Below are 230085 nucleotides of genomic sequence, written 5' to 3' on the forward strand. Positions count from 1 at the left end.
CACCAACACACTATCGAGTTCTCAACGAACACACACCCACCAACACCACCCCACACAGGAGCGAACTTCGGCGAGCTAGTTCTAACAGAGCAGACTACCCGATCAAGGGCAACTGATCCAGGCTACCAGAGCCACTGTCACCGACCAAACTGACGCTCGGCCGGCTTTTGCGCCCGGCTACAACCCAAAGATACGTACTTCACGAGGTGAAGACACTGAGCTACCCCGGGAATCCTGTCGGCCCCGGGGGAGTTGCTCTCTGCGGTGCAACAAGAAAGTTACACACGCCGGAACATTGCGTCAAATCTGCTGGTCAGACGGTTACGCGCGCGCCGGCAAAAGTCTTCTTGCCGCGCCGGATGACCAGCCAACGCCCGTGCAGCAGATCTGCGGTCGACGGCCGCCAGTCGGCATCGCCGACCTTCGCATTGTTCACATATGCGCCACCTTCGGCGATTGCCCGCCGAGCCGCCTTGTTGCTGTCGGACAAGCGCGTATCGACGAGCAGGTCGACGATGGTCGGCCGATTCTCGTCCCCCTCGGCGGCGGCGGGGTACTCGGCAACCGTGGTCTCACCCAACGCGGCGGCAAGCGTCGCCTCGTCGAGTTCGAGCAGATCCCCCCGACCGAACAATGCCTGGCTGGCCAGCTCGACCGCGGCAGTGTGATCGGCACCGTGGATGAGTGTGGTCATCTCCGCGGCCAGACGTTTCTGCGCCAGACGCAGATGCGGCGTCTGTTCGGTCGCGAGCTCGAGGTCGGCGATTTGCGGTCGCCCGAGGAAGGTGAACCACTTGAGGTACCGGACCACGTCGGCGTCGGCGGTGTTCATGAAGTACTGGTACCAGGCGTATGGACTGGTCAGCTCCGGGTCCAGCCACAGACTTCCGCCCCCCGTCGACTTTCCGAATTTCTTGCCGTCCGACGAGGTCACCAGCGGCACCGTCAGTGCATGAACAGTGTTGCCATCGACCCGACGCACCAGGTCCACGCCTCCTACGATGTTGCCCCACTGGTCTGATCCGCCGATCTGAAGCGTGCAGCCGTAGCGTCGATGGAGCTGAAGATAGTCGTTGGACTGCAACAGGATGTAGCTGAATTCGGCGTAGCTGATCCCATCGGTGTCGAGTCGTCGTTTGACCGTTTCCCGGGCGAGCATCACGTTCACGGAAAAATGCTTGCCGAGGTCACGCAGGAAGTCGACGACCGACATCGGTCCGGTCCAGTCGAGGTTGTTGACCATGACCGCACCGTTCGCGGTGCCGTCGATGTCGACAAAACGACGCAACTGTCCACCGATCCGGTCAGCCCAGCCCTCGACGACATCCGCGGCGTTCATCGTCCGCTCCCCCACGTCGCGTGGATCACCGATCAGACCGGTTGCGCCACCCGCGAGGACCACGGGACGATGTCCGGCGAGCTGAAATCGTCGAAGTGTCAACAGCGGGACGAGGTGGCCGGCATGGAGGCTGGCAGCAGTCGGGTCGAATCCGGCATATAGCGTGATCGGACCATCGGCCAATGCCCCACGCAGTTCGTCGAGGTCGGTCGACTGCGCGATCAGCCCACGCCACCGGAGGTCCTCGAGGATGTCAGGGGTGGTCACGGTTACCTGCGATGTCTCAGCGCTCACGGCGTTCATCTTTCCACCCGACTCCCCGACCGGCGGCGAGGGGCGGGCGCGCAGGCGCGCGAACCCCGATCAGGATTCGCCGGTCAGTCTCTGGTGTTCGTCGGGGTCGACGGCGCGCGCCTCGTCCGCAAGCATCACCGGGATCCCGTCGGAGTCGATCCGGTAGGCCACCCGCAGCCGGGGGTTGTACAGCTCGTCGCCCGCGTCGAGCAGCGGGCCGTGATCCTGCGGGCAGACGAGTCGTTCCCGCACGATCGGATCGATGGTCTCGGCACGCGACGGCATCTCGACGGTTCCCTTCACTCGATGACCGCACCGCTGGGATCGCGGCGTGATAGGCGTGGCCTCACCGTAGCGTGCCGCGATTTCACCCTCGCGTGCCGGCCGCGGCTTCGGCCGCACCCGCCGGCGCCGTCCTGACCCAGGTGACCTTGGTCGCCGCGGAGCGCGTATACCTGCGATAGCGGCCTTCCTCGTCTCGGTACCAGATCTTGGCGCCCGGCTTCGGCAGCCCCGCCCGCACGAGCTCGGTCACCTGTGGCCGGTACGAGTTCGACACGGGGATGTCGTCGACCACCCTGATCAGGTGCGGGCGCTCGGCGGACGGGAACTCGCCCAGCGCGACCCGCAGTTTGGTCACCGTCAACGAGTCCCGCGTCGCGGTCGGCAGGAGAGTCACCGCGACGACCGCCAGCTGGTTCCCGGGCTCGCCCACGCCGTACGCGGCCACCTGGTCGACGCCGTCCACCCGTGACAGTGCCTGTTCGAGTGGTAGGAGATAGACGATTCCGTCGGCGGAGAGGACCGGTGAGTCGACCGCCCCCATGAACCACAGATCGTCGTCGGCATCCCGAATGAACAGTTGTCCGGAGACCTCCCACCGGTCGTCACGGTTGAACACATCGCGCAACACCGTGGAGAAGATGTCGAACCGATAGCGCGTGCGCGCCAGCAGGAGGCCGACCTCGCCCGGTTCGGCCCGACGCACGAAGCCGTTGGGCGCCACGTCGAGTCGCGAGTTCTCGATGTCGTACGCCGCGACCTGTACATGATTCGTCCCCGGCAACTCCCGCCCCATCGACCCGGCCTTGTCCCCGGCGACGTTGGCGAGGATCGCCGACCCGTCGGCAGTCGCGAAGAACTCGAGTATCCGTGCCCGCGGGAAGGCCTCTTGGACGTCCTCCCACAGTCCGACCGGCATTCCGGAGCCGATGAACAACCTGATGGGGTTGTGCTCGGCGATGTGGAACGACCCCGACCGGACGATCTCGCGCATCATGGTCCACGTATAGGAGACGACCGTCACGCCGTACCGGCGTACCTCCACGGCGAAGGTCTCGGCCTCGACCCCGTTGGACAACGCGATGCGGGAGCGACCGGCAACCGTCGCGCCCAGAGTGGTGAGCAGGCCCGATGCGTGATGCAGCGGCGGAAGGCAGTACACGGTGTCCCTGTCGGTCAGCCCCGCCGCCGAGGCGGCGCCGAACGCGGACACCGCGAACCGAAGATTGGTGATGGGCCAGACGGTGAGCTTCTGTTCGGACCGGGTGAACAGGATGAACGCGAGGTCCCCGGCCAGTCCCGGATCGGCGCGATACCACGCGGGCATCTCGACGGCCGCGGGATCGATCTGTTCCATGTCGATGATGCGGTGCCCGTCGGCACGTTCGATCACTCGCGCATCGCCACTGCCCCCACCGAGGATGAGGACCCGACCACAATGTGCCGCAGCGGTTTCCAAATTCTTGGGATCGGCCACCACGACGGCACAGTTGGCCAGGCGAAGCATCTCGTCGATGTCGCCCTCCGGTGAGAGCATCACCACGACCGCGCCGAGCCTCGACAACGCCGCGACGACCACCAGCGCACTGGGTCGGGTGTCCATCAGGACGCCGATGTGCTGACCGGGGCGGACACCGCACGAGACCAGACCGGCGACGACGTTGCCGATGCGGACGTTGACCTGTTCATGGGTCAGCACGCGGTTCTCGAAGAGGAACAGCTCCTTGTGCCCGCCCCGCTTGGTGTTCTCCGACATGAGCTTGCCGAGCGAGATCCGGGTCCCGGCCTGGATCTGCCCCAACCGCAACAGCCGGGGCGCGGTACGCACCGATTCCTGAGCCACCGCCAGTGACGAACGCTGGAACGATGCCGCCCGGCCCAGAAGCTCGCGGGAGACCCCGGCGCCGGCGTCGGCGACCGCGCTCAGACCATGGGAGAGCCGCGAGGCCACACTGACCCCTGAACCACTGCCCGGTTCCGGAAGGGTCATCGGCTCGATGTCTTCGGGCTGCGGACCGAGTCCGCCCTGCCAGCGGATCCACTCCGCGGTCAGCGGCCACGTATGCGTTCCCGAGGTACTGCCCACCACGAGACCGAAGTGGCCGACCGGCACACATGATTCGTAGACCTCCGCGTCGGGGGCGGCACGCACGATACCTCGCACCGCGGCCGGCTGACCGATGTCGTCGGCTCCTCCGACGAACGCGAGGATCGGACAGGTGATCTCGGCGAGGGTCACCAGTTCACCGTTGATGACAAAGCCGCCCGAGACCATCCGATTGTGGACGACGAACTGCTGCAACAATTCCGCGATCGCGGGCCCCGACCAGGCCACCCATCCGTCGGATTCGAGGAAGCGGCGTTGGTCCTCGCGCGGCAACAGCGCGTCGCGGTCGTGGAGTTGACGGAGGAAGTCGAACCGGCTGCGCGCGGTCTTGACCGGGTCGAGCATCTGAAAACCGAGGCGCGCCAGCCATCCGGGCACCCACAGATGGCTGACGACACGATCGGCAAGGATTTCGGCACCGGGTACCACCAGCCCAGCAGGCAGGCCGAGCGGCAACCCCGCCAACACGTCGACTGGACTGCCGAAGGTGATCAGGCTCGCCAGGCCCTTGCTGCGCCGATAGGCGGCGGTTTGGTAGGCGAACATCCCGCCCTGTGAATAGCCGGCCAGGTGGACGTCTGACCCGGTTGCGTCGATGATCAGGTCGATCGCGCGGCTCACCGCGAGCACGTGGTCGGCGAGGTCGCGTTCCCGGCCGCCCTCGGCGGTGTCCGGCGAGCCGAAATCGATGACCCACGGCACGATCCCGTGCTGGTGCAGTATCGAGACCGCGCCATTGTGTTCGGTCACGTCGTAGACGTTCGCCGACACCATCATCGGCGGGATGAGCACCACGTTGGGGCCGGCGGACGCGTCGTCGGGAAAATAGCGCCGCAACCTGAACATCTTCTCGGTCTCGACGACCGTGAACGGAGCCGGTTGCGTGCCCGTCTCCAGTCCACCGAGACGTAACACCTCGAGCCCGTTCTGCGCGGTGGCGACCACCCGGCCGACGATCGCTCCCAGATCCGGAATTCCGCCCAATCGACACCCCTCCTATGTGGGCACCCACTCTACCCACCCGTACGAGGCCCGAGCCGCTGTTGTACCGGACCGTGTGGTGACCCGGACCGTCAGTTCACCTGGACCGTCAGTTGACCCGGCTGCTACTGACCACCCGAACCCGGGTGCGTTCTCGGCTGGTTCTGCCAGCGTGCACGAAGTCGCGAGACCTGCTCGGTCAGTACCGCGAGCTGGCGCTGCACCTGGCCGGACGATGTGCCGCCGTGCGCGTCACGCGATTCGATCGATCCGCGAACGCTGAGCACCTCGCGCACCCGCGGGGTGAGCGCCGGGTCGATCGCGGCGAAGGTGTCATCGTCGAGCTCGGCGAGTCCGACACCCCGGCGCTCGGCCTCCCGTACGCATGCCCCGGCCAGCTCGTGGGCGACCCGGAACGGGACGCCCTGACGCACCAGCCACTCGGCGATGTCGGTGGCCAGGGTGAAACCGGCCGGCGCGAGTTCGGCCATCCGGTCCTCGTGGAACTCGAGGGTGCCCACCATCCCGGCGACCGCAGGCAACAGCAATTCCAGCTGGGCGACCGCGTCGAACAGTGGCTCCTTGTCCTCCTGTAGGTCGCGGTTGTAGGCCAAGGGCTGTCCCTTGAGGGTCGCCAGCAAGCCGGTCAGGTCTCCGATGAGTCGGCCTGCCTTACCGCGGGCGAGTTCGGCCACGTCCGGATTCTTCTTCTGCGGCATGATCGAACTGCCGGTCGACCACGCATCGGACAACGTCACGTAGCCGAATTCCGCTGTGCTCCAGATGATCACCTCTTCAGACAGCCGCGACAGGTCGACCGCCGCCATGGCGAAGACGAATGCCGCCTCCGCAGCGAAATCACGCGCGGCCGTGGCATCGATCGAATTCTCCGCCGGCCCGTCGAACCCGAGATCTGCCGCGATCGCACCTGGATCGAGCCCGAGAGATGAACCGGCCAGCGCGCCGGAACCGTACGGCGACACCGCGGTCCGACGATCCGCGTCTCCGAGGCGGTCGACATCACGCAGCAGCGGCTGCGCATGCGCCAGCAGATGGTGCGCCAGGAGCACCGGCTGAGCCGCCTGCAGGTGCGTCTTACCCGGCATCACCGCATCCGGGTGCGCCACGGCCTGGCTGACGAGTGCGTCCACGACGTCGAGCAGCCCGAGCGACACCCGTGCCATCGCCTCGCGCACCCACATCCGGAACAGCGTGGCGACCTGGTCGTTGCGTGAACGACCCGCCCGCAGGCGGCCGCCCAGCTCGGGTCCGACCCGTTCGATCAGGCCGCGTTCGAGCGCTCCGTGTACGTCCTCGTCCGACGGCGCCGGACCGAAGGTGCCATCGGCGACGTCAGCGGCGAGTCGATCGAGCCCGTCGAGCATCACCACCAGGTCGTCGTCACCGAGCAATCCCGCCGCGCCGAGAACCCGGGCATGCGCCTTCGACGCGCGAATATCGAAGGGCGCCAACACCCAGTCGAAGTGGGTGGACTTGCTCAGCGCGGCCATCGCCGCGGCCGGGCCGTCGGCGAATCGCCCACCCCACAGCGAACCCTCGTTGGTGGCCCCGTCTTTCATGTGACCGGCCTGCTCACTCACCCGAGCAGGTCCCGTTGCGCGGCGATCTTCGAGGAGAGGCCGTGCAGTTCCACGAAGCCGCGGGCGTTGGACTGATCGAAGCTGTCGCCCTCGTCATAGGTGGCGAGGTTGAAGTCGTAGAGCGACTCCGGGCTGCGTCGGCCGTTGACGGAGATGTGACCGCCGTGCAAGGTCAGCCGGATGTCACCGGTGACGTGCTCCTGGGTGGAGTCGACAAAAGCGTCCAGGGACCGCTTGAGCGGCGAGAACCACAGGCCGTCGTAGACCAGCTCGGCCCACTTCTGGTCGGTGTGCCGCTTGTAGCGACCCAATTCCCGCTCCAGGGTGACGTGTTCGAGCTCGGCATGGGCGGTGATCAGCACCATCGCGCCTGGGGCCTCGTACACCTCACGGCTCTTGATGCCCACCAGCCGGTCCTCGACGACGTCGAGCCGGCCGACGCCCTGCGCACCGGCCCGCCGGTTGAGTTCCTCGATGGCCTCGAGCACGCTCACCGGCTTGCCGTCGATCGCGATGGGCCGGCCCTTGTCGAAACTGATGATGACCTCGTCGGGCGACTGCCAGTTGAGCGTCGGGTCCTCGGTGTAGGAGTACACGTCCTTGGTGGGTGCATTCCACAGGTCCTCGAGGAACCCGGTCTCCACTGCGCGGCCCCAGACGTTCTGGTCGATCGAGAACGGCGAGCGCTTGGTCACGTTGATCGGGATCGCGTTCTCCTCGGCGAAGGCGATCGCCTTCTCGCGCGTCCAGGCGTAGTCGCGGACCGGTGCGATGACCTTGAGATCGGGTGCCAGCGAGGCGAATCCGACCTCGAAGCGCACCTGATCATTGCCCTTGCCGGTGCAGCCATGGGCGACGACGGTGCCGCCATGGTCCCGAGCAGCGGTCACCAGATGTTTGGCGATCAGCGGCCGCGACACGGCCGACACCAGCGGGTAACGATCCATGTAGAGGGCATTGGCGGTGATGGCGGGCAGGCAGTAGTCGTCGGCGAATTCGTCACGCGCGTCGACGAGTACGGCCTCCACCGCACCGCAGTCGAGAGCGCGCTGACGCACGACCTCCATGTCCTCGCCACCTTGGCCCAGGTCGACCGCGACCGCCACGACCTCATTGCCGGTTTCCCGGCCGATCCAGCTGATGGCGACCGAAGTATCCAGTCCGCCCGAGTATGCGAGTACGACGCGATCGGCCATGTGTTTATGAACTCCTGTTTCGTGTGTGCACATCCATCATGGGATGCGCGGTTGGCTGGGGTGATCGGGGGTCCGATGAACGGTTCTCCCGATCAACCCGGGGTATCAGATCCGCCGATGGTCGGTCAGGTCTGCCGGGTCTTGGGGTGGTCGGGTCGGGGGTGGTCGGGTCGGGGGTGGTCGGGTCGGGGCTGTCGGGTCTGCGTGTACCGGACGGAACGACGCGGCCCGGTCACACGAGACCCTCGATTCGTCGAGCCATCTCGGCACCGTCGATCGGATCACGCGCGCACACGAAGATCGTGTCATCACCGGCGATGGTGCCGACCACGTCGGGCAGGCTCGCCCGGTCGATGGCGCTGGCAAGATAGTGCGCCGCACCCGGCGGCGTGCGCAGGACGGCCAGGTTTCCGCTGCTGTCGGTGGAGACCAATAGTTCGGAGACCAACCGCGCGAGCCGATCGGTACCGCCGAACACCCCACGAACCGGCGAACCGTCCTCGGGAACCATGTACACGCCGACGCCACCGTCGGCGGCACGCAGCTTCACCGCACCGAGTTCGTCGAGGTCACGCGAGATGGTCGCCTGTGTGGCGTCGATACCGCGTGCGGCGAGCAGATGCTGCAGCTCGGATTGGCTGCGCACCTGCCGTTTGGCCAGGACCTCGACGATCAGCGCGTGCCGGCCGGCACGCGTGGCGGCCAGCCGCGGCTCGGGCTGCTCGGATCTGCTCGATGCGGTCATCGATGCTCCAGCAACCAGATCAGCAAGGCCTTCTGCGCGTGCAGCCGGTTCTCGGCCTCGTCGAAGACCGCACTCGCCGGCCCGTCGATGACCTCGTCGGTGATCTCGTCGCCGCGGTGGGCCGGCAGGCAGTGCAACACGACCGCCCCGGGAGCGGCGTGGGAGAGGAGCCCGGCGTTGATCTGATACGGCCGAAACGGCGCCTTTCGATCCCTGCCGTCGTCCTCCTGTCCCATCGACACCCAGGTGTCGGTGACCAGCACGTCGGCATCGGTCGCGGCGCGGACCGGGTCGGCGACCAGCCGAATCGACCCACCGGTCAGCGTTGCACGCTTCTCGGTGTCGGCGATGACCTGGGCGTCGGGCGCGAAGCCATCGGGGGCGCTGATCGTCACGTGCATCCCGGCGGTGACTCCGCCGAGCGCCAGCGAATGCGCCATGTTGTTCGCACCGTCGCCGAGGTAGGTCATCCGCAGTCCGGCGGTGGCGCCCTTGCGTTCGATGATCGTCTGCAGGTCGGCGAGTATCTGACACGGGTGAAAGCTGTCGGAGAGGGCGTTGACGACGGGAATCGTGGCGGTGGACGCCATTTGCTCGAGCCGTTCCTGGGCGAAGGTGCGCCACACCACCGCGTCGACGAAGCGCGAGAGCACCCGGCCGGTGTCGGGTAGGGATTCGTCGCGGCCGAGCTGGGTGGTGCGTCCGTCGACGACCACGGCGTGGCCGCCGAGTTGGGCGATTCCCATCTCGAAGGAGAACCGGGTGCGCGTGGAGTTCTTGTCGAAGATCACCCCGACGCCCCGCGGGCCCTCCAGCGGGCGATACGCGAACGGGTTGCGCTTGACGTCGGCGGCGAGTGCGAGCACTTGTGCCTGCTCGTCGGCGGTCAGGTCGTCGTCGCGCAAGAAATGGCGTGTCATGGGCGTCCCTTCGCTTCGGTCTCGGCGTGCGCGGCGTCTGTGGCGGCATCGAGGATCGCCGGTAGTGCGGCGACGAATTCCCGGCCCTGTTCCTCGGTGAGGATCAGCGCGGGCGCGAGGCGCAGCACATCGGGCGCCGGCGCATTGATGAGGAAGCCGTCTGCGCGGGCGGCGGCTTCGACGTGGGCGGCCGCTGCCCGGTTCAGCACGATCCCGAGTAGCAGGCCGGATCCGCGGACATGCGAGATCAGCGGGTGGTCGAGGTCCTCGATGCCTGCGGCTATCGATTTACCCACCGCCGCAACGTGTTCGACGAGTCCCTCGTCGTCGATGACCCGCAGGACTGCCAGTGCTGCCGCGGCACTGACCGGGTTGCCGCCGAAGGTGGTTCCGTGCTGTCCGGGCGTGAAGAGGTCTGCCGCATCGCCGGTCGCGATGCACGCGCCGATGGGCAGGCCGCCGCCGAGGCCCTTGGCCAGGGTCATCACGTCCGGTACCACCCCGCCGGCCTGGTGGGCGAAGAACGTTCCGGTGCGCGCGATCCCGGTCTGCACCTCGTCGAGGATCAGCAGGGCCCCACGCTCGGCGGTGATCCGCCGGGCGTGTGCCAGATAGTCGGCGGGCGGCACGACGACACCTGACTCACCGAGGATCGGTTCGAGGATGACTGCCGCGGTGTGTTCGTCGACCGCCGTATCGAGGGCGGCGGCATCGCCGAAGGGCACGAACTCGACGCCCGGCGGCATCGGCGCGAAGGGCTCGCGCTTGCCCGGCTGTCCGGTCATCGCGAGTGCACCCATCGTGCGGCCGTGAAAGGCTTTGTCCGCAGCAATGATCTGTGGCCGTCCGGTCCGTCGTGCAAGCTTGAACGCGGCCTCGTTGGCCTCGGTTCCCGAATTGCAGAAGAAGACCCGGCCCGGATGGCCGAACCGGCCAAGGAGCTGCTCGGCGAGCTCGACGACGCGCTCGTTGATGTAGAGGTTCGACACGTGGCCGAGGGTGGCCAGCTGGGTGGAGACGGCATCGATGATTGCCGGATGGGCGTGGCCGAGCGCGTTGACGGCGATTCCGCCGAGCAGATCGAGGTAGCGCTTCCCGTCGGCGTCCCACACGTAGGCCCCGTCGCCACGTTCGAGTGTCAGCGCCGGGGTGCCATAGTTGTTCATCAGCGCGGTGGACCACCGCTGCTGCCAGGGTGCGGTCATGAGGTCGTGACTTTCGGGTCGGGAGTCGGTGTGCGGGTATCGGAGTCGGCGCCGGTTCGGTATGGCACCACGGTCGTTCCGGCCGAACTCGACGTCAACAGTTCGGCCAGCACCGCGTGGGATACCCGGCCGTCGATGACATGCGCCCGGCGCACCCCACCGGTCACCGCCCGCAGGCAGGCCTCCATCTTCGGAACCATGCCGGAATCCAAGCGCGGCAACAGTTCTGCGAGCCGTTCGGTATCGATCTCCGACACCATCGAGGCCCGGTCGGGCCAGTCGGTGTAGAGACCTTCGACATCGGTGAGCATCACCAGTCGCGCGGCACCCAAGGCCTCGGCCAGCGCGCCGGCGGCGGTGTCGGCGTTGATGTTGTGCACCACGCCATCACGGTCGGGGGCGATCGTGGAGATCACCGGAATCCGCCCGGCGGCAACAAGATCGAGAACCGCCGAGGCATTCACCGAGGAGATGTCGCCGACCAGACCGACGTCGGTGGCCACGCCGTCGACCAGGACCGAACGGCGGACCGCGGTGAACAGATGGGCGTCCTCACCGGTCAGGCCCACCGCGTACGGACCATGAGTGTTGATCAACCCCACCAGCTCTCGGCCGACCTGCCCGAACAGCACCATCCGGACGACATCCATCACTTCCGGAGTGGTGACCCGGAAACCGCCGCGGAACTCTCCCGACAACCCCAGCCTCGCGAGCATTGCCGAGATCTGCGGCCCGCCGCCGTGCACCACGATCGGGTGCATCCCGCAGGCACGAAGGAACACCATGTCCGCGGCGAACGCGCGTTTCAGGTCATCGTCGACCATCGCGTTGCCGCCGTACTTGACCACGACGGTCGCGCCGGCGAGCGCCTGCATCGCAGGCAGCGCGTCGGCGAGTACGGCCGCCTTGTCCACGTCCGCCGATGCGGCGGTGTCGACAGCGATCTCGTGACCGTCGGGGAATGCTCCGGTGCTCATGAGGAATACGCCGAATTCTCTTCGACGTAACCGTGCGAGAGGTCGGTGGTCCGGATCGACCCGGATGCCGAGCCCAGTCCGAGATCGATGCGCACCTCGATGTCGGCGCCCGACAGGTCCACCTCCCGTGCACCGGGTGCACCCGCACCGTCGACGCACACCGCATTACCGTTGAACGACACCGAGATCCGGTCGGGATCGATCGTGACCGGCGCAATCCCCACGGCGGCGAGAACGCGGCCCCAATTGGGATCGGACCCGAAAAGTGCGGTCTTGACCAGCGAGTCACGCGCGACCGTGCGGGCGATCGTGATCGCGTCGTCCTCGGTGCGCGCGCCGGCCACGGTGATGATGATACGTTTGGTGACGCCCTCGGCGTCGGCCATCAACTGGGCCGCCAGTTCGTCGCAGACGGCCAGGACGGCGGCATCGAGATCGGCTTGCTCGACCGGGATCTGGCTGGCGCCCGAGCTGAGCAGCAGCACAGTGTCGTTCGTCGAGGTCGCCCCGTCGACGTCGAGGCGATCGAAGGTCAGCGCGGTGGCCCGCCGCAACGCCGCATCGAGCTGCTCGGCGGTGGCCCGGGCATCGGTCGTCAGCACACACAACATGGTGGCCAGCGACGGCGCCAGCATTCCGGCGCCCTTCGCCATGCCGCCGACATTCCATCCCTGCGGATGGTGCAGCGCAACCTGTTTGGGCACCGTATCGGTGGTCATGATCGCGTAGGCCGCATCGGTGCCGCCAGACAGTCCGCCGCCCATATCGTGGACGATCTCGGTCACTCCGGCGAGGACCTTGTTCATCGGCAACCGATCGCCGATGAGGCCCGTGGAACAGACCGCGACCTCCACCGCCCCGGTCTCGGTGCCCCAGTTGCTCAGCGCGTCGGCGACCGCCTCCGCTGTGGCATGGGTGTCCTGAAATCCGCCCGGCCCGGTGCAGGCATTCGCACCGCCGGAGTTGAGGATCACCGCACGCAGCCGACCGGTGGTCAGCACCTGCTGTGACCACAGCACCGGCGCAGCCTTGACCTGATTACGGGTGAACACCCCCGCCGCGGCGTGGTCGGGACCCTCGTTGAACACCAGCGCGAGATCTTCTTTGCCAGCAACCTTGATACCGGCCGCGATTCCCGCCGCGCGGAAACCGAGCGGCGCGGTCACACCCTGCTCACGCACCAGCCGCGGCGCGCCCAGCGGCGCGCCCCCGACGATCCGGTCCTCGGTGTCGGTCCGGCCGTCCGTGTCGACCCGATCATCCGATGCCGTCACGGCGCGATCCCCACGGTGCTCAATCCCTCTGCCTCATCCCAGCCCAACGCAAGGTTCATCGATTGCACGGCGGCCCCGCCGGTGCCCTTGGTCAGGTTGTCGACGGCACCGACAGCCACCAGCGTGCCGGCGCGCTCGTCGACGGTCACCGCGATCTGGACGGCGTTCGAGCCGATCACCGAACCGGTCGTCGGCAACGATCCGGCCGGCAGCACATGCACGAAATGTTCGTCGCCATATGCCTTCTCGTAGACGGCACGGACCTCGTCGACAGTGGCGGTGGTCCGCGCGGTGCAGGTGGCAAGAATGCCACGCGACATCGGGACGAGAACGGGTGTGAACGAGACACTCACCGGCAGATCGGCCGCCTCCGAGAGCGCCTGGGCGATCTCCGGGGTGTGGCGATGGGTACCGCCGACGCCGTATGCGCGAGCCGAACCGATCACCTCGGAGGCGAGCAGGTCGACCTTGGGCGAGCGTCCCGCCCCTGAGGTGCCACTGACCGCGACCACGGTGACCGCGGGCTCGACGAGGCCGGCGGCCAGCGCAGGCAGTAAGGAGAGGATCGAGATGGTGGGATAGCAGCCGGGCACCGCGATCCGGCTCGCGCCCGCGAGCACCTCCCGGTTGCCGGGCAGTTCGGGCAGTCCGTATGGCCACGTGCCGGCGTGGTCGCCGCCGTAATATGCGTTCCAGTCAGCACTGTCACGAAGCCGGAAGTCGGCCCCGCAATCGATGATCAGAGTGGTCGGCGGCAGGGCGTCGGCGATTGCGGCCGAGGTACCGTGCGGTAGTCCGAGGAACACCACGTCGTGTCCCGCGAGGACCTCGGTGGTCGTCTCCTCGAGAACCCGATCGGCCAGCGGCAGCAAATGCGAATGCTGGGAGCCGAGTGTGCTCCCGGCGTTGCCGCCCGCGGTCAACGCGCCGATCTCCAGCTCACCCGAACGCAGTCGGGGGTGACCGCAGAGAAGACGCAGGATCTCACCGCCCGCATAGCCGCTGGCACCAGCGACCGCCACCTTGATCGTCGTCATGCAAACATTATGCACGATGATGCAAATTGATTCATGGGCGGTTCCGCGGTCGGCCCTCGCAACCGCCGGGCTCCACTGTCCATCGGGCCGGCGGTCCACCCGATGGGACGCTACGGGACGAGCACTATCCGGCCGAACACAACACCGTCGTCCATCTGCCGATGGGCCTCGGCAGCGTCGGCCAACGGCATGACCGCGTGCACCACCGAGTGCAGTTCGCCGCGCGACGCCCCGGCAAACCATTGCGCGCGCACGGCGTCGCGCGCGGCCACGGGCACCGTGTCCAGACTGAAGGTCGCAAACGACCGAGACCGCTGGAATGCGCCCATCAGTCGCATTCCGAAGTCGGCCGGCGGCGCCCCGGCAACGACTCCGACCAGTACGAACCGGCCATTGGACGCGAGCCGGTCAAGGAAGTCCGGTAGGTCAGCACCGCCGGCGATGTCGATGATCACGTCGTATGACTCCGGCGCCGCAGAGTCCCCGTGGCCAGTGCGATCGAGTACATGCGTCGCGCCGAGCGCCCGCAGGCGCGCGCCACGATCCGCCGACGAGGTCGTGACTGCAACCACGTCGGCGCCACCGGCCGCAGCCATCTCGACGGCGGCGATGCCGATGCTGCCGGCCGCACCACGCACGAGCACCGACTCGCCCGCGGTGAAGTGGGCGTGGCGCAGGGCGAAGTGTGCGACCGGCGCCGCGCTGCCTAACGTCACCGCATCGATCGATGACAGGCCGTCGGGAAGTTCGACGATCTCGCTCACTCGCGCGAGCGCCTGCTCGGCGTATCCGCCGCCGAGGCCGGTGAACGCCCAGACCCGGCGTCCGATCAAGGAGGTATCGACGCCATCACCCACCGCGGTCACGGTGCCGGCGACCTCGCTTCCCGGGATCATCCCCTCGGCGAAGCCGTATCCGGCGAGAGTTCCGCGCCGGATGACCGCGTCGACGCCACCCACGCCGATCGCCTCGGTCTCGATGACCACCTCTGCGTTTCCCGCTCGGGGTCGGGGGATGTCGGTCTCCACCAGTCCGGCGGGTTCCCCGAACTGTTCTATGCTCACCGCGCGCACCTGCGCCTCCTCGAAGTTCCTGCTGTCTGCGATACGGTGACGACGCTAGCGGACGCACCCGTCCACTTATCGGAAGTGAGAAGTATGCCGGTTCGATCGCCTCAGATGTTGCGCACCGACGCCCGGGACAATCGCGATCAGATCCTGGCAGCCGCACGGACACTGTTCACCGAGAGCGGCCTGCAGGTCACGATGCGACAGATCGCGCGCCGCGCCGCGGTCGGCCCGGCAACCCTCTACCGACGGTTCCCGACGAAGCAGATCCTGATCGACGAAGCCTTTGCCGACGAACTCCGCACCTGCCGACAGATCGTCGACGACGGTTGTGCCCACGAAGACCCGTGGCGTGGGTTCTGCGGCGTCATCGAACGGCTCATCGTCCTCAATGCCCAGAATCAGGGATTCGTCGACGCGTTCACGTCGTCGACCGCGGAGATGAACGCGATTGCGGCACATCGTGTCTCGATGATTCGCAAGCTCACGGCGCTGACCGCCCGCGCGCAGGCCATGGGGGGCCTACGACACGATTTCGTGATCGATGACGTCGTGCTGATCTTGTTGGCCGGTCGCGGCCTTGCCACCCTCCCGCAGGAGCACCGGGCCAGGGCCGCAACGCGCTTCGCCGCGGTGGCCGTCTCCGGGCTCCGGCAATCCGAGGACAACGTGGCATTGCCACAAGGTTCGAGAATGGCCGCCGCCGTGATCCTGGGTGGCACGGCCTGAGCGCCGGCTACCGCAACCGCGCACCGACCCGATCGCCGGCAACCGCCACCGCCGCCAGCTTCGCCGCGTTGGCTTCGTCCTCGGTGAGCGTGCGGTCGTCGGCGCGGAAACGTAACGAGAAGGTCAAGGACTTGTTGCCCTCGCCGACCTGACTACCGGTGAACACGTCGAACAGGTCGATCGCCTCGAGCAGTTCACCCGCACCCGCTACCAGCGAAACCCGGACGTCTTCGGCCGGCACGTCGTGCGCAACGACGACGGCCACGTCCTGCAGAACGGCCGGGAACACGCTCACATCAGGTGCCGGCAGCACGGTCGTGAGCGGCAAGGCGTCGATGTCGATCTCCACCGCACACGTTCGTTTGGGGAGTCCGGCGCGTTCGAGTACCGCCGGATGCAGCTCTCCCGCATACCCCACCGTCGACCCCTCGACACTCAGCCTGGCGCACCGGCCGGGATGCCACGGCCGGTGGTCGTCGGCCGTGAGCTCGATGGTCACACCGGCCGTGCGCCCGACCGTTCGCGCCGCCTCGAAGGCGTCGAGATAGTCCGCGGTACGGCCCGGACCCCACGGGCCTGCCGGGTCACGCAGGCCCGTGACAACCGCCGCCACATGCAGCGGTTGCTGCGGAAGCGACGCGTCGAGGGCGGCGATCTCCTCGTCGGTGGGACTGCGCGTCACATCCAGCGCACCGACCGGGGCGACATTGTCCCCGACGATGACCACCTGGCCGATGGTGAACAGCGACAGGTCGCGCTGACCGCGAGCGATGTTGCGGGCGGCCATCTCCAGCAGCCCGGGCAGCAGCGTGGTGTTGAGTTCGGGACGGTCGGCCTCGAGCGGGTTGAGCACCTTGGCGGTGCGCCGCCGCTCGTCGTCGGCCGCGAGATCCCATTGGTCGAAGACACCCGCGGGCATGAACGGATACGGCAACACCTCGACGTAGCCATCGAGCGCCAGCGCGCGGCCGATTCCGCGGCGGCGGCGCTGCGCAGCCGTCAGACCGGTGCCTGCAGGCGCTGTCGGTGGGATGGCCGGGATGTCCTCGAGCCCTTCGAGGCGCAACACCTCTTCGACAAGATCGGCCCGTTGTCGCAGATCGGCTCGCCACGACGGCGGGGTGACCTCCAGCGGACCACTGCCGGCAACCAGACAACCGACCTCGGTCAGGCGCGCCGCGGTGGTTCCGGTGGGGTACGTGACGCCGGCGGTGCGGTCCGGTTCGTCGGCCGCGATGGTGATCGGCTGCGGCGCGGCGACGGTGACGCGATCCTCCGACAGCGGGGAGGCGACCTCACCGCCGGTGAGCTCCACGATCAGCGAGGAGGCGCGATCGGAGGCAACCGCGGTGATCGCCGGATCCACGGTGCGCTCGAAGCGCTTGGCGGCCTCCGAGGTGAGCCTGTGCCGCTTGCCGCTGCGGAACACCCGAACAGGGTCGAAGGTGGCCGCTTCGAGCAGCACCCGTGTGGTCTGCGGGCCGACCTCGGTGCCGGCACCACCCATCACACCGGCCAACGCGATCGGGCCGCTCTCGTCGGCGATCACGACGTCCTCGGGGTCGAGTTCGCGGACCACTCCGTCGAGGGTGGTCAGCTCCTCCCCCGCCCTCGCGTTGCGCACCGTGATCGCGCCGGTGATCTTGTCGGCGTCGAATGCATGCAACGGCTGGCCGAGTTCGAGCATCACATAGTTGGTGACGTCGACGACGGCCGAGATCGGTCGCACCCCGGCGACCAGCAGACGCTTCTGCATCCACCACGGCGATGCCGCGGTCGCGTCCACCCCGGTGATGAGTCGCGCCGTGTATCGCGTCGCGGTCGACGCGGGATCGATCGAGACCGGCCACGGCTCGCCCCCGGCCGCGATCGCCTCGCCGGGTAGGCCGGGATCGATGAACGGCACCGAGAAGCTGCTCGCGAGTTCGCGCCCGAGCCCGCGGACGGAGAAGGCGTAACCGCGGTCAGGGGTGACGTTCACATCGATCGCGGCGTCGTCGAGGCCGAGTACGTCCCGCGCGTCGGCGCCAGGCGCGGCAGTGCCGGGGGCGAGAACCAGAATGCCGCTGTGATCGGTCCCGATCCCCAGTTCGGAGATCGAGCAGATCATGCCGTCGGAGGTATGGCCGTAGGTCTTTCGGGCGGTGATCTCGAACGGCCCGGGCAGCACGGTACCCGGCAGAGCCGCCACGATCAGGTCACCTTCGGCGAAATTACGTGCACCACAGATGATTTCTCGAAGATCGTCCTCGCCGACATCCACTGTGCAGAAGCGGATGGGCTTTTTGAATTCGGTCAGCTCGGTGATCTCGCGCACCCGCCCGATGACCAGTGGGCCGGTGATCTCGGGGAAGGGATCGATATCCTCGATCTCGAATCCGACGCGGACGAAGCCTGCGTCGATCTCCTCGGCACTCGCCGACCAATTCGGGTCGCCGGCACGCAACACCTCGGTGTACCAGGATTGTGGGGCACGCACGTCTATCAGCTACTTTCTCGAAAGTGTGGCGATGTCTCGGGGGTCACACCGCGGGGCCGAACGGCAGCGAGAAGCGGATGTCACCCTCGACCATGTCGCGCATGTCGGAGATGTCGTTGCGGAACTGCAGAGTGCGTTCCAAACCCATCCCGAAAGCGAAGCCGGAGTAGACGTCGGGATCGATTCCGTTCGCGCGCAGTACATTCGGGTTCACCATGCCGCAGCCACCCCACTCGGCCCAGCCCGGGCCACCCTTCTTGGCGGGGAACCATACGTCCACCTCGGCCGACGGTTCGGTGAAGGGGAAGTAGCTCGCGCGCATGCGTGTGGTGGTGTCGGGACCGAACAGGGCGCGCGCGAAGATCTCCAGCGTGCCACGCAGATTGGCCAAGGTCAGCCCCTTGTCGACGGCGAGGCCCTCGATCTGGTGGAAGACCGGGGTGTGCGTGGCATCCAGCTCGTCGGTGCGGAAAGTCCGGCCCGGGCACGCCACATAGATCGGGACGTCGCGGCTGAGCATGGATCGCACCTGCACCGGCGAGGTGTGGGTGCGCAGCACCTGCCGCGACCCCGGCGGGGCGATGTAGAAGGTGTCCTGCATCGACCGGGCCGGGTGGTCGGGCAAGAAGTTGAGTGCGTCGAAATTGTGGTGTTCGGACTCCACCTCCGGCCCCTCGGCGATCTCCCAACCCATGCCGACGAAGACGTCGGCCACCTGCTCGGAGATGACGGTGATCGGGTGGCGCGCGCCGAGCCGACGACGACGGCTCGGCAAGGTGACGTCGACGGATTCGGCGTCGAGGACTGCCGCATCCCGCCGGGCTTCGAGAACAGCAGTGCGTGCGTCGAGTGCCGCCGACACCCGCGCACGGACCTCGTTGACCGCCTTGCCTGCCGACGAGCGCTGATCCTTGGGAAGCCCGCCCAACGCGCGGCGGGCCAGAGCGAGAGGTGATCGGTCACCGAGATGGGCCGACTTCGCAAGCGAAAGCGCGTCCAGGTCGGCGGCCGAATCGAACGCTGCGAGCGCAGCGTTTGCTGCATCGTCGAGTTCCTGCGGTTCGGGGAATCGGAGATCCGGCATTCCCTGATCGTCGGCGGAAGGTGCCACGGCTGGCGACTCCTCGTCATCACTTGTCGGGCTGGGCGTCGATCACCGCACCGACCTGCACAGCTGCCGATCAGCGCCTGCGATGACTCCCGATCGAGGGTAGTCGACCGTCTGATCGTGTTGACCTGCGGGCGGCGGGGCGCCACGCCGCACCGCCCATGTCGGTTACGGGCCGGACCGAATCGACTCGATCAACAACTCGCGCAGCACCGTCGCATCGCTGATGTCGGCGCGTTTGGCGCCGGTGAGCAAAGTCAGCCGGCCGCCGCCGGCAACCAGCTCGGTCAGTGCCGCGAGCGCTGGGGCGTGGTCGGGCTGGGCGAGTTCGTCGCGGTATCGGCGAGAGAATTCCGAGAACTTCGCCGGGTCATGGCCGTACCACTTGCGTAGCTCGGTCGACGGAGCAAGGTTCTTGGACCACTCGTCGAGGTGCGCCCGCTCCTTGCTGATCCCACGCGGCCAGAGCCGGTCCACGAGCACGCGGTTCCCGTCAGCGGAATCCGGCTCGTCATAGATTCGCCGAACTGCGATGAAAGGATCTGGCATGGGCTTGCCCCCTCGGTGTTGCCGGAGTCACCTGCCCCTGATGATATGTCCCGCTCTACTTCGAGTGCTGCACGCGCGCGGCCGCATACAGGCAGATGGCGCTGGCCGCGGCGAGGTTGAGACTTTCGGCTCGACCGTGAATGGGGATCGATACCCGATGATCGGCGCCGGCGAGGACATCGTCGGGAAGTCCGTGCGCCTCGTTACCGAACAACCATGCCACCGGTTCGGCCAGCACCGTGTCGGCAGCGTCGAGACCCATCTCTCCGTCGGCGGCGGCGGCGAGCGTCGCGATACCTTCGGCCCGGATCGCGGTCAGTGCGGAGTCCACACTGTCGGCGCGGACCACCGGGATGTGAAAGATACTTCCGGCGCTCGCGCGCACCACCTTGCCGTTGTGTGGGTCGACGGATGCGCCGAGCAGCACCACCGCATCGGCGCCCATCGCGTCCGCGCACCGGATCAGCGTTCCGACGTTGCCGGGTTCGCGCGGCTCCACCGCGACGGCGAGCAGTCGGGGCCGGGCGGCGAGCACCGCGTCGAGGTCGACGGTGAGTAGCTCACATTCCGCGAAAATACCTGGCGCGGTCGTGGTTTCGGCCAGCTTGTCCGCTGCCCGCGCACTCAACAGGTACACCGGCCGCGCCGCGGTCGTCGCCCGCGCGAGCAGGTCGCCGAACCGGTCTGTCGAATCCTCGCGGACCAGTACCGCGTGTGCCCGACCGGTGCTCAGCGCCGCGTCCACCGCATTGGCACCCTCGACGAGGAAGCGCTGTTGCGTCTTGCGTACCGGCGCGCGATGCAGCTTCGCCAACGAAACGACCCGCGACGAGCGTTCGGAGAGAACGTCCATCGCGGGTCGGGAATCGTCGATCGTCGGCGAGATCAGGCAGCCGGCGCGTTGACGTCGGCGGGCAGCGCCTTGCGGGCAACCTCGACCAGGCCGGTGAAGGCCTCGGGATCGGTGACGGCGATGTCGGCGAGCACCTTGCGGTCGACCTCGACACCCGCGGCCTTGAGGCCCTGGATGAAGCGGTTGTAGGTGATGTCGTTGGCGCGGGCCGCTGCGTTGATACGCGAGATCCACAGCTTGCGGAACTCACCCTTGCGGGCGCGACGGTCCCGGTATGCGTAGGTCAGCGAGTGGAGCTGCTGCTCCTTGGCCTTGCGGTACAGGCGCGAACGCTGTCCGCGGTAACCCTTGGAAGCCTCCAGAGTTGAACGACGCTTCTTCTGGGCGTTGACAGCCCTTTTCACGCGTGCCATGTGTAAATCCTCTTCTTGGTGGTGGTCAGGGCGTCAGCGGTTGAGCAGCCGCTTGATGCGCGGCGCGTCGTTTTCGCTCACGACGGCGATGCCATCGAGGCGACGGGTCCGGCGAGAGGACTTGTGCTCCAACAGGTGGCGTCGGTTGGCCTTCTGGCGCACGATCTTTCCGCTGCCGGTCACCTTGAAACGCTTCGCGGTGCCCTTGTGGGTCTTGCTCTTGGGCATGTGTATTCCTTCGTTTGGGCGAACTCCAACCACGCGTCCGCCGGGCGGACGTGCTGGGTTCGCGGTGGTCTGTCCGTCGACCGCGTTAGCGTTCGACGACCGGTGTCGTCTAGTTCCTCGTGGCGTCGGCGTCGCCGGCCTGCCGCGGCGGACGCTGCGACTGCTCTTGCGCCTTGACGCGGGTCTTCGCTCCCTTGTGCGGGGCGAGGACCATCGTCATGTTGCGGCCGTCCTGCTTTGCCGAGGTCTCGACGAAGCCGTAGTCGGCGACGTCGCTGCCGAGTCGCTGCAGGAGTCGGAACCCGAGCTCGGGCCGCGACTGCTCGCGTCCACGGAACATGATGGTGACCTTCACCTTGGACCCGTCTTTCAAGAACCGGATGACGTGACCCTTTTTGGTCTCGTAATCGTGGTCGTCGATCTTCGGGCGGAGCTTCTGCTCCTTGATGACGGTCATCTGCTGGTTACGACGCGCCTCGCGCTGCTTCTGGGCGGCTTCGTATTTGAACTTGCCGTAGTCCATGATCTTGCACACCGGCGGGCGGGCGTCGGGTGCAACCTCGACCAGATCCAGATCGGCCTCGTAGGCCAAGCGGAGCGCATCTTCAACACGCACGATGCCCACCTGCTCCGAATTGGGTCCGACGAGTCGGACCTCCGGTACGCGGATGCGCTCGTTGATGCGGGTCTCAGTGCTGATGGGGCCTCCTTGATAATTCCGAAAAGGTCGGCCGCCGCGATGAGTCGGGCGCAGGAGGAGAATGGCCTCAGCAAAAAAGCCCCGCGGCGATCCGGTGCGGATCACATGCAGGGCTCCAACGCCGACCGGTCCGTCGATGCCTGGCATCACCGACCCGTGCCACTCGATGGTGGATCCGGGTCTTTCGGACCGGACCGTACAACTGCATCTTGGGAATGCGTCGTAGCGGTGGGAGCCTGACTCCACTTGCAACCCCGGCGAACCGGGGCGGTCGTGCTATGGAAGTCTAACAGTCATGACCGGAAACACCTATTCGCCCTCCGACGACGCCGCTGGTGACGGACCTGCCGACGGCAATCCGGGCGAGGGTCAGACCGAAGAAAACCCTTCCATTGCCCCCGACGACAACGTGCGTGACCTGGCAGATATTCCGGCGATCGAGGTCATCACCAAGGCCATCGTCATGCTGATGAGCGCGTCCGCGGAGAAGCTCGGGCTGGCCGAGGGCGCCGCTGATTCGGCCGTTGACCTCGACGAGGCGCGGCGACTCATCACCGCGCTCGCCGGTCTCATCGATGCGTCACGGGCGGATCTCGGCATCCACGCGGCGCCGATCCGTGACGGCCTCAAACAACTGCAGCTCGCCTTTCGTGAGGCGAGTGCCTACCCGGACGAGCCGGGTGAAGGCCCGGGCGAGAAGTACACCGGGCCGGTGCGGGATCGGCGTCGCTAGCGCCGGCGGCGCCTCGCATCGCGATCGAGATCGAACACGGCGACCGAGCCCGGTTCCGGCCCCGCGTCGGCCACCACCACGCCCGCGTCGGTGCTGATCGTCGAATGCGCTGCGGTGTCGTGATATCCGCCGCCAGTGGGCCCGGCGAAGCTCGCCATGGCCACCGGTGCCGGGTGCACCTCGCCGCCGCGCATGCCTCGGCGATCGTCGCGATCGACGGATCGTCGGGCGCGACGGTCGCAGCGTCGAGGTGATATCCGGTGAGTGACAGCTCGGGGAACACGATCAGGTCCGCACCGGCGCGGTGGATGAGCTCCGCGTGTCGACGCGCGCTTTCCGGCAACGAGAGTCGGTCCACCGCGGGTTGGGCCACCCGGACCCGCAGGACCGCTGCCCTCTGTGTCATCACGCCGATCTCGGTCACCACATCAGCGTGGCACCGTGCACGCCCGGCCGTCGCGCGAAGCGGCCGTGTCCGGTGAACGGCTCCCGCCCGGTAATGCGTCCCGGGCGCCTACGCTGAAGCCATGACGGCATCCGACGAGTCAGCGTCCTCCCCCGCCGATCCCGGTCGGCCCGACGACGACATCATCGACGGCGAGGTCCTGCCGCCGGCGACGCCGAGGGCCGTCGAGAATCCCTTGACGCCTCCGCTCCCCGATCCCGACTACACCGAATCCGGTGTTCCCACTTTCGATTTCGTCCGCGACAAGATCGAGAATCGCATCACGACCGCCATCGGCTCGCAGGAGCTCGCCGAGGGCACACCCGAAGGCCGGCAGGTCGACGAGATGATCCGCAAGCGTGACGAGGCAGCCAAGAAGCGTCTCGAGGAGATCCGAAAGTCGATGGGACAGTAGCGGTGTCGCACTCATCGTCACTGCGGCACCGGATGTGCGAGATGTTCACGCGCATGGTCGAGGCCAAGGATCTCTCACTTGTCGAGACCTACTACGACCCGGACTTCGAGCTGCACACCAACGGTCAGGTGCAGGACTACCAGGCGTTTCACGACGGGCACGCCCGCGTCTATCCGACCGCGATCAGCTATTCCGTCCGGTATGACGACGAGGCGTGGGTGGAGGGCGACGGCCGACTCGGCGGTCGGGTCTGGATAACCACCGAACGTCCCGGCGAGCCCGCGTCGGAGATCGAGGTCATCTTCCTGGCGACGTTCCGTGACGGCCGTATCCACCGCCTCTGGGAGCTGACCTGGCCGGATTGGAGTTCGCTGAAAGCGTTCGACAGCTACGCCGACTAGGCGCCGACTAGGCGCCGGCGGCGGTGTCCTGGCGAGCGTCGTCGGGGAGGTCAGCCGACCGAGGCCACCTGCTCGTCGTCGACGATCTCGGCGAGGAACTTTCCGGTGTGACTCTCCGGGGTGTCGGCGATGTCCTCGGGCGTGCCCTCGGCGACCACCATGCCGCCGCCCGTGCCGCCCTCGGGCCCCATGTCGATGACCCAGTCTGCGGTTTTGATGACGTCGAGGTTGTGCTCGATGACGATCACGGTGTTGCCCTTGTCGACCAGCCCGTTGATGACCGCGAGCAACTTCTTGATGTCCTCGAAGTGCAGACCGGTCGTCGGCTCGTCGAGGATGTAGACGGTGCGGCCCGATGACCGCTTCTGGAGTTCGGCGGACAGCTTCACACGCTGCGCCTCCCCGCCGGACAGGGTCGGCGCCGGCTGCCCGAGCCGGACGTAGCCCAGACCGACTTCGACGAGGGTTTTGAGATACCGGTGGATCGAGGTGACCGGCTCGAAGAACTCGGCGGCCTCCTCGATGGGCATGTCGAGTACCTCGGCGATGGTCTTGCCCTTGTAATGCACCTCGAGGGTCTCGCGGTTGTATCGCGCACCATGGCACACCTCACAAGGGACGTACACATCCGGCAGGAAGTTCATCTCGATCTTGATGGTCCCCTCGCCGGCGCACGCCTCGCAGCGACCGCCCTTGACGTTGAAGGAGAACCGGCCCGGCTGATAGCCCCGGACCTTGGCCTCGGTGGTGGCGGCGAACAACGTGCGGATCTTGTCGAAGACGCCGGTGTAGGTCGCCGGATTGGAGCGTGGGGTGCGGCCGATCGGTGACTGGTCAACCTGTACGAGCTTGTCCAGATTTCCGAGACCGTTCACCCGGGTGTGCCGACCCGGCACCTGACGAGCGCCGTTGAGCTTGTTGGCGAGCACCGTCGCGAGGATGTCGTTGACCAGTGTGGACTTCCCCGACCCCGATACCCCGGTGACCGCGGTGAGCACACCGAGCGGAAAGGCGACGTCGACGCCACGCAGATTGTGCTCGCGCGCCCCGACTACGGTGAGCTGCCTGTTCTTGGTGATCGGACGGCGGACCGCCGGCACGGGAATGGTGTCGCGGCCCGCAAGGTAGTTACCCGTCAACGACTTTCGGTTCTTGAGCAGATCCCGGTAGCTGCCCGAGTGCACGACCTCACCGCCGTGCTCACCCGCCCGCGGCCCGATGTCGACGATCCAGTCGGCCGACCGGATGGTGTCCTCGTCATGTTCGACCACGATCAGGGTGTTGCCGAGATCACGCAAGCGCGTGAGCGTTTCGATGAGGCGCCGGTTGTCGCGCTGATGCAACCCGATGGACGGCTCGTCGAGGACGTAGAGAACGCCGGCCAGGCCGGCACCGATCTGGGTCGCCAGCCGGATACGCTGCGCCTCCCCGCCCGAGAGTGAGCCGGCCGCGCGCTCCAACGACAGGTACTCCAGACCGACGTCGAGCAGGAATCTGATGCGTGCCTGGATCTCTTTGAGGACCCGTCCGGCGATCGCTTTCTGCCGCTGGTTCAGCGAGAGTCCATCGAGGAAGACCGCGCAATCGGTGATCGAGAGCGCACACACCTGCGCGATCGATCGGGGACCGTCAGTCGGGTGGTCGAGGGTCACCGCAAGGATCTCCGGGCGCAGCCGGGCGCCACCGCACGCAGGACACGGCACGTCGCGCATGTAGCCCTCGTACCGTTCCTTCATCTGCTCGGACTCGGTCTGGTCCAACCGGCGGTTCAGAAACGCCATCACACCCTCGAACTCGGTGTAATAGGACCGGGTGCGTCCGTAGCGGTTGCGGAACTTGACGTGTACCTGATGATCGGAGCCGTTGAGCAGCGCATTGCGCGCCTTGGCGGGCAGCTTCTTCCAGGGGGTGTCCACGTCGAAGCCCATCTGGTCGGCCAGACCGCCCACCAGCCGCAGAAAATAGTCGGCGTTGTGTCCGGTCGACCACGGGGCGATCGCGCCCTCCGACAATGCGAGGTCGGGATCCGGCACGACGAGGTCCTCGTCGATCTCCTTGCGGACGCCGAGGCCATCGCACTCGGGACAGGCACCGTAGGGCGAGTTGAACGAGAACGAGCGGGGTTCGAGGTCGTCGATCGCGATCGGGTGGCCGTTCGGACAGGCCATCCGTTCGGAGAAGCGTCGCTCTCGATGTGGGTCGTCGGCCTCGAGGTCGACGAAGTCGAGCACGACGATCCCGTCGGCCAGACGCAACGCCGTTTCCACGGAGTCGGTCAGCCGTTGCTTGGCGCTCGCCTTGACGACCAGACGGTCCACGACCACGTCGATGTCATGCTTTTCCTGCTTTTTGAGCTTCGGCGGCTCGGCGAGCGGATACACCTTGCCATCCACCCGGGCACGCGAGAAGCCCTGCGTCTGCAGTTCGGCGAACAGGTCGACGAACTCGCCCTTGCGGGTGCGCACGACCGGCGCGAGCACCTGGAATCGGGTGCCGTCCCCCATGTCGAGCACTTGGTCGACGATCTGCTGTGGCGTCTGCTTGGCGATCTCGGCACCACACACCGGACAGTGCGCCGTGCCCGCCCGCGCGTAGAGCAGGCGCAGGTAGTCGTAGACCTCGGTGATGGTGCCGACGGTCGACCGCGGGTTGCGGTTGGTCGACTTCTGGTCGATCGACACCGCGGGTGAGAGACCTTCGATGAAATCGACGTCGGGCTTGTCCATCTGGCCGAGGAACTGCCGCGCATACGCCGACAACGACTCGACGTAGCGCCGCTGCCCTTCGGCGAAGATCGTGTCGAACGCCAGGGACGACTTACCCGAACCGGACAGCCCGGTGAACACGATCAGACTGTCACGCGGCAGGTCCACGTCGATTCCGCGCAGATTGTGCTCGCGGGCTCCGCGGACGATCAGACGATCAACCACTGCTTTCCTAACTCAAGGCCTCAGGTGTCCGGGGTCATGGCGCCCCGCGCGCAAACCGTAGCGGGAGCCACCGACAGAACCGGCGATAACGGACTTTCGCGCCGGGCTGTCACAACCCGGCGCACCATTGATCCACGATACGCGCGCAGTGCCGATACCCGGCGGCGCAGTTGTCCGGATCACCAACACGCACCAGCATGTCCGACCGCATGTCTAGGCTTGGGCCCCATGACCTCCGACGCAACCGTCTCCGACGACTACACCGGCGACCTGTCGGAGTCCGGACCCCAACGCCGCACGCTGTCGAACGCGACGATCGTCAAGATCTCCGTCGGCCCGATGGACAACAACACCTACATCGTCACCTCCACGGCAACCGGTGAGCAGCTGATCATCGACGCCGCCAACGACGGCGACACCATCCTGGCGGTACTGCGCGAACTCGGCGGCACACCGAAACTGATCTTCACTACCCACCGCCACTTCGACCACTGGCAGGCTCTCGAGCAGGTGGTGGCGGCCACCGGCATACCGACCGCGGCCGGGCGCCTCGATGCCGCCGAACTCCCCGTGCCCCCGGACACGATCGTCGACAACGGTGATCTCCTGGCGGTCGGCGACCTGACCTTCACCGCCATCCACCTCGTCGGTCACACTCCCGGCTCGATCGCGCTCGCCCTCACCGACCCCGCCGACGGGGTCGTGCACCTGTTCACCGGGGATTCGCTGTTCCCGGGCGGTCCTGGCCGTACAACACAACCGAGCGAGTTCGATTCGCTGATGAGCGGACTCGACGAGAAGGTGTTCGGCCGGTACCCCGACTCGACCGTCGTCTATCCGGGACACGGCAAAGACACGACGTTGGGGACCGAGCGCCCGCACCTCCAGGAGTGGCGCGCGCGAGGTTGGTGACCCCGGCGCGACGTTGGCGCGGGACAGATTTCACCGCCGACTACGACACGGCGCAGTCGAAGGCGCCGACCGAGCTGGCGTAACGCTAGTGCAGCTCCAAGGCTGCGGCCTTCGCCTCGGCCACCGCTTCCTCGAACTGGGCGTCGGAAACGTTGTCGGTGAGGTCGTAGATGCCCAGTCGGGATGCACCCTTGTTTGACTTGACCCCGTTCAGTTCGGCCTTTGTGCCGTACTTGGTAACGCTCTCAGGTTCAAGGGAACCTGTTTCCCTTGAAAAGTTTCGCGCTCCGCCATGTGTGCCCCCGCTGATCTCTCCCCGCTCTTGCCCTTCCCGGATCGCCACGCCGAGGCCACGCTCGGCGCGTCGGCAGAACTCGTCGAACGCCTCGACGATGGGGTGAGTTCAACTCACCCCATCTCGGAACCCGCGTCAGCCGATCCCCGACGAGCACGAAGTTGGCCCGGTCGGCAAAACGGGTGAGATGGCGCACGCAGGATCGGAGCTGCTTCGATTGGTGTCGACTCCCGGTCTCGACCATTTTCCCGGCGCCGGGAAAATGCTCCAGGTGCAACCCTGGGCTAACAACGGCCGTAACGCCCGTGGTTGCGGCAGACGGCAAGGTGTGAGGGATCTTCGACACCGGCACCCGTAGGGTTCCTTTGGCTCTGCTCTCAACCCAATTGCACGGAATGTGTTGCGCACCAACGGATTACGGTGCTACAGTGATGACACAAGTTCAGAGCGGGGCGGGATGGGTAAACACAAACTCCCCGCACCAGGTGCGGGCATTGAAGGCAACAAGGCCCCAAAAGGTCGTCGAGGACACAGCCCGCTCTGAACTTTCTCCCCCGGCGACGTTGGCGCGGGACAGGTTGCCCTCGGCCTTCGCCTCGGCCACCGCTTCCTCGAACTGGGCGTCGGAAACGTTGTCGGTCATGGCGTAGATGCCAGTACGGGGAGCGCTTGCCCCCTGTAGCTCGTGAGGTGAAGCAAAGTCGGTCGGACTCGATTTGGAAGAAGTCGTTAAAGACTCTCTTCCGGAGATGTAGGCGTTACCGCGGTTGGTGTGGGTACCTGTCCCATTTACGGTCCCGTTCGCCTGCCCCTCCCGGATCGCCACGCCGAGGCCACGCTCGGCGCGTCGGCAGAACTCGGCGGGCTAGTCGTAGGCCCGCGTGAGCCGGTCGCCGACGAGGACGTAACGGGCGTCGAAGTCGGGACCATCGAACCGATACCGGCGTGCCTCGAGCTCGCGGCCGGCGGCGAGCAGCGCGCGGAACATCATGGACGAAGACACGGCGACAGGATCACCGGCGAGCAGCGCGCGCTCGAGCTCGGACTCGACGGGCTCGGGTCTGGGCCCGATGGGGTGGCGGTTCCACGTCTGGTCCGCCTTGCGGTTCCATCGGTCCCAAAACTCGTGCTCGGTGGCGGCGAGTAGCCCTCGAAGTTCGCTGTTTCCGCCTGTACGTCTCGGCATCAGTTGTCCCCCTCGGCGGTCCATGCGCGCGGGTAGGGCTTAGCGGTCTGCCAGTCCGCCGGCACTCGGTCACCGGCCGCGGTGTGCAGCGGTGGTTCCGGGTGGTGGGTCGGGGACTTGTCGCGGTCGGCGGTCCAGTGAGCCGGGTAGTCGGTCATCCGATTGTCTCCAGTCGGTCGTCCTGGGTGAGTCGCACCATCGCGTGCGCAGGTACGCCGTCGGCTCGCAGACGGTCGCCGACCTGGTTTGGCAGTTCCCACACCCTGGCCTCGACTTCGCGGCCGGCATCGAGGGCGACGAGGGTCGGGTGCGTCTCGCCAGTGATCTGCTCGTGCAGCCGCGCCGTGATCCGCAGTGCCTCGTCGGTGAGCCACGCGGCCCGCATCCACGATCCCGCGGGGCGTCGGTCGGTGCGGCGCATCAGGCCGACCTCCAACGTGCGTTGGCTGCCTTCTGGTGGACCCACGACTTCTCGGCGGTCTGCTTCGGGCGCAGGCTGTCGCACCATCCCGCCACCTGTTTTTCGAGCAGGCGAATCTCTGCCGACAGCTCGGTGACGCGGCGCGTGGACACCTCGGGCTTGGCCAGCTCGGCGTCGAGGACGCGGCGCAGGACGACGACGCGATCGGTCTCGGCCTCGATCTGGGCGAGTAGATGTTGCTCGGCTTCGTCAAATTCGTAACCCTGCTCGAGCAGGCCGCGGAGGGTGGCAACCAGCTTCTTGCCGGCCGTCTTTCGTGCGGTCATGGTGTCTCCAATCGTGCGATCTACCTGCTGTTATGCCCGTCTGGGCCTCTGGGGCTGCGCTTGGTGCGTGCGCCGGTTCGGGAGCGCTATACAACTCGGGGCAACTGGGTGCCAGACCGGGGTGATAGCCCACCCCATCGCCCCGTCCCTGTGCTGCCCGCTCCCGGCACGGCGCGGTCGGCAGGGGTTGCGGTGACCGCCGATCACGCTGTGGGCAACTGGGAGCCTGTTCCTGGTTATCGTGACAATGCGCAGGTCAGACGGTATATTGGTGGTCATGCGGTGCAGTGTGTGCGGGCGGTCGTTCGCCTGGTCGGGCAGGGGGCGGCGTCCATCGGTGTGCGGCCAGCGGTGTCGGCAGCGGCGGCACCGGGCCAAGTTGCCGGCCGCTCTCACCTCTCCTCCCCGGTGGTGTTTGCGGGACGGGAAGCGACCGATGCAATTGAACGGTTTTGGAGCTTCATCAACTGATTCATCAACTTGGTGTTCGTTCGAGGCTGTCGCTGATCGGCCGCACGGGGTGATGCTGGGGGGCGGGCTGGCCTGCTGGGACTTGGACGACGTGCTCGACTCCGATGGTCGTGTTCATCCCGACGCGCAGCGCGTGCTCGCCGAGGTCGGCGCTGACGCGCTGTGGGTGGAGCGCAGCATGTCCGGCCGCGGGCTGCATGTGTTCGTCCACGGGTCGGGTCGCTCCTTCCAATCGGAGCGGGTGAGCTACTACGCGCACTCGAGATTCATCGCGGTGACCGGGCATCGCTGGTCACCGTCTCAAGCCGGGGTGCGGCTCGTCGGGCAGACGTAGGCGCGACCGCTTGGCTGCGATGCCCGCTCGCGCTTCGCTCTGCGTCTTGGCCTGGTGGCAGGTGCGGCACAAGGCGCGCAGGTTCTCGAGGTCGTCGGTGCCACCGCGCTTCACGTTGACAATGTGGTCAACATCGAGGCGCACACGGCGCCCGTCAGCCCCGCACTGGGTGCAGCGGTTGCCGTCGCGGCGGATCACCGCGGCACGGACCTTGCGCCATGACGTGCTTGTGGTGCGACCGGTTCCCGGTCCCCAGTTGTGTGCCATGTCGGCTCCCTCCGTGTGGTGCGAGTGTGCCCGGTCTGCCTGTGGGCCCGGAGAGGCACAGACAGACCGGGCGGACGCGCGCCCTGGAGATCGCGCGTCGGTCTGGTGTTCAGCCGTGCGTGGCTGCGTACTCGCGGTGGGCAGTGTCGGCGAGTTCGGCGATGAACGCGCCGGCGCTCGCTTTGGCCTCGGCGATTCTGCGGAGTTCGACACCGGGCAGCGTCGTGGCACGCAACCAGATGCCACCCCGCTCGGTTCGACGCGGACTCGCCAGCAGTCGGCCGATGTCGAAGACGTGGCTCCGGGTGTCGTCCACGAACATCAACGCGCGTGCGTAGAGCAGCGGTCGCGTGTCGGGCAAGTGAGACGGATTGAGCGCCGGCAGCAGTTCCATGGCGAGCTCGGACACGAGGGCCTCGACCGCATCGAGAGCGTCGCGGTGATCCGCCAGTTCGCGCCACAGCCGGGCGGCGTCGGGATCGTCGGAGGCGAGCACCTGGTCGGCCGTCGAGCTCGACGTGACCCCGGCGGCACGGGCCTTGTGGATTCCGGCCCAGTGCTCGTCCCACACCGGACGCAGCGCGTCGATGATCTGGTCGCCACCATCACCAAGCAGGTCGGCGCGGGCGGCGCGCAGGACGCCGGTGGTGGCCTGCTCTCGGGCGGTGCCGTAGTCGGGTTGCGGCGCGGCGGCCTCGTGGATCAGCTTCTCCACGTTCTTCGGAGTGAGTTCACCACGCGCCGCGAGAACGGCGAGGTCGGGTCGCTGGGCGTCGGTGGCGACGGCGTGGATCGCGTCGAGGGTTGCCAGGTGACCGGCGATGACGGGCGGGGTTGTGCCGGTCAGCTTCTCAACACCAGCGGCGAGGGTGCGCAGGAACCGTTCGTCGATCACTTCGCACCGCCCTTGGGTGCCCAACCGGCGGGATACGCCGGGCCGTCGTCCTTCGGTGCCGGGGCATCGGCGGCCTGGTCGTCGGGGGCGGCGGGCTTCTCGTCGGGCGGTCGGACGCGGGCGACGACAGTGGCGAACTGCTCGGCAGTGAGTTCGGACAGGTACTGCTCGACGCCGGCGAGTAGGGCTCCGATGGGGTTCTTGCCGGGTGCGGGGTCGGTCATTGGTGTCTCCCTTGAAGGTGTTGGACAACTGCGGGTTTCGGGTAGAGCCAGCGCCCGCCAATCTGGTGAGCGTCGAGCGCAGCGGCAATGCGCCTGACGTGGCGGGTCGAGCAGCCGAGCAGTTCGGCGACCTCGGCGGTGTCGAGTAGTTCGGGCTGCTCTGATTTCGAGTCTGGTTGCGGCGCAGGGGGTTCATGTCCGCCTACGGACGTGAGTCGGTGGTGCAGGCGAGCGACGGCCGGCGGGATCGGGCGCCCCGTGAGCCGTCGCCGCCGGGTGAACTCGGCGATCACGAACCGTGCTGCGGCGCAGTCGGTGTCATCGAGGTTCATCTGCCCTCCGAACGATGCGGGGCGGCGGATCGCCTTGCGCGGCAATGTAGGCGTCGAGGCACGCTCTGCACGTCCAGCCGTGGACCGATCCGGCCCATGCGCGAACGGGTCCACCACATCGGCGGCAACGTGGCTCATCGGTCGCAGGTCGGCTGCGCTCTCGGCGGCGAGTTCGGGTGGTGTCGGTCATGCTGTCTCCATCAGGTCGTTGGTGATGCGACCGGCGAGCACCGCGCCGGTCGGGGGTTCTGTTGCCGCCCACGCTCGGCAGGCATCGAGGCAGGGGCAGTCGGCGCAGAGTCGCAGAGCGACCTCGTGGCGGCGGACTACGCTCGCCCGCTCCTCGCGCTCACCGGGCGGATCGAACAGGTCGACGTGACCGTGGCAGGCTGGGTCCGTGAACTTCGGCATCAGGCGCAGCACCGCGGCCAGCAAGGCCTCAGCCCCGCCGTCGAGGCGGGTCGGGGGTCGGTTCTGGGTGCGGCTCACCGATTCACCTTCCATTCGGGTGTCAGCCGCTCACTGAGCTCCCCCAGCCATTCCGGCGGCGCGGTGAGGTCACCGTCGAGCCGTGACTGCCGCCGGCATGACGTGGTGTTCCAGTGGTCGCCGGATCGCTCGACACGCGCACGCGCCGCCTGCATCCACGCGGCGTGCGCCTCGAGGATTTCGATCACCTCTGCTTGGCGCTCGTTGGCGGCGATGGCGTGGCCGTTCGTTCCGTCCCACGGCCTGCCGGTGTACTTCTCGCAGTGGCGGCCCATCCTGTCGAATATCTCCGCTGGGGTCATCATCGGTTCGTCTCCTTGAGGAAGTTGAATGGCCGGCGGATTCGTGCCCTCTGGGGCGAGCGCGGCGGCCAGGCGATCGGAATGCACGAGAGGTGCTGTTGGTGTTCGATGTCGACGGGGAAGGTCATCGCGAAGCGGCACACACCGCACAGAGGTGGCGGGGGCGGCGGGTCGGACTTGTGCCAGATATGTAAGGAGGGGCGTGTACGAGTCACCTGGAATCGCCTCTCTCTCTAGTAGTCCTACGCGTAGGTACTAACTTTTCTGGCACAAGTAGGGCTGTTGGATCGATGTCGTCGGCGAGCGAGTAGCGCCAGACGGTGCGCATCTCGCTCAGCGATTCTTCGTCGCAAGTGAGGACACCAAGCATGTGTAGGGCCTGGAGTTGGCGATCCACGGTGTTGCGCGGCTTGTCGAGCCGCTTCCGCACCTCCGTCGTCGAAGCGCCGGGGTTCACCGCGAGGTCATCGACGATGGCCAGGCGTAGCGGCGGCATCGAGTCGCGAGCGCACCGCACTGCGAGCCGTAGGGCGTGGTCGCGGTCCATGCCCAGCGCGACAGCGCCGCGCATCACCTGGGCGAGTTGCTTGGCAAAGCGGGTCGGCATCTCCGGCGCGTGTGCGTCGATCACGTCGCCGCGGTAGTCGAACTCGACGCCGGTGCGAGCAAGGGTCACCAGGTCGGCGGCGGCGAGCAGTCGTTCGGACTCGTCCTCGGTGAGTGCCACCCCCACGAGTTGCTTCCGCAGCAGAGCGCCCACCACGTCGGAGAGATCCGCGCGCATAGCGGCTTCGTTGCCGGTGTTGGCAATCGCCTGACGACCGGCCTTCTGTCGGCCGGTCCGCGAGTCCATACGCACGAGCACGAACCGATCCCCCATCGAGGAAATCGCCGCGTGCGCCTTGTCCCATGCCGTAGTCACTGCACCGACGACGACGATGCGACCGTGCCAATCGAGCGTGCGGCCACCGTCAGAGCCGACGTTGCGCGACCAATGGCCGTCGTAGACCTCACGAAGCGCTGCCAGGACCTCGGAGCGCGCGTCCTTGTTCATCGACAGGATGGAGGTCACGTCCTTGATGACAAGCACACCGTGGCTGCCGATCTTGCGGAGCAGTCCGCCCGTCGCGTCCTTGGCGCGATCCTTCTGTGCGGTCGCCGACAGCAGCGCACCGGGCGAAGATACTGTCGATGTGACCATCGCCCCTGCACCGGCCAACGCCTGGGCCGTCTCGGTCTTGGCATTCCCGGAACCGGAGATCAGCAGCAACCAGAGCGGGTCTCCGTCGAGCTGTTCGACAGCGGCGGCCGCGAGCACGGCGTCGAGTGCGTCTGTGTCGTAGTCGTCGCCGAGCCAGTCGGTGAATGTCGCGTGTACTTCATCGAGAGTTGCTGTCGGATAAGGCAATCCGTCCTCGTCGAGATCGGGAGTGTCGTAGTAGTTGGGCACACTCACGCCGGCCTCCGTTCGATGAACATTCCCGACTTCCGAGCGGAATCCCGGTCGCGGACGCGCTTCGCAACTGCCGCCCAATCACGGGCCTCGGCAACGGCCAGCGCGGCCAACTTCACGGCGTCCCGTTCGTCCTGCGCGTCCTGGAGATCGCCGAACAGGGCGTCACGTACGCCGGCCGTGAGGAGCTCCAAGAACTCTGCACGCCCGATGTCCTCGGGCAGCGGGATGTCGGCGACCGCGTACCGCAGTGCGTTTGCTTCGGCGTAGTTCATCGCCCCACCGCCTTGCCCCGGCACTGCGGACCCACATGCGCGGCAACGGAATCGGCCTGGACCAACCAGTGCCCGCAGACGGTGCAGCGCACGGCGAGCCGATACCCGCGTTCGTGCGCCTCGGCGATGAACTTCGTTTCCTCGCGGTCGTCGGCATCTGCGTTAGACTGGCTGTAGTCGCGCATCCACTCGACTGCTGAGCCCCCGGTTCCCCCACCGGGGGTTTCTCTTTTCCTCGGCATCAGACATCGCCCCCGACTTGATTCGGGGAGGTGTCGGCGAGACCGAGGTCGGCGTGATCGGCCTGGGGCCTCGGGCCGACGCGGAGCAACGCGGCGATCCGTTCGCGTTGGGCATCGGTGAGCGGCGGCGCGTCGGCGAGAACCTTCTGCACATGATCGGCGAGCCGCTCGGCGCGCAGATCACGATGGGCGGCAATGAGTTCCGGGTCGTCAGCGGTGCGGGACCGGGAGAGCGCGGCGATTTTCGCGCGATGATGTGCAGCGGTGGCAGAGAGAGCCATTTTGGGCAGCTTTCATCCTGGGCCGCTTTGGGGGGGCCCTGGGGTAGCTGCCCGGTCAGGGTGAACGGGTGCCGGGAGCGCTCGTAACCGCTCCTCCGTGATTCCTACGCTAACACGGAATCGGAACTATCTGCCGATAGCACGGCGAAGTCCATCCACGTCGAACTCGGTCAGCCCTGCATCGGCGAGCCCGGCCAGCGCGGTATCGAGCACCGACGCGCTGACGACGAACCGGCCCACGAAACACACCACATCGCCGTCCTCGATTACGCGAGGCCGTGGTGTATGCCCTTGCGGCACATCCCCTCTCACGGTTTCCGCGAGCGCTCGTGCGCCGCCCCGTAGCGGTGTGTGTGTCATGCTTTGCGCCTGCTCGTCGGATCGCGGAGCGGGCACCAGTCGCCACCCCGACTCAGCCTCGCGGAACTTGCAGAGTGTCGCGTGCCTGCGACCGCGCGCCTCGGTAACGGTGATGATCCTCATTCCGACCTCCACTCGATTCGTATGGTCTCGGGATCGAACCCCGGCCCCGGTCGGCCGCGGTCGACGATCACCCGCATCTGCAACGTCTCGACGATGGCACGGCGTTGCGCCACCGTCATCTCGTCCCAGCACGCGCGCGCCGTCGGACCGGCCAGCGGGCGCAGAGCATCGAGGTCGAGCGACACTACCGACGCGCTACGTTGCCGCTGGGCATCGTCGAGGTCGGGCTGTAGGCGTGCGGTGATCCTGCGCAGTTGCTCGGCGTTGATCGCGCCGTCGGCGAACGCGTCGGCCGCTTCGGCCATGCGGCGCGAGAGCTCGTCGACACGCTCAGCCCAGCGGCGAGCCTCGTCGTCGTCACCGAGCAGCCAGTCGAGCGCGTCAGGCATCGACAGCCGACCGATCACAACATCGCGCACGAGCTCGTCCACCGGTTGCTCGACGCGGCCGACGCACCCTTTGCCGTCGCACACGTAGATGTCGATCGGCCGCCCGTAGCGGCCCTGGCGGGTGACCGCGCGCAGCTTCTCACCACACACCCCGCACTCGCCGACCCCCCACGACAGCAGGTGCCGGCGCGCCCCCGGCCGCGCGGTGCCGTTTGTGCGGCGCTGGGACGCAGAAAGCAGCGCGACCACCTTGTCGTGCTTGGCGCGCTCGACGATGGCAGGCCAGCATCCTTCGAACCGTTCCTCGTCGGGCCGACCTCGGTGGTGGATACGTACTGCGACGTTGGCTTCACGTAGGGCCAGCTTCTTCACCGACGTCTTTCCCCATCGAGCCGAGTTCGGTGCCGGTTCACCGCGCGTGTTGAGCGCCTCGGTCACCCCTCGCAGCGACTCACCCGCGAGCAGCCGGTCGACGATCTCCCGCACCACCGCAGCCTCGTGCGGGTGCTCGGTCCACGTCGCCGCGGCCCCGGTGCCGTGCTTGTCCCACCCGTAGCCGAGGTTGCCTGACGGCCGACCAGCTCGAGCCCGCCGCGCAGCCGACGCGGTGACACGCTCGCTCTTGATCTCCGATTCCCACGTCGAGAGCGCGCCTTGGATGTCGACCCACGAGCGCCCGGCCGCGGTGCTCAGGTCGTAGTCGCCTCCCTGAGACTCGGACACGTTGACCCGTTGCGCGTGGAAGGCGTCGATGAACTCGGCACGCTCGACGCGGTTCCTCGTCATGCGGGTGAGGTGGTAGACGAGTACGCGGTCGACCTGGCCGTCGCGGGCAAGCCGCAGCACCTCCCGGTATCCGGGCCGGTCGGCACCCTTGAAGGCACTCACGTCGTTGTCGGAGCACTCGGCGACCACCTGATACCCGCGGCCGCGGGCGAAGGTTCGGGCGTGTTCGAGCTGGTCAGCCACGCCGACGGCCTTACCGCTCACGTCCTGGGAGATTCGCGCATAGATGGCGACTCGCTCACCCTCTGACCTATTCACGGTTTAGACCCTACCCTATTCCCGGGCGGCGTGGGTAAAACCTGGGAACCCGGCGATTTCGACACACTCATCGACGATGTCTCGACCAAGCTGTTCGGCCGCTATCCCGATTCCACGGTGGTCTATCCAGGCCATGGGAAGGACACCACACTCGGTGCCGAACGTCCCGCACTCCCCGACTGGCGCGAACGCGGTTGGTGATGCCCACCCGCATCACACCCTGACCCGGCGGCCATGACGGGTAACCTCGATAAGGCGCCGTATCGAGCAAGCTGATTCGAGAAACCGGGTCGGCCGCTTCGGCGCCGGCTCCGCAAGCAGACCGATCGAAGGGCAGTGTCACCTATGATTCTTCGCCGTATCGCACGTCCCATGCTCGCCACCATTTTCGTTGCGGCGGGGATCGACTCCGTACGCCATCCGACCGGCCGCGCCGAGATGGCCGGCGACTTCATCCACAGTTCCTTGGATGTGTTGCCGGACAACATCTCCGCCGCCGTACCGAACGACCCCGAGACCCTCGTCCGCGTGAACGGCGCCATCCAGGTGGGCGCGGGCCTCCTGCTGGCCACGGGCAAGTTCCCTCGACTCGCCGCGCTCACGCTCACCGGGTCACTGGTTCCGACCACCTTCGCCGGGCACCCGTTCTGGCAGGAAAGTGATCCGCTGAAGCGCGGCCTGCAGCGCAACCAGTTCTTCAAGAACGTCAGCCTGGCCGGCGGACTGCTCATCGCCGCCGCCGACACCGAGGGCAAACCGTCACTGGCGTGGCGCGGCAAGAAGACGGCCAATGCCGCGACCGCGGCGGTCACCGCAGCCTTGCCGATCGGCGCCAAGGCCGGCTCGTCGGCGTGGGATTCCTTCGTCGAGCACACACACGAAGGCGCCTCCCTGATCGGGGAGAAGTCCGAAGAGGCCGCCGAACGGATTCGTGACCGCGCACCCGAACTCGCCGACACCGCCCGCGAACGCTCCGTCGAATGGGCCGAGAAAGTCCGCGACCGCGCACCCGAACTCGCCGACACCGCCCGCGAGCGCTCCAGCCAATGGGCCGACAAGGTCCGCGACCGCGCACCCGAACTCGCCGACACCGCCCGCGAACGCTCCAGCCAATGGGCCGACCTGCTCAGCGATCGATCCGCCGAGGTCGCCGAGCGCATCGGCGACCGCGCGCCGGAGCTGGCCGATTCGGCGAAGTCCCTCGCCCGCAACGCGCAGGACAAGGCCGACGCCGGCCGACGCCGCTGGCGAAAGGCTGCGTCCTGACGCTGCCGGTCCGCCAACGAGTCGCCGGTGCCGACCGGCGATTCGAGCCACATCTCTATCCGTGGCATGAAACCACCGACGTCCCGGCATCGTCGCCGCAACCGCCGACGATGCCGGGATCGCCGATCGCCGGTGCCACACTGGTCGTCGGCATCGGCTCGAACGCCTCACCACATGTGTTGCAGCACAAGTTCATCGACGCGGGCCTCGAGGTCGACGATCTCGAACGACGACTCGTCGGCGTTCGAGTAGCCGGGCTCGGCGTCGCTCACTCCGCCCACGTCGCCCGACGTGGTTACATTCCGGCCGGTCCCTATCGACAACCCGGCGCGGAGTTGGCCACCACCGCCGCATGGCTCGAACCCGCACACCTGGCGGTCCTCGACGCCACCGAACCGAACTATCATCGAATGATCGTGAGCTCCACATTCCACCCTGTGCGCGTCGGCGGAACCCCGCATGCGTTCTCCGGCGCCTTCTGTCTATACGTCTCCCGGCACGGCGTGCTGGGAGACGGTCCGACCGCACTTGCGCCCTTCTCATCCCAGGAAGCCATCCTGCGCTGGCTCGGCGAACGAATTCGGCCTGCACTCCCGGCCGCTGCCGACGCCGCAGCCGCGTGCTGCGCTCTCGCCGATCCTGACGGGGGCCGCCGCCTATTCGATGGCATACATGCCGCAGGCCTGGCGCACGACGCACGGTTGGCCTACGCGCGGGTGGCGGTCCGATGAGTTCGTCCCCGGCGAGTACCCACGACCCCCGCAGTACCGAAGAGCAAGCGCACCTCGACCTCGTCTATGCCCGCCTGGACCGGATGCGCACCAACACCAGCCGTCGCCTCTCGGTGGCCCTTCGCGAATCGGGCGGCACCCCGCAGGCGCAGTCCGAGCGCGAGTCATACGAGCGCATGTACATCGACGACCTCTCCAAATATGATGCGGCCGAGCACAATCTGTACTTCGGCCGGTTGGATCTGGCCGACGGGGAGACACGGCGTATCGGTCGCATCGGCATCCTCGACGATGATGACGATGACTCCACGCTCCTGCTGGACTGGCGCGCACCGATGTCCCGGGCGTTCTATCTGGCCACCCCCGCCGCCCCCGAAGGGGTGGCGCGCCGCCGCCACATTCGCACACGCAACCGAGTGGTGGGGGCGGTCAACGATGAACTCCTCGCGGCCGATGAGGCATTGGTGGAAGACTTCGGTCACGGCGACGTCGTCAACGAATCGGCTCTGGTCGCCGCGCTGAACACCGCCCGAACGGGCGAGATGACCGACATCGTCGAGACGATCCAGCGCGAGCAGGACCTCATCATCCGCTCCACCCACCGCGGGGTGACGGTGATCCAGGGCGGACCGGGCACCGGCAAGACCGCGGTGGCCCTGCACCGCGCGGCGTACCTCCTCTACACACACCGCGAAATACTCTCGCGCAGCGGAATCCTGATCATCGGCCCCAACAACGACTTCCTGGATTACATCGGTCAGGTGTTGCCGTCTCTGGGCGAGTCCGGGGTCCTGCTCGCGACCATCGGGGAGTTGTTCCCAGGCGTCGATGCCCGCGCCGAGGAACCACGGACCACCCGAGAGGTCAAGGGCCGCCTCGCGATGCTCGACGTCCTCAAACGGGCGGTACGGGCCAGGCAGTCTCTGCCGCGCACACCCGTTCCGGTCGATTTCGAGGGCTATCGGGTCGAGATCGACAGCGAGCTGGTCAAGACCGCCCGTGGCAAGGCCCGCTCGTCCCGACGTGCCCACAACCAAGCCCAGTCGGTATTTCTGCGCAGCGCACTCGATGGGTTGGCGTCTCGGCACGCACGCACCATCGGATCGAGTCTGCTCGACGGATCTCAGCTGCTGAGTCCCGCAGACATCGCCGACATCCGTGCCGACATGTCGCGTGACGCCGGCATCCGGTCGGCGCTACTGGAGTTCTGGCCGACACTGACCCCGCAGGCGATGCTGCGGGATATCTTCGCCGACAAGGCAACCCTGCGCAAATGCACTCCGGGGTGGAACGACGACGACCGCGCTGCGCTACATCGCGCGCCGGCGGCGGCCGATACCGAGTTGGCTCCCGCCGATGTGCCCTTGCTCGACGAGCTCGCCGAACTGATCGGCTACGGCACTGCAGAGGCCGAGGCGCGCGAGAAGGAACAATGGCGACGACAACTCGCCGAGGCGCAGGACGCCTTGGATATCCTGACCGGCTCCGCCCCGCAGGATCTCGAGGACGAGCTCGATCCCGAGATCCTGATGGCCTACGACCTGATCGACGCCGAGCAACTCGCGGCACGTCAGACACAGACGACGCGCGCGACCACCGCGGAGCGCGCCTACGGCGATCGCACCTGGACCTTCGGCCATGTGATCGTCGACGAGGCGCAAGAACTGTCGGCGATGGCATGGCGAATGGTCATGCGTCGCATCCCGAATCGGTGGATGACGATCATCGGCGACACCGCACAGACCGGTGATCTGGCCGGCACCACGTCATGGGACGAGGTGCTGCATCCCTACGTCGCCAACCGCTGGCAACTGCGGGAACTGACGGTCAACTACCGGACGCCGGGCGAGATCATGATGTACGCAGCGCGGGTGCTCGAACGCGTGGATCCGGCCGCGTCGGCGCCGACGTCGTTGCGCAACAACGGCATCGAGCCCTTTGGTGTTCGTAGCGAACCGCGCGCATTGACCGCGGCCATCATCAGGGCCGCCACCGTTGCAGACCTGACGGGCCTGACCGGGATCGTCGTCCCGGACGCGGCGTATCCGATGATGCGGGAGGCACTTGCCGAACTCGACGAGCAGACTCGTCCCCGCCTGCACACGGTGACGACGTGCAAGGGTCTGGAGTTCGACACGACAGTGGTGGTGGAACCAGCCGAACTCATCGAGCAGTCAGCGCGCGGGTACAGCGATCTGTACGTGGCGTTGACCCGCAGCACCCAGCGACTCATCGTGGTGCACACACGCGACCTGCCCGACGAACTCGCGGACATCCCGACCCCGGATTGACGAATCATGAATTCCGGCAGGGCGCCCCGTACGGGACGTCCTGCCGGCTCCGTGATGACCTGTCAGCTCTGTGAAGAACCCGCAGTCTACGTCGTGTGGACGATCAGGACGTCCGAGGTGGACTTGCGGGCGGCGTCGGCGGGGACCGAACCCAGGAGCCGACCGGCGATCGAGTTGAGGCCCTTGTTCCCGACCACCAGGAGGTCGGCCTGCACATCGGCGACCAGCTGGAGAAGCGCATCCACCGGCGCTCCCTTGACCGCGCGCTGCACGACCTGCGTTGCCCCGGCCTTGGCGGCACGTTCCTTGGCGCGCCGCAGGATCTCCTCGGTGGGCGACGAGCCGGTGACCTGATAGGCCTCATCCTTCAGCACGTCGGCGACCTCACCCGACGAACGGTCATTCGGAAAATATGCGCACGCGATCACCAGTTTTGCCGCGTCACCGGCGATCGCCCCCGCACGATCCACCGCCGCCAGCGACGACTCCGAGCCGTCTGTTCCGACAACCACCGTGGTATATGCGCTCATTCGTACCTCCACTACGTGTCCGGCCCCGCACAGCGCGGGCACCACCATCCCCCACACTTTAGGGAGCCCTGAATGTGCAGATTAGTGTGCCGCAGGCGATTTGTCCCCCGATCGACCCGGCGCGTCACTTGATACCGGCAGCATCCATTCCTCGCAACTCCTTCTTCAGATCGGCGATCTCGTCGCGTAGCCGTCCCGCGAGTTCGAATTGGAGGTCACGCGCGGCAGCCATCATCTGGTCGGTCAGCTTCGAAACGAGATCTGCGAGTTCGGCTCTCGGCATCTCCGCGATGTCACGCTTCTCGATCACACCGGCGCTGACGGTCCTGCCGCCGGACACCTCGCCCTGCGCGCGCCGACCACGGCTCGCGCTGCGACCGGACCCGACGACCGCAGCCGAGGTGTCCTCGGCTTCCCGGTACACCTGATCGAGGATGTCGGCGATCTTCTTGCGCAATGGTTGCGGGTCGATGCCGCGTTCCTCGTTGTAGGCGACCTGCTTGGCGCGTCGGCGATCGGTCTCGTCGATGGCGTTGCGCATCGAGTCGGTGATCTTGTCGGCATACATGTGCACCTCACCGGACACATTGCGCGCCGCGCGGCCGATGGTCTGGATGAGCGACGTCGTGGAGCGCAGGAAGCCCTCCTTGTCGGCGTCGAGGATCGCGACCAACGACACCTCAGGCAGGTCGAGTCCCTCACGCAGCAGGTTGATTCCGACGAGGACGTCGTAGTCGCCCGAGCGGAGCTGACGGAGCAATTCGACGCGGCGCAGGGTATCGACCTCCGAATGCAGATACCGCACCCGGATGCCCAATTCGAGCAGGTAGTCGGTGAGATCCTCGGCCATCTTCTTGGTGAGCGTGGTGACCAGCACGCGTTCGTCGCGATCGGTGCGTTCGCGGATCTCATGCACCAGGTCGTCGATCTGACCCTTGGTGGGTTTCACCACGATTTGCGGGTCGACCAGTCCCGTCGGACGAATGACCTGTTCGACGAATTCCCCGTTGGACTGGCCGAGCTCGTACGGTCCCGGCGTCGCCGACAGGTAGACCGTCTGGCCGATCCGGCCGACGAACTCGTCCCAGGTGAGCGGCCGGTTGTCGACTGCGGACGGCAACCGGAAGCCGAACTCGACGAGGTTGCGTTTGCGGGACATGTCGCCCTCGTACATGCCACCGATCTGCGGCACCGTCACATGCGACTCGTCGATCACCATGAGGAAGTCCTCCGGGAAGTAATCGATGAGGGTGGCCGGCGCTGTCCCGGAACCGCGTCCGTCGATATGGCGCGAATAGTTCTCGATGCCCGAGCAGAACCCGACTTGTCGCATCATTTCCAGGTCGTAGGTGGTGCGCATCCGCAGCCGTTGGGCCTCGAGCAGTTTGCCCTTGCGTTCGAGTTCGGCGAGGCGCTCCTCGAGTTCGGATTCGATGCTCTTCATCGCCCGTTCCATCCGCTCCGGCCCCGCCACATAGTGGGTCGCGGGAAAGATTCGAAGCGAGTCAACCTGCCGCACAACGTCTCCGGTGAGCGGGTGCAGATAGTAGAGCGACTCGACCTCGTCGCCGAAGAACTCGATCCGCACCGCCAGTTCTTCGTAGGACGGAATGATCTCGACGGTGTCACCCCGGACCCGGAACGTGCCACGGGTGAATGCGGTGTCGTTGCGGGCGTATTGGACATCGACCAGCAGGCGCAGCAGGGCATCACGGTCGATCTCATCGCCCACGTTGAGTTCCACGGAGCGGTCCAGATAGGACTGCGGCGTTCCGAGACCGTAGATGCACGACACCGAGGCCACCACCACCACGTCGCGGCGGGAGAGCAGGCTCGACGTCGCCGAGTGGCGCAGCCGCTCGACGTCATCGTTGATCGAGGAATCCTTCTCGATGTAGGTGTCGGTCTGCGCGATGTACGCCTCGGGTTGGTAGTAGTCGTAGTACGAGACGAAGTACTCCACCGCGTTGTTCGGCAGCATCTCGCGCAACTCGTTGGCGAGCTGGGCGGCGAGTGTCTTGTTGGGAGCCATGACCAGCGTCGGACGCTGCAGACGTTCGATCAGCCAGGCCGTGGTCGCCGATTTACCGGTGCCGGTGGCGCCGAGCAGGACGATGTCCTTCTCCCCGGCACCGATCCGCTTCTCCAGATCGGCGATGGCGGCCGGTTGATCACCGGCCGGCTCGTACTCGCTGACCACCTCGAAGTGGCCCTCGGTGCGTTCGATCTCCCCGATCGGACGGTATTCAGAATGCGCGATCACCGGTCGCTCTGCTGCAAAAGCCATGACACCAGGGTAAACGCGCCCACCGACAACAATGTTCCGCAACGATTCGGGCCTCTGGTCGGGCGCGATCCCTCGTCGCCCCGAGCCGCTATGGTCTCCCCATGCCCGACGCCGCCCACCTGCATCCGCCCAAGCGTGAGACCTTCGACGTACCCGCGATGACCAACACCGACAACAAGGGCTTCGTGCGACCTGTCGAGCATTACGAGGTGACCGGCTTCGGGCTGTACATGTCACGCACCGCCGACCATCCGAGGTTCACTCACCTGGAGTCCTGGCTGCTGCCGGCGCTGGGGCTGCGCGCCAACATCTTCCACTACGTTGCCGGCTACCGACCCGGCCAGCGCCTCTATCTCGATGTCGGGCGCTTCGACGGTCCCGACGAGGCCGGCCGGTGGCATGCCGTCGACTGGTACCTGGACCTGGTCGACGTACAGGGCAGGACGTTGGAACTGATCGACGTCGACGAACTCTTCGCAGCGCACGGTTCGGGACTGCTCGGCGTCACCGAATGCATCGAGGCCGTGTCGATCGCCACGCGGGCGTTGACGGGAGCGGCCGAACACGGCAACGACGTGCAGGCCTGGCTCGACGAGGCGGTCGGTGGTCGGGTGGCATGGTCACCCGGACCGTGACACCGCGGCGACTCATGGACCGACCGATACCTCGACGGTGGCGGGGCGCCCCGGATCGGCCGAGGCGTACCGGTGTTCGCCGACTGGGGCGAATCCGCCCGGCGGCAGGGCTTCGGCGAGTGCCGCGGCCGCGTCGCGATCGCGGGCGGTGATTCGTATGGCACCTTCGGTGGCATCGACCGCGGTGGCATTCGCTCCCGCCAGTGCCCACAACCGGTTGGTCAGCCGCGTGTTCACGGTAGCCGGACTCGGCTCGGCGGCAATGAGTTCGGGGTCCGGGATGGCCGCGGTCCGGGTACGCACGTGGTGTTCGTAGGGCACCAGCCGTCGCTCCCAGAGCCGTGCCGACGCCGCGGCCAAGTCCGTTGGCTGTCCGGAGTTGTCGAGCCAGACGTCGGTCACAGCGCGGCGCTGCTCGTCCCCTGCTTGGGCCGCGATGCGGGCGCGTGCGTCCGCTTCCGGCATCCCGCGCAACTCGGTGAGCCTGCGCACGCGTTCTTCGGTATCGGCGTGGACCATCACCACGAGATGAAAGAACGGGGCCATGTTGGCCTCCACGAGCAGCGGGATGTCCTGGATGACGATCGCATCGTCGGGCGCGGCGTCGAGGAGTTCCTGAGTGCGCGCGCCGACCAGCGGGTGGGTGATGGAGTTCAATGTCCGGCGACTGTCGTCGTCGACGAAGGCCTTGGCCGCCAGGGCCGGCCGGTCCAGTGCTCCGTCGGCGGTCAGTATGTCTGTACCGAAGGCCGCCACGAGCCGAGTCAATCCCGGCGTTCCGGGTTCGACGACCTCGCGGGCGATGACGTCGGCGTCGATGTGGTGACCGCCCAGCTCGATGAAGGTTTTGGCCACCGTTGATTTTCCGGCGCCGATACCGCCGGTCAGTCCCACTCGGATCACGGACCCAGTGTGGCAAACACCTCCCCCGTCCCGGTTTTCGGGTCGAGTCGGCGGGGCGACGACAAACGGGACCCCTTCCGACTTCGGAAGGGGTCCCGCTGATCGATCTCAGATCAGGCGATCACACCGTGATCAGGCGTTGCCCGACAGCTTCTCGCGGAGCGCGGCGAGCTGCTCGTCGCTGGCCAGCGACCCACCACTCGACGACGGTGCAGAAGCGGACGAAGACGACGACGATGATGATGCAGAGCCGCTACGGCCCTCCGACGCCGACGAGTAGTCCGACGGGGCCTTCTCGGCCTCGGCTGCTGCGGCAGCGAACTTCTCGATCTGCGCGGTGTGCATCTTGTGACGACGCTCGGCCTCGGCGTAACGCGCCTCCCAGGCCTCACGCTGCTTCTCGAAGCCCTCGAGCCATTCGTTGGTGTCGGGATCGAAGCCCTCGGGGAAGATGTAGTTCCCCTGCTCGTCGTAGCTGTCGGCCATGCCGTACTTCGACGGGTCGAACTCCTCGGTGTAGTCCTCGTTGGCCTGCTTGAGGCTCAGCGAGATCCGGCGACGCTCCAGGTCGATGTCGATGACCTTGACCATCGCGTCATCGCCGACGGCGACAACCTGGTCGGGAACCTCGACGTGACGCTCGGCGAGCTCGGAGATGTGCACCAGGCCCTCGATGCCCTCGTCGACGCGGACGAATGCACCGAACGGCACCAGCTTGGTGACCTTGCCGGGAACGATCTGGCCGATTGCGTGGGTACGAGCGAACTGACGCCATGGGTCTTCCTGAGTTGCCTTGAGCGACAGCGACACACGCTCGCGGTCCAGATCGACGTCGAGCACCTCGACAGTGACCTCGTCACCGACGGTGACGACCTCGGACGGATGATCGATGTGCTTCCAGGACAACTCGGAGACGTGAACCAGACCGTCGACGCCGCCGAGATCGACGAACGCGCCGAAGTTGACGATCGAGGAGACGACGCCCTTGCGGACCTGACCCTTCTGCAGCTGGTGCAGGAATTCGCTGCGAACCTCCGACTGGGTCTGCTCCAGCCAGGCCCGACGCGAGAGCACGACGTTGTTGCGGTTCTTGTCCAGCTCGATGATCTTGGCTTCGATCTCCTTGCCGATGTACGGCTGCAGATCGCGCACGCGACGCATCTCCACCAGCGATGCCGGGAGGAAGCCACGCAGACCGATGTCAAGAATCAGGCCGCCCTTGACGACCTCGATGACGGTGCCCTTGACGGCCTCGTCCTTCTCCTTGAGCTCCTCGATCGTGCCCCAGGCACGCTCGTACTGCGCGCGCTTCTTGGACAGGATCAGCCGGCCTTCTTTGTCCTCCTTGGTGAGAACCAGCGCTTCGACCTCATCGCCGACGTTGACGACCTCATTGGGGTCGACGTCGTGCTTGATCGAGAGCTCACGCGACGGGATGACGCCTTCGGTCTTGTAACCGATATCGAGCAGAACCTCGTCGCGGTCGACTTTGACGATGGTGCCCTCGACGATGTCGCCATCGTTGAAGTACTTGATCGTGGAGTCGATGGCGGCGAGAAAGTCCTCAGCCGAGCCGATGTCGTTGACGGCTACTTGCGGCGAGGTGATGGTGGAGGACGGCATATTGGTGAGTTACTCCGGACAGATATGTAGTAGGTACAGTTCGTATTGCTGGGACAGCGGTGTCGGTACGCACCCGAATCCGTCAGGATCCGGGCCTGCGCTCTCCCACACCATCATCGATCGATGGCGTCCAGGTGAGGACATGCGCAACCGCGCGTGAATCGTGCGCACGCGCGTCGATCAGCCTACTCTAGCGGGATTGCGCTGGGCAAATACCATCCTGGACACCCTTCATGTTGGACACTTCGCAGAGATAGCCACATCGCGGCACAGCGAAACCCGACACCGACACCGTGAATCCCGACACAGTCAATCGGACACACCGCACACGTGCGCGGTGAGACCGCACATGTGGACAACAGGAGGTGCAACGATGGTGCACTCGATCGAATTCCTCCTCGATGACGCTGGTGATCAGCGGATACGCGCGCAATGGGCAGCGCTGGCCGAGGCCGGACTGCCGAGCCAGGCCCGGATCCACTCGGCGACCAACCGTCCGCATATCACGGCCATCGCGGCCGGAACCGTCTCCGCCGAGGTCGACGCCGCGCTCGCGACGGTCGGAATGCGGCTGCCGACTCCGGTGACGCTCGGCGCCGTGGTGATGTTCGGTCATGGTCCGCGGCGGGTGCTTGCGCGTCTGGTGGTGCCCACCGCTGAACTGCTTTCGGTCCGCGCGGCGATCGTGCGTCTCGGCGCCGAGCACACTGCCCGGGCTGACGGAAGCGCCTCGATGTTCGAGCACTCGCATCCGGGTTCGTGGACGGCACACATCACGCTCGCTCGGCGAGTGGAGGTCGACCAGATCGGACCGGCACTACAAGTGCTCGACGCCACACACCGTGAGAACGACAACGCCACTGCCGTCATCGCGTTGCGCCGCTGGGACGGCGACGCCGAAGTCGAGCACGTCGTCGCCGGCCGGAACTGCTGACGCCACGGTGCAGCCGTAGCCGCCCGGCCGCCGGCCGTACGATCACCACGTGGTGGACGAACCGAACAATGCCGACTCCGCCGGATCCGCGCCCCGTCAGCTGGGACCGATCGACTCGATCACCAGTGAACGCGCCAATCGGGCATGGTGGGATGCCGAGACATTCGACTATCACGCCGAGCACGGCGAGTTCCTCGGTACCGCCACACCTGGCGGCGACTTCGTCTGGTGTCCGGAGGATCTACGAGAACGCGACGCTCATCTTCTCGGCGACGTTCGCGGACGTTCGGTGCTGGAGATCGGCTGCGGCTCGGCGCCTTGCGCACGATGGCTCGCGACCCAAGGTGCCGAGGTGGTGGCGATCGATCTCTCGCACCGGATGCTCGGCCACGGGTTGGCGGCGATGGAACTGTTCGACGAGACTCGCGTTCCGCTTGTACAGGCCACGGCCGAGGCGCTCCCTTTTGCCGACGCATCGTTCGACATCGCGTTCTCGTCGTTCGGGGCGGTACCGTTCGTCGCCGATTCGGCCGGAGTGATGGCCGAGGTCACGCGCATCCTGGTACCGGGCGGCCGGTGGGTGTTCTCGGTCAATCATCCCATGCGGTGGATGTTTCCCGATGATCCCGGACCCGACGGCCTGACGGTCGCGATCCCCTATTTCAATCGGACCCCATATTCCGAGGCCGACTCCGACGGCACCATCACCTACGTCGAACACCACCGCACGATCGGCGATCGCGTCCGCGAGATCCGTTCTGCCGGTCTGATACTCGATGACATCGTGGAGCCGGAGTGGCCCGAAGATCTCGATCGCGTCTGGGGGCAGTGGAGTCCCCTTCGCGGACAATACTTTCCGGGCACCGCGATCTTCTGCTGTACCAAACCCGACTGCTGACGCGACGGCCTCGGCGGCGCCGTGGCTCATAGGATCCTGGACAGGAAACTCTGTGTCCGTTCGTGCTGCGGATCCGCGAGAACCTCACGCGGGACGCCTTTTTCGACGACGACCCCGCCATCCATGAACGCAAGTTGATCGGCGACCTCGCGGGCGAACCCCATCTCGTGGGTCACGACCACCATTGTCATTCCCGACGCGGCGAGTCCACGCATCACGCCGAGTACCTCACCGACCAGTTCGGGATCGAGAGCCGATGTCGGTTCGTCGAACAACATCAATTTGGGATCCATCGCAAGCGCCCGCGCGATAGCGACCCGCTGCTGCTGACCGCCCGACAATTGCGCCGGGTAGGTGTCGGCCTTGTCGGCCAGGCCGACACGGTCGAGCAACTCGCGGGCCCGCGCCACCGCCACGTCCTTCTTCTGCTTTTTGACCTGGGTTGGGGCCTCGATCACGTTCTCCAGCGCGGTGCGGTGCGGAAACAGGTTGAAGTGCTGGAACACCATGCCGATGTCGCGACGCTGACGGGCCGCGTCCTTCGCGCTCATCTCGTAGAGTTTGCCGCCCTTCTCCCGGTAGCCGATGAGATCGCCGTCGACGTAGAGTCGGCCGGCGTTGACCACCTCGAGGTGGTTCACACAGCGGAGGAACGTCGACTTACCGGATCCGGACGGCCCGATCAGGCAGAGCACTTCACCCTTGGCGACCTCGAGGCTGATGCCCTTGAGGACTTCCAGCGTGCCGAAGCTCTTGCACACCCGGTCGGCAAGGACCATCGGCCGGTCGGTGCCGTCAGCGCCGCTCATCACTCTCCTCACCCACCACGATCGCGTTGTTCTGTGCGGCGGCCATCGCCTTGAGTTGCCGGCCGGTCAGCTGCCGTGACGCGCCGCGCGAGTAGTGACGCTCGAGGTAGTACTGCCCGACCATCAGCACGCTGGTCGCCACGAGGTACCAGGTCGACGCGACGAGCAATAGCGGAATCGGCTGGAAGTTGACACCCGAGATGTCATGCGCCACACCGTAGAGCTCAAGGCTGAACGGGACCGCCGTGACCAGGCTGGTGGTCTTCAGCATGCTGATGACCTCGTTTCCGGTCGGCGGGATGATGACCCGCATCGCCTGCGGCAGCACGGTGCGCCGCATCGTCTGCGTCCACGACATCCCGAGCGCCACCGACGCCTCGGTCTGCCCCTCACCGACCGATGAGATACCGGCCCGGACGATCTCGGCCATATAGGCCGATTCGTTGAGCGCCAGGCCGATCATCGCGAACGTGAAGGCCGCATTGAGTGACTGGATGTCGAAGTGCGCGAACTGCTGGACGAATGGAATTCCGAGATCGATCTGCTTGTACAGCGACGGAAACAAGCCCCAGAAGACGAGCTGGACGTAGACCGGTGTGCCGCGAAAGATCCACAGATACACCCACGACACCGCCCGGAGCACCGGGTTGGGCGACAGCCGCATGATCGCCAGCAAGACACCGAGCACGATTGCGATCACCATCGACAGCACCGTGAGCGCAAGGGTGTATCCGAGCCCCTTGAGGATTCGGGTGTCGAACAGGTACTTCGCGTACGTCCCCCAGCCGTAGGCGCTGTTGGTCGCGGCGCCGTAGACGAAGAGGAAGACCAGGACGAGCACGATCGCCGCGGCGATCCATTGCCCCGGATGTCGAAGTGGGACGGCCTTGATCGGTGCCGGCTCCGTCGAACTGTCGGAACCGACACCGACCGGGCCGGCGGTCGGTGTGCTCACCCGGTCAGCTGGTCGCGCCGTTGACGACCGCGGTCGGGATGACTCCCGCCCCGACACCCCAGTGGTCGGCGATCGCCTTGGAATGGCCGTTGTCGATGAGGTATTGGACGGCCTTCTGGATCGCCGGCACCAGCGGGGAGCCCTTGGCTATCGGATATCCGTAAGGCGCCGAGTCGAAGACCGCACCGGCGGGCTCGATCTTCCCACCGGCCTGCTTGATCGCGTACGCGGTCACCGGCGAATCGGCGGACATGGCATCGACCCGACCCAGCACCAGGGCATTGGTCGCCTCGGACTGGTCGGTGAACTTGACCTTCTCGATCGCCGGTTTGCCCGCGTCGGTGCACGCCTTGCTCTTGGCCGGGATCTCGTCGGTGTCCTGGATGGTCGTGGCCTGGACCGCAACCTTTTTGCCGCACGCATTGTTCGGGTCGACGCTGCGGCCGGCCTGCTGCGCCCATTGGGTGCCGGCCTGGAAGTACGTCACGAAGTCGACCTGCTGCTGACGTTCCTTGGTGTCGGTGAACGAGGACATCCCGATATTGAAGGTACCGGCCTGTACCGCCGGGATGATCTTGTCGAAGTCGGCCTCCTTGTAGACCGGCGTCAACCCGAGCACCTTCCCGATGGCATTCATGAGGTCGATATCGAACCCGATGATCTGACCGTTGCTGTCCTTGAATTCGTTGGGGGTGTAGGGCACGTTGACGCCGACGATCAGCTGACCGGAGTCCCGGATCGGCGCAGGCAGCAAGGCGGCGATGTCGGCCTGCTTCGCGACGTCGACCGTCGTCGGCCCGATCGCGGCGCTCGAACCGCCACCGGTCGACTCGTTGTCGTTGTTCGAGCAACCGGCCGCCACCAGGGCGGTGACCGCGACCGACAGCATGAACATCCCGGGCAGGCGCCGCAGGCGGCCTATCGATCTGAGATCGCGCATCACAAATCCCTTCGCCCCGATGTCACCTCGGAGCACGTCGGTCGAATCGGGAGCAGGACCGCCCCCTCGCGGTCTGAACATACTTCCTCGGCGGCGCTTTCACCGGGTGGTTACGAGAGATTTACCGTCTGCCGGTTACCGATCGAGGTGGGCGACTATGGATTCCCCGACCTCAGATGTCGTGGCCGTACCGCCGAGGTCCGGTGTGCACACCCCGTCGGCGACTACTGCCGCCACCGCCTCGTCGATTGCGCCGGCGCACCGCACCAACCGATCGTCGTCGTGACGAATCCCCAACCATCGCAATGCCATCGCCGTCGAGGCGACGATCGCGATCGGGTTGGCGATGCCTTGCCCGGCGATGTCGGGCGCGGCACCGTGGGCGGCTTGGGCCATCACCACGGTGTCCGAGCAGTTGATCGAGCCCGCCGTTCCGAGCGAACCCGCCAATTCGCCGGCGAGGTCGGAGAGGATGTCGCCGAAGAGATTCTCGGTGACGATGACGTCGAAGTCTGCCGGACGGCGCACGAGCAGCGCGGCCATCGCGTCGACGTGTTTGTCGTCGACGGTGAGTTCGGGATAACGGCCGGCGACGTCACGACACGCGTCACGGAACAGTCCGGTGGTCAACCGCAGTACGTTCGCCTTGTGGACGATGGTCAGCCGGCCCGACCGCTCGCGGGCCAGTCGGCATGCCTGATGGGCGATGCGTTCGGTGGCCTGGCGTGTGACCACACCAACCGCCAAGGCAAGATCGGGAGTCGGCATGAATTCGCCGGAACCGACCGCCATGTTGCGGTCGGCGTACAAGCCCTCGGAGTTCTCCCGGGCGATCACGACATCGAGATCGGGCGCGAGGGCGTCGACGCCCGGAAAAGCCCGGCACGGGCGGAGATTGGCGTAGAGACCGTACCGTTTGCGGACGATGGCGCCCGGCGCCGGCCCTTCGGCGAAGCGCGCGGGATAGCCGGCGGAGTCGTGCGGTCCGAGGACCCAGATGTCCAGGCCGTCGAGGGCACCCAACGTCTCCTCCGGCACCGGGGTGTCGTGAGAGTCGATCGCGTCGCGGCCGAGAGACAGGGGGAGCCAGTCGAATTCGACCCCGATGCGGGCGGCGGCCGCATCGGCCACCGCCACCGCCACCGGGACGATCTCCGGACCGATGCCGTCGCCGTTCATCACACCGATGGGCAGCGCAGCGTTGGCGTGGTTCATCTGTCGAGCGTATCCGCCGTCGCCGATCGGCCTGATGTCACTCGACGCGCGGTTTGATCAGACACGATCCCTGCGCGAAGCGCGCGCACACGTCAGCCGCCTCGTCGCGGGAGCGGGCCGGGCGGGCCACCACATATCGGCTCGACGATCCGAGCATCTCGCCGGGCAGGATGAGCGATCCGTAGTGCTCGTCGCGGTTGCGCGCGGCCTTGTGATAGCTGTCGAACGCGCCGAACTGTGCGTACCAGACCGTGTCGGCGACCGGCGGTACCGCGCCCGACGTATCGTCGGTACTCGCTTCGGTGGTGCCCGAGTCGGTCGGGTCGTCGGACTCGCTCGGCGTGGTCTGCGACGGGGTCGCCGACTGCGTCGCCGTCGCGGTGACGACCACCGTGGGTGCGCTCGGCGTGGTCGTCTCGCTACTCGAGACCGAATTCCATTGACTGTGAGACAGTTTCAGACCGAGGATGACTGCCGCCACGACGAGCAGGCCGACGACGACACCGACCACCACCGGGATCACCCACGGGGGACGGTTCGGTCGCTGGTCGGGATACACGTATCGGCCTCTAGTGCGCGGCGTCGTCCCACGATCGGCCGTAGCCGATCGACACCTCCAGTGGGACCGACAGTTCGATGGCCCTTCCCATCTCCTCGCGTACCACCGCCTCGACCTTCTCGCGTTCGGAGTCGACCACCTCGACGACGAGTTCGTCGTGGACCTGCAACAGCATCCGCGACTGCAGCGACTCGGCCGCCAAACGCTCGTGCACGTTGATCATGGCCACCTTGATGATGTCGGCGGCGGTGCCCTGAATGGGGGCGTTGAGCGCCATCCGTTCGGCCGACTGGCGTCGCTGCCAGTTGTCGCTGTTGAGGTCGGGCAGGTAGCGGCGCCGGCCGAAGAGTGTGGCGGTGTACTCGTTGCGCCGGGCCGCGGCGACCACGTCCTGTAGATAGTCGCGCACCCCACCGAACCGGGCGAAGTAGGCCTCCATCTGGTCCTTGGCCTCATCGCGACTGATCCGCAACTGCGCGGCGAGACCAAAAGCGCTGAGCCCGTACGCAAGTCCGTAGGACATGGCCTTGACCCGGTGACGCATCTCGGTGGTCACCTCGTCGATCGGCACCCCGAAGGCACGGGAACCGACGAAGTTGTGCAGGTCTTCTCCGGTGTTGAAGGCCTCGATCAGGCCCTCGTCCTCTGACAGGTGCGCCATGATCCGCATCTCGATCTGGCTGTAGTCGGCGGTCATGAGGTCGTCGTAGCCCGCGCCCACGACGAAGCCACGCCGGATCTGCCTCCCCGCGTCGGTCCGGACCGGGATGTTCTGCAGGTTCGGCTCGGTGGACGACAACCGTCCGGTGGCGGCGACGGTCTGGTTGAAGGTGGTGTGGATGCGTCCGTCGTCGGCGACAGACTTCAGCAGCCCGTCGACGGTGACCTTGAGCCGCGTGGCGTCACGATGTTCGAGCAGATGCGCGAGAAACGGGTGGTCGGTCTTCTCATAGAGGGTCTGCAGCGCATCGGCGTCGGTCGTGTACCCGGTTTTGGTCTTCTTGGTCTTGGGCATCTCCAGTTTGTCGAAGAGGACGGTCTGCAGTTGTTTGGGCGACCCGAGATTGATCTGCTCGCCGATGACCTCGTAGGCGGCCTCGGCCGCGGTCCGGATGCGCTCGGAGAATTCCTCTTCCAATGTCCCGAAGTGGTCGACGTCGACAGCGATGCCGGCGGCTTCGAGGTCGGCAAGGACGAACAGCAGCGGCAACTCCATGTCGGTGAGCAACGGCCGGGATTCGATCCGGTCGAGTTCGGTGTCGAGGGTGTCGGCCAGTTCGGCGACCGCACTCGCCTCGAGCATGTGCGTCTCGGCCTGCTGAGCGAGCCCACCATCCTCGTCGAGCAGTGAGAGTTGGTCGTTGCCCGCTCCGTCATCGGCGCGCAGTTCGCGGCGCAGATACCGCAGCGCGAGGTCGTCGAGATTGAACGACCGTTGCCCCGGCCGCACGAGATATGCGGCGAGGGCGGTGTCGCTGGTGACACCGCGCAATGTCCAGTGCCGCGACCGTAGCGCGTGAATCGCCCACTTGGTCTCGTGAAGCGCTTTCGGCTTGCTCGCGTCGGCCAGCCACCGGCCGATCTCCTGCTCGTCGGCGGGGTCGAGTTGGGTGATGTCGACGTACGCCGACACACCGTCGGCCCCGGCAAGCGCGATGCCGGTGACGTCGGCGCCGACGACGGTGTGGGGTGCGCTGACCGTCAGACCTGTCCGGCCGGTCTGGGCATGCGCGGTCAGCCATGACCCGACCTCGCCGGGCGCCAGGACAGAGCCGACGAGGTCGAAGCCGGATTCGGCCTCGGGCTCGACCGAGCTGAGGGTGGAGAACAATCGATCGCGCAGTACCCGGAACTCGAGGTCGTCGAACAGCCGATGAATCCGGTCACGGTCCCAGCCCACCAGTGCCAGGTCGTTGGGCCCGGCGGGCAACTGCATGTCCCGGATCAGTTCGGTCAGTTGCCGATTGGTCTGCACCGAGGCCAGGTTGGCGCGCAGCGCATCACCGACCTTGCCCTTGACCTCGTCGACGTGATCGACCAACGCCGCCAGCGATCCGTACTCGCGAATCCACTTCGATGCCGTCTTCTCCCCGACTCCGGGGATGCCCGGCAGGTTGTCGCTCGGGTCGCCACGTAGTGCTGCGTAGTCGGGGTACTGCGTCGGGGTGAGCCCGTACTTCTTCTCGACCTCTTCGGGGGTGAAGCGCGTGAGATCCGACACCCCTTTACGGGGGTAGAGGACGGTCACCGCATCGTCGACCAGCTGCAGCGAATCGCGGTCACCGGTCACGACGAGCACCTTGAATCCCTGCGCCTCGGCCTGGGTGGCCAGCGTCGCGATGATGTCGTCGGCCTCGTACCCCTCGATCGCCATCACCTGGATGCCGAGCGCGTCGAGCACCTCCTTGGTGACGTCGACCTGCCCGTTGAACTCATCCGGCGACTTCGACCGCTGCGCCTTGTACTCCGGAAACATCTCCGAGCGGAAGGTCTTGCGCGATACGTCGAACGCCGCCGCTATATGCGTGGGCTCCTCGTCGCGCAGCAGGTTGATGAGCATCGAGGTGAAGCCATAGACCGCGTTGGTGTGCTGACCCGTCTCGGTCTGGAAGTTCTCCGCCGGCAACGCGAAGAACGCCCGGTACGCCAGGGAATGTCCGTCGAGGAGCATCAGCGTCGGCTGGGTGGATTTCGGCTTGGTCTTGCCTCGGGTGGCGGTCGAACTCTGTGCGGGACTCACCCCAGCGAGTCTAGTGATGCCCTCCGACACCGACGACACCCCGCACAGGTGTGCCGGAGGCCTCAAGCCCCGCGGTACATGGGCCACATCGAGGGCCCGTTCGGCAAACGCACCTCCTGCACCACCTCGAACCCGAAGCGCTCGTAGAGCGGGATGTTCGCCTCGTTCGAACTCTCCAGATACGCCGGTCCCTGCACTCGCGCCAAGCCTGCCTCGAGCAGAGCAGTGCCGACGCCGACTCCCTTCTCGACGGCGCCGAGCTGCGCGAGATACCAATGCGGCTCTTTCGGCTGCAACTTCGAGAAGGTGTCCTCAAGATATTTGCCCCGCCAGATACCGGTGCGCAGCGCCCGCACGAAACCCGGGATCGCCCGGAGTTGGTTTGTCCGCGACACCCGGTGTCCCGGCGGATCCCACACCGCGATCCCGGCGAACCCACCGTCACGCAGGGCAAGGTCCTGCGCTACCTCGCTGTGGTGGGCCCACCGGACCAGGGTGCCGAACATCAGCGCGTCGCCCCGTGGGTCGGGTGCAACCCACCGCGTCACCGGGTCTTCGGCAAATGTCTGCGCCAGAAGGGAACTGACGACATCAAGATCGCGAGTGGGAACGATGGTGGTCTCGACCATCTCCCGAGTCTACGCACCGCGCGTATGCGCCCCGCGGCTCACGCGACGCCCAGGTAGGCCTCCCGCACCGCGTCGTCGACGAGGAGATCCTTGCCGAGGCCCTCCTTGGTGATCGATCCGGTTTCCAGAATGTACCCACGATCGGAGCGACTCAGTGCCTGCTGGGCATTCTGCTCGACGAGCAGGATGGTGGTGCCCTCGGCGTTGATCTGCGCGATGATCCGGAAGATCTGCTGGATCACCATGGGCGCCAAACCCATCGATGGCTCGTCGAGGAGAAGGAGCTTCGGCCGGGCCATCAGCGCCCGGCCGATGGCCAGCATCTGCTGTTCACCACCGGACATGGTGCCGCCGAACTGTTTACGCCGCTCACCAAGCCGCGGGAACACCTCGAAGACATGCTCGATTGCCGCATTGTAGGCTGCTTTCTTCTCGAATTTCCTTCCGTAGCAGCCCATGTCGAGATTTTCCAGGACCGTCATCCCGGGGAAGATCCGGCGGCCCTCGGGAACCTGGACGATTCCGCGGCCCACCCGCTCGTGCGGCGCAAGCCGGGTGATCGACTCGCCGTTGAAGCGGATGTCGCCCGAGGTGAGCTTGTTCAATCCCGAGATGCCGCGCATCGTCGTGGATTTGCCTGCTCCGTTGGCGCCGAGCAGAGTCACCAGTTCGCCGCGGCCGACGCTCAGCGAGATGCCATGCAGCGCGCGGATGCGCCCATAGTGGATGACGACATCGATCAGCTCGAGTACCGGCTCGTCTGGCATGGCTTGATCGGCCGGCGTCGCTTCGGGCGTCTTCTTCTCACGCGATTTCTTCATCGGGGACTCCCAGGTAGGCGGCGATGACCGCCGGATTGTCACGGACCTCGCGCGGGGACCCGTCGGCGATCTTGCGCCCGAACTCGAGTACCACGATCCGGTCGGTCACCCCCATGACCAGCCGCATGTCGTGTTCGATCAGCAGGACCGTGTAGCCGTCGTCGCGGATCTTCTCGATCAGCCCCATGAGCGCGGTCTTCTCGCTGGGATTGAATCCCGCTGCGGGCTCGTCGAGACACAGTAGTTTGGGCTCGGTGGCCAGCGCGCGGGCGATCTCGAGGCGCCGCTGGTCGCCATAAGGCAAATTGGACGCCTTCTCCGCGGCACGCGGCCCGATTCCGACGAATTCCAGCAACGCCATCCCCCGGTCGACGGCGTCGCGTTCTTCGCGGTAGTGCCGCGGGGTCCGGAAGATCCCGCCCACCACCGACGTCTTGTGTCGTGCGTCGGTGCCCACACACACGTTCTCCAGCGCGGTCATCTCGCCCCACAGGCGCACGTTCTGGAATGTGCGCGCGATCCCCCGCCGGGTGATCTTGTGCTGCTTGAGTTTTCCCAGCGGCGCGTTGTCGAAAGTCACCGTTCCCCGCGTCGGGCGGTAGACCCCGGTGATCGCGTTGAAACACGTGGTCTTGCCGGCACCGTTGGGCCCGATGAGTCCGAGTATCTCGCCGCGCCTGATCTCGAAGCTGACGTCGTCGAGGGCGGCGAGCCCACCGAACTCCACGGTGAGACCCTCGACCCGCAGCAGCGCCTCACCCTCATCCACCGCGATGTCACGTTGCGGTGCAACGGCTTCGGCGACCGCAGCGGGATCGGCGAGATCGGGGTCGACGTCGGCCGGATTGACCACCGTGGTTGCCTCGGCATCTGCGTGGACCTCGGCGATTTGTTCGGTGAGATCGGGTGTCGCGTCCCGGCCGGCCGGTTCGTCGGGAAGGTGATGACTCATGCCGGCACCTCCTCGGCCTCGGGCGGCGCCGGTTTCGGGTTGCGCCGCACCGCGGCATACACCTGCCGCCCGAACGTGATCAGCCGTGCCCGCGCCGGGAAGAGGCCCTGCGGGCGGAAGATCATGAGCACGACCAGCGCGACGCCGAAGAACAGATATTTGTAATCGCTGAGTTCCTGGCCGCCGACATGGATGCCTTGCACCCGCGCCGGCAGATAGACCACGATGAACGCGCCGGCAATCACCCCGAGCTTGTTGCCCTGACCGCCCAGCACCACGGCACACAGGAACAGCATCGAGTTGATGACGGTGAACCCCGTCGGGTCGACGAACCCGACCTGGCCGGCGTAGACCGCCCCCGACAGTCCGCCGATACCGGCACCGATGACGAATGCCCACAGCTTGTACTTGAACGTCGGCACGCCCATGATCTCCGCGGCGTCCTCGTCCTCGCGGATCGCCACCCAGGATCGGCCGACCCGGCTGCGCTCGAGGTTGCCGATGACGATGAGCACCAGGATCACCGCGACTATGCCCAGCCAGTACCACCACACGCCGAAGTTGAGTGTCGAGGAGTTGTTCCCGGCGGAGAAGACACCGCTGGGGTTGTCGGCCGAACGGCCCAACTCCGGGTAGAGCACTCCTTGTAGACCCGTCGCGCCATTGGTGACGTCGGTGAGGTTCTCGGCGAGCAGCCGCACGATCTCGCCGAAGCCGAGGGTGACGATCGCGAGATAGTCGCCGCGGACCCGCAGCGTCGGCGTGCCCAGGATGAGACCGGTGATCCCGGTGACGATGATGGCGAGCGGCACACACGCCAACCAGGCCCACGGACCGGAGAAGAACCCGTGATCGGCGCTGTTCCACAACGGACTCGCCGGGCTGGTCATCAGGGCCACCGTGTAGGCGCCGACTGCGTAGAAGCCGACATATCCGAGGTCGAGGAGCCCGGTCTGGCCGACGACCACGTTGAGGCCGACCGCGATCAGGGCGGTCATGGCGAATGTCGCCATCACGACGCCGAAATTGGTGGCCGTTGTCGTGATCAACGGCGGATTGATGACCGGCACCAGAGCCACCAGGATGATCAGCGGTGCGCCGACCAGCCATTGCGCCACGCGCGGCAGCCCCGCCCACCAGCCGCGGATGGCATCGCCGACGCCGTGGCGTTCGGGTGTTGTCGCCTCAGTGGATCCCGTCGTCATACTCTCGCCTTCCCGAGCTTCTCCCCCAGAATGCCTGTCGGACGGAACATCAGCACCAGGATCAGCAGAGCGAATGCCACGACGTCCTTCCACTGGTTTCCCAGCAGCACCGACCCGTAGTTCTCCATCACTCCCAACAGCAGCCCGCCGAGCACGGCGCCGCGGACATTACCGATCCCGCCGAGCACCGCGGCGCAGAACGCCTTGATACCCAGGATGAAGCCGCCGTTGAAGATGATCCCGTTCGGCACGCGCAAGGTGTAGAGCAGCGCTGCCGCACCCGCGAGCAGACCGCCGATGAGGAAGGTGACCAGGATGATTCGCTCCCGGGACACCCCCATGAGCAGTGCGGCATCGGGGTCCTGGGCCACCGAGCGAATTCCTCGTCCGAGCCTCGTCCGGTTGATCAACAAATCCGTCCCGAGCCCGAGCACGATGGCCGAGAGGACGATCACCATCGTCAGGTTGGTGACCGGTGCCCCGAAGATCGTGAACTCCTCGACGGGCTGGGCCAGCCTGATGGTCGGCTGCGCCGACGAGCCGCCGAGGGGCGGATTCACCGGCACCTTCGGCAGCACGTAATGCACGAACTCCTGCAGAACGAACGACATACCGATCGCAGTGATGAGGAATGCGAGCGGTTTGGCATTGCGCTTACGCAACGGGCGATAAGCGACGAACTCCAGCCCCACGGCCGCACCGCCGCCCACGACCATCCCGAACAGTCCCGCGCCGACCAGATAGACGACGGTCATCAACGTGCCCTCGGCGTAGGTGTTGCCCGACGGGCTGAATCCCATGAGGAGCAAGCCGATATACGTGCCGAACATGCCGAGCATGAACACTTCCGAGTGCGCGAAGTTGATCAGCCGCAGAACGCCGTAAACCAGTGTGTAGCCAACTGCGACAAGCGCATACACCGAGCCGTAGGTCAGCCCCTCGATGGTGAGTCCCCAGAACCCATGCACCAGCGAGTGGACGTCGAATCCGATGGTCGATGCCACCGTGCTTGTCGTCTCGGCCACCAGATATGTGGTGGTCATTACTCCCCTTCAAGGATTGATCTCACAACACTCAGTGCGCCCGGGCGCTTATCGCGCCACGGGCGCACCAGGCGATGGAAACGGTGCTTACTTGACCTGGTACATCCAGATCAGCGATGTCGAGAGCTCACCCTTCGGAGTCCACGAATACTGTCGGGCGAGGCCGGCGCCGTGGTACTGCGAGATGTACTGCAGCAGCTTCGGGCGGGTGGTGTTGCCTGCTTCGATGCCCTTCATCATGATCGACGCGATGTCGTAGGCCTCAACGGAATACACGCCGGGCGCCTGATTGAACGCCGTCTTGTATTGGGTCGCGAACTGCGACGGCGCCGGGCCGCACGGGCAGGACAGGTACGCGCCCATGGCGGAGTCGCCGGCCTGCGCGGTGAACTGCGGATCGTTGGAACCATCACCGGACACGAAGACCACATTCGGATCTGCCGACTTCAGCTGCTGCGCCAGTGGTGCGGCCTCTGAATAGTAGCCCGCGTAGAACAGCGCGTCGGGTTGTGCCGCAGAGACTTTGGACAGCACCGCCGAGAAGTCGCGCTCACCCTTCTTGACGTCACCCGAGCAATCGGCGTCGGCGTTGGAGCCCAGGGCGGCGGTCACCGCACTGGCGAGTCCGGCACCGTAGTCGGTGTCGTCCTTGATCACGCACACCTTCTTCTTGCCGAGCTTCTTGGTCAGGTAGTTGGCGACGGAGGGGCCTTGCACGTCGTCGTTGGCCAGTCCGCGGAAGAAGGTCTTCCAGCCGTTGTTGGTCAGGGTCGGATTGGTCGCCGACGCAGTCACCGAGACCAGACCGGCCTGGTTGAAGATGCCGCCGGTGGCCTTGGTCTCGCCGGAGAACGCGGGGCCGATGAGTCCGACGATGGAGCTGTCGTTGACGATCTGCGGGGCGACCTGGGTGGCCTTCTGCGGAGCGCCTTCGGTGTCAAAGGTCTTCAGGGTGATGGTGCAGTTGGGATTGGCCTTGTTGTGCTGGTCGACGGCCAGCTGTGCGCCGTCCTTGATGTTGATGCCCAGCGCCGCGTCGGCACCGGTCAGTGCGCCGGCCGTCGCGATCGTCGCCGGTGCGCAGGTCTGGCCGCCGGGCTGAGCCGGGTTGAGCGCGTTGGCCTCTGCGACCGCCGGCTGTTCTTGCCCCTCCGTGTTGATCTGCGTGACGGGTGAGATCGTCAAGCCCGAGTTTGCCGCGCCGCTGGATTCTCCCGACCCGGAGTCCGTGGATTTATTGCTACACGCCGACACTGCGAGCATTCCCGCCAATATCACCGCGATGGCTGCGGTCGCCATTCGACGTCGCATTCTGGTTGCCTCTCATCCGCCCGCCCGGCGACTGCCGGGAGGCCTACCCCGTAGACCTGAGAGGAAACATAGACCCGAAGGCCGTCTCGTGCGACGCATCTCGCCGAAATCGTGCAGCTCACCTCTGACGTTGTTTCAGAGATTTAACGAACGACCCGCGACATCACTCCTGCGGACCCAAAGTTTCCACCACGACCTGCGCGACCACCTTCATCGTGGTACGGCGATCCATGGCCGCCCGTTGAATCCACTTGAACGCCTCGGGTTCCGAGAGCGACTGCTTCTCCATCAGCAGCCCTTTGGCCCGCTCGACGAGTTTGCGGGTCTCGAGCCTCTCGGCCATCGAGGCCACTTCCTTCTCGAGTTGGCGCAGTTCCTGATAGCGGCTCACCGCCACCTCGATCGCGGGCACCAGGTCGGCCTTGGTGAACGGCTTCACGAGATACGCCATCGCGCCTGCCTCACGCGCCTTGTCGATGAAGTCACGCTGACTGAACGCCGTCAGCATCACCACCGGCGCCAGACGTTTGCTCGCGATCTCGGCGGCTGCATCGATCCCGTCTCGGACCGGCATCTTGATGTCCATGATCACCAGATCCGGGGTGAGCTGTTCGGTGAGGTCGACCGCCGCCTGGCCGTTGGGTGCCTCACCGACGACGTCGTAGCCTTCCTCGCGCAGCATCTCGATGAGGTCCATCCGGATCAGCGAGTCGTCCTCGGCCACGAGCACCCGGTGGCCCGTCTGCTGTTGGTCCGACGTTGCCGGAGCACTGTCAACCACGGTCACATCCCCTCCTCCACCTCGAGCGAAAGACCTGCGTGAAACCCCAGGCCACACCCGCCGCATACGACCGGCGATGTCGGAAGCGTACCGGTTGGCCCGCCCGCCGTCCGATCATCTAGACTTGGCTGCCGCGGCTACCGCAGCGCATGCCCTCGTAGCCCAATTGGCAGAGGCAACGGATTCAAAACCCGTCCAGTGTGAGTTCGAGTCTCACCGAGGGCACCACGACGCGGCCGACGAAGCCGCATGTCACTGCGGCGTCCGGACAGATCGGCCCTCCCCGGACAATCGTGCAGCCCGCCCGTTTGTCGGTGTCGACGAGTCGCGCCGGCGAGGCCGCTCGAAGACGTGACTCAGGAGTGCGTGGTTCAGCGCAACGCCGCACGACCCCGGATGCGGCCGAGTACCAGCAATGCGAGCATCGTCACCACAAGCAGTGTTGTGGTGCAGGCGGCGGCGGAGAACACCTCTCCGCGGTCGGAGAGCCCAAAGATGGTCACCGGCAGCGTCTTCCAGGTGGCTGGATAGACCATGACGGTCGCACCGAGCTCACCCATCGACAGGGCGACCGCGAGCCCGGCGGCCGCACCGAGTGCCGGCAACAGTAAAGGCAGGGTCACCGTGCGCAACACGCGGATGCTTCCCGCGCCGAGTGATTCGGCGGCCTGGGCGTATGCGGGATCGAGTCGTTCGAGCGCGGCGCCGACCGTGCTGAACGCGAACGCCATGACCAGCACCGTGTGTGCGACCACGACGACCCACTTCGTTCCGCCGAGCAGCAACGGGCGCGAGTTGAAGGCGATGAGGAGACCGAGGCCGATGGCGACCGACGGGATCGCAATGGGGATATGGAACACCACGTCGACGATTCGGCGCACCGGCCCCGGTGCCTGTTTCGCCGTCAGTGCGGCCCAGGTGCCCAGCACCAGCGCGAACGCCCCGGCGATCAGCGCAGTCTGGAGACTGACCGACAGGCTTGCGAGGTTGTCGCCCGAGAGGGCCTGGCCGAATCGTGCCAAGCCGAGATCACCCGGAAGCGGGCCGGTCCAGGACCCGGCGAAGCCCGCGAGCACCACTGTCGCGATCGGTGCGACGAAGACGACGAACACCACGATCGCGAAGATCGTCCACACTGCGATCCGGCTACGCCGCGTCCATAGCAGCATTGCTGTCCTCCTTGTGGCCGGTCCGAGCATGGCTGCCGCCCGATGACGACGGCCACGCAGAACGGTTGATCAACCGGGCGAAGATCATCCGGTAGATGCCGTAGAGCCCCAGTGAGAGGGCGATTTGAACGGTTGCGATCACCGTCGCGCCCGCGAGATCGAACGTGACGATGCCCCGGGTATAGATGAGGACCGGCAGGGTCACGACACCCTTCGCGCCGGTGAACAGCACGATGCCGAATTCGTTCAGCGTCAGAAGCAGCACGAGGCTGCCGCCGGCCATCATTGCCGGTGCGGCCTCCGGCAGGACCACGGTGCGCAGGACCCGCCATGGCGAGGCGCCGAGGCCGGCCGCGACGTCGAGCTGATCGCGCGACATCGACGCAAAGCCCGCGAGCATCGGGCGCACCACGAACGGTGTGTAAAAGGTGATCTCGGCGGCGATCACGCCCCACGGCGTGTTGAGGAAGTTGAGCGGACGCCCGCCGCCCAGTTGGGAAATGGCGGCGTTGACCGCGCCCGCACTTCCGTAGAGGAAGGTGAACGCGAGCGTGATCAGAAACGACGGCAACGCGAGAACGGTGTCGATCGTCCTTGCGACGACGGTGGATCCGCGGAACGGTACGAACGCCAGCACGACCGAGAGGAAGCCGCCGAGGATCAGGCACCCGGCGGTCGAGGCGACCGCGATCTTCGCGGTCGTGATGAGCGCGGTGCGGAACAGTTCGCTGCCGAGCACCCCGCTCCAACTGCTGGTACCGGTGCCGCCGGCAGAGCCCGCGAGAACCCGGACCAACGGGTAGATCGCGATCACCGCGACCACGATGACGGGTGGCAACGACCACAGGATCGACGGAAGCGACGACCGGTTGCTGTTCGGTTCCCCGCTCGCAGCGGATCTTTGGGGCAACGAGAGAGTGCTCGTCATCAGGGTGCCTCGCCGGCGGGATCGACGAGGACTCCCGCGTGTTCGGGAACGTGGGCCCCGACGACGGTGCCGATCGCGTGGTCCGAACGCCCGGGCACGTCTGCCTCGATCAGCTGATCGGGAAGCCCGTCGATCGCCAGCGACAACCGGGTCACCGACCCACGCCACACCACCGAGCGCACCACCGCCCGCATGGTTCCCGTGACGCCGACATCGCGGACCGCCACGTCGTGGGGCCGGATACACACCAGCGCCGAGGCTCCGGGTGTCCACCGTCCGGCGGGCTCGGGTGCGACGACGGTGAGCATCCGCTCGCCCGCGGACACCAGTGCGATACGGCCGGAGACCCGACCGACCGTCACGGGGACGAGATTCGCGCCACCGAGGAACGACGCGGTGAAACGCGACGGCGGTCGGGTCCACAATGCCTGCGCGGTGTCGACATCGACCAGCCGGCCCTCGCGCATCACCACGACCCGGTCGGCCAGCGCTAGCGCCTCGGACTGGTCATGCGTCACGTAGAGCATGGTGGTGTCGGGCAACGCATCTCGGAGACCCTGCAGCTCGGTCACCATCGACTGCCGCAATTGCGCGTCGAGTGCGGCCAGCGGTTCGTCGAGTAACAGGACGTCCGGCCGGATCGCCAATGCACGCGCGATCGCGACGCGCTGCTGCTGTCCGCCGGAGAGTTCTCGCGGCAACCGGTCGGCATAAGCAGCCATGCTCACCATCGACAGCGCCTCTGACACGCGGGCGGCGGTGTCGGCCTTGCGCATCCGGCGGGCCTTGAGGCCGTAGGCGACATTGTCACGAACCCGCATGTGCGGGAACAACGCGTATGACTGCACCACCACGCCGATACCGCGCTTTGCCGGCGGCAGGTCGGTGATGTCACGTCCGGAAAGCCGGACGCGTCCAGACGTCGGCCGGACGAACCCGGCGAGCACCTTCAGCGCGGTCGATTTGCCCGAGCCGCTGGGGCCCAGGAGCGCGACGGTCTCACCACGCACCACACGCAGACTGAAGTCGACGAGCGCGTCGGTGGCATTCTTCCCGCGTCCGTGGCGAACTCCGATGCGCTCCAAAGAGACCGCCGGTTGTTCGATGACGGATTGCTGCAAGCGTCCCGCATCATCGGATGCTCCACCGTCTGGTTCCCGGGCGTCGGTCCGCCCGGTCGACGTTCTGGATTCAGTCATGTCGTATCACCGGCCTTCCGTCAGCTACCCGTTGCTTTCTGATACGCCGCGACGTCGGCGTCGAGCGAGGACAGCACCTGCGTCCAGTCCGGTCGCCACACGGTGACACCGCTGATGACCTGTTCGGGCGTCTGACCCGAACCGGCCGGGACAGGACCCGTGACACCGGTGACCGAGACGCCCAGGGCACCGGGCACGACCGTCTTCTGGACGTCGTCGGAGATCAGGAACTCGAGCAACTTCTTCGCGTTCGCCGAATGCGGTGCACCCTTGGTGATTCCGGCGACGTACGGCAGAGAGACCGTCGTGCGAGTGCCGTCGGGCATCGCCGGGAAGAAGAGATCGAACTTCGAGCCGTCGTCGCGGATCGATGCCAGGTTCATCTGCACGTCACCGTTGGCCACCAGCAACTCGCCGTTGCTCACCTTCGGTTGCAACTTGCCGGTCGAGCTCGACGGTCCGACGTTGTTGACCTGCAACTTCTTCAGGTAGTCCAGGGCCTGCTGCTTGCCCATGAGATGCTGCAGGAGCACCAGCACCGCCGTGCCGTCACCCGCCTGCCCGGGTGTCGAGTACTGAAGTTTTCCCTTGAATCGCGGATCGAGCAGGTCGCTCCACGTCTTCGGCGCGGGGGTGGCACCGGGGTTCGCGATGAAGGACAGATAGTTGTCGACGATCGCGACGTACTTGCCACCGGGATCCTTGTTGCCGGCAGACACTTTCGACGTGTCGACGCCCGAAGCGACAAGCAGCCCATCGGCATCGGCCTTCTGGATGAACGGCGGCAAAGTCACCACCATGTCGGCCTGGGGGTTCGACTCTTCTTTCTGCACGCGTGAGACGACCTCACCCGAGCCGGCCTCGACTTCGTTGACGGTGATCCCCGTCTGTTCCTTGAACTTCGCGAACTCGGTCTTGTACCAGTCGCCGAGACCATCGGCGCTGTACACGGTGAGCGTCTTGTCCCCGTCAGAACTGGCGGTACCGGTCCCACCGCATGCGGCGGTTCCGGTGAGCGCAATCGCGGCGACCGCGACTGCGCAACCCCTGATCACGGTGGAGCGCAAGGACTTCACGGATATATCTCCTCTGGCGTGGTGTGAGCTGTTGCTGAAAGGTTCGAAAGGATCGATGTTCGGAGGCCGTGAAAGACGGATTCGGCGGTTCAGGACAGGAGCAGATCGGCGAACGCCGACACGTCGGGTACCACATCGGTGGCACCGGCGGCGCGCAAGGCGTCGGCGTCGTGTGCACCGGTGAGGGTTCCCGCGACAATCGACGCTCCCGAACGCAGGCCGGCGATGATGTCGTTGGCGGTGTCGCCGAGTACCGCGACCTCGCGGACGTCATCGATCCGCAAACGGAGCACGGCGGCGAGGATCATGTCCGGGTAAGGGCGTCCGCGCCCGGCGTCCGAAGGCGCGAGCGCGAGATCTGCAATGTCCTTCCAGCCGAGCACGTCGAGCAGGCGTTCACGTGTGCCCGTGCTGAATCCTGTTGTGAGAACGACTTTGATGTCAGCGGCGCGAATCCGCTCGATGGCGTCGGCGGCCCCGTCGATCGGGCGCACGGCGTCCAGGGTGTCCGCATAGGCGGTTTCGAACGCGGCGTTCGCCGCCTGCGCCCGCTCCTCGTCGCCGTCGAGCAGTGCCCGGAAGACGATGATCTTCGATTGGCCCATCGTGTCGATGACGTATTGACGTGCTCGATCGGCGGCCGGGCCTTCGGACGGGAGGCCGACGGCGCGTGAGGCCGCATCGAAGGCATGGAGTACCAGACCGTCGTCGGCGACCGTGGTTCCTGCCATGTCGAGTGCGACCATCCGGATCAGGTGGTCGGGCATGAACATCTGCCTTTCTGGCGAGGGGCTGGGTGATCGGGCGGGCTCGGTGCGGCACGACGGGTCATAGTGAGAGCAGATCCGCGGTTTGTTCGCCGATCACCGGTCCGAGCGTCATGCCGCGGCCACCGGGTCCGGTCACCACCCAGATCCCGTCGGCGATCTCACGGCGACACACCAGCTCGCCGGGCTCGGTGGACTGTGAGTAGACACCGGCCCACCGACGAACGATCGGCGGAAGTGACCTTCCCAGAAGTTCTTCCGCCACCGATCGGAGGTGGTCGTACGGACTCTCCGAGACGTCGAAGGCGAACGGATCGACGTACTCGTGGGTGTCGCCGATCGTGAGTCCTCCGTGCATCCGCTGAACGCACAGCAGTTGCATACGGTTGTCAGCGGCGACCGGGGACTGCGGCTGTCGGCTGTTGAGTTCGTCGAGCGCCTCGCCGGCGAACGCCGGGTAGTAGCGGAAGCTGTCGCCATCGGCGATCGCCGTGGTCAGCGGCTCCTCGAGGCTCGCGGTCTGCATCATCTGCAGGCGGACCCGTCGGACGGGGAGCTCACCGGCGATCTCGCGGGTCAGGCCGCCGTGCGCGGCGCCGGGACAGTGGATCGCGATGTCACCGCGGTAGTCGGCGCCGTGGTCGTCGGTGACCTTCACGCCGCCCGACACAGCATCGATCGCGCGGACCTCACGGCCGGCGACGAATTCGTGACGTCCGGTGCCCGCCAGGTGTTCCCGGATGAGCGGGAGCGCGATCCGCGATTCCACCGCTCCGTCACGAGTGCAGTGCAGGCCTGCGAGAAACTTTCCGCGAAGGGCCGGATTGACCTTGACCACCTCAGCGGGTTCGAGGAGCCGGAAGCCCCGTTCGACCGCGTCCGGCCGTGCAGCCACCGCCTCGGCGACCGCGACCTCGGCATCGGTGCGCAGCATCGTCAGCGATCCCACGGGCCGGAAGCCTATGCCGGGGACCTGATGGGAGATCTTCTCCCAGAGGTCGCGCGAACGCTGTGCCGCGGCGAGCTCGAACGGTGCGCGACCGGACACCCACACCAGCCCGAAGTTGCGGACCGTGGCGCCTCTGGCCTCCGCCTCTCGCTCGATCTGGACGACATCGTGGCCGCGGGCCACAGCGGCCCAGGCGTGCGACGTACCCAGGATTCCGCCACCGATGATGATGACTCTCATGGGGATAGGATGCACATTGGTCTAGACCAACAGGGGTCGGATACGCGAAATCTGCATGAACAACTGGTATAGACCAATTGGGTTATCATGGCGCCCATGCAATCCGATGTGATCGCCGAGACCGAGGCGGTGCTGTTGTCGTTGCGCGGTGTGTGGGACGAGGATGCCGTCGACGACCTCGACCATGCACTGCAGTCGGCTCATCTCGCCGCCGCCGACGGTGCAGACGACGAGCTGATCCTCGCCTGCGCCCTGCACGACATAGGGCACAGCCCACTCACCGATATGGGGCCCGACCACGACCGAGTCGCGCAGGAATGGCTCACGCCGCGGTACGGAAATCGGGTGGGCTGGCTCGCCGGCGCACACGTCGCCGCCAAGCGGTATCTCATTGCCGCCGAGGACGGATATGCGAGCACGCTGTCAGAACGGTCGGTGCAGACTCTCGCCGAACAAGGTGGCGCCGGTGCCGACGACACTCGGACGTCCAGCCCCTGGTGGCCGGATGCGTTGCGGTTACGACGATTCGACGATGCCGCCAAGAGCCCCGGAGCGCCGGAGATGACGGTTGCGCAGGTGCTCGAGATCGCACAACGGGTGGCCGTGTCGTGAGTGCGGTGGGTGCGCGGAGATCGAGTCACGTCGTCGATGTGCCCTTGTCGAAGTCATATCGGGTGCGAACCGAGATCGCCAGGATCCTCGACGGACTCGACGAGGGTGATGCGGTTCCCCCGGAACGCGAACTGGCCGAACGGTTCTCGGTGTCCCGCGAGACGGTTCGTCAGGCCCTCCACGAACTGCTCGTCGAGGGCCGGATCACACGTCGCGGTCGCGGAACCGTCGTGTCGGCACCGAAACTCGTTCAGCCACTTGCCCGTGGCTCCCACACCGAGGGCGCGCAACGACAAGGGCGGGTGCCCGGCCGTGTACCCCTCTCGATGGGCGACGCGGTCGCTCCGGACGACATCTGCGACGACCTCGCGGTGCCGAGAGGGTCACAGGCACTGCGTATCGACCGGCTCCTCCTCGCCGACGGCGCGAAAATGGGGCTCGAGAGCACCTTCCTACCGTTGCCACGTTTCGATGTGTTCCACGAGGAGTTCGACCCGGCGACCTCGCTCTATGCCGCGATGCACTCCCTCAGGATCGAGTTCGGCCCCGCCGAGGAACGGATCGAGACGGCGCTGGCCACCCCGCCGGAGGCCAAGCTACTCGAGACGACGACGGCGATGCCGATGCTTCTCATGAATCGGCTGTCATTCGATTCGGCCGGCACACCGATCGAGCGGGTGCGTTCGCTGTACCGGGGCGACCGGATGGCGTTCGAGGTGCTGCTTCGCGAATAGCGGAGTCGGCGGGGGTGGAGCCGCAGCGGTGGGTGGAAATGACTTCCGACACCATAAGCGCATCAAGAGCGTTACCGAAAGTCGTCCATCAGGCATGTTCGGTGGTTGCGGTCGCCTCGATCAGCCGGGGGTAGCGGAGGACCGGATGAGGTCCGCACACTTCTCTGCCATGGTCATCACGGTGATGTTCGGATTGACCACGGGTAGCTTGGGCATGGCGGAGGCATCGACGACACGTAATCCCTTGACGCCCTTGACCCGGAGTTCGGGATCGAGGACGGCCATCGGATCGTTGACAGCACCCATCTTGCAGGTGGCCGCGGGGTGATAGACGGTGTTGTGGGTTCGGTGGAAGTAGTCGATGAGCTCGTCGTCGGTGACCGCGTCCGGGCCTGGCGCCAGTTCACGCGTGATCCAGTCGCCGAGCACGCTCTGGGCGCCGATCTCGCGGGCGAGCTTGATACCGGCCAGCATGACGCGCTCGTCGCGGCCATCGGAGTCGGTGAAGTAGCGGGGATCCACTTTCGGGCGGTCACGGAAGTCGCGGCTGCGCAATCGGACGGTGCCGCGGGAAAGTCCTTGCGTCACATTCGGTGTCAGGCAAAAGCCGTTTTCGGTGGTCGGATAGCCCCAGCGCAGGGTGTTCATATCGAAGGGCACGCTGCCGTAGTGCATCATCAGATCGGAGTGATCGAGTCCGTCTTCGGTGGTCGCGAACAGTCCGATCTCCCACCACTGGGTGGACTCGGTGACCATCGGTCGACCGGCTTCCCAGAACACCAGCCCTTCGACGTGGTCGTCGAGATTCGAACCGACGCCGGGTGCGTCGACCTTCACCCGAACACCGACGTCGGCGAGATGATCGCTGGGACCGATACCGCTGAGCATCAACAATTTCGGCGTGTCGATTGCACCTGCGGTGACGATCACCTCACGTTTCGCGGACACGGTATCGTAGCCGGTGAGGTCGGGTCGCTGATACCGAACTCCGGTGGCACGCAGATCATCGTCGATGAGGACCTCACTGATCCAGCTGTCGGTGAGCACGGTCAGATTTTTTCGTGTGCCGAGGATCGGATGCAGATAGGCGTGCGAGGTCGACATACGTTCGCCGGCCTCGTTCGCATTGATCTGTAGCCAGCCTGCGCCGTTGAGATGCCACTCGTCGCGATTGAACTGCACTGTCGGCAGACCACATTTGGCTGCGGCATCGAGAACGGCTTGACCGCATGGGTCGTTCGGCGGTACATCACGCAGCCGCACCGGCCCGTCGTGGCCGTGTGCGTAGCCCTGATAGGTGCCATCAGCGACGTTGTTCTCCACTCGCGACACATACGGCAGGACACCTTCTGGACCCCAGCCGGCAGCTCCTGCCGTCTCCCAGTCGCGCAGACCTTGGGCCAAGGGCCAGAACGCAATACAGGAGTTGTGCGACGAGCACCCGCCGAGCACCTTGGCGCGTGCGTGGCGCATGAAGCTGTTGCCCTTTGCCTGCGGCTCGATCGGGTAGTCCCAGTCGTAGCCCGAGTCGAGCAGATGCATCCACTCGGCCAGGACCAGGATGTTCTGATCGTCGACATCGCTGGGTCCTGCCTCGATGAGACACACCGTCATTTCAGGATCTTCCGAAAGTCGCGCCGCCAGGACGCATCCAGCGGTACCGCCACCGGCAATGACATAGTCGAAGGTCGATGTCATGGCCACTTCTACTTCTCGGTGATCTGGCTGTCGGGGATCGGTTGGATGTCGATGGGACCCGACGAGTGCGACGCCAAGACACCGATGTGTCTGCGGCCCTTGACGAGATACCAGATGAGGCCCGCGCCGAAGATGACACCGATGTAGACGAATGCTCCCCACGTGTTGTACCAGGGTGTGCCGTAGATGACACTGCGCGGCCATGCCAGGTTGAGCGCCATCCCGATACCCCACAGCACCGCAACGGTATTCACCACAACACCCCAGCGGCCCATGCTGAAGTAGCCGCCGGACTTGAGGTCCTTCGGCGGCCACTCGCCACGGAATCGCATGGCGAGCATGGGCCCCGTCACCAAGAGATATGCGAGGTAGATCATGATGATCGCGATCGAGGTGAGGACTGTGAAGATGTTGGGCTGGTTGATGTTGATGACCAGGATGATCACCGAGACGAGCCCGACGACACATGCGGGAACGACGGGCGTCTGCCGTTTCGGCGAGACGGTCGCGAGACGTTCGCCGAAGGGCAGCGCGTTGTCGCGGGCCATCGCGAACATCAGCCGGATCGCCGCGGTGTGTACGGCCAGCGAACAGACGACGACCGCAACGACGATGGCGACCAGGAAGATCTTTCCCAGTGGACCCCACATCACCGACCCGACGATGTACTGCAGGCTGCCGGACTGCTCGCCTAGCTTGGGATCGTTGATATCGGGTGCGGCCATGATCGCGAAGACCAGGATCGCACCGCCGATCACGAAGGATGCGAGGATGGCCCGCAGGATCGCCTTGGGTGCGGTACGCCGGGGATCGAGGGTCTCCTCGCCGAGTGAACTGGCCGTGTCGAATCCGTACATCACATAGCCGGATGCCAGCGACGCCACCAGGAAGGCGCCGAGGTAACCACCGCTCTGCCCGGCGCCGTAGCCGTGGGTCGAGAAGAAGACCTGAGGTCCGCGGGTGATGTTGCACGCCAGGATGATCGCGATCAGAACGGCCGCGATCAGTTCGATGAACACGCCGACGCTGTTGATCAGCGCCATCAGTTTCACACTCCACGCATTGACCGCGGTCGTGAATGCGATGAGGATGCCACCGAGGATCACCGCGTTGACGGCTGCATCGGTGGTGTCGTCGGCGCTGCCGTACAACTGGAATCCACTCCACAGACGCGGCAGGTTCAACTGCAATGCGAGTACGACGGCTGAGAGGGTGACCACCGATGCGGTGAACATCAGCCAGCCCGCCGACCACCCCACGAACTGGGTGCCGAGCCGTTTGGCCCAGTTGTACACCGATCCCGCTACCGGATATTTTGCCGCAAGCTCCATGAAACATAGTGCGACACAAAGCTGTCCAATGAAAACCATCGGCCATGACCAGAGGTAGCCGGGACCGGCGTTGCCGTAGCCGACGTAGAAGAGCTGAAACGTGCCGGTGAGGATGGAGATGTAACTGACGCCTGCGGCGAAGCTGGCGAACTTGCCGATACTGCGGTCGAGGGATTCCTTGTAGCCGAAGTCCTCCATTCCGCTGGAGTTGTCAGTAGCTGCTACCGGGGCCGGTGGTGTCGGCGCGGGTGGTGTGGTCATCGCTCGTCTTCCGTCTCGGTGAACCACCGCGACGCCGACGGCGCAGTGTTGTGCCAGATATGTTTGGTCTCTTGGTATTCCGCAAGTCCGGTTGGACCGAGCTCGCGGCCGTTGCCGGACTTGCCATAGCCGCCCCACTCGGCTGCGGGTGTGTAGTAGCCGAAATCGTTGAGCCACACCGTGCCGTGCTGCAATCCGCGCACCATCCGCTCACCACGCGCCGCATCGGAGGTCCGTACCCCGGCGGCCAGCCCGTAGGTGGTGTCATTGCCCAGCGCAAGGGCTTGCGCCTCGGTGGTGAATCGCTCGACGGTGAGAATCGGACCGAACGTCTCTTCGGCGACGATCCGCATCGACGAATTGCATCGGTCGAAGATGGTGGGGGCGAAGAAGTATCCGCCCGGGTGTAGATCGTCTCGGTCGGGACGTCCGCCACCACAACGCAATACCGCTCCTTCTGCGATTCCGGAGGCGACGTAGTCGGCCATCTTGTTCAACTGCGCCTGTGATACGAGCGGGCCGGTGGTGCTGGCGGGGTCGAGACCGTCGCCCATCCGGATTTGGTTTGCACGTCGCACGAGTTCGTCGACGAAACTGTCGGCGATCGACTCTTCGACGATCAGCCGGGTGCCGGACGAGCACACCTGGCCCGAGTGCAGGAACACACCGGTGAGGACCTGGTCGACCGATGATTCCCAGTCGGCGTCGGCGAACACGATGTGCGGGTTCTTGCCGCCCAACTCCACGGCAACCTTGGTCACGTGTTTGGCGGCGGTCTCGGAAATGGTGGTGCCGGTGGCCAATCCGCCGGTGAACGAGATGAAGTCCACGTCGGGGTTGTCGGTGAGCGCCCCGCTGAGCCGTGCACCGGATCCCTGAACGAGGTTGAGGACCCCGGGCGGCACCCCGGCCTCCTCGCAGAGCCGGACGAAGGCGATCGTCGAGAGTGGGGTCACCTCACTGGGTTTGGCGACCATCGTGCATCCCGCGGCCAGCGCGGGAGCGATCTTCCACGAGATCTGCAGAAGTGGATAGTTCCACGGCGCGATCAGAACGCAGACCCCGATCGGTTCGTGCACCACCCGGCTGATCACCGCGGGATTGCCGACATCGACGACACGATCGGCGTCGACCTCGACCAGCGAGGCGTAGTAGCGGAACACCGATTCGACGTCGTCGATGTCGATCTCACTCTCGACGAGGGTCTTTCCGGTGTCGAGGGTCTCGATGCGCGACAACTCCGCCTTGTCGCGGACGAGAAGGTCGGCGATACGGCGCAACAGCGCGGCACGCTCGGATACCGGTGTCGCCGACCATTCGCCGGCGTCGAAGGTGGCGCGGGCAGCGCCGACGGCGGCACGCGCGTCGTCGGGCGAGGCCTCGTCGACGACCGTGAGTGTGTGCCCCGTAGCGGGATTGACGAGGGCGCGGGTGCCGCCGTCAGACGGATGACGCCACTCGCCACTGATGTAGAGGTGCGCATCCCCGATCAGTGGAGAACTCGTGACCGGGGCGCCTGCCGCCGTGATGTCGGTCATGGCGTACCTCATTCCCTCCGACGTTCTGTGGCACACGACAAGGTGCAGACGCGTGTGATCGTGCTGGAGTATGGCCGGATCGAAAAGATCCAGCCGAGTGCTCAACCTACCGTGTGGAGCCCGTGTATGCGGGGTCTCATGGGATTCACTCGGCATCTCGACGCCGAATGCAAGGACCCTGACATCCGGTTCGTCCGATTCCCGATTCCCGGTGCCTTCGGCGGGGGCTCCGGACGGCCGCGAGTGCTGATACGGATCCACAACCTGCAGCTATAGCGACGGTTGAACCGATAATCGTCTCGACCGTCGCTATAGCTGCAGGTTGTGGACGGCTACGGGGCCGAGTGGTGGTCGTGCCACTTCCCTTTCACCAGGATCAGATCTGGCAACCCCTTTCGGCTGCCGCCATACCACCTACCGGCAGTCAAGGTGCCGGACGTCGACTGTCGCGGGCGTAGTGGTGTGAATGTGACAGCCCTGTTGGTCGGTGAGGGTCACCGGCCCGCCCGCGGCCGAGACATACAGCCGGTCCTGATCACGCCGGAACCGGACGATCTGATTCGGTCCGGTGTCAAAGCGATATCGGAAACCCCAGAGTTCTCCGTTCGTGGCGACGGTGTCGTTCGTCCATGTGGTCGGATGTTCGGGAACAGGCGCGAAAAGATCCCAGGCGATCGCATCGCGCAATTCCGGCCGGAAGTTGTGGAAGTCATGGATTCCCGGCCCCCGCCTGCTCGTGGTCGACACTCCGGCCGTGCGTAGCGCGGCCCGATAGGATTCGAATCCGGGCCGGATCAGGCCGACCTCCGTGGGCAGGTCACTCGCGATGTTGTTGTCGGTGGGTTCCCCGTCGTCGGTCGGAACGCCATTGCCGGAGGCGATGAACACACGTGTGTTCTGGAGATTCGCCGCCAGACGCACGGGGTTGTGTCCATGGGCGTAGAAGCTGTCGAACGGGCCGTAGACCGAGGTCAGATCGAACGGGCCGTGCGCGTTGACCTGCGCAACCAGACCCATCACGTTCGGCTGTCCGGGGAGGAGGTTGATGTCGGTGAGACCGGAGAGAGTCGCGACCGAGCCGAAGAAGTCCGGCAGGCGTCCGCCCAGATAGGCCGCGCCGAGCCCACCCATCGATACGCCCGCGATCGCGTGCCACCGGCGTTCCTCCCGGATGGGATAGCGTTTGACGATCTCGGGGATGACCACGTCGAGGTAGTAGCTCTCCCACGACGGGCTCCCACGCCGGCCGCCATTCCACCAGTCCGTATAGAACCCGGTCGCCCCTTCGGGCATCACGATGATCCCGGGAAAACCGTCGGCGGTTGTCTGGATACGTCCGAGTACCGGATCCGACCAGGTTCGATAGTCGCTGCTCGCCCCGGCGAGCAGCACCAGCAGGGGGTATTTCTTGGTCGGCGTGTATCCCTTGGGCAGCAGCACCGTGGCACGTGGCGGTCCCGGATATGCCGGCGAATGTCGGGCGTTGAGTACCGACCCCAGCCATTTGTCCGGGATCTGGCCCGGCTGTCCGGGAATCGTGATCTCGACGAGCCGATTCGCGGGTGCGGCGCGCGCCATCCCGACGCCGAGAACACCCATCGTCGTGGACACCGCGAGGACGCACGACATCGCCACCGCCGTGCGATATCTCGTGCGTGCCGATTCGTCAGCTCCCGTCCGATTCCCGTTCCGATGAACCCAGGACCACATCCGAGCCTCCACTGGTGTGAGTGTGCTGTGTCATGCCCTCGCAAAGCCCTGCGCCATCATGGCGCCGTACAGCGCTGCGGTCTGCTCGACGTCGAGATCGTTGGTCTCGTCCAAGACGACGCGCACGGCCGCGTCGCACGACGCCATGAACAGCTCGATCAGCGCCGGGAGCTTGTTCTCGAGGTTCTCGGTCTGCCACCACCGCCGCATCGCCGGTGCGATCCACGCCGTTGCCGCGTCGGACACGGTGCGGCGGCCGGCCACCACCTTCCGGCCGATCTCGGAGTCGTGTTGGGCGTCAAAGATGATGCGCCAGGCCGATGGTCGCCTGTCGACAGCGGTCAGGAGCGCTCGATAGCCGTCGACGAACACCTTCTCCGGGTCGTCGCCACGTGCACCATGAAGGGCGGCGAGGACCTCGCCCAGCAATACCGTCTTCTCCCGGTCCAGGAGCGCCTCGACAAGCTGGTCGCGGTCGGGATAGCACGCGTAGACGACCGGACGGGTCACCCCCATACGAGTCGCCACCGCGGCAATGCTGATCGCGGCGACACCGTGTTCGACGCCGATGGCGAGGGCAGTGTCGAGGACCACCGGCCGTCTCCGTTCCGGACCGAGATGCGCGGCCCGCTCTCGGGACGCCGGGGTTCGAGTTGCCATGGGGCCCAGACTATCAAGCATTCCTACACCCCCGAAGGTTTCGGGTCCGTCGGGACGGGTCGACCGTGGCGCCGTCATGTGAGGGGCCGGTTCGTCGGGAGATTGAGGTAGCTCGGGGCCCGTGGGTCGATGGCGATGGTCTGCGGTCGCAGCTGCGATTCGATGAGTAGCGCGGGAATCATCATCCCCTTGGGGAAGTTCGAGGCGAAGACATCCACCCGCAATCGATGTCCGGGTTGCAGCACGAAGTCGGTCGGGGTGAAGGCGATGTCCAAGACGGTGGGCTGCCCTGGGACAACCGGTCGTCGGTCGTCCAGCGCCGTGAGCGGAACCGGCTTCGTGTAGTCCCCGCCGGCCGAGCGCGTACTGCGGGATTCGTCGATCGCGCGAAGGGACGCCGTCAGCTGACCCGACGCCACCACCGTCGACTGTCTGTTCCGCGCAACATCGTTCAGGGTTGCGGTGAAGTAACCGTCGGTCGCATCCATCGTCGTGTTCAGGTGCAGACTCACCGGCCCGGAAGCCATCGTCGGGACCGTCACCGGCCCGGAGGTGAACACGGCGGCGGCGACCTCCGAAACGCGGGCGTCCTTGGCACACCCGTCGATGAAACCCGCTGCGCCCGCGGTTCCCTGAGCGGCATCCCGCGAACACACCGTGGACAGCCCTGGAGAGATGACCGCGCTCGCCCCGTGACGTGGTACCGACGTCGACAACGAGCCGTCGAAGGCAACGATTCCCGTCGTCCCGCTGCGGACGCCCGTCAGGTACTGGTGTCGATAGGCCATCTGCGCACGTGGATAGCTCGCCGAGCTCGTCCAGGCCCCACCTTGTTGGTACAGGGTGGCGGGACTGTAACGGTCGATGCCGTTGTCGATACCTTTGAGCCACTTGTCGAACCACACGCGCTGTAGGACATCCAACCGCGGCGGCGCGCCGTTCGACCCCAGGCCCGAGCCGATCGTCGAGTGGTAACAGTCCCCATCAGCAGCTTCTTCTGCGAGTCGGGCAGCCGGATCGCCGCGATGACGTCGGGTTCTGAGTTGGTGAACAGATCATGCCATCCGCCGATCAGGAAGGTGGGCACGCCGATACGGTCGGGGTGACCGAGAATCCCTTGGCGGAACGGATGATTCGGGTCGATCACATCCCTGACGTCCGGCGGGATGTCGTGAACACTCGCGGTGAAGAATGCCCGCAGCAGGGTGTCGAAGAAGGTGATCGGACTGGCGACCCGATCGGCGAGCCATTGCCAATCGAATCGCCCCGTGGCGATCGACTGCAAGTCCGGCAACCATTTCAGGGTGTCGATCGAAGCGACCCACAGTGGGATGAAACCGACCGCGATCCCACCGCCGGGAGCGATGACGTCCTGGACCACGTCACTGCCCGGGGCGGCAGCGAACACCGCCTTGATCGCCGAGACCGGCTGTTGGGCGCCTTGAAGCGCATTGATCGCCCCGTAGGAGAGCCCGGTGGCACCGACCATGTTCGTCGACCACGTCTGCCTCGCCGCCCAGAGACTGACCTCGGCGACGTCATCCTGTTCACGCTGACCCGCCCCATCCCATACCCCTTGGGAGAATCCGGTACCTCGGACGTCCACGACGACCTGGACGTATCCGGACTTGACCAGTTGTCGATCAACGGCGACCGTACGGGCCACACCGCCGGTCAGCATCCGGATCTGCTCGCCCATCCCCGACAGCGGCGTGCCGGCCAGGTCGAACAGATCGAATCGATTGATCACCCTGGTGATCGGGTCGTAGAGCCCTGGGATCGACGTGGCCGACTCCATCAGCATGTACAGGAGCTTGGTGTACGGCGTCATATTGATGATCGTCGGCAGCGGCTTGCTGACCACCCTCCCCGCCGAGTCCATCGGGCGATACACGTTGGCCTTCAAGATGGTTCCGTCGCTCATCCGGATCGGCACATCCCAGTCGATATGGACATCCGAGTACTTCTGTGGGCCGTCGGCGGTCGCGGTCCACTCTGCGGCCCGAGCCGTATCGCTCGCCGACGGCGCCGCCGATGCCGTTCCGGCAACGATCACGAACGGCATGACCAGCAGACCGGCGACGACAACCGCGACGCCATGGCGTCGTAGCCGGGTGACGTTCCACCCGGTGTGCCACGACGACGTGATGCTCACCCACCCGACGCTAGCCCAGTTCCTTCACCTGCGTAGGATTTTCCTACAGATATGTTGGGAAGCTCGGTACCGCGCATTACGCGACGTCCTGCGAACGATGTGCCCGCCATGTGCCAGCGCGTCGGGACGTTGCCGAAAGACCTACCGACAGCTTCGAGACGTTTCCCCCATAGCCTTTGGTTTCGCCTGAACATCTGCCTGTGTAAACGTCACATGTCGCACCGCGCACAGCGGGAGTCCCTGTGCTGTCAGAACTTTGACCAGTGCATGATCGTCGGATCACCGAAGACACCAGGAGTCCTGATGCCGATCGCCCCCGACAACGAGATGACACTGCGCTTCCTCGCCGCACCCACCGACGCCACCACGATCGGTGGCGACGTGCGCGGTGGACGGCTGCTGTCCTGGATCGACAAGGCGGCCTACGCCTGCGCGGCCGGGTGGTCGGGCGGCTACTCGGTGACCGCCTACTTCGGCAACATCACCTTCACCCGCGGTATCGAACCCGGCGACATCGTCGAGGTGAAGGCGACGCTCATCCACACCGGCACCTCGAGCATGCACATCCACTGCTCGGTGAGTTCGGCCTCGCCGCACACCGGACTGTTCACACTGGCCAGCGAATGCCTGGTGATCTTCGTGGCGATGGGTGACGATCGTCGCCCACGCCCGGTGCGGCAGTGGACCCCGGGCACCGATGCCGAACGCGACGCACACGAGTACGCCACCGGACGCATCCCGGTGCGCCACCGCATCGAGGACGCGATGGCCGGAGTCACCTACTCCGACGCCGGGACCGCGCCCCGCTCACAGACCCGCTTCCTCGCCGCACCCACCGACGTCAACTGGGGCGGCAACGCCCACGGCGGACGCGTCATGGAATGGATGGACGAGTCGGCCTACCTCAACGCCGCCCGCTGGTGCGGTCAGCGATGCGTCACCGCCTACGTCGGCGGCATCCGCTTCTACGCGCCGATCCACATCGGCGACGTCGTCGAACTCGACGCCCGGCTCATCCACACCGGCAAGCAGACCATGCACGTCTCCGTGCACGTACGCGCAGGAAGCCCGGAAGCCGGCGACATGCGCGACAGCGCGCACAGCCTGATGATCGTCGCCGCGGTGGACACCAACGGCGACGCCACCGCGGTCCGGCGCTGGGTACCGGTCTCCGCCGAGGACATCGCACTCGATGCGCACGCGCGTGAGCTCATGGCCATCCGGGCCGCCTTGCCGCCACGGCCGCAGATCGCGGCGCCAGTGAACTGAACCCGTGACCAGCCGGCCGTCTCGTCTAGTCGGCGGACGCGCGCGCCCACGTCACCTCGTCCAGAGACAACCGCTGCCGGCTCGTTCCCGCATATGAGGTCGCAGACGTCGCCTCCGCAGCCCCGAAGGCCGTCACCGAGGTGACCTCCCACTCGGCCGGTACCGCGAACTCGGCAGCCATGCCATCGCGATCGAAGGCGCGGAACTGGTGTGCGCCGAGGCCCATCGCCAGCGCCTGCACCGTCATGTGGGCAACCGCCTGTCCGAGGTCGTAGCGGGCGAACTCGGAGTACTCCCACTCCGTTCCCTCCACCATGACATGGGCAATGTTGACCACGAGCAGCGAGGCGTCGGCGGCCCACCGCAGCGATCCGGGCGTGAGGTGACGGCAGATCCGGGCGTGGATCGCGTCTCCGCGGCGGCCGACGACGAACATCCATGGCTGCGAATTGCCTGCCGAGGGAGCAAGTCTGGCCGCATCGAGCAGTACGTCGACACCTGTCTCGGGAATCGTCGCCTCGGGGTCGAACGACACCGGGCTGACACGCCCTGCCAGGGCGGGATGGACGTGTGGCTCGCCGGCCGTCGGGCATTCGGTCATCACATGATTGTCGCCGATACACACACCGACCGGGTCGCCGCCCGGGCGAGCCACGTCAGGCGCTGTCGCGGACCGCCGCCGCCATCGCCTCCAAGATGCCCGGGACCTGGACGAGCGCTTCTCGCTGCGCCGACGTAAGAGACGTGTTGGCCGCGCGCGCAACGACTTTCCGTCGTGCGGCACGACCACGTTCGAGTACCACGGTACCGCTGTCGGTGATGGCGATGAGCGAACTGCGCGCGTCGTCGGGATGCGGGCCGCGGGTCACGAGTCCGCGATCTTCCAACTCGGCGACGGTCACCCGCATGCTCTGATGCTTGATCCCCCGCATGCGGGCCAGCTCGGCGATCGACTGCGGGCCGTCGCGATCGAGTGCGCCGAGCACCTCCCCGTGTCCGGCGGGAGCCGAATCGGTGACCGACCGGACCGCCCGCACGAATCTGCCCACCGACCGTCGCAGGTCCTCCGCAAGATCCAGGCCGGAGGCTTCCCACTCCGCGCCCAACTCTCGCATGCCCGGCTCTTCCATGTCCGAATCGACAACCATCGTCAGAAGTGTACAGTCACACTGTACTTATTGGCAGACCGTTGGCCACCGGAGGTCTCGATGCAGCTCACCAAACACACCCACGCAACCGTCACCCTGACCAAGAACGGCAATACCCTGCTCATCGATCCCGGCACGTTCACGCCCGACGCGGCGGAGTTGCTCGCGGCCGCCGACGCGATCCTGATCACCCATGAACATTTCGACCATTTCGACGCCGAAAAGATCGTTGCCGCAATGAAAGCGCGCGAGGGGCTGCATCTGTACGGTCCGGCGACGATCGCCGATGCGTTGTCCGAGGTCGCCGATCGTGTGCATGCGGTCTCGACCGGCGAGTCCTTCGACATCGCAGGATTCGCGGTCGACACCTTCGTCGCCGATCATGCGGTGATCCATCCCGAGATCCCGTTGGTCGACAACGCGGGATTCCTGATCGACGGCAGTGTCTTCCACCCCGGCGACGCCTACCTGAATCCCGGCCGGACAATCGAGACGCTGCTGCTGCCGGTCAGCGGCCCATGGATCTCCACCGAACAGGCCATCGACTACGTCCGGTCGGTGAAGCCGCAGCGCAGCATCGCCATTCACGACATCATGCTCAGCCCGGCAGGCAAATCCAGCCTTCGCATGTTCCTCGGCGAGAACTCGCTGACCGGAACCCCGCTGGAGACGCCGGATGTCGGTGAGTCACGAGACCTTTCCGCCGCCTGACACACCCGACGTCGACACAAGCACCGACGCCGAGGCACCCTGCATCTCGTCGTCGATGTGGTGGTCTTCGCGTGCCGAGATCACCAGCGCGATCGACGCGATCAACACCCACACGGTCGTGAGCGTGGCCCAACCGCCAGATTCTGTTTGCGGTAATGCACGACGCCGGCGGCGAACTCCCGTAGAAAGCCGGACGGCAGGTAGTACCAGGCCGTCGGTGCGCCCAGCACGGTGACGGAGCGGATTCCCAGCCGTTGCGTGAGTGACGCCGACCGAAGCACATGGAAGTTGCTGGTGACCACCACCATTCGCTCCCACACCACATTCTGGGCGGCAAGGACCGCGAGCGTGTTGGTCAGGTTCTCCTGGGTGGTGGTCGAGGTGTCTTCGAGAATCACATGGGTACTCGGCACATCGGAATGCTCGGCGAGATAGGCGGCCATCGCCGCGGCCTCGCTCACCACCTCATCGCTGCCCTTGCCGCCGGATACCACGACCCGCGGTGGCGCGCCCTGCGCTGCCTGCACGTGGTGGTAGACCTCGACGGCGCGATCGAGACGGCGTGCGACCAATGGCGTCGGTTTGCCCCCGGACAGGCCGGCCCCGAGTACGACGATCACGTCGGTCGCGTCGACTTCTCGGTGGGTTCCGCCGTAGACGAGCGCGTACAGCGTGTAGGCGAGCAATTCGATGATCATCAGGGCACCCGGGATCATGGCCAACGGCAGCAGGGCCATGAGCAGGATTCGGTGGTCCCAGGTGAACAGCCACCCGATCATGATCGCCAAGGTCACGATGATCGCCCCACCGATCGCGGCCGGCACGAGGGTCGCGACACGTAATCCCTCGCGCCGCACCACGATTGGCGTATTCGTGACGAGGGCAAGCGCGGATGTCACCAGGAGCAGCAGAATCGCCATCGCCGGCACCAGGAACACGATGGTCGCCGCGTCGGAATCCGGCCACAGCACCGCCGAACAGGTGAATGCCAGCAACCAGATCATCACCGCACTACCCACGACCATCAGGCCGTGCGAGCTGTCGCGGTCGTCGTGGACGAGTCGAAATACCGTGGCAGCCACCACGATCACGGTCAGTACCAGCACCACCCACAGCACGATCACCGCCGGCGCACCTCTTCGATCGGTAGCGGAATACCCTTCCACCCCAACCCTAGTTGCCGGGTCTGCGGGAATCGCGGCCGAGGTCTTCGTCGCCGATCACGCGGCGATCAACCGCTTCCGACACACCCGGCATCGACACGAGCACGAATTGCCGAACGCGTCCGAGCGCGCGGGCCGCGCAGTTGGACAACAACGGGTCGGTCAGCTCTTCGGCCAGGACGACCTCGATCGGCGTATCCGGCCCGCTCAGTGTGACGACGATGTGGTGGTCGACGCGCCGCACCTCGAGCGGTGCCAGCGCGTCGATTCGGTCGTCGCCGGTGGTCGACCGCACGAAGTGCTGTGCCGCCTGCACTGCGTGCGGAAGCGACGTCCGGCCACGCAGTAGCGGATCGACGAGTCGCCCTTCGGTGTAACGTCGCACCAGTCCCGCCGGATCCGTCGCCGAATCCACCCGGCCGTAACACAACCCGTGCGGCAGGACGAGCATGGTGGCGGCGAATCGGTCGCCGCCCAGATGTGAGCACTCCCAAGTCCATTCGGGATATGCGGCCGCGATCGCGGTGGTCGCGGCTCGTCCCCGGACCGCGCAGCACTGATCGTGTTTCCCGTGCGCGCACACCGCGACGACCGGGTCGTCCGACGGTCGGCCGCCGGCGCCGTCGAGCGGCAGATCCAGATAGCCGGTCGCGTCCGACACTTCTCCCCGGACCACCGACTCCTCGCCGGGTCGTGTGTCCACGACGAACCATCGCCACCGCGGGGTCGCCGCCCGGCGACCGGGTCGGCGTATCGCCACGATCCGCATTCCCGCGGCCTCGACGCGGCGCACGACGGCACGCCCAAGAACCGGATCGATGATGTTGGGCGAGTCGAGGAACACCGACGGACCCCACGGGCCGGAGAGCTCCAGCAACATCCAGCGGTCGCCCGCCGATGCGGTGCCGTACATAGGGTCGCCGCGGAGAATGGACTGATCGCTACAGGGACGACGACCGGTCATGACCTCTACGCTGCCCCGGGCGTCTGCGGCGGCAGCGATTCGGCCGGCACGACGACCGCCTCGCGCAGCAGTCGACGGATCAGCACGGCCCCATCGGCCGCATCGAGGCCCGGAAGGCGATCGGCCCCGACCACCGAGCCCCCATGCACCGCGCGGACGGCATCCGCGCAGAAGCCCGGGAAGCCGATCGTGCGATCGGCAAACCGCAATTCGACGCGGCCACCGGATTCGGCCACCGACGCCACCAGTCCGCGGCGCCACCGGACGGGCACGAGCGCATCACCTGCCGAGATCGCCGCCAGGGTTGCCAACGGCCGCACCGGAATCGGACGGGTCCGGTCGGCGTATCCACGGGCCAATGCATCGGCCGCCGCACACTCCAGGTCGGATGACCGCTCACCGATCACCTCCATCGCCGTCGACATCACCTTGCCGACGAGTGCGGAGATGTCGGCACGGTCGGTGAGGTCGATGCCCATCGGCAGTGACTCGCGTAGTCCGGGTATGTCGGCGAGTTGCTCGACGAGTGCGCCGACGATGTCGAATGCGGTGAGCGGCGCGATACCGATCGTGAGATGGATGGAGGTGGTGCCGAGTGCACGAGCCGAATGTACCCATCCGCGAGGCAGATACAGGGCGTCACCGGGGTGCAGCACGGTGTCGATGACCGGCTCGTCAGCGGCCCGGGCGGTAATGGCGTCGCGATGTGCGGTCCATGGTTGGGAACCAAGCGGGTGCACATGTACCGGCTCGTGAATCGTCCAGTGCTTCGCCCCGGATACCTGCAGAACGAACACGTCGTGCACGTCGTAGTGCAGATCGAATCCGCGGTTGCTCGGCGGGGTGACGTAGGCGTTGGCCTGAACGGGATGACCCAGATCGTCGACGAGTCCGCGCACGAGGTCGATCACCGGAGGCCACAACCGGTGCAGTCCCTGCAGAACGATCGTCGCCCCGGCGGCGAACTGTCCCAACACTTTTGCCGAATCGACCTGATCGGGCATCTCGGCCCCGAACCCGGCGGGCCCGACGTAGCAGTCCCGCGTGAGCAGGCTGCCGTCGCGGGCCATGCGGATGAACGGCGCGCGCACGCCACGTTCGGCGATGAGTTCGTCGACCGTCGCAGGCGAGAGCAGGTCGTCGAAGCCACGTGGCAATGCCTCGGCACGGCTCAGCAGCGGCGATCGATCCCAATGTTCGCGGGCGAAGACATCGGGGTCGATCGCGATGCAACGTCTCAACATCGATTGTGGCTCAGGCGGTTCCGTCGGCACCACCGTCGTGGCCGCCCGGATTCGAGCCGCCGTCGGCCGGTCCCTCACCCGCATCGGCGGTGCCATCGGCACCACCGTCATGACCGCTGGGATTGGAACCGCCGTCGGCCGGTCCCTCACCTGCACCGGCGGTGCCATCGGCACCACCGTCGTGGCCGCCCGGATTCGAGCCGCCGTCGGCTGGTCCTTCACCGCCGGGGCCGGAGGTCGTGATGTCGTCGTCGTCGAGTGCCATAGGTGATCCTTCCACGCGAGGGCCTGCCCGGGTGGCGAGCCCTTCTCCTCCACTATGGGCGCAACGACCGGTGAATGTGTGCGCTCTACCGTATCGATGGCGCGGCTGATTCCGGGCGGGTGCACTCTACCTGCGTCGATACGGTTTTGTTCAGCCGCGTTCGCGGTCCGACAAATACTCGCGGAGCGCGACGGAGTGTCGTTCTATCCAGGCGATCGCGTACCGATTGGCCCACACCCAGCACAGCGCGCTGAGTGCCGCTGTGACCACCAGGCACACCGCGCTCGCGGCCGTGGGCAAACGCTGCGTGCGATCGATGCCGTCGACGAGCCACCACAGAGCCAACGGAACCGCCATGATTGCGCACGCGACCGCCGGGTACACCAGATACGGCGCGATGGTCAGAATCGACCAGCGGAGGACCACGGGCCCGAATCGTCGCCGTTGGCGCCACCGCCAGAGGAGCGGCTGCTGGTGGTAGGGGAAGAACACTCCGACCAGCCCGGTGACCGCCAGTGCACCGATCGGTACCACCGCCACCGCGATCACCACCAAAGCGGTGTATTGCCAATCCTGTTCGGCGACGCCGCACGCGATGGCGACCACCATGCACAACGGAGCGACCAGCATCCACAGGACCGCCTCCTTGGCCCGAAGAACCGTTCGGAGCGAGGCCGGATCACCGATCAATTCGAGGACGCGATCGGGGTCGGCGGCCAGGATGTTGCTGGCGGTGACGTCGGAATACATCCATCCGGCGAGTGCCAGCGCGTAGCCGGACGGCCCGGTGAACGTGAAGAACCAGCTGCGCGGCAGCAGGAACCAGATGACGGTCATCATCACACCGTTGAGGGCGACGACGGCCACCGTATCGCCAGGATGGGTTCGGATACGGGTGAACTCCGCCCGCACCGCCGCACCGAAGGGCAGGCCGGGATCGTCGGCGACATGATCGATCATGGGTACTCCGCGGTCTCGCGCCCGCAGTGGCAGTCCGCGCGGGCATACCCAGGTTACGGCGCCGGAGCGCTCGGCGCCGGGATGTCGGAACCTATTGCCGATCGCCGAACACGGCTCCGATCACATCCCCGAACAACGGCCAGGTGTCGGAGATGAACTGACGCCGACCAACGCCGAGCTCGGCGAGCGCACTCCCGTGGTCGAAGGCGACAACGACGGTCACCCCGAAAGCGGTGAGACGCCAACCATTCTCGACAATAAACCGCACCGCACGTGGAAAGTCGGCAAATCCGACGCGGAGTCGGTGGCACTGGAATGGCACATGCCGTTGCTCGTCATCGAGGATGCGCCTCGCCACGTCGACAAGCAGCGGATCATGCCCACCGTCGGCGAGTGCACGGTAGTACCGCAGAGCAATCACCTCGGCGACCGCCAGGATCATCAGTTCCAACCGCAGTCCCAGCAACCGACGTAGCCGGACGAACACCACATCTGTCCAGTCTGCATGTACGGTGGCCCATCCCGCCGCGCGCAGCAGGCGGCCCAGCATTCGCGCATGATTCTGTTCCTCCGCGACGAACAGCCGCACCGCCGCCGCGTACGCGTGGTCCCCCGTGGCGACGGCCTCGGCAATCAGGTGGGCACCGTCGCCGCTCTCCCCGACCTGGAACTTCTGCACGCTGCGTGCCACCGCCGGCGTGAGCACACTGCCCCGCTCCCACTCGGGATCGGCGATTTGCCCTCGGCGCCGTGCAGCGCTTTCGAAGTCGGCACGCCAGATGTCCGATTCGCCCATACCGTGAGTGTAGGTACCCGTCGACGATGTGGCCGGCGTATCCCGCGGCCCGCCCCCTACACTGGCGCCATGGGTTTCCAAGGCTTCACCGAGGCCGCACTCGACTTCTACGACGACCTCGAGATGGACAACTCCAAGGCATTCTGGGAGGCGCATCGGCAGGACTACCGCGATGCGGTGGCCGCTCCGATGCAGGCCTTGACCGACGAACTCGCCGCGGACTTCGGTGAGGCCAAACTGTTCCGCCCCTACCGCGACGTGCGTTTCTCAAAAGACAAGTCGCCCTACAAGACCCATCAGGGCGCCTATATCGCGGTCGCGTCCGCGACCGGCTATTACGTGCAGATCGGCGCACCCGGAGTCCGGGTCGGTGGTGGCATCTACGACACCACGACCGACCGGCTCTCGGCCATCCGCGCGGCAATCGTCGACGACCGAAGTGGCACCGACCTCGAACGGATCGTCGGCGAATTGTCCGATGACGGTTGGGAAATCGGCGGTGACAAACTCAAGACCGCACCTCGAGGATTCGACAAGGCGCATCCGCGCATCGAGTTACTGCGTCACAAGATGATCGTCGCCTCGCGCGACTACGGATTCGACCCGGTGATCCACAGCCCCGAGCTCGTCGCCCGGGTACGTACCGATTGGCGCACTGTCGTTCCCTTGATCGACTGGATTCTGCGACATGCGAATGCCTGATGCCGACCGACCACGCTGGATGACCACCGGCAATCGACGAGGGCCGAGGGCGCTGCGCGCCGATGCCGGGCCGGATGTGATCATTGTGATAGCGGGATTGCCGGTCGATCGGCTTACGGTGAGTTCATGCCCAGCACGCGGTCGTACAGCCAATTCATCGCCCTTGCGCCCGATAAGCTCTGGGTCGTCCTTGGCGATCCACGACTACTCCCCCAGTGGCACAGCGGATTCCGTACCGTGACTCTCGACGCACCGACCGCTGACAGCGCAGCCGTCGGCCAACACGGCTCTTTCGACCCGTCACGACCCTTCCTGGCCGCCGGCCACCGACGACTCGCTCCACCATTCACGATCACCGAGGTGACACCCGGCAGACATCTGCAGCTGACCCAGCCCGAGCCCGTCGGGAGCGCGGTCATCGACTTCGTTCTCGAACCCACTGACGGCGGCTGCTTCGTGCGCGAGACCGTCACTGCCACTGCGGGTTCGAATTGCGTCGCACGGACCGTTCTCTCAGTGGTGCCCCACCTCACCGACCGCGCCGACTTTGCCCGGCTGGCCCGGCTCGCGGGTCTGCAGCCCGGCTCCGAGGCGCTGACCGTGGTCCTGGCCGGGGGCAGCGGTGCGCTCGGGCGCCACCTGGGCGCCGACCTCGCGTGTCGCGGACAGCACCCCGTGGTCCTCACCCGCCGCACCGACCGGTCCTCACCCTTCGAGCAGCTCGAGTGGGATGCGCACACCGTCGGACCGTGGGCGGATCGGATCGTGGATCCGGGGCGCGTCGCGGTGGTGAATCTGGCCGGCAAACTGGTCGATTGCCGACCGACCCCGCGCAACGTGGCCGCGCTGCGCGAGTCCCGAACGCAGGCGACCCGCGCGCTGGTCGCGGCGGCCGCCACGCGATCGACACCGGTCGCACACTGGCTGCAGGCGAGCACCACCGCCATCTGGAGCGATGCGGGCGAAACCTGGTGCACTGAAACAACTCCGGTCCCCGACGACGGGTTGCCACAGATGACGGGGGTGGCCCGTCCGTGGGAAGAATCGGTCAGCGGCGCCCACACCGATCACCTGGTCATCCTCCGCACATCCATCGTCTTGGACGGGCAGGCACCCGCGATGCGGCGGCTCACCGACCTGGCGCGGCTGGGGCTGGGCGGAAGCGTCGGCTCGGGTCGCCAGTGGTTCAGCTGGATTCACGTCGACGACTGGCTGGCGGTTGCCCGCGGAGCGCTGGGACTCGATGGCGCGGTCACCCTGCCGTCTGGGGTGCTCGTCGGGGCGAGTCCTCATCCGGTACGCAACCGCGAACTCATGGCCTCACTGCGGCGTGCGGTCCATCGCCCGGCCGCACCACCTACTCCTGCGGTGTTGTTGAAGATCGGTGCGGTCGCACTGCGCACCGACCCCGCACTGGGACTCACCGGGCGCCGCGCTCGTTCGCAGGTACTCGACGATGGGGGTTTCCGGTTCCGATTTCCGACGCTGGACTCGGCGCTCGCCGATCTACTACCCAGCTGAGTCGCGACGATCGGTCACGCAACGTCACCGTCGACGTAGTACCAGTTGCCGCGCTCCCGGCGGAATCGGCTGTGCTCGGACATACTTCGGCGCGCGGCCGCGGCGCGGTAGTGGGCGACGAAGGTCACCTCGCCGACGTCGTCGAACGGCCCGCCGGCGACTGTGTCGGTGACATCGAGCCGGTACCAGTCGATCTCGTCATCGAGCTCGAGGATGGCCGGCTGCGTGCCCGGATGCCATGTGGCCAACAGATGGTCGCGGTCCCCGACGGCGAAGGCGGTGAACCGCGAGCGCATCAAAGCCGGTGCCGTCGGTGCCCGACGGTCGCGGCTCAGTATCGGTCCGCAGCACTCGCCGAATGTCATTCCCGAAGTACACGGACACCGGTCCTCGGAGCGCACGTCTCGCATGGCGGCCAGCGTAACCGGCCGCACGTTCTACACCGGTGACAGATCGGCGGCGAACTGTCGTGCGCGCTCAAGATCACGGTCGTCGGGCCGTCCTCTGCGCAGTCCACCGGCCAGACCGAACGGCGGGGACGTGTCCCACCCTCGACACCCGAATGTGCCGACGACACTCCGGCCGTGACGCTCGATGCGTCGTGTGAGTGGTCCCGTGATCGGACGAAAACCGCTGGTGTAGAACACGAATGCGCAGGCACCCGCATTTCCGGGCGGAACTGCGTCGATGAAGTCCCGCAATCGGGAATCGAATCTCTGGTTGTAGATGCCCGATCCGAAACCGATCAGGTCGACCTCGGCGAGCCGACCCGCATCGACCTCGCCGGGATCGACGACCTCCGCGCCCAGCACCGAGGCCATGGCCTCGGCCACGCACCGAGTGTTGCCGTGCGAGCGGGAAACACAGACGAGCAATGTATCGGTCATGGTGATGACTCCTTTTCTAACCCCGTGCGATGCTGCGTGCGCCGTCCAACGCAGACATCTTCGCCGGGTTGCGCATCGCGTAAACATGGTGGATGGCGCCGTCGTGGACGTCGAGCCAGAAGATCGCGCCCGGATCGTCGGTCATCGCGACGGTGAAGCCTGGCAGGCCGTTGACGACGATCTCACCGACCCGCAGCCGGCGCTTGTCACCGAGTCGCACCAGACCGAGCACAACCCGGGCCACCGCGTCGGCACCATGAATCGGCCGGCGCGCCGCCGAGGCCTTGCCGTCGCTGTCGGCGATGTAGACCACCTCGGGTGCCAGGACCGCGAGCAGAGCGTTGACGTCACCGGTGGCGGCCGCGGACAGGAATGCCTGGGTTGCCTGTTCGGTTTCGGTCACGTCGGTATGGTGCCGGGGGCGCCGCGACTGGACGTGTGCTCGTGCCCGATGGGAGATCTGGCGCACGGCCGCAACGGATTTCTCTGTCATGTCGGCAATCTCGCCGTGGGCGAATCCGAATACTTCGCGCAGCAGGAACACCGTACGCTCGTCGGGACCGAGCGATTGCAGCACGACCATCATCGCCGTCGACACCGACTCGGCGAGCACAAGGTCGTCGGACGGGTCGCGCTCGTCGATGACGATCGGTTCGGGCAGCCAGGGACCGACATAGTCCTCACGTCGACGTTGTCCGGCTCGGGCCGCGTTGAGTGCCTGCCGGGTCGTGACCTTGGCCAGATATGCACGCGGATCGTCGACTCCGGCAAGGTCGACGTTCGACCAACGGACGTAGCTGTCCTGCAGCACGTCGTCGGCTTCGGTTGCCGAACCGAGGATCTCGTACGCGATGGTGAACAACAGTGGCCGGTATTCGACGAATGCGCGTAGGTGCGGGTTCTCGGTGTCGTCGTGGTCGGTGCGGTGGGTCATCGACGTGCCTGCCCCGGCGCCGCAACGACGGCCACCGCGGGGCTCGGCTGCAGCGCCGCGTCCGGATATACCCCGGGATGCCGCGCCTCGAGGCGCAATCCCCAGATCGTTGCCCGGCAGACCGTCTCCTTCACCATCGCCGCGACCGGACCGCCGATGAATGCGCGGGTAGGCGAATCGTCGGCGTGGGTCAATTGGACTGTGGCAGACCGTCTCCCGAGACTGATGCACTGCCCCACGAATCTCGGCATGGTGGCGACGGGTGCTTCGCCGGCGGCGAGCGCACACACCGTCCGGGCGGCCTGAACTCCGAGTGGCGTGGCCGACTGGCAGCTCATCCGGAGAACCATCCCGACCGGCGCCACCGCATCGCCCGCCCCGACGATCCGGCGATCGTCTGCACTGACCAGGGCTGCATCGGTGCGTAGCCGGCCAGTCGAGTCGCATGCCAGGCCGCTTCGCACCGCGAGGTCGGGTACCCCGAAGCCGGTGGCGACGACGGTCAGATCGGTGGGCAGTTCCCGCTGCTCACCATCGGAGGAGACGAGTGCCAGCGAGGTCGCACCGATACGTCGCGCGCATGTGTGTTCATGGACGGTGACACCGAGGCGGTGCAGTGTGCGCCGCGTGTGAGTCCGGCCCCGCTCGGAGATGCTCGGCGTGATCTCGCCGTCGGTGATGAGCGCGACGCGGTGCCCTCTCCCGGCCAGTTCGGCTGCGGTTTCCACACCGGTGAGGCCGCCACCGATGACCGTCACCACCATCGATTCCCGGCTGCGGGCGAGCCGGTCACGGAGCCGGGTGGCCGACTCCCACTCCGCGATCGAGTAGGCGTGTGCGTCGGCCCCGTCGATGCGCGTACCGCCCGTGCTCCCCACGGCATAGATCAGCCAGTCATATGAGAGCGACCGGCCGGAGTCCAGGTGCACGCGCCGTGCCGGGGCGTCGATGCGGTCGACCGTGTCGACGAGCCGGCGGACACCGGGCGCGAGCACCGTCGAGTAGTCGCGCCGGGCAGCGCCGGTGTCGCAGGCCCACTGATGTAATCGGATGCGTTCGACGAAGTGATCGCGTGCGTTGATCATCACCACACCGAGTGATTCGTCCGCGGAAAGCCGGTTCGCCGCCATCGTTCCGGCATATCCGCCACCGACGATCACGACCGTCTGCCGTTGCACGTTCATCAGTCTGCTCCTTTTGTCCCGATACCGATCCGACATTCCTGAGACACCGCTCGCGCGGCGAATGTGACATCGCCTGCAGAGCACAGTGAACAGGGCGTGGTAATCGGCTGAACGTCGATAACCTAATCTGGCCTGGTGCCTTTCGACCGTCTCACCGTGTGGTCGGGACCGACGACATCAAGGGCTCGTCTGATCGTCGTCGGCATCCTGATCGCGGCGGCCGGGATCTGCTATTCGTCGTGGGTGCTGGCGTTCTTCTGGCCCTCGCCGCTGGATCCGTTGCGCAGCTTCATGAGCGAGCTCGATGCCGCGCACCGGCCACACCGCGACGTCTACGTCGCCGGTGACGTGACGACGGCGGTGTGCGCAATGCTGGCGGGCGTGGTGATGTTTTTTCCGCGGCCGGCCGTGGCCGGCGCGTATGCGCGGGCCGCGGCGATCGCCTTGGCGGTGTTCGGTGTCGCCACCATCACCGACGCGTTGTCTCCGATCGAGTGCATTCCGCACGTGGATCCGGATTGTCCGTCCGAGCCGAGCGGGCTGCTGCCCCAGTTGCACCACATCCACGCGTTGACCAGTTCGGTGGCGGTGTTTGCGATCTTCGCGGCGATGATCCTGGGTGTGGTGGCGGCGTGGCGCACACGGGTCTGGCCGTTGCTTCGACTGTTCGGGCTGGCGATCCTGGTGGTCATCTCGGTCGCGACGGTGTGGATGTTGGCTGCCGACGGTATATCCGGGGATTGGCTTCTCGGTTTGGCACAACGGATTCAGATCGGCGGGATGTCGCTGTTCTTGGTGGTCTGGGGTGTGTCGGTGGCCCGTCAGCGCAGGCCCGCGGACTCGACGCCCGGCTAGCGCTTCGGCGGGAAGTACTTGATGAGTGCCTCTTGCACCACGGAGGTGGCGAGGGTGCCATCGCGCATCCAGAACCGCCCGGATCCCATGCCGCGCGATCCGGTCGCGACGGGCGAGCGGGTGGCGTAGAGCATCCATTCGTCGAAGCGGAATTCGCGGTGGAACCAGATGGAGTGGTTGACGGTCGCAGCGAAGAGTCGGTCGATACCCCAGGACAGGCCGTGGGTGGTGATGATCGAGTCGAGCACGGTGGTGTCCGAGGCGTAGCACATGGCGGCGACGTGCATGATCGGGTCGTCGGGCAGCTCGCCGTCGGCCTTCATCCAGACCCGGTTGTCGCGCAGTGTGCCGCCGGCTTCGCGCATCTTCCATGACGGGTCGTTGGCGAAGCGGATGTCGATGGGATGCAACGCGTCGACGAAGGTGGCGATGCGGTCTTCGAATCCCTTGAAGTGCTCACCGAGTGGGGGCAGTTCCTCCGGGTAGGGTACCTGCGGTATCTCGACGGCGTGCTCGAGCCCGGCGGTGTTGTCCTGGAAGGCCACCAGCATGGTGAAGATCTCTTCGCCCTTCTGCTTGGCGGTGACCTGCCGGTTCGCGAAGGACTTGCCGTCGCGGAACCGGTCGACGTGGTACTCCATCGGCTCGCTGACGTCGCCGCCGCGGATGAAGTGCGCGTGCAACGCATGGACCGGTGGCCGGCCGCGGGTCAGGGTGCGCGCCGCGGCTACGACACCCTGCCCGAGTAGCTGACCACCGAAGGTGCGGGCCGTCTTCTGCTCTGGGTGCTGGCCGATGAATACGTCGTCGTCGCGCCGTTCGACGTCGAGCAGTTCCAAAAGCTTGCCGAGGTCCCCGCTGGCGTCCACAGTCATGGCGACAACCCTAGGGCGTCAGCTGTGTGAGGCTGACGACACCCCGGGCGAGCGAGGAGCGCAGCGACAATGCGGCTCCACCCTGCCCCCGGCGAGCGCGCCCCGCCTGCACGACGAAGAGCGAGGAGCGCAGCGACGATGCGATAGAGGAGGAAGGCGGGGTGCCAAGAGCTCGCCGGGGACGCGCGGACGAAGTACGCGCAGATAACACCGGCGAAAGCGACAACGCGACCCACACCCCGGCGAGCGCGCCCCGCCTGCACGACGAAGAGCGAGGAGGGCAGCGACGATGCGATAGAGGAGGAAGGCGGGGTGCCAAGAGCTCGCCGGGGACGCGCGGACGGAGTACGCGCAGAAGACTCAGTGGTCCTGCTCGCCGATGCGGTGGACGTGGATCATGTTGGTGGAGCCGACGGTGCCGGGGGGTGCGCCGGCGACGATGACCACGACGTCACCGTCTTTGAGGCGGCCGATGCGCAGTAGTTGGTGGTCGACTTGGTCGATCATGTGGTCGGTGGTGTCGACCTTGTCGACGATGAAGGTTTCGGTGCCCCAGCTGAGCGCGAGTTGGCTGCGTACTGCCTGGGTGGGTGTGAATGCCAGTAGTGGCAGCCGTGAGTGCAGCCGGGCGAGTCGGCGCACGGTGTCGCCGGACTGGGTGAATGCGACCATCGCCTTCACTTCGAGGCGTTCGCCGATGTCGCGTGCGGCGTAGGAGATGATGCCGCGTTTGGTGCGGGGCACGTGTGACAGCGGCGGCACGTCGCGCGGTCCGTTTTCTACGGTCACGCAGATGCGGGTCATGGTGCGCACGGTCTCGATCGGCCATTTGCCCACTGATGTCTCACCGGACAGCATGACCGCATCGGCACCGTCGAGGACGGCGTTGGCGACGTCGGATGCCTCGGCGCGGGTGGGGCGGGAGTTCTCGATCATCGAATCGAGCATCTGGGTGGCAACGATGACGGGTTTGGCATTCTCGCGGGCCATCTGGATGGCCTTTTTCTGGACGAGCGGCACCTGCTCGAGCGGCAGTTCGACGCCGAGGTCGCCGCGGGCGACCATCACTCCGTCGAAGGCGAGGACGATGGCTTCGAGATTGTCGACGGCTTCGGGCTTTTCGAGTTTCGCGATGACCGGCACCCGGCGACCGACTCGATCCATCACTTCGTGGACGAGTTCGATGTCGGCGGGGCTGCGCACGAATGACAGGGCGACGAGGTCGACCCCGAGTTGCAATGCGAATTCCAGGTCGGCGATGTCTTTTTCGCTGAGGGCGGGAATCGAGGTCTTCACGCCCGGCAGGTTGAGGCCTTTGTTGTTGCTGACCGGCCCGCCTTCGGTGACGACGCACACGACGTCGTTGCCGTCGATGGCGGTCACCTTGAGGCCCACCTTGCCGTCGTCGACGAGGAGCCGGTCACCGGCTTCGGCGTCTTCGGCGAGTTGTTTGTAGGTGGTCGAGACCCGATCGTGGGTTCCGACGACGTCGTCGACGGTGATCCGAACCTCTTCACCGGTGGCCCACCGAACCTCGCCGTTGAGCGCTCCGTCGTCGGCGAACTTGCCGAGGCGAATCTTGGGGCCTTGCAGGTCGGCGAGGATGCCGACCGCCTTTTCGGCGGCGTCCCCGGCCCGGCGCACACGCCCGTAGACGGTGCGGTGGTCCTCGTGGGTGCCATGGCTGAAGTTCAATCGCGCCACATCCATGCCCGCTTCGACGAGCTCTTTGAGACGCTCCTCGGAGTTGGTTGCGGGACCCAGGGTGCAAACGATCTTGGTACGACGTGTCACGTTGTTCAGCCTAGTCGCGTTGGACCGGCATCTCTATCGGCACCCGCGAGTGGACATCATCCGGTCACCCGCTGTTCGTGCCTCTCCCCGAGGTCAAGGGTATGGCGGCGTTCGCCCGATGCGGCCGCGATTCGCAGCCGCATCGGGCGCGCCGCCGAGGAGGCCGAAACGGCTGTCAGGCGTGGCTGTGCGCCCCGTTTCAGTGCACCGACAGCGGCAGCGTCGCCGGGCGGACCGGGGACGGCAGGTCGGTGGCGCCCATCAGGTATTCGTCCACCGAGCTTGCCGCCGAACGTCCTTCGGCGATGGCCCAGACCACCAGAGAGGCGCCGCGGTGGGCGTCGCCGCACACGAATACCCCTTCGGCCGCGGTCTGCCAGTCGGTGCCACAGCTCAGCGACCCCCGCCCGTTCGGTTCGAGTTCCAGTCCATCGAGGAGTACTCCGCGTTCGACTCCTTCGAACCCGATGGCGAAAAGTGCTAGTTCACAGGGTATTTCGAATTCGTCGGACACCGGGGTGACGGCGCGGCGGCCGTCGGGTTCGCGCACCACGGCCACCTCGGCGAGGACCATGGTGGTCACGTTGCCGTCGGCGTCGCCGAGGAACCGTTGTACCGCCACCTCAAACTTCCGTTCGCCGCCCTCGGCGTGCGCGCTTGAGGTGCGCATGACCAACGGCCATGTCGGCCACGGGGACCGGCTCTCGTCCCGGTCGGTGGGCAACTCGGGGTTGTAGTCGAGTTGGACCACCGATGCGGCGCCTTGCCGGTGGGCAGTGCCCAGGCAGTCCGCCCCGGTGTCACCGCCACCGATGATGACCACGCGTTTGCCCTTGGCGGTGATCGGGGACGGTCCGTCGCCCTCGCATTCACGGTTGGCCGGAACGAGGTGTTCCATCGCCAGGTGGACGCCGTTGAGCTCGCGTCCGGGGACCGGGTTGTCGCGGGCGGCCATCGCGCCGATGGCGAGTACGACGGCGTCGTGGCGCTCGCGCAGGTCGGCGACGGACAGGTCGGTTCCGACATCGCACCTGGTGATGAATTCGGTTCCCTCCGCCCGCATCTGGGCGATCCGCCGGTCGATGTCAGATTTCTGCAGCTTGTATTCGGGGATGCCGTAGCGCAGCAGTCCGCCGAGCCGGTCGTCGCGTTCGTAGACGGTGACGTTGTGGCCGGCGCGCGTCAGTTGTTGCGCCGCGGCCAGCCCGCCCGGTCCGGATCCGACGACGGCCACCGACTTGCCCGTCTCGAGCGCCGGGGGCTCGGGGCCGATGATGCCCTCCGCCCACGACTCGTGGGCGATCGTCTTCTCGATGCGTTTGATCGTGACGCTGCCACCGGTGGCGCGCTCGGAGATCGACAACACGCACGCCGACTCGCACGGGGCCGGGCATATCGTCCCGGTGAACTCCGGAAAGTTGTTGGTGGCGTGCAGCCGTGCGCTGGCGGCGTCCCAACGGCCGCGGCGCACAAGGTCATTCCATTCCGGTATCAGGTTGCCCAGTGGGCAGCCCGCGCTGCCCGAGTGGCAGAACGGGATACCGCAGTCCATGCACCGTCGGGCCTGATCGCCGACTTCGGCCAGGACCTTGATCGGATTGTCGGCGTGTTCGTAGACATCGCCCCAGTCGCGGACGCGCTCGGCGACCGGCCGGTACCGTGCCTCCTTCTTCGAGACCTCCAGGAATCCGCGCGGATCAGCCACGTGCCGCCTCCATGATCGCTGAATCGACGTCGCGCCCTTCGGCTTCGGCCATCTGGGCCGCGTCGAGGACACGCTTGTAATCGGTCGGCATGATCTTGGTGAACGCCAGGCACCGGCGCGGCCAATCCGCCAGCATCGATGCCCCGACCGCCGACCCGGTCAGCTCGGTGTGCCTGACGATCTGGTCATGCAACCATCGCAGATCGTCGGGATCAGGCCGTAGCAGCTCGACCATCGCCATATTGACCTTTGCGGGATCGAGGTCATAGACGAAGGCCATGCCGCCGGACATCCCGGCCGCCATGTTGCGTCCGGTGGGACCCAGGATGACCACTCGCCCGCCGGTCATGTACTCGCAGGCATGGTCGCCGACTCCCTCGACCACGGCAGTGGCACCGGAATTGCGCACCGAGAATCGTTCGCCCACCCGGCCTCGTAGGTACACCGCACCGGAGGTGGCACCATAGAGGATGGTGTTGCCCGCGATGACCTGGTCCTCGGCGATGAACCACGCCTCCGGGTCCGGGGTGACGACGATCTTACCGCCGCACAAGCCCTTTCCGACGTAGTCGTTGGTGTCACCGCTGAGTTTGATCGTCACACCCGGTGGCAGGAAGGCGCCTAGCGACTGCCCGGCCGACCCGGTCAGCTCGACGGTGATGGTGTCCTCGGCGAGTCCGGCAGCACCGTATCGGCGGGTGACCTCGGCACCGAGCAGGGTGCCGACGGTGCGGTTGACGTTGCGGACCGGCAATTCCAGGGTGACCGGATGCGCGTCTTCGAGTGCTCCCTCGGCCAGTTGGATCAGGGTCTGGTCGAGCGCCTTGTCCAAGCCGTGGTCCTGGCCGCGGATTCGGCGGGTCGGACCCCTGCCGTCGATGCGCCGGAAGATCGGACTCAGATCCAGTCCCTTGCTCTTCCAGTGCGCCACCGCGGTATCGGTGCGCAGCCGCTGTGACTGACCGACCGCGTCGTCGATACTGCGATACCCCAACTGCGCCAGATACTTTCGTACATCCTCTGCGATGAAGCGGAAGAAGTTGACGACGTGCTCGGCCTGTCCGGTGAATCGGGCCCGCAACTGCGGATTCTGCGTTGCCACGCCGACGGGGCAGGTGTCGAGGTGACACACGCGCATCATGATGCAACCGGTCACGATCAGTGGCGCGGTGGAGAACCCGAACTCTTCGGCCCCGAGCAACGCCGCCATGATGACGTCGCGGCCGTTGCGCAGCGCCCCGTCGCACTGCACGGTGATGCGGTCGCGTAAACCGTTGAGCATCAAGGTTTGCTGCGCGTCGGCGAGTCCGATCTCCCAAGGGGTCCCGGCATGTTTGAGCGAGGTCAGCGGCGACGCACCGGTACCGCCGTCGTGTCCGGAGATGAGCACAACGTCAGCGTGCGCCTTGGACACCCCGGTGGCGACCGTGCCGACGCCGACCGCACTCACCAGTTTCACGTGGATACGGGCCTGTGAGTTCGCATTCTTGAGATCGTGGATCAGCTGCGCGAGATCCTCGATCGAATAGATGTCGTGGTGCGGCGGCGGGGAGATCAGCGCGACACCGGGCGTCGAGTGCCGGGTCTGGGCGATCCAGGGATACACCTTGTAGGCCGGGAGCTGGCCGCCCTCACCGGGTTTGGCGCCCTGCGCCATCTTGATCTGGATGTCGGTGGCGTTGATCAGGTAGTCACTGGTGACGCCGAATCGCCCGGACGCCACCTGTTTGACGGCGCTGCGTCGCTCCGGGTCATAGAGGCGGTCGGCGTCCTCGCCGCCCTCGCCGGAATTCGAGCGCGCACCGATCCGGTTCATCGCGATCGCGATCGTCTCGTGCGCCTCGGCGGAGATCGAGCCGTAGCTCATCGCCCCGGTGTTGAAGCGCTTCATGATCTCCTCGGCCGGCTCCACCTCCTCGAGCGGAATCGGCTCCCGTGAGGCGAGTTCGAGTTCGAAGAGCCCACGCAGCGTGCCACCCTCACGCGAGAGCCGGTCGACCTCGTCGGAGTATTTTTGGAACACGTCGTCGCGGCCGGTCTTGGTGGCGTGCTGCAACATGAAGATCGTCTCGGGGGTGAACACGTGCAGTTCGCCCTCGCGGCGGTACTGGTATTCGCCGCCGACCTCGAGTCGCCGGTAGACCTGCTCGGTCGGGTTCTCCGGAAACGCCCGAAGGTGGCGCATGCGCACCTCTTCGGCCAATTCGTCGAGCCCGATGCCCTCGATACGCGAGACCGTACGGGTGAAGTACTCCTTGACCACCGCCGCGGAGAGGCCGACCGCCTCGAAGGCCTGCGAAGCAGTGTAGGAACTGATGGTGGAGATGCCCATCTTGCTCATCACCTTGAGCACCCCCTTGCCCAGCGCCTCCACATAATTGCGGATCGCCTTTCTCGGCGCCACCCCGACGAGCTCACCCTCGGCGACGAGGTCCTCGATGGACTCCAGCGCCAGATATGGGTTCACCGCGGCTGCGCCGAAGCCGATGAGCAGTGCGATGTGGTGTACCTCGCGGGCATCACCGGATTCCACCACGAGCGCCACCTTGGTGCGTTCTTTGGTGCGGACCAGATGATGGTGGACCGCCGAGACGGCCAGCAGCGACGGGATCGGCGCATGATCGCGATCGGTGTGACGATCGGAGATGACCAGGGTGTGGTGTCCCTCGGCGATGGCGCGGCTTGCCCGCATCCGCAGATCCTCGAGCGCATCGGCCAGACCCTGGCCGCCGTCGGCGACCTCGTAGAGTCCGTGCAGCACCTTCGCCGACAAACCGGGGTTGTCCCCGTCGTCGTCGATGTGGACGAGCTTGGCGAGATCTTCGTTGTCGATGACCGGCCAGTGCAGCAGGATCTGCCTGCATGAGGCGGCGGTGGGCCTCAACAAGTTCTGTTCGGGTCCCATCACCCGGGCCATCGAGGTGACGATCTCCTCGCGGATGGCATCGAGGGGCGGGTTGGTGACCTGCGCGAACAATTCGACGAAGTAGTCGTAGAGCAGACGGGATCGTTTGGACAGCACCGCAACCGGGGTGTCGGTACCCATCGAGCCCAGCGGCTCGTATCCGGACGCAGCCATCGGGGTGAGCAGCACTCGCAGATCTTCCTCGGTGTAGCCGAAGGAGACCTGCCTGCGCACGACGGTGTCGTGGTTGGGCTTGTACACCGGGCGATCGGGCAGGGTCGCGATGTCCAGGAGGCCCGCGTGCAGCCACTCGTCATAGGGTTCGGCATCGATCAGCTCGCCCTTGACCTCGTCGTCGGGGACGATCCGGCCCGCGGCGGTGTCGACGAGAAACATCTTGCCCGGTTCGAGCCGGCCCTTGGAGACGACGTCGTCGACGGGTACATCGAGCACACCGGCCTCCGAGGCGAGGATCACCCGACCGTCGCGCGTCTGCCACCAACGGCCCGGCCGCAGGCCGTTGCGGTCCAGGAGTGCCCCGACAACCTGCCCGTCGGTGAACGTGACACACGCCGGGCCGTCCCATGCCTCCATGAGGGAACCGTTGAACTGTAGGAATGCCCGACGCTTCGGGTCCATCGACGGCACGTTCTCCCACGCCTCGGGGACCATCAGCATCACGGCGTGTGCGACGCTGCGACCGCCGAGATGCAGCAACTCGAGCACCTCGTCGAGCGAGGCGGAATCCGAGGCTTCGGGCGTGCAGATCGGAAATGCGCGCCGGAGGTCGCCGGGGATCAGGTCGGTGCCGAGGAGCGCCTCCCGCGCACGCATCCGGTTGCGGTTGCCGCGGACGGTGTTGATCTCGCCGTTGTGCGCGACGAAGCGGAACGGGTGTGCCAGCGGCCACGACGGGAACGTGTTGGTGGAGAACCGGGAGTGGACGATCGCGATGGCGCTGCGGCAACGGTCGTCGCGCAGATCCGGGTAGTACCGGGGCAGCTGCATCGTGGTGAGCATGCCCTTGTAGACCATGGTGCGGCTCGACAACGACGGGAAATACAGCCCGGTGCCCGCGGCCTCGATCTCCGATGTCACACGCTCGGCCTGCTTACGGAAGGGGTAGATCGCGCGATCGAGGTCGATGCCGCCGATACGCGCCGAGCCCGTAGGCGGGTCGACGGTCACGAAGAGCTGAGCCATATGCGGCATACAGCCGAGCGCGGTCTGCCCGACGTCGGCGCCGTGGGCGTCCACGGGCAGCTCTCGCCAGCCGAGGATCGTGATCCCTTCGGCGGCGGCCAGGTCGGCGACCCGGGTGAGCGCCGCGGCCCGGAGGCCGGGGTCGGTCGGCAGAAAGCAATTGCCCGCCGCGTAGGTGTTCGCACCGGACGCGGTGGCGGCCGGCAGCTCGAAATCGACGCTCGCGCGCAACAACTCGTCGGGGAGCTGGATGAGGATGCCTGCGCCGTCGCCGCTGTTGACCTCTGCACCGGCGGCGCCACGGTGTTCGAGGTTCTCCAGCGCCAACAGGCCGTCGGCGACGATCGAGTGCGACCGCCGACCATGAATGTTGGTGACCATCGCCACGCCACACGAATCGACCTCGGCCTCTGGGTCGTACAGTCCCTGCCTGGGCGGGAGCGCCGAAAACAACATCACTACCTCCACCGGATTCGCTACGAATCACTGCATGATGTCCTCAGGGACAGCGCTGGCCCGTGGAGCACTACGTGGGTCGCGCGCAGATAGAACTGCCGCGGACCGCGAAATCCCACTGTATCCGACGCGTCACCGTGGTGCCCGCGATGAATGCTGCGCGACCGGTGGCAGGCGTCTCTCAGGAGCTGTGGTCGTCGGTGCCCGCGGCCTCGACCGTGCCTTCGCTGTCTCCGGCCGGTTCGGCCTCGTCGGCGGATTCGGCGTCCTGAGTCGGCTCGGCGTCGGCGGGTTCGAGATCGTCGGCGGGTTCGGCGACACTGTCCGCTTCCGACTCGACGATGGCTTCGGGGTCTTGCGAGGAGTCGGTCAACTCATCGGCAACCTCGGGCAGCTCAGCGTCGGCTTCGGGCGCCGCAACTACGTCGGGCTCATCGGCGGCCTCGGGCTCCGCTGCACTCTCGGGCTCCGCTGCGCTCTCGGGCTCCGCTGCGCTCTCGGGCTCCGCTGCGCTCTCGGGCTCCGCTGCGCTCTCGGCGTCCGCTACCGCGTCCGGAGTGGTCCACGCCGACGACTCGATGCTCTCCGCGGCCGCCGCCGTGGGGATCGGCTCCGTGGGGATCGGCCCCGTGGGGATCGGCCCCGTGGGGATCGGCCCCGTGGGGATCGGCCCCGTGGGGATCGGCCCCGTGGGGATCGGCTCCGTCTCCTCGCCGAGGTCTGGGTCGACGGCCGCTTCCTCGTCGTGCTCGGCGATGGCCTTGGTGAGCTCAGCAGGTGCCGTCGCTTCGTCGCCCGCGTCGGTCATTTCGCCGTCGGAGTCGAACAGCTCGGTCTCGTCCGGTTCGTCGTCGGCCTCGGGCTTGTCGTCCGCCTCGGGCTCGTCGTCGGCCGCGGGCTCGTCGTCGGCCGCGGGCTCGTCGTAGCCGAGGGGCTCGTCATCGACGTAGCCGACGGCACCGAGTGCTTCGAGTTCCTCGGCCCGGTCGGGGTGATACATCTGCAGACCACGTTCGCGGCCCTTGGTGGCGACGACGAAGTAGATCGCCGCGCACACGAAGAGCAGTGCCGCGGTGAACACGTTGATGCGGATGCCGGCAATGAAGGTGTAGGCGGTGTCCGAGCGCAGCAGTTCGACCACGAAGCGTCCCGCGCAGTAGCCGGCGACGTAGAGGGCGAACAGTCGGCCGTGGCCGATCCGGAATCGGCGATCGATGATGACGAGCGCGAGCACGACGAGAACGTTCCACAAGAGCTCGTACAGGAACGTCGGGTGAACCACCTCGAAGACCTGGCCGGTGGAGGTCCCGCTGATGAGGTTCGGCCCGGTTTGGACGCCGTCGGTGCGTTCGTAGATCTCCAGACCCCACGGCAGCGTGGTCGGGCGGCCGTACAACTCCTGATTGAAGTAGTTGCCGAGTCTGCCGATGGCCTGGGCGAGCAGGATCGCCGGGGCGATCGCATCGCCAAAGGGCGGCACTCTGATACCGCGGGTACGACACCCGATCCACGCGCCGACGGCCCCGAGAATCACGGCGCCCCAGATTCCGAGACCACCGTCCCATATCTTCAGGACGTCGATCGGGCTCTTGCCGCCGCCGCCGAAGTAGATCTGCCAGTCGGTGAGGACGTGATAGATGCGGCCACCGATGAGGCCGAAGGGCACTGCCCAGATCGCGATGTCGAGGACCTCGCCGGGTTGCCCACCGCGGGCCACCCAGCGACGATCACCCCACCAGACCGCGACGATGATGCCGACGATGATGCACAAGGCATAGGCCCGCAGCGGCACCGGTCCGAGATGCCACACACCTTGGGGCGGACTCGGAATATAGGCGAGCAACGTCGTCGTCGGCGCGATCACGGTCACACCCTAGCCGACCACCGGGCACACACGATCGTGTGACCTGGGAACGTCATTCGCTGCGGAGTTCATCGGGGCGGACGCGGGTTGGCGACGCCGTCGGCGAGTTCACCGACGAGATCACGCAGTTGCGCCTGCCCGGCCTGGGCTGCGGTGACCAGCGCCGAGCCGACGATGACGCCGTCGGCGTACGAGGCGATCTGCGCGGCCTGCTCGCCGCTGCGAACGCCCAGCCCCACCCCGATCGGGATGTCACTGTGCTCACGGATTCGGGCACACAATTCGGGTGCGGCGTTCGACACGGCGCTGCGAGCACCGGTGACACCCATCGTCGAGGCGGCATACACGAACCCGCGACACGAATCGATGGTGTGGGCAAGCCGCTCCGGTGTCGACGACGGTGCGACGAGGTAGATGCGGTCGAGGCCGTGGGCGTCGGAGGCCTCGTGCCAGGCGTGACCTTCTTCGGGAATCAGATTGGGTGTGATCAGCCCCGCCCCGCCGGCCTCCGCGAGATCGGCGGCGAACCGATCGATGCCGTACCGCAGGATCGGGTTCCAGTAACTCATCACGACGGCCTGCCCACCGGCCTCGGTGATCGCGCGGACCGCGGTGAACACGTCGCGCACCCGGACCCCGTTGGCGAGGGCGAGGCCGGCGGCCTCCTGGATGGTCGGGCCGTCCATGACCGGATCGGAGTACGGCACACCGACTTCGATGATGTCGCAGCCGGCCTCGACCATCGTCGTGAAGGACTCGACCGAACCGCTGACCGTGGGATAGCCGACGGGCAGATAGCCGATGAGCGCGGCGCGGCCTTGCTCCCGGCATCGGGTGAACACCGGCGAGAGCCGTGACGAACCGGCGTGCCGGGCGGTGGTCGCGGTCATCGGCCCTCCCCTGTTTTCTCCGCGGCGGCCTCTTTCTCGGCGGCGGCCGATTCGCTTTGGCCCGCTTCGGTTTCCGATGGCGGCGGATCGAAGAGATGGAACCATTCGGCGGCGGTGTCGACGTCCTTGTCGCCGCGGCCGGACAGGCTGACGACGATGATGGGGGCGCCCGGGGTGCCGGCCTGGGCGCCGCGCGGCGATGTCCGGGCGAGCTCCTGGCCGAGCTTCAGGGCGCCGGCAACCGCATGCGCCGATTCGATCGCCGGAATGATGCCCTCGCGTCGGCTCAGGAGCGCGAGCGCATCCATCGCCTCGGTGTCGGTGATGGGCCGATATTGTGCGCGCCCGATGTCTTTGAGGTAGGCGTGTTCGGGACCGACCCCCGGGTAGTCCAATCCGGCTGAGATGGAATGGGATTCGATGGTCTGCCCGTCGTCGTCCTGCAGCAGGTAGGAGTAGGCGCCCTGGAAGGCACCGGGCGTTCCGCCGGTGAAGGTGGCCGCGTGCCGCCCGGTCTCCACCCCGTCGCCGGCCGCCTCGTAGCCGACCAGTCGCACGTCGGCGTCGTCGATGAACGGATGGAACACGCCGATCGCGTTCGATCCACCGCCCACGCACGCGACCACGGCGTCGGGCAGCCGCCCGGCCTGATCGAGGATCTGCGCGCGGGCCTCGAGTCCGACGATGCGCTGCAGGTCACGCACCAGCATCGGGAACGGATGCGGCCCAGCAGCGGTGCCAAAGCAGTAGTAGGTGTCATGGGCGTTGGTGACCCAGTCACGAAGCGCCTCGTTGATGGCGTCCTTGAGAGTGGCCGAACCGGTTTCCACGGCGATGACGGTGGCTCCGAGCAGTCGCATCCGCGCCACATTGAGGGCCTGGCGTTCGGTGTCGACTCGGCCCATGTAGACGATGCATTCCATGCCGAACAGTGCACAGCCGGTGGCGGTGGCGACCCCGTGCTGACCGGCGCCGGTCTCGGCGATGATGCGCGACTTGCCCATGCGACGGGCCAAGAGGAGTTGGCCGAGGACGTTGTTGATCTTGTGTGAACCGGTGTGGTTCAAGTCTTCTCGCTTGAGGAAGATCCGGGCACCACCGGCTTCGTCGCTGAGCCTGCCCGCCTCGTACAGCGGCGAGGGACGCCCGACGTAGTCACGCTGCAACCGGTCGAGTTCGCCCAGATACTCGTCGTCGGTGCGCATCTTCTCGTAGGCGGTGGTCACCTCGTCGATGACGGCCATCAGCGCCTCGGGCACATGCCGGCCACCGTAGACACCGAAATGGCCACCCGCGTCGGGTTCGAGGGAGGTGCGGGTCGCCACTCCCTGACTGGCCGTGGGCAGCTGGACCGGAGCGGCGGTGTCAGTGCCGCTGTTTTGCTGGTTCGTCACAGGACACCTCACTGCATCACGCATGCCAGCGGGATCGGCCGGAGCCGAAAACCACTGTCAGCGAACGGGTTTCGGACAGGACGGGTGGGTGCCGGCGGTGACCAGATCGGACACCGCGGTGCGGGGGTCGCCGCTGGTGACCAGTCCTTCGCCCACCAGGACAGCGTCGGCACCGGCACCGGCGAAGGCCAGCAGGTCGGCGGTGCCACGCACACCCGACTCGGCGACGCGAATCACCTTGGTGGGCAGCCCGGGAGCGATCCGGGAGAAGTTGTCGCGATCGACCTCGAGGGTCTTGAGATTGCGATTGTTGACGCCGACCACCGAGGCACCGGCGGCGAGCGCCCGGTCGGCTTCTTCCTCGGTGTGCACCTCGACGAGCGCGGTCATGCCGAGGCTCTCGGTTCGGTCGAGCAAGGCGGCGAGGACGTTCTGCTCGAGGGCGGCCACGATCAGCAGGATCATGTCGGCGCCGTGGGCCCGGGCCTCGTGGATCTGATACGGACCCACGATGAAGTCCTTGCGCAGCACCGGTATGTCCACCGCCGCGCGGACCGAGTCGAGGTCGGCGAGCGAACCCCGGAAACGTCGTTCCTCGGTGAGCACGCTGATGATGCGGGCGCCGCCCTGTTCGTAGGTGCGCGCGAGTTCGGCGGGATCGGGGATGACGGCGAGGTCGCCCCGCGAGGGACTCGCGCGTTTGACCTCCGCGATCACGCCGATACCGGGCAGGCGCAACGCCTCCATCACGTCCTTGGGTTCGGGCGCCTGGGCAGAGGCAGCCTTGACCGCCGCGTAATCGATGACCGCTTCGCGCGCGGCGACGTCGGCCTTGACTCCCTCGATGATCGAGTCGAGGATGTTCGGCGTGCTCACGACAGCTGGTTCCCTTTCGACGCTCCTGCCCTCGTCAGGGTAGTCCGGCATCGTTCTCGGCCCGTGCGCGGGTCCGTTGCGACCGATTCCCATCTCCGCCTCCGTCTCAGCGCGGCTCGGTCGGGTCGATCCCGGTGTCGAGCGCGTCCCACATCATGCGTTCGTTCACACCCGGTGAATCCGGCCCCGAAGAGTCCGGATTCGAAGGATCTGACCCGCCCGGATCCGGCTTCGCGGGATCCGAACCCGAGGAATCCGGGTCGCTGATGGCAGCGGTGCGTCGCTGATGCTCGGCGAAGAGTTCACGTTCGAGTTCCTCACGGCGGGCAGCCGGGGTCCGGTACTTGCTCGACATCCCGGCGCCCGATGCGGCGCGCAACAGCAGCACCGCGGCCGCGACGCAGCACACCGTGCCGATCAGGACGATGGCCGCCACCCAGCCGTTGGTGGTCGTCAGCCGGACCACGTAGCGGTCGGACAGGTCGATCGCGCGCGCTGCGTACATCGAGTCCTGACTACTCGTCAGCACCGACAACGCCGGGAATGCGGCGAGCAATCCGCCCGCGGCGACCAGGAGCGCCACCACCCGTAGTCCCCATCCGCGCAACGAGAAAGCGGCGAGGATGGCCGCCAGCAGTACCAGCGCCAACGGTGTGAGCCATGGACTCCAATCGGCGCCCTTGACCGGCATATAGCGGTCGGGCGACATGCCGTCGCCGGCGAACACCGTGGCCCACGTCAGCCTCGAGGACACCCAGAAGGCCAACGCGGCCAGTGCCAACAGGACTGCCGCGATCACCTTGATCCGGCGCGCCCGCGATGCCGAGGTCACGGCGTTGCCGGTCGGTCCGTCGGACGGTGGGTCGCCGGGTACGGCATCGGGTGTGGAGGGTCGATCAGTCACTGCCTTGTCCATCTCTGCATTCGGTGCCGCCCACTCGACGCATCGTCGAGGCGGCGGCGATCGCGTTGAGCACCGCGGTCGCCTTGTTGCGGGCCTCGTTGTACTCGTAATCCGGGTCGGAATCGGCGACCACCCCGCCACCGGCCTGAACATAGGCGCGGCCCTGCTTGACCAGGGCGGTGCGGATGGCGATCGCGGTGTCGGCGTTGCCGGCGAAATCGAGGTAGCCGACAATGCCGCCGTACAGGCCGCGCCGGGTGATCTCGTTCTGTTCGATCAGTTCCATCGCGCGCACCTTGGGCGCTCCGGTCAGGGTGCCCGCCGGGAAACAGGCGGCCACCGCGTCCAGGGCGTGCTTGTCGTCGCGCAACTCCCCCGACACCGTCGACACCAGGTGCATCACGTGGCTGTAGCGCTCGATGTGGCGGTAATCGCTCACCTTGACCGACCCAGGCCGGCACACCCGGCCGAGGTCGTTGCGGCCGAGGTCGACGAGCATCAGGTGTTCGGCATTCTCCTTCTCGTCGGCGATGAGTTCCTTGCCGAGGAGCTGGTCGTCTTCTTCGGTCGCGCCGCGCCACCGGGTTCCGGCGATCGGATGCGTGGTGGCCCACCGATCCTGCACGGTCACCAGCGCCTCCGGACTCGAACCGACGACGGTGTAGGGGTCGGCGTCGATGCCGGGGACGCGCAACAGATACATATACGGGCTCGGATTCGACGCGCGCAGCACCCGATAGATATCGAGGGGGTCGGCGTCGGTGTCCATCTCGAAGCGCATCGACGGCACGATCTGAAAGGCCTCGCCTGCCTCGATCTCGCCGACGAGGTCGCGCACGATCCGGTGATACTCCTCGCGTGAGCGCTGCACACGGTAATCGGGTGCGGGCTTGTCGAAATGCGAGACGGTCGACACCGCGGGCGCGGCGAGCGCCTCGGTCATCCGGTCCAGACGCGCGAGGGCGTCGGCGTATGCCTGTTCGGCGCGGTCGTCGGAGCCGTCCCAGTTGACGGCGTTGGCGATCAGCGTGATGGTGCCCTCGTGATGGTCCACCGCGGCCAGGTCGGTGGCCAGCAGCATCATCAGATCGGGAAGTTGCAGGTCGTCGGTGGTGGTGGCGGGCAACCGCTCGAGGCGACGAACCATGTCGTAGGCCATGAATCCGACGAAGCCGCCGGTCAGCGGCGGCATGTCGGGTAACGGGTCGGTGGCCAGCAGCATAAGCGACTCGGCCAGCACGGTCAGCGGGTCACCGTCGACCGGAGCGCCGCTCGGTACCGTCCCCCACCAGCTGGCCCGGCCGTCGACAACGGTGAGGGCCGACGGCGCACCGGCACCGATGAACGACCACCGCGACCAGCTGCGCCCGTTCTCTGCCGATTCGAGCAGAAAGGTACCGGCGCGGTCTCCGGCGAGTTTGCGGTACGCCGACAGCGGGGTCTCCGAGTCGGCCAGCACCTTGCGGGTCACCGGCACGACGCGGTGGTCGGCGGCCAGCTCGAGAAACTCGGCCAGCGTGGTGGTGGCCGATCCGGCGGCGTGCTCGTGGGTGGATGTGCTCATCCCAGAGGCTCGCCGCCGACGCCCCACTGCGTGCGCGGAATCTCGGTGATCGTCACCCACACCGAATCGGCGCTCTTGCCGGTCGCCCGCGCATAGGCCTCGGTCACCGCGGCGATCGTCTCGCGTTTCACCCGGTCGGAAAGCCCGGGGGTCTGCGAGATCTGGATCAATGGCATGACTCCTCGCCACCTTTCATCGAATGAGCGTCGGTCCCGATTCTCCCAGGTTCGCTCCGGCAGCTGCTATCCGGCACCGACGGCGTCGGGTTCGGCGAACGGCAGCGACGGGGTGTCGAAGCAACTGTGGTTGCCGGTGTGGCACGCCGCGCCGACCTGGTCGACGATCAGCAGCACGGTGTCGCCGTCGCAGTCCAGCCGCGCGTCGCGCACGTATTGCGTGTGGCCGCTGGTGTCACCTTTGACCCAGTACTCCTGCCGCGACCGCGAATAGTAGGTCGCGCGGCGGGTGGCCAGCGTGCGTTCGAGGGCGGTGTCGTCCATCCACGCCACCATCAGCACCACGCCGGTGTCGCGTTCCTGCGCGACAGCGGCGAACAGGCCATCGGCGTTGCGTTTGAGCCGTCCGGCGAGTTCTGGGTCGAGTGCCATGGGTCATACCTCCATCGGGGAGACGCGCGAGGCGTCGGCCACCGGGGTGTCGCGTGCCGTGCGCACGGTGATGCCCTGGGCGGCCATCGAGTCCTTGACCTCACCGATCGTGAGTTCGCCGAAGTGGAACACCGATGCCGCGAGCACTGCGTCGGCGCCCGCGGTCACCGCAGGCGCGAAGTGCTCGACCGCGCCGGCGCCGCCACTCGCGATGACCGGTACGTCGACCGCCGCGCGCACCGCGCGCAGCATGCCGAGGTCGAATCCCTGCTTGGTGCCGTCGGCATCCATCGAGTTCAGCAAGATCTCGCCGACGCCGAGTTCTTGTCCGCGCCTTGCCCATTCGACGGCGTCGATACCGGTCCCCCGACGCCCACCGTGTGTGGTGACCTCCCAGCCCGACGCGGTGGGCTCGGCGTCGGCGGGAACGGTGCGGGCATCCACCGAGAGCACGATGCACTGCGAACCGAAGCGTCGGCTCATCTCGGCGAGCACCTCCGGTCGCGCAATGGCCGCGGTGTTGACACTCACCTTGTCGGCACCGGCCCGCAGCATGGCGTCGATGTCGGCGACCGCGCGGATGCCGCCACCCACGGTGAGCGGGATGAAGATCTGCTCGGCGGTACGACGCACGACCTCGAGCATGGTGGCGCGGCCCGAACTCGAGGCGGTGACGTCGAGAAAGGTCAGCTCGTCGGCGCCCTCGGCGTCATAGCGTGCGGCCAGCTCCACCGGGTCACCCGCATCGCGCAGATTCTGGAAGTTGATCCCCTTGACGACGCGCCCGTCGTCGACGTCGAGGCAGGGTATGACGCGCACGGCCAGGGTCATCGGTTGTTCTCCTCGGGACGGGACGGGCTGCCGGTCGGGTCCGACCGCGGGTGCGACGGCGGGTGACCGGTGGACTCGACCGACCAGTCGTCGCCGATCACCTCCTCCACAACGGCCATGACCTCGGAATGAATTCCACGGGCACCGGCGACCAGGGACGGCGAGTCGACCGTCCAGCGCCGTCCGGACAGATCGGTGGCCACCCCGCCGGCCGCACGGACGAGCGCGGCCCCGGCCGCGTTGTCCCACGGATGCCGGCCGAAGGCGATCGATGCGCCGAACGTGCCCGACGCCGCGAATGCCATGTCGACGCCGGTGCTGCCGGTCATCCGGAGCCGGGCGACACGCGTGGACAGTGCGCGGATGAGGTCGGCGCGACGCGCCCCCGGATACCTTCCGCCGTGCCCGGCGTTGAACGGGCCGAACCCGATCGCGTTCTGCGCCAACGTGGTCGGGCGTGGGAGAGCCACCGGCTCCCCGTTGCACAGCAGCGGCGAGTCGAGATGGCCGGCGAAACGCTTGCCCGACAACGGAAGCCACGTGAGACCGAGCACGCTCTCACCGTCGGCGAGCAACGCCAGCAAGATGCCGGTCAGCGGCACGCCCGCCGAATAGTTGAAGGTGCCATCGATCGGGTCGAGCACCCATACCACGCCCTCACCGACCGGCGGCCCACCGAATTCCTCGCCGTGCACCCCGAATCCGGTGCGTTGGGAGAGCTCGTCGCCGATGCGCCGCTCGAGGTCGAGGTCGATCTGGGTGGCGAAGTCGGTGTCGCCCTTGCGAACCGCGCTCGGCGCACCGAGCCCGGCGATGAAGTGGTCACTGACGCCGTCGAGGATGCCCCCGGCCACATTCAGCAGCCGGGGCAGGTCCAGGTCGGCGGCGGGGGTCACCGTCCGCTGACCGCCGACAGTGCCTCGGGCAGCGTGAACCGTCCCGCGTAGAGCGCCTTGCCCACGATGGCGCCCTCCACTCCGCTGTCGACGAGACCGGCGATGGCGACCAGATCGTCGACGGCCGACACTCCGCCGGAAGCGACGATCGGCGCATCGGTGGCCGCGGCGACCTCGGCGAGCAGGTCGAGGTTCGGACCGCCGAGTGTTCCGTCCTTGGAGACGTCGGTGACGACGTAGCGTGCGCAGCCGTTGCCGTTGAGTCGTTCGAGGACCTCCCACAGGTCGCCGCCGTCGGTGACCCAGCCGCGTCCGCGCAGCCGGTAAGAGGTGCCCTCGCGGATGACGTCGAGCCCGACGGCGATGCGGTCGCCGTACTTGTCGATCGCGCGGGCACACCACTGCGGGTTCTCGAGGGCGGCGGTGCCCAGGTTCACGCGGGTGCAGCCGGTGGCCAGCGCCGCCTCGAGGGAGTCGTCGTCGCGAATGCCCCCGGACAGTTCGACCTTCACGTCGAGTTCGCCCACCACCCCGGCCAGCAACTCACGGTTGTCGCCGCGTCCGAACGCGGCATCGAGGTCGACGAGGTGAATCCACTGTGCGCCGTCGTTCTGCCAGGCCAACGCGGCCTCGCGCGGCGACCCGTAGGACGTCTCCGTGCCGGCGGCACCCTGCACCAGACGCACGGCCTGACCGTCGGCCACATCGACGGCGGGCAGGAGTTCGAGGGTTGTTCCCATGGGGTTCGGCGGGTCCTTTCGGGTTGTCGACCGTACGGTCGGCGGGTCAGCGCGTCGGGGGATTCATGCCACGCTGGGCACGCAATGCGCGTTCGGCCTTGCCGATCAGCCGCTTCGACGTCACCCCGATCGCGGTGATCATCAACGCGACGCTGATCAGTGCGGCGACGAGTCCGGCGATCGGGCTCCACCTGGCCAGGGCCAGGATAATCGGGATAGAGATGAGCAGGACGATCACACCTGCGCCGAGTACGAACAGCACGAACCGACCGTAGGAGAACTGATACTCGGCGTCGCCGCCCGGATGCCCGCCGGGTGCGGCACCCCCGGAAGACCCGGGCGAAGAGGTCACGACAGGCTCCCGATCCAGTTGCTCAGCAGCTGCGCCCCCGCGTCACCGGACTTCTCCGGATGGAACTGGGTGGCGCTCAGCGGTCCGTTCTCCACCGCGGCCAAGAACTTGCCGCCATAGTCGGCCCAGGTCAATTGCGGCGCCCGCAGTGCGGTGCCCTCGTTGTCCATATCCCAGGACTGTGCGGCGTAGGAGTGCACGAAGTAGAACCGGGTCTGGTCATCGAGTCCGGCGAACAGCACCGAGTCGTCCGGGGCGTCGACGGTGTTCCAGCCCATGTGCGGCAGCACCGGCGCCGGCAACCGGGTGACCGCGCCCGGCCACTCGCCGCAGCCGTCGGCCTCCACCCCGAACTCGACTCCCTGCTCGAAGAGGATCTGCATGCCGACGCAGATGCCGAGCACCGGCCGGCCGCCGGCGAGGCGACGGCCGATGAGGCGGTCGCCCTTGACCGCGCGCAGACCCTCCATGCAGGCGGCGAACGCCCCGACGCCGGGTACCACGAGCCCGGTCGCGTTGAGTGCGGCGTCGAAATCGCTGGTGACGTTCACCTGCGCTCCGGCCCGCTCGAGCGCACGCTGGGCCGAGCGCAGATTGCCCGATCCGTAGTCGAGGACGACGACGTCTGGGCTGGTCACGTCCGGGCTCATAGGGCACCTTTTGTCGACGGCACACCCGAGACGCGTGGATCCGGCTCGGTGGCCTCCCGGAGTGCTCGGGCCACGGCCTTGAACTCGGCCTCGGTGATGTGGTGGGGGTCGCGTCCGTAGAGCACCCGCACGTGCAGGGCGATGCGGGCGTTGAGCGCGATCGACTCGAAGACGTGGCGGTTGATCACCGTGGCGTAGGGCACGCCCGGATGGCCGCCGATCACCGCGGTGAGCAGATGCTCCGGTTCGCCGCTGTGGACGCAGTACGGCCGGCCGGAGACGTCGACCACCGCGTGCGCCAGGGTCTCGTCCATCGGGATGTAGGAGTCGCCGAAGCGCCGGATGCCCTTTTTGTCTCCGAGTGCCTGCGCCAATGCCTGACCGAGGACGATCGCGGTGTCCTCGATGGTGTGGTGCCCTTCGACCTCGAGATCGCCCTGCGCCTGGACGGTGAGGTCGAAGCTGCCGTGCGCCCCGAAGGCGGTCAGCATGTGGTCGAAGAAGGCGATGCCGGTGGAGATGTCGGTGCGGCCGGTGCCGTCGAGGTTCAGCTCGACCGCGATCGACGACTCCTTGGTCGTGCGTTCGATCTTGGCGATCCGCGGTGACGAGGCGGTCGTTGCGCTCGAATCCTGTGTGGTGGTCACTTACCCATTCTCCAGATCGGTGGCGGCGAGTCGACGGCTGACGTCGAGGAAGGTGTCGTTCTCGTCCGGCAGGCCGATGGTCACCCGCAGGTATCCGGGTATCCCGACATCGCGGATGAGGACCCCCTCGTCGAGGTAACGCTGCCAGGAGGCCTGCGCATCGGCGAATCGCCCGAACAGCACGAAATTGGCGTCGGAATCGATCACCTCGAATCCGGCGGCGGCGAGGGCGCCGACGACCCGCTTGCGTTCGGCGACGATGTGCGCCACCCCCGCCAAGGTGTCGTCGCCGTGCCGCAGCGCCGCCCGCGCGGCGGCCTGGGTGAGAACCGACAGGTGATATGGCAGTCGGACCAGTTGCAGCGCGTCGACGATGGCCGGTGCGGCGGCCAGGTATCCGAGGCGGCCTCCGGCGAAGGCGAAGGCCTTGCTCATGGTGCGGCTGACGACCACCTTGGCCGGGAACTCATCGATCAGCTCGGCGGCACTGGGTTGCTCGGAGAACTCGGCGTAGGCCTCGTCGACGATGACGATCCCCGGCGCGGCGTCCACGATGGCCCGCAGCCCCGCATTCGGTATCGACGCACCGGTCGGGTTGTTGGGCGAGGTGACGAACACGACGTCGGGCCGGCGGGCGCCGATCTCGCCGACGGCGTAATCGACGTCGAGCGAGAAGTCGGCGTTACGCTTGGCCTCCAGCCACGTCGTGGTGGTGCCGTCGGAGATGATCGGGTGCATCGAATAGCTCGGCACGAAACCCAGTGCACTGCGCCCCGGGCCGCCGAAGGCCTGCAACAACTGCTGCAGGATCTCGTTGGAACCGTTTGCTGCCCAGAGGTTCTCCACCGAGAGCCCGACACCTGTCGCGCGCGTCAGGTACTCGGCGAGTTCGGTGCGCAACGCGATCGCGTCCCGATCGGGATAGCGGTGCAGGTCGGCTGCGGCGACCCGCACGGACTCGGCGACGTCGGCGACCAGAGCCGGCGACGGCGGATGCGGATTCTCGTTGGTGTTGAGAATCACCGGAACCTTCAGTTGCGGTGCGCCATAGGGACTCTTGCCACGCAGGTGTTCGCGCAACGGCAGCGCGTCGACACCGATCGACGCTCCGGGAACCCGTTGCCCGCTCACCGCGGTCACTTCCGTACCTCGCCGGCGAACCGCCGGCTGACCGCATCGCCGTGTGCCGGCAGGTCTTCGGCCTGGGCGAGGGTCACGACCTTGTCGGCGACGTCACGCAACGCGGCCTCGTCATAGTCGATGACGTGGACACCTTTGAGGAATGTCTGCACCGACAGCCCCGAGGCGAACCGGGCCGAACCCGACGTCGGCAGAACGTGATTGGAGCCCGCGCAGTAATCGCCGAGACTCACCGGGGCGTAGTTGCCGACGAAGATCGCACCCGCGTTGTGCACACGGTCGGCCACTGCGGCGGCGTCTCGCGTCTGGATCTCCAGGTGCTCGGCGGCATAGGCGTCGACGACCGCCAGACCGGTGTCGAGATCGTCGACGAGGACGATCCCGGACTGCTTGCCCCTCAAGGCAGTTGCCACCCGCTCGCGGTGTTTGGTCTGGGCCACCTGCGATTCCAGGGCGGTGTCGACCGCGTCGGCGAGTGCGACACTGTCGGTGACCAGTACCGACGCCGCGAGCACGTCATGCTCGGCCTGCGAGATGAGGTCGGCGGCAACGAGTTCCGGTACCGCGGACTCGTCGGCGAGAATCGCGATCTCGGTCGGGCCGGCCTCGGAATCGATGCCCACCACCCCGCGGCAGAGTCGCTTGGCGGCGGTCACGTAGATGTTGCCGGGTCCGGTGATCAGGTCGACGGGATCGAGCACCGCCCCCGGTGTCTCGGCGGCGTCGGTGTCGGTTCCGCCATAAGCCAACAGGGCGATGCCTTGCGCGCCGCCGACCGCCCACACCTCGTCGACTCCTAGCAGCGCGCACGCTGCGAGGATGGTCGGGTGGGGCCAGCCACCGAAATCCTTCTGCGGCGGCGAGGCCACCACCAGCGAGCCGACCCCTGCCGCCTGAGCCGGTACGACGTTCATGATCACCGATGACGGATACACGGCATTGCCGCCGGGCACGTACAGACCGACCCGGCGGACCGGAATCCACTTCTCACTGACGACGCCGCCGTCGACGACCTCCGTGCGGGTCGTCTCCCGGCGTTGGTCGGCGTGCACGGCGCGGGCGCGGGTGATCGATTCGCGCAGCGCGGCGGTGATGGCCGGATCGAGCGCGGCGAGCGCGTCGGCGATCATGGCGGTAGGCACATGCACCGAGGTGGGACGCACGCCGTCGAAGCGCTCCCCATACTCCAGCGCCCCGGCGGTCCCCTGTTCGGCGACCGCATGAACCACCGGCGCCACCGTGTCGAGAACGGCGTTGACGTCGGTGCCCCCGCGGGGCAGCGCGCGACGCAGTTCGGCGAGCGTCGGGGTGCTACCGCGCAGGTCGGTTCGGGCGAGCATGGTCTCTCCTGGTCGGGGTGCGGGAATTGACGTGTCCAGGATACGGGGCTGGGGCCACCCGATTTCACCTGCACCTCGCGCGCGCGTCCCGTCAACTCGGAGACGAATCCATTACGCGACGCTAACGGATTGCGGTTCTCGCCGCATCTGCCCCACCGGCGGCGAATATGCTCGCGGCGACTCACGAGCCGAGTCACCGATCCGATCACACGCCGCCACCGGTCGGTATGGGCGGGTGCCCGGGGGTTCTTCGCCGGCAAGCGGGTCACCGCGGTGTTCTCCATCGGCGGGCGGGCATCGATGTTCACCGACTGGCAGAACGGCGATCGGGATCTCGGCCGCAACAAGTGGCGGACCTACCTCCCCCACGAGCTGCCGGCGATCATCGACCGGACGTTCCACACCAACGGCGTCAACGCCATCACCGGCGTGTCGATGTCGGGCGGCCCCGCGCTCGCGATCGCCGAACCGGCACCCCGACTGTATCGGGCCGTGGCCTCGTACAGCAGCTGTCCCGGAACCACCGACCCGGTCGGTCTCGGCGCAGTGGCCGCCGTCGTCACCCGAGGCGGCGGGAACGTCCTGCACATGTGAGGGCTGCCCGGAAGCCGGCCCCAGGGCTCACACTCGTGGGGACTGTTCGCGGCGGACCTGCGTGCCTCCTGGCCGGTGATCGGCGCCGCGATCGGGGCGTGAGCGTCACCGCGCCGGCCGCTTTCGTGGGCCGAAGCCCTATGAAGTTCTCAAGGTACGGTTGCGGTCCCGGCTGGCCGGGTTCGGGGTCGGGAAGTCTTGTGGGCAGGCCTGTTTCAGGCGGCGAGTGTCAGCAACCCGGAGTCAGGCGGCGTCGTCAAGGTGCAGGGTGCGCCGGTTGTAGGCGGGTTGTGGTCGTCGTTTGGGGTCGACGGTGGCGGGTGGGATGAGCCAGGGGTGTCGGTCGAAGCCCATCACCACATCCCACCCTCTGTCGTGGACGTCGTGGTGGCAACTGGTGCACAGCAGGCAGCCGTTGTCGACGTCGGTGGGGCCACCGTCGGCCCAATGCTTGAGGTGGTGGCTCTGGGTGCGCGAGGCGGGTGCACCACACTTCACGCAGCACTCGTCGCGGAGGATGAACGCTTTGCGTTGGGCGTTGGTGAACAATCGTTTACGGCGTCCGAGTTGTAGGGGTGCTTGTTCGTCGTCGAGGATGGCGACGGTCAGTTGGGCGTCACACGTCAATGTGGTGGCGAGTTGGTCGGTGACCGGCCCCATGTGTTGCAGCGCGGATCGGTCGGGCTGTTCGGCGTTGAGTGTCAAAAGCACGTCATACCGCGAGGTCGTCGACACCGTGTCGTCGGCGAGTCCGCGCGCGGCGGCTTCCAACAGTGTTTCGAGTGCGTCGGCTTGGCGTTGCCGGACCGTGCGCGGGTCGTGGGAGCCGTCGGGTCGGGGTGTGGGGGCGGACAGCGATTCGATGGTGGTGCACAGCTTTTCGCCGACACTCACGTCGAGATCGGCACGTACATCGAGGCGGCCGTCGCTGGTTGTGGCGAGGGTGACGCTGTTGAGGGAACGATCTTCGGCAGCGGGTGCGCCGCCGGTGTCGTCGGCGAGGAGGTTGCCGAGTTGGCGTGCGTGCTTACCGATTTCGGCTGGACTCATACCCGACAACGCTTGGGACACCAACGCGCGGGTGTGATCGCGGCGTTGTTCGGGGGTGACGGGTTCGCCGGCGCGGGATTTGATGTGGCCGAGTCCGAGGACGATGGCGTCGGCGTGGTCGAGGGATATCGCACCGTCGACGGTATGTGTGCGGAGGCCGTCGATGCCTGTGGTGGTGCCGACGCGGACGAGTCGGCCGGCAACAGCGAGGGCGATTCCCATGGTGATCAACAGTTGTCGTACCGAACGGCCTTGGGGTGCGGTCATCTTGAGGCGGTCGAACTCGCCGGTCAGGGTGGCCGCGTAGTGATCGAGCATGTTGCGCAAGACGATCAGCTGCTGCATCGCCGCGAACGCCTCTCGGGAGGTGATATCCGCACGGAAGGTCCGGTCGTCGAGTTGGGCGATGAGACCCGCAAACAGCTCAGCCGAAAGCTCCGCGGAATGAGTGGTGTCGTCGATCATGAATTCCCCCTGGATGATCTTGCGATGATCCCAGTATGGCAGAAGAATTGCTCGAAGAGGGGGTGGAGGAAGATTAATCCACGAGGGCTGCAATACCTTTCGTCCCATCAGTGAACGATTGCCACATCAGTGAACGCCTTCCTCAGCGTGAACAGAAGTCAGGTCGCCAGTATCGTCGGCGACCATTGTTGCTACTCCTGACCCACCGGGCGCCAAAATCGAATACCTGGATTTTGGGCTCGCCGAGGTCACCGGGACCGCATTGCAGTGGAATTGGTCCAGCGGGCCGATCTTTATCACGGATCCTGTGGACTCGACTCGACGGATCTCATCGATCGATCCCAAGGGTCCGGGCATTACGCTGCGCTGCCCGCCAGCGGTCAACTCGCCCGCCACGCATCGCCTGTGCGATCCAGCCCGTTGGCGCTCCCCCGACGCCGACGCTCCGGCCCCGCACCGGACTACGGGATATCCAACCCCAGATCGAGCACGGTCACCGAATGGGTGAGCGCCCCGACGGCGAGGTAGTCGACGCCGGTGCGGGCGTATTCGGCGGCCTGATCGAGGTGCAGACCGCCCGACGACTCCAGCCTCGTCTCCGGCGAGCGAGAGTTGCGGCGCTGCACCGCAATCTGCGTTGCCCACGGCTCGAAGTTGTCGAGCAATACCAACTGCGGTGCGAGCGCCAGCACCTCGTCGAGTTGCTCGAGCGAATCGACCTCGACCTCGACCGGTAGATCCGGTGCGGCCGCGCGGACCGCCTCGAGTGCGGCACCGACCGAACCTGCGGCAGCGACGTGGTTGTCCTTGATGAGTGCGGCGTCACCGAGCCCCATGCGGTGGTTGACCCCACCACCGGCCCGCACCGCATACTTCTGCAGAGATCGCATGCCGGGCAGAGTCTTTCGCGAGTCACGGATCTTTGCGTCGGTGCCGGAGACCGCGTCGACCCACGCCGCGGTGGCGGTCGCGATCCCGGAGAGGTGACACAGCAGATTCAGTGCGGTGCGCTCGGCGGTGAGCAGCGCCGCGGTCGGAGCGTGCACCGTGAGCACCGAATCGCCGGGCGCCACGCGCGTGCCATCGGCTGTCACCGCGGCGACCTCGTAGGCACCGTGGCCGATCACCTCGTCGAAGACGGCCAGCGCCACCGGGATTCCGGCGACGACGCCGTCTGCGCGGCTGACGATGGCGGCGTCGGTGGTCGCGTCGGCGGGCACCGTGGCAGCCGTGGTGACGTCGGGGCCGAAGCGCAGATCCTCGTCGAGGGCGGTCCGGATCAGCCCCCGGATCTCGTCGGTGATCGCCAGGTCGAGTGCACCGGTCGTGGTTTGTCCGACGAATGCGGCATTCATCGGGTCACTCTCCCGAACCCGGGTTGCCGATCGCGATCATCCGCTCGACACTCTGACGTGCCCGCGCCGCGACGTCGTCGGCCACGAACACCTCATCCCGCCCCTCGCGCAGTGCCCGCAAGAGCGCGGCAGGGGTGATCATCTTCATGTAGGGGCAGGACGCACGGTCGTTGACCGCCTGGAAGTCGATTCCGGGCGCGGCCTTGCGCAACTGATGCAGCATGCCGATCTCGGTGGCGACCAGCACCTGCGTGGCGCCAGTCGTGCGGGCCGCGTCGATCATGCCGCCGGTGGAGAGGATCTTGACGCGGTCGTCGGCCACCGCTCCCTCCCCGGCGAGATAGAGCGCAGATGTGGCGCAACCACACTCGGGGTGGATGAACAGGTCGGCATCGGGGTGGGCGTCGGCCTGCGCGGTCAGCTCGTCGCCGTTGATCCCGGCGTGGACATGGCACTCGCCGGCCCAGATGTGGATGTTGTCGCGGCCTGTCTCGCGTTTGACGTGCGCGCCGAGGAACTGATCGGGCAGGAAGAGCACGTCACGGTCGGGATCGATGGAGGCGACCACGTCGACGGCGTTGGACGAGGTGCAGCAGATGTCGGTGAGCCCCTTGACCTCCGCGGTCGTGTTGACATACGACACGACGACGGCGTCGGGGAACTCAGCCTTCCACGCCCGCAGCTCGTCGGCGGTGATCGAGTCGGCCAGTGAGCAGCCTGCACGCTCATCCGGGATGAGGACGCGTTTGTCGGGACTCAGGATCTTGGCGGTCTCGGCCATGAAATGCACACCGCAGAAGACGATCTCGTCCGAGTCGACCTCGGCGGCGATCCGCGACAGCGCGAGCGAATCACCGACATGGTCGGCGACATCCTGGATCGCCGGCAGTTGATAATTGTGGGCCAGCAGGGTGGCGTTGCGGGCTCGGGCGAGGCGACGGACCTCCTCGGCCCATTCGGCGGTCGGCTCGACACCGCTGTATCCACCGGGTCCGTCGACCCAGTGCACGTCGGCCGGCGCGGACGCCGTCGCGCCGGCAGTGATGCGGTCGCTGGTGATGCTCATCTACCACTCCGTCCTTCATGCCGCCCGGGCATCGCGCTCGTGGCGCGGGCTCTATTCCGAGGCCGGTTTTCGTCTGCTGGTCGAAAACCTGGTGACCATCGTAACACCGCCGCCGGCGCGGACATTCCGCCGCGAAGCGAGTAGTTCCAAGCACATTCCAAGTAGTCCACTACGCGTTTGCCGAAAACTCATCGCCCGTAGCGTTCCGTTTGCATCGCTGCTCCACCCCTCACCTGCACCTTCACAGGAGGCCGACCCTCATGACCGCAAGCCTGCCCACCACCGCCGACATCACGAATCCCGTGATCCCGGCAGTTCCACCACGTCCCGTCATCGCGGTGCGGCGCACCTACTCCACTCCTCTGCAAGCCGTTCGCCGCCGACAAGAGGCACTCGAACGACTCGCCGCCCGACGCAGCGTTCCTGCAGCTCCTCCGCGACCGGTCACGCTGCGCGCGGTGACACCGGCGGCACCGCCGGAAACCCCCACATATCCCGCGGTGCCGCTCACCTCCCGCGAGATCGAGGTTCTGCGTACCTGGCTGTTGGTCGATTCCAAATCCGAGGCGGCGAGTGGCCTGCACATCTCCGTCGGAACGGTCAACACGCACCTTGCGCGGATTCGCAACAAGTACGCGCAGGCCGGTCGCACCGCACGCACCAAGGCCGCACTCGTCGCGCGCGCCATCCAGGACGGACTCGTGGTACTCGACGAGCTCTGAGCACTCGGCCCACCACATTTTCTGCGCCAAGCGATCTCAGCGCAGATCTCACATGGGAGGGCGCAACGTGGCAAATTCGTCGGTGACCCGAATCTCTTTGTCCGCGAAGGCATACAACGCCGGCGGCCGGCCCCCGGATCGGCCGGTTCGCCCGAGGGTGCCCGTGGCCATGACGACACCACGACGACTGAGGATACGCAACAGATTGGTGGTGTCGACCCGGTAGCCGAGGGCAGCGCCATAGATCTCCGAGAGCTCCGACATCGGGAATCTGGCGGGCGCGAGCGCGAACGCGATATTGGTGTACGACAGCTTCGCGGCCAGCCGCAACCGGGCCTTGGTGATGACCTCACCGTGATCGAAAGCGAGCGCGGGCAGCGCGTCGACGGGATGCCAGTCGCCGCGGTCGGGCACGGTATTTCGTGCGTCACTGGGCACCAGCCCCACATACGTCGACGCGATCGTACGAAGCGCGGGCACGCGGTCCGGTGCGGAGAACACCGCGAGTTGTTCGAGATGTGCGAGCTCCCCGAGGTCGAGTCTGCCTGCGACGATCTGGCGCGCACTCGTCTCCAGGGTCTCCCCCGGTACGACGTCACCGCCGGGCAGACACCACCGGCCGCCCTCGTCGGGTGCCAGCAACACACAGAGCTCGGGCGCGCCGGCGCCGATACCGCGAACCCGGAACACCGCGGTCAGGACCTCGACCCGCACACTCGACGTGGACGCCGCATCGGACCCGGAGGCAGGCGAGGGCGAGGGCATGGCGTCGATTGTATGGGTGCACCCCGCACGGTTCACCCGGGCGACGTTTTTGGTCAGTGGCCTTGCCCGGGCAATCCCGGAGCCGCAGGCAACGGCGCCTCGGCCACTTCCGGCGGGGCGTCGCCGACCCCGAGGTCGCCATGGCGACTGACGAGTGCGAGCACCAGGTAGACCAGCGTCGCGGCCAAGGGCGCGCAGACCACCAGAGCCCATGCACCGCTGGGGGATCCGCGCGTCGCCCCGTCAAGCCACAGGTCGGGTGCGGCCCGGAAGCTCTGGCCGACCGAGAAAGAATCCGGGTCGGGGAATCGGCGGGCGGCCATCAGCGTGCCCGCCCACCCGGCGATGCCCGAACCGACAACGGTGGACACCAACACGACCCCGTAACCGGGCAGCCCACGCCAGGCCGACGCCACGATCCAGACCAGCACGGCCGCGATCGCGCCGTAACCGAGCATGACGAACGCAAAGGCCGACACCCCGGCAATACTGTCGACGGCGATGACACGCGTGTAGCCCTTGACAGCCGTCATCGCCGGAGTGAGAACCGCCCACACACCGCCCGCGACGACTCCGAGGACCACGACGACCACAGCCGCGGCGACCAGGATCGCCGGCGTGCGATGCGGCAGGCGCGTTCGGGTCGGCGCGGTCACCGGTGACCCGATCGGGAGGAGTCGACGCCACCGTGGCGTGAGCACCGGGCATCCCACCCGTCGGGGCGGACCTGCACCACCATCCGCCGCCCGCATTGGCCGCAGAACCGTGGCGGCTCCAGCCCCAGCCGGGCCGCGGGGGGTATGGCCTCGGGTGACTGGATCTCGAGCTCGATACCGGTGTAGACGCCGTAACGGCAGGGCGGATCCAGCGGTCCCGGGATCGGCGGCGTGCCCGTACCCGTCGCGTCTGCCGTCGCTGCGGTTGACCTCATCACTCCACTCACCCTGCGAGCCTAACCACTTGTGCCGTGTCCCCGGTCGTCGTGCGCGTCAGATGCTGTCGTTGAGCGCCTTGATCGGCATCGACAGATCGTTGAGCAGGTCGAGATCGTCCTCGGCCGGCCGGCCCAGCGTGGTCAGATAGTTGCCGACGATGACGGCGTTGATGCCACCGAGGATGCCCTGTTTCGCGCCGAGATCACCGAGAGTGATCTCGCGGCCGCCGGCGAACCGCAAGATGGTGCGCGGCAGCGCCAGCCGGAAGGCGGCCACGGCCCTGAGTGCCTCGGCGGCGGGCAAGACGTCGAGATCGCCGAATGGAGTGCCCGGTCGCGGGTTCAGGAAGTTCAGCGGGACCTCGTCGGGTTCGAGGGCGGCGAGGTCGGCGGCGAACTCGGCGCGCTGTTCGAGGCTCTCCCCCATGCCCAGGATGCCACCGCAGCAGACCTCCATGCCCGCATCGCGCACCATGCGCAGGGTGTCCCAGCGTTCCTCCCAGGTGTGGGTCGTCACGACGTTCGGGAAGTGGCTGCGCGCGGTCTCGAGATTGTGGTTGTAGCGGTGCACGCCCATCTCGGCGAGCGCATCGACCTGCTCCTGGGTGAGCATGCCCAGGCTGCAGGCGATCTGGATGTCGACCTCGTTGCGGATGGCCTCGATGCCCGCAGCGACCTGCGCGAGCAGCCGCTTGTCGGGTCCGCGTACCGCGGCGACGATGCAGAACTCGGTGGCGCCGGTCTTGGCGGTCTGCTTGGCGGCCTCCACGAGCGACGGGATGTCGATCCAGGCACTGCGCACCGGTGAGGCGAAAAGGCCCGACTGCGAACAGAAGTGGCAGTCCTCAGGGCACCCGCCGGTCTTGAGGGAGATGATTCCCTCGACCTCGACCTCGGGACCGCACCAGCGCATGCGGACGTCGTGGGCCAATTGCAGCAGTTCGGTGAGCCGGTCGTCGCCGAGCCGGAGCACACGGAGCACCTGGTCGCCGGTGAGCGGCTCGCCGCGTTCGAGAACCTGCGTGCGCGCGAGGGCGAGGATGTCGTCGGTCGCCGTATCGGCTCGTGTGGTGACGGTCTGTTCGGGTGCCTGGGTCATGGGAGAACTCCTTGCTGGGTCGTGGCGGGCTGGGTCGTGGCGGGCTGGGTCGTGGCGGGCTGGGGCTGGGTCGGTGCTCCCGAGGCGGGGGCGAGGGTCGCAATCCACCCGGCGTCGAACCATCCGGGTGCAGCGCGGGTGAAGGCGGCACGGTCGCGTCGTGCGGCGCCGGCGGGCAGCGCGCCGACGACCGGTACGCCGGTCAGCCGGGGCAGGTCCTCGAGGTTGCAACGCATCGCGAGATCCGGTGTCTGCGGCCAGGATCCGATCACGAGTCCGGCCGGCGTCAAGCCCGCCGACCGGATGGCACGCACGCTCAGCTCGGCATGATTGAGAGTGCCCAGATCCGGCGCGACGACGACGAGGACCGCCGCCGAGAGTGCGGTCGCGACATCGAGGATCGTGTGGCCGGGACCCAGTCGCACCAGTACCCCGCCGGCACCCTCGACGATGGTCATCTGGTGCTGCGCAGCGAATCCGGCGATCCGGCGGTGCACGTCTCCGGGATCTGCCTGGGCCAGGCCGGCATGACGGGCGGCGGTCTCGGGAGCCAGCGGGTCGGGGTAGCGGACGCATTCGAGGGTCGGCAGATTCCCGGCGAGTGCGGTGACGGTCGCGAGGTCACCCGGCTCCTGCGGGCCGACCCCGGTCTGCATCGGCTTGCACACCGCGACGTCGGTGCCGCGGGCGGCGAGGGCCGCCGCGAGCGCGGCGGTGACGATCGTCTTGCCGACATCGGTCGAGGTGCCGGTCACTACGAGCGTAGAACCGGAAACCTGTGGTGGCCCGGTGTGCGTGCGCGTCACCTCGCCCCCACTTCACCCAAGGCGGCGCCCACCACGTCGGCAGCGCGGTCGACGGTGGCGGCGTCGAGGTCGGCGCGCATCGTCAGCCGCAGCCGCGAGGTGCCCGCCGGCACCGACGGCGGACGGAAACATCCGACGAGTACCCCCCGGGCCCGGCACGCGGCGGCGGCGGCGACCGCCCGTTGCGGGTCGCCGAGAATCACCGACAACACCGCGGAGGTCTCCGGTGATCCGTCCGGCCCGGTCGGCAGGTCGACGCCCAATCGGTGGGCCATGCGAAGGACGTTGTGGCGCAGCCTTTCCGGGATCTGCGGATCGGCGCGCAGGACGCCGAGCGCAGCGCGCGCCGCACCGACTGCGGCCGGATTGAGCCCGGTGTCGAAGATGAAGGTGCGGGCCCGATCGATGAGGTGATCGCGCAGCACCGTCGGACCGAGCACGATACCGCCCTGGGCGCCAAGGGATTTCGATGCGACGGCGGTGACCACGAGGTCGGGCGCACCGGACAGGCCGGCGTCGGCGACGACCCCGCGCCCACCCGGGCCCCGCACACCCAGTGCATGTGCCTCGTCGACCAGCAAAGCCGCCGCGTGCGCCCGGGCGGCGTCGTAGAGCTCACGCACCGGGGCGGCGGCACCGTCGACGCTGTAGATCGAGTCGGTGACGACCAGCGCCCGCCGTTCCGCCCGATCGGCAAGAGCAGCGCGGACGGCACGGTGATCCCCACGCTCGACGACCACGACCCGGGCCCGTGAGAGCCGGCATCCGTCGATCAGTGACGCATGTGTGCCGGTGTCACTGACGATCAGGTCGCTGCGCCCGGCGAGTGCGGTGATCGCACCCACGTTGGCGAGGTAGCCCGACGAGAACAGCAGGGCCGCAGGGAAACCCAGGAATGCGGCGATCTCGCTCTCGAAGTCGACATGTGCGCGCGTGGTGCCGGCGACCAGTCGCGACGCCGTCGCCCCGGCGCCCCACTGCGCCACGGCGTCGTGCGCACCGGCGAGGACCGCCGGATTGGTGGACAACCCGAGGTAGTCGTTGGAGGCGAGGTTCACCAGCTCGGCGCCGGCGGCACGGACGAACGGCTCCCGGTGCAGGCCAGCCTCGACGGTGGCGCGCTGGTCGTCCGACAACCAAGCAAGTGCGGTACCGGCGGCGTGCTCGCCAGGTGTCCGCGGCATCGAGGCCGGTGCGGGGTGTAGGGCCGTCATCGCGACACCACCTCTCGTGTTGCGTCCAGTGAGGCACCGACCGCGGCCCGCATACCGGTCGCGATCTGCTCGACATCGGCGGCGGAACTGATAAACGGGGGCATGGCGTAGACGAGCGTGCGGAACGGCCGCAGCCACGCACCGGAGTCGACGGCGGCCGCGGTGGCGGCCGCCATGTCCACGGGGGTGTCGAGTTCGACGACGCCGATCGCGCCGAGGACGCGGACGTCGACGACACCGTCGACCGACCGGAGTGGTTCCAGCCCGGCGCGCAGGCCGGCGTTCACCCGGGCGACGTCCTCGCGCCAGCCACCCGAGATCAGTAACTCCGTCGAGGCCACCGCGACCGCGCACGCCAGCGGATTGGCCATGAACGTGGGCCCGTGGGCCAGTCCGCCCGCCTCACCGGCACTGATGACCGCGGCGATCTCGGCGGTGCACAGTGTCGCGGCGAGCGTCAGATATCCCCCGGTCAGAGCCTTGCCGACGCACATGATGTCGGGAGCGACGTCGGCAAGATGCGCGGCGAACAACGATCCGGTGCGGCCGAATCCCGTGGCGATCTCGTCGAAGATCAGCAGCACGCCGTGCTCGTCGCAGATGCGTCGCAGCGCCCGCAGGTGGGACGGATCGTGAAACCGCATGCCTCCGGCGCCCTGCACGACGGGTTCGACGATGATCGCCGCGAGTTCATCACGACGGGCGGCGACCACGTCGTCGAGTGCGGCGACGTAGGCGTCGTCGGCGACTTCCGGCGGGGCGGGCACGAAGATCTGCCGTGCCAGTACGTCGCTCCACATCTGGTGCATGCCGCCATCGGGGTCACACACGCTCATCGGTGTGAAGGTGTCGCCGTGGTAGCCGCCCCGCCAGGTCAGCAGCCGCGTCCGGTCGGGCCGGCCGCGTCCACGCCAGTACTGCAACGCCATCTTCACCGCGACCTCCACCGAGACCGAGCCGGAATCGCAGAAGAACACCTTCTCCAGCGGTTCGGGAGTGAGCTCGACGAGAAGTTCGGCCAGCCGGGCGGCCGGCTCATGGGTGAGGCCGCCGAACATCACATGCGACATGGAGTCCAGTTGACGCCGGACCGCGTCATCGAGGACCGGATGGCGGTACCCGTGGATCGCCGCCCACCACGAACTCATTCCGTCGACGACCTCGCGGCCGTCGGCCAGGTGCAGGCGCACCCCGGACGCGCCGCGAACGACGAGCGGTTCGGTGGGCGCCGGGATCGCACCGTAGGGATGCCAGATGTGCGCGGCATCGATCCGGCTGATGCTGTGGTGATCCACGGGTGGTCCTTCGTGAGAATCGGGAGCAGCGGTCCTCGGACCGCCCGACCCCTGGACACTGTACAGGCACTCCTGTACGTCGTACAGGGCCTGGTGGGCGGCGTGCCGCGCGAGGCCTCTACGCTGGGCGGATGAGCAACAGCCGCGCCGACATCCTCGCCGCGGCCCGCGACGTCCTCACCCAGCACAGCCTCGCCGACCTCACCATGCGCAGGCTCGCGAGCGAGGTCGGCGTCCGCCCCAACGCCCTGTACTGGCATTTCCCCAACAAGCAGACCCTCCTCGCGGCACTCGCCGACGACATCCTCGGCGCGCTCGCCCGACCCGACCCAGGTCTCCCATGGGACCAACGGCTCGAAGTGCTGGCAACCGGGATGCGAGCCGCACTACTGAGCGTGCCCGACAGCGCCGAGGTGGTGTCGTCCAGCTGGGCCAGCGGCCTGTCCGACCGCGCGGTCGCCGACGACGTCGCCGCGATCGCCACGACCGGCGGACTCGACCTGTACGGCGCGCGGGCGGTCGCCACCGCGGTGTGCCAGGTGGTGATCGGCCTCACCATCGAAGAGCAGACCCGCGCACAGATGGAACGACTCGGCGTCACCGGCCCGACCGAACGAGACTTCACCGCCGAGTTCACCGACGCGCTCGCAGTCATCATCGACGGCGCCCGCAGCCGCGCACCGATGGCCGGAAGCCTCTGATCGATCCCTGACACCATTGCGCACCCGGCGCGCGCCGACACACCCCCGATCGCCGCGCATACCGGTAGCGTCGAGGTTGCATATGTCTGTCCAGCCCCGTACGAAAGACCAAGTTCCCGCCGTGGCCACCACGCAGGCCCCCCACGCCGACGCCCACCCGGCGCCGTCGCCGCTGCCGGTCTACCGCACCGATCTCGACGGTCTGCGCGGCATCGCCATCACCCTGGTGGCCTGTTTCCACATCTGGTTCGGTCGGGTCTCCGGCGGTGTCGACGTCTTCTTGACGTTGTCCGGATTCTTCTTCATCGGCTCGCTGTTGCGTCACACCATCGCCAGCCAGTCCACCGATGTGGGATTCCGGGAGACCCTGAGTCCGTGGCCACGGCTGAGCCGGTTGCTCCGGCGCCTGCTGCCTGCACTACTGACGGTGCTGATCGCGGTACTGGCCCTGACGGTGCTGGTCCTCCCACAGACTCGTTGGGCCGGAATCGGCCATGAGGTCACGGCGAGTGCCCTTTACTACCAGAATTGGTATCTGGCGCTGAATTCGCAGGACTATCTGGCCGCCAGTTCGGCCAACAGTCCGCTGCAGCACATCTGGTCGATGTCGATGCAAGGCCAATTCTTCCTCGGGACGTTACTGGTGGCGCTGGCCTTCGCGGGCCTGCTCAAACTATGCGGGCGCGTCGTGGCGCCGATCGCGACGCCGCAGACGATTCGGGTGTTCGTCGGCCTCGGCCTGCTCGGTGCGGCCGCGGTCTCGTTCTATTGGGCAACCATGCGCATGGGCGTGAACCAGCAATGGAACTACTTCGACACACTGTCGCGGCTATGGGAACCGTTGGCCGGTGGGCTGCTCGCGGTGTGGATGCCACGATGGCGGGCCCCGCGATCCCTGCGGAACCTGGCCACCGCGGTGGCACTGGTCTTGATCGTCACCTGCGGCTGGTGGATCGACGGCGTCGACGCCTACCCGGGTCCGTGGGCGCTGGTGCCCGTCGGCTCCACGGTGCTCATCATCTGGTCAGGGGCTGCGGTCATCGGGCGGGCGACCGGTGGTCGGCACGTCAAGACCGGCGACACGTTGCCCCCACTCAACCGGATGCTCGCCTCGAAGTACCCGGTGTGGCTGGGGACCATCGCCTATGCGCTGTATCTGTGGCACTGGCCGCTGCTGATCTTCTACCTCAACTGGCGCGGCAAGAACCACGCATCGTTCCTCGACGGTGCCGGGCTGCTGGCGGTGTCGATTGCATTGGCGTGGCTGACCAAACGCTATGTCGAGGATCCGTTGCGGGCCGGCGCCCCGAGCCGCACGGCGGCCGCCCGAGCGTGGTCGGTCCGTGGCCACCGACTTTCCTACACGGCAATGGTCACCACCATCCTGGTGATACTCAGCGTGTCCGGGGCCGCCGCGATCGGCGTATGGCACCGGCACGTCGCCAACCTCACCGTCGACACCGCCAACCTCGATCCCCGCGAGTATCCGGGGGCGCGCGCCCTGCTCAACGGAGCGCCGGTACCCGCCCTCGATCCACAACCGACACCGCTGGAAGTCATCCGCGACTACCCGATGACCTCGACCGACGGATACATGAGCAGCTTCGAGGACCCGGCAATCCACGTCGGCGTATACGGCGATCCGACCGCGGCCCGGACCATTGCGCTCGCGGGCGGATCACACGCGGAGATGTGGATCAGCGCACTCGATCGGCTGGGCAAGGCACAGCACTTCCGAGTGACGACCTACCTCAAGATGGGGTGCCCGCTCTCCACCGAAGAGCTACCCCGGATGCAGAACGGGGTGCCCTACCCGCAATGTCATGACTGGGTCGAGCGTGTCATCCCGCAGGTCATCGCCGACCGTCCCGACGCCGTCTTCACCAACTCCACCCGCCCGCAAACGGGCGCCCCCGGCGACATCCTGCCGTCCACGTACGTCCCGGTGTTCGAACGGTTCACCGGTGCCGGTATCCCGGTGCTCGGAATCCGGGACACACCCTGGCCGCACAGCGCCGCGGGCGCCACCGACACCCCGACCTGCCTGGCCGACGGCGGCAACGCCGAATCATGCGGGACGGACCGGGCATCGGCACTGAACGCGACCGATCCCGCGGCCGCACTGGCAGCCACCAATCCGAGGTTCCACCCGCTCGATCTCTCCAACGGACTCTGCACCCCGACGCGATGTCCGGCAATCGTGGGAAACATCATCGTCTACAAGGACTGGCATCACCTGAGCGCAACCTACGTGCGCAGCCTCACCGACGAACTGGGTGCTCAGATCGGTCGGGCGCTGCCCTGGACGATCCGAGGGGGGCCATGAGCACGACGACGATTCCGGTCGCCGACCCCACTCGGCATCTTCGTCACCCGCATCGCCGTCACCGGCCGGACGGTTCCGAGATGAACGCCGACCGCATCGCGGCTACTGTCGGTACATGAACACAGGAAGGTGGGCATGACCGTACCGCCAACCGCCGATGACCAGGCCGACGCCGTCGCGGCCGACATCGATCAGTCCGATTCTGATCAGCCCGACACGGCGACCACAGCGGCCCCGTTACACGACAGCAAGCGACCACACTCGGCCGAACAGCTCATCGCCGACGAGACGCACACCGAAGCACTGGTCGCTCCCGAACCAGCCCCCATTCCGGTATGGCCGGGCCAGCCTTACCCGCTGGGCGCCACCTACGACGGGGTGGGCACCAACTTCTCACTGTTCTCGGAGGTCGCCGAGGCAGTCGATCTATGCCTCATCGACCGGAACGGGTCCGAACGCCGAATCCGTCTCGAGGAGGTCGACGGCTACTGCTGGCACTGTTATCTGCCCAATGTCGTGCCTGGCCAGTTCTACGGCTATCGCGTCCACGGGCCATATGATCCGGCAAGCGGATTGCGTTGCGACCCAAGCAAACTGCTACTCGACCCATATGGCAAGTCCTACCACGGACAGTTCGACGGGGATGCGTCACTGTTCTCCTATCCGCTGCCGGACACCGAGCCAGACGAGACCGGAACGAACGAGACCGGGACAGACGACACCGGGATAGACGAGATCGGCGCCCACGACGGCAAGGTCCCACAGACCCCGACCGAGGGCACAACCGCGGCGGACGAACCCGCCGATGAATCCGGACCACACCCGACCCCGGCGTCGCCGCCGACCACCGAGAAGACCGGCGACACCGACGACGCATCGCCGGCGGCCGCCGGCTCGGTGGCCGATTCCGCCGACAACACCCGGCGCGAACCCGACGACTCACCGCCGACACCCTCGATGCCACAACTGGATTCGCTGGGCCACACCATGTTGTCGGTGGTCATCAATCCGTTCTTCGACTGGCAGAACGATCACTCACCCGGATTGCCCTACCACCAGACGGTGATCTACGAGGCCCATGTGAAGGGGATGACGGCGACACATCCCGACATCCCCGAGGATCTGCGCGGGACCTACGCGGGTCTGTCCCATCCGGTGATCATCGATCACCTCACGTCGCTGGGCGTGACCGCGATCGAACTCATGCCGGTTCACCAGTTCATGCAGGACTTCGTACTACTCGACCAGGGTTTGCGAAATTACTGGGGGTACAACACCTACGGCTTCTTCGCGCCGCACGCCGAGTATGCATCGAACCACGACCAGCCCGGTAGCGCCGTCACCGAGTTCAAGGCGATGGTCCGCGAGTTCCACAAGGCCGGTATGGAGGTGATCCTCGACGTGGTCTACAACCACACCGCCGAGGGAAACCACCTTGGCCCGACGATCTCCTTCCGCGGCATCGACAACGCCGCCTACTACCGTCTCGTGGACGACAACCCCGAGATGTACATGGACTACACCGGGACCGGCAACAGCCTCAACGGCCGTCATCCGCACACGCTGCAGCTCATCATGGATTCGTTGCGGTACTGGGTACTCGAGATGCACGTCGACGGCTTCCGTTTCGATCTTGCCTCCACCCTGGCGCGGGAACTACATGACGTCGACCGGCTGTCGGCGTTCTTCGATCTCGTGCAACAGGATCCGGTGGTCAGTCAGGTCAAGCTGATCGCCGAGCCCTGGGATGTGGGCGAGGGCGGATATCAGGTCGGCAACTTTCCGCCGCTGTGGACCGAGTGGAACGGCAAATACCGTGACACCGTTCGTGATTACTGGCGCGGCGAGCCGGCCAGCCTTGGCGAGTTCGCCTCTCGCCTGACCGGGTCCTCCGACCTATACGAGGCCACCGGCCGGCGACCCCTGGCCAGCATCAACTTCGTCGTCGCACACGACGGTTTCACCCTGCGGGATCTGGTGTCGTACAACGACAAACACAATCAGGCCAACGGTGAGGACAACCGCGACGGGGAAAGCCACAACCGCTCGTGGAACTGTGGCGTCGAAGGTCCCACCGATGATCCCGAGATCAACGAGCTGCGCGCCCGCCAGCAGCGCAACATCCTCGCGACGCTATTTCTGTCCCAAGGCATCCCGATGCTCGCCCACGGCGACGAGATCGGCCGAACCCAGCTGGGCAACAACAACGTCTACTGCCAGGACTCCGAATTGTCCTGGATGGATTGGTCGTTGGCCGAAGAGAACGCCGACCTGCTCGAATTCACCCGCAAGGCGATTGCCCTACGCACCAAGCACCCGGCGTTCCGTCGGCGCCGCTTCTTCGCGGGGAAACCGATCCGGTGGGGCCAGCAGTATCTGGACATCGCGTGGTTGACCCCGTCGGGTGAGGAGATGACCACCGCTGACTGGGACAGCGGATTCGGCAAGAGCCTCGCGGTGTTCCTCAACGGCAACGGTATCGGGGAGAAGGACGATCGCGGCGAGAAGATCGTCGACGACAGCTTCGTCATCTGCTTCAACGCCCACTACGAACCGATCGAGTTCACCCTGCCACCGGTACTCGAGTCGGGCTGGACCGCGGTCCTCGACACCGCCCACCCCACCGGCGAGTCCGACGTCGAGGACCTCGACGGCGGCAGCACGCTCGCGGTGCGATCCCGATCCCTACTCGTCTTGCGCAAGCAGCACTGAGCGATGACGAACCGTCCGGAGCCGGTCGCGACCTATCGGGTCCAGCTGAGCCCCGAATTCGGATTCGTCGACGTGATCGGAATACTCGGGCATCTGGCCGATCTGGGGGTCAGTCACCTCTACCTCTCCCCGATCGGCACCGCGATGCCCGGCTCCACGCATGGTTACGACTGGGTGCCACCACCACAGGTGTCGCCCGATCTGGGCGGCCACGACGGCCTCCATGCCTTGCGGGCCGCCGCCCGCGCACTCGGCATCGGAATCCTCATCGACATCGTGCCCAATCACACCGGAGTTGCTCTCGTACTGCACAATCCGTGGTTCGCAGACCTTTTGCGCCACGGTCCCGGCTCCCGCTTCGCCCGGTATTTCGACGCGGACTTCTCCTCCGACAACGGCAGTGACGGCCGGCTGGCTCTCCCGATACTCGCCTCTGACGGTGACCTGAGCCCGCTGACCGTCGACCCCCACGGCATCCTGCATTACTACGACCACGAATTCCCCACCGCGCCGGGCACACTCGGCGGTACCGCAATCGACGTGCACGAGCGGCAGCACTATCGGCTGGTGCCGTGGGACTCCGGGATCATCGGGTATCGGCGCTTTTTCACCGTCAATGAACTCGCCGGTCTGCGACAGGAGGACGACAGCGTCTACGACGCCACACACGCCTGGATCCGTGAACTGCTCGACGCCGACCTCATCGACGGGGTGCGAGTCGATCATCCCGACGGCCTGTGGGATCCGATGGCCTACCTCGAACGTCTACGCGGCGATATCGGTACCGACCGCTTGCTGTACATCGAGAAGATCCTCGCCGCCGACGAATCCCTCGAACCGACCCTTCCGGTCGACGGGACCACCGGCTACGACCAGCTGCGGATGATCGACGCGGTGTTCACCGCCCCGCCGGGCGTCGCCGAGCTCAGCGAGATCCACGAACACGCCACCGGCGTGCCAGGTGACACGCACTGGTTGCACGATGCGCAGCGGCACCGCAAACTCACCACCCTGGCCGAGCAGTTCCCTGCCGAGCATCGCCGGCTGGTACGGGCGCTCACCCATTCCGATCCCACCGCCGACTCGGCCGGGGTCGCCGATGCCGTCGCCGAATTGATCGCCGATCTGGGCGTGTACCGCGCCGACTATCCGTCCCTGCGACCCCGCCTGGTGCGAATCGCCGGACAGATCGCGCAACGTCGGCCCGACCTCCGAAACGCGCTGGCGCTCATCGTCCGAGCCACCTCGACCCCGGGCGCACCCACCTCCCGGCTGGCCCAGACGTGTGGTGCGGTCACGGCCAAGAGCGTCGAGGACAGCCTGTTCTACCGGACCGCGAGACTGGTGTCGGCCCAGGAAGTAGGTGGTGACCCGGCCGATCCGGCCGTCTCACTGCCGACGTTCCACCAACACAACGTGGTCCGCGCCGGCGAGTGGCCGCGATCGATGACCGCATCGTCGACCCACGACACCAAGCGCGGCGAAGACGTCCGTGCGCGCATCGCACTGCTGACCCAGGTCCCCGAACGATGGTCGATGCTGGTCCGCCGGATATGGGGCATCGCTCCGCCGCCGGATCGTCTCACCGGATACTTCTTGCTGCAGAATGTGATCGGCGTCTGGCCCGTCGACGGAAGGGTGACCGCCGACCTGCAGAATCGGCTGTGCGCATACGCCCGCAAGGCCGCTCGCGAGTCCGGGCTGCAGACGACGTGGACCGAGGTGGACGAGGCGTTCGAGACGGCGCTCGACGAGTGGATCGTCACGCTCACCACGGGCCCGGCCGCCGAGTTGATCGGCGGGCTGGTGCACCGGATTGCCCCGGCGTGGCGGCAGGAATCGTTGGCACGCAAGGCCATCGCATTGTTGGGTCCCGGGGTTCCCGACATCTATCAGGGCACCGAATGGTTCGAGGATTCGTTGGTCGATCCCGACAACCGGAGAGCTGTCGACTTCCAGCGCTCGACCGCGCACCCCAAGACACGGCTGGTCGGCACCGCACTGCAGGTACGGCGCCGGCATCTGCCCGCGTTCGACCCCGGCGGCGACTACCGGCCGATTCCGGCCGACGGGCCGGCCGGCGACCACACCATCGCCTTCGGTCGCGGCGTCGTCGGCGAGGACGATCCGCGCGTGATAGTGGTGACCGCACGATTCACGCACAGCTTGCACGCCGAGCGCGCGGCGGCGACAACCCTGACCCTGCCGACGGGCACGTGGACCGATGCGTTGTCGGGCGCCGACCACCGCGGTCTGGTGGATCTGGGAACTCTGCGTGCCGAGAATCCGGTCGTCATCCTGACCCGCGAACCGGCGTCCACGAGGTGAAGGCGTTCGGCTGCGGAAACCACGCCGCAGTCGACAAGCGCTATCCCGCCGGTGCCGGTGCGGGCGCGGGTGCCGCCGGTGCGGCGGGAGCGCCGCCGGCTCCGGCACCGCCCGAGTCGGACAGTCCGGCCTGCATGGCATCGAGATCGGAGACGAGCCAGGCGCCGTCGACCTTGTCGAGCTTCAGCGAATACATGAACAGCGACGTCCCGCCCTGCGGCGCAAGGGTACTCGTGCCCGTCACCTGAACCACCGCCATCGTGCTGGCATGGTCGGTGTCGAAGTCCATCACCGACACTTTCTGCACGTTGATCTTTGTGTTCTTCACGTTGATCGACTGGATCGCCTTGGTGGTGTCCCCGAGCTGGGATTCCAAGTGCTTGCGGTAGTCACCGGTCGTCAACGGTCCGACGATGTCCTTCATGTTGGCCACGGTGTCGGCGTTCATGCTGCTGGTGAGTTTCTGGGCGAAGATCGCGGACGCATCCTTGGCCTCACCAAATGCCTTGAGTCGCTGCTGATCTTGGTAATAGAGCCAACCCAGAACCGCAACCCCGGCGATCGCCGCGACCACGACGAGCGCCACGAGCGACCGCCAGATCGCCCGGGCCGACAAGGTGATCGAGATCTGTTTGCCTGCCGGCTTCTTGCCCGCGGGCTCGCTGGTGGCAGGCTCCTCGGTGGCGGGCACCTTGGCAGCGGTCTTCTTGGTGGCGGACTCCTTGGTGGCGGGCTCCGGGGCAGCGGTGGACTTCATGGTGCGGTCCGAATTCGCCCGTGCATTCTTGGTCCGCGGCACCGGTTTGGACGAGGCCTTCGCCAACGACACCCCTGGGGCGTCCACGTCGGAACCCTCCACCGCATCGCTCACCACACCGGCATCGCTCACCACATCGGTTTCGCTGCGCACGTCATCGTCCTGTTCGCCTGTCATCGCGTGTTCCGTTCTTGATTCGCGCCCGTATGTTCGTCAGGGCCGAGACCCGCTCCCCCGGCGGACGTCACTTGTCCAGCGGAACCGTCCGCGCATTCGGATCGTAGTTCGGCGGCGGTCCGGCGGTGTCGTCACCCGGCGGACGGGGAGCGTTCGCCGAGCCACGGATCTGCTGATTGGGATCCTCGGTGACACAGTACAGATTGGTCGGTACCGATAATTCCAGGATCTTGGTGGGCCGCACCGGGGTGACCGCGTAGTCGCAGTACGGGCGGGGGAAGACCGACCCGAACGCCCACCACGCCCCATCGTGGAACATGGCGAGACTCTTGATCGAGGCATCCCGGACCGACGGCAGCAGATTCACCAGGGCCGGGGCCCGCAACGCACCCTGACGGGTCACGTCGAGCAACTGGCCGAGTACATCGGTGACGGGATCACGGATCTCGTTGATCGAGCCGGTCAGACTCGAGAGTTGTTGCGGGCCTTTGCCGAGCAGGGTCCGCAACTCCCGGTCGGCGGCCACCGCGGCGTTGACCACCGAACTCGCCGACGCCACCGTCGTCTGCAGATCCGGCTGGATCTGCGAAGTGGTGTGCAGGATCGTGCCGGTCTCCTGGATCAGCTTCGTGGTCTGCGGCAGTACCCGGTACAGGTCGGCGAAGATGGTTCCGCCGGCGTCGAAGAGCGTCCGCAGATCGTTGCGGTCTCCCTCGGGATTGAGTGCGACGTCGAGGTTGTCCATGATCGCGGCGAGCTTGGTCGGATCGATCTGATCGATGACCCCGAGCGAGGTCTCCAGCAATTTCGGGAACGGTGTCGTCACCGTGGTCTGGTTGACGTTGATGGTGTCGCCGTCATGCAGGAACGGTCCGTCGGCGGTGGCCGGCTGGAAATCGACATACTGTTCACCGGCCGCAGACAGCGCCAACGCCGAGACCTTCGTGTTCCGATTGATCTTGACGTCGTCGCGGACCGACACCTGCACGCGCACCGACTGTGGTTGCACCTGGATGGAATCGACGTCGCCGATCGGCACACCACGCAGCGTGACCTGCGATGTGTCCTGCAAACCGCCGGAAATCGGAAACTCGATCGTGAGCGCGTAGCGGCCCCGCAGCGGCTGCCAGCCGAGCGTACCGAACGACAGATAGGCCAGGCCGAGGAGCATGACGCCGACCAGCGCGAGATTGCCCAGCACAACGGAGTGCTTACGCAACCAGCCGAACAATCCGCTCATCCGCAACACCCCTGAGTAGCAGTCAGCCGAGCCAGCAGCCGAGTCAGCGTCTGCTGCAAGGATTCTCCGGCCGCCCCGACGTCCCCGAGCTCGGGTAGGCGACTGGCGGAGTCGAATCCGGCCCCGGGATTGAGGTAATAGATCTTTGCCGAGAGTGCGGCCGCGCTCGAATTCGTCGACTTGACCCATTTGGGGGTCAGCTTCGCAACATTGTCGGCCAGCGCACCGAGGGTGGGCGCGCCCTGTTCGAGTTCGTCGAGCAGGGTGGCCAGGTGATGGATCAATTCGACGAGGTTCTGGCCGTCGCTGTGGAGGAAGTCGTTGGTGGCCGCCGTGACCTGATTGGTCTTGTCGAGGGTCGTCAGAATCTGTTGCATCTCGTCGTTGACCGTGTTGAACGCCGGCGAGAGCTTGTTGATCGAGGCCATGAGCTGCGCGCGTCCAGCGGCGAGCCGGCCGGTCAGCAGCTCGGTGTTCGCCATCGCGGTATCGACTTCGCCCGAGTTCTGGTTGAGCTTGCGCAAGGCGGTGGTGAGACCGTCGATCGCGCCGTTGAGTTGCTGCGGATTGTCCGGCGAGGTGGATACGGCCGCGCTCAGTTCGGCGATGATCTGCTGAGTTGAACCGAGCGACCCGCTGTCGACCACTCCGCTCATGCTCACGAGTAGATCCTCGACCGTGGCGGCCGCCCTCCTCGGCCCGGTGAGGGCCTGCCCGTTGGACATGTAGGTCGTGGCGGACGTGGTCGCCTGCGCCGGCGGGATCAGCGCCACGAACACGTCGCCGAGCGGCGTGGCCTGACGCAACTCGGCGCCGGTGCCGGTGGGCACCTTCGCCGACGTGCTGACGTCCATGGTGACGATGGCCTTGTAGTTCTCCGCGCGCAGGCCCGTCACCTGCCCGACGTCCATTCCGTAGAGCTTCACCTTGGCCCGCGACGGCAGGTTCAACGCGTTGTCGAAGCTCGCGGTCAGCGTCATGGTGTCGCCGAGATTGCCCGGCGCAGGCAACGGGATCTGTTCGACGGTCAGGCCCGGCACCGACGAACACCCCGTGACGGCGAGGACCATTGCGACGACCGCGGTCAACAACAGCTTGCGCATCCCGGTGCGCCGGAGAACAGCGCGCCGGCCGAACATGCTGTGGCGCTCGGCATTCGGAACCAAGGCAGTGCGACTCATCGGGTCAGGGCTCATCGGGTCAGGGCTCATCGGGTCAGGGCTCATCGGGTCAGGGCTCATCGGGTCAGGGCCTCCAATGCGGAGAACACACCGAGATCGGGCCCGAAGCCCTGCAATCGACCGGTCTGGCATCCGTTCTTGTGCAGATTGATCGCCCTACAGAAGGTCGAGACCAGCTCGGTGTCGAGTAGCGACTTGTCCAACAACACCTGCGCGCGCCAGGCGCCTTGCTCGGCGGAGATAGAGTTGCTCAGATTCTGGAAGAGCAGCGGACCGACGTCGATGGTTTCGACCACCTGCCGGGAGAAATCGCTGAGGTTCTCGGCCAGCGCGGCCAGGCGCCCGGTGGAGGCGCCGATCGTCCCGGCGTTGTTGTGCAAGAACTCCGAGGTGTTCTGCAGCGTCTGGTTCAGGTCGTTCATGGTGGCGACCAAACCCGGGGATTGGCGACCGAGCATCTCGCTCACCTGATTGATCGAGTTGGAGAAGTCTTTCATCTTCGGGTAGTTGGCGACCAAGGCCGCGGTCAGCTGCTGCACCGACTTGACGATCTCCACGATGGCGTCGCCGTTGCCCGAGATCACCTGCGACGAACTGCCCAGTTGGTTGATCGCCTCTTGCAGCCGCTGCCCGTTGTCGGCGGTGATGCCGTTGGTGATGTCGATGAGATCCCCGACGGGGCCCTCGCCGGGGGCCTGCCCGGAGAGGTTGGTGACCAATTTGTCCACCGCATCGAACAGCTGATCCACCGACACCGGGCTACGCCCCTCGTTGCGCATCACCGCGCCGTCGGTCAGCTTGGGTCCGGTGGCGTAGGCGGGGCTGAGCTCGAGGTGGCGGGTGGTGACGATCGAGGTGTTCACGATGGCCGCGGTGGCGTCGACGGGTACCGGGACGTTCTTGTCGATGGTGAACTTCACCATGACGCGGTTGCCCTGCGGCTCGATCTTGGTGATCTGGCCGACCGGCATGCCGAGCACCGCAACGTCGTTGGTCGGATGCAGTCCCGCGGTGTTGGGGAAGAAAGCCGTGACCTCGATGGCCCGGCCCGTTGCGGTCTTCCACCCCGCGGGTATCAGTGAACACGCCGAGAGCAGGCCGATGGCCACCACCACCAGGGCAGCCGAGATCATCACTCGGCGAATCCGCCGAGTACTCCCGAAGCTGTTGTGTGCGTTCAGCATCCGTCCACCACCCGGGCCAGACACAGCCAGTTGTCCGGGAAGATTCCCCAGGGCAGATAGCCGTTGGCGTAGGGACCGTCGGCCATGATGTTGTTGGTCAGGCGGGCGGTGACCGGCAGGATCTCGAGCATCTTGCGGAGATTGTCGCGGTTCTTCTCCAGCCCCTGGGTGATCGTGTTCAGGTTGGCCATGATCGGCGCGAACTGGTTGGCGTCCTCGTCGGCCGCGAGCCGAGACTGCTCGGTGACCGCGGCGATGCCGTCGAGCAATCGCGTCACCAACGCCTCCCGGGCCACGATCTTGTTGGCCAGTTGGGCACCCTGGCCGACGATGATCGCCAGCTGCGCCTGGCTGTCCTGGACGATGGAGGTCACCGACCGGGTGTCGACGACCAGCTGGTTGATCTGGTCACGGCGGTCGGTGATGATCTTCGACATCTGCGTCAGCGAATCAAGGGTCGGCCTGGTCACCGCGGGCGCTCCGGCGAGCTGCTGGTTCAGCGTGCGCAGACTCTGCCCGAGCTGTTCATCGTTGATTCCTTGCAGGATCGGCGTGCCCTTCTCGATCGTCTTCTGCAGGTCGTAGGGAACACGCGTCTCGGTGATCACCCCGTCGTGTGCGGGGTCCGGCGAATTGCCGAGCGAGATGTCGATATAGCGCTGCCCGAGCAGGGTCGACAGCTTGATCTCTGCCGATCCGTTCGCGGTGACGTCGACATCGCGGTCCACCCGCATGGTGATGTGGACGCGGTTGCCCTGCAGTTCGGTGGAGGCGACCTTGCCGACATCGATACCGGCCACGCGCACGGCGTCACCCGAGCGGATACCGCCGGCCTGGGCGAAGTCGGCCGAGTAGGTCTTCTTTCCGATATCGGCCTCGCCGATCGCGGTGACGCCCAGTACCAAGAGCACGATGACGACGACACCGGCCAGTCCGTACCAGAGCAGGCGGTGGTTGTCGAAGCTGCGACGGAATCGACTTCTCATCGGCACACCACCGAATGTTTGGTCCCACCGATCTTGTTGATGATCCCCGGTGGGAACAGGACGTCGCCGATCGCGATGTCGAGGTCACACGCATAGATGTTCAGATAAGCCCCTTGGCCGAGCACGAGCGGGAAGTGTCCGAGGAAGATCGGCAGGTTCTTCGCCATCCCGTCGAGTTTGGTGCCGTTCCCGATCAAGATCTTCGTCGCCTGATTCGCCGAGGCGGCCGCACCCGCCAGGTCGCCGCGCGACTGGGTGAGGATGTCGGCGAAACCTGCTGCGGTATCGCCTATCCGGGTGACCGCGGTGCCGAATGCGGCGGAATTGGCGTTGAGGTTCTTGATGACCGCAGAAATGCTGTCGACGAGCGTGCCGATCTGGTCGCCCTGCCTGGACAGGTCGCGCAGCACGCCACTGAGATTGTCGATGATCGCACCGATCACCACGTCGCGGTTGGACATGTCGGAGGCGAACTTGCCGACCTGGGCGACGGTGTTGGACAACGACACCGTGTCGCCCTGGAAGGCCTGGACGAGGCCGTTGGACAGACCGTTGACCTGTTCGGGGGTCAACGTGTCGAAGACCGGCTGGAAGCCGGCGAGCAGCTTGGTGACGTCGAAGGAATTCTCCGACGGTTCCTTGAGCGTCGATCCCCCGGCCAGCGGCTCCGGATTGCCGTCGGCCAGCGAGAGGGCCACATATCGCTGGCCGATCAGGTTCTGGTAGCGGATCGCGGCCTTGGTGGTGGTGTACATCGGCTGGTCCTTCTGCACCTCGAAGGTGACCTTGGCGCGACCGTCCACCAGATCGATCGAGTCCACCCGGCCCACACGCACCCCGGCCATCCGCACATCGTCACCTTTGTCCAGTCCCGAGGCGTCGCCGAAGAACGTGCTGAAGGTGCCGGTGTCGCCCGACACCGAACGCTCCAGCGTCGAATAGATGACATAGGTCAGCAACAGCGCGACGATCGTGAACAGCGTGAACCCGATCAGCGGTCTGCGGATGCCTGCGGCTGCCCCACTCATCGGCCACCCCCGGCCTGCGCGTTGCCGGTGTGCGTCGAGACCGACTGGACGAGTGGGCCGAGCATCAGGGTGTCGGCCGCGGTGGGCCGGTGGCCCAGCGCCGCGGTCAGGGTCTGGTTGTCGGCGCCGGTGGTCACCATGCCGGCCGGCGAGTTGCGGCGCATTCCGTCGGACGGGTAGATCGCGAGCGGACCGGAGCTGGTAGGGCCGGTGCCGGTACCGGGTCCGACGCAGCCCGGACCACGCGATTGACCGTAGGGGCCGCCGTCGTAGACCGGGCAGTTCTGACGGGTGTAGCGCTGGAAGGCGCCGAAACTGACACCGATGTTGAGCTGTGCGTGTCCGTTCACACCGGTGAAGATGGTGAGCACCCGGGCGGCGAGATTGTTCAGTGCGGTCAGCGCCTGTGGGAGTGCGTTCGGCTCGTAGACCACCGCGCCCAGCAGCGTATTGGTGTCGGCGACAATCCTTTTGCCGCCGTCGCCGTTGGCCGCGAACAGCGCCTGCACCTCGTCGGTCACCCCCTGCGCCGCGGAGAGCAGCGCGGTCAGATCGTCATGGGACTGGGCAATGGTCATCGCCGGGATCACGCTCCGGCCGAGCGTGTCGAGTAGCTGTGGCGCCGACTGCGCCAGCCCTGTCACGGATTGATTGAAATTGTCGAATCCCGAAGGGGCGCCGGGCGGGAACTGTGCGTTGATCGTCTTGAAATAGTTCTCGAGGACGCCGACGAACAGGCCGAAGGTCTGTCCGCCGCCGCGCAGCGCGTCGGAGATGGTGCCCAGAACCGCGGCCAGTTGCTCGGGTGGCACCGCCTGCAGGAGCGTGCGCAACTGGTTCTGCGCGTCCTGGAGCTTGATGGTGGCCAGCGAGCTGTCCGCCGGAATCGACGATCCGGCTTCGAGATGATCCGACGACGGCTTCGCCGGCGGCACGAGTTCCACCGAATTCACGCCGAACAAGTTGGACGGCACGGTCCGCGCAGTCACATTCGCCGGGATACCGTCGGTCTGCGACGGCACGAGATCGATGTCGACGCGGCGCAGATCGACGCCGGCGAGCCCCGGCTCGTCGGTGCGTTGCACCCCGGTCACCGAACCGACGATGAAGCCGTTGTAGCGGACGTCGGCACCCGAGCCCAGCCCGTCGCCGACGTCGGTGAGTTTGGCGTTGACGGCGACGGTCGAGCTGAAAACGCCCTGATATCGCATGAACAGCAAGACGAAGATGATCACGAGAACGATCAGAAACGCCAGCCCGCGCACCACATACTGCAGGAGTGAGGGGTTACGTCCGTCGGTGGCTATCAGCATCTTTGCCCCCTCACCCGGAAATCTTGATGCCGGGCGATGTTCCCCAGAACACCAGCGTCATGACCAGATTCGCGAACACGATGACGATGATCGCCAGCCGGATCGCATGCCCTGCGGCCACGCCAACACCTTCGGGGCCGCCGGAGGCGAAGTAGCCGTAGTAGCACTGGATGAATGTCGTCAGCAGAACGAAGACGATGACCTTGAAGAAGGAGAACGCCATGTCTCTCGGCACGATGAACTCGTTGAAGTACGCGAGATAGTTGCCCGCCCCCTGTCCACTCTGAAGCTGGAACATGACTTGCGATGAAAGGTAATTCGCCGCAAGCGACACCGAATACAGCGGGACGATCGCCAGCACCGCCGCACACATGCGCGTGGTCACCAGGTACGGCAGCGGACGGATCGCGATCGACTCCAGCGCATCGATCTCCTCGCTGATCCGCATCGAACCGAGTTGTGCGGTGAATCGGCATCCCGACTGCGCGGTGAAGGCGGTTGCCGCCAGCAGCGGTGCGATCTCGCGGGTCGTCGCGAACGCCGACAGGCCGCCGGTGACCGGCGCCATGCCGAGCAGGTTCAATGCGGTGTATCCCTCGATCCCGACGGTGGCGCCGCCCATGACTCCGAGAATCACCATGACGCCGACCGTTCCGCCGCCGACCACGATCGCACCGTTACCCCACGCGACGTCGGCGAGGAGCCGCCACACTTCTCGTCGGTAGTGCGTGAACGCGACCGGCACCGCGCCGATGGACCGCACCAGGAAGGTGATGAGATGCCCCATGCGGGCCAGCGCATCGCGCGGACCGCGGTACACACCTTTCGCGGACTCGACGGGGCGGAGCAGAGGGGGAACGTACCGGGACGCAGCCATCTCACACCACCCTGGCCGGGTGGATGATGTTGAACAGCTGCGTGAGGACCACGTTGACGGTGAACAGCAGCAGCACCGAGTTGACGACCGCGGCGTTCACCGAGTTCGCGACTCCGGACGGCCCACCCTTGGTGTTGAGTCCGCGGTCGCAGGCGACCACCGCGACGATCGCCCCGAAGATGACGGACTTGATCAGGGCGAACAGCAGATCCGACACCGAGGCGAACGACGCAAAGGTGCCGGTATAGCTGCCGGGCGTGCCGCCCTGGAAGTAGACGTTGAAGACGTAGCCCGTGATGAACCCGACGAAGCAGACGAACCCGCAGAGCAGGAAACTGACCACCATGGTCGCGAGCAGCCGGGGGGAGATCAGCCGCTGGGTGGGATTGACGCCCATCACGCGCATCGCGTCGATCTCGTCGCGGATGGTCCGTGAGCCCAGATCGGCGGCGATGGCCGATCCGACGGCGCCGGCCAGCAGCAGTGACGTCACCAGCGGTGCGCCCTGCCGGATGACCCCGAGCCCGGTCGCGGCGCCCGAGAACGACGTCGCACCGATCTGACCGGCAATGTTGGTGACTTGGATCGAGACGATCACGCCGATCGGAATGGCAACCAGGAAGGTCGGGAAGACCGAGGTGCTCGACATGAAGGCACATTGACGGATGAACTCCCCGAACGGGAAGCGCCGCTTGACAATGTCTTCGACGAGGACCTTGAAGACCTCGACGAACATCGCCAACTGGCGTCCGAAGGTTTCAAAACTGGCAACGATGTGAACTCGGAACCAGGTGGATGATCCCCCCGGCCTCCGGCTACCCGCTGCTTCGTCAGAAGCCACTGCATCCGTGCTGCTCAACACCCGTCCCTGCGTCGTATGAATCCATCACGCGTGCCCCCCTGGCAGGCCCAGTCCGCAGTAATATACCGCACCGAAGAGGTGCCGTATGTCACCGGTCACATCGAACATCGGCTGCGTTCTGTCCGCTCACGCAATACCTTGGTACGGGTGGACGAACCTGCGGACCGTTCCTCGTCGAGGGCGGGCCACACATGTGTGGGTGACGACACACTAACTTGGTCAGGCGTCCAGAGTGAGGAGAAACACTCGAAACGTCTCAACAGATCTTCGGCAAAGCCGTTCCATCCGCCCAGAAACGCCGGCGAGCTCCGGGTATGGGCGCCGGCCGCGAGCCGGGTGCGGGCCGTGGTGACCACTTCGGAAGGCTCCGCCGAGATCCCCATGATCGCCGACGAGGCGGGTTGGTTCCAGATCGCCTCCGACACCCTCGGTGCTTCCGGCCACACGAGAGACCCACAGCTTCTGCGTTACGGATTCCTCCTCGACGACTCGACCCGGCCGCTCCCCGACCCCCGGTCGGCTCGCCAGCCCGACGGCGTACATGGGCTGTCGGCGCTGCACACCGTGGACGACGCGATCTGGCACGACGCCGGCTGGGCGGGCCGCGACATCCGCGGCGCGGTCCTCTATGAGCTGCATGTGGGAACATTCACCGCCGACGGCACCCTGGACTCGGCGATCGACCGTCTCGGCGAGCTGGTCGACCTCGGCGTCGAGGCCGTGGAGGTGATGCCGCTCAACGCCTTCAACGGCACGCACAACTGGGGGTACGACGGCGTCGGGTGGTATGCCGTCCACGAGCCGTACGGTGGCCCGGATGCGTTCGCACGGTTCGTCGATGCCTGCCACACCCGGGGCCTGGCGGTCGTCCTCGACGTCGTCTACAACCATCTGGGCCCGTCGGGCAATTATCTTCCCGACTTCGGGCCGTATCTCGGTGCCGGCTCGACCGGATGGGGTGCGTCGATGAACCTCGACGGCCCCGACTCCGACGAGGTTCGCCGCTTCATCCTCGAGAACGCGCTGCGCTGGTTCGCCGAGTTCCACGTCGACGCGCTGCGCCTCGATGCGGTCCACGCACTCGTCGACCGGCGGGCCTACGGACTGCTGGAGGCACTCGCGGTGTCGACCGAGGCGCTGGCGGCCACGCTCGGGCGGCCACTGTCGTTGATCGCCGAGTCCGATCTCAACGATCCGCGTCTCGTCGAGCCGCGCGTCGCCGGCGGTCTGGGGCTGACCGCGCAGTGGGACGACGACATCCATCATGCGATCCACACCATCGTCTCCGGTGAACGGCAGGGCTACTACGCCGATTTCGGCAGCTACCCCGGACTCGCAAAAGTGTTGTGCGGCGGCTTCTTCCACGATGGCACGTATTCGTCGTTCCGGCGCCGTCACCACGGCCGGCCGATCCCCGAGTCGGTGCCGACGACCGCGCTGGTGGCCTACACCTGCGATCACGATCAGATCGGCAACCGTGCGCTCGGCGACCGGCCCAGCGCTTATCTCGATCACGGGCAACTGGCGATCAAGGCTGCGTTGGTGCTGCTGTCACCGTTCACACCGATGCTGTTCATGGGCGAGGAGTGGGCGGCGACGACACCCTTCCAGTACTTCACCTCCCATCCCGAACCCGAACTCGGTGCGGCCACCCGGGACGGCCGCCAGGCGGAGTTCGCCGAACACGGTTGGCACACCGGCGATGTCCCGGATCCCCAGGACCCCCGGACATTCGAGCGGTCCAAGCTCGATTGGGCCGAGCCCGGGCACCCCGACCACGCGCGTGTCCGGCGCTTCTACCGCGACCTGATCACGCTGCGCAAACACACCGCAGCATTCGCCCGCGGCGACTTCGCGTCGGTGGCGGTCGACTACGACGAGGCGGCCGGCTGGTTCGCGATGCACCGCGGGGATGAATGGTCGGTGGTGTGTGTGCTCGCCGACCATCCGGTCCCGGTCGGTATCGCGATGAGCGTCACGCACTCATGGGAGGCCACCGAATCCGTTGCGGGCGGCGTGCTCAGCCCGGGGCACAACGTATTCGTCGGGCGCCGACAGTCGTAGTCTCATCTCGGGCCGGGGCCTGCGGTCATGCCGGGACCGGTCAGGTCAGGTACTGATACGCCGGTGAGCCAGGATCCAGGCGTTCGCAATCGAGGCGCGAGTAATCCATCCGCTCCATCAGCCCGGCCAGTCCGTCGCGGTGCCCGAGCTGGACGCCCACGAGTGCGGCGCCGGTCTCGCGGTTGTTGCGCTTGACGTACTCGAACAGCGTGATGTCGTCATCGGGGCCGAGGACCTCGTCGAGGAAGCGACGTAGAGCGCCGGGCTCCTGCGGGAAGTCGACCAGGAAGTAGTGCTTGAGCCCCTGGTGGACCAACGAGCGTTCGATGATCTCCCCGTACCTCGACACGTCGTTGTTGCCACCGGAGACCAGACACACGACTGTGGCCTGTGCGGGCAGCTTCAACTGCGACAGCCCGGTCACCGCGAGCGCTCCGGCGGGCTCGGCGATGATCCCCTCGTTCTGGTAGAGCTCGAGCATCGTGGTGCAGACCGCGCCCTCGTCGACGTGCGTGATGTGTACCGCCCCGGACGGCAGCGACAACGGTTCATCCGGCAGGATCCGCGCCTGGGGGTGCGCTGCCCCCGGGAGTGTGTCGAAGACCGGGTGAGCGGTGACCGAGGCGTCGAACGCGCCCATCACCCGATGCCCGAGCACCCCGATACGTTTGACCGCCGCGCCGTCGACGAAGGGATCGATCTCGTCGAGGGTGACCGGGCCGCCCATGACCAGCGCCGCGGCCAGCGAGACGGCGCCGCTGGGCTCGACACCGACGATCGTGATCTCCGATGACAGCGAGCGAAAATAGGTGGCCATGCCGGCCAGGCAGCCACCGCCACCGACCGGCGCGACGATGACATCGGGGACCCGGCCGAGTTGCTCGACGATCTCACGGGCGATCGTGCCCTGCCCGGCGGCGGTCCGTGGATCATCGAAGGCATGTATCCATGACGCGCCGGTGCGCAAAACATCGGCCTGGGCCGCTGCCGCGGCCGCGTCGTAGGTATCCCCTACCGCGAGCAGTTCGACGAAATCTCCTCCGTGCCAAAGAATCCGGTCACGCTTTTGCTTGGGCGTAGTGGTGGGCACATAGATGCGGCCGGCGATCTGCATGGTGCGGCAGGCGTATGCCACGCCCTGTGCATGATTGCCCGCACTGGCCGCGACCACCCCCCGCGCCCGCTCGTCGGCAGACAACTGCGCCATCACGTTGTAGGCACCGCGGATCTTGTACGACCGTACGGTCTGCAGGTCTTCCCGTTTGAGATACACCTGTGCGCCGGCATCCCGGCTGATGCGTGGGGCGCTCTCGAGAGGAGTACGCGCCACTGCCGGCTCGATGCGCTGCGCGGCGGCGTCAATGGCTGCGGCGGACAGTTCGGGCATCCACTCGGGGTCGGTGACGTGCGGTTCGCTCACGGCATCCATGTTCTCACCGGTAGATGGCTGCAGACCGGGCGGGGCGGGGCCGCCCGCCCCGAAGGGTCACGTCGCTTCGGAAGGTGAAGGTCACCTCGGCGCGGGCACCGTGTTCCCGGGCAGGTGACGGGCGAGCACCCAGGTGACCGACAGCGCGCCGGCGGCCAGCCAGGCGGCGATCTGCGGGCCGAGGACCGCCAGTCCGATCACCCCGACGACGAGCGCCATCGCGACGGCCTGGAGCTTGTGGGCCGGCCAGGCCGCACCGGCGACGTCGACGGTGCGGACCGCGCGGGCGCGCGGGTGCGACGGATTGCTCTCGATGATCGCGGTCATCACGTCTCCTGCCGACGCTTCTCAGTTCTGCCGTGCCATATTCGATGTGCCGGACATTCACTACGGTACTCGTGTCATACCAGGTTTCGGCAACCCGAAACCTGGCGTCGCCGCCGGTGCGGCAACCGACCTCAGCGGCTGCGCTGCAGGGTGTCGAGCAGTTCGTGATACGGCCCGACCAGATAGGCGGTGTCCTCGGCGACCAGCCGCTCGTCACGCCGCGGATGCAGCACGGTCCCCGACCGTCGAATGATCGCGATGATCCGGGTACGCGTGGGGAGGTCCGCGAGCAGCATGCCGTCGAGGACGCTCCCACGCCGCACGAACAGGCCCCCGACCATGAACGAGTGGCGCCCGACCGAGAAGGTCGAGACAACCTGCAGGCCCAGCGCCGCCCCGATGAACCAGGGCGCGGCGAGTTCGACCGTGGACCGGACGTTCTCGAATCCGAAACGGTGGGCCACGGCCGCGCCCAGCGACTCGTCGTAGACCCGGAGCACCACCGCAACACCGGGACGCCCGGCCGTTCCGGACCAGCGGCGCCCGAGCACCTCACGCAGGATGATGCCGACCTCGATGTTGACCATGTCCTCATGGGTGAGCACGGCAACAGCTTGCGCACGGTCGATACCGGCGTCGGCGAGTGTGCGCCGCAATGTTGCGTCGCCGATGATCACCGGGATGTCGAGTTCGGCCGCCACCTCGAGGAACCGGTTGTCGTCATTGCGTTCGATGACGACGACCTCGTGCCCCAGCGCTCGCAGGTCCGTCGCCACCCGGATCCCGAAGGAGCCGAGCCCGACGACCAGGATGTGACCGGCCATGTCGCGGACGCGCCGGCGTGCCGCCGACGCGCCGATCCGACGGGACAACAGTAGGTCGGCGACGAAGGCCATCAACACCGCGGTGGTGGTGACACCGGCGAACATCAGCCCGATGGCGAACAGCCGCAGCCAGAGCGGCTGGCCGACGAAGCTGAAGTCGCCGTAACCGACAGTCGCAATGGTCTCGGTCGAGAAGTAGAGCGCGTCGACCAGACTCATCCCGGGCCGGTGATAGGTGAAGCGCAGCAGAACGGTGGCGAAGGCCAATAGTGCGAGCGAAACCCCAAGGGCGCGAAAGAGGTTCGGGTTGACGTCGTCGCGAAAGGCGCGAACGGCGCCGATTGCGCGCAACGGCAGCGGACGGCGGGAACGTGTTCGTGGACGGTGCACGGCGATCTCGATGCCCTGCGCGGCGAGGTCGTCGACCGTACCGATCATCGCGACCCGATCGCCGGGTTCGACCGGCAGATCCCGGCCCGGACAAGGCACGACCGATCCCGAGCTCGACCCGGAACCGGCAGGCAACACGGCGACCGGCGCGAGGTCACCATAGAGTTCGCGCAGGGTGCCCCCGGCGTTCGGGGCGTACGCCGCGGACACGATGAACTCGTTGCCTGCCACCGAGATCGAGTGCGTGGTGCGCCCCAGCAATGCCTCGATGACCGACGGGGCGGCGAGCTCGGCGACATCGAGAACGGCGCCCGGCCCGTTGCGAGAGGCGACCGCATCACGGAGCACCGGATTGGAGAGGTTCGCCACCACTCGCACATGGGGTTCGAGAGTTCTTGCCAGCAGCGCGATCTCGAGGTTCACGGCATCATCTGATCCGGCGCACACCACCGCCGCGGCATGCCCGAGGTCGGCATCGGCGAGGCCGGCCGGCGACGCCAGTCCGACGACGCGCGCACCGGCACTGGCGAGTTCTTCGGTGATCCGCAGCGTCAACGCGTCGTCACCGTGCACGATGATGTGACCGGGCATCTCGCAGACGCTACCCGCGGCTCGCCCCTCACGCGTGCCGGACGCCGGCCGCCGGTCAGCCCAGACAGCTCGGCCCGAGCAGGGCCTTGAGGTCGCCCATGAGGGCTGAGCTCGGGGTGACCCGCAGCGCTTCGGTGAGGCGCAACACCGTCGATCGATCGCCCGAGACGAGCGTGACGTGTACGTCCGCGATGCCGGGATGGCGGGTCAGAACCTGCTTGAGGGCGGCAACCCGATCCGGTGTACACAGGCGCGAGGGCAGGGTCAGCGACACCGGTTTGGAATCGCCGGCCGCAGCAAGATCGGGCACTGCGAGATCGTTGGCGCTGATCATGGTCGAGTCGTCGCGCTGGTTGACGCGCGCCCGCACGAGCACGATGTTGTCGGGCGCGATGTCCATGCCGTATACGGCGAACGCTCGCGGGAAGAAGTAGACCTCCACCCCGCCGACCATGTCCTCGATGGTCACCGCGGCCCACGGCTCGCCCTTCTTGTTCACCCGCCGGGTGACCGCGGAGATGATGCCGCCGATGGTGATCTGCGCGCCGTCGGGCACGTTGCCCTCGAGGAGCTGCGTGATGGACGTGTCGGTCTGGGCCGCGATGGCGTGTTCGACCCCCGCCAACGGATGCCCGGACACGTAGAGCCCCAACATCTCTCGCTCCAGGGTCAGCTTGTGCTTGGTGTCCCATTCCTGGTCGGGCACCTTCACGGCGAACACCTCGGCAAGGCTGTCGCCGGCGGCCTCGTCCCCGCCGCCGAACAGATCGAACTGACCGATCGCCTCGGCCTTCTTGGTGCCGATGACCGACTCGACGGCCTCGGTGTGGATCAGGAACAGGCCCTTGCGGGGATGGCCAAGCGAATCGAACGCTCCCGCCTTGACCAGCGACTCGGTGACCTTCTTGTTGCACGCCGTGACGTCGATCTTGTTGAGGTAGTCCGAGAAGGACGTGTACTTACCCTTCTCTTCACGCGCGCCGAGGATCGAGCCGACGACGCCGCTGCCGACGTTGCGGATGGCTCCCAGACCGAACCGGATGTCGCCACCGACGGCCGCGAAGTTGCGTTGCGACTCGTTGACGTCGGGCGGCAGGACGGTGATGCCCATCTTGCGGCAGTCCGACAGATAGATGGCGGCCTTGTCCTTGTCGTCACCGACCGAGGTCAACAGTCCCGCCATGTACTCGGCCGGATAGTTCGCCTTGAGGTAGGCGGTCCAGAACGAGACCAGGCCGTAGCCTGCGGCGTGCGACTTGTTGAACGCGTACCCGGCGAACGGCAGGATCGTGTCCCACAACGCCTTGATGGCGGCCGCGGAGAAGCCGTTGTCCTTCATGCCCGCCTCGAAGCCCTCGAACTCCGCGGCGAGGACCTCGGCCTTCTTCTTGCCCATCGCGCGGCGCAAGATGTCGGCTCGTCCGAGCGAGTACCCGGCGACCTTCTGCGCGATCTGCATGATCTGCTCTTGGTAGACGATCAGACCGTAGGTGTCGGCGAGGATTTCCTTGAGCGGCTCGGCCAGCTCGGGGTGAATCGGCTTGACGTCCTGCCGACCGTTCTTGCGGTCGGCATAGTCGTTGTGGGCGTTCATGCCCATCGGGCCCGGACGATACAGAGCGAGCACCGCCACGATGTCCTCGAAACCGGTGGGCTGCATACGTTTGAGCAGTTCCCGCATGGCCGCGCCGTCGAGCTGGAACACGCCGAGCGTGTCACCGCGCGCGAGCAGTTGGTAGGTCTTCGGGTCGTCGAGCGGCGTCTTGTCGAGATCGAGGTCGAATCCGCGGTTGGTCTTGATGTTCTCGATCGCGTCGCCGATGACGGTGAGGTTGCGCAGACCGAGGAAGTCCATCTTCAACAGGCCGATGGCCTCACACGACGGATAGTCCCAGCCGGTGATGATCGCCCCGTCCTGGGCGCGCTTCCAGACCGGGATGGCGTCGGTCAGCGGCTCGCTGGACATGATGACCGCACACGCGTGCACGCCGGCGTTGCGGATCAGGCCCTCGAGCCCGAGCGCGGTGTCGTAGATCTTCTTGACGTCCGGGTCGGTCTCGATGAGGGTGCGGACCTCGGTGGCCTCACCGTAGCGCTCGTGGGCAGGGTCGGTGATACCCCAGACCGGGATGTCCTTGGCCATGACCGGCGGTGGCAGCGCCTTGGTGATGCGGTCGGCGATGGCGAATCCGGGCTGCCCGAACTGGACGCGGGCGGAGTCCTTGATCGCAGCCTTGGTCTTGATGGTGCCGAATGTGATGACCTGGGCCACCTTGTCACTGCCCCACCGCTCGGTGGCGTAGCGCACCATCTCACCGCGGCGGCGATCGTCGAAGTCGATGTCGATATCGGGCATCGACACACGTTCGGGGTTGAGGAATCGCTCGAACAGCAGTCCGTACGGAATGGGATCGATGTTGGTGATCCCCAGCGCCCACGCGACGAGTGAACCGGCAGCCGAACCACGTCCCGGCCCGACGCGGATACCGACCTCCTGAGCGTGCCGGATCAGGTCGCCGACCACCAGGAAGTAGGCCGGGAAACCCATCTGGATGATGACGTCGAGCTCGTAGGCTGCGCGATCCTGATAATCCTGCGGCACGTCCGAGTCGGGAAAGCGCCGTCCGAGGCCGGCGGCGACCTCTTTGCGCAGCCAGGTCTGCTGGCTCTCACCCTCGGGTACCGGGAAGACCGGCATGCGATCGTGGTGGGTGAACACGTCGGCGTAGCTCTGGACGCGCTCGCCGATCTCCACGGTGGCGTCACACGCGCCCGGGATGACCGAATCCCATTGCGCGCGCATCTCATCGGCGGATTTGAGGTAGTAGCCGTCGCCGTCGAACCTGAACCGGGTCGGATCCGAGAGCGTTTTGCCGGTCTGCACACACAGCAGCGCCTCATGGCTCTTGGCGTGATCTTTGGTCACGTAGTGGCAGTCGTTGGTGACGATCGGCCGGATGCCGAGTTTGCGGCCGATCTCGAGCAGCCCGTCTCGGACGCGGCGCTCGATCTCCAGACCGTGCTCCATCAGCTCGAGGAAGAAGTTCTCCTTGCCGAAGATCTCCTGCCATTTGGCCGCGGCCTCGAGCGCTTCGCGGTCATGGCCGAGGCGTAGCCGGGTCTGCACCTCACCGGACGGACACCCGGTGGTGGCGATGATGCCTTCGGAATGCTGCGCGATGATCTCGGCATCCATCCGCGACCACTTGCCCAGCTGACCCTCGATCGAGGCGCGCGAGGACAGGGTGAACAGATTACGCAGGCCGGTTGCGTTCTCCGCGACCATCGTCATGTGCGTGTAGGCGCCCGAGCCGGAGACGTCGTCGCCCTTCTGATCACGCGTACCCCACAGCACGCGCTTGGTGTTGAACCGTGACTCCGGCGCGATGTAGGCCTCGATACCGATGATCGGCTTGATGTCGTTGCGCACCGCGGTGTTGTAGAACTCGCTGGCGCCGAACATGTTGCCGTGGTCGGTCATACCGATGGCGGTCATCCCGAGGCGCTTGGCCTCGGCGAACAGCGGCGACACCTTGGCCGCGCCGTCGAGCATCGAATACTCGGTGTGGTTGTGCAGGTGAACAAACGAATCGGCCACTGGCGCTTCTCACCTCGACATCGTGCAGACGGTCACTTCCGCCCGCGGCACCGATCGACACCGGTACGCACGAGCGGGTCCCACTCTATGCCGACGCACCGACAGTCTCGGCGGGGCGCGCCCGCCTGTGACGGATGAGGCACCGGGGACGGCGTGTCGCCGACGGGCGTGTCGCTCAGGCCCGACGCAGCACGTCCAGAGCTTGCTGCAGATCTCTCGGATATGGGCTGACGAACTCGACATACCGCCCATCGGCGGGATGGGCGAAGCCCAGGGACCGCGCATGCAGCCATTGCCGTTCCAGGCCCAGTCGGGTCGCCAGCACCGGATCGGCCCCATAGGTCAGATCGCCACAGCACGGGTGATGCAGCGCGGAGAAGTGGACCCGGATCTGGTGGGTTCGCCCGGTTTCGAGATGGACGTCGAGCAGCGAGGCCGCCGCGAACATCTCGACCGTGTCGTAGTGGGTGACGCTCGGCTTGCCGTTGGCGGTGACCGCGAACTTCCAGTCGCTGCCGCGGTGGCGGCCGATCGGGGCGTCGATCGTGCCTTCCGAGGGATCGAGATGCCCTTGCACCAGAGCGTGGTACCCCTTGTCGACCTCACGGTCCCGGAACGCCCTTTTGAGAAGCGAATACCCGTGCTCGGAGACGGCGACGACCATCAGCCCGGAGGTGCCGACGTCCAGACGCGAGACGATGCCCTGGCGCTCCTGGGCGCCGGAAGTGGAGATCCGGTAGCCGGCCGCGGCGAGCGCCCCGACGACCGTCGGGCCGCTCCATCCGACCGACGGGTGCGCGGCGACACCGACCGGCTTGTCGACGACGATGATGTCGGAGTCGTGATAGACGACGTCAAGGTCTTCGACCGGCGTCGGCTCGACGCGCAGCGGTTGTTCCGGCTCGGGCAGCACCACGTCGAGCCAGCTGCCTGCACTGAGTTTGTGGGATTTGCCGACGACCGCGCCATCGACGGTGACGTCACCGTCGTCGGCGAGACGCCCCGCGACGGTGCGCGAGAGCCCGAGGATCCGGGCGACGCCGGCGTCGGCGCGCATCCCGTCTACCCCGTCGGGAACGGGCAGGGACCGCGATTCACGCATCGGCGTCGTCCGCCCCGCCGGACTTCGACGACCGGCCACCCGGCGGCTCGCCCGGTGTGTCGTCCGCTGTGTCCTCGTCCGCTGTGTCCTCATCCGCTGTGTCATCCGGATCGTGGCGGGCCGCCCAGCCCGACCGGGAGCCGTCGTAATCGAAGCCGAGCAGCGAGAGCACCACCAGCAGCACCGCGCCGCAGACCACCGCGGAATCGGCCAGATTGAACACCGGCCACCAGCCCACCGAAATGAAGTCGACGACGTGACCGCGCAGTGGTCCCGGCGAGCGGAAGATCCGGTCGATCAGGTTGCCCAGCGCACCACCGAGCACCAGTCCGAGGCCGAGAATCCACCAGCCCGACCGCAACCGGCTCGAGTAGCGGATGATGACGACGACGACGGCGAGGGCGATGAGTGTCAGCACCCAGGTGTAGCCGGAGCCGGAACCCATCGAGAACGCCGCGCCGCTGTTGCGCAGCAGTTGCAGGGTCACGACGTCACCGATGACCGACACCGGAACCAGCGGATCGATCAGCGCGACCACCAGGGATTTGGTGAGGATGTCGAGCAACACGACGATGCCGGCGACGGCGATGAGGACGGCGAGCACCTTCTGGCCACGGACTCCCCGGAACCCACCCCTGGGGCTCCGGGTCTGCTCGCCGGGCGGGGTCTCGTTCATCCCGGCACCCGAAGGGGCCTCATGTGCAGCTGAGTCGTCCACCCGTCCATCATCCCTGATGCGTGCAATACGCTGACTGCCGTGTCCCCCACGTCCGATTCGCACGGACCCGCCGAACCCGCGGTCCACCGGTCGGCGTCGCCCCGCCGCCGGGCCCGGACGCGCGCCGCGACCACGGTCTGCGCGATGGTCCTCACGACTGGGCTCGTGATGACCGGCTGTGGCTCCGACTCCGATTCCGAATCCTCGTCGGCACCGCCCACCCCCACCGGCGGATGCGCCACCGACCCGGCCACCGGTCTGACACAGGCCACGTCGATCCCCATCCCGTCGGCCACCCTCAGCCGCACATCGCCCGGTGCCGAGCCCCTGCGGACGGCCACCGTGGCGCCGGATACGAAAGTCCCACAAAAGGTATCGCTGTCGACCACCTCGAGCGAGGTCTCGACCACAGCAGAGACCACCCAGTCGGTGACCACGCCGCTGACCGCCCGATTCGGATGCTCGGCGACCGACGAGCTGAATCTGGTGTTCGGGACGCCGACATCTCCGCAGTCCGAGCTGTCCGATCAACTGAAGGCGGCGACCGGCAGTATCGCCGGGATCACCTTCGGCCCGGCGCTGAGCCCGTTGTCGCTGCGGCTGCGGCCCACCGATGCGGCGTCGGCACCGGCGCGTCGCGCGTTGGAGCAGTCCATCGTGCAGTCCCTGCAGAATTCATTGGTACTGCCCACCGAGCCGATCGGCGTCGGCGCGACCTGGCACAGCGAACGCACCATCGCCGGCGCGGCAACCGTCGTCCAGACCATCGAGGCCCGCCTCACGCGCTGGGAGGGCAGCCGCCTCACCATCTCGTTCACCTCCGACGAGACACCGGTCAATTCGGTGTTCACCATCCCCGGGGGCAATGCCACGCTGACGATCGATCGCTACACCTACACCGGCTCGGGCGAGATCACCATCGACCTCACCCGCGGTCTCCCGGTCGGTGGGGACGCAAGTTACACCGGCGCCCGTGAACTCGCGGGAGCCGATCCCGGCCGGCCCCTCGTGCAGCGCATCGGGTTCGCCATGAGCTGGAAGTGATCGCGCACAGGCACCGGAGACGGCCGAAAGGCCCGGACACCCCCGACAGCGCGGACACCCCGCAGGCCCCGACTCGACGAGTCGGGGCCTGCGGGGGCTGGCGAGGGGCGGTGATCGTCACCGCCGGCCATATGTCAGCTCGGCGGACGAGCGCTCGTGCGGTGACTCGGCGTCGCCGACGGGCACATCGGGCTCGTCACACCGTTGTTGGTGATCAGCGGGCAGATGAAGCTACTGGCTAGCTTCCACCGGCCATTGTCGTAGACGATCTGGGCGTCGATGTCCTGCGGCTGCTGGTCGGGCAGCTTGACCTGGACCCGGACGCTGGCCCGATTCGGGCCGTCGGCGGTCACCGGACCGCGGATCTGGTATCCGGCACCCGGGTTGTCCTTGCGGAGCTGCACCAGTTTGTCGAAGACCGCCGGATCCTTCTCCGAGTTCTGCACCAGCAGCGTCTTCTGCGCATTGGGCACGTTCGGGTCGAGCGCGGTCTGCAGCATCTGGTTCAACGTGGCCACCGGGGGCGGCTGGGTCGGGTTGGTCACCGCGTCACCCGATGCGGAGGTCGAGGCGGCGCTGGTGGTGGACGGGGCGACGGTGGGGATGTCGTCGGAACTGTCGTTGCTGCCACAGGCTGCAACGCCGACGGTCACCGCGGCCGTGATCATGACGGCCCCCACGAACTTCGGAAACTTCAACGAACTCCCTCACTGTGTCGGACTTTGTCCACTGTGTCGGACTCTTGACGCGGATCGACCACCACGTCGGCGGCCGGAGCTCACACCACTATGCCAAACGGCATCCCGTTACCGGCATGGCGTACGTCGCCGGCTCACCGGTTGACGTCCTCGGCGGGTCGGCGCAACCTTGTGATCCATGGCACCCACGCCGGTATCTCGCATCGCCCTGATCACCACCGGCGGCACCGTCGCCGCGCAGACCGGCTCGGACGGAGCCGTCCCTGTTCTCTCGGCCGACGAGGTCCTCGCGACGGCTCCCGGGCCGTCGCCGGAGACCACCGACGGGCCGGTGTCACCGCAGGTCGTACCCGTTGACCTGATGTCGGTGGATAGCTCGGCGATGACCCCCGCCGATCAGTTCCGGGTCATCGCGGCGATCGCCGACTCGCTGCGCGACCCCGGGGTCGTCGGGGTCGTCGTCACCCATGGCACCGACACGATGGAGGAGACCGCTTTTCTCGCCGATCTGTTCGCCGCAGATCCGCGGCCGGTGATCTTCACCGGCGCGCAATATCCGGCCGACTCGCCCGTCGCCGACGGTCCGGCGAACATCGCCGCGGCGATCGCCCTGGCCGCGGACCCGCGGGCACGTTCGGCCGGCGTGCAGATCGTTCTCGGCGGCCAGGTGCGTGCGGCGCGCGGCGCGTTCAAGGCGTCGACGGTGGACCTCGATGCCTTCGACACCGTGCACGACGCGCTACCCCGCCCGATGCTGACCGGCCCGATCCCCCGCGGACATCCCGTACGCGTCGACGCCTACACCCTGTATCCGGGGGTGTCACCGGGCATCATCGCGGCGTCGGTGTCGCAGAACGCCGCCGGCATCGTGCTGGCCGGAACCGGATCGGGCAACACCCATCCCGACATCACCGCCGAGGTCAGCCTGGCACGTCAACGCGGTGTGGTCGTCGTCGTGACCACCCGGGTGCCCTACGGTCCGGTCGTGGCGACCTACGGCGGCGGCGGCGGCGCGGTGGACCTCGAACGCGCCGGTGCCATCGTGTCGACGTGGCTGCGTGCACCGCAGGCGCGCGTCGCCCTGCAGGCGCTGCTCACCACCGGGTGCGACGACGACGAGGTCGCCGACTTCTTCTCCGCCTCCCAGCCGCGCGACTGATACCCGGCCGGCCGGGATCAGGGTTGCGGCCAGTCCAGGCTGTCGAGGGGATCGGCGCGGTCCAGGTCGGGGTCGTCGGCGGCGAAGGTATGTGCCGGGCCGGGCCCGGTCGAACGGGTCTCGAAGCGCACGGTGACCACACCGTGCCCCGCGCCCTGAACCCATCCGTGGCCATACCGGCGATGCCGGACGTCGTGTCCGGTCGACCATTCGCGGGATGCCGCCGCACTGCCCGTACCCTCTGCTGATCCCGTGTCGGCTATTGCCCTGTCGGGATCGTCGCCGTCGATGTCCCCGCTGCCGTCGATGTCCCCGCTGCCGTCGTGCGCCGCGACCACCGGCGCACCGGCGGTGGCGAGTTCGTCGAACAGGGCATATTGCTCGACATCGGTGAGTCCGGAATACCCCACTCCGACAAGGCGAATCGGACCGACGGCCTCGGGATCGAGCGCCATCCGCTGCGCCACCGCGGCGAGCGCGTCGATGTCGCTGGTGGCCGCGGACAACGTGGAACTACGGGTGAGAATCGACATGTCGGCACGTCTGAGTTTCAGCACGACGGTACGCGCGCCACGCCCGTCGGCGAGCAGTCGCCGGTGGGCATCGGTCGCCGATCGATCGATCGCCGGGCGCAGCGCGCCCATGGACACGATGTCGTGCGGAAAGGTCGTCTCGGCGGAGATCTGTTTGGCGGCAGCACGTTCGGCGACCGGCCGATCGTCGATACCCTGGGCGAGCCGGTGCAGCGCCGGGCCGCTCGTGGCACCGAGAACCGAGGCGATCTCCAACTCGCTGAGGGCGGCGAGATCGCCGATGGTGTCGATACCGAGCCGCGCCAGCCGGTCTCCGGATACCGGTCCGATCCCCCACAGCTTGCGCACCGGCAACGCGTGCAGGAACGCGAGTTCACGACTGGGTGAGATCACCATGACCCCATCGGGTTTCGCCATACCCGACGCGATCTTCGCGATCTGCTTGCCCGACCCGAAGCCGACCGAGGCGGCCAGGCCCACCTCGTCGCGAATCCGGCTGCGGACGTCCTCGGCGAATTCGCGTGCCGTGTCCGCTCCGGCACCGGCCAGCGATTCGGGCTCGGCGAAGGCCTCGTCGAACGACAGCATCTCGATGACCCCGACCGCCTCGCGGACCAGCGCGAAGATCCGCTCGCTCACCACGCGGTACACACTCCCGCGCGGCGGCAACACCACCGCCTGCGCCCCGACCAGCCGTCGCGCCTGGTGCATCGGCATCGCCGAGAACGCCCCGTGCACCCGGGCGGCATAGCTTGCACCCGCCACGACGCCGCGACCGCCCGCGCCGCCGACGAGAACCGGCCGGCCGTGCAGTGTGGGCCGGGTGAGTTCTTCGACCGAGGCGAAGAACGCGTCCATGTCCAGGTGCATCACCCAGCGGGCGCTGCGCTCGGCGTCGTCGCGGCGCTCGTCCTCACTGCGACCGGGATCGGTGGACACCAAGGAATGGTATGCGGCCACACGTGCGCGCGATCGAGGCGCCACGGCGCGCGCCCGGCTAGCGCACCGCCGGGCCCTGCGCCACCACGGTGAACACCGGGATCTGCGCGGCGTGCTCGGCCAACTGCGCCTCGCTCGCGTCGGCGGCGAGACCGTCGGGCAGGAACCGGCCGACCTCCCAGCCCCATTTGTCCAGGTAGCGGTGAATGATCGGCGCCCGCTGCTCGGCGGCGACCTCGGCGAGTGCGACGTGGCGCGTGCGGCGTCCACGCCGCAACTGCCCTTCCCCGGCGGCGCGTGCGTTGCGGACCCATTGGGTCCGGCCGCGGATCGAGATGAGGTACTCGGAGCCCTCGAAAAGGAGTGGGTTCACCGGAATCTGTTGGGGCGTACCGGTCTTGCGGCCTGTCACGGTCAGCGTCTGTGCCCCGGCGAGGTTGATGCCGTGGTTGGCGAGCCAGCGCACGACGCCATTCATCCGGGCATCCATCGGCTGCGGCGGAATGTAGTGGTCAGTGGTCATCGGAGGGCCTTTCGTGGACGACGATTCGGTCGGTGGCATCGGACGGAGTCCACCGAGAGCGGTGCTCTCGAATCGAGTATGCGACCTGCCGTCGACGAATGCAAGAGCACCGCTCTCGTTTGTGTCATGATGCGTCCATGCCCGACGCACACACCCGCACCCGAGCCGAGAACCGGCGAGCGATGGAAGCCGAGATCCGGCGGCTCGGACGGGCACACCTGAGCACTCATGGCGCCGCCGCGTTGTCCCTGCGCGCCATCGCACGCGATTTGGGCGTTGTCTCGTCCGCGGTGTATCGCTACGTACCGAGCCGCGACGAACTGCTCACCCTGCTCCTGATCGAGGGCTACACCGATCTCGCCGACGCGGTGGACGCCGCGGTCGAACGCGCCGACCCCGGCGCGCCGCGCGCCCGACTCATGGCCGCGGCCATGGCGATCCGGTCATGGGCGGTCGACGACCCGGCACGCTGGGCGTTGTTGTACGGCAGTCCGGTGCCCGGCTACGCCGCGCCGGCCGACCGCACCGTGGGACCCGGCACGCGCGTCATCGCGCGACTGCTGCGCGAACTGTCCGCCGCACCGTCGTCCGGGTCGAACCCCCAGCCGGACAAGGGCTTTCCCGCCGAACTGGCACACGACCTCGATGCCATCCGCACCGAATTCGGGTCCGACCTGCCCGACACCACGCTCCTGGCCGCGACCACGTTGTGGGCCGCCGTCATCGGCGCGACGTCCCTCGAGGTCTTCGGCCAATACGGCGCCGACACGTTCGCCGCACCCGAGCAGCTGTTCACGGCGCAGATCGACGCCGTCCTATCCCTGATCGTCGGCTGAACCGGCGGCCGTGACCGTCGAGATGTCCGCGGTCACCCCGTCGCCGAGTTCGATGGCGCCACGCTCGCCGGAGTCGGTCACCGCGAATTGCACGGCCAGCACCTCGGTGGCGATCAGCTCGGCGTGGGTACGTGCCCATTCGAGCCGCTGCGCCGGGACTACCAGCCGCACGATGATGCGGTCGGACACGTCGAGTCCGAGGGTGCGCCGCGCCTCCTGGAGTTCACGGACCCGGTCCTTGGCCCAGCCCTCCGCCTCGAGTTCCTCGGTGACCGTGGTGTCGAGCACGACGAGCCCACCGCCATCGGGCAGCTCCGCCGTCGACTCGGGTTCCTCGGCCACAAGCCGGCGCGTGTACTCGCCCGGCTCCAGGTCGATGCCGTCGGCGCGGACCACCTCGGTACCGTCGTCGGTGGTCCGCAACTCCCAGTTGCCGGCCTTGACCGCCTTGATCACCCGCTGGACCTCTTTGCCGAGTCGTGGACCGGCCGCCCGCGCATTCACCACCAGTTCCTGGCGGCCGTACGCGTCCGCATCGGTCGACAACGTCACCGATTTCACGTTCATCTCGTCGGCGATGAGGTCGGTGAAGGGTTCGAGTTGCCGCGCGGTCGGCGACGCCACGGTCAGTCCGGGCAACGGCAACCGCACCCGCAGCTTGTTGGCCTTGCGCACACTCGACGCGGTCGAGCACACGGCCTGCACCTCGTCCATCGCCGCCACGAGCGCGGGATCGGCGGGCAGCTCGACGGCAGACGGCCAGTCGGTCAGATGCACCGAACGCTGACCGGTCAGTCCGCGCCAGATCGCCTCGGTCGCCATCGGCAACAGCGGAGCGCCCAGCCGCGAGGCGATCTCGAGCACCGTGAACAATGTGTCGAAGGCATCCGGATCGGTATCCTGACCGGCCCAGAACCGTGCCCGCGAACGGCGCACGTACCAGTTGGTCAGCGATTCGACGAAGCGCCGCAACGTGTCACACGCCCCGGCGATGTCATAGACGTCGAGCGCGGCGGTCATCTCGTCGCGGGTCACCGCGAGCTTGGCCAGGATGTAGCGGTCGAGGACGTTGGACGAGTCGGTTCGCCACGTCGCCGGCCGATCGGCATAGAGCTGTAAGAAGCTGTAGGCGTTCCACAGGGGCAGCAGTGCCTGCCGCACCCCCTCCCGGATCCCCTTCTCGGTGACCACCAGGTTGCCACCGCGCAGCACCGGCGAGGCCATCAGGAACCACCGCATCGCGTCGCTGCCGTCGCGGTCGAAGACCTCGTTGACATCGGGATAGTTGCGCTTGGACTTGCTCATCTTCTGGCCGTCGTCACCCAGGACGATGCCGTGGGCCACCACACTTTTGAACGCCGGACGATCGAACAGCGCGGTCGCGAGGACGTGCAGGTTATAGAACCAGCCGCGGGTCTGCCCGTTGTACTCGACGATGAAGTCACCTGGATTGTGTGGCGCCGTACCCGTGCCGGGGTCCCCGTCGAACCAATCGGCGTTCTCGAACGGGTAGTGCACCTGCGCGAACGGCATCGAGCCGGACTCGAACCAGCAGTCGAGCACCTCGGGCACCCGGCGCATCGTCGAATTGCCGGTCGGGTCATCGGGATTGGGTCGGGTGAGCTCGTCGATATACGGGCGGTGCAGATTGTCCGGGCGCACACCGAAGTCGCGTTCGAGTTCATCAAGTGAGCCGTACACGTCGATACGCGGATGTTCCGGATCGTCGGAGACCCACACCGGGATCGGCGCGCCCCAGAAGCGGTTTCGGCTGATGTTCCAGTCCCGCGCACCCTCGAGCCACTTGCCGAACTGGCCGTCGCGGATGTGCTCGGGCGCCCAGCTGATCTGCTTGTTGAGCTCGAGCATGCGCTCCTTGATCGGCGTGACCGCGACGAACCACGACGGCACGGCCATGTAGATCAACGGTTTTCCCGATCGCCACGAGTGCGGATAGGAGTGCTCGATCGTCTCGTGCCGCACCATGCGGCCCGCACGCGCATCCGGACCGGCCAGGACGTGATCGCCGCCGGCCTTGAGATCCTTGATGATCACCGGGTTGGCGTCGAAGACCATCAGCCCCTCATATGACGGCACCATCGAGGTGAAGCGCCCGCCCGGATCGAGTGGTTGCACGACCTCGATGCCGTTGGCGGTGGCCAGCTCCATGTCCTCCTCACCGAATGCGGGAGCCAGATGGACGATGCCGGTACCGCTTTCGGTGGTGACGTAGTCGCCGAGCAGGATCCGATGGGCGTTCGGATGCCCGACGAAGAAGTCGAACGGCGGGGTGTACTGCAGATCGGCGAGCTGGGCGCCCTGATAGGTGCCGAGCACCTCCAGACCGGTGGCCTCCTGGGTCACTCCACCATCTCCGATCGGCGCGCCCGCTCCTTGGGCACCACCCAGCTCCTTCGCGTACGAACCGAGCAGCGCCTCGGCGAGCAGATACTCGTGGCCATCGGCAGCACGCACGTGCACATAGGTGACGTCGGGGTTCACCGCGATCGCGAGGTTGCTCGGCAGCGTCCACGGGGTCGTCGTCCAGATCAAGGCGTTGACCCCGTCGAGCGGACTGCCGGCGGCGACGAGCGGCATGGTCACGGTGACGGCCGGGTCCTGCCGCATCCGGTAGGCGTCGTCGAGCTTGGACTCCTGGTTGCTCAGCGGGGTCTGCTCGTACCAGCTGTAGGGCAGCACCCGGTAGCCCTGATAGACCAGTCCCTTGTCCCACAGCCGTTTGAACGCCCACATCACCGACTCCATGTAGTCGATGTCGAGGGTCTTGTAGTCGTTGTCGAAGTCGACCCAGCGCGCCTGCCGGGTCACGTAGTCGCGCCACTCGCCGGTGTACCGGAGCACCGAATCCCGGCAGTAATCGTTGAACCGCTCCATGCCCATCTTCTCGATCTCCGACTTGTCGGTGATCCCGAGCTGACGTTCGGCTTCGAGCTCTGCAGGCAATCCGTGTGTGTCCCAGCCGAATCGGCGCTCGACCTTCTTGCCGCGCATGGTCTGGTACCGCGGTACCACATCTTTGACGTAGCCGGTCAGCAGATGACCGTAGTGCGGGAGACCGTTGGCGAAGGGCGGGCCGTCGTAGAAGACGAACTCCTCGGCGTGCACGCGATTGTCGATGGAGGCGCGAAAGGTGTCGTCGCCATCCCAGTACTGCAAAACGGTCTGCTCGACATCCGGGAACGACGGCGCGCCGCGCTCGCCCCCGGTCATGTCGACGACCGGATAGACCCGGCTCCCGGATTCACGTGCGCCGGATTCGGGTGCGTCGGGGGTGTGCGGGGACGGACTGGCGTCGGTCACGGCTGGTCTCCTCGTGCCATCTCACAACTGTGTCGGCACGGGGACGCAGCCGGAATATCGGTTGCGCGGTACCACCCCGCTTGCATCGGCGGACCGATGCCTCTCATGACCCGCTGGAGCAACACGCACGCTCAAGAAGTCGTCGGCTGTGACGGGCCGGCCCGCCCGGTTCTACTGAGAACACGCGCCGGGCGGTTCCGTTCTTCCGAGTGCTCCCCGGTGATGGCCGGATCGATGCGAACGCCAGTCTAACCGCGTCGGTCCCGGATGGGCCAACTCTGCCGACCGACCGGGTCCGCGCAACTGTTCGTCGTCGCCGACCGGGCGACGACGCTCACTCCCGCGGGGGTCGCCAGTCGGGGTGGAGCGGATCGATCTTTCCCGGACCCTCCCGCGGCGGACCCTCCCGCGGCGGGCCTTCCCGCGGCGGACGGCCCGGGGAGCCTTGTCGACCGGTGTTCGGCGGGGAGGCACGGTTGCCTTGTGGTGGCCGCGGATGCCGCCCATACGGGTCCGGCCGCCCGCGCTGTCCAGGATTGGGCCCCGGATTCTGCGCCGGCGGGCGTGACCGGTTCGGTGGCGGTTGGCCGGCAGCGGGCCCTCCGGAACGATTGGGATCACCGGCGCGCTGAGCATCACCGGCGCCGACCGATCGCAAATAGTCCGCGTAGCCGCGTTCGCCGGTCGAGGGCGGCGACGGTGGTACGGGTCGGGACCGGTCCGGTTGCGACTTATCCTGCTGTTCCCGGCCCTGCTGATCCCGGCCCGGCTGGGGTCCACGCTGTTGCGGCCGAGGCGCATCCGACTGGCGTTGACCGCCGGTGGGCGGCGAATCAGGGCGCGACATCACGTCTTCCCAGAGCGCGCGACGGTCGTCCTCCGGGAACCTGACCGGTCCATCGTCGTCTGCGACATCGCCACCGTCATCGAGATAGCGATCATCCGCGTAGTCCGCGGCGTCCGAATCGGAGTCGTCACCGGTCGCGACATCATCGCGGTCGACATCATCGGGTTCGACATCTCCGAATCCGAATCCACCGCCGGTGTCCTCGTCCTCCGGCTTGCCGCGTCGTCCGCTCCAGACGATGTCGGTGACGAGGAAGATCAGCCCGATCAAACACACCACGATGCAGGCGATCGCCAGCCACAGTGTGCCGGTGATCAGCCCGACGACAAGCAGGACGAAACCGACAAGGGTGGCAGTCAGCGCCAGGGTCAGCACGTCATCGACCTACGTTGATCGGGTTCAGCTCTGCGAGTAGCTGCTGAAACCACCGTTGCCCGGATCTGTCGAGAAGGACTGATCCGCCTGACGACCACTTTCCACCGGCGCGGCGCTGCCACGCTGCTGCAGTTCCTCGAGCTGAGATTCCAGATAGGTCTTGAGACGAGTGCGGTACTCGCGCTCGTAGATCTTGAGCTGTTCGATCCGTCCCTCGAGCACCCCACGCTGCTGGTTGATGGTGCCCATGATCTCGGAGTGTTTGCGCTCGGCATCGCTCTGTAGCGAGTCGGCACGTTCCTGCGCCTGGCGCAGTTGCGCCTCCGAGCGGGTCTGCGCATCGGCGAGAATGGCCTCCGAACGCTGCCGCGCGTCGGCCAGCAGTGCCTCGGATTTGTTCTGCGCATCGGAAACCATCGAATCCGAACGCTGCCGCGCGTCGGCCAGGAGCGAGTCGGCTTCATGCCGCGAGGTGCTCGTCAGGCGATCGGCCGTCTCCTGCGCGAGCGCCAGAACCTTGGCTGCACGGACATGTGCGTCCGCGTCGCCCGCGGGCGACGCCGCCTGGCTGGGAGCCGAGGTGGGCTCTGGCGCGGCGGCCGCGAAGACCTGGGTGTGATCTTCCGACGGTGCCGGTGACGAAGCCCCGGCACCCGACTTGGCATCGGAGAGTTCACCGTCGAGCTCCTCGACGCGCTGCTTGAGATCGGAGTTCTCGTCGATCAGCCGCGCAAGTTCTGCTTCGACAAAGTCGAGGAACTGATCCACCTCGTCTTCGTTGTAGCCGCGTTTACCGATAGGCGGTTTGCTGAACGCGACGTTGTGCACATCAGCTGGTGTCAGCCGCATGTCGGTTCCCCTCAATGTCGTTCGAGCTGCTTGTCTTGGGTCGAGCGTCTCTTCGGTCAATTGTCGATCCACTGGTCATTACAGACTGTCACTGACCATTCATACCAGTCAAAATCTGTAACTAGCGTCTTATCCTGTCACATCCGAACCGTTCGGTGTAGGACATCGATGTCGTCCTGCAATCAAACGGTCGCTCAACTATGACATCAGCAACCGGGGCACGGGCCAAGCCCAGCCGGGGTTCCGAAGAGAATTTTGCGCCGGTTTCATGCATGTTCACATGCCGAGAGTTGACACACCGTACTTCGATGTGCCTGGCCGGATACTCACATACCGAGTGCCGATATCGCCGCACTCGTCCGGAATGAACTCGCGACCTGCATCGCGATCACCACCACGATCAATACGATCATCAGCGAGAGGTCGAGGCGCACCGGCCCGAGCGGAATCGGCGGGATGATTCGCCGGAGCAGCTTGATCGGCGGATCGGTGAGAGTGAAAGTGACCTCGATGAGCACCACGACGATGCCGGTGGGGCGCCATTCACGCGCAAAGCTGCGTACCAACTCGACGACGAGCCGGGCCAGGAGCAACAGCCAGTACACGAACAGGACGTAATAGATGACCTCGAACACAATCGCCACTTCTCAAGAGTGCCTGACGCAACGCGCCCGCGGCCGCACCGGGGGTTCCGGCACGTCGCCGCGGGCACGGGGACGCTAGGGGTACGGAATGTCCGGAATGCCGCGTCGCGACAGACTCGGTGACATTCGCGCCGGTCAGGACTGGTTATAGAACCCGGTCTCGGCGATCTTCCGCCGATCCTCGGGCGAGACGTCGACATCGGCCGGTGAGAGCAAGAACACCTTGGTGGCCACCTTGTCGAACGACCCACGCAGCGCGAAGGCGAGTCCGGCCGCGAAATCCACCAGCCGCTTGGCATCGTCATTGGTCATGTTGACCAGATCCATGATCACCGGGTTGCCGTCACGGAAACGCTCGCCGATGGTGCGCGCCTCACCGTAATCGGAGGGACGCAGGGTGGTGATCTTGTTCAGGGGACCGTCGGCGAACACCCGCTCGAGCTCGCCGTGGTCGGCGCCGGCCGAACGCGATGGGGAGGCCGCGCGCAGAGTCGCACCGCTCGAGCGCTGCAGCGGCTCGAGACGTGCCGCACGCATACGCTCCGGCGGCATCTCGGTGGCGGCCCGCACGCTTCCCGCGTATGCGTACTCGGCGCTGCCGTAGCCCTGAGCGCCATAGCCCTGGTCGTATCCCTCGTATCCGCCGACCGCAAGCCGTCGCTCCTCGACACGGCCGACGTCGCGGTAGCCTCCGTCACGGTAGTCGCCGTACCCGGAGTCGGCGAGTGCCTCGTCACGGTAGGACGAATCGCCGTAGTACTCATCCCGGTACGCGCGCTCGCGCTGCGCCTGCCGGACCGGACCGGGCTCGTCGAGGTAGTCGTCCTCGTACTCGCTCGGAGGCACCATGCCGAAATATGCCTTGAACTTCTGCATCGTGGTCATGCGCTGGGCCTCTCTGTCGTCCGACTCTCAAGAGTGGATGTTGCAGCTGTTGCCGGTGTGTGGGCTGTTCTCGGTGGTTCGCGTGTGACTTATGTGATTAGTGAGAGAGTATCGGCCGGGATCCCATGATCGCGGTACCGACACGCACGCATGTCGAGCCGTATTCGACGGCAATCACCATGTCCGAACTCATCCCCGCCGACAGCTGCCCGGCCTTCGGATGGTCGCGCAGAAACACCTCCCGCACACGGGCGGTCTCCGTCATCGCCTGGCGCGGATCGGCCTGCAGCGGCGCGATGACCATCAGTCCCAGAAGACGCAACGACGCGGCCGCCTCGACCCGATCGGCAAGCGCTGGCAACTCCGTCTCGAGGACTCCGCCACGGGTCGGATCACCATCGAGGCTGACCTGACAGAAAACCCCGAGCGGTTCCGACCGGAGGTGTCCGTCCAGCGCAGCCTGTGCACCCGTGGCCAACTGGTCGACGATCTTGTCACGATCCACCGAATGAACCGAACGTGCCCACTGCGCAACGGTTTTCGCCTTCTTCGTCTGCACGCTGCCGATCATGTCGAACACCGCGCCCGACTGCCCGGCCAGCTCACCGAGCTCGGCGATCTTGCGACTCGCCTCGGGCTCGCGGGACTCACCGAACTCCCGCTCCCCCAGCTCGATGAGCCGGGCCACGTCGGCGGCCGGGAAGAACTTCGTCACCACCAGCAACTCGACGTCACCGGGCTCTCTGTCCGCGGCCGCGACCGCCGCGTCGAGCGACTCGCGCACCGCGGCCAATCGCCCGGCGAGCTCCGCGGTCCGCCGATCGTTCATCGTCCGGCCTGCTCGGCCCCCGACGGTCCGGGCTCTGGTTCCATCCAGATGACCGACGCGAGCCGGCCGGTCGGCGCGCCGCGCCGATGACTGAACAGGACCCGGTCGGAGATCGTGTCTCGCGGATCTACGGCCACCGCGTTCACTCCCATGGCCAGCAGCTGACGCCGGATACCGGCCCTCAGGTCCAGGCCCGCGGTTCCGGCCGCGGTGCGGCAGGCACTTCCCGGCAGATACTCCTCGACGTCACGCTGCATCGAATCGGGAACCTCATAGTGTTCGCCGCCGGCCGCCGGACCCAAGAAGGCGCCGATACGTTCGGGCCGCGCGCCGAGGGTGATCATCGCCCGCAGCGCCGCAGGCACGATGCCGATCCGGGCACCCACTCGACCCGCGTGGACCCCGGCGATAACGCCCGCGACGTCGTCGCTGAGCAGTACCGGCACACAATCTGCCGACAACACCGCCAGCGCCACCCCGGGCAGCGCGGTCACCAAGGCGTCGGTGGCGGGCACCCGGATCGAGGGCCCGACGTGCTCGACATCCGACGACGAGAACGTCGACTCGTCGACCACGGCGACATTGCGACTGTGGATCTGCTCCATCCACACCAGCCTGGCCTCGTCCACCCCGATCCGCTCGGCCAACCGGGTGCGATTGGCCGCGACCGCAGCCGGGTCGTCGCCGACGTGATCGCCGAGGTTGAAACCGTCGTACGGTGCCGGCGAGACCCCGCCCGCCCGGGTGGTCGTCACCCGCCGTACCCGAACCGCGGCCGGCGGTCGCCGCACCGCGCCCGCGTCGTTCACGCCTACCGCTTCATGAACGACGGAACGTCCACGTCATCGTCGTCGTCGAGCGTTACGTTGTTGCGGCGGGGACGTTCCGGGGCCGGCGACGCGAAAGGGTCGCCCTGGCCCGCCGGCATCTCACCGAACAGCGGATCGTTCTTGGACGCTCGGGTCACGTCGCCGGCCTGCGCCGCACCGACCTTGCCCGCGCCGGGCGCCGCGGCCGGGGTGTCGGCCCGCTTGCGCGGTGATCCACTGTCGAATCCGGCGGCGATGACGGTCACCCGCACCTCGTCGCCGAGGTTGTCGTCGATGACGGTGCCGAAGATGATGTTCGCGTCCTCATGTGCGGCCTCCTGCACCTGGGTGGCGGCATTGTGGATTTCGAACAGGCCCAGGTCACTGCCGCCGGCGATCGAGATGAGCACACCACGTGCACCCTCCATCGACGCCTCGAGCAACGGCGAGTTGATGGCCGACTCCGCGGCCTTCTTCGCACGGTCCTCACCCCGCGACGATCCGATACCCATCAGCGCGCTGCCTGCATCGCTCATGACGCCCTTGACGTCGGCGAAGTCGACGTTGATCAGGCCGGGAGTGGTGATCAGATCGGTGATGCCCTGCACACCGTTGAGGAGTACCTCGTCTGCGCTACGGAAGGCGTCCATCAAACTCACCTGCGCGTCGCCGAGTTGCAGCAGCCGGTCATTCGGTATCACGATCAGCGTGTCGCAGGATTCACGCAGCGCAGTGATGCCGACCTCGGCCTGGTTGCCACGGCGCTTGCCCTCGAACGCGAACGGACGGGTCACCACACCGACCGTCAATGCCCCGAGCTTGCGGGCGATCGACGCCACGACCGGCGCTCCGCCGGTTCCGGTGCCGCCGCCCTCGCCCGCGGTCACGAAGACCATGTCGGCGCCCTTGAGGAGTTCCTCGATCTCGTCGCGGGCGTCCTCGGCCGCCCGTCGCCCGACCTCGGGATCGGCGCCGGCACCGAGCCCACGGGTCGAGTCCCGGCCGACATCGAGTTTGACGTCGGCGTCGCTCATCAACAGCGCTTGCGCGTCGGTGTTGATGGCGATGAACTCCACCCCCTTGAGCCCCTGCTCGATCATGCGGTTCACGGCGTTCACGCCGCCGCCGCCGATGCCGACGACCTTGATCACGGCCAGGTAGTTGTGCGGTGGCGTCATGACGCTCGCCTTCCTCTTGTCGATCTGTGAAACCCTAAACCTCAACCACAGATTCAGAGTTATGTCAAGTAGTGGTGTTGGGAACGACGCTAGGCATCGCCACCCCCGCGGGCCAGGACGTCGCCCGGCGTGTCGCCAAACTTGTGCCCGAACGGGCCGATCCGAGGCAAGATAGGGGTCAGGGCTCAGCGGTAGGCGGGGAAATTCGGTGCGGAGACGTTGTATTCGGTCGCATGCCGGGTCAACAGATATCCGAGCGTGCGCGCCTTCTCCTCGCCCCGCGAATCATCGCCCCAGATCACCTTGCGGTTGCCGGTAAGGGCGAACTCTATGTCCACCGGTGACGTCGCGATCACCTTGACCACCAGCGCCGACAATTCCGGCGGCAACCCGGCGACGGCTCCGAGTGCGGCCCGAGTCGTCGGGTCCGCGGGTCCGGGGGTCGCGGTCTGCAGAACCGGCAGCTTCTTGATCTCCGGCGGGCTCGACGCGACCGGAAACGTCAGATACCCGACTCCCGAATGATCGAGAACATGCACCTTGTCGCCCTCGGGAACCAGCGCGACCGGCACCCGCTCGGCGACGGTGATGTGCAATGTCGACGGGTAACCGCGTTCGACCCGGGCCGATTCGACCGACGGGATCGCCGCGATACGACGCGCCACCGCCTGCGTGTCGACCCTCAGCAGCGGGGTGCCGGGGGGCACCGCGGCCGCATCGAGGATCTGGGCGCCGGGCACGGTGCGGTTACCACTGACGTCGGTGTCGCGCACCGACATCAACGGGGTCAGATAGGCGACGAGCACCAAGCCGACCACGATCACCACTGTGAGCACCACTCCCAGTACGATTCGCGGACGACGACGTCGCGGCAGCACGCGCATCATCTCTCACCGCCGCCCGGTCCACCGCCACTCGAGACCTCGCCCCCCGGGCCACGGGCGGCAAGCGCGGCAAGAATCTCCGGCCCCTGCATGGTGATGTCGCCGGCACCGAGGGTCAGCACCACGTCGCCGTCCTCGGCCATCTCGGCCACGAATCGCGCCAGCGACGACAGATCGGGCTCGAAATGCGCGGTCCGGGTCATCCGGTCGACGATCATCCGACCGCTCACACCGGGTACCGGCTCCTCGCGCGCGCCATACACGTCCGCGACGACGACCGCGTCGGCCACATCGAGCGCCGCGGCGAACTGATCAGCGAATTCCGCTGTGCGCGAATAGAGATGCGGCTGGAACACGGCCACGACACGACGTCGGCGCCCACTACTGTCACCATCGACCATCGCGCGCGCGGCCGCCAACACCGCAGCAACCTCGGTCGGATGATGAGCGTAATCGTCATACACGTCGACCTCACCGACACGGCCCTTGAACTCGAAGCGCCGGCGCACCCCCGAGAATGCCTCGACCCCGCCGATCACCTCCGACAGCTCGCCACCGGCGCAGACCGCGGCGACGATCGCGCCGAGTGCGTTGCGGGCCATGTGGATTCCCGGCATGGTCAGTGCGACCGAGCACTGTGCCGGCGGGTCGGCCACCGGCGCGGAAAAACGCACCTGCACATCACTTCCGGCCGCGGTCGGCATCCATGACTCCATCGTCGCCACCGCCCGCACGCCGTCGGGAACGGCCGCTCCCGGCGCCCCGTACCCGAGTACCGACACGCCCCGCTCGGCCAGTGCCGCGGCGCATCGCCCCGCCAGCGCCGACGAGCCGCGATCATCCAGGCACACCACCAGCGCCCCGCCCGGCGTGATGCGCTCCGCGAAGGCGTCGAAGACAGCCACGTACTTCTCCGCCGTACCGAAGAAGTCGAGATGATCGACCTCGATGTTGGTGACCACCACAATGTCCGGCGTGTACTCGAGCAGCGATCCATCGCTCTCGTCGGCCTCCGCGACGAAGACCGGCCCGCTGCCGTGATGCGCATTGGTCCCCGACTCGTTCAGTTCGCCGCCGATCGCGAACGAGGGATCCAGGCCGCAGTGTTGCAGCGCCACCACCGCCATCGACGTCGTCGACGTCTTGCCGTGCGTCCCGGCGATCAGCACGGTGCGATAGCCGACCATCAACTCGGCCAGCACATGCGGGCGTAGCAAGATCGGGATCCGGCGCGAACGGGCCGCCACCAACTCCGGATTGGTCTTCGGGATCGCGGCATGAGTGGTCACCACGGCCGTCGGTCCGCCCGGGAGCTGGTCGAGGGCAGACGGGTCGTGGCCCACCTGGATACGGGCCCCGCGGGTGCGCAACGCGAGAATCCCCCGGCTGTTCTTGGCATCCGATCCCGACACCTGGCCGCCGCGGGCAAGCAGGATCCGGGCCAGCCCGGACATTCCCGCGCCACCGATGCCGACCATATGAACCCGTCGCAGATGAGCGGGAACCGGGTGCTCGAAACCCGGCTGCTCGGAAGTCTCCCCGACCGTCGGCCCGGGCACATCGCCGCTCATGGGTTCACCTCCATCGCCTCACCACACCACCGGGAGCCGACGCCGGTCCCCGGATGCCGCCGCTGCCAATTGTTCACTGCCCGGAGGTCGATCGTGGCGAACGAAACGCGGCGGCGAGGCCGCGACGATGCTCGCCGGCACGAAAGTCGGCCGCCAGATCCAATGCCGCACGCGCGACCTCGGTCGCCGCGTCACGATGCCCCGTCCCCGACGCCGCCACCGACATCGTCGCGAGCCGCTGCGGATCCGACAGCAGCGCCGGAACCTCCCGCCCCACCCACTCGCTGGTGAGGTCATCGTTGTCGACCAACAGTCCGCCGCCGGCCGCAACCACCGGCAATGCGTTGAGCCGCTGCTCGCCATTCCCGTGTGGCAACGGCACATAGATCGCCGGCAGCCCCGTTGCCGATACCTCGGCCACCGTCATCGCACCGGATCGACAGACCACCAGATCGGCAGCCGCATACGCCAGGTCCATCCGCTTGAGATAGCCGACACCCCGATACGGCGGCGCCCCCGGCGGTGATGCCGGATCGATCGAGTTCTTCGGACCGTACGCATGCAGCACACCGATCCCGGCCCGTCCCAGAGCCTCCGCCGCACCGGCCACCGCGGAATTGAGTTGCTGGGCGCCCTGCGATCCACCGAACACCAGCAACGTCGGGGCATCGGCATCGAGACCGAAGTAGTGACGGGCCTTGGGACGCAATGCGGCCCGGTCGAGTTCGGCGATCTGCCCGCGCACCGGAATCCCGACCACCCGCGCATCCGCCAGACCCGAACCATCGACCGCCGCGAGCACCACGTCGGCGAAACGTGCGCCCACCTTGTTCGCGATCCCCGCACTCGCATTCGCCTCATGGATCACCACCGGTAGCCGCCGCTTGCCACGTATGTGGATCTGCGCCGCCAGATACGCCGGGATCGACACATAGCCACCGAAACCCACCACCACGTCGGCATCGACCGCGGTCAGCACCTTGCGCGCGGCCAGGACCGACCGCGCCAGCCTGCCCGGCGTCTTCGCCAACTCCACACCGGGCTTACGCGGCAAGGGCACCGGCGGAATCAGCGACAGTTCATATCCGCGCTCGGGTACCAGCGTCGTCTCCAGTCCGCGTTTGGTGCCCAGGGCCGTGATCCGGGCCTGCGGATCGAGCCGGCGCACCGCATCGGCCACCGCCAGCGCCGGCTCGATGTGGCCGGCGGTTCCACCGCCGGCCACCACCACCGACAACGGGCGAGAATCCGACTTCCGGGGCGCGGACCCGCCTGCCTTCTCCGGCCGCACGTCGTCGGGCCCGGTCTCGTCAGGCGATTCCATCGCGGGGGTCTGCTCGGGCGATTGCATCGCGGGACTTCAACTCCATTCGGCCGCCGATTCGACGGATCGCACTCTCATATCCAACACTCGCCTCACCGGCGGTGCCCCGAGTCGGCTCACCGACGACGATTCGCACCACCGGCATATCCCCGTGGCTGCGACCGCGACGGCGTCGCCGAATAGCCCGAACGGGGCCGCCACGAATGGCCACCCGCCGTGCCGTACGGCCCGCTCGCTTCGCTCCCGGCGCCCCGCCGATAGGGCCCGCTCGCTTCGCTCCCGGCGCCCCGAAAACCAGGCCCGCTCGCTTCGCTCCCGGCGCCTGAACGATACCTGCCCCGACCCGCCGGTGCCGGTACCGGGCGCGCCGCCGGATCCGGTACACCGGGATCGGACCGGCCACCCGGCCACATCCGCTTCCACACCGGCCGCTTGACCGCAGGCTCCGGCCCCCGGCCGCGACCCGGCCCGGACCGCGCGCGTCCCGGAGCCCCGGGCATAACGCCACCTCGACCGTCGAGCCGATCACGCAGCACCTCCGCACGAGACGGGGTGTAGGCCACCGGCGGCGGCACCCGCAGCAATCGGCCGAACCGTCTGGTCCGGCCCGACGACAACGCCACCACTGCATCGGGTTCGTGACGAGCGGCGTTGGCCAGCAAGCCCAACATGGCCAACACCGTCAGGGTCGACGTACCACCCGCCGACAACAGCGGAAGCTGAATACCCGTCACCGGCAGCAAACCGATCACATAGCCGATGTTGATCAGTGCCTGCGCGGTGATCAACACCGTGATGGTTGCCGTCATCAGCCGCAGGAACGGATCAGTCGACCGGTGCGCGATGCGGAAACCGACAAACGCGAAGATCACGAAGAGCGCCACCACCAACAACCCCCCGATGAGCCCCAATTCCTCACCGATGATCGCGAAGATGAAGTCGTTGTGCGCGTTGGGCAGATAGTTCCACTTCGCTCGACTCTGCCCGAGGCCGACTCCGAACACTCCACCATTGGCCAATGCATAGGTGGCCTGACGCGCCTGATACCCGGCACCCTGCGGGTCATCGATACCGCCGAGAAAGCTCATCACCCGCTGCGAACGGTAACTCTCGACCAACGCCAACACGACTGCGATCGCGATCCCGGTGACCACGAATCCGCTGAACACCTTGATCGGCAAGCCCGCGAACCAGAGCAACGTGCCCACGATGATCGCGATCGTGATCGTCGTCGACAGGTTTGGCTCGAGGATGATCAGCAGGCAGATCACCAGACCCACCGGCACCAACGGGACGAGTAGTTCCCGCAGCGGCGCATTCTCGCGACGGCGCGACGCCAGCAGGTGCGCGCCCCAGACACAGAGTGCGACCTTGACCAGCTCCGATGGCTGTACCGACAACCCGGAAATCACGAACCATCGGCGCGCACCCTGACTCAGGGTGCCCACCCCCGGGATCAACACCAGCGCCAACAGCATCGTCGTGATCACCATCAGCGGCGCGGCCAGGCGACGCAGCACCCGCACCGGCAGTCGGAGGGTGAAATAGAAGACCACGACGCCGAGTAGAGCGAAGACCACCTGCGTGGCGAACAGGCCGTAGGCCGATCCGTCCTGCGAATATCCCTCGACCGAAGACGCCGACAGCACCATCACCAGGCCGAACACGGTCAGCAACAGCGCCAGCGTCAAGATCAGATGATATGACGCCAATGGCCGGCCCAGCAGGCTGCGCGTCCCCTCGACGATCGTCGACAAAGCGGTCCCGACCGTCTCCGCCGGGCGGGCACGCGAGTGCGTTCGGACGCCGGTACCCGGTGACGCCGACCGCCCTACACCGGCCACCCCGGTGGTGTCGTCGGTGCTGTCGCCGGATTCGGGGTCCGCCGCATCCACGTCGTCGGTCACGATGTCGCCGGACGCCGAATCCGGGTCGGCGGGTCGCGCGGCGGCGGTTCTGCGTCGGGACGACGCCGCGCTCATCGGCCTTGCGCCTGCTCGGCACCGCGCCGGGCGGTCAGCGACCGCGCGGCGTCGGCGAATGCGTCTCCGCGCCGGCCATATCCGGCGAACATGTCCAGCGATGCGGCTGCCGGCGCCAACAGGATCGCGTCGGGCCGGTCCTCGGCTCGGCCGGTGTCGGCCAGCGCCCAGGCGGCGCCGACGGCCCGATCCATCACCGCCACCGCCGCATCGCCCGGGCTCGGTGCCGTATGCGTGACGGCGGACGGGCTCGTCGGACCGGGAAGACACACACCAGCCGGAAAGGAGAGTTCACGCTGTAGGGTCACCGCCCCATCGTCCCCTGTGAACACTGTGACTGTTGGGACTTCTGGGGCGTGTCGCGCGATCGCTGCGACAACCAGGTCGCGGTCCCGCCCGATCGCAACGACCCCGGCGAGGCGATCGGCGATGGCGTCGAGCATCGTGTCGAGCGACGCACCCTTCAACAGTCCGCCCGCGATGAGAATCACCCGTCGGTGCGCCGCGATCGCCGCCTGGGCGGCATGCGGATTGGTGGCCTTCGAATCGTCGACGAACTCCACGCCGTCGATCCGCGCGACGATCTCGCCGCGATGGGCGGCGGGCCGGAAGTCGGCCAGCGCCGATCCGATCGCGTCCGGTGGCACGCCGATCGATCGCGCGAGCGCCGCAGCGGCCAGCGCATCGGACCGGCCCGACGGCCCCGGTGGACGAATGCCGGTGACATCGGCGAGTGCGACACCGGCCCCTGATGTCCCGGCACCGGGCTCCCCGACCGCAAAGGCGCGGTCGACGATCTCGCCATCACGGATACCGAGCTGGCCGTCCCCGGGTTCACCGAGTGTGAAGCCGACTCGGCGGCCGGCGACCGGCAGTGCGGCAGCGACCGGGTCGTCGAGCCCGACGATGCCGATGCCCCCGTGCAACGCGATCTGTTTCGCCTCGGCGTAGGCGCGGAACGACCCGTGCCAGTCGAGGTGGTCCTCGGCCACGTTGAGTACCACCCCGGCGGCCGGCGCGATCGACGGCGCCCAAAACAGTTGAAACGACGACAGTTCCACGCACAACACCTCGACGCGGGGCGTCTCCCGCATCGCGTCGAGAATCGGGAGCCCGATGTTGCCGCAGGCCGCAGCGGCGCGCCCGGATGCGGTGACGATGTCGGTGAGCATCGACGTGGTGGTGGTCTTGCCGTTGGTTCCGGTGACCACCAGCCACGTGCGTGGCGGACCGTAGACACCCGCGGCGTCGAGGCGCCAGGCGAGTTCGACTTCGCCCCACGTGGGGATGCCTGCGGCGTGTGCGGCCTCCGGCAGCGCGTGACCGGGCGCAAAGCCCGGGGAGACGATCACCACATCGGTGCGGTCGGTCCAGGCCGGGTCGGCGAGTAGATCGGCGACGGCGATGAGTCGGGCCCCGCGGTCGACGATGGCCGAGGCTCCCGCGATGGCGGCGAGTTCGCCGGTGGTGACGCGATCGTCGGCGATGGTGACGCGCGCGCCGAGGTCGAGCAGATGGTCGGCGGCCGACATCCCGGCCGCACCGCCACCGGCGATCACCACCGAGTCACCCGCCACCGGTTTCGGTAGCCGCGACGGGTCTTCCGGCATCACTGACACCTCAACCCCTGAGGGCCAGGAACTCGCCATAGAACAGCGACAGCCCCAGTGCGCAGGCGATCGCCGTCAGCAGCCAGAACCGGATGATCACCGTTGTCTCGGCCCAGCCGCCGAGCTCGAAGTGGTGATGGAACGGCGCCATTCGGAACACCCGTCGGCCGGTGGTGCGGAAGAAGGCGATCTGGATGACCACCGAGGCGATCTCGGCGACGAACAACGCGCCGATCACGACAGCGAGCAATTCGGTGCGCGTGGTGATCGACAGGCCGGCGAGCATCCCGCCGAGGGCGAGTGATCCGGTGTCACCCATGAAGATCTTCGCGGGAGCGGCATTCCACCACAGGAAGCCGAGACAGGCACCGCCACCGGCGACGGCGATCAGCGCGAGGTCCAGCGGATCGCGGACGTTGTAGCAGCCCTGCGGGATGTCGTTGGCCGGTTTCGCACCGCCCGAACATGCGTTGACGAACTGGAAGAACGCCACCAGCACGTAGGAGCCGAGCACCATGGCCATGGACCCGGCAGCCAGTCCGTCGAGGCCGTCGGTGAAGTTGACCGCGTTCGACCACGCCGCCACCACCAGCCACACGAAGATGACGAATGCGACCGACACCATCGAGACCGCGTCGATGTCGCGTACGTACGACAGATACGGGCCGGCCGGTGTGAGACCCGAGGCATTGCGGAATTGCAGCACCAGGATGCCGAACAGGATGGCCGCGACGAACTGTCCGATCGACTTCGCGGTCTTGTTCAGCCCGAGATTGCGATGCTTGCGGATCTTGATGATGTCGTCGAGGAATCCGACGATTCCCAACGCCGTCGCCAGACCGAGCACCAGCAGCCCCGATGCGCTGGGTCCGGAGCGGGAATCGGTGAACACTCCGGCGAGGTGCGCGCCGAAGTAGCCCGCCCACAACGCAATCAGGATCGCGACGCCGCCCATTGACGGGGTGCCGCGTTTGGTCTGGTGACTCTGCGGGCCCTCGACCCGGATCTCCTGACCGAAGCCCTGCCGCGAGAACAGCCGGATCAGCAACGGCGTGAGCATGATCGACACCGCCACCGCGATAGCCCCCGCGATGAGGATCTGGGTCACCTGAGCGTCCTCGCCTTCATTCGTTCGTTCCTGCGTCCGGAAGGGCCGGACGCAGGGTCACCTCGTGACCGAATCGCTGCCGCCACCGGTCTGCCAACTGCTGCACCGGAACTCCTGGCGCCGCCAGCAGGACCGTGTCACCCGGCTGCGGCATCCACTCCGGGTCCGTGCCGAGAATCTCGAGGGCTTCGGTGGCCGAGGAGGCCATCCGGACCTCATCTCCCCACGAACCCTCCATCACCGTGCCCTGGTACAGCGCGCGCACGGCCCTCGATGACCCTACGCACAGCACCTTGTCGACGGCGAGACGGACCGCCAGACGACCGACCAGGTCGTGTGCCACCGCACGCTGATTCTCGTCGACCGCACCGGCATCGTCGGTCACCAGCTCGCCCAGGACGGCCCAGGTACGGACGGCATCGGCGGACTGCGGTGCGGCGCCCACAGGTCCATCGGGCGCGGCCCGCCGGGCGCCGTCGGCCGATTCGACGAGGGTTCGCAGCGCCGACGTCACGTCATCGATCCGCGATGGCGCCGGCACGGCGATCACGGTGAGCGCGGCGCTCACCGTTGCGCTCCCGGCACCTGCGGTGCAGACCGCTCACGATGGCCGGAATAGGCGTTCGCCAATGCCTCACCGAGTACGAGCCGATCGTCGAAAGGATGTTTCACACCATCGATCTCCTGCCCCGGCTCGTGCCCCTTTCCTGCCACCAGGATGACGTCCCCGGGACGCGCCCACTCGACCGCCGCGCCGATCGCCGCCCGCCGGTCCCCGATTTCGCGGTGCTCGGCACCCGCGGGCACCTCGTCCGCGCCGACCGCGTCGACCCCGGCGACCATCGCTGCGCGAATCGCGGCGGGATCCTCGGTACGCGGGTTGTCGTCGGTGATGATGACCAGTTCCGCGCCGCGCGCGGCGGCCGCCCCCATCATCGGCCGCTTGCCGTGATCTCGATCGCCACCGGCGCCGATGACCACACCGATCCGTCCCGAGATCTGACCGCGCAAGGTTGCCAGTACCGCCTCGAGCGCACCCGGCTTGTGTGCATAGTCGACGATCGCGAGGAAGGGCTGGCCGCGCTCCACCCGTTCGAGCCGGCCCGGTACCGACACCGCCGCCTGGGCCTCGGCGGCCTGGCCGGCACCGACCCCGGCGGCGACCGCAACCGCCACCGCGAGTGCGGCATTGGCGACGTTGTATCGCCCGGGCAGCCCAAGCACGAGCTCCACGCCGCTGCGGCCGGGACCGGCAAGCGTGACGCGTTGCGACCCATCGGCTTCGACGGTGGAAGGTCCGGCCCGCCACTGCGCGCCGACATCGGTCGTCGACACCGTCACCGGTGTGATCGATGTACCGGCGGCGGCGAGTTCGGCCATGCGCCGACCCCATTCGTCGTCCACGCACACCACCGAGCGGACCGCCCGGGTGGACGAACCGGAGACGAACAACCGGGCCTTCGCCTCGAAGTACGCGCGCATGGTCGGATGGAAATCGAGGTGATCCTGCGAGAGATTGGTGAACGCCCCGACCGCGAAATGTGCACCGTCGACGCGGCCGAGCGCCAGTGCGTGGCTCGACACCTCCATCACCACCGCATCGACACCCCGTTCGACCATCGCCGCGAGCATGCCCTGCAGCGTCGGTGCCTCCGGGGTGGTCAGCGAACTGGGTACCGCCACCCCGTCGACCCGTGTCTCCACGGTGCCGATGAGCCCCACCGAATGTCCGGCCGCCAGCAGCGCCGCCTCGACCATGTAGGAGGTCGTCGTCTTGCCGGAGGTACCGGTGATCCCGATGAGTTTGAGTCGCTGGGACGGGTTGCCGTACACGCGGGCGCTCAGTCCGCCGAGGACGCTGCGCGGATCGGAATGCACCAGTACCGCGCAGCCGGCGTCGGTAGGCAGCGACCGGGCCAGCTCCATGCGGCCGGCGGGATCGGTCAGCACGGCGGTCGCACCGCGTTCGACCGCTTCGGCGGCGAATCGAGCGCCGTGGGTGCGCGCGCCGGGCAACGCAGCGAACAGGTCGCCGGCCCGAACGTCCTGGGCGCGCAAGGACACGCCGGTCACGGCGGTCGTCGCCGTCGCGTCGCCGACCAGATCGACCCGCGCGCCGGTGGCCTGCGAAAGCACCCGCACCTCGGTGGGATCCACATGCTGGGGTCGGCTCAGATCGGTCGGCCGACGGTCCCTCGACGAGCCGGTGCGTCGAGACGATCCGCGTTCGGATGCCATGTCGCCGATCGCCTCCTCTCACCCGTCGATGACGGCCGGGGACCGGCGTGGCCGGTGCCGTCTGAAACCCGCATGAACGCACTCACGATACCGTCAACACCTCGGGCGATTCCGCCGCGGGTTGTGCAGTGTCAGACGATGTCACGAGGCCTGCAGGATCAGTCGGGGCGCCGGGTGGGGCGATTGGGGAATCCGGTCGTGCTGCAGAATGAACGACGCAATCGAGCTGAACAGCGGCGCCGCGGACTGCCCACCGGAACCATCGGAGCTGCGCTTGGGATTGTCGAGCATGATGCCGACGACGAACCGCGGGTCATCGGCCGGGGCGATCCCGGCGAAGGTGATGTTGTAACTCGAGTTCGAGTAGCAGCCGCAGGCCGGGTCGACCTGCTGGGCGGTGCCGGTCTTGCCCGACAATTGATATCCGGGTACCGCGCCCTTGGCGCCGGTACCGGTCTGCTCGCCCGTCGGGTCGTCCTGGAACACCGCGCGGAACATGTTGCGAACCGTCTCGGCGGTCTGCGGGCTGACCACCTGCACGCCCTGCGGACGCGGATCCTCGGTGGCATCGTGACCCGCACGCTGCTCGGACCGCAGAATGCGCGGCGGGATCCGCAGCCCGTTGTTGGCGATGGCCTGATACATGCCGGTCATCTGCAGCAGTGTCATCGAAAGTCCCTGGCCGATCGGCAGATTCGCGAAAGACCCACCCGACCACTGGCTCAGTGCCGGCACCTCGCCACCACTCTCCGCAGGCAGCCCGACGCCGGTGATCTGGCCGAGACCGAATCGGTTCACCATGTCCGCGAAACGCTCCTCGCCGACCTGTTGGGCCAGCATCAGCGTCCCGACGTTGGAAGACTTACCGAAGATGCCGGTCGTGGTGTACGGCGCGACGCCATGGGTCCACGCGTCGTTGACGGTCACGCCGGCCATCCGGATGCTGCCCGGAACCTGGTGAACCTGTTCGGGAGTGGTCAGGCCGTATTGGATCGCGGCCGAGGCGGTGATGACCTTGTTGACCGATCCGGGTTCGAACGGAGAGGTCACGGCCGGATTTCCGAGGTCGGCGCCCGGCTGGTCCGCCAACGGCTTCGACGCATTGAACGTGCCGTCATTGGCCATCGCGACGACCTCGCCGGTCTTGGCGTCGAGCACGACCGCCGACGCCGACTTCGCACCGGAGGCCGCCTTGGCCTTCATCACCTCGGTCTGCACGAACCACTGGACGTCGGAATCGATGGTCAGTTGAACGGTGGCACCGTCGATCGCCGGATGCACGTTGCGTGTGGAGCCAGGAATGGTCGCACCATCGGAACCGCGGTCATAGGTCCGCGAACCATCGGTGCCGGCGAGCGCCGAATCCAGCGACGCCTCGAGGCCGATGAGGCCGTTGCCGTCGTAGTTGACGTCACCGATGATGTTGGCGGCCAAAGACCCGCCGGGATAGAGCCGGACGCTCTGCGGGTCTGCTCCCACCTCGGGATAATCCGCGGTGATCCGCGCCGCCACGTCCGGACTGACCGAGCGGGCCAGGTACACGAACGTCTCGTCGCTGGTGAGCTTCTTGTACAGGTCGTCGGCGCTGATCGATCCGCCCAGGGCCGTCGAGACACCGGCGGCGATCTGGTGCAGCCGGGTGTCGACGTCGGGCAAACTCGGATTGCCCTTGTGCGCCGCGGCGATCGAGTTGCGAACTGCCTTGGGCAGGAACGTCAGTGACCGCGCCTCGTCGGTGTAGGCCAGCGGCCGTCCGTTGCGGTCGAGGATCGCCCCGCGCTTGGCGGTCAGGATCTGCGTGTACTCACGCTGCTGGGCGGCCTGCTGCGCAAGTGCCGGGGCCTCGATGGTGTGTACGACCACCATCCGGATCGCGACGGCCACCACCGCCAGTACGACCACGACCCCCGCGATACGACTGCGGACGAGGAAGGTCTGCGTCCGCCCCCGAGGCCGGCGCGGCGGGGGCGGCGAGCCGCCTGCCCCGCCTGCAGCCGATCGGCCGGAGGTGACTGGCCGGGTCACACGTGTCGTCATGGTCGTCAATTGTCCACCGCGCTAACGACTCTGCGGCGAATTTCCGCCCGGCGGGTTGCCGGAGGCGGGTGCCGGCGCCGACTGCGGCAGCACATTGGGGGCCGGGGTCGGCGCGGCGCCGGGCTGCGCGGTGGGTGCCGGACCGGCAGCCGGCGGGGCAGGTGTCGGGTTAGGGGCAGGTGTTGGATTAGGGGCAGGAGCAGGCGCACTCGGCGACGAGGCGGCACTCGGTGCCGCGCCCGGCGTTCCGCCGAGCCCCACGGAGTCATCGACCTTGTTGGGGTCGATCCGCGAGGTCGGATTCGGTTGATCGGCAGGATTGATCGATGGCATCCGCTTGCCGGTCGCCGGCTCGGGATCGCCGACGACCCGCGGCTTGCCGTCCGGACCGATTACCATGCGCGCCGGGTTCTGGGCCGGTACCATCCCGAGCTGCGCTGCCGCATCAGCCAATTCGGGTGCCGAATTACCCGATTCGAAAGTTCGCTTGAGAGCGTCGTTGCGGTCCTGCAATGTCTGGTTCTGCTGTCGCGCCACACCGATCTCATACGAGTCCTGAGCTGCTTTGGTCGACAGCAACAGACTCAGACCGAGGCCCAGAGCGAGCACCGCGAGCACCGGAACCACGAACGGCACCCGAGAAAGACGTTGGGCCACAGTGATCCGCGCAGTCCGCTGGGCAGCGGGGGCGATCGGTTCGGACCGCGCGCCTCGCCTCGGAGATCTCGCCTCGGCGGCCAGTCGCTTGCCGCGTCGGTCGATTGCGCGTTGAGCCGCACGCGACCGGTGCGAGCGGTCGGCGGTCCCCCGAGAACGGCGAGCACCACCATCGATGGTGTCAGAATTCTTGTCGCGCAACCGATCCTGGCGATCAATGTCGTCGAGAAGGGTCATGCCACCTCCTCCTCGGCGATACGTTCGATCACGCGGACCCGGACCGGCGCCGACCGCGGGTTCGTGTCGATTTCCTGTTGGTCCGCGCGTTCGGCACCACGGGTGACGAGTCGAAAGCGGGGTGCGGTTCCGGGCAATTCGACGGGTAGTCGGGCCGGCGATGTCGAGGTCGTCCGTAAGGCGAACTCGCGCTTGACGATCTTGTCTTCGAGGGATTGATAACTCATCATCGCGACGCGGCCTCCGACTCTCAATGCCGCCAGCACGGCCGGCACCGCCTGGCGGAGGGCGACCAGCTCTCCGTTGGCCTCGATACGCAGCGCCTGAAAGGTGCGTTTCGCGGGATGACCTCCGGTGCGACGAGTGGCCGCCGGAATCGTGGAATAGAGCAATTGCACCAAACGCGCACTGGTCGTGAAGGGTTCGCGTTCGCGTTCGCGCAGCACCGCCGAGGCGATCTTTCCGGCGAAGCGCTCGTCGCCGTATTCGGAAAGAATGCGGGCGAGCTCTCCATGTGAGTAGGTGTTGAGGACATCGGCTGCGGTCATCGGCCCCTCGGGGTCCATGCGCATGTCCAGCGGTGCATCGACGGCGTAGGCGAAGCCACGTTCAGCCTGATCGAGTTGCATCGAGGAGACTCCGAGGTCGTACAGGGCGCCGTCGACGCGGTCGATCCCGGCCTGCGCGAGTACGGCGGGCAGCTCGTCGAAACGCGCCTGGTGCAAGGTGATCCGGTCGCCGAAGGAAGCGAGGCGCTCCCGCGCGATCGACAGAGCTGCGGCGTCCCGGTCGATCCCGACCACCCGGACCGAGGTGAATTTGCGGAGAATCAGTTCGCTGTGTCCCCCCGCCCCGAGAGTGGCATCGACGAAAACCGGCTGGGCGACTGCAGCATTGACGAGCGCAGGCTCCAGTAGCGAGACGATTCGCCCAGCCATCACCGGGACATGTCCGTGTTCACCGGAACGACGGGACGGCGTGGCGTCGACGCCCGATCCGTTGTCGTCGTTCTGCGGTGTCACCGACCTACCTCCGAGTACGCCGATCCCGTGGCCCAAGGCCGGCTGATGGGACCGGATGTCGTGTGTTGGCTGCGGCGGATTCTGGTGGAGCGGGGTCCCGACCCGATCACGCACCTGGCGTTGGGGAAGTACGCCAGGGTCGGACCGGGTCGAGGCCTCGTGCCACCGGAAGCCATGTGCATCTGTCCGGCACTTTTCGACTCGGCTAGAGCACCGCGCTCAATGCCGCGGAGTTCGCCGCCGAGAAGTTCTCCTCATGCTGGCTCTGGTAGTCGCGCCATGCCTGCGCGTCCCAGATCTCCAGGTGATCGAAACTGCCGATCACCACACACTCCTTGGACAGTCCCGCGTACTGCCGATGTTCGGCGGACACGGTGACCCGCCCCTGCCCATCGGGTCGCTGTTCATCGGTGCTGGCAAAGAAGTACCGCTGGAAGGCGCGCGCTTCGGGATCGTTGCGCGAGGCCTCCATCGTCTTCTCCGCGATCGCATCGAACTCGTCGGCCCGATACACCGACAGGCTGTGGTCCTGACCGCGTGTGACCATGACCCCTCCTGCCAGTGCGTCGCGAAACTTGGCGGGCAACGTGAGTCGCCCTTTGTCGTCCAATTTCGGCGTGTAGGTACCGACAAATCGCATCGACATATCGGCACCTCCTGCCCACCGGAATCGGCGTTCCGATCGCCTCTCCCAGTGCCGCCCACACTACCCCACTTTCCACCACTTTCCACCCCTTGCTCCCCACTCACCCACCACTCCCGCCGAAAACCGCAGTTCAGTGCGATTTCTAACGCGATGAGACCCGCGCGTCGCGTCGTGTCGCGACCGACGTCGGCAATGTATTGAAGTGACGCCAGATCACTCACGTGCCTGGTGGGGTCACTTTGGCGGGCCGGTGGGGCGCCGTGGGGATCGGGGTGGGGCGCCGTGGGGATCGGGGTGGGGAAGGATGTGCAGGAATGAACGGGCTCCGGTCCTCCGACGCTCTGAAACCGCCCCAGCCCGACGGGCTCCCCAGTCCGACGGGCTCCCCAGTCCGACGGGCTCCCCGGATACGACAACAGCCGCACACCTGAGGGTGTGCGGCTGTGGTCGGTTGTCAGTCGTGAGGCACGCCTGCTGAGCCGTGCGGGCGCCTACGTCGCCGGCGTTGTTCCTATGTCGCAGTTGTCGGCAATGTCACTCGCGCGGACAGGTTCATTCCTGCTCGAAGCGACGGTTGAAACGATCTTCCATCCGCTCGGAAAACTTCCGTTTTGGCGTCGATGGCTTCGATCCGCGGCCACGCGTGCCACCGTCAGAGGCCGACGAGGCCCCCTTACCGGGTCGGCCGCCCCACAACGCGAGGAGCGCGGCGGCAAACATCACCAGGAAGCCGATAAGACTCAAGATGGGGAATCCGCCCACGTCGAGTCCGGTGATGGGACCCACGACCAACAGCGCCAGGCCGATGACGAAAACGACGGCTGCCTGCAGGCGGCGACGACCTGTCGAACGTCCGAGACGACGACGTGTGACGCTGGACGCAAACTTCGGGTCCTCGGCGTACAGAGCGCTTTCGATCTCTTCGAGCATGCGCTGCTCGTGCTCTGAGAGTGGCACCGACCCTCCTTAACTGTTACCGACGAGCCATCGACGCGATGTCCGCCGCGATACTCGCCCGATGACTATCCTCGCGGCCTGGTGACCATGATACGAGGTGATTCCGGTGGCGACCACCATTACCGTATTCGCGGGATCGTTTTTGTGCTCACCGCCGTCGTCGTGCGCTAACACCGCCCGCGACGGGACGTCTCGCCATGTCATGCGGGGTGCGCCAGCGAGCGCGATCCAGGAGCCCCTCCGCCTTGCTCGTAGGCGATCACCAGACCCTCGACCGTGTCGAGAAACGTCAACACGAGACGGTGCAGCTCGGCGACGACCACCGGGTCCACCCGGCGCTCGATCCCGGCCTCGATATTCATCCGAAGAGACGACCACGCGCAAAACCGGCCGGCCTGATCTGCGAGCTCGGGCACGACCGCAGCCAGGCGATTCCACGCGTTCGACGACAGCCCGCGCGTCGAGCGACCGTAAGCGGGCTCACCGATGGCCAGCGCGGCACCCGCGGCTCGCAATGCAGTCAGATACAACTGGCGGAAGCGTTCGGCGTCATCGGCGATTCCGCTCGCGTTGTCGAGGAGGTTGTCCGCGCGTTCGAGGAGTCCGCGGGCACGGCCCACCACAACCGGATCCACCTGCGCCCGATGCGTCGTCCGACGTGTCATCATGGGCTCCCTCCTTCGGGTGCGGAGCCGCCCATCGGCGACTCGACTCGGTCAACGCGATCCGGTGGCAGGCGCTTCCCTCGCCCACCGCCGGATGGCGTCGGTCGTCGGGTGAAGGCGAACAGCTTGCGGAGGCACATTCATCGAACACCCGTTCGACAGTTTCAATATAGCCAGATCTGCTCTCGGGATCAAGATGCCCGAAGCCACCGACAAAAATGTCCGCGAGGGCGCACGAGAGACCCGGTCCACGACCGATCAGAGAGGATGGGACGTGACTGTCCGCCTGGCCCGCCTCGAGCAACGCGACTGCGCGGTGTGGCTCGGGCCCGCACTCGAGATCTACGTCACCGCGATGAACTACCCCCGCGGCACCGAGATGCATCGCGCGGGGCTGTGGCGCGAGCACATCGCCCGCCCCGGATGGAACGCCTACGGCGCAATCGCCCACGCGCCCCCCGCGGAGTCGACCTCGATGGACCTCGCCCGCCGCCGGCTGCGTCACCCGGTGTCCCCGGCCCAGGACGAAGTACTCGTCGGGATCGCCTACGGCTATCGCGGCGCGCGAGACCAATGGTGGAATCAACAACTGCGCGCCGGTCTTCGGACGTCGGGGCGCGATCCGCGGGTTGTCGACGCGATCACCGACGACTATTTCGAGCTGACCGAATTACATGTACACCCCACGGCACAGGGAAACGGCATCGGCCAGTGGCTGCTCCGCCAGTTGCTCGCCGACCGCCCTGAACGCCAAGTGCTCTTGTCGACTCCCGAGATCCCGGCCGAGCAGAATCGCGCGTGGTCGCTGTACCGCCGGCTCGGATTCGCCGACGTGCTGCGCAACTTCACCTTCACCGGCGATCCACGGCGCTTTGCCTTCCTCGGCCGACAGCTGCCGTTGATCGAGCCCGCACCCGCCCCGCCCGACGCGACACGATGAACAGTCACCATCGGGTGGTCGACGCCATCGTCGTCGGTGCCGGACACAACGGCCTGGTCTGCGCCGCCTATCTGGCCCGCGCCGGCCGATCGGTCCGCGTCCTCGAGCGCGACACCGTTCCCGGCGGCGCGGTGTCGACGGTCGAGCGGTTCCCCGGCTACCGGGTCGATCGCGGGTCATCGGCGCACCTGATGATCCGGCACTCGCCGGTCCCCGACGAACTCGGCCTCAGTGACGCGGGACTGACCTACCTCGACTGCGATCCGTGGGCGTTCTGCCCGGCCACCGACACCGCACCGGCAATCGTGTTCCGCACCGACCTCGACGCCACGTGTGCGTCCATCGAGCGGTCCTGCGGGCGCGCCGACGCCGACGCCTACCGCGCCTTCGTGGCCACCTGGACACCGCGCGCACAAGCCCTCATGCGCTCCTTCTACGAACCCGCGACGCCGGGCCGTTTCGCACGCACCTTCGGCGGTCTGGGTCATACCGCGACCACCGCGCGTTCGGGTCCGCTCGGAGCGCGCTCGGGACGGCTGATGTCCCTGACACAGGAGCTGATGGCCTCCGGCGACGCCTTGTTGGACCGTTGGTTCGCCTCCGAACATCTCAAGGCCGCCCTGGCCTGGTTCGGCGCACAATCCGGCCCACCGATGAGCGCCCCGGCGACGGCACCGATGATCGGATTCGCCGCCCTGATGCATCAGATCCCACCGGGTCGGGCCGTGGGCGGCAGCGGTGCGCTCACCGACGCACTCCTGCGTCGCCTCGCCGCGGACGGCGGCGAGGTGGAAACCGACGCGCCGGTCACCGAGATCACCCGGTGCACCGACCACTGGCGGGTACGGGGCGCCGGTGGCGACAGCTGGTGTGCGGACACGGTCATCAGCGCGTGCCACATCATGACCACACTGGATCTGCTGGGCGCCGGCGGCTTCGACGCGGACCTGCTGGCGCGCTGGCGATCGGAGATCGCGGTCGGCACGGGCATCGGCATGGCCGTCCGGCTCGGCACCCGCGAGCTGCCCACCTATCGCGGCCTACCCACCGACCTTCCGGCGCATGGCGTGCACTCGGCCCTCGGCCTCCTCGTCACCGACCGCCGCCAACTGCGCCGGGCCGAGGCCGCCGCGGCGCTCGGCGAACTGCCTGCCCGGCCCGCCTGCGTGGCGATGAGTTTTTCCGGAATCGATCCGACGCTCGCCCCACCCGGACGCCATCTGGTCAATCTGTGGGCCCAATGGCACCCCCGCCATCTCGCCGACGGCACCGAGTGGTCGCGCGCCGCGTCGGTGGCAGGTGAGGCCGTCATCGCCGAGGTCGAGCGCCACGCCCCCGGCTTCGCCGAGGGCATCGAACACCGGCACGTGCAGACGCCGGAATCGCTGGAGACGGAGCTGGGCCTCGTCGGCGGGAACATCATGCATGTCGAGATGTCGATCGACCAGATGTTCATGCTGCGTCCGCATCCGGATCTGTCCGGCCACGAGGTCCCCGGCGCCGGCGGGATACTGCTCGCCGGGGCATCGACGCACCCCGGCGGTGGGGTCACCGGGGCGAGTGGACGCATCGCCGGGCGGGCCGCCATCGCACGCAGCGGCCGCCGCGGGCGCCCGCGACGCTGACCGGCGGCCCGGAATCGGCCCGCCGATCGATACACGCGGTTGCGCCTGCGGCCGTGACCACTGTCGGGTCTGGCACGATGAGCACGTGCGTCCGCCGATCCCCCGCCTGAGCCCATCCCGCGCGTCTGCCCTCCTGTTCGCGGTCATGCTGCTCATCGCGGCCCCGCTGATGTCGGGTTGTCTGGAACGATCCACCACTGTCGGTGACCGCTTCGCCGGCAGCGTGATCGTCGCGACGACACCGGACAACCCCGGTGGGGCACCGCAATTCGACATCCCCGAATCGATGCGGGGCAACATCGCGGTCTCGGAGTACCGCCAGCACACCCCTTCGGAGAGCTCTGCGGCTCCGAGTTCGGTGCCACCGGGCGCCGGTAGCGGTAACAGCAACCAGGGTCTGATCGGCAGTCGTGCGACGTTCAGCAACCTCACCACCGGGCAGCTCGGCCAGCTCGGCGACATCGTGGCGGATGCATTCGGCGACACCTCGATGACCATGGAGCTCGGCGCGAAACGCAGCGGCGAGGTGGTGCGCTTAACGGGTTCGGCCGATCTCAACGGGCTCATCCCGCGGCGGGACTACCTCAAGTTCACGATCTCCTTCGCCGGACCGATCAGCGCAACCAACGGCGATCAGAACACCGACACCTCCGTCTCGTGGACGCCAGAGCCGGGCAAACCCGCCAACTTCACCGCCGAGGCCACCTACGCCGACCCGTCGACGGCCGCCTTCGGTGGCTGGACGTGGCTGATGATATTGATCTGCGCGGCCGTGGTCCTCGTCGTGATCCGGCTCGCCTACGTCTCCCGTGATCGCCGACCACGGCCCGGTCGGCCCGTCGACGGATCGCCGGGCGCCGGGAAGTCATCCGGCAACGGACTGCGAGGTCTGTTCGGAAGGGGCGCGGGGTCCTCGAAGACGACCGGGAAGAGCTCGGCCGGCCCCTCGGGTGCGACCGGCTCAGTCGATGCCGACAAGGCCACTGCCACGTCGGCATCCGAGAGTCATCCGGTACCCCCGGCCGGTGGCCCGAACAAGTCCTGAGCGATGGCGTCGGGCGCGGCTCCGGTAACTCAGCGCGCGGCGACGGCAGGTAATGCGTCGTGAGTGTCGACGCCGAGACGCTCGAGCACCTCACATGTGGCCTTGGCGAAGTTCAGACTGCAGAAATGCAGTCCGGGAACGCCTTCGGCGATCAGCCGCTGCGCGGTTTCGGTGGCGAAGTCGATGCCGACGGCGCGGACGGCCGCGCGATCCTCCTCCGGGCCGTCGCCTGCGGCGGCGGCGAAACGGGACTCGACGGCCGACGGGATCACCGACCCCGACAGCTGTGTCATTCGCCGCGCGCTGGCCAGTGAGGTGATCGGCATGATGCCCGGGATCAACGGTTTGGCGCCCTGTTCCGGGTCGGCACGCGCCACGCGGTCACGCAGGCGCAGGAAGTCCTCGACGTCGAAGAACATCTGGGACACCGAGTACTCGGCTCCCGCACGCAGTTTGCCGACCAGGACCTCGGTGTCCTCGTCGAGGTCGCGGGCGCGATGGTGTCCCTCGGGGAACGAGGCCACGCCCACATGGAAGTCACCGAGCCGGGAGATCAGTTCGACGAGTTCGCTCGCGTACTCCACACCCGCCGGGTGAGCAACCCACTCGCCGAGTGGGTCACCAGGTGGATCACCGCGCAGTGCAAGCAGATTGGTGATGCCCCGATCGGCGTAGGAGCCGATGAGGGCACGCAGTTCGGCGATGCTGTGATCGACGGCGGTCAGGTGCGCGACGGTCACCAGTGTCGTCTGCGTGGCCAATTCCCCGGCGATGCGCACCGTCCGGTCCCGGGTCGATCCCCCGGCCCCATAGGTCATCGACACGAACGCGGGATCGAGCCGTTCGAAGACACGTACCGCCCGCCACAAACGGGCCTCGGCCTCGTGATCGCGCGGCGGGAAGAACTCCACCGAGAAGTGCACGACACCATTGGACGGCGGCGTGGCGAGGCGCTCGACGACCGATGGCGCCGGTACGGATGAGGTCACCGCGCCATTGTACGTATGCATGATCGGCCGTCGACGACCCCGACCCGCCGCGGCGGCCACCGGCGCAGGACGTGTGCGGCGCGCCGCGGCGGGGATGTGCGGCGCGCCGCGGCGGGGATGTGCGGCGCGCCGCGGCCGATGTCTAGCCTGATGGGGTGAGCACCGCCCCGCTGCCGACCTCGTTGTCGGAGGTACCCGCCGCCGCCGGTGCGGTCCTCGATGATTTTTTCGACATCACCCTTCCGGTCACCCGCACCATCTCTCCGGTGGTCGGACAGGCCGCCGAGGTGGTCGCCGACTTCGTGCGCCTCGGCGGCAAGCGGGTGCGTCCCACCTTCGGGTACGCGGGCTGGTTGTGCGGTCTGAGCAGTCCCGACCGCCGGCCACCGATTCCCGAGCAGCTCGGCTCCGACGCATTACGGGTCTGTGCCGCACTGGAATTGGTGCAAGCGTGTGCACTCATCCACGACGACATCATCGATCATTCCGACACCCGCCGGGGCCGCCGCACGGTGCATCGACTCTTCGCCGCCCACCATCGGGATGCGGGCTGGTCCGGCGACGCCGACGATCATGGTGTCGCCGCAGCCATCCTCGCCGGCGATCTCGCACTCGCCTGGGCCGACGACCTCCTCGGCGGGCACACCCCGGCCCGGCGGCCGGTCACGGTAGCGCCGAGCCCACTGCCCGCGGAGGTATCTGCGGTGTGGTCGGCCATGCGCACCGAGGTCCTCGGCGGGCAGTATCTCGACATCGTCAACGAGGTCAGCGGCGACGAGACGGTCGAATCCGCCTACCGCGTCATGGAATTCAAGACCGCGGCGTACACAGTCGCACGTCCCCTCGAACTCGGCGCCCGGATGGCGGGCGCTCCCGACGAGCTGCTCGACGACCTGCGTTCGGTGGGACACGACCTCGGGATCGCCTTTCAGTTGCGCGACGACATGCTCGGGGTGTTCGGCGATCCGCAGGTCACCGGTAAACCGTCCGGCGACGACCTCGCCGAGGGCAAACGCACCGGACTTCTCGCGATCGGTCTGCGCCGCGCCGACGAGCAGGATCCCGCCGCAGCGCGGTCACTGCGCGCGGCCCTCGGGCACCGGCTCGGGCCCGGGGAACTGGCCCGGGTACGCGAGACCTTGGTCGACCTCGGCGCGGCCGCCGAGGTGGAGCGGCATGTCGACGACCTGCTCGGGACGGCCGTCGTCCGCCTCGAGCACGCCGCGATCGACGAGGACATCCGAGCCGAGCTGATCGCGATGGCCGGGCGGATCGCCCATCGTGAGGCCTGAATGACCGCCTCCGAAGCCCCGGTCCGGTCCGCACCGACACGCCGGCCGCTGTCTGCCGACCTCCGCGTCGGCCTTCTCGGCTCGATCCTGGTGTGCCTCGGCGGCTTCTCGGTCGCCGACATCCCGCGCAATCATCCCGGTCTATCGAGTCTGGGACTCGACGCGATCACCTATGGGCACGGAAAGACCTTGGGCGCCATCGTTTTCTGGGTCGGGGTGGCCGCGATGATCTTCGCGTGGGTGCGCCTGGGACGGCAATTGTGCGATCCCGCCATCCCCGATTCGCATACCCCGAGTGTCGCGACGCTGCGCTGGACCGTGCTCGGATGGTCGGTGCCCCTGTGCCTGACCGTCCCGCTGTTCAGCCGCGACGTGTATGCCTATCTCGGCCAGGGAGCGGTCTTCGTCGCGGGATTCGACCCCTACGCCGACGGTCCGGCACATCATCCGGGACCGGTACTCGACAGCATGGCGCAGGTGTGGGCCTCGACGACCGCACCGTACGGGCCGATGTTCATGGCCATCACCCGCGGCGTCGCCGAGGTCTCCGGCGACCACGTTCTCACCGGTGTCTGGCTGATGCGGCTGGTCCTGTTGCCCGGATTGTTGTTGTCGCTGTGGGCCATTCCGCGCCTCGCAACTCACTTCGGTGCATCGCCGAAGGCCGGGCTCTGGCTGGCGCTACTGAATCCGATGGTATTGATCCATCTGGTCGGCGGTCCGCATGTCGAACTGCTGATGATGGGGGTGCTCGCGGCCGGACTGGCCCTGACCGTGCAGGGCCGCCACGTCGCCGGCCTGACCGTCCTCGGATTGGCCGTGTCCATCAAGGTCACCGCCGGGGTGGCGATCCCCTTCGTGTTGTGGATCTGGCTGTCGCACATCCGCTCCCAGCGTCCGGTCACCCCGACCGACGTGGCCCGCGTTCTCGCGGTGGTGATCGCCGTGCCCGTCGCGGTCTTCGCGGCATGGACCGCGGCGCTCGGACTCGGACTCGGCTGGCTGACCGGTCTGGGCTGGGCCGATCAGATCATCAACTGGTTCACCCTGCCCACCGCCGCCGCCCATCTGGTGACCCTGCTGGCGGCACCGTTCACCTCACTGAATCTCTGGCCGGTACTCACCGTCACCCGCGCGATCGGCGCGGTATCCCTCGCCATCATCCTGGTGGTCTTGTGGTGGCGCTTTCGCCGGGACGAACGATCGGCGATGGCCGGTCTGGCATGGGCGATGCTCGCGGTACTCATCCTCGAACCCTCGACGCTGCCGTGGTACTACACCTGGGTCCTCGTCGTCGCGGTCGCGTTCACCCTGCCCGGTTGGGTGCGCGCAGTGGTGGTGGGCATCTCGACGTTCATGTTGATCGTCTTTCAGCCCGACGACTCGATCGTGTTCTACAAACTGCCCGAGGTGCTCTTGGCCGCCGCACTTTCGGTGCTCGCCGCGGTGTCACTGGTGCATCCCGATCCACTACGTCTCGGTCAGGGCGCGCGCCGGCTCTGGGGTAGGTCCTGAGAACTCAGAACGCCTGCGCCTGGGCGCGCCGGATGACCTCCCGCGCCGAATGGGTGTGCAGCGCGGCCGCCGGGTGCATGTCGAGGTCCTCCTGCACCGTGAACAACCAGCGTATCGCCTCGTCCCGGCCGAATCCCCCGTCCATCAACACGTCGACGAGCCCGGTGAAGTGCTTGGCGATGCCGAGGTCGTCGAAGAACAGACGCGGCACCACGGGCTGCCCGTCACGGGAGATGGCCAGCAATCGGTGATCGCGGATCAGGGTGCGTACCCGGCTCGTCGACACGCCCAACCGGTCGGCCACCTCGTCGAGCGAATAGGTGTCGGCCTCGGTGGGGATGATGTCGGGCGAGAGCGGCAGTGAACTCACCGTCCAGACACTACCGTCTGCCACGCCGTAGGTGGTCACCGACTCGTCACGCCGTGGTGCACGGGTAGATTCACTGACGTGCAGGCAGGGGTCGACGAGTTGATCGGAGCGGTACTGGAGGACCGCTACCGTATCGACGCGCCCATCGCCCGGGGCGGGATGTCGGCGGTATACCTGGGTCTGGATCTGCGCCTGGGGCGCGACGTCGCGGTCAAGGTGATGGACACCCGCTACGCGTCGGACCCACAGTTCTTGCGCCGCTTCGAATTCGAGGCCCGGGCCGTCGCCGGGCTCAAACATCCCGGACTCGTCGCCGTCTACGACCAGGGCATCGATGACGGCGTCGCCTTCCTGGTGATGGAACTCGTCGAAGGCGGCAGTGTGCGTGAATTGCTGCGTGAACGTGGCCCGATGCCGCCGCACGCGGTCGTCGCCGTCGCCGATCCGGCACTCGGCGGTCTGGGCACCGCGCATGCCGCCGGTCTGGTCCACCGCGACGTCAAACCCGAAAACGTCTTGATCTCCGACGCCGGCGAGGTCAAGGTCGCCGACTTCGGGCTGGTGCGCGCCGTCGCCGAGTCGAGTGTCACCTCGGCCAGCGTGATCCTCGGCACCGCGGCCTATCTCTCGCCCGAACAAGTCGAGTCCGCGCATGCCGACGCCCGCAGCGACGTCTACTCCATGGGCGTGATGGTCTTCGAATTACTCACCGGCCGTACGCCCTTCCGCGGTGACACGCCGCTCTCCCTGGCATACCAACGGCTGACCTACGACGTCCCGGCCCCCGGCGACGTGATCGCCGGGGTTCCGGTCGAGCTCGACGAGGTGGTGCTCCGCGCCACCGAGCGCCGTCCCGCCGACCGCTACGCGAACGCCTTCGAGATGCGTGCGGCGCTACTCGACGTGGCCGACGAACTCGACCTGCCGCCGTTCACCGTGCCGGCCCCCCGACGCTCCGCCGAACGGGAGACGATGGCGCGTCAACGGGCAGTGGCCGCCCGCCAGCCCACCCGGGTTGCGTCCGCTCCGTCCACCGAACCCGCACGGCCCGCGACGAAGGCCTCGGCGGCCATCCCGGAGGCTGCGGGCGGTGACGCCCGATGGGAGGTGGGTGCCCTTCCCGCGGGGGCCGATTCGCCGGATCACGATGCGGCCGATGGCCGGGTCCGCACGCTCATCTGGCTGGTGCTCGTGCTGATCACGGCAACGGCCGCGGGCGGCGTCGGGTGGTGGGTCGGCTCATCACTCATCCTGACGTGAGCCGCCTGACGGTGAGCGCGCAGCCGCGCAACATCTCTCAGCCGCGCAACATCTCGGCGACCAGGAACGCCAACTCCAGCGACTGTTGGGTGTTGAGCCGCGGGTCGCACGCCGTCTCGTAACGTCCGGCCAGATCGAGATCCGAGATGTCCTGTGCCCCACCGAGGCACTCCGTGACGTCCTCACCGGTGAGTTCGATGTGGATGCCGCCGGGATGGGTGCCCAGCGCGTGGTGCACCTCGAAGAAGCCCTGCACCTCGTCGACGACCCGATCGAAGTGACGCGTCTTGTATCCGGTGGGCGACGAGTGGGTGTTGCCGTGCATCGGATCGCTCTGCCAGATCACCTTGTGTCCACTGGCCTCGACCGCCGTGACGATCGGCGGCAGCACCTCGCGCACCTTGCCGTTGCCCATGCGTGCGACCAGGGTGAGCCGGCCCGACTCGTTGTGCGGGTCGAGTCGTTCGACGTATTCGACGGCCTGCTCGGGGGTCGTCGTCGGCCCGATCTTGACGCCGATCGGGTTGCTGATCAGTTCGGCGAAGGCGATGTGGGCCCCGTCGAGCTGACGGGTGCGTTCACCGATCCACAGGAAGTGTGCCGACAGATCGTAGAGCACCTTGCCGTCGGCGCCCCGCCCGTGCGCCCCGTCGGGCTCGTCGGCCAGGCGCAGCAGCGCCCGCTCGTAGTCGAGGACGAGCGCCTCATGGGACGCGAAGATGTCGGCGGCGCCCAGCGACGAGTCGGTGACACCGCACGCGTCCATGAAACGCAGTCCCCGGTCGATCTCCGACGCGAGCGCCTCATAGCGGGCGCCGGCCGGTGAGGTGCGCACGAATTCGCGGTTCCAGTCGTGGACGCGTCGCAGGTCGGCTTCCGAATGTGTAAGAGCGCGCACCAGATTCATCGCGGCCGCGGCATTGGCGTAGGCGCGGACCAGCCGTGAGGGATCGTGGGCCCGGGTGCGCTCTTGCGCCGGGAAGCCGTTGACCATGTCGCCGCGGTAGGACGGCAGCCCCAGTGCGTCGGTGTCGGACGAACGCGGCTTGGCGTACTGCCCGGCGATCCGGGCCACCTTGACCACCGGCAGACTCGCTCCGTAGGTCAACACCACCGCCATCTGCAGCAGCGTGCGGATGTTGCCCTTGATGTGCGGTTCGGTATTGGCGGCGAAGGTCTCCGCACAGTCCCCACCCTGCAGGAGGAAGGCACGGCCCTCGGCGACCTCGGCCAGCTGCGCCGACAGCGAGCGAACCTCGGCGGGCATGCAGATCGGCGGCACGCTCTCGAGTACGGTGCGCATGCGCCGGGCATCGTCTGCAGGCCAGCTCGGCTGCTGCAGTGCCGGTCGATTCATCGCGTCGGCGAAACGCGATTGGAGATCGCCGGGCAGCGCCGGAAGTTCGGGAAGTTCGTCGATCGGAACGTCTACGGTCCAGTTCACCACCGCTCCAGGGTAGCGATGCGCACTGCGAATACCCGCATCGGCCGCTCGGGACCCAGTGCCTGGCGATCCGGACGGTGGCCGTACCCGAGGCCTCACCTGCCCGCCGGACGGACCTCCTCGATCGCCTGCCACTTGCGCCGGTTGTGGCGAGCATCGCTGAGCGCATCGTGGGCGTCGGCCGGCGCCGGGGGCAATGGGGGGCGGCCCGCGTACTCCCAGTGCTGGCGCAGCTCCCTGGTGAAGCGCGGGATCTGACGCGGCAGAGCGGTCATCGGCCCCCACAACTGGCACAGCACCACGTGGTCGTAGGCCCCGACCCACGCCCACAGTTCGACCTCGCCGGGCTCCGCCGTGAGGAACTCGAGGAGCTCATCGCGAATCTGCCGCCGGGAGCGCCACACCGACGCCGCCGGTGACGGCAGCTTGGGCAGCACATGTGCCCGTACCCAGTCACCGGCCCGGCCGGGATCGAACTCGGTGGACACCGCGTAGAATTCTCGCCCGTCCTCCGCCACGACACCGATCGAGATGAGTTCGATCGTGGTGCCATCCTCGATAAACTCCGAATCGTAGAAGAACCGCATACTGGTAAGTATCACCCGCCGCGGCAGCGAGGCCGCCGCCGGAGAGGAAACGAAGAGCCCGTCATGACGACAATGCTGACCGCGGTGGACGAGTGGCTGCGCCGCTGGTCGCCGACCCGGCGTGTCCGCGTCGTCATCGGCGTGATCTTCGCCGCCTCCGCCGGCATGCAGATGTTCGGGGTTCCGTTCACCTCGAGTTTCGCCACTCGCACCCGCATCGACCTGGACGTCTACCGGATCGGCGCCCAGATCTGGCAGCAGGGCCAGAGCCTCTACGCCGACGGCTCGATGCCCTTCACCAGCGACGGGATCTGGCTTCCGTTCACCTACCCGCCGTTCGCGGCTCTGGGCTTCGTACCGTTGGGCGCTATGCCGCTGCCGGTGGCCGGGGTGGTGATGTCGGTGTTCACCATCGGCCTGCTGGTGTTGAGCCTGCACATCGTGCTGTCCCTGATCTCGGTGGGCACCCATGGCAATCGGTGGTGGCTGGCGACATTGATCGCCGCAGGCGCGCTGTGGCTCAATCCGGTGTGGATGACCCTGGGATTCGGGCAGGTCAACGTCATCCTGATGGCGATGATCCTCGTCGACGTGTTCGTCGTCGCCCGGATGCGCCGACCCTGGGGCCGGGCACAAGGCATCCTGGCCGGCCTGGCGTCGGCGATCAAGTTGACGCCGTTGGTCTTCATCGGCGTATTCGCCGCCGCCGGCCGCTGGCGAGCGGCCGCGACCGCCGGCCTCGCCTTTGTCCTCGCCGGCGCGTTCGCCTGGGTATGGCTGCCCGGCGATTCGCTGGGATATTGGACGCACACCCTGTTCCACACCACCCGCATCGGCGATCCGGCCGGCCGGATCAACCAGAACCTCAACGCAGCCTGGGTGCGACTGCTGCCCGGACTCGACGGACAGATCGCCTGGGTGATCAGCTCGTTGGCCATCACGGCACTCATGGTGTGCGCGGTACGCGCCTGCCGCCCCCGCGAGTCGTTCCGTGCGGGCGCGAACGCGTCGGCACGCGTCAACGCGGTCCTGGCCACCTGTGCGATCGCGGTGTGGGGTCTGCTCGTCTCGCCCACGTCCTGGGCCCACCACTGGGTGTGGGCGATCCCGCTGATCGTGACCGCACTCGCCGTGTCGGCTCGTACATCGTCACGCGCCACCCGCGTGGCCTATCTGGTGCTCGCGGTCGTCGGCGTGATCCTGTTCTCGCTCGGACCGTTTCAGTTCCTGCCGCAGAACTCGTCGTCGTGGTCGGCGCCGGCTCAAATCGTCGGCAGTTCATACTCGATCTGGGGTATCGCGGCACTGGTGGTGCTCTGGCGCTTGCCATTTCACAGTGCCGATGAGGCAGATGACGACGATGCCGCCAAGCGGCGAGCGCTCGCCGACACCCCGATCAGTTGAGGTGACGAGCCGGCCTCAGGCCGCCGGTGTCGCTTCCTGGCTCTCGGCGGGCTTGTCCTTGAGGCTGGCGGCGTAGACGTCAACATACTGCTGACCCGACAGGCGCATCAGCTCGTACATGATCTCATCGGTCACCGCACGTTCGATGAAGCGGTTGCCCTGCATGCCCTCGTAGCGGTCGAAGGACAACGGCGTGCCGACTCGCACGGTGACCTTGGTCGGCCGAACCCGCACGGTGCCAGGCGGGTTGAACTTGTTGGTGCCGATCATTGCGACCGGGATCACCGGCACGCCCGTCTCCAGCGCAATGCGCGCAAGGCCGGTCTTGCCCTTGTAGAGGCGGCCATCCGGGGAGCGGGTGCCCTCGGGATACATGCCCATCAGCTCACCCTTCTCGAGCTGTCGGCTGGCGGCGGTCAATGCACCGGCTGCGGCCTCGGCGCCGGAGCGGTCGATGGGGATCTGCCCGACGGCGGTGTAGAACCAACGCTGGAAACGGCCCTTGAGTCCGGTGCCGCTGAAGTATTCGGCCTTGGCCAAGAAGTAGATGCGGCGGGGACACATCAACGGGAGGAAGAAGCTGTCCATCACGGCCAGGTGATTACTGGCCAGGATCGCCGGCCCGCGGACGGGGATGTTCTCCAGTCCTTCGATCGTCGGGCGCCCGAACAACCGGAGCAGCGGGCCCAGCAGCACGTATTTGAACGTGTGGTACCACATGTGTCACTACCCTTCATCACGCCGACGAGCGCTTCGACGCGACTCGACCCGGTTGTGAACTCTACTCATCTGACGGTGCGACCGTCACACGTCGGCCGACTGTGTGATGTCGGCCGCGATGGCCCGACGTGCGATCTCGGCGGCACCGAGCACCCCGGCGTTCTCGCCTAGTTGTGTCCCCCGGATGCGGGCGAGTTGACGATGCCCGGCACCGGTGATCAACCGCGCGTAATGCTCCCGTGCCTCGTCGAGATAGAGACCGGACGCCGTCCCCACACCACCGGCGATGACGATGAGATCGGGATCGAAGACGTCGGCGATCATCGCCAGACCTTGTCCGAGTGAAGCGGCGAACGCCGCGAACGCCGCGACCGCGACGGCATCACCGTCGGCCGCGGCACCGGCGACACGGCGGCCGGTCAGCGAACCCGGATCGGCGGCGAGGTCGGCGGCCAGTTGCGAGCGCCCCCAATCGTCGTCGGCGAGCAGTTCCACCACGGTGTCCGCCAGAGCCGTTCCGCTGCAATACCTTTCCCAACATCCCCGCTTTCCGCAGGAACACGGGCGCCCATCGGGCACGATGGTGAGGTGACCGAGTTCGGGGGCCACCCCGAAACTGCCGCGGTAGATCTCACCGTCGATCAGCAGCCCGGCACCGATGCCCGTGCCGATCGCGAGGACGAGCGCGTTGTGTCCGCGGGCGGCAGCACCGTATCGACGCTCGGCGACCGCGGCCGCATTGGCGTCGTGTTCGGCGAAGACCGGAATCCCGATCCGCGCCGTCATCTCCTCGGCAACGCGTGTCTCCCGCCACGGCAGGTGCGGGGCGAAGCGCACCACCTGCCGGTCCGGCGTGAGGAATCCGGCGATGGCCATTCCGACCGCCTTCGCCGACCATCGTGAGGTGAGTTCACCGACCAGCCGGTCCAGGCAGTGCTCGAGCGCGGTGGCCGTCGGCGGAGTTGCCGCGCGCAGCGTGTCCAGCATGACGCCCTCGTCGTCGACGACCGCCGCACGCACGCTCGTACCACCGATGTCGATGCCAATCGTCAGCTCCGCCATCAGTTCTCACCTTCGGGCGCCGAGTGGTCGGACCGGCGTGGCCTCGGCGCGTCCGCCGACGGCATGCCCGGCCGGTCGGAGCCCGGCGCGCGAGGGGCGCGAGGGTCGTCCGAAAGCCGCACCGAGATCGGCTGGTACCGACGCGGCGCCGGACCGGCGTCGGCGGGCACGGTCCGCAAGGCCGCCGCGATCGCCTCGAGCAGGGTGATGAACGCCGCGATCAGCCGGGCCAGCAGGTCACCGATCTCGCGCATGAGCGAGGTGACGTCGCCGACGAGGTCGGCGCCGAGGCCATCACGCAGAAATGTCTCATGCAGAAAGGTTCCGGCTCCCGAGGGCGCACCCGCGGGCTGCTCGCCGGTCCCCAACCAGCCGGCAACCACGTCGATCTGGCCGGCCAGGGAAAGCAACAACTCGCGCAGCGGATCGCCGGCCGACCCACCGCGATCCGCGCCGGACGCCGACGCGCGCCCGCCGTCGGTACGACCGTTCTCGTCAGTATTCATACGTGTCGGGGCTCATGTGATCCGGGTTTCGGGTTTGGGCGTTCATGGGATTCGGCGCTCATGGGTTTCGGCGTTCATGGGATCCGGGGCGGCTCATACGGTCGGTACTCCATCCGGCAGCACTCCATCTGGCGTTTCGCGTGCACAAGCACGGTACCCTCTGCGCACGTGCCGCCCTATCCCGGGCAAGTCCGTGTCCGCGTCGCGCGTCGACGTCGGGTCTACTGCCCCCGCGGCCAGACGGCCGGGTCCGGAGCGAACCGCACACGCACCGACCGGCCGTCCCAACTCGCCTCGACGACGTCGCAACGACGGAGCACCGACGGCAGCCGCACCGCGTGCCGGTACCCGTCGACGGTGACCAGCAGGTCGTCGCCGCTGCGCCCGAGATCAAACCGTTGCGGGTCGGGCAGTCGCTGCTCCCATGACATCTCGAAGATCGTGTCCAGACCCGTGCCGCATACGGTGCGCACCTGCGCGGCACCACTACCCCGCGCGTCACCGGTCGGCTCGGCCAGCGTCACCGCGAGCTTCCGCAGGCGCGCAGGACGATCCAGCGGCGCGGCGGCAGCCTCGACCATTCGGATGACCACGTGCCGGTCCTTGATGTGTACCTCGGCCGGCTCGCCCGCGCGGACGCCCCGATTCACCAGAACCGAACGGAGCGGAAAGCCCATCAGGTCGGCGAGCGCCAGGTGTTGCGCCACCGCACGCGCCCCCCGGGCGTCGGCCGCGACGACGAGGTGACCGGCCAGCACATGCGGATCCGACAGCACCTCCGCGATGTCCTCGCAATCGCGGGCGATGGTGTCGATCGCGGCGGCCAACTGTGCGAGTACCGGACGCTCGGTGGCTGCGGCCAATCGGCGGTGCCGCGGCCAGAGCCGTTCGATCCCCTGCTCGAGGAACGACGGTGCACGAAGGAGAGCGAAGGCGTCGGCCACCCCGGACAGGTCGACGACGATGCGTTCCCAGCTACCGCTGACGGCCTCGTCACGGATGCGCCGCAGCAGCAGGAATTCCTCCACACCCGGCAACGTGGCGAGTTCGGCGGACTCGATACCGGCGAGGGTTCCCAGCATCGGCAGATTCAGCTTGGTGTCCCGGATACCCGCGGTCAGCAGACCCGCGAACGCCGACCACGTCTGTTCGACCGATTGCAGCCGTTCCAGGGTCAGCAGGTGCACCCCGGATGACACGGCGACCGTCGAACCGGGCAGACGGAAGACACCCAACAGATCCGGCGTCGGCGAGAGCCGGTCGATGGTGATCAGCAGGGTGTGGCGACCCGGCCGCGACAACGGCGCGCGGCTGGGTGGCCGACCGCGCTCGCGGCGCAGGGCGCCGGCGGCCGCGACCACCGAAATCCCGGAACCCCCCGGCCCCAGCACCATATGGATGGGAGTGAGATCGATCAGCCTTCGACCCTCTTCTTCAGTTCGTTGAGGGCCGAATCGGTGATCGCCTTCTCGGCACGTCGCTTGAGCCTGCCGATCATCGGCACCAGCAGGTCCACCATCAACGTGTAGGTGACCTTGCTCGATCCGGGAACCTGCTGGGTCACCTCGTATCTGCCGCGCTGATCACGCTGTAGATCGCTGGAGACCAGTTGCCAGGACACCCCGGTCCCGTCGCCGTCCCATTCGTAGCGCAGTTCATAGGTGTCACGCAGCACGCCCGCATCCAGGATGAAGCGCACCCGGACAGCGCGGTCGGCGCCGTCGCGTTCGAGGACCTCCACCGCCCGCGCCGCACTGACCCATTCCGGGTAGTTCTCGAAGTCGGCGATCACCGTCATGATGTCGGCGGCGTCGGCATTGACGACGATGGATTGCTCGGTGTGATCGGCCATCACGCACCGGTCCGGCCGGTCACAGACACAGCCGGCTCGCCGACCCCGCGGCCGCCCTCGAGGAAGTCCTTGCATTCGAAGGCCATCACTTTTCCGGCCGCCCGGCGGCGCCGATTGAGTTCGGCGATCCGGTCCGGACGCATCGCCTCGGCACCGCTTGTCCGCTCGACGGGTTCGGCATGGAGAAAATAGTGCAGGACGAAGCCGTCGAGCGCCGGCTCGCACCAGATCTCCATGGTCCCCGAGATGGGACCCGACACCTGCCAACGAATCCCGGCGTCCCCGCGGTCCTCGACGACCTCGAGACGCAGGTCGGGCCACCACCGCCGCCACCTGCTCCGATCGCCGACGACCCCGGATGCACTGCCCGGGTCCGCGGCGACGAAGGTGTCGTCGGCAACCTGAATGATCGTCACGTCTCCAGCTTCACATATCGCCCGCGGCGACCGGTAGCCAACCGGCGCGCCGGTACCCGATCCGGCGACCGGTGGGACCCCGTGGCCCGCCACACCCGTGACACGGCGTGTCATCGAGCGTCGTTACGATGGTCTGGTCATCGATGATGCAGGAGAGGTCCAGGATATGAACGAGTACAGCGTTCCGGCAGAGTTCACTGTCGGTGCCGACGAGAACGCCACCTCGATCATCTTCGGCATCGCCGAACGTACTCCCGCCAAGACGGTCTTCCGCCGCAAGGAGGACGATTCGTGGGTTCCGGTGCGCGCCGACGATGTCGCCGCGCGAATCACCGCGCTGGCCAAGGGGCTCATCGCCTCGGGTATCGGCCCCGGGGACCGCGTCGGACTGTTGTCGACGACCCGCCTGGAATGGCTGCTGCTCGACTTCGCCATCTGGTCCGCAGGTGCCATCACGGTCCCGATCTACGACTCGTCGTCGACTTCGCAGATCGAGTGGATCATGACCGATTCCGGCGCCACGATGATCCTGGTCGAGGAGGACAAGCACCGCGAGCTGTTCGAGGCGGCCGCCCTCGAGCGGCCGGTCACGGTGCTCCAGATCGACCGCACCGACGGCCCGGGTGCACTCGACGAACTGACCGCGCTCGGCGCCGATGTACACGACGACGAGGTCACCAAGCGACGCGCGACCGTACACGCCGCCGATCCGGCGACCCTCATCTACACCTCGGGCACCACCGGCCGCCCCAAGGGATGCGAACTGACCCACGCCAATATGCTCTCGGAGGTTCGGGGCGTCCTCGAGGGCAACATGTCCACCCTCCTCGGCGACGGTAAGCGGCTGCTGATGTTCCTGCCGATGGCCCACGTGCTGGCCCGGGCCATCACGCTGGTCGCGATCGAGGCGGGCGTCGAGGTGGGCTTCACCAACGACATTCCCGGTCTGGTACCGGAATTCGCGGTGTTCAAACCGTCATTGATCCTGTCGGTGCCGCGGGTGTTCGAGAAGGTCTTCAACACCGCCCAGCAGAAGGCCCACGACGAGGGCAAAGGCAAGATCTTCGATCTGGCCGCGACGACCGCGGTGCAATATGCCACCGCGGTCGAACGTGGCGATGCCGGAATCCTGTTGCGCGCCAAGCACGCGGTATTCGACAGGCTGGTCTACCGCAAGCTGCGCGCCGCGCTGGGCGGACAGTGTGAACTCGCGATCTCCGGCGGCGGCCCGCTCGGCGCACGCCTCGGCTTCTTCTTCTCCGGCATCGGAATCCCGGTATACGAGGGTTACGGACTCACCGAGACGACGGCCGCGGTCACCGTCAACACACCGGGCGCCGTCCGGATCGGTACCGTCGGAAAGCCGTTGGCGAGCAACGCCGTTCGTATCGCCGAGGACGGCGAGATCATGCTGCGCGGCGGGGTCGTGTTCGAGGGCTACTGGCACAACGACGAAGCAACCGCCACCGCGATCTCCGACGGCTGGTTCCACACCGGTGATCTGGGTTCGCTCGATGGCGACGGATTCCTCAAGATCACCGGCCGCAAGAAGGAGCTCATCGTCACCGCCGGCGGGAAGAACGTCTCCCCCGCCGGCCTCGAAGACGTGATCCGCGCCGACGCCTTGGTGTCACAGGCCGTGGTCGTCGGTGATCAGAAGCCGTTCATCGCCGCCCTGATCACCGTCGATCCCGAGGCGTTCCCGGCCTGGAAGGAACGCAACGGCAAGCCCGCCGATGCGTCGGTCGCCGATCTGGCCGACGACCCCGACCTGCGCGCCGCGATCCAGTCGGCGGTCGACGAGGCCAACAAGACCGTCTCGCATGCCGAGTCGATCAAGAAGTTCCGGATTCTCAACTCGGACTTCAGCGAGGAGACCGGAGAGATGACGCCTACCTTGAAGGTCAAGCGCAACGTGGTGGTCGACAAGTTCTCCGACGACATCAACGCCCTCTACACCAAACGCTGACACCGCGGCTTCGCGTCAGAGCAGCTGCCGCAGGCGCGCCGCGATCTGTGCCCACTGCCACCGTTCCTCGACGAAAACCCGTCCTTGGCGGCCCATCTCGGCCGCGGCATCCGGATCCGACAGGATCGCGATGAGGGCGAACGCCACCGCGGCCACATCGGTGCCGTCGACGACGGTTCCGGTGATGCCCTCACGCACGGTCTCCGGCGCCCCACCAGAATTCCCGGCGACCACCGGCACCCCACTGGCCGACGCCTCCAGATAGACGATTCCGAGTCCTTCGACGTCGAGGCCGCCGGCACGGGTGCGGGCCGGCATCGCGAAGACGTCGGCAGCCGCGTGGTAGGCGGGCAGATCGTCGGCGGGTACCGAGCCGGTGAAGATCACGTGCTCGGCCACCCCTTCGGACTGCGCGAGCTTGTCCAGCGTGTCGGCATATGGACCGCCCCCGACGATGACGAGCACCGCGTCGGCGATCTCGGACCGGATGAGCGGCAACGCCCGGATCAGCACATCCTGTCCCTTGCGCGGCACCAGTCGAGACAGACAGAGGATCGTCGGCCGGTCCCCCAGACCCAGCTGTCCGCGAATCCGCCTGCGGGCCTGGTCATCCGGCGCAAAACGCGTCACGTCGACCCCCGGCGGCAGATACTCGAGGGCCGCGCGCGGGCCGAATGCCGAGGCGAAGCGGCCACGGGTGTAGCGACTCACGAAGGTGATGACGTCGGTGTTGTCACCGATGTGGCGTAAGACCGCACGGGCGCCGGGGAGCATCGACCAGCCGACCTCATGACCATGGGTACTGGCGATGACGCGGCTCGCCCCGGCCCGACGCAGGTGCCCGGCGAGCACCGCCAGGGGTGCGGCAGCACCGAACCATACCGTCGAAATCTGTTCCTCACGAACGATTCTCGCGGCTCGGCGGGCGACGAACGGCGTGGGCAACATCAACGTCGTCGGGTGCCGGTAGACCCGGTAGGGCACTTGGGCGTCGAATTCCTTGTCGCTGCGTCCGCGCCATCGCGGTGCATATACGACCACCTCATCGGGATCGAGGAGATCCACCAGGTTCTGCAGGTACGACTGGATTCCCCCACGACGGGGCGGAAAGTCGTTGGTCACCAGGAGGGTTCGGCGCGTCACCCCATCATCCTCGTCGATCTCATCGCAATTCCCGCGTCAGCCACGCCTGCCACCGCTGAACGAATTGGGCCCGCGACAGGCCCAGCGTGGCCGCGAGCGCCGCATCCTGACGGCCGCCGTCGCCGGCAGCGCCCACTGCGGTGTAGAGCGTCTTGAGCTTGTTTTCCCCATAGGTACCGGCGACGAACGCGGCCACCGACCACGCCGATTGGTACGCCATCTGCGGCGAGTCGCCGCCGAGTGAGAATTGTGCATCGCTCGGCAGGTCCGTCGGCACCTGACCGGATTGCACCGCCGCAGCGAGATCTGGGGCCGCATCGGCCGGGCGGGTGTAGGTGCCCTTGCGTCCGACATATTCGGCGACTCCCTCGGTGAGCCACATCGGCGCTGCGGTCGCCGTTTGCGCGCGGGTGGCGACGTGGGTCAGTTCGTGCCGAAGTACCACTCCCAGGACCGGGTCGGGCAGGTCCCGGGCGGCCGGCGTCAAGATGACGCGTTGACCGGTTGCGGTGCGCGCCGAGAGGTCGAGTCGCGCATAGATCGTCGCGGCTGCAGCGGTGTCGGTGGCCGACCCGGCCACCGCGTGGAACTGGTCGTCGGTGTCGGTGGCGAGTATCGCCGCGCGTTGCGCCCAGTCCGAACCCCAGAACCCCGACACCGCGGCCACCGCCCCCGGCAAGAGCTTGCGAATGCGGTCGACGGTGGCGGAGGTACCCGGGTAGGAGGCGATCACCGACGTACCGCCCACGGTGGCGACATCGGTCGCGGTGAGTCCGGGCAGATCCCACATCTGGGTCGGTGGCGCCGGCTCGCCGACCAGTGTCGCGTCCCCCACCAGCTTCCAGGTGTCGTCGTAACGCGCCGCCACGAGCTGGGTGTTGATGACCACGTCGTCCTCACCGATGCCCGGCGTCGACGCACCGCCGAGAGCCACATGCATCTCGACCGGTGCCACCCAGGTGTCGGAGCTGCCCTGTTGGTTCAGACGGGCCTGCAGCCCGGCCGGGATCAGCGTCTCGGCCTCTTCGGTAGGTGCGAGCTGGTAGCGCAATTCCTTGAGCCGCAGCCGATTGGGCGTGCTCGAACCCGACGGTCCGGCCCGTCGAACGGCCGGCGAAAGATTGTCCTGAGCCGTCTGTAGCCGGTCGCGCAGCGCCGGCGTCACCGACGGATCCAGCAGTGCGGCGAGATCGGCTGAACTGCCACTGTGCAGCGCACTCGCCAGCGCGTCGAGCAGTCTGGTGACGCCCTGCGTCCGCTGCTGGAAATAGACGTTCGTGGTGGTCGCCGACGCCGACGAAGACCTGCCCGGCCCGCTCCCACCACCGCCATCGCCGCACGCGGTCACCAACAGCGCAACGGCTGCCAGCGTCGCGAGGAGTCCCCGCGCCTGACACGCCGAGGCTCGCCGACCGACGCGGACTCCCTCCACGCGCAGCGGGATCTCAGTAGCGACGCGCGGAGTTGTACGGGCCCGCATCGTCGATCGGGACGACCTTGACCGGCACGCCGAAGGTGGACGCGTGGATCACATAGCCGTCGCCGACATACATGCCGACGTGGCTCGCGTCAGAGTAATAGATGATCAGGTCGCCGGGCTGAAGGTCCGGCCGGGCGACGGGCGTGCCCCCGGCCAGTTGCGCCTCACTCGAGCGCGGCAACGTCTTTCCGGTCTGCTTGTACGACCACACCATCAGGCCGGAACAGTCGAAGGAGTCCGGGCCGGTGGCACCCCACACATACGGGTCGCCGATACGAGTCAGTGCGGCCTGGACGGCAACGAGTGCCGGGGCGGTGCCGCGCGGGATCGAAGCCGGATCGAAGTCGATACGGGGGCCGGCCAGCGCTGCGAGCTCTTTACCGGTCAGACTCTGGTAGATCACCCGGACCTGTGCGGCCTGCAGTTGGAGTTCGGCCTGCTTCTTCTGCAGGTCACCTCGTACGCGCTCGGCATCGGTGACCGCCCGGGTCGCCGCTGCCGCCGTCGAGTTCGCGGTCTCGAGAGCCGAAACAGTGTGGGCGCGTCCCTGTTTGAGGGCGGACAGTTCCGTCGCGGTACGGCGCGACACCATCTCGAGGCCGGACATCTGATCGAGCAGGTTTTGCGGCGAATCACTGGTCAAGACTGCGTAGAGACGGTTGGACCGGCCACCCATGTAGCTGACCCGGATCAGCGAGTCGAAGCGCGACTGCAACCCGTTCAGCGCGACCTGCGAACGGTCGAGCGAGGTCTGTGCGTCGGCGGCGGCCTTCTTGGACCGGCCGACGATCTGACGCTGTTTGTCGTACTCGATCTGAGCGTTGTGCATCTGCTCGGTCGAGGTCTCGGCCTCCCGGCTGAGTGCGCGGTAGCGCGCAAGCAACTGGTCGGCCGATTGCGGTGGATCAGCCGCGGCCTGCGGACTGTCGAAGACCGCCCCGAAGGGGGTCATCGCGATCGCCAATACCGCGATCACGGTGGTCAGCGCCAAACGTACGGATCGATTGTGAACGATCGCCGAACCGGCTCCCACGGTTGTCACCACACTTCCCTAGCCACTTCCCCAAACGACACGGGCCAGACACCCTGTGCCCGCGGCGATTCACACCCGTCCTCGACGGGGCTCAGGCGGATCGCGCCGCGCACGATCCGCCCGAAACACACTCACACGTTTTCACCGGAGCCGAGGTCAGTATCGACGAACTCCCGTCAGCGACCAACCCTTGACGGCGGACTTCTCCACCGGCACGCCCTCGGTGGACGCCTGGATGAACTGGCCGTTGCCGATGTAGAGGCCCGCGTGGCTGCCACCGTTGAAGATCAAGACATCGCCGGGCTGCGCGTCGGCGTAGTTGACCGCACGTCCGCCGCCGAGTTGTCCGTAACTGTCGCGCGGGATGGTCTTTCCGGCCTGCTGGTACGACCAGTAGACCAGGCCCGAGCAGTCGAAGGCATTGGGGCCGGCCGCACCGTAGACGTACGGTGCGCCGATCTTGGATTCCGCGGCGCGAACGGCCTTTTGCGCGGCCGTGTCGACCGGCGCGGTGATGCCACCGCCACCGCCACCGGGACGGAACTGGTTCGGAACCTGGTTCTGATCAATACCGGGCAGCGTGAACTTACCGAGATTCGGGATCTCGATGGTCGCGCTCGGCGCCGGAGCGGCCAGAGCCGGACCTGCGGCAACGGCAAGCGAGCCGACGGTCAGCGAGCCCGCGATCATCGCCTTCTTGGCGATGCTGCTGCCGCGATTCGGCTGTTCCAAACGATGTTTGGCCACGAAACGAGTTCTCCTTTGGTTCTCCCTTGACCGCCTACCGAGTTAGCTGTCGGGTTCGGGCCGAGAGAATGGCCCTATGCGATCCGGGCACAGGTGTGCCCGGGGCGCAATTCACCCCAATCCGGATTGCTCCGAAAACGTGTGGTTCCCCGGTTCGTCCGTCGGACGATTGAGCGGTGATCTTCACAGACCACTTCTTGGTGAAGCGGGACGCTCTGCGAAGGTCTCGGAAAGGTTACGAAATCAGATGCAGGTCTGTCCACTAGGGGACACGACGTCCGACTTCGGCCGACGACTAGCCCGCACGCAAAATCCGCAACCCGGGCCTCGCTGCGGGCCCGCACGCTGGGCCGATGGTTAGTTTTGCCGATCGTGCAGCGGCGGTGCTGACCATCGAAGCATCGGCGAAGACGCCTACGGCCGAACAGATCTCGGCGTCGGAATCGCCCATCTGCCGACCCTCTCGGACGCCGCGGCGATCGGGGTCGAGAGCAGCGTCGCCGCTGGTCATGGGCCCCACAAGAAGGCTCATCATGCAGCCGTCACACGCCCGGTGACGACCGGGACAACTCGTGCAGTCGATGTACATTGTGATCTCCATCTCACTCGGTCGTCGTTGGCTGTGTCGGCGGGCGATTCCATTGGAACCCGGCCCCGTTTCAGGTGGGCGACCGGAAGGATTCGGCCCTGGTGCTGACCACCGCCGACGACACTAGGACCGGCCACCGACACAAACGGCTCGTCTGCCGTTCGAGGTGCGCGCGTCGATGCGGCACCGGGGCGGTCCGCCGACGAAGGTTGTCGGTAGGTCGAACTAGCGTTCGCGATGTGGTGGCAGATACAGCTCAGCTCTCGTTCGCCGACCTGACCCGGTCGGCGGCCGGAGACCTCGGTTTCGGTGAACGTTCGCTGTTCGACACGACGATCGTGGTCGTCGACCTCGAGACCACCGGCGGCGATCCGGCGCGCGATGCGATCACCGAGATCGGTGCCGTGAAGGTGCGCGGCGGCGAGATCCTCGGCGAATTCGCCACTCTGGTCGATCCGCAGCGGTCGATCCCGCCGCAGATCGTCACGCTCACCGGCATCACCGAGATGATGGTGTACGACGCACCGCGGATCGGCGAGGTGCTCTCTTCGTTCATCGAGTTCGCACGTGGATGTCTGCTCGTCGCCCACAACGCACGCTTCGACATGGGATTCCTCCGGCACAACGCCACCCGGCTCGCGATGGACTGGCCGTTTCACACCAGTTTGTGCACCGTGCGCCTCGCTCGGCGCGTCCTGACGCGCGACGAGGCGCCGACGGTCCGGCTCGGTGCGCTGGCCGAGCTGTTCGATGTCTCGGTGCGGCCGACGCACCGAGCCCTCGACGACGCGCGGGCCACCGTGGAGGTACTGCACCACCTCCTCGAGCGCATCGGCAATCAGGGCGTACGCACCTATGCCGACCTCACCGCATACCTACCCCGTGGCAATCCGCGGCTGCGCGCGAAAAGAAGTCTGGGTGAAGGACTTCCATCGCGGCCAGGGGTTTACCTTTTCCGCGGTCCCTCCGATGAGGTGCTCTACGTCGGCACCGCCACCGATCTGCGGCGCCGCGTGCTGTCCTATTTCACCGGCTCCGACCCGCGCGGCCGGATCAACGAGATGGTGACTCTCGCCGCTCGCGTCGACCACGTCGAATGCGCACACGCACTCGAGGCGGGCGTGCGTGAGCTTCGGCTGATCCTCGGGCACTCCCCCGCCTACAACCGGCGCTCCACCCGCCCGCACCGCGGTTGGTGGATCACACTGACCGCCGAGCGCTTTCCCCGCCTGCAGATCACCCGCACACCGGGTATCGATTCGGTCGGACCGGTCCGCAATCGCAACCGCGCCGCGGAGATCGCCGAGATCATCGCCCGCGCAACCGGACTCCGCACCTGCCGGGCGCGGCTGCCGGCCGGCACGGTCCATCACTGGTGCCCGACCCCAGCCGACGGCGGCGACATCGTCGGCGGATGCGCGGCCGCTTCGACACGTCCGCTGACCGTCTCGGACTACGTGCGTCGGGTACGTGCGGCACACGATCTGCTCACCGGTCGCAACGCCGCGGCGCTGTCGGATCTGATTGCCGAACTCGAGCACCTCACCGCGGCGCAGATGTTCGAAACCGCTGCCCGGCACCGGGATCGGGTGGCCGCAACCATCGAAGTCCTCGCCCGGTGCCAACGCCTGGCAGCGCTCTGTCGGATCGAAGAACTCGTCGTCGCCCGGCCCGACGGCGAGCGCGGATGGGAACTGGCCGTCATTCGGCACGGCCGGCTGGCCTCGGCCGGGCACGCTCCCCGTGGGGTGGCGCCCATGCCCGTGGCCGAGGCGCTCATCGCGGCGGCGGAGACCGTGCTTCCCGGCGACGGACCGCTGCTCGGTGCGTCGCCGGACGAGTCGGCGCTGTTGTACCGGTGGATCACCGAACCGGGCATCCGCATCGTCTCGACGACCGACGGCTTCGCGGTCCCGGCCGGCTCCGCGATGAGCCGGGTCGATTGGGCCTCGGCAGCGCGTAACGCGGCACAGTCCCCGCCTCCCGACGCGTCGGTCCGCCGCCCACGCGGCGCTGTCGACCGTCGGTCGTCGGTCCGGCCCGGGCATAAGGTGATGCCATGATCACCGCCATCGTCCTCATCCACGCCGATGTCCACCAGATCCCGGAGACCGCGCAGGCGGTCGCCGACATCGCCGGTGTCGCCGAGGTGTACTCGTGTGCAGGCGACGTGGATCTGATCGCGAAGGTGAAGGTGCGTGACCACGCCGAGATCGCCGAAGTGGTGACCGGCCGGATCAATCGGCTCCCCGGGGTGACCCACACCGCCACCCACATCGCCTTCCGAAGCTATTCCAGCTCGCAGGTCGAGGGTGGCTTCTCCATCGGCGAAGAGTAAGAGGACAACGCAAGCAGCTTCCGGACGACACCGCTTCCCGGCGCGGCCGCCTCAGGAGCGCGGGCTCAGCTCCTGCGAGCGGAGAACCCAGCGGTCGAGCAGTGCCGTGGCGTCCCCGGAGTCCAGAACACGCTCGGCACGCCCCTTCGCAGCGCTCATCGCCGTGACGAATCCGGCCGCATCGAAACGTTCGGTCATCTCCGCCGAAACGATCGCGCCGGCTGCATTGAGAACGACGGCATCGCGCACCGGCCCTCGCCGGCCCGCGAAGAGCTCCTGCGCGATCGCGGCGTTGACGGTTGCGTCGCCACCCTGCAACGCCGAGAGGGCAACGTAATCGATCCCGAGGTCTCGTGGATCGAGTCTGAGCTGGGTGACCTCGCCGCCGATGACCTGCCAGACCGTCGATGTGGTGGTGGTCGTCAGCTCGTCGAGGCCGTCGTCGCCGCGCACCACCAGCACCGTGGCGTCGCGTTCGGCGAACGCTTGCGCGAGTACCGGCGCGAGGTCGGCAAAGGCGCATCCGATCAGACCACGCGACGGCCGCGCGGGGTTGGTCAGCGGTCCGAGCACATTGAAGACGGTAGGAATGCCGATCTCGCTGCGCGGCGGCCCGGTGAACCGGAATGCCGGGTGAAACACGGGGGCAAAGCAGAAGCCGATGCCCAGCTCGTCGACGCACCGACCCACCTCGGCCGCGCCGAGTCCGATCGACACGCCCAGCGCCTCGAGCACATCGGCACCGCCGCTCTTCGACGACGCCGCCCGGTTCCCGTGTTTGACCACCCCGACGCCGGCCGCGGCGATGACGATGGCGGTCATGGTCGAGATGTTCACCGTATGTGAGCGATCCCCACCTGTACCGACGACGTCGATGGCCGGCCGCGACACCGACACAGGCACCGCGTGCTCGAGCATGGCGGCGGCGAGTCCGCGCAATTCGGCGGGCGCAGCACCTTTCATCTTGACGCCGACCCCGAAGGCCGCGATCTGCGCTCCTGTCGCACTGTCGGTCATGATCTCGTTCATCGCCCATGCCGCTTCGTCGACGGTCAGATCGATCCCGTCGGTGACCCGGCCCAGGATCTGCGGCCACGTGTACGTCTGCGCGCTGCTCACGTCAAGAACTGTAGTGGCCACGGGTTTCGCCGCGGACCGCAGGCGTTCACCCCTCGCCGGGTCACGGTTCCTGGGTCGCGACGGCTCGCTGCAGCACCTGCCACGCCAGGGCCACCCCACCGTGGCGCGCCCCGAGTCCGGCCATCCGAGACCGTTCCTGCGACAGATGCAACGCATCGACGAGTTGCACCCGGGCCAGCAGCACGGACACGTGACCGTCGGGGATAGCGATTTCAGGAGCCGGCAGTGCGGCCGTGGGACTCACCGGCCGGTATCCGTCGAGCGCGGCCAGCGCGACCGCCTCGTCGACGCGCTCGCCCGGCAGTGCCACCAGATGGCGCACCACCGCTTGGTCGTCGGACCGCCACGGGGACCCGGCCAACACGGCCGAACTCGATGCGGCATCGTCGGTGCACGCGACCACAACCTGCAGGTCAGCATCGTCTACGCCGATCGCCGATGGTGCGCGCCGGCCACCGAGTCTGGCCGCAAGGCGCTGCCGCCGCGACGGCGGCACCGGGCGCCCGTTGAGGTCGTGCGGCACGCGACCGCCCGACGCCTCGGACCCCGACTGCGACGAACCCATATCACCGAGCAAACCACACCTATGGGAGACGAGGACACGCCGAGCGGCCCAGCGCAGTGGCGCCGACCAGCGGGAAGAGAAAAAGTTCCCACCAATCTCGGACCCAAGTGGTCACCGCGTACTACGAACCGTCATACTTCAACTTGTGACTAGCGCTGTAGGTACTTCCGGGACGGCCATCACCGCGCGCGTGCACTCACTCAACCGACCCAACATGGTGAGTGTCGGCACGATCGTCTGGCTGTCCAGTGAGCTGATGTTCTTTGCGGGTCTGTTCGCGATGTACTTTGTCGCGCGCGCCAACGCCAACCCGCAATTGGGCTGGCCGCCCGAGCCCACCGAACTGAATCTCAAGCTCGCGATTCCGGTGACGACAGTCCTCATCCTGTCGTCGGTGACCTGCCAGATGGGCGTCTTCGCCGCCGAACGCGGTGACGTCTTCGGCCTGCGCCGCTGGTACGTGCTGACATTCCTGATGGGCGCCTTCTTCGTCTGCGGCCAGGGCTATGAGTACTTCCACCTGGTCCAGGAGGGCACCACACTCTCCTCGAGTTCCTACGGCTCGGTGTTCTACATGGCCACCGGATTCCACGGACTCCACGTGATCGGCGGACTGGTCGCCTTCATCTTCCTGTTGATCCGGACCAAGCTGTCGAAGTTCACCCCGGCCCAGGCAACCGCCGCGATCGTCGTGTCGTACTACTGGCACTTCGTCGACATCGTCTGGATCGCCCTGTTCGTCACGATCTACTTCATCCGATGACGGCGCCGTACACCGCCCCGGCCCATCCGGATAGAACATGCTCCCGCGGGTGATCCCGCACCACAGCCCAGAGTCCGTCCGCTAGTAGAGAGACACAGATGAGTTCATCTCCACCGCGCTCGTCGGATAGCGATGCAGCTGACGCGGTTGATTCGGTCGTGACGCCGACGCCGCCGTCGGGCGGCACCGCCCGCCGGTCGAAGGCACGACGTAAGCTTCGCCGCCGTGTCAGCGGCCTGATCCTGTTGCTCGCCGGCCTGTTCATGGCCGGACTGGTGGCGTCGCTGCTGACGCCCAAGCCGCAGGTCGCCACCGCCGACGTCGACAACGCCGCGCTCATCACCGCCGGAAAGCAGCTGTATGACACGTCATGTGTGACCTGTCACGGCGCGAACCTGCAAGGCGTGCCCGACCGTGCCCCGTCGCTGCTGGGCGTCGGTGACGCGGCAGTCTACTTCCAGGTGTCGACCGGTCGCATGCCCGCGGCGCGCGGTGAGGCGCAGGCGCTACGCAAGCCGGCGAAGTTCACCACCGCCCAGATCGATCAGCTCGGCGCCTACGTACAGGCGATGGGTGGCGGTCCCAGCGTCATCTACGAGCACAATCCGGACGGCTCGATCAAAACCGAGAACGGTGTGCGCGTCGTCGCCCAGGAATCGCTGCGCGGCAAGAATCTCGGCCAGGGCGGGGAGCTGTTCCGACTGAACTGCGCCTCCTGCCACAACTTCACCGGCCGCGGCGGTGCCCTGTCCGGCGGTAAGTTCGCACCGCCACTGAGCGACGTCAAGGAACAGCAGATCTACACGGCCATGCTGACCGGACCGCAGAACATGCCGCGGTTCTCCAACCGGCAGCTCTCGACCGAGGAAAAGCAGAACATCATCGGCTTCGTCAAGTACGTCACCGAATCCAAGCCGCAGGGTGGCCTCGGGCTCGGTGGCTTCGGCCCGGTCAGTGAGGGCATGGTGATGTGGTTTGTCGGGGTTGTGGCGCTGGTCGCCGCCGCGATGTGGATGGGATCTCGAGCATGAGCGTCAGCGACAAGGACGCCCCTACCAGGGACGAACTCGATCAGATGAGCACCGACGAGCTGGTCAAGCTAGGCACCAACCTCGACGGGGTGGAGATCATCCACCGGGGTCAGCGCTATCCCGAGCCCGGTACCCGCGCAGAGAAGCGCGCGTCCCGCCAGGTCACGATCTGGCTGACCATCTCAGGGATCTCAGCCCTCGCCTGCTTCGTCGTGTTCTGTTTCAACCACTGGCGTTTCACCATGTCGGGCTCGCCGAAGTACTGGTGGTACACCCTCAACACGCCGCTGCTGGGCATCACCTTCGGTCTGTCGATCCTGGCGATCGGTATTGCACTCGCGCTGATCACCAAGAAGTTCCTGCCTTCGGAGCTGTCGGTGCAGGACCGTCACGACGGACCCGGTTCCAGTGATGTCGACAAGGCGACCATCGTCGCCCAGCTCAAGGACACCGGCACCACCTCGACCCTCGGACGCCGCAAGATGCTCATCGGATCGGGCCTTTTCGCCTTCGGTGCGCTGGCCTTCACCGGTGTGATCGCGGCGCTCGGTGGCTTCATCAAGAATCCGTGGGCCGATCGTGGGGATGCCCCGCTGTGGAATACCGGATGGTCCCCGATCTACAACTCCAAGGAGAACCCCAACGAGACGGTGTTCTTGCGCCGCGACGTGGGTGACCCGTACCGGGTGGCACTCGTGCGGCCCGAGGATCTCGACTCCGGCGCGATGGAGACCGTGTTCCCGTGGCGCGCGTCCGACGGCCTCGGTGAGACCGAGGAGTCGCGGGAGAAGCTGGTCTGGGGCCTCCGGTATGTCAGCAACCCGGTGATGCTCATCCGCCTGCGTCCCGCCGATGCCGCGCACGTCATCAAGCGCAAGGGCCAAGAGAGCTTCAATTACGGCGACTACTTCGGCTACACCAAGGTGTGCAGTCACCTCGGCTGCCCCACCTCGCTCTATGAGCAGCGCACCAACCGCATCCTGTGCCCGTGCCACCAGTCGCAGTTCGATGCGCTCGACTCGGCCAAACCGGTCTTCGGACCGGCCGCACGTGCCCTGGCACAGTTGCCGATCACAGTGAATGATCAGGGTTATCTGGTCGCCAACGCCGCGATCAACCGCGGCAACTACATCGAACCCGTCGGACCGGCTTTCTGGGAGCGTGATTCATGACCATCGCCGACCGCCTGGCGACGCAGGCCGAAGAGGTGGACTCCCGGTATCACCTCGCGTCGGGTATGCGCCGACAGATCAACAAGGTGTTCCCGAGCCATTGGTCGTTCCTGCTCGGTGAGATCGCTCTGTACAGCTTCATCATCTTGCTGTTGTCGGGTGTGTACCTGACCTTCTTCTTCGATCCGTCGATGAGCGAGGTCATCTATCACGGGGATTACGATCCGCTCAAGGGCGTCATGATGACGCGCGCATACGAGACCACGCTCAACATCTCCTTCGAGGTTCGCGGCGGTCTGTTCGTCCGGCAGATCCACCACTGGGCGGCGCTGCTGTTCGCCGCCTCGATCGTCATCCACATGGCGCGCATCTTCTTCACCGGCGCGTTCCGGCGACCACGCGAGGCCAACTGGATCATCGGCTGCCTTCTGCTGATCCTGGCGATGTTCGAGGGCTTCTTCGGCTATTCGCTTCCCGACGACCTGCTCTCGGGTACCGGCGTCCGTGCCGCGATGAGCGGTATCGTCCTCGGAATCCCGTTGGTGGGCACCTGGATTCACTGGGCACTGTTCGGTGGTCAATTCCCGGGCGACATCATCATCCCGCGCCTGTACGTGATGCACATTCTGTTGTTCCCGGGCATCATCCTGGCGCTCATCGGTGCGCACCTGGCACTGGTCTGGTACCAGAAGCACACCCAGTTCCCCGGCCCCGGCCGCACCGAGAAGAACGTCGTCGGTGTGCGCATCATGCCGGTGTTCGCCGCCAAGGGTGGAGCGTTGTTCGCCCTGGTGACCGGTGTTCTCGCGATTATGGCCGGCATCTTCCAGATCAACCCGGTCTGGGTGCTCGGTCCGTACAACCCGGGCCAGGTGTCGGCCGGCTCGCAGCCGGATATCTACATGATGTGGACCGACGGCCTGCTTCGTCTGGTGCCCGACTGGGAGCTGTACTGGGGTCACTACACGATCCCCGCGGTGTTCTGGGGTGTGGTGATCATCGGCTTGGTGTTCGCGGTCATGTTCTCGTACCCGTGGATCGAGAAGCGGCTGACCGGCGACGACGCGCACCACAACCTGCTGCAGCGCCCGCGTGACACCCCGGTCCGCACCGGGCTCGGTGCGCTGGCGTTCTCCTTCTACATCATCTTGACGTTGATGTGCATGAACGACATCATCGCGCTCAAGTTCCACATCTCGCTCAACGCCACGACCTGGGCCGGGCGTATCGGACTGATCGTGGTGCCGCCGCTGATGTACTTCATCACCTACCGGTGGGCGTTGGCGTTGCAGCGCAGCGACCGCGAGGTCCTCGCCCACGGCATCGAGACCGGCATCATCAAACGACTGCCGCAGGGCGAATACATCGAGCTGCACCAGCCCCTCGGCCCCGTCGACAGTCATGGTCATCCGATTCCGCTGCCATACCAGGGTGCGGCAGTCCCGAAGCGGATGAACAAGCTGGGGTCCTCGGGTGCACCCGGTACCGGTTCGATCCTCATCGCCGATCCGCCCGAGGAGCAGGCACACAATGCCGCACTCGACCATGAGCACGAGATCGCCGAGCGCAAGGCGCTGCGCGAGTTGCAGGAAAAGGGCGGTAATCCGCTCGAGTGATCCCGCGGACCGGGCTCTGACCCGGGAAGCGACTGTCCGACAACACGAATCGGCTGCCGTCACCGAACTGGTGACGGCAGCCGATTCGTATGTTCACTTCCGGGGATCGTGACCCGGCACGCTATCGACCTCGGCCACAGCGGGTCTGCCCACTCCCCTACCCCGGCCAGTTCGGTGGCAACCATGCCCCGAATCACACGCTGCCGCTTGCCAGTCCACGCGGTCGACCAGCGAGTGAACGAGGTGACTCGCTCACTCGGCGCGCTCGACGCCGCCGTCTACGACTCGATCGCCCGATCTCCCAGCCCACTACTCGACGCGACGATGCCGAGCCTCACCCGCGCGGCCGACCACAGCAAGCTGTGGCTCGTCGTCGCAGCCGCGCTGGCCGTAAGCGGCCGGCCCGACCTTCAGCGCGGTGCCGTGCGTGGTCTCGGTTCACTCGCGGTGACCAGTCTTGTGACCAATCAGGTCGCCAAACGCATCCGCCGACGAGCCCGGCCGAACACCACCCTCGTGCCTGCCATCCGCCGAAGTCGCGTCCTGCCCACATCCAACTCACTGCCCTCCGGCCATTCGGCCAGCGCCGCGGCGTTTGCGATCGGTGTCGCGATCGAGAATTCCGTTGCGGGCCTTGGGCTATCCGCGTTGGCGGGTCTTGTCGGATTCTCGCGGGTCGCGACCGGCGCACACTATCCGGGCGACGTGGCGATCGGACTGGGCATCGGCGCGGCGGTGGCCACCGCCGGCGCTCGGATTGCGCCGCCGATCATGCGCCGGCGCATCTGCATCCCGCCGACAGCCGCCTACCCGCGGCGACGGCCCGCCGGTGACAGACGGCGCAAATGTCACCGTCCTGCTCAACCCATCGTCGGCAGCGGGAGCGGCGGCGCGATCCGGGCACAGCTCGTCGACGAGCTGCCGGCCGCGCGCATCGTCGAACTGGGCTCCGACGACGACTTTCGCGACGTCGCTCGCGCAGCTGCTGCCGACTGTGAGGTGCTCGGCGTGTCCGGCGGGGATGGGACGGTGGCTGCCGCTGCCGCGGCCGCATTGGCCGCCGATCGTCCACTCGCCGTGTTTCCCGGCGGCACCTTCAATCACTTCGGCCGCGACATCGGCGCCCTCACCGTCGACGACACCCTCGATGCACTGCGAAACCGGCAGGTGTGCCGTGTCGATGTCGCCTGGATCAACAACGAACGGTTGGTTCTCAACACCGTCAGCATCGGCTCATATCCGCATTTCGTCCGCGCGCGCGAACGCCTCGAACACCGCACGGGAAAAACGGTGGCGAGTACCGTGGCGATTCTGCATGTGTGGGTCATGCGCGCCCGCAGCGCATCCGGGTCAACGGCGAAGAACTCGATGTGACGCTGTTCCTCCTCGGAAATTCCATGTACGGTTCGTCGGGTTTCGCCACTTCCCGCCGCGAACGCCTCGACGACGGACTCCTCGACGTGCGCTTCCTGCTCAGCGGAAACCGGTGGGCGTACGCCCGTTTGGTGCTCGAATTGGTCAGCGGCCGTCTGCAGCGGTCGAGCTCGTATCGAGAGATGCAGGTACCGCAGTTTTCCTTCACCTCCGACGACCCGGTCGTCGTCGCGCACGACGGTGAAATCGGTGAGTCGTACCGCGCGGCACGGTCCGCGTCGCCTACCGCGCTTTGCAGGTGTACGGGTCGAGCATCGTCGGCCGGTGACCTGCGAGCAGTCGCGTCGCCCGCCGGTCACGGTGTGGGTCGGACCTGCCTCCGCCGGCCCGACCGCGTCGCCGTCATATCCGTCGAGCCCATAGGAATGACTCAGCCGCACCCCGAGTCGGGGTGCGGCTGAGTCTGATCGTGGTGGGTCGGCGCCGGCGGCCCCCCGACGGCTCATCGGCCGTCGGTCAGTGCTTCTCCGGTCCGACGTGGTACTCGAAGACCAGCCCGGCTGCGCTGCCGATGATGCAGACGGCGGCGAAGATGCAGAACCAGATGTTGCCGGTCGCGAAGCCGATGGCGAACATCGCGGCCGAGGCGGCGACCAGGATCGGCCACCACGAATGCGGGCTGAAGAATCCGAGTTCACCCGCACCGTCCTCGACGTCGGCGTCCTCGTAGTCTTCCGGCCGGATCTCTACGCGACGTGCGACGAACCGGAAGTAGGTTCCGGCGATCAACGTCAGTCCGGCACTGAAGAACATGCCGACGACGCCCACCCACTCCACGCCGCGCGACGTGAAGGCGGTGCACAGCGTGTAGATGACGCCGGCGAGGAAGAAGAACGCAGTCAGGAGCTCGAAGAGCCGTGCTTCGATCTTCACTGGAAGTCACTCTCCTTGATCGTGCAGCCCGGGAGGCGGGTGTTGTTCGGATCGCCGGTGGCGGTTGCGGTGCCGTCGGATTGGCGGCGGGTGTCGAACGGCACGGTCACCACCGATTTCGGTTGCTGGCAAATCGCCTGCAGCGCTTCGGCGTTACTCGCACGCGGGTTGTTGTCCCGGTAAGTCATGTACCGCTCGAAGTCTTGCGGCGAGATCGCTCGCACCTCGAAGTTCATCATCGAGTGGTAGGTGCCGCACATCTCCGCGCACCGCCCCACAAACGCGCCGGTACGATCGATTTTCTCGATCTGGAAGACGTTCTCGGTGTGGTTCTGTTTCGGGAACGGCATCACGTCGCGCTTGAACAGGAACTCGGGCACCCAGAAGGAGTGGACGACGTCGGCTGCGGCCAGCTCGAATTCGACACGCTGATCGGTCGGCAGCACCAGGATCGGGATCTCGGTGGAGGTACCGATGGTCTCGACCTTGTCGAAACGCAGGTAGTCGCGGATGTCGTTGTTGCGTCCGTTGTCCGGTCCGGGCAGCGGCTCGCCGTCGTGCGTGTTCTCCTGTTGCACCTGCAGATCGAAGGGGTTACCCAGCGTGCTCTGGTAGTGCTTCTCCTGGCCACCGATCTCGGCCTGCCGGTACCCGAACTTCCAGTTCCACTGGAAGGCGGTGACGTCGACGACGACCTTGGGGTCGTCGGTCTTCTTCTCCACGTCGGTCTGCACGATGACCGTGAAGTAGAACAGGACCGCGATGATGACGAACGGAATGGCCGTGTAGGTCAGCTCCAGTGGCACGTTGTAGGCGGTCTGTCGCGGGAATTCGTCCTGACCTTCCTTGTGCCGGTGGAAGGTGATGGTCCAGAAGATCAGACCCCACACCAGGATGCCCATTATCAATGCCGCGATGACCGACCACGTCCACAGGTGGCGCATTGCCTCCGCCTGTGGGGTTATGCCGGTGGGCCAGCCGAACCTCGCGACGTCGTCGCCTCGGCAGCCCGTCATCACCAGAGCACCGACGGCGAGGATCGCGACTATGCCGAACCGTTTTGTCACCCGCGACGCGGACGAAACACGCCGGGCTCGGGGCCGTTCACCGTGTGCCAATTTCACGCCTTCCTGCTCGCTCGCCGCGACGTTCCCGTCACGCGAGTCGCATGCCACATGACCTGCTCCGACGCGTTGTCTCCGAAGGGAACCCGGCCACCGGCCGAACTGCCCGCGGGCACCACGGTCAGACCGTGGCCGCGCCTATGTACTACGCAGCGTAGACCAACTCTCAGGAACTTTTTCGGTTGGGGTGGATCAGCGCGTCGAATTCGCGCCGGACGCCCCGACATGCCCTGTCGGCCGATGATTTGGTCGCCGACGAGCCCTACGCCGGAGCACCCGGACATCCCCGATGCGGCATACTCGGACCCGGCCGGATCATCTTGTTCGGTGACCTGTTCCCACTATCCGAAAGAGGCCTGAATCCCTGTGTGTGGCTTGCTCGGTCTGCTGACCCCCGACGGATCGGCCGGATCCGCCGTCGACCTCATCGCCGCGGCCTCGCACTGCATGCGTCATCGTGGCCCGGACGAACCGGGCACCTGGCACGACGACGATCTGGTCCTCGGGTTCAATCGCCTCTCGATCATCGATATCGAGCACTCGCATCAGCCGCTGCGCTGGGGCCCGCCGGAAAGTCCCGAACGCTATGCCCTGGTGTTCAACGGCGAGATCTACAACTACTTGGAGGTGCGCGCCGAACTGGCCGACGACGAGCACGCCGTATTCCGCACGGAGGGCGACGGCGAGGCGATTGTCGCGGCGTTCCATCATTGGGGGCCCGATGCGGTGCGCCGGCTGCGCGGCATGTTCGCCTTTGCCATCTGGGATACCGAAACCCGGACGCTGTTCCTGGCGCGCGACCCGTTCGGTATCAAGCCGATGTTCCTCGCGACGGGCCCGGGCGGCACCGCCTTCGGCAGTGAGAAGAAGAGCCTGCTGGAGCTGATCGATCGACTCGATGTGTCGGCCGACCTGGATCTGCGCGCGCTCGAGCACTACACGGAACTGCAGTACGTGCCCGAGCCGGAGACGCTGCACACCTCGATCCGTCGACTCGAATCAGGTTGCCACGCAACGGTTCGCCCAGGCCAAGCCCCTTCGGTGACGCGCTATTTCACACCGCAGTTCGGCATCCGGCCGGTCACCGACGCGACCCGGCAGAAGCGCTATGACGAGATCGCCGACGTGCTCGCCGATTCGGTGGCCAAGCACATGCGTGCCGACGTGACGGTTGGCTCGTTCTTGTCCGGTGGCATCGATTCCACGGCGATCGCGGCGCTGGCGATCCGCCACAACCCCGACCTCATCACGTTCACCACCGGATTCGATCGCGACGGCTATTCCGAGATCGACGTCGCCGCCGAGTCCGCTGAGGCGATCGGCGCCCGCCATATCGTCAAGGTCGTCGACGAGGACGAATTCATCAGCGCGATCCCGAAGATCGTCTGGTACCTCGACGACCCGGTGGCCGATCCGGCGTTGGTGCCCCTGTACTTCGTCGCCGCCGAGGCCCGCAAACATGTCAAGGTGGTGCTCTCCGGGGAGGGCGCCGACGAGTTGTTCGGCGGCTACACCATCTACAAGGAGCCGCTGTCGTTGTCGGCGTTCGACCGACTGCCGCAGATGTTGCGCCGCATGGCGGGCAAGGTGTCGGACCGCATTCCCGAGGGCACCCGCGGCAAGAGCCTGCTGCATCGCGGGTCGCTGACGCTCGAGGAGCGCTATTACGGCAATGCCCGCAGTTTTGACGACGCGCGCCTGCGCGCGGTCTTGCGCGATTACCGTCCGGAGTGGACGCACACCGATGTGACCGCACCGATCTACGCGCGCAGCCAGGACTGGGATCCGGTTGCACGGATGCAACACATCGACCTGTTCACCTGGCTGCGCGGGGACATCCTCGTCAAGGCCGACAAGATGACGATGGCCAATTCGCTGGAGTTGCGTGTGCCGTTCCTCGACCCCGAGGTGTTCGCGGTTGCCGAGGCGCTGCCGTTCGACGAGAAGATCGCCCACGGCACCACCAAGTACGCGCTACGCAAGGCGCTCGAGCAGATCGTGCCGCCGCACGTGTTGCACCGCAAGAAGTTGGGCTTTCCCGTCCCGATCCGCCATTGGCTCGCCGGCTCACAGATGTATGACTGGGCGCACGAGACGATCACCGCCTCGCAGACCGATCACCTGTTCAACAAGGCGGCCGTCATCACGATGCTCGAGGAGCATCGAGAAGGCACCGTCGACAACAGCCGCCGGTTGTGGACGGTGCTGATCTTCATGGTCTGGCACGCCATCTTCGTCGAACAGACGCTGGTTCCCGAGATCACCGACCACACCTACCCCGTCCGGCTGTAGCTCGCCGACTCCCGCCGGGCGCGTCGGGTCCGCACGACGCCAGCTGCTCCCCCGCCGGGCGCGTCGGGTCTGCACGACGAAGAGCGAGGAGCGCAGCGACGATGCGGCGCCACCCCGCCGGGCGCGTCGGGTCTGCACGACGAAGAGCGAGGAGCGCAGCGACGATGCGATGAGGAGGAAGACCCGGCGCCAAGAGCCCGGCGGGCGCGACGGCGAAGCCGGCGCCAACAACTCCGCCGGGCGCGTCGGGTCTGCACGACGAAGAGCGAGGAGCGCAGCGACGATGCGGCGCCACCCCGCCGGGCGCGTCG

216 protein-coding genes, 1 tRNA gene, 2 pseudogenes and 1 riboswitch are annotated in these 230085 nt (G+C 66.9%); of the genes and pseudogenes, 49 read left to right on the plus strand and 170 right to left on the minus strand.

The features are described 5' to 3' along the window. Positions 1-313: 313 nt before the first annotated feature. The 12 genes from tyrS to ACPXB3_RS05710 all read right to left on the minus strand — a co-directional run bounded on the left by tyrS (position 314) and on the right by ACPXB3_RS05710 (position 15022). Complete coding sequence (gene tyrS / locus ACPXB3_RS05655; protein ID WP_425726926.1) at positions 314-1642, minus strand: tyrosine--tRNA ligase; 1329 nt, start codon at positions 1640-1642, stop codon at positions 314-316. A 60-nt stretch (positions 1643-1702) separates the two neighbouring features. Beyond that, complete coding sequence (locus tag ACPXB3_RS05660) at positions 1703-1918, minus strand: Trm112 family protein (protein ID WP_425706675.1); 216 nt, start codon at positions 1916-1918, stop codon at positions 1703-1705. A gap of 82 nt (positions 1919-2000) precedes the next feature. Further along, positions 2001-5006 carry an AMP-binding protein gene (locus ACPXB3_RS05665; protein ID WP_425726927.1) on the minus strand — a complete coding sequence of 1002 codons (3006 nt, stop codon included), beginning with the start codon at positions 5004-5006 and terminating at the stop codon, positions 2001-2003. 122 nt (positions 5007-5128) lie between these two features. Beyond that, positions 5129-6583, minus strand: coding sequence for an argininosuccinate lyase (argH, locus tag ACPXB3_RS05670; RefSeq protein WP_425727260.1), 1455 nt, complete (start codon positions 6581-6583; stop codon positions 5129-5131). A 17-nt stretch (positions 6584-6600) separates the two neighbouring features. Further along, positions 6601-7800: an argininosuccinate synthase gene (locus ACPXB3_RS05675; protein WP_425706634.1), complete on the minus strand. Its 1200-nt coding sequence runs from the start codon at positions 7798-7800 to the stop codon at positions 6601-6603. A 232-nt stretch (positions 7801-8032) separates the two neighbouring features. Then, positions 8033-8545: an arginine repressor gene (locus ACPXB3_RS05680; protein WP_425706635.1), complete on the minus strand. Its 513-nt coding sequence runs from the start codon at positions 8543-8545 to the stop codon at positions 8033-8035. After that, the gene (argF, locus tag ACPXB3_RS05685; protein ID WP_425706636.1) at positions 8542-9465 is read right to left on the minus strand and encodes an ornithine carbamoyltransferase; all 924 of its coding nucleotides are present in this window, start codon (positions 9463-9465) and stop codon (positions 8542-8544) included. Before argF ends, ACPXB3_RS05680 begins: the two co-directional genes overlap by 4 nt. Next, positions 9462-10670, minus strand: coding sequence for an acetylornithine transaminase (locus ACPXB3_RS05690; protein WP_425706637.1), 1209 nt, complete (start codon positions 10668-10670; stop codon positions 9462-9464). Before ACPXB3_RS05690 ends, argF begins: the two co-directional genes overlap by 4 nt. Beyond that, a complete protein-coding gene (gene argB, locus ACPXB3_RS05695; protein ID WP_425726928.1) occupies positions 10667-11647 on the minus strand; it encodes an acetylglutamate kinase in 981 nt (326 codons plus the stop codon). Before argB ends, ACPXB3_RS05690 begins: the two co-directional genes overlap by 4 nt. After that, positions 11644-12921, minus strand: a complete 1278-nt coding sequence (argJ, locus tag ACPXB3_RS05700; RefSeq protein WP_425726930.1) for a bifunctional glutamate N-acetyltransferase/amino-acid acetyltransferase ArgJ — start codon at positions 12919-12921, stop codon at positions 11644-11646. The genes argB and argJ overlap by 4 nt, the downstream gene beginning before the upstream one ends. After that, entirely contained in the window at positions 12918-13958 is a 1041-nt protein-coding gene (gene argC / locus ACPXB3_RS05705; protein ID WP_425726932.1) for an N-acetyl-gamma-glutamyl-phosphate reductase, read from the minus strand. The genes argJ and argC overlap by 4 nt, the downstream gene beginning before the upstream one ends. 110 nt (positions 13959-14068) lie before the next feature. After that, positions 14069-15022 (minus strand): zinc-binding dehydrogenase, encoded by a 954-nt coding sequence (locus ACPXB3_RS05710; protein ID WP_425726934.1) that lies wholly within the window; start codon positions 15020-15022, stop codon positions 14069-14071. 114 nt (positions 15023-15136) lie between these two features. On the opposite strand from ACPXB3_RS05710, the gene ACPXB3_RS05715 reads away from it, so the two are divergent. Then, positions 15137-15754, plus strand: a complete 618-nt coding sequence (locus tag ACPXB3_RS05715; protein WP_425726936.1) for a TetR/AcrR family transcriptional regulator — start codon at positions 15137-15139, stop codon at positions 15752-15754. Between the two features lie 7 nt (positions 15755-15761). On the opposite strand, the gene pheT is transcribed toward ACPXB3_RS05715, so the two are convergent. From pheT to infC, 7 genes are all read right to left on the minus strand, one after another. Next, positions 15762-18233 carry a phenylalanine--tRNA ligase subunit beta gene (gene pheT, locus ACPXB3_RS05720; protein ID WP_425706643.1) on the minus strand — a complete coding sequence of 824 codons (2472 nt, stop codon included), beginning with the start codon at positions 18231-18233 and terminating at the stop codon, positions 15762-15764. A 43-nt stretch (positions 18234-18276) separates the two neighbouring features. Next, positions 18277-19344 carry a phenylalanine--tRNA ligase subunit alpha gene (pheS, locus tag ACPXB3_RS05725; protein WP_425726938.1) on the minus strand — a complete coding sequence of 356 codons (1068 nt, stop codon included), beginning with the start codon at positions 19342-19344 and terminating at the stop codon, positions 18277-18279. A 165-nt stretch (positions 19345-19509) separates the two neighbouring features. Beyond that, positions 19510-19890 (minus strand): DUF488 domain-containing protein, encoded by a 381-nt coding sequence (locus ACPXB3_RS05730; protein ID WP_425726940.1) that lies wholly within the window; start codon positions 19888-19890, stop codon positions 19510-19512. A gap of 55 nt (positions 19891-19945) precedes the next feature. Beyond that, entirely contained in the window at positions 19946-20743 is a 798-nt protein-coding gene (locus ACPXB3_RS05735) for a TrmH family RNA methyltransferase (RefSeq protein WP_425726942.1), read from the minus strand. Positions 20744-20775: 32 nt separating this feature from the next. Further along, positions 20776-21156, minus strand: coding sequence for a 50S ribosomal protein L20 (rplT, locus tag ACPXB3_RS05740; RefSeq protein WP_188327984.1), 381 nt, complete (start codon positions 21154-21156; stop codon positions 20776-20778). A gap of 33 nt (positions 21157-21189) precedes the next feature. Next, positions 21190-21384 carry a 50S ribosomal protein L35 gene (gene rpmI, locus ACPXB3_RS05745; protein ID WP_005208912.1) on the minus strand — a complete coding sequence of 65 codons (195 nt, stop codon included), beginning with the start codon at positions 21382-21384 and terminating at the stop codon, positions 21190-21192. A 109-nt stretch (positions 21385-21493) separates the two neighbouring features. After that, positions 21494-22138: a translation initiation factor IF-3 gene (gene infC, locus ACPXB3_RS05750; protein ID WP_425706677.1), complete on the minus strand. Its 645-nt coding sequence runs from the start codon at positions 22136-22138 to the stop codon at positions 21494-21496. Between the two features lie 241 nt (positions 22139-22379). Between infC and ACPXB3_RS05755 the strand changes: the two genes are divergently transcribed. Beyond that, positions 22380-22817, plus strand: a complete 438-nt coding sequence (locus tag ACPXB3_RS05755; RefSeq protein WP_425706647.1) for a DUF1844 domain-containing protein — start codon at positions 22380-22382, stop codon at positions 22815-22817. Here ACPXB3_RS05755 and ACPXB3_RS05760 read toward each other — a convergent pair. Then, positions 22814-23011 (minus strand): hypothetical protein, encoded by a 198-nt coding sequence (locus tag ACPXB3_RS05760; protein WP_425727282.1) that lies wholly within the window; start codon positions 23009-23011, stop codon positions 22814-22816. The two genes, ACPXB3_RS05755 and ACPXB3_RS05760, sit on opposite strands and share 4 nt — an antisense overlap. A 50-nt stretch (positions 23012-23061) precedes the next feature. Continuing rightward, positions 23062-23223: pseudogene (locus tag ACPXB3_RS05765) on the minus strand (nitrilase-related carbon-nitrogen hydrolase); the annotation flags it as partial. Positions 23224-23344: 121 nt separating this feature from the next. Here ACPXB3_RS05765 and ACPXB3_RS05770 point away from each other — a divergent pair. Then, positions 23345-23677 carry a PspA domain-containing protein gene (locus ACPXB3_RS05770; protein WP_425726944.1) on the plus strand — a complete coding sequence of 111 codons (333 nt, stop codon included), beginning with the start codon at positions 23345-23347 and terminating at the stop codon, positions 23675-23677. Positions 23678-23709: 32 nt separating this feature from the next. Then, on the plus strand, positions 23710-24078 hold the full coding sequence (locus tag ACPXB3_RS05775; protein ID WP_425706649.1) for a nuclear transport factor 2 family protein: 369 nt from the start codon (positions 23710-23712) through the stop codon (positions 24076-24078). A gap of 50 nt (positions 24079-24128) precedes the next feature. Here the strand turns inward: ACPXB3_RS05775 and uvrA are convergent, their stop codons facing one another. Next, positions 24129-27008 carry an excinuclease ABC subunit UvrA gene (gene uvrA / locus ACPXB3_RS05780; protein WP_425706650.1) on the minus strand — a complete coding sequence of 960 codons (2880 nt, stop codon included), beginning with the start codon at positions 27006-27008 and terminating at the stop codon, positions 24129-24131. Between the two features lie 228 nt (positions 27009-27236). Between uvrA and ACPXB3_RS05785 the strand changes: the two genes are divergently transcribed. Then, positions 27237-27920, plus strand: a complete 684-nt coding sequence (locus ACPXB3_RS05785; RefSeq protein WP_425726946.1) for an MBL fold metallo-hydrolase — start codon at positions 27237-27239, stop codon at positions 27918-27920. An 85-nt stretch (positions 27921-28005) separates the two neighbouring features. On the opposite strand, the gene ACPXB3_RS05790 is transcribed toward ACPXB3_RS05785, so the two are convergent. The 6 genes from ACPXB3_RS05790 to ACPXB3_RS05815 all read right to left on the minus strand — a co-directional run bounded on the left by ACPXB3_RS05790 (position 28006) and on the right by ACPXB3_RS05815 (position 30148). Then, a complete protein-coding gene (locus tag ACPXB3_RS05790) occupies positions 28006-28263 on the minus strand; it encodes a hypothetical protein (protein WP_425726948.1) in 258 nt (85 codons plus the stop codon). A gap of 394 nt (positions 28264-28657) precedes the next feature. Further along, complete coding sequence (locus ACPXB3_RS05795) at positions 28658-28858, minus strand: hypothetical protein (protein ID WP_425726950.1); 201 nt, start codon at positions 28856-28858, stop codon at positions 28658-28660. 222 nt (positions 28859-29080) lie between these two features. Continuing rightward, positions 29081-29401: a hypothetical protein gene (locus tag ACPXB3_RS05800; protein ID WP_425726952.1), complete on the minus strand. Its 321-nt coding sequence runs from the start codon at positions 29399-29401 to the stop codon at positions 29081-29083. Beyond that, a complete protein-coding gene (locus ACPXB3_RS05805) occupies positions 29401-29559 on the minus strand; it encodes a hypothetical protein (protein ID WP_425726954.1) in 159 nt (52 codons plus the stop codon). Before ACPXB3_RS05805 ends, ACPXB3_RS05800 begins: the two co-directional genes overlap by 1 nt. Beyond that, positions 29556-29822, minus strand: coding sequence for a hypothetical protein (locus tag ACPXB3_RS05810; RefSeq protein ID WP_425726956.1), 267 nt, complete (start codon positions 29820-29822; stop codon positions 29556-29558). The genes ACPXB3_RS05805 and ACPXB3_RS05810 overlap by 4 nt, the downstream gene beginning before the upstream one ends. Continuing rightward, entirely contained in the window at positions 29822-30148 is a 327-nt protein-coding gene (locus tag ACPXB3_RS05815) for a hypothetical protein (protein ID WP_425726958.1), read from the minus strand. Before ACPXB3_RS05815 ends, ACPXB3_RS05810 begins: the two co-directional genes overlap by 1 nt. 523 nt (positions 30149-30671) lie before the next feature. On the opposite strand from ACPXB3_RS05815, the gene ACPXB3_RS05820 reads away from it, so the two are divergent. Continuing rightward, entirely contained in the window at positions 30672-30953 is a 282-nt protein-coding gene (locus tag ACPXB3_RS05820) for a hypothetical protein (RefSeq protein WP_425726960.1), read from the plus strand. On the opposite strand, the gene ACPXB3_RS05825 is transcribed toward ACPXB3_RS05820, so the two are convergent. The 12 genes from ACPXB3_RS05825 to ACPXB3_RS05880 form a co-directional block, all read right to left on the minus strand. Next, positions 30912-31220 (minus strand): HNH endonuclease, encoded by a 309-nt coding sequence (locus tag ACPXB3_RS05825; RefSeq protein WP_425726962.1) that lies wholly within the window; start codon positions 31218-31220, stop codon positions 30912-30914. The genes ACPXB3_RS05820 and ACPXB3_RS05825 overlap by 42 nt on opposite strands. A 109-nt stretch (positions 31221-31329) precedes the next feature. Further along, positions 31330-32115 carry a hypothetical protein gene (locus ACPXB3_RS05830; RefSeq protein WP_425726964.1) on the minus strand — a complete coding sequence of 262 codons (786 nt, stop codon included), beginning with the start codon at positions 32113-32115 and terminating at the stop codon, positions 31330-31332. Continuing rightward, on the minus strand, positions 32112-32339 hold the full coding sequence (locus ACPXB3_RS05835) for a hypothetical protein (protein WP_425726966.1): 228 nt from the start codon (positions 32337-32339) through the stop codon (positions 32112-32114). The genes ACPXB3_RS05830 and ACPXB3_RS05835 overlap by 4 nt, the downstream gene beginning before the upstream one ends. After that, the gene (locus tag ACPXB3_RS05840; RefSeq protein ID WP_425726968.1) at positions 32336-32809 is read right to left on the minus strand and encodes a helix-turn-helix domain-containing protein; all 474 of its coding nucleotides are present in this window, start codon (positions 32807-32809) and stop codon (positions 32336-32338) included. Before ACPXB3_RS05840 ends, ACPXB3_RS05835 begins: the two co-directional genes overlap by 4 nt. 48 nt (positions 32810-32857) lie before the next feature. Next, the gene (locus tag ACPXB3_RS05845) at positions 32858-33160 is read right to left on the minus strand and encodes a WhiB family transcriptional regulator (RefSeq protein WP_425726970.1); all 303 of its coding nucleotides are present in this window, start codon (positions 33158-33160) and stop codon (positions 32858-32860) included. Beyond that, complete coding sequence (locus tag ACPXB3_RS05850; RefSeq protein ID WP_425726972.1) at positions 33157-33465, minus strand: hypothetical protein; 309 nt, start codon at positions 33463-33465, stop codon at positions 33157-33159. The genes ACPXB3_RS05845 and ACPXB3_RS05850 overlap by 4 nt, the downstream gene beginning before the upstream one ends. A gap of 208 nt (positions 33466-33673) precedes the next feature. Then, on the minus strand, positions 33674-34918 hold the full coding sequence (locus ACPXB3_RS05855; RefSeq protein WP_425726974.1) for a winged helix-turn-helix domain-containing protein: 1245 nt from the start codon (positions 34916-34918) through the stop codon (positions 33674-33676). Further along, positions 34915-35190, minus strand: a complete 276-nt coding sequence (locus ACPXB3_RS05860; RefSeq protein ID WP_425726976.1) for a DUF2742 domain-containing protein — start codon at positions 35188-35190, stop codon at positions 34915-34917. The genes ACPXB3_RS05855 and ACPXB3_RS05860 overlap by 4 nt, the downstream gene beginning before the upstream one ends. Beyond that, the gene (locus tag ACPXB3_RS05865; RefSeq protein WP_425726978.1) at positions 35187-35375 is read right to left on the minus strand and encodes a DUF6011 domain-containing protein; all 189 of its coding nucleotides are present in this window, start codon (positions 35373-35375) and stop codon (positions 35187-35189) included. Before ACPXB3_RS05865 ends, ACPXB3_RS05860 begins: the two co-directional genes overlap by 4 nt. Before the next feature lie 56 nt (positions 35376-35431). After that, positions 35432-35713, minus strand: a complete 282-nt coding sequence (locus ACPXB3_RS05870) for a hypothetical protein (protein ID WP_425726980.1) — start codon at positions 35711-35713, stop codon at positions 35432-35434. A gap of 126 nt (positions 35714-35839) precedes the next feature. Next, positions 35840-36196, minus strand: coding sequence for a hypothetical protein (locus tag ACPXB3_RS05875; RefSeq protein ID WP_425726982.1), 357 nt, complete (start codon positions 36194-36196; stop codon positions 35840-35842). Beyond that, on the minus strand, positions 36193-37629 hold the full coding sequence (locus tag ACPXB3_RS05880) for a recombinase family protein (RefSeq protein WP_425726984.1): 1437 nt from the start codon (positions 37627-37629) through the stop codon (positions 36193-36195). Before ACPXB3_RS05880 ends, ACPXB3_RS05875 begins: the two co-directional genes overlap by 4 nt. 12 nt (positions 37630-37641) lie before the next feature. Here ACPXB3_RS05880 and ACPXB3_RS05885 point away from each other — a divergent pair. From ACPXB3_RS05885 to ACPXB3_RS05900, 4 genes and pseudogenes are all read left to right on the plus strand, one after another. Further along, positions 37642-37830, plus strand: a pseudogene (locus tag ACPXB3_RS05885) (MBL fold metallo-hydrolase); the annotation flags it as partial. A gap of 144 nt (positions 37831-37974) precedes the next feature. Continuing rightward, a complete protein-coding gene (locus ACPXB3_RS05890) occupies positions 37975-38895 on the plus strand; it encodes a DoxX family membrane protein (RefSeq protein ID WP_425706652.1) in 921 nt (306 codons plus the stop codon). Positions 38896-39005: 110 nt separating this feature from the next. Continuing rightward, the gene (locus tag ACPXB3_RS05895; RefSeq protein ID WP_425706653.1) at positions 39006-39626 is read left to right on the plus strand and encodes a hypothetical protein; all 621 of its coding nucleotides are present in this window, start codon (positions 39006-39008) and stop codon (positions 39624-39626) included. Next, positions 39623-41917 (plus strand): HelD family protein, encoded by a 2295-nt coding sequence (locus ACPXB3_RS05900; protein ID WP_425726986.1) that lies wholly within the window; start codon positions 39623-39625, stop codon positions 41915-41917. The genes ACPXB3_RS05895 and ACPXB3_RS05900 overlap by 4 nt, the downstream gene beginning before the upstream one ends. 86 nt (positions 41918-42003) lie before the next feature. On the opposite strand, the gene ACPXB3_RS05905 is transcribed toward ACPXB3_RS05900, so the two are convergent. Further along, positions 42004-42447 (minus strand): universal stress protein, encoded by a 444-nt coding sequence (locus tag ACPXB3_RS05905; protein ID WP_425706655.1) that lies wholly within the window; start codon positions 42445-42447, stop codon positions 42004-42006. A gap of 124 nt (positions 42448-42571) precedes the next feature. Further along, the gene (uvrB, locus tag ACPXB3_RS05910; protein WP_425726988.1) at positions 42572-44734 is read right to left on the minus strand and encodes an excinuclease ABC subunit UvrB; all 2163 of its coding nucleotides are present in this window, start codon (positions 44732-44734) and stop codon (positions 42572-42574) included. A 101-nt stretch (positions 44735-44835) separates the two neighbouring features. Here uvrB and ACPXB3_RS05915 point away from each other — a divergent pair, with 101 nt between their 5' ends. Beyond that, positions 44836-45369, plus strand: a complete 534-nt coding sequence (locus tag ACPXB3_RS05915; RefSeq protein WP_425706657.1) for a DUF402 domain-containing protein — start codon at positions 44836-44838, stop codon at positions 45367-45369. Positions 45370-45381: 12 nt separating this feature from the next. Here ACPXB3_RS05915 and coaE read toward each other — a convergent pair whose 3' ends face one another. After that, entirely contained in the window at positions 45382-46272 is an 891-nt protein-coding gene (gene coaE / locus ACPXB3_RS05920) for a dephospho-CoA kinase (protein ID WP_425726990.1), read from the minus strand. Between the two features lie 132 nt (positions 46273-46404). Continuing rightward, positions 46405-47895, minus strand: a complete 1491-nt coding sequence (rpsA, locus tag ACPXB3_RS05925; RefSeq protein WP_425726991.1) for a 30S ribosomal protein S1 — start codon at positions 47893-47895, stop codon at positions 46405-46407. 373 nt (positions 47896-48268) lie between these two features. Between rpsA and ACPXB3_RS05930 the strand changes: the two genes are divergently transcribed. Together ACPXB3_RS05930 and ACPXB3_RS05935 are read left to right on the plus strand one after the other, a co-directional pair. Then, on the plus strand, positions 48269-48829 hold the full coding sequence (locus tag ACPXB3_RS05930; RefSeq protein ID WP_425726992.1) for a 2'-5' RNA ligase family protein: 561 nt from the start codon (positions 48269-48271) through the stop codon (positions 48827-48829). 52 nt (positions 48830-48881) lie between these two features. Continuing rightward, positions 48882-49727: a class I SAM-dependent methyltransferase gene (locus ACPXB3_RS05935; protein WP_425727262.1), complete on the plus strand. Its 846-nt coding sequence runs from the start codon at positions 48882-48884 to the stop codon at positions 49725-49727. Between the two features lie 26 nt (positions 49728-49753). Here the strand turns inward: ACPXB3_RS05935 and ACPXB3_RS05940 are convergent, their stop codons facing one another. From ACPXB3_RS05940 to ACPXB3_RS06000, 13 genes are all read right to left on the minus strand, one after another. Continuing rightward, the gene (locus ACPXB3_RS05940) at positions 49754-50536 is read right to left on the minus strand and encodes an amino acid ABC transporter ATP-binding protein (RefSeq protein WP_425726994.1); all 783 of its coding nucleotides are present in this window, start codon (positions 50534-50536) and stop codon (positions 49754-49756) included. Then, positions 50523-51491 (minus strand): amino acid ABC transporter permease, encoded by a 969-nt coding sequence (locus ACPXB3_RS05945; RefSeq protein ID WP_425706662.1) that lies wholly within the window; start codon positions 51489-51491, stop codon positions 50523-50525. The genes ACPXB3_RS05940 and ACPXB3_RS05945 overlap by 14 nt, the downstream gene beginning before the upstream one ends. A gap of 4 nt (positions 51492-51495) precedes the next feature. Further along, a complete protein-coding gene (locus ACPXB3_RS05950) occupies positions 51496-52431 on the minus strand; it encodes an ABC transporter substrate-binding protein (protein WP_425706663.1) in 936 nt (311 codons plus the stop codon). 135 nt (positions 52432-52566) lie between these two features. Beyond that, positions 52567-53646, minus strand: a complete 1080-nt coding sequence (locus tag ACPXB3_RS05955; protein WP_425706664.1) for an isocitrate/isopropylmalate dehydrogenase family protein — start codon at positions 53644-53646, stop codon at positions 52567-52569. 37 nt (positions 53647-53683) lie between these two features. Continuing rightward, the gene (locus ACPXB3_RS05960) at positions 53684-54205 is read right to left on the minus strand and encodes a hypothetical protein (protein WP_425706665.1); all 522 of its coding nucleotides are present in this window, start codon (positions 54203-54205) and stop codon (positions 53684-53686) included. A 10-nt stretch (positions 54206-54215) separates the two neighbouring features. Then, a complete protein-coding gene (gene polA / locus ACPXB3_RS05965) occupies positions 54216-56945 on the minus strand; it encodes a DNA polymerase I (RefSeq protein WP_425726996.1) in 2730 nt (909 codons plus the stop codon). Positions 56946-57007: 62 nt separating this feature from the next. Next, on the minus strand, positions 57008-57574 hold the full coding sequence (locus tag ACPXB3_RS05970; RefSeq protein WP_425726998.1) for a GNAT family N-acetyltransferase: 567 nt from the start codon (positions 57572-57574) through the stop codon (positions 57008-57010). A gap of 38 nt (positions 57575-57612) precedes the next feature. Beyond that, positions 57613-58341 carry an ABC transporter ATP-binding protein gene (locus ACPXB3_RS05975; RefSeq protein WP_425727264.1) on the minus strand — a complete coding sequence of 243 codons (729 nt, stop codon included), beginning with the start codon at positions 58339-58341 and terminating at the stop codon, positions 57613-57615. Positions 58342-58378: 37 nt separating this feature from the next. Beyond that, on the minus strand, positions 58379-59347 hold the full coding sequence (locus tag ACPXB3_RS05980) for an ABC transporter ATP-binding protein (RefSeq protein ID WP_425727000.1): 969 nt from the start codon (positions 59345-59347) through the stop codon (positions 58379-58381). Continuing rightward, positions 59344-60552, minus strand: coding sequence for a branched-chain amino acid ABC transporter permease (locus ACPXB3_RS05985; RefSeq protein ID WP_425727001.1), 1209 nt, complete (start codon positions 60550-60552; stop codon positions 59344-59346). Before ACPXB3_RS05985 ends, ACPXB3_RS05980 begins: the two co-directional genes overlap by 4 nt. After that, on the minus strand, positions 60549-61595 hold the full coding sequence (locus ACPXB3_RS05990) for a branched-chain amino acid ABC transporter permease (RefSeq protein WP_425727002.1): 1047 nt from the start codon (positions 61593-61595) through the stop codon (positions 60549-60551). Before ACPXB3_RS05990 ends, ACPXB3_RS05985 begins: the two co-directional genes overlap by 4 nt. An 87-nt stretch (positions 61596-61682) precedes the next feature. Then, on the minus strand, positions 61683-62906 hold the full coding sequence (locus ACPXB3_RS05995; protein ID WP_425727003.1) for a branched-chain amino acid ABC transporter substrate-binding protein: 1224 nt from the start codon (positions 62904-62906) through the stop codon (positions 61683-61685). A gap of 163 nt (positions 62907-63069) precedes the next feature. Beyond that, positions 63070-63753 (minus strand): ANTAR domain-containing response regulator, encoded by a 684-nt coding sequence (locus ACPXB3_RS06000; protein ID WP_425727005.1) that lies wholly within the window; start codon positions 63751-63753, stop codon positions 63070-63072. 85 nt (positions 63754-63838) lie between these two features. Between ACPXB3_RS06000 and ACPXB3_RS06005 the strand changes: the two genes are divergently transcribed. Then, positions 63839-63915, plus strand: a tRNA-Leu gene (locus tag ACPXB3_RS06005). Positions 63916-64058: 143 nt separating this feature from the next. On the opposite strand, the gene ACPXB3_RS06010 is transcribed toward ACPXB3_RS06005, so the two are convergent. From ACPXB3_RS06010 to ACPXB3_RS06035, 6 genes are all read right to left on the minus strand, one after another. Then, positions 64059-64856, minus strand: coding sequence for an ABC transporter permease (locus ACPXB3_RS06010; RefSeq protein ID WP_425727007.1), 798 nt, complete (start codon positions 64854-64856; stop codon positions 64059-64061). After that, the gene (locus ACPXB3_RS06015; RefSeq protein WP_425727009.1) at positions 64834-65784 is read right to left on the minus strand and encodes a 2-aminoethylphosphonate ABC transporter permease subunit; all 951 of its coding nucleotides are present in this window, start codon (positions 65782-65784) and stop codon (positions 64834-64836) included. The genes ACPXB3_RS06010 and ACPXB3_RS06015 overlap by 23 nt, the downstream gene beginning before the upstream one ends. Continuing rightward, positions 65784-66983: an ABC transporter ATP-binding protein gene (locus ACPXB3_RS06020; RefSeq protein WP_425727011.1), complete on the minus strand. Its 1200-nt coding sequence runs from the start codon at positions 66981-66983 to the stop codon at positions 65784-65786. Before ACPXB3_RS06020 ends, ACPXB3_RS06015 begins: the two co-directional genes overlap by 1 nt. Positions 66984-67003: 20 nt before the next feature. After that, on the minus strand, positions 67004-68050 hold the full coding sequence (locus ACPXB3_RS06025; protein WP_425727266.1) for a 2-aminoethylphosphonate ABC transporter substrate-binding protein: 1047 nt from the start codon (positions 68048-68050) through the stop codon (positions 67004-67006). A 98-nt stretch (positions 68051-68148) separates the two neighbouring features. After that, positions 68149-68826 carry an HAD family hydrolase gene (locus ACPXB3_RS06030; RefSeq protein ID WP_425727013.1) on the minus strand — a complete coding sequence of 226 codons (678 nt, stop codon included), beginning with the start codon at positions 68824-68826 and terminating at the stop codon, positions 68149-68151. Positions 68827-68887: 61 nt separating this feature from the next. Beyond that, on the minus strand, positions 68888-70015 hold the full coding sequence (locus ACPXB3_RS06035) for a TIGR03364 family FAD-dependent oxidoreductase (RefSeq protein ID WP_425727015.1): 1128 nt from the start codon (positions 70013-70015) through the stop codon (positions 68888-68890). Between the two features lie 96 nt (positions 70016-70111). Between ACPXB3_RS06035 and ACPXB3_RS06040 the strand changes: the two genes are divergently transcribed. Both ACPXB3_RS06040 and ACPXB3_RS06045 read left to right on the plus strand, forming a co-directional pair. Next, positions 70112-70627 carry an HD family phosphohydrolase gene (locus ACPXB3_RS06040; RefSeq protein WP_425727017.1) on the plus strand — a complete coding sequence of 172 codons (516 nt, stop codon included), beginning with the start codon at positions 70112-70114 and terminating at the stop codon, positions 70625-70627. 5 nt (positions 70628-70632) lie between these two features. Continuing rightward, positions 70633-71361 carry a GntR family transcriptional regulator gene (locus ACPXB3_RS06045; RefSeq protein WP_425727268.1) on the plus strand — a complete coding sequence of 243 codons (729 nt, stop codon included), beginning with the start codon at positions 70633-70635 and terminating at the stop codon, positions 71359-71361. A 120-nt stretch (positions 71362-71481) separates the two neighbouring features. Here the strand turns inward: ACPXB3_RS06045 and ACPXB3_RS06050 are convergent, their stop codons facing one another. From ACPXB3_RS06050 to ACPXB3_RS06080, 7 genes are all read right to left on the minus strand, one after another. Continuing rightward, positions 71482-73059 carry a GMC family oxidoreductase gene (locus tag ACPXB3_RS06050; RefSeq protein ID WP_425705697.1) on the minus strand — a complete coding sequence of 526 codons (1578 nt, stop codon included), beginning with the start codon at positions 73057-73059 and terminating at the stop codon, positions 71482-71484. An 8-nt stretch (positions 73060-73067) separates the two neighbouring features. Continuing rightward, the gene (locus ACPXB3_RS06055; RefSeq protein WP_425727019.1) at positions 73068-74651 is read right to left on the minus strand and encodes an APC family permease; all 1584 of its coding nucleotides are present in this window, start codon (positions 74649-74651) and stop codon (positions 73068-73070) included. After that, positions 74648-76189 carry an aldehyde dehydrogenase family protein gene (locus ACPXB3_RS06060; RefSeq protein WP_425727021.1) on the minus strand — a complete coding sequence of 514 codons (1542 nt, stop codon included), beginning with the start codon at positions 76187-76189 and terminating at the stop codon, positions 74648-74650. Before ACPXB3_RS06060 ends, ACPXB3_RS06055 begins: the two co-directional genes overlap by 4 nt. 414 nt (positions 76190-76603) lie before the next feature. Next, the gene (locus tag ACPXB3_RS06065; protein ID WP_425705700.1) at positions 76604-77818 is read right to left on the minus strand and encodes an alpha/beta hydrolase; all 1215 of its coding nucleotides are present in this window, start codon (positions 77816-77818) and stop codon (positions 76604-76606) included. Positions 77819-77929: 111 nt separating this feature from the next. Beyond that, positions 77930-78559 (minus strand): TetR/AcrR family transcriptional regulator, encoded by a 630-nt coding sequence (locus tag ACPXB3_RS06070; RefSeq protein ID WP_425705701.1) that lies wholly within the window; start codon positions 78557-78559, stop codon positions 77930-77932. A 74-nt stretch (positions 78560-78633) separates the two neighbouring features. Beyond that, entirely contained in the window at positions 78634-79437 is an 804-nt protein-coding gene (locus ACPXB3_RS06075; protein WP_425727270.1) for a CocE/NonD family hydrolase, read from the minus strand. Further along, a complete protein-coding gene (locus tag ACPXB3_RS06080) occupies positions 79323-80714 on the minus strand; it encodes a CocE/NonD family hydrolase (RefSeq protein ID WP_425727023.1) in 1392 nt (463 codons plus the stop codon). The genes ACPXB3_RS06075 and ACPXB3_RS06080 overlap by 115 nt, the downstream gene beginning before the upstream one ends. Before the next feature lie 303 nt (positions 80715-81017). On the opposite strand from ACPXB3_RS06080, the gene ACPXB3_RS06085 reads away from it, so the two are divergent. Beyond that, on the plus strand, positions 81018-81983 hold the full coding sequence (locus ACPXB3_RS06085; RefSeq protein ID WP_425727025.1) for an acyl-CoA thioesterase: 966 nt from the start codon (positions 81018-81020) through the stop codon (positions 81981-81983). A 25-nt stretch (positions 81984-82008) separates the two neighbouring features. On the opposite strand, the gene ACPXB3_RS06090 is transcribed toward ACPXB3_RS06085, so the two are convergent. Together ACPXB3_RS06090 and ACPXB3_RS06095 are read right to left on the minus strand one after the other, a co-directional pair. After that, entirely contained in the window at positions 82009-82584 is a 576-nt protein-coding gene (locus tag ACPXB3_RS06090) for a nitroreductase family protein (protein WP_425727027.1), read from the minus strand. 55 nt (positions 82585-82639) lie between these two features. Next, positions 82640-83131, minus strand: coding sequence for a MarR family winged helix-turn-helix transcriptional regulator (locus ACPXB3_RS06095; protein WP_425727029.1), 492 nt, complete (start codon positions 83129-83131; stop codon positions 82640-82642). A gap of 30 nt (positions 83132-83161) precedes the next feature. Between ACPXB3_RS06095 and ACPXB3_RS06100 the strand changes: the two genes are divergently transcribed. Beyond that, the gene (locus tag ACPXB3_RS06100; RefSeq protein ID WP_425727031.1) at positions 83162-83842 is read left to right on the plus strand and encodes an MBL fold metallo-hydrolase; all 681 of its coding nucleotides are present in this window, start codon (positions 83162-83164) and stop codon (positions 83840-83842) included. On the opposite strand, the gene ACPXB3_RS06105 is transcribed toward ACPXB3_RS06100, so the two are convergent. From ACPXB3_RS06105 to ACPXB3_RS06135, 7 genes are all read right to left on the minus strand, one after another. After that, positions 83819-83956, minus strand: a complete 138-nt coding sequence (locus ACPXB3_RS06105; RefSeq protein ID WP_425727033.1) for a hypothetical protein — start codon at positions 83954-83956, stop codon at positions 83819-83821. The two genes, ACPXB3_RS06100 and ACPXB3_RS06105, sit on opposite strands and share 24 nt — an antisense overlap. After that, entirely contained in the window at positions 83944-84966 is a 1023-nt protein-coding gene (locus tag ACPXB3_RS06110) for a YdcF family protein (protein ID WP_425727035.1), read from the minus strand. Before ACPXB3_RS06110 ends, ACPXB3_RS06105 begins: the two co-directional genes overlap by 13 nt. A gap of 49 nt (positions 84967-85015) precedes the next feature. Next, a complete protein-coding gene (locus ACPXB3_RS06115; protein ID WP_425705709.1) occupies positions 85016-85969 on the minus strand; it encodes a sucrase ferredoxin in 954 nt (317 codons plus the stop codon). A gap of 5 nt (positions 85970-85974) precedes the next feature. After that, complete coding sequence (locus ACPXB3_RS06120; RefSeq protein ID WP_425727037.1) at positions 85975-87213, minus strand: cupin domain-containing protein; 1239 nt, start codon at positions 87211-87213, stop codon at positions 85975-85977. A gap of 10 nt (positions 87214-87223) precedes the next feature. Then, complete coding sequence (locus tag ACPXB3_RS06125) at positions 87224-87478, minus strand: BatC protein (RefSeq protein ID WP_425705711.1); 255 nt, start codon at positions 87476-87478, stop codon at positions 87224-87226. Positions 87479-87628: 150 nt separating this feature from the next. Beyond that, positions 87629-88438 (minus strand): hypothetical protein, encoded by an 810-nt coding sequence (locus ACPXB3_RS06130; protein WP_425727039.1) that lies wholly within the window; start codon positions 88436-88438, stop codon positions 87629-87631. A gap of 91 nt (positions 88439-88529) precedes the next feature. After that, positions 88530-89234, minus strand: a complete 705-nt coding sequence (locus ACPXB3_RS06135; protein ID WP_425727041.1) for a ferritin-like domain-containing protein — start codon at positions 89232-89234, stop codon at positions 88530-88532. Positions 89235-89303: 69 nt separating this feature from the next. Here ACPXB3_RS06135 and ACPXB3_RS06140 point away from each other — a divergent pair, with 69 nt between their 5' ends. After that, positions 89304-89936 carry a DUF2461 domain-containing protein gene (locus ACPXB3_RS06140; RefSeq protein WP_425705714.1) on the plus strand — a complete coding sequence of 211 codons (633 nt, stop codon included), beginning with the start codon at positions 89304-89306 and terminating at the stop codon, positions 89934-89936. A 126-nt stretch (positions 89937-90062) separates the two neighbouring features. Beyond that, positions 90063-91457, plus strand: coding sequence for a DUF1731 domain-containing protein (locus ACPXB3_RS06145; RefSeq protein ID WP_425727043.1), 1395 nt, complete (start codon positions 90063-90065; stop codon positions 91455-91457). 14 nt (positions 91458-91471) lie between these two features. Here ACPXB3_RS06145 and ACPXB3_RS06150 read toward each other — a convergent pair whose 3' ends face one another. The 4 genes from ACPXB3_RS06150 to ACPXB3_RS06165 are packed head-to-tail and all read right to left on the minus strand — an operon-like array spanning position 91472 to position 94462. Further along, positions 91472-91867, minus strand: a complete 396-nt coding sequence (locus ACPXB3_RS06150) for a YchJ family protein (RefSeq protein WP_425727045.1) — start codon at positions 91865-91867, stop codon at positions 91472-91474. 27 nt (positions 91868-91894) lie between these two features. Beyond that, a complete protein-coding gene (locus tag ACPXB3_RS06155; RefSeq protein ID WP_425705717.1) occupies positions 91895-92344 on the minus strand; it encodes a flavodoxin family protein in 450 nt (149 codons plus the stop codon). A 16-nt stretch (positions 92345-92360) separates the two neighbouring features. Further along, positions 92361-93278 (minus strand): RNA polymerase sigma factor SigJ, encoded by a 918-nt coding sequence (gene sigJ / locus ACPXB3_RS06160; protein WP_425727046.1) that lies wholly within the window; start codon positions 93276-93278, stop codon positions 92361-92363. Then, a complete protein-coding gene (locus tag ACPXB3_RS06165) occupies positions 93275-94462 on the minus strand; it encodes an NAD(P)/FAD-dependent oxidoreductase (protein ID WP_425705719.1) in 1188 nt (395 codons plus the stop codon). The genes sigJ and ACPXB3_RS06165 overlap by 4 nt, the downstream gene beginning before the upstream one ends. A gap of 135 nt (positions 94463-94597) precedes the next feature. On the opposite strand from ACPXB3_RS06165, the gene ACPXB3_RS06170 reads away from it, so the two are divergent. Next, the gene (locus ACPXB3_RS06170) at positions 94598-95317 is read left to right on the plus strand and encodes a DUF998 domain-containing protein (protein WP_425705720.1); all 720 of its coding nucleotides are present in this window, start codon (positions 94598-94600) and stop codon (positions 95315-95317) included. Here ACPXB3_RS06170 and ACPXB3_RS06175 read toward each other — a convergent pair. The 20 genes from ACPXB3_RS06175 to hisD form a co-directional block, all read right to left on the minus strand. After that, a complete protein-coding gene (locus ACPXB3_RS06175) occupies positions 95314-96192 on the minus strand; it encodes an acyl-CoA thioesterase (RefSeq protein ID WP_425705721.1) in 879 nt (292 codons plus the stop codon). The two genes, ACPXB3_RS06170 and ACPXB3_RS06175, sit on opposite strands and share 4 nt — an antisense overlap. A 360-nt stretch (positions 96193-96552) precedes the next feature. Continuing rightward, the gene (gene pyk, locus ACPXB3_RS06180; RefSeq protein ID WP_425705722.1) at positions 96553-97986 is read right to left on the minus strand and encodes a pyruvate kinase; all 1434 of its coding nucleotides are present in this window, start codon (positions 97984-97986) and stop codon (positions 96553-96555) included. Positions 97987-98185: 199 nt separating this feature from the next. Beyond that, a complete protein-coding gene (locus ACPXB3_RS06185; RefSeq protein ID WP_425705723.1) occupies positions 98186-99691 on the minus strand; it encodes a glutamate synthase subunit beta in 1506 nt (501 codons plus the stop codon). Next, positions 99684-104255, minus strand: a complete 4572-nt coding sequence (gltB, locus tag ACPXB3_RS06190; protein WP_425727048.1) for a glutamate synthase large subunit — start codon at positions 104253-104255, stop codon at positions 99684-99686. The genes ACPXB3_RS06185 and gltB overlap by 8 nt, the downstream gene beginning before the upstream one ends. Before the next feature lie 181 nt (positions 104256-104436). Continuing rightward, positions 104437-106125, minus strand: coding sequence for a prolipoprotein diacylglyceryl transferase (gene lgt / locus ACPXB3_RS06195; RefSeq protein ID WP_425727050.1), 1689 nt, complete (start codon positions 106123-106125; stop codon positions 104437-104439). Positions 106126-106187: 62 nt separating this feature from the next. Further along, a complete protein-coding gene (trpA, locus tag ACPXB3_RS06200) occupies positions 106188-107009 on the minus strand; it encodes a tryptophan synthase subunit alpha (protein WP_425727052.1) in 822 nt (273 codons plus the stop codon). Then, positions 107006-108403 carry a tryptophan synthase subunit beta gene (gene trpB / locus ACPXB3_RS06205; protein WP_425705727.1) on the minus strand — a complete coding sequence of 466 codons (1398 nt, stop codon included), beginning with the start codon at positions 108401-108403 and terminating at the stop codon, positions 107006-107008. Before trpB ends, trpA begins: the two co-directional genes overlap by 4 nt. Before the next feature lie 57 nt (positions 108404-108460). Then, complete coding sequence (trpC, locus tag ACPXB3_RS06210; RefSeq protein WP_425705728.1) at positions 108461-109279, minus strand: indole-3-glycerol phosphate synthase TrpC; 819 nt, start codon at positions 109277-109279, stop codon at positions 108461-108463. A gap of 106 nt (positions 109280-109385) precedes the next feature. Then, on the minus strand, positions 109386-110111 hold the full coding sequence (locus ACPXB3_RS06215; RefSeq protein WP_425705771.1) for a TIGR02234 family membrane protein: 726 nt from the start codon (positions 110109-110111) through the stop codon (positions 109386-109388). Positions 110112-110175: 64 nt separating this feature from the next. After that, the gene (locus ACPXB3_RS06220) at positions 110176-111747 is read right to left on the minus strand and encodes an anthranilate synthase component I (protein WP_425705729.1); all 1572 of its coding nucleotides are present in this window, start codon (positions 111745-111747) and stop codon (positions 110176-110178) included. Then, the gene (locus ACPXB3_RS06225; protein ID WP_425705730.1) at positions 111744-111923 is read right to left on the minus strand and encodes a tautomerase family protein; all 180 of its coding nucleotides are present in this window, start codon (positions 111921-111923) and stop codon (positions 111744-111746) included. Before ACPXB3_RS06225 ends, ACPXB3_RS06220 begins: the two co-directional genes overlap by 4 nt. Positions 111924-111989: 66 nt before the next feature. Next, positions 111990-112355: a phosphoribosyl-AMP cyclohydrolase gene (hisI, locus tag ACPXB3_RS06230; RefSeq protein WP_425705731.1), complete on the minus strand. Its 366-nt coding sequence runs from the start codon at positions 112353-112355 to the stop codon at positions 111990-111992. Between the two features lie 3 nt (positions 112356-112358). Further along, the gene (gene hisF / locus ACPXB3_RS06235) at positions 112359-113186 is read right to left on the minus strand and encodes an imidazole glycerol phosphate synthase subunit HisF (RefSeq protein ID WP_425727054.1); all 828 of its coding nucleotides are present in this window, start codon (positions 113184-113186) and stop codon (positions 112359-112361) included. Next, positions 113183-114082 carry an inositol monophosphatase family protein gene (locus ACPXB3_RS06240; RefSeq protein WP_425727056.1) on the minus strand — a complete coding sequence of 300 codons (900 nt, stop codon included), beginning with the start codon at positions 114080-114082 and terminating at the stop codon, positions 113183-113185. Before ACPXB3_RS06240 ends, hisF begins: the two co-directional genes overlap by 4 nt. Then, positions 114079-114822 (minus strand): bifunctional 1-(5-phosphoribosyl)-5-((5-phosphoribosylamino)methylideneamino)imidazole-4-carboxamide isomerase/phosphoribosylanthranilate isomerase PriA, encoded by a 744-nt coding sequence (priA, locus tag ACPXB3_RS06245; protein ID WP_425705734.1) that lies wholly within the window; start codon positions 114820-114822, stop codon positions 114079-114081. Before priA ends, ACPXB3_RS06240 begins: the two co-directional genes overlap by 4 nt. A gap of 46 nt (positions 114823-114868) precedes the next feature. After that, positions 114869-115174, minus strand: a complete 306-nt coding sequence (locus tag ACPXB3_RS06250; RefSeq protein ID WP_425727058.1) for a hypothetical protein — start codon at positions 115172-115174, stop codon at positions 114869-114871. Further along, positions 115171-115824 (minus strand): imidazole glycerol phosphate synthase subunit HisH, encoded by a 654-nt coding sequence (hisH, locus tag ACPXB3_RS06255; protein ID WP_425705736.1) that lies wholly within the window; start codon positions 115822-115824, stop codon positions 115171-115173. The genes ACPXB3_RS06250 and hisH overlap by 4 nt, the downstream gene beginning before the upstream one ends. Continuing rightward, positions 115821-116471, minus strand: a complete 651-nt coding sequence (gene hisB, locus ACPXB3_RS06260; RefSeq protein WP_425727060.1) for an imidazoleglycerol-phosphate dehydratase HisB — start codon at positions 116469-116471, stop codon at positions 115821-115823. Before hisB ends, hisH begins: the two co-directional genes overlap by 4 nt. After that, positions 116472-117611: a histidinol-phosphate transaminase gene (locus ACPXB3_RS06265; protein ID WP_425705738.1), complete on the minus strand. Its 1140-nt coding sequence runs from the start codon at positions 117609-117611 to the stop codon at positions 116472-116474. It abuts the gene before it with no gap. Further along, a complete protein-coding gene (gene hisD / locus ACPXB3_RS06270) occupies positions 117608-118951 on the minus strand; it encodes a histidinol dehydrogenase (RefSeq protein WP_425727062.1) in 1344 nt (447 codons plus the stop codon). Before hisD ends, ACPXB3_RS06265 begins: the two co-directional genes overlap by 4 nt. A gap of 273 nt (positions 118952-119224) precedes the next feature. Here hisD and ACPXB3_RS06275 point away from each other — a divergent pair, with 273 nt between their 5' ends. Then, positions 119225-119545, plus strand: coding sequence for an alpha/beta hydrolase-fold protein (locus tag ACPXB3_RS06275; RefSeq protein WP_425727064.1), 321 nt, complete (start codon positions 119225-119227; stop codon positions 119543-119545). A 243-nt stretch (positions 119546-119788) separates the two neighbouring features. Here the strand turns inward: ACPXB3_RS06275 and ACPXB3_RS06280 are convergent, their stop codons facing one another. The 3 genes from ACPXB3_RS06280 to nadA form a co-directional block, all read right to left on the minus strand. Next, on the minus strand, positions 119789-121060 hold the full coding sequence (locus ACPXB3_RS06280; protein WP_425727066.1) for a DUF222 domain-containing protein: 1272 nt from the start codon (positions 121058-121060) through the stop codon (positions 119789-119791). A gap of 461 nt (positions 121061-121521) precedes the next feature. Further along, positions 121522-122415, minus strand: coding sequence for a carboxylating nicotinate-nucleotide diphosphorylase (nadC, locus tag ACPXB3_RS06285; RefSeq protein WP_425727068.1), 894 nt, complete (start codon positions 122413-122415; stop codon positions 121522-121524). 4 nt (positions 122416-122419) lie between these two features. After that, complete coding sequence (gene nadA, locus ACPXB3_RS06290; RefSeq protein ID WP_425727070.1) at positions 122420-123481, minus strand: quinolinate synthase NadA; 1062 nt, start codon at positions 123479-123481, stop codon at positions 122420-122422. A gap of 260 nt (positions 123482-123741) precedes the next feature. Between nadA and ACPXB3_RS06295 the strand changes: the two genes are divergently transcribed. Then, the gene (locus tag ACPXB3_RS06295; protein ID WP_425705742.1) at positions 123742-124203 is read left to right on the plus strand and encodes a response regulator transcription factor; all 462 of its coding nucleotides are present in this window, start codon (positions 123742-123744) and stop codon (positions 124201-124203) included. A 48-nt stretch (positions 124204-124251) separates the two neighbouring features. Here ACPXB3_RS06295 and ACPXB3_RS06300 read toward each other — a convergent pair whose 3' ends face one another. Genes ACPXB3_RS06300 through ACPXB3_RS06330 form a run of 7 tightly spaced genes read right to left on the minus strand, consistent with a single transcriptional unit; the run spans position 124252 to position 130316 of the window. Next, a complete protein-coding gene (locus ACPXB3_RS06300) occupies positions 124252-124968 on the minus strand; it encodes an NUDIX hydrolase (protein ID WP_425727072.1) in 717 nt (238 codons plus the stop codon). 53 nt (positions 124969-125021) lie between these two features. Next, entirely contained in the window at positions 125022-125624 is a 603-nt protein-coding gene (locus tag ACPXB3_RS06305) for a DUF2567 domain-containing protein (RefSeq protein ID WP_425705744.1), read from the minus strand. Beyond that, positions 125621-125899, minus strand: a complete 279-nt coding sequence (locus ACPXB3_RS06310) for a hypothetical protein (RefSeq protein WP_425705745.1) — start codon at positions 125897-125899, stop codon at positions 125621-125623. Before ACPXB3_RS06310 ends, ACPXB3_RS06305 begins: the two co-directional genes overlap by 4 nt. A 58-nt stretch (positions 125900-125957) precedes the next feature. After that, positions 125958-127001 (minus strand): biotin synthase BioB, encoded by a 1044-nt coding sequence (bioB, locus tag ACPXB3_RS06315; protein ID WP_425727074.1) that lies wholly within the window; start codon positions 126999-127001, stop codon positions 125958-125960. Then, on the minus strand, positions 126998-127756 hold the full coding sequence (bioD, locus tag ACPXB3_RS06320) for a dethiobiotin synthase (protein ID WP_425727076.1): 759 nt from the start codon (positions 127754-127756) through the stop codon (positions 126998-127000). The genes bioB and bioD overlap by 4 nt, the downstream gene beginning before the upstream one ends. Positions 127757-127803: 47 nt before the next feature. Next, positions 127804-129021: an 8-amino-7-oxononanoate synthase gene (locus ACPXB3_RS06325; RefSeq protein WP_425727078.1), complete on the minus strand. Its 1218-nt coding sequence runs from the start codon at positions 129019-129021 to the stop codon at positions 127804-127806. After that, positions 129018-130316: an adenosylmethionine--8-amino-7-oxononanoate transaminase gene (locus tag ACPXB3_RS06330; protein ID WP_425727080.1), complete on the minus strand. Its 1299-nt coding sequence runs from the start codon at positions 130314-130316 to the stop codon at positions 129018-129020. Before ACPXB3_RS06330 ends, ACPXB3_RS06325 begins: the two co-directional genes overlap by 4 nt. 131 nt (positions 130317-130447) lie before the next feature. Between ACPXB3_RS06330 and ACPXB3_RS06335 the strand changes: the two genes are divergently transcribed. From ACPXB3_RS06335 to treY, 4 genes are all read left to right on the plus strand, one after another. After that, complete coding sequence (locus ACPXB3_RS06335; protein ID WP_425705750.1) at positions 130448-131017, plus strand: TetR/AcrR family transcriptional regulator; 570 nt, start codon at positions 130448-130450, stop codon at positions 131015-131017. Between the two features lie 121 nt (positions 131018-131138). Further along, positions 131139-133343, plus strand: a complete 2205-nt coding sequence (locus tag ACPXB3_RS06340) for an acyltransferase family protein (protein WP_425727082.1) — start codon at positions 131139-131141, stop codon at positions 133341-133343. A 135-nt stretch (positions 133344-133478) separates the two neighbouring features. Beyond that, on the plus strand, positions 133479-136055 hold the full coding sequence (glgX, locus tag ACPXB3_RS06345; RefSeq protein ID WP_425705752.1) for a glycogen debranching protein GlgX: 2577 nt from the start codon (positions 133479-133481) through the stop codon (positions 136053-136055). Positions 136056-136058: 3 nt separating this feature from the next. Beyond that, the gene (gene treY, locus ACPXB3_RS06350; protein ID WP_425727084.1) at positions 136059-138383 is read left to right on the plus strand and encodes a malto-oligosyltrehalose synthase; all 2325 of its coding nucleotides are present in this window, start codon (positions 136059-136061) and stop codon (positions 138381-138383) included. Positions 138384-138423: 40 nt separating this feature from the next. Here treY and ACPXB3_RS06355 read toward each other — a convergent pair whose 3' ends face one another. The 9 genes from ACPXB3_RS06355 to ACPXB3_RS06395 all read right to left on the minus strand — a co-directional run bounded on the left by ACPXB3_RS06355 (position 138424) and on the right by ACPXB3_RS06395 (position 147967). Continuing rightward, the gene (locus ACPXB3_RS06355) at positions 138424-139317 is read right to left on the minus strand and encodes a hypothetical protein (protein ID WP_425705754.1); all 894 of its coding nucleotides are present in this window, start codon (positions 139315-139317) and stop codon (positions 138424-138426) included. Between the two features lie 67 nt (positions 139318-139384). Further along, a complete protein-coding gene (locus ACPXB3_RS06360; RefSeq protein WP_425727086.1) occupies positions 139385-140557 on the minus strand; it encodes an MlaD family protein in 1173 nt (390 codons plus the stop codon). Continuing rightward, positions 140554-141648 carry an MlaD family protein gene (locus ACPXB3_RS06365; protein WP_425727271.1) on the minus strand — a complete coding sequence of 365 codons (1095 nt, stop codon included), beginning with the start codon at positions 141646-141648 and terminating at the stop codon, positions 140554-140556. Before ACPXB3_RS06365 ends, ACPXB3_RS06360 begins: the two co-directional genes overlap by 4 nt. 146 nt (positions 141649-141794) lie before the next feature. Beyond that, the gene (locus ACPXB3_RS06370) at positions 141795-142922 is read right to left on the minus strand and encodes an MCE family protein (protein ID WP_425727087.1); all 1128 of its coding nucleotides are present in this window, start codon (positions 142920-142922) and stop codon (positions 141795-141797) included. Next, the gene (locus ACPXB3_RS06375) at positions 142916-143908 is read right to left on the minus strand and encodes an MCE family protein (protein WP_425705757.1); all 993 of its coding nucleotides are present in this window, start codon (positions 143906-143908) and stop codon (positions 142916-142918) included. Before ACPXB3_RS06375 ends, ACPXB3_RS06370 begins: the two co-directional genes overlap by 7 nt. After that, positions 143905-144936: an MlaD family protein gene (locus tag ACPXB3_RS06380; RefSeq protein WP_425705758.1), complete on the minus strand. Its 1032-nt coding sequence runs from the start codon at positions 144934-144936 to the stop codon at positions 143905-143907. Before ACPXB3_RS06380 ends, ACPXB3_RS06375 begins: the two co-directional genes overlap by 4 nt. After that, positions 144933-146249: an MlaD family protein gene (locus tag ACPXB3_RS06385; RefSeq protein ID WP_425727089.1), complete on the minus strand. Its 1317-nt coding sequence runs from the start codon at positions 146247-146249 to the stop codon at positions 144933-144935. Before ACPXB3_RS06385 ends, ACPXB3_RS06380 begins: the two co-directional genes overlap by 4 nt. 10 nt (positions 146250-146259) lie before the next feature. Then, positions 146260-147126, minus strand: coding sequence for an MlaE family ABC transporter permease (locus ACPXB3_RS06390; protein ID WP_425705760.1), 867 nt, complete (start codon positions 147124-147126; stop codon positions 146260-146262). Position 147127: 1 nt separating this feature from the next. Further along, entirely contained in the window at positions 147128-147967 is an 840-nt protein-coding gene (locus tag ACPXB3_RS06395) for an MlaE family ABC transporter permease (protein ID WP_425705761.1), read from the minus strand. 366 nt (positions 147968-148333) lie between these two features. On the opposite strand from ACPXB3_RS06395, the gene treZ reads away from it, so the two are divergent. Beyond that, positions 148334-150052: a malto-oligosyltrehalose trehalohydrolase gene (treZ, locus tag ACPXB3_RS06400; RefSeq protein WP_425727091.1), complete on the plus strand. Its 1719-nt coding sequence runs from the start codon at positions 148334-148336 to the stop codon at positions 150050-150052. Between the two features lie 40 nt (positions 150053-150092). On the opposite strand, the gene ilvA is transcribed toward treZ, so the two are convergent. The 6 genes from ilvA to lspA all read right to left on the minus strand — a co-directional run bounded on the left by ilvA (position 150093) and on the right by lspA (position 158989). Further along, complete coding sequence (ilvA, locus tag ACPXB3_RS06405; protein WP_425727093.1) at positions 150093-151481, minus strand: threonine ammonia-lyase IlvA; 1389 nt, start codon at positions 151479-151481, stop codon at positions 150093-150095. Positions 151482-151562: 81 nt separating this feature from the next. Further along, positions 151563-151808: a hypothetical protein gene (locus ACPXB3_RS06410; RefSeq protein ID WP_425705764.1), complete on the minus strand. Its 246-nt coding sequence runs from the start codon at positions 151806-151808 to the stop codon at positions 151563-151565. Between the two features lie 131 nt (positions 151809-151939). Next, positions 151940-153613 carry an NAD-binding protein gene (locus ACPXB3_RS06415; protein WP_425705765.1) on the minus strand — a complete coding sequence of 558 codons (1674 nt, stop codon included), beginning with the start codon at positions 153611-153613 and terminating at the stop codon, positions 151940-151942. 55 nt (positions 153614-153668) lie between these two features. Then, on the minus strand, positions 153669-157211 hold the full coding sequence (gene dnaE, locus ACPXB3_RS06420; RefSeq protein ID WP_425705766.1) for a DNA polymerase III subunit alpha: 3543 nt from the start codon (positions 157209-157211) through the stop codon (positions 153669-153671). Between the two features lie 175 nt (positions 157212-157386). Next, complete coding sequence (locus ACPXB3_RS06425; protein WP_425727095.1) at positions 157387-158313, minus strand: RluA family pseudouridine synthase; 927 nt, start codon at positions 158311-158313, stop codon at positions 157387-157389. Beyond that, on the minus strand, positions 158306-158989 hold the full coding sequence (lspA, locus tag ACPXB3_RS06430; RefSeq protein WP_425727097.1) for a signal peptidase II: 684 nt from the start codon (positions 158987-158989) through the stop codon (positions 158306-158308). Before lspA ends, ACPXB3_RS06425 begins: the two co-directional genes overlap by 8 nt. Before the next feature lie 186 nt (positions 158990-159175). Here lspA and ACPXB3_RS06435 point away from each other — a divergent pair, with 186 nt between their 5' ends. Beyond that, a complete protein-coding gene (locus ACPXB3_RS06435) occupies positions 159176-160075 on the plus strand; it encodes a hypothetical protein (RefSeq protein WP_425727272.1) in 900 nt (299 codons plus the stop codon). A gap of 134 nt (positions 160076-160209) precedes the next feature. Here ACPXB3_RS06435 and ACPXB3_RS06440 read toward each other — a convergent pair whose 3' ends face one another. After that, on the minus strand, positions 160210-160773 hold the full coding sequence (locus ACPXB3_RS06440) for a hypothetical protein (protein ID WP_425727099.1): 564 nt from the start codon (positions 160771-160773) through the stop codon (positions 160210-160212). A 178-nt stretch (positions 160774-160951) separates the two neighbouring features. Here ACPXB3_RS06440 and ACPXB3_RS06445 point away from each other — a divergent pair, with 178 nt between their 5' ends. After that, positions 160952-161932, plus strand: coding sequence for an asparaginase domain-containing protein (locus tag ACPXB3_RS06445; RefSeq protein WP_425705770.1), 981 nt, complete (start codon positions 160952-160954; stop codon positions 161930-161932). A gap of 17 nt (positions 161933-161949) precedes the next feature. Here ACPXB3_RS06445 and ACPXB3_RS06450 read toward each other — a convergent pair whose 3' ends face one another. Together ACPXB3_RS06450 and ACPXB3_RS06455 are read right to left on the minus strand one after the other, a co-directional pair. Continuing rightward, complete coding sequence (locus ACPXB3_RS06450) at positions 161950-163335, minus strand: DNA polymerase IV (RefSeq protein ID WP_425727273.1); 1386 nt, start codon at positions 163333-163335, stop codon at positions 161950-161952. A gap of 127 nt (positions 163336-163462) precedes the next feature. Continuing rightward, entirely contained in the window at positions 163463-163927 is a 465-nt protein-coding gene (locus tag ACPXB3_RS06455) for a nitroreductase/quinone reductase family protein (RefSeq protein ID WP_425727101.1), read from the minus strand. A gap of 137 nt (positions 163928-164064) precedes the next feature. Between ACPXB3_RS06455 and ACPXB3_RS06460 the strand changes: the two genes are divergently transcribed. Further along, positions 164065-164763: a TetR/AcrR family transcriptional regulator gene (locus ACPXB3_RS06460; RefSeq protein WP_425727104.1), complete on the plus strand. Its 699-nt coding sequence runs from the start codon at positions 164065-164067 to the stop codon at positions 164761-164763. On the opposite strand, the gene ileS is transcribed toward ACPXB3_RS06460, so the two are convergent. Next, positions 164743-167994: an isoleucine--tRNA ligase gene (gene ileS, locus ACPXB3_RS06465; RefSeq protein ID WP_425727274.1), complete on the minus strand. Its 3252-nt coding sequence runs from the start codon at positions 167992-167994 to the stop codon at positions 164743-164745. The two genes, ACPXB3_RS06460 and ileS, sit on opposite strands and share 21 nt — an antisense overlap. An 814-nt stretch (positions 167995-168808) precedes the next feature. On the opposite strand from ileS, the gene ACPXB3_RS06470 reads away from it, so the two are divergent. Continuing rightward, a complete protein-coding gene (locus ACPXB3_RS06470) occupies positions 168809-169324 on the plus strand; it encodes a hypothetical protein (RefSeq protein WP_425727106.1) in 516 nt (171 codons plus the stop codon). Between the two features lie 6 nt (positions 169325-169330). Here ACPXB3_RS06470 and ACPXB3_RS06475 read toward each other — a convergent pair whose 3' ends face one another. The 20 genes from ACPXB3_RS06475 to ACPXB3_RS06570 all read right to left on the minus strand — a co-directional run bounded on the left by ACPXB3_RS06475 (position 169331) and on the right by ACPXB3_RS06570 (position 191441). Then, positions 169331-170155 (minus strand): DivIVA domain-containing protein, encoded by an 825-nt coding sequence (locus ACPXB3_RS06475; protein WP_425705880.1) that lies wholly within the window; start codon positions 170153-170155, stop codon positions 169331-169333. 326 nt (positions 170156-170481) lie between these two features. After that, complete coding sequence (locus tag ACPXB3_RS06480; protein WP_425727108.1) at positions 170482-170799, minus strand: YggT family protein; 318 nt, start codon at positions 170797-170799, stop codon at positions 170482-170484. Positions 170800-170934: 135 nt separating this feature from the next. Further along, on the minus strand, positions 170935-171684 hold the full coding sequence (locus ACPXB3_RS06485; RefSeq protein ID WP_425705868.1) for a cell division protein SepF: 750 nt from the start codon (positions 171682-171684) through the stop codon (positions 170935-170937). A gap of 97 nt (positions 171685-171781) precedes the next feature. Then, a complete protein-coding gene (locus tag ACPXB3_RS06490; protein WP_425705867.1) occupies positions 171782-172513 on the minus strand; it encodes a YggS family pyridoxal phosphate-dependent enzyme in 732 nt (243 codons plus the stop codon). Beyond that, positions 172510-173304, minus strand: coding sequence for a peptidoglycan editing factor PgeF (gene pgeF, locus ACPXB3_RS06495; RefSeq protein ID WP_425705879.1), 795 nt, complete (start codon positions 173302-173304; stop codon positions 172510-172512). Before pgeF ends, ACPXB3_RS06490 begins: the two co-directional genes overlap by 4 nt. 20 nt (positions 173305-173324) lie before the next feature. Then, positions 173325-174500, minus strand: coding sequence for a cell division protein FtsZ (gene ftsZ, locus ACPXB3_RS06500; protein ID WP_425727110.1), 1176 nt, complete (start codon positions 174498-174500; stop codon positions 173325-173327). Positions 174501-174685: 185 nt separating this feature from the next. After that, on the minus strand, positions 174686-175384 hold the full coding sequence (locus tag ACPXB3_RS06505; RefSeq protein WP_425705878.1) for a cell division protein FtsQ/DivIB: 699 nt from the start codon (positions 175382-175384) through the stop codon (positions 174686-174688). Then, positions 175384-176955 carry a UDP-N-acetylmuramate--L-alanine ligase gene (gene murC, locus ACPXB3_RS06510; protein ID WP_425705865.1) on the minus strand — a complete coding sequence of 524 codons (1572 nt, stop codon included), beginning with the start codon at positions 176953-176955 and terminating at the stop codon, positions 175384-175386. Before murC ends, ACPXB3_RS06505 begins: the two co-directional genes overlap by 1 nt. A 73-nt stretch (positions 176956-177028) precedes the next feature. Further along, the gene (gene murG, locus ACPXB3_RS06515; protein ID WP_425727112.1) at positions 177029-178306 is read right to left on the minus strand and encodes an undecaprenyldiphospho-muramoylpentapeptide beta-N-acetylglucosaminyltransferase; all 1278 of its coding nucleotides are present in this window, start codon (positions 178304-178306) and stop codon (positions 177029-177031) included. An 89-nt stretch (positions 178307-178395) separates the two neighbouring features. Next, positions 178396-180261: a putative lipid II flippase FtsW gene (gene ftsW / locus ACPXB3_RS06520; RefSeq protein ID WP_425727114.1), complete on the minus strand. Its 1866-nt coding sequence runs from the start codon at positions 180259-180261 to the stop codon at positions 178396-178398. After that, on the minus strand, positions 180258-181871 hold the full coding sequence (murD, locus tag ACPXB3_RS06525) for a UDP-N-acetylmuramoyl-L-alanine--D-glutamate ligase (protein WP_425727116.1): 1614 nt from the start codon (positions 181869-181871) through the stop codon (positions 180258-180260). The genes ftsW and murD overlap by 4 nt, the downstream gene beginning before the upstream one ends. 10 nt (positions 181872-181881) lie before the next feature. Further along, on the minus strand, positions 181882-182979 hold the full coding sequence (gene mraY / locus ACPXB3_RS06530; protein ID WP_425705861.1) for a phospho-N-acetylmuramoyl-pentapeptide-transferase: 1098 nt from the start codon (positions 182977-182979) through the stop codon (positions 181882-181884). Between the two features lie 16 nt (positions 182980-182995). Next, on the minus strand, positions 182996-183547 hold the full coding sequence (locus ACPXB3_RS06535; protein WP_425705860.1) for a UDP-N-acetylmuramoyl-tripeptide--D-alanyl-D-alanine ligase: 552 nt from the start codon (positions 183545-183547) through the stop codon (positions 182996-182998). Next, positions 183544-185217 carry a UDP-N-acetylmuramoyl-L-alanyl-D-glutamate--2,6-diaminopimelate ligase gene (locus ACPXB3_RS06540; RefSeq protein WP_425705859.1) on the minus strand — a complete coding sequence of 558 codons (1674 nt, stop codon included), beginning with the start codon at positions 185215-185217 and terminating at the stop codon, positions 183544-183546. Before ACPXB3_RS06540 ends, ACPXB3_RS06535 begins: the two co-directional genes overlap by 4 nt. Before the next feature lie 141 nt (positions 185218-185358). Continuing rightward, positions 185359-187254 carry a peptidoglycan D,D-transpeptidase FtsI family protein gene (locus tag ACPXB3_RS06545; protein WP_425705858.1) on the minus strand — a complete coding sequence of 632 codons (1896 nt, stop codon included), beginning with the start codon at positions 187252-187254 and terminating at the stop codon, positions 185359-185361. Between the two features lie 21 nt (positions 187255-187275). Then, on the minus strand, positions 187276-188148 hold the full coding sequence (locus ACPXB3_RS06550; protein WP_425705857.1) for a hypothetical protein: 873 nt from the start codon (positions 188146-188148) through the stop codon (positions 187276-187278). Then, positions 188145-189086, minus strand: coding sequence for a 16S rRNA (cytosine(1402)-N(4))-methyltransferase RsmH (gene rsmH, locus ACPXB3_RS06555; RefSeq protein ID WP_425727275.1), 942 nt, complete (start codon positions 189084-189086; stop codon positions 188145-188147). The genes ACPXB3_RS06550 and rsmH overlap by 4 nt, the downstream gene beginning before the upstream one ends. A gap of 289 nt (positions 189087-189375) precedes the next feature. Further along, complete coding sequence (gene mraZ / locus ACPXB3_RS06560; protein ID WP_425705856.1) at positions 189376-189816, minus strand: division/cell wall cluster transcriptional repressor MraZ; 441 nt, start codon at positions 189814-189816, stop codon at positions 189376-189378. Positions 189817-190368: 552 nt separating this feature from the next. Next, entirely contained in the window at positions 190369-190773 is a 405-nt protein-coding gene (locus ACPXB3_RS06565) for a DUF3040 domain-containing protein (RefSeq protein WP_425705855.1), read from the minus strand. Positions 190774-190973: 200 nt separating this feature from the next. Further along, on the minus strand, positions 190974-191441 hold the full coding sequence (locus tag ACPXB3_RS06570; RefSeq protein ID WP_425705854.1) for an SAV_6107 family HEPN domain-containing protein: 468 nt from the start codon (positions 191439-191441) through the stop codon (positions 190974-190976). Positions 191442-191712: 271 nt separating this feature from the next. On the opposite strand from ACPXB3_RS06570, the gene ACPXB3_RS06575 reads away from it, so the two are divergent. From ACPXB3_RS06575 to ACPXB3_RS06585, 3 genes are all read left to right on the plus strand, one after another. Continuing rightward, positions 191713-192378 carry a GNAT family N-acetyltransferase gene (locus ACPXB3_RS06575; RefSeq protein ID WP_425727118.1) on the plus strand — a complete coding sequence of 222 codons (666 nt, stop codon included), beginning with the start codon at positions 191713-191715 and terminating at the stop codon, positions 192376-192378. Further along, positions 192375-194003 (plus strand): phytoene desaturase family protein, encoded by a 1629-nt coding sequence (locus tag ACPXB3_RS06580; RefSeq protein ID WP_425727120.1) that lies wholly within the window; start codon positions 192375-192377, stop codon positions 194001-194003. Before ACPXB3_RS06575 ends, ACPXB3_RS06580 begins: the two co-directional genes overlap by 4 nt. Positions 194004-194088: 85 nt before the next feature. Beyond that, on the plus strand, positions 194089-195048 hold the full coding sequence (locus ACPXB3_RS06585) for an LppM family (lipo)protein (protein WP_425705851.1): 960 nt from the start codon (positions 194089-194091) through the stop codon (positions 195046-195048). 29 nt (positions 195049-195077) lie between these two features. Here ACPXB3_RS06585 and ACPXB3_RS06590 read toward each other — a convergent pair whose 3' ends face one another. Then, positions 195078-196058 carry a methylenetetrahydrofolate reductase gene (locus ACPXB3_RS06590; RefSeq protein WP_425705850.1) on the minus strand — a complete coding sequence of 327 codons (981 nt, stop codon included), beginning with the start codon at positions 196056-196058 and terminating at the stop codon, positions 195078-195080. 134 nt (positions 196059-196192) lie between these two features. On the opposite strand from ACPXB3_RS06590, the gene ACPXB3_RS06595 reads away from it, so the two are divergent. Next, positions 196193-197329 (plus strand): polyprenyl synthetase family protein, encoded by a 1137-nt coding sequence (locus ACPXB3_RS06595; protein WP_425727122.1) that lies wholly within the window; start codon positions 196193-196195, stop codon positions 197327-197329. Continuing rightward, complete coding sequence (locus tag ACPXB3_RS06600; RefSeq protein ID WP_425727124.1) at positions 197330-198844, plus strand: alpha-(1->6)-mannopyranosyltransferase A; 1515 nt, start codon at positions 197330-197332, stop codon at positions 198842-198844. Between the two features lie 4 nt (positions 198845-198848). Here ACPXB3_RS06600 and ACPXB3_RS06605 read toward each other — a convergent pair whose 3' ends face one another. Further along, positions 198849-199214, minus strand: a complete 366-nt coding sequence (locus ACPXB3_RS06605) for an Rv2175c family DNA-binding protein (RefSeq protein ID WP_425705847.1) — start codon at positions 199212-199214, stop codon at positions 198849-198851. Between the two features lie 78 nt (positions 199215-199292). On the opposite strand from ACPXB3_RS06605, the gene ACPXB3_RS06610 reads away from it, so the two are divergent. Next, positions 199293-200474 carry a protein kinase domain-containing protein gene (locus tag ACPXB3_RS06610; protein WP_425727125.1) on the plus strand — a complete coding sequence of 394 codons (1182 nt, stop codon included), beginning with the start codon at positions 199293-199295 and terminating at the stop codon, positions 200472-200474. A 37-nt stretch (positions 200475-200511) separates the two neighbouring features. On the opposite strand, the gene ACPXB3_RS06615 is transcribed toward ACPXB3_RS06610, so the two are convergent. Together ACPXB3_RS06615 and ACPXB3_RS06620 are read right to left on the minus strand one after the other, a co-directional pair. Further along, positions 200512-201921, minus strand: a complete 1410-nt coding sequence (locus ACPXB3_RS06615; RefSeq protein WP_425727126.1) for a class II 3-deoxy-7-phosphoheptulonate synthase — start codon at positions 201919-201921, stop codon at positions 200512-200514. Between the two features lie 92 nt (positions 201922-202013). Then, positions 202014-202505 carry a polyadenylate-specific 3'-exoribonuclease AS gene (locus ACPXB3_RS06620; protein ID WP_425705844.1) on the minus strand — a complete coding sequence of 164 codons (492 nt, stop codon included), beginning with the start codon at positions 202503-202505 and terminating at the stop codon, positions 202014-202016. A gap of 63 nt (positions 202506-202568) precedes the next feature. Here ACPXB3_RS06620 and ACPXB3_RS06625 point away from each other — a divergent pair, with 63 nt between their 5' ends. Next, positions 202569-203909 (plus strand): glycosyltransferase 87 family protein, encoded by a 1341-nt coding sequence (locus ACPXB3_RS06625; protein ID WP_425705843.1) that lies wholly within the window; start codon positions 202569-202571, stop codon positions 203907-203909. 15 nt (positions 203910-203924) lie between these two features. Here ACPXB3_RS06625 and ACPXB3_RS06630 read toward each other — a convergent pair whose 3' ends face one another. The 6 genes from ACPXB3_RS06630 to ACPXB3_RS06655 all read right to left on the minus strand — a co-directional run bounded on the left by ACPXB3_RS06630 (position 203925) and on the right by ACPXB3_RS06655 (position 208465). Beyond that, positions 203925-204629 (minus strand): lysophospholipid acyltransferase family protein, encoded by a 705-nt coding sequence (locus tag ACPXB3_RS06630; protein WP_425705842.1) that lies wholly within the window; start codon positions 204627-204629, stop codon positions 203925-203927. An 84-nt stretch (positions 204630-204713) separates the two neighbouring features. Further along, positions 204714-205691, minus strand: a complete 978-nt coding sequence (locus tag ACPXB3_RS06635) for an ROK family protein (RefSeq protein ID WP_425705841.1) — start codon at positions 205689-205691, stop codon at positions 204714-204716. Then, complete coding sequence (locus tag ACPXB3_RS06640) at positions 205691-206197, minus strand: hypothetical protein (protein WP_425705840.1); 507 nt, start codon at positions 206195-206197, stop codon at positions 205691-205693. Before ACPXB3_RS06640 ends, ACPXB3_RS06635 begins: the two co-directional genes overlap by 1 nt. A 221-nt stretch (positions 206198-206418) precedes the next feature. Beyond that, positions 206419-207591, minus strand: a complete 1173-nt coding sequence (locus ACPXB3_RS06645) for an ArsA-related P-loop ATPase (RefSeq protein WP_425727127.1) — start codon at positions 207589-207591, stop codon at positions 206419-206421. A gap of 20 nt (positions 207592-207611) precedes the next feature. Then, positions 207612-208049: an SRPBCC family protein gene (locus ACPXB3_RS06650; RefSeq protein WP_425705838.1), complete on the minus strand. Its 438-nt coding sequence runs from the start codon at positions 208047-208049 to the stop codon at positions 207612-207614. Then, on the minus strand, positions 208049-208465 hold the full coding sequence (locus ACPXB3_RS06655; protein ID WP_425727129.1) for a hypothetical protein: 417 nt from the start codon (positions 208463-208465) through the stop codon (positions 208049-208051). The genes ACPXB3_RS06650 and ACPXB3_RS06655 overlap by 1 nt, the downstream gene beginning before the upstream one ends. A 166-nt stretch (positions 208466-208631) precedes the next feature. Here ACPXB3_RS06655 and ACPXB3_RS06660 point away from each other — a divergent pair, with 166 nt between their 5' ends. After that, a complete protein-coding gene (locus tag ACPXB3_RS06660; protein WP_425727131.1) occupies positions 208632-210434 on the plus strand; it encodes an AMP-dependent synthetase/ligase in 1803 nt (600 codons plus the stop codon). Between the two features lie 15 nt (positions 210435-210449). On the opposite strand, the gene ACPXB3_RS06665 is transcribed toward ACPXB3_RS06660, so the two are convergent. The 4 genes from ACPXB3_RS06665 to ACPXB3_RS06680 form a co-directional block, all read right to left on the minus strand. Further along, positions 210450-211577: a glycosyltransferase family 4 protein gene (locus ACPXB3_RS06665; protein ID WP_425705835.1), complete on the minus strand. Its 1128-nt coding sequence runs from the start codon at positions 211575-211577 to the stop codon at positions 210450-210452. Positions 211578-211596: 19 nt separating this feature from the next. Then, positions 211597-213009: a peptidase MA family metallohydrolase gene (locus tag ACPXB3_RS06670; RefSeq protein WP_425705834.1), complete on the minus strand. Its 1413-nt coding sequence runs from the start codon at positions 213007-213009 to the stop codon at positions 211597-211599. A 13-nt stretch (positions 213010-213022) separates the two neighbouring features. Beyond that, a complete protein-coding gene (locus ACPXB3_RS06675; protein WP_425705833.1) occupies positions 213023-214102 on the minus strand; it encodes an NlpC/P60 family protein in 1080 nt (359 codons plus the stop codon). A gap of 144 nt (positions 214103-214246) precedes the next feature. Continuing rightward, positions 214247-214837, minus strand: a complete 591-nt coding sequence (locus ACPXB3_RS06680) for a C40 family peptidase (protein WP_425705832.1) — start codon at positions 214835-214837, stop codon at positions 214247-214249. A gap of 16 nt (positions 214838-214853) precedes the next feature. Further along, positions 214854-215023: riboswitch (cyclic di-AMP (ydaO/yuaA leader) on the minus strand. A 642-nt stretch (positions 215024-215665) separates the two neighbouring features. On the opposite strand from ACPXB3_RS06680, the gene ACPXB3_RS06685 reads away from it, so the two are divergent. Both ACPXB3_RS06685 and ACPXB3_RS06690 read left to right on the plus strand, forming a co-directional pair. Next, positions 215666-217489 carry a DEDD exonuclease domain-containing protein gene (locus ACPXB3_RS06685; RefSeq protein ID WP_425705831.1) on the plus strand — a complete coding sequence of 608 codons (1824 nt, stop codon included), beginning with the start codon at positions 215666-215668 and terminating at the stop codon, positions 217487-217489. Continuing rightward, positions 217486-217764 (plus strand): Lrp/AsnC family transcriptional regulator, encoded by a 279-nt coding sequence (locus ACPXB3_RS06690; RefSeq protein WP_425705830.1) that lies wholly within the window; start codon positions 217486-217488, stop codon positions 217762-217764. The genes ACPXB3_RS06685 and ACPXB3_RS06690 overlap by 4 nt, the downstream gene beginning before the upstream one ends. A 51-nt stretch (positions 217765-217815) precedes the next feature. Here the strand turns inward: ACPXB3_RS06690 and trpD are convergent, their stop codons facing one another. Beyond that, positions 217816-218883 (minus strand): anthranilate phosphoribosyltransferase, encoded by a 1068-nt coding sequence (gene trpD, locus ACPXB3_RS06695; protein WP_425705829.1) that lies wholly within the window; start codon positions 218881-218883, stop codon positions 217816-217818. A gap of 61 nt (positions 218884-218944) precedes the next feature. Then, entirely contained in the window at positions 218945-219469 is a 525-nt protein-coding gene (locus tag ACPXB3_RS06700; RefSeq protein ID WP_425705828.1) for a hypothetical protein, read from the minus strand. 145 nt (positions 219470-219614) lie between these two features. On the opposite strand from ACPXB3_RS06700, the gene ACPXB3_RS06705 reads away from it, so the two are divergent. The 6 genes from ACPXB3_RS06705 (at position 219615) to ACPXB3_RS06730 (ending at position 225886) form a co-directional block, all read left to right on the plus strand. After that, entirely contained in the window at positions 219615-220232 is a 618-nt protein-coding gene (locus ACPXB3_RS06705; protein ID WP_425705827.1) for a cytochrome c oxidase subunit 3, read from the plus strand. A gap of 98 nt (positions 220233-220330) precedes the next feature. After that, the gene (locus tag ACPXB3_RS06710) at positions 220331-221263 is read left to right on the plus strand and encodes a c-type cytochrome (RefSeq protein WP_425705826.1); all 933 of its coding nucleotides are present in this window, start codon (positions 220331-220333) and stop codon (positions 221261-221263) included. Then, positions 221260-222435: a ubiquinol-cytochrome c reductase iron-sulfur subunit gene (locus tag ACPXB3_RS06715; RefSeq protein ID WP_425705825.1), complete on the plus strand. Its 1176-nt coding sequence runs from the start codon at positions 221260-221262 to the stop codon at positions 222433-222435. The genes ACPXB3_RS06710 and ACPXB3_RS06715 overlap by 4 nt, the downstream gene beginning before the upstream one ends. Beyond that, the gene (locus tag ACPXB3_RS06720) at positions 222432-224051 is read left to right on the plus strand and encodes a cytochrome b (protein WP_425705824.1); all 1620 of its coding nucleotides are present in this window, start codon (positions 222432-222434) and stop codon (positions 224049-224051) included. Before ACPXB3_RS06715 ends, ACPXB3_RS06720 begins: the two co-directional genes overlap by 4 nt. 243 nt (positions 224052-224294) lie before the next feature. Continuing rightward, positions 224295-225425: a bifunctional phosphatase PAP2/diacylglycerol kinase family protein gene (locus ACPXB3_RS06725; protein ID WP_425705823.1), complete on the plus strand. Its 1131-nt coding sequence runs from the start codon at positions 224295-224297 to the stop codon at positions 225423-225425. A 23-nt stretch (positions 225426-225448) separates the two neighbouring features. Beyond that, positions 225449-225886: a hypothetical protein gene (locus ACPXB3_RS06730; RefSeq protein WP_425705876.1), complete on the plus strand. Its 438-nt coding sequence runs from the start codon at positions 225449-225451 to the stop codon at positions 225884-225886. A 55-nt stretch (positions 225887-225941) separates the two neighbouring features. Here the strand turns inward: ACPXB3_RS06730 and ACPXB3_RS06735 are convergent, their stop codons facing one another. Both ACPXB3_RS06735 and ACPXB3_RS06740 read right to left on the minus strand, forming a co-directional pair. After that, entirely contained in the window at positions 225942-226358 is a 417-nt protein-coding gene (locus ACPXB3_RS06735) for a cytochrome c oxidase subunit 4 (RefSeq protein WP_425705822.1), read from the minus strand. After that, positions 226355-227425, minus strand: a complete 1071-nt coding sequence (locus tag ACPXB3_RS06740) for a cytochrome c oxidase subunit II (protein ID WP_425705821.1) — start codon at positions 227423-227425, stop codon at positions 226355-226357. The genes ACPXB3_RS06735 and ACPXB3_RS06740 overlap by 4 nt, the downstream gene beginning before the upstream one ends. Positions 227426-227848: 423 nt before the next feature. On the opposite strand from ACPXB3_RS06740, the gene asnB reads away from it, so the two are divergent. Continuing rightward, a complete protein-coding gene (gene asnB, locus ACPXB3_RS06745) occupies positions 227849-229774 on the plus strand; it encodes an asparagine synthase (glutamine-hydrolyzing) (protein ID WP_425705820.1) in 1926 nt (641 codons plus the stop codon). Positions 229775-230085 lie beyond the last annotated feature (311 nt).

This window comes from Gordonia sp. DT219, from assembly GCF_049847065.1.
GTDB lineage: Bacteria > Actinomycetota > Actinomycetes > Mycobacteriales > Mycobacteriaceae > Gordonia.

Excerpts from the sequence above, each read along its gene's own strand:
- tyrS (WP_425726926.1), bottom strand. The coding sequence starts at position 1,642 with ATGAACGCCGTGAGCGCTGAGACATCGCAGGTAACCGTGACCACCCCT.
- ACPXB3_RS05660 (WP_425706675.1), bottom strand. The coding sequence starts at position 1,918 with ATGCCGTCGCGTGCCGAGACCATCGATCCGATCGTGCGGGAACGACTC.
- argH (WP_425727260.1), bottom strand. The coding sequence starts at position 6,583 with ATGAAAGACGGGGCCACCAACGAGGGTTCGCTGTGGGGTGGGCGATTC.
- ACPXB3_RS05675 (WP_425706634.1), bottom strand. The coding sequence starts at position 7,800 with ATGGCCGATCGCGTCGTACTCGCATACTCGGGCGGACTGGATACTTCG.
- ACPXB3_RS05680 (WP_425706635.1), bottom strand. The coding sequence starts at position 8,545 with ATGACCGCATCGAGCAGATCCGAGCAGCCCGAGCCGCGGCTGGCCGCC.
- argF (WP_425706636.1), bottom strand. The coding sequence starts at position 9,465 with ATGACACGCCATTTCTTGCGCGACGACGACCTGACCGCCGACGAGCAG.
- ACPXB3_RS05690 (WP_425706637.1), bottom strand. The coding sequence starts at position 10,670 with ATGACCGCACCCTGGCAGCAGCGGTGGTCCACCGCGCTGATGAACAAC.
- argB (WP_425726928.1), bottom strand. The coding sequence starts at position 11,647 with ATGAGCACCGGAGCATTCCCCGACGGTCACGAGATCGCTGTCGACACC.
- argC (WP_425726932.1), bottom strand. The coding sequence starts at position 13,958 with ATGACGACGATCAAGGTGGCGGTCGCTGGTGCCAGCGGCTATGCGGGC.
- ACPXB3_RS05715 (WP_425726936.1), top strand. The coding sequence starts at position 15,137 with ATGTTGCGCACCGACGCCCGGGACAATCGCGATCAGATCCTGGCAGCC.
- ACPXB3_RS05730 (WP_425726940.1), bottom strand. The coding sequence starts at position 19,890 with ATGCCAGATCCTTTCATCGCAGTTCGGCGAATCTATGACGAGCCGGAT.
- ACPXB3_RS05735 (WP_425726942.1), bottom strand. The coding sequence starts at position 20,743 with ATGGACGTTCTCTCCGAACGCTCGTCGCGGGTCGTTTCGTTGGCGAAG.
- rplT (WP_188327984.1), bottom strand. The coding sequence starts at position 21,156 with ATGGCACGCGTGAAAAGGGCTGTCAACGCCCAGAAGAAGCGTCGTTCA.
- rpmI (WP_005208912.1), bottom strand. The coding sequence starts at position 21,384 with ATGCCCAAGAGCAAGACCCACAAGGGCACCGCGAAGCGTTTCAAGGTG.
- ACPXB3_RS05755 (WP_425706647.1), top strand. The coding sequence starts at position 22,380 with ATGACCGGAAACACCTATTCGCCCTCCGACGACGCCGCTGGTGACGGA.
- ACPXB3_RS05760 (WP_425727282.1), bottom strand. The coding sequence starts at position 23,011 with ATGCGCGGCGGCGAGGTGCACCCGGCACCGGTGGCCATGGCGAGCTTC.
- ACPXB3_RS05770 (WP_425726944.1), top strand. The coding sequence starts at position 23,345 with ATGACGGCATCCGACGAGTCAGCGTCCTCCCCCGCCGATCCCGGTCGG.
- ACPXB3_RS05775 (WP_425706649.1), top strand. The coding sequence starts at position 23,710 with ATGTGCGAGATGTTCACGCGCATGGTCGAGGCCAAGGATCTCTCACTT.
- ACPXB3_RS05785 (WP_425726946.1), top strand. The coding sequence starts at position 27,237 with ATGACCTCCGACGCAACCGTCTCCGACGACTACACCGGCGACCTGTCG.
- ACPXB3_RS05795 (WP_425726950.1), bottom strand. The coding sequence starts at position 28,858 with ATGACCGACAACGTTTCCGACGCCCAGTTCGAGGAAGCGGTGGCCGAG.
- ACPXB3_RS05800 (WP_425726952.1), bottom strand. The coding sequence starts at position 29,401 with ATGCCGAGACGTACAGGCGGAAACAGCGAACTTCGAGGGCTACTCGCC.
- ACPXB3_RS05805 (WP_425726954.1), bottom strand. The coding sequence starts at position 29,559 with ATGACCGACTACCCGGCTCACTGGACCGCCGACCGCGACAAGTCCCCG.
- ACPXB3_RS05810 (WP_425726956.1), bottom strand. The coding sequence starts at position 29,822 with ATGCGCCGCACCGACCGACGCCCCGCGGGATCGTGGATGCGGGCCGCG.
- ACPXB3_RS05815 (WP_425726958.1), bottom strand. The coding sequence starts at position 30,148 with ATGACCGCACGAAAGACGGCCGGCAAGAAGCTGGTTGCCACCCTCCGC.
- ACPXB3_RS05820 (WP_425726960.1), top strand. The coding sequence starts at position 30,672 with ATGCTGGGGGGCGGGCTGGCCTGCTGGGACTTGGACGACGTGCTCGAC.
- ACPXB3_RS05825 (WP_425726962.1), bottom strand. The coding sequence starts at position 31,220 with ATGGCACACAACTGGGGACCGGGAACCGGTCGCACCACAAGCACGTCA.
- ACPXB3_RS05835 (WP_425726966.1), bottom strand. The coding sequence starts at position 32,339 with ATGACCGACCCCGCACCCGGCAAGAACCCCATCGGAGCCCTACTCGCC.
- ACPXB3_RS05840 (WP_425726968.1), bottom strand. The coding sequence starts at position 32,809 with ATGAGCCACGTTGCCGCCGATGTGGTGGACCCGTTCGCGCATGGGCCG.
- ACPXB3_RS05850 (WP_425726972.1), bottom strand. The coding sequence starts at position 33,465 with ATGATGACCCCAGCGGAGATATTCGACAGGATGGGCCGCCACTGCGAG.
- ACPXB3_RS05860 (WP_425726976.1), bottom strand. The coding sequence starts at position 35,190 with ATGAACTACGCCGAAGCAAACGCACTGCGGTACGCGGTCGCCGACATC.
- ACPXB3_RS05865 (WP_425726978.1), bottom strand. The coding sequence starts at position 35,375 with ATGCGCGACTACAGCCAGTCTAACGCAGATGCCGACGACCGCGAGGAA.
- ACPXB3_RS05870 (WP_425726980.1), bottom strand. The coding sequence starts at position 35,713 with ATGGCTCTCTCTGCCACCGCTGCACATCATCGCGCGAAAATCGCCGCG.
- ACPXB3_RS05875 (WP_425726982.1), bottom strand. The coding sequence starts at position 36,196 with ATGAGGATCATCACCGTTACCGAGGCGCGCGGTCGCAGGCACGCGACA.
- ACPXB3_RS05890 (WP_425706652.1), top strand. The coding sequence starts at position 37,975 with ATGATTCTTCGCCGTATCGCACGTCCCATGCTCGCCACCATTTTCGTT.
- ACPXB3_RS05895 (WP_425706653.1), top strand. The coding sequence starts at position 39,006 with ATGCCGGGATCGCCGATCGCCGGTGCCACACTGGTCGTCGGCATCGGC.
- ACPXB3_RS05900 (WP_425726986.1), top strand. The coding sequence starts at position 39,623 with ATGAGTTCGTCCCCGGCGAGTACCCACGACCCCCGCAGTACCGAAGAG.
- ACPXB3_RS05905 (WP_425706655.1), bottom strand. The coding sequence starts at position 42,447 with ATGAGCGCATATACCACGGTGGTTGTCGGAACAGACGGCTCGGAGTCG.
- uvrB (WP_425726988.1), bottom strand. The coding sequence starts at position 44,734 with ATGGCTTTTGCAGCAGAGCGACCGGTGATCGCGCATTCTGAATACCGT.
- ACPXB3_RS05915 (WP_425706657.1), top strand. The coding sequence starts at position 44,836 with ATGCCCGACGCCGCCCACCTGCATCCGCCCAAGCGTGAGACCTTCGAC.
- rpsA (WP_425726991.1), bottom strand. The coding sequence starts at position 47,895 with ATGCCGTCCTCCACCATCACCTCGCCGCAAGTAGCCGTCAACGACATC.
- ACPXB3_RS05930 (WP_425726992.1), top strand. The coding sequence starts at position 48,269 with ATGGTGCACTCGATCGAATTCCTCCTCGATGACGCTGGTGATCAGCGG.
- ACPXB3_RS05940 (WP_425726994.1), bottom strand. The coding sequence starts at position 50,536 with ATGAGCGGCGCTGACGGCACCGACCGGCCGATGGTCCTTGCCGACCGG.
- ACPXB3_RS05950 (WP_425706663.1), bottom strand. The coding sequence starts at position 52,431 with ATGCGCGATCTCAGATCGATAGGCCGCCTGCGGCGCCTGCCCGGGATG.
- ACPXB3_RS05955 (WP_425706664.1), bottom strand. The coding sequence starts at position 53,646 with ATGAACCACGCCAACGCTGCGCTGCCCATCGGTGTGATGAACGGCGAC.
- ACPXB3_RS05970 (WP_425726998.1), bottom strand. The coding sequence starts at position 57,574 with ATGGTCGAGACCACCATCGTTCCCACTCGCGATCTTGATGTCGTCAGT.
- ACPXB3_RS05975 (WP_425727264.1), bottom strand. The coding sequence starts at position 58,341 with ATGCCAGACGAGCCGGTACTCGAGCTGATCGATGTCGTCATCCACTAT.
- ACPXB3_RS05980 (WP_425727000.1), bottom strand. The coding sequence starts at position 59,347 with ATGAGTCATCACCTTCCCGACGAACCGGCCGGCCGGGACGCGACACCC.
- ACPXB3_RS05985 (WP_425727001.1), bottom strand. The coding sequence starts at position 60,552 with ATGACGACGGGATCCACTGAGGCGACAACACCCGAACGCCACGGCGTC.
- ACPXB3_RS05990 (WP_425727002.1), bottom strand. The coding sequence starts at position 61,595 with ATGACCACCACATATCTGGTGGCCGAGACGACAAGCACGGTGGCATCG.
- ACPXB3_RS05995 (WP_425727003.1), bottom strand. The coding sequence starts at position 62,906 with ATGCGACGTCGAATGGCGACCGCAGCCATCGCGGTGATATTGGCGGGA.
- ACPXB3_RS06000 (WP_425727005.1), bottom strand. The coding sequence starts at position 63,753 with ATGCGGCGGGTGTGGCCTGGGGTTTCACGCAGGTCTTTCGCTCGAGGT.
- ACPXB3_RS06010 (WP_425727007.1), bottom strand. The coding sequence starts at position 64,856 with ATGCTGCTATGGACGCGGCGTAGCCGGATCGCAGTGTGGACGATCTTC.
- ACPXB3_RS06015 (WP_425727009.1), bottom strand. The coding sequence starts at position 65,784 with ATGACGAGCACTCTCTCGTTGCCCCAAAGATCCGCTGCGAGCGGGGAA.
- ACPXB3_RS06020 (WP_425727011.1), bottom strand. The coding sequence starts at position 66,983 with ATGACTGAATCCAGAACGTCGACCGGGCGGACCGACGCCCGGGAACCA.
- ACPXB3_RS06030 (WP_425727013.1), bottom strand. The coding sequence starts at position 68,826 with ATGCCCGACCACCTGATCCGGATGGTCGCACTCGACATGGCAGGAACC.
- ACPXB3_RS06035 (WP_425727015.1), bottom strand. The coding sequence starts at position 70,015 with ATGAGAGTCATCATCATCGGTGGCGGAATCCTGGGTACGTCGCACGCC.
- ACPXB3_RS06040 (WP_425727017.1), top strand. The coding sequence starts at position 70,112 with ATGCAATCCGATGTGATCGCCGAGACCGAGGCGGTGCTGTTGTCGTTG.
- ACPXB3_RS06050 (WP_425705697.1), bottom strand. The coding sequence starts at position 73,059 with ATGACATCGACCTTCGACTATGTCATTGCCGGTGGCGGTACCGCTGGA.
- ACPXB3_RS06055 (WP_425727019.1), bottom strand. The coding sequence starts at position 74,651 with ATGACCACACCACCCGCGCCGACACCACCGGCCCCGGTAGCAGCTACT.
- ACPXB3_RS06060 (WP_425727021.1), bottom strand. The coding sequence starts at position 76,189 with ATGACCGACATCACGGCGGCAGGCGCCCCGGTCACGAGTTCTCCACTG.
- ACPXB3_RS06065 (WP_425705700.1), bottom strand. The coding sequence starts at position 77,818 with ATGTCGTGCGTCCTCGCGGTGTCCACGACGATGGGTGTTCTCGGCGTC.
- ACPXB3_RS06070 (WP_425705701.1), bottom strand. The coding sequence starts at position 78,559 with ATGGCAACTCGAACCCCGGCGTCCCGAGAGCGGGCCGCGCATCTCGGT.
- ACPXB3_RS06085 (WP_425727025.1), top strand. The coding sequence starts at position 81,018 with ATGCCGATCGCCCCCGACAACGAGATGACACTGCGCTTCCTCGCCGCA.
- ACPXB3_RS06090 (WP_425727027.1), bottom strand. The coding sequence starts at position 82,584 with ATGACCGAATGCCCGACGGCCGGCGAGCCACACGTCCATCCCGCCCTG.
- ACPXB3_RS06095 (WP_425727029.1), bottom strand. The coding sequence starts at position 83,131 with ATGGTTGTCGATTCGGACATGGAAGAGCCGGGCATGCGAGAGTTGGGC.
- ACPXB3_RS06115 (WP_425705709.1), bottom strand. The coding sequence starts at position 85,969 with ATGACCGGTCGTCGTCCCTGTAGCGATCAGTCCATTCTCCGCGGCGAC.
- ACPXB3_RS06120 (WP_425727037.1), bottom strand. The coding sequence starts at position 87,213 with ATGTTGAGACGTTGCATCGCGATCGACCCCGATGTCTTCGCCCGCGAA.
- ACPXB3_RS06125 (WP_425705711.1), bottom strand. The coding sequence starts at position 87,478 with ATGGCACTCGACGACGACGACATCACGACCTCCGGCCCCGGCGGTGAA.
- ACPXB3_RS06130 (WP_425727039.1), bottom strand. The coding sequence starts at position 88,438 with ATGATCGATCATGTCGCCGACGATCCCGGCCTGCCCTTCGGTGCGGCG.
- ACPXB3_RS06135 (WP_425727041.1), bottom strand. The coding sequence starts at position 89,234 with ATGGGCGAATCGGACATCTGGCGTGCCGACTTCGAAAGCGCTGCACGG.
- ACPXB3_RS06140 (WP_425705714.1), top strand. The coding sequence starts at position 89,304 with ATGGGTTTCCAAGGCTTCACCGAGGCCGCACTCGACTTCTACGACGAC.
- ACPXB3_RS06145 (WP_425727043.1), top strand. The coding sequence starts at position 90,063 with ATGCCCAGCACGCGGTCGTACAGCCAATTCATCGCCCTTGCGCCCGAT.
- ACPXB3_RS06150 (WP_425727045.1), bottom strand. The coding sequence starts at position 91,867 with ATGCGAGACGTGCGCTCCGAGGACCGGTGTCCGTGTACTTCGGGAATG.
- ACPXB3_RS06155 (WP_425705717.1), bottom strand. The coding sequence starts at position 92,344 with ATGACCGATACATTGCTCGTCTGTGTTTCCCGCTCGCACGGCAACACT.
- sigJ (WP_425727046.1), bottom strand. The coding sequence starts at position 93,278 with ATGACCCACCGCACCGACCACGACGACACCGAGAACCCGCACCTACGC.
- ACPXB3_RS06165 (WP_425705719.1), bottom strand. The coding sequence starts at position 94,462 with ATGAACGTGCAACGGCAGACGGTCGTGATCGTCGGTGGCGGATATGCC.
- ACPXB3_RS06175 (WP_425705721.1), bottom strand. The coding sequence starts at position 96,192 with ATGACTGTGGACGCCAGCGGGGACCTCGGCAAGCTTTTGGAACTGCTC.
- gltB (WP_425727048.1), bottom strand. The coding sequence starts at position 104,255 with ATGTTGTTTTCGGCGCTCCCGCCCAGGCAGGGACTGTACGACCCAGAG.
- trpA (WP_425727052.1), bottom strand. The coding sequence starts at position 107,009 with ATGACCGCGACCACCGCCCGGCACGCCGGTTCGTCACGGCTCTCGCCG.
- ACPXB3_RS06220 (WP_425705729.1), bottom strand. The coding sequence starts at position 111,747 with ATGAGCACATCCACCCACGAGCACGCCGCCGGATCGGCCACCACCACG.
- ACPXB3_RS06225 (WP_425705730.1), bottom strand. The coding sequence starts at position 111,923 with ATGCCATTGATCCAGATCTCGCAGACCCCCGGGCTTTCCGACCGGGTG.
- hisI (WP_425705731.1), bottom strand. The coding sequence starts at position 112,355 with ATGGCACTCGACCCAGAACTCGCCGGACGGCTCAAACGCAACGCCGAT.
- hisF (WP_425727054.1), bottom strand. The coding sequence starts at position 113,186 with ATGACCCTGGCCGTGCGCGTCATACCCTGCCTCGACGTCGACGACGGG.
- priA (WP_425705734.1), bottom strand. The coding sequence starts at position 114,822 with ATGGGAACAACCCTCGAACTCCTGCCCGCCGTCGATGTGGCCGACGGT.
- hisH (WP_425705736.1), bottom strand. The coding sequence starts at position 115,824 with ATGAGCCCGGACGTGACCAGCCCAGACGTCGTCGTCCTCGACTACGGA.
- hisD (WP_425727062.1), bottom strand. The coding sequence starts at position 118,951 with ATGCTCGCCCGAACCGACCTGCGCGGTAGCACCCCGACGCTCGCCGAA.
- ACPXB3_RS06280 (WP_425727066.1), bottom strand. The coding sequence starts at position 121,060 with ATGATCGACGACACCACTCATTCCGCGGAGCTTTCGGCTGAGCTGTTT.
- nadC (WP_425727068.1), bottom strand. The coding sequence starts at position 122,415 with ATGAATGCCGCATTCGTCGGACAAACCACGACCGGTGCACTCGACCTG.
- nadA (WP_425727070.1), bottom strand. The coding sequence starts at position 123,481 with ATGAGCATCACCAGCGACCGCATCACTGCCGGCGCGACGGCGTCCGCG.
- ACPXB3_RS06295 (WP_425705742.1), top strand. The coding sequence starts at position 123,742 with ATGACCGCAAGCCTGCCCACCACCGCCGACATCACGAATCCCGTGATC.
- ACPXB3_RS06300 (WP_425727072.1), bottom strand. The coding sequence starts at position 124,968 with ATGCCCTCGCCCTCGCCTGCCTCCGGGTCCGATGCGGCGTCCACGTCG.
- ACPXB3_RS06310 (WP_425705745.1), bottom strand. The coding sequence starts at position 125,899 with ATGAGGTCAACCGCAGCGACGGCAGACGCGACGGGTACGGGCACGCCG.
- bioB (WP_425727074.1), bottom strand. The coding sequence starts at position 127,001 with ATGACCCAGGCACCCGAACAGACCGTCACCACACGAGCCGATACGGCG.
- ACPXB3_RS06325 (WP_425727078.1), bottom strand. The coding sequence starts at position 129,021 with ATGACGGCCCTACACCCCGCACCGGCCTCGATGCCGCGGACACCTGGC.
- ACPXB3_RS06335 (WP_425705750.1), top strand. The coding sequence starts at position 130,448 with ATGAGCAACAGCCGCGCCGACATCCTCGCCGCGGCCCGCGACGTCCTC.
- glgX (WP_425705752.1), top strand. The coding sequence starts at position 133,479 with ATGACCGTACCGCCAACCGCCGATGACCAGGCCGACGCCGTCGCGGCC.
- treY (WP_425727084.1), top strand. The coding sequence starts at position 136,059 with ATGACGAACCGTCCGGAGCCGGTCGCGACCTATCGGGTCCAGCTGAGC.
- ACPXB3_RS06355 (WP_425705754.1), bottom strand. The coding sequence starts at position 139,317 with ATGACAGGCGAACAGGACGATGACGTGCGCAGCGAAACCGATGTGGTG.
- ACPXB3_RS06360 (WP_425727086.1), bottom strand. The coding sequence starts at position 140,557 with ATGAGCGGATTGTTCGGCTGGTTGCGTAAGCACTCCGTTGTGCTGGGC.
- ACPXB3_RS06370 (WP_425727087.1), bottom strand. The coding sequence starts at position 142,922 with ATGCTGAACGCACACAACAGCTTCGGGAGTACTCGGCGGATTCGCCGA.
- ACPXB3_RS06375 (WP_425705757.1), bottom strand. The coding sequence starts at position 143,908 with ATGAGAAGTCGATTCCGTCGCAGCTTCGACAACCACCGCCTGCTCTGG.
- ACPXB3_RS06380 (WP_425705758.1), bottom strand. The coding sequence starts at position 144,936 with ATGAGTGGGGCAGCCGCAGGCATCCGCAGACCGCTGATCGGGTTCACG.
- ACPXB3_RS06385 (WP_425727089.1), bottom strand. The coding sequence starts at position 146,249 with ATGCTGATAGCCACCGACGGACGTAACCCCTCACTCCTGCAGTATGTG.
- ACPXB3_RS06390 (WP_425705760.1), bottom strand. The coding sequence starts at position 147,126 with ATGGCTGCGTCCCGGTACGTTCCCCCTCTGCTCCGCCCCGTCGAGTCC.
- ilvA (WP_425727093.1), bottom strand. The coding sequence starts at position 151,481 with ATGGATGCCGTGAGCGAACCGCACGTCACCGACCCCGAGTGGATGCCC.
- ACPXB3_RS06410 (WP_425705764.1), bottom strand. The coding sequence starts at position 151,808 with ATGACCGCGATCATCGAGAGCAATCCGTCGCACCCGCGCGCCCGCGCG.
- ACPXB3_RS06415 (WP_425705765.1), bottom strand. The coding sequence starts at position 153,613 with ATGCCCGGTCACATCATCGTGCACGGTGACGACGCGTTGACGCTGCGG.
- ACPXB3_RS06425 (WP_425727095.1), bottom strand. The coding sequence starts at position 158,313 with ATGCGTGAATCGCGGTCCCTGCCCGTTCCCGACGGGGTAGACGGGATG.
- lspA (WP_425727097.1), bottom strand. The coding sequence starts at position 158,989 with ATGAACGAGACCCCGCCCGGCGAGCAGACCCGGAGCCCCAGGGGTGGG.
- ACPXB3_RS06435 (WP_425727272.1), top strand. The coding sequence starts at position 159,176 with ATGGTCCTCACGACTGGGCTCGTGATGACCGGCTGTGGCTCCGACTCC.
- ACPXB3_RS06445 (WP_425705770.1), top strand. The coding sequence starts at position 160,952 with ATGGCACCCACGCCGGTATCTCGCATCGCCCTGATCACCACCGGCGGC.
- ACPXB3_RS06450 (WP_425727273.1), bottom strand. The coding sequence starts at position 163,335 with ATGCACCTGGACATGGACGCGTTCTTCGCCTCGGTCGAAGAACTCACC.
- ACPXB3_RS06455 (WP_425727101.1), bottom strand. The coding sequence starts at position 163,927 with ATGACCACTGACCACTACATTCCGCCGCAGCCGATGGATGCCCGGATG.
- ACPXB3_RS06460 (WP_425727104.1), top strand. The coding sequence starts at position 164,065 with ATGCCCGACGCACACACCCGCACCCGAGCCGAGAACCGGCGAGCGATG.
- ileS (WP_425727274.1), bottom strand. The coding sequence starts at position 167,994 with ATGACCGGGGGCGAGCGCGGCGCGCCGTCGTTCCCGGATGTCGAGCAG.
- ACPXB3_RS06475 (WP_425705880.1), bottom strand. The coding sequence starts at position 170,155 with ATGCGGCTGACACCAGCTGATGTGCACAACGTCGCGTTCAGCAAACCG.
- ACPXB3_RS06485 (WP_425705868.1), bottom strand. The coding sequence starts at position 171,684 with ATGACCACGATGCAGAAGTTCAAGGCATATTTCGGCATGGTGCCTCCG.
- ACPXB3_RS06490 (WP_425705867.1), bottom strand. The coding sequence starts at position 172,513 with ATGAACGATCGGCGGACCGCGGAGCTCGCCGGGCGATTGGCCGCGGTG.
- ftsZ (WP_425727110.1), bottom strand. The coding sequence starts at position 174,500 with ATGACGCCACCGCACAACTACCTGGCCGTGATCAAGGTCGTCGGCATC.
- ACPXB3_RS06505 (WP_425705878.1), bottom strand. The coding sequence starts at position 175,384 with ATGCGCGTGCTGCCGCGACGTCGTCGTCCGCGAATCGTACTGGGAGTG.
- murC (WP_425705865.1), bottom strand. The coding sequence starts at position 176,955 with ATGAGCGGCGATGTGCCCGGGCCGACGGTCGGGGAGACTTCCGAGCAG.
- murG (WP_425727112.1), bottom strand. The coding sequence starts at position 178,306 with ATGCAATCGCCCGAGCAGACCCCCGCGATGGAATCGCCTGACGAGACC.
- ftsW (WP_425727114.1), bottom strand. The coding sequence starts at position 180,261 with ATGAGCGCGGCGTCGTCCCGACGCAGAACCGCCGCCGCGCGACCCGCC.
- murD (WP_425727116.1), bottom strand. The coding sequence starts at position 181,871 with ATGCCGGAAGACCCGTCGCGGCTACCGAAACCGGTGGCGGGTGACTCG.
- ACPXB3_RS06540 (WP_425705859.1), bottom strand. The coding sequence starts at position 185,217 with ATGGCATCCGAACGCGGATCGTCTCGACGCACCGGCTCGTCGAGGGAC.
- ACPXB3_RS06545 (WP_425705858.1), bottom strand. The coding sequence starts at position 187,254 with ATGACGACACGTGTGACCCGGCCAGTCACCTCCGGCCGATCGGCTGCA.
- ACPXB3_RS06550 (WP_425705857.1), bottom strand. The coding sequence starts at position 188,148 with ATGACCCTTCTCGACGACATTGATCGCCAGGATCGGTTGCGCGACAAG.
- rsmH (WP_425727275.1), bottom strand. The coding sequence starts at position 189,086 with ATGGCTGGGCGAATCGTCTCGCTACTGGAGCCTGCGCTCGTCAATGCT.
- mraZ (WP_425705856.1), bottom strand. The coding sequence starts at position 189,816 with ATGTCGATGCGATTTGTCGGTACCTACACGCCGAAATTGGACGACAAA.
- ACPXB3_RS06570 (WP_425705854.1), bottom strand. The coding sequence starts at position 191,441 with ATGATGACACGTCGGACGACGCATCGGGCGCAGGTGGATCCGGTTGTG.
- ACPXB3_RS06580 (WP_425727120.1), top strand. The coding sequence starts at position 192,375 with ATGAACAGTCACCATCGGGTGGTCGACGCCATCGTCGTCGGTGCCGGA.
- ACPXB3_RS06590 (WP_425705850.1), bottom strand. The coding sequence starts at position 196,058 with ATGCATACGTACAATGGCGCGGTGACCTCATCCGTACCGGCGCCATCG.
- ACPXB3_RS06600 (WP_425727124.1), top strand. The coding sequence starts at position 197,330 with ATGACCGCCTCCGAAGCCCCGGTCCGGTCCGCACCGACACGCCGGCCG.
- ACPXB3_RS06620 (WP_425705844.1), bottom strand. The coding sequence starts at position 202,505 with ATGCGGTTCTTCTACGATTCGGAGTTTATCGAGGATGGCACCACGATC.
- ACPXB3_RS06625 (WP_425705843.1), top strand. The coding sequence starts at position 202,569 with ATGACGACAATGCTGACCGCGGTGGACGAGTGGCTGCGCCGCTGGTCG.
- ACPXB3_RS06630 (WP_425705842.1), bottom strand. The coding sequence starts at position 204,629 with ATGTGGTACCACACGTTCAAATACGTGCTGCTGGGCCCGCTGCTCCGG.
- ACPXB3_RS06635 (WP_425705841.1), bottom strand. The coding sequence starts at position 205,691 with ATGGCGGAGCTGACGATTGGCATCGACATCGGTGGTACGAGCGTGCGT.
- ACPXB3_RS06640 (WP_425705840.1), bottom strand. The coding sequence starts at position 206,197 with ATGAATACTGACGAGAACGGTCGTACCGACGGCGGGCGCGCGTCGGCG.
- ACPXB3_RS06645 (WP_425727127.1), bottom strand. The coding sequence starts at position 207,591 with ATGGTGCTGGGGCCGGGGGGTTCCGGGATTTCGGTGGTCGCGGCCGCC.
- ACPXB3_RS06650 (WP_425705838.1), bottom strand. The coding sequence starts at position 208,049 with ATGGCCGATCACACCGAGCAATCCATCGTCGTCAATGCCGACGCCGCC.
- ACPXB3_RS06660 (WP_425727131.1), top strand. The coding sequence starts at position 208,632 with ATGAACGAGTACAGCGTTCCGGCAGAGTTCACTGTCGGTGCCGACGAG.
- ACPXB3_RS06690 (WP_425705830.1), top strand. The coding sequence starts at position 217,486 with ATGATCACCGCCATCGTCCTCATCCACGCCGATGTCCACCAGATCCCG.
- ACPXB3_RS06700 (WP_425705828.1), bottom strand. The coding sequence starts at position 219,469 with ATGGGTTCGTCGCAGTCGGGGTCCGAGGCGTCGGGCGGTCGCGTGCCG.
- ACPXB3_RS06710 (WP_425705826.1), top strand. The coding sequence starts at position 220,331 with ATGAGTTCATCTCCACCGCGCTCGTCGGATAGCGATGCAGCTGACGCG.
- ACPXB3_RS06715 (WP_425705825.1), top strand. The coding sequence starts at position 221,260 with ATGAGCGTCAGCGACAAGGACGCCCCTACCAGGGACGAACTCGATCAG.
- ACPXB3_RS06720 (WP_425705824.1), top strand. The coding sequence starts at position 222,432 with ATGACCATCGCCGACCGCCTGGCGACGCAGGCCGAAGAGGTGGACTCC.
- ACPXB3_RS06730 (WP_425705876.1), top strand. The coding sequence starts at position 225,449 with ATGTACGGTTCGTCGGGTTTCGCCACTTCCCGCCGCGAACGCCTCGAC.